This window comes from Sphingomonas aracearum, from assembly GCF_003345355.1.
Taxonomy (GTDB): Bacteria; Pseudomonadota; Alphaproteobacteria; order Sphingomonadales; family Sphingomonadaceae; genus Sphingomonas; species Sphingomonas aracearum.
This window is the reverse complement of record NZ_QQNB01000001.1, coordinates 1,341,003-1,519,565: the sequence shown is the minus strand read 5'-3', so window position 1 is coordinate 1,519,565 and position 178,563 is coordinate 1,341,003. Positions and strand designations below refer to the sequence as shown.

At 68.5% G+C, this 178,563-nt stretch carries 144 protein-coding genes, 1 tRNA gene and 2 pseudogenes (1 of these 147 cut by a window edge); 61 read left to right on the top strand and 86 right to left on the bottom strand.

The annotated features are described in order from the left end of the window. The first annotated feature begins 49 nt into the window (after positions 1-49). Positions 50-126 (top strand) — tRNA-Met (locus tag DVW87_RS07115). Between the two features lie 398 nt (positions 127-524). Here DVW87_RS07115 and DVW87_RS07110 read toward each other — a convergent pair. The 3 genes and pseudogenes from DVW87_RS07110 to DVW87_RS07100 form a co-directional block, all read right to left on the bottom strand. After that, entirely contained in the window at positions 525-1,787 is a 1,263-nt protein-coding gene (locus DVW87_RS07110) for a DUF3526 domain-containing protein (protein ID WP_114686962.1), read from the bottom strand. Next, a pseudogene (locus DVW87_RS07105) lies at positions 1,787-3,237 on the bottom strand (ABC transporter permease). Before DVW87_RS07105 ends, DVW87_RS07110 begins: the two are co-directional and overlap by 1 nt. Next, on the bottom strand, positions 3,234-3,962 hold the full coding sequence (locus DVW87_RS07100) for an ABC transporter ATP-binding protein (RefSeq protein ID WP_114686961.1): 729 nt from the start codon (positions 3,960-3,962) through the stop codon (positions 3,234-3,236). Before DVW87_RS07100 ends, DVW87_RS07105 begins: the two are co-directional and overlap by 4 nt. Before the next feature lie 214 nt (positions 3,963-4,176). Here DVW87_RS07100 and DVW87_RS07095 point away from each other — a divergent pair, with 214 nt between their 5' ends. The 3 genes from DVW87_RS07095 to DVW87_RS18480 all read left to right on the top strand — a co-directional run bounded on the left by DVW87_RS07095 (position 4,177) and on the right by DVW87_RS18480 (position 8,373). After that, a complete protein-coding gene (locus tag DVW87_RS07095; RefSeq protein ID WP_239017813.1) occupies positions 4,177-6,276 on the top strand; it encodes a TonB-dependent siderophore receptor in 2,100 nt (699 codons plus the stop codon). 12 nt (positions 6,277-6,288) lie between these two features. After that, the gene (locus DVW87_RS07090) at positions 6,289-8,073 is read left to right on the top strand and encodes a M14 family metallopeptidase (protein ID WP_114686959.1); all 1,785 of its coding nucleotides are present in this window, start codon (positions 6,289-6,291) and stop codon (positions 8,071-8,073) included. Positions 8,074-8,238: 165 nt separating this feature from the next. Then, positions 8,239-8,373: a helix-turn-helix domain-containing protein gene (locus tag DVW87_RS18480; RefSeq protein WP_114686958.1), complete on the top strand. Its 135-nt coding sequence runs from the start codon at positions 8,239-8,241 to the stop codon at positions 8,371-8,373. 223 nt (positions 8,374-8,596) lie between these two features. On the opposite strand, the gene DVW87_RS07080 is transcribed toward DVW87_RS18480, so the two are convergent. Together DVW87_RS07080 and DVW87_RS07075 are read right to left on the bottom strand one after the other, a co-directional pair. Next, positions 8,597-9,211 carry a TetR/AcrR family transcriptional regulator gene (locus DVW87_RS07080; RefSeq protein WP_147276229.1) on the bottom strand — a complete coding sequence of 205 codons (615 nt, stop codon included), beginning with the start codon at positions 9,209-9,211 and terminating at the stop codon, positions 8,597-8,599. Between the two features lie 113 nt (positions 9,212-9,324). Next, positions 9,325-10,080, bottom strand: a complete 756-nt coding sequence (locus DVW87_RS07075; protein ID WP_114686956.1) for a sigma-70 family RNA polymerase sigma factor — start codon at positions 10,078-10,080, stop codon at positions 9,325-9,327. Positions 10,081-10,409: 329 nt separating this feature from the next. On the opposite strand from DVW87_RS07075, the gene DVW87_RS07070 reads away from it, so the two are divergent. The 6 genes from DVW87_RS07070 to DVW87_RS17765 all read left to right on the top strand — a co-directional run bounded on the left by DVW87_RS07070 (position 10,410) and on the right by DVW87_RS17765 (position 19,352). After that, entirely contained in the window at positions 10,410-12,182 is a 1,773-nt protein-coding gene (locus DVW87_RS07070) for a mechanosensitive ion channel family protein (protein WP_114686955.1), read from the top strand. 87 nt (positions 12,183-12,269) lie between these two features. Continuing rightward, a complete protein-coding gene (locus DVW87_RS07065) occupies positions 12,270-13,427 on the top strand; it encodes an efflux RND transporter periplasmic adaptor subunit (RefSeq protein ID WP_114686954.1) in 1,158 nt (385 codons plus the stop codon). 3 nt (positions 13,428-13,430) lie between these two features. Beyond that, a complete protein-coding gene (locus DVW87_RS07060; protein WP_114686953.1) occupies positions 13,431-16,706 on the top strand; it encodes a multidrug efflux RND transporter permease subunit in 3,276 nt (1,091 codons plus the stop codon). Then, positions 16,699-18,159: an efflux transporter outer membrane subunit gene (locus DVW87_RS07055; protein WP_114686952.1), complete on the top strand. Its 1,461-nt coding sequence runs from the start codon at positions 16,699-16,701 to the stop codon at positions 18,157-18,159. Before DVW87_RS07060 ends, DVW87_RS07055 begins: the two co-directional genes overlap by 8 nt. A 39-nt stretch (positions 18,160-18,198) precedes the next feature. Beyond that, positions 18,199-18,990, top strand: coding sequence for a MipA/OmpV family protein (locus DVW87_RS07050; RefSeq protein ID WP_114686951.1), 792 nt, complete (start codon positions 18,199-18,201; stop codon positions 18,988-18,990). A gap of 119 nt (positions 18,991-19,109) precedes the next feature. Next, a complete protein-coding gene (locus tag DVW87_RS17765; protein WP_147276228.1) occupies positions 19,110-19,352 on the top strand; it encodes a hypothetical protein in 243 nt (80 codons plus the stop codon). 302 nt (positions 19,353-19,654) lie between these two features. Here DVW87_RS17765 and DVW87_RS07045 read toward each other — a convergent pair whose 3' ends face one another. Then, complete coding sequence (locus DVW87_RS07045) at positions 19,655-20,521, bottom strand: NmrA family NAD(P)-binding protein (RefSeq protein ID WP_114686950.1); 867 nt, start codon at positions 20,519-20,521, stop codon at positions 19,655-19,657. A 107-nt stretch (positions 20,522-20,628) separates the two neighbouring features. Here DVW87_RS07045 and DVW87_RS07040 point away from each other — a divergent pair, with 107 nt between their 5' ends. Beyond that, entirely contained in the window at positions 20,629-21,342 is a 714-nt protein-coding gene (locus DVW87_RS07040; protein ID WP_114686949.1) for a TetR/AcrR family transcriptional regulator, read from the top strand. Between the two features lie 312 nt (positions 21,343-21,654). Here DVW87_RS07040 and DVW87_RS07035 read toward each other — a convergent pair whose 3' ends face one another. Next, entirely contained in the window at positions 21,655-22,509 is an 855-nt protein-coding gene (locus DVW87_RS07035) for a quinone oxidoreductase family protein (protein WP_181814746.1), read from the bottom strand. 96 nt (positions 22,510-22,605) lie between these two features. On the opposite strand from DVW87_RS07035, the gene DVW87_RS07030 reads away from it, so the two are divergent. Both DVW87_RS07030 and DVW87_RS07020 read left to right on the top strand, forming a co-directional pair. After that, the gene (locus DVW87_RS07030; RefSeq protein ID WP_114686947.1) at positions 22,606-22,980 is read left to right on the top strand and encodes a winged helix-turn-helix transcriptional regulator; all 375 of its coding nucleotides are present in this window, start codon (positions 22,606-22,608) and stop codon (positions 22,978-22,980) included. 764 nt (positions 22,981-23,744) lie between these two features. Next, positions 23,745-24,002 (top strand): hypothetical protein, encoded by a 258-nt coding sequence (locus DVW87_RS07020; RefSeq protein WP_114686945.1) that lies wholly within the window; start codon positions 23,745-23,747, stop codon positions 24,000-24,002. 398 nt (positions 24,003-24,400) lie between these two features. Here DVW87_RS07020 and DVW87_RS07015 read toward each other — a convergent pair whose 3' ends face one another. The 8 genes from DVW87_RS07015 to DVW87_RS06985 all read right to left on the bottom strand — a co-directional run bounded on the left by DVW87_RS07015 (position 24,401) and on the right by DVW87_RS06985 (position 32,924). Next, the gene (locus DVW87_RS07015; protein ID WP_420822321.1) at positions 24,401-24,895 is read right to left on the bottom strand and encodes an alpha-hydroxy-acid oxidizing protein; all 495 of its coding nucleotides are present in this window, start codon (positions 24,893-24,895) and stop codon (positions 24,401-24,403) included. Beyond that, positions 24,852-25,013 carry an alpha-hydroxy-acid oxidizing protein gene (locus DVW87_RS18605; RefSeq protein WP_420822320.1) on the bottom strand — a complete coding sequence of 54 codons (162 nt, stop codon included), beginning with the start codon at positions 25,011-25,013 and terminating at the stop codon, positions 24,852-24,854. The genes DVW87_RS07015 and DVW87_RS18605 overlap by 44 nt, the downstream gene beginning before the upstream one ends. Continuing rightward, positions 25,010-26,002 (bottom strand): alpha/beta fold hydrolase, encoded by a 993-nt coding sequence (locus tag DVW87_RS07010; RefSeq protein ID WP_181814745.1) that lies wholly within the window; start codon positions 26,000-26,002, stop codon positions 25,010-25,012. The genes DVW87_RS18605 and DVW87_RS07010 overlap by 4 nt, the downstream gene beginning before the upstream one ends. A gap of 37 nt (positions 26,003-26,039) precedes the next feature. After that, positions 26,040-26,636: a cupin domain-containing protein gene (locus DVW87_RS07005; protein WP_147276227.1), complete on the bottom strand. Its 597-nt coding sequence runs from the start codon at positions 26,634-26,636 to the stop codon at positions 26,040-26,042. Positions 26,637-26,731: 95 nt separating this feature from the next. Continuing rightward, on the bottom strand, positions 26,732-27,649 hold the full coding sequence (locus tag DVW87_RS07000) for a LysR family transcriptional regulator (protein ID WP_114686942.1): 918 nt from the start codon (positions 27,647-27,649) through the stop codon (positions 26,732-26,734). 24 nt (positions 27,650-27,673) lie between these two features. Next, positions 27,674-30,601, bottom strand: coding sequence for an FAD-binding and (Fe-S)-binding domain-containing protein (locus DVW87_RS06995; protein ID WP_114686941.1), 2,928 nt, complete (start codon positions 30,599-30,601; stop codon positions 27,674-27,676). Then, positions 30,598-32,007, bottom strand: a complete 1,410-nt coding sequence (hglS, locus tag DVW87_RS06990; RefSeq protein WP_239017798.1) for a 2-oxoadipate dioxygenase/decarboxylase HglS — start codon at positions 32,005-32,007, stop codon at positions 30,598-30,600. Before hglS ends, DVW87_RS06995 begins: the two co-directional genes overlap by 4 nt. Before the next feature lie 14 nt (positions 32,008-32,021). Next, positions 32,022-32,924, bottom strand: coding sequence for an MBL fold metallo-hydrolase (locus tag DVW87_RS06985; RefSeq protein ID WP_114686940.1), 903 nt, complete (start codon positions 32,922-32,924; stop codon positions 32,022-32,024). Between the two features lie 498 nt (positions 32,925-33,422). On the opposite strand from DVW87_RS06985, the gene DVW87_RS06980 reads away from it, so the two are divergent. From DVW87_RS06980 to DVW87_RS06965, 4 genes are all read left to right on the top strand, one after another. Further along, on the top strand, positions 33,423-34,739 hold the full coding sequence (locus DVW87_RS06980) for an MFS transporter (RefSeq protein ID WP_181814744.1): 1,317 nt from the start codon (positions 33,423-33,425) through the stop codon (positions 34,737-34,739). A 192-nt stretch (positions 34,740-34,931) separates the two neighbouring features. Then, positions 34,932-36,368: a carbohydrate porin gene (locus DVW87_RS06975; RefSeq protein WP_181814743.1), complete on the top strand. Its 1,437-nt coding sequence runs from the start codon at positions 34,932-34,934 to the stop codon at positions 36,366-36,368. A gap of 86 nt (positions 36,369-36,454) precedes the next feature. Further along, entirely contained in the window at positions 36,455-37,249 is a 795-nt protein-coding gene (locus DVW87_RS06970; protein WP_114687127.1) for an SDR family NAD(P)-dependent oxidoreductase, read from the top strand. 77 nt (positions 37,250-37,326) lie between these two features. Beyond that, positions 37,327-38,148 (top strand): MBL fold metallo-hydrolase, encoded by an 822-nt coding sequence (locus DVW87_RS06965; RefSeq protein ID WP_114686937.1) that lies wholly within the window; start codon positions 37,327-37,329, stop codon positions 38,146-38,148. 46 nt (positions 38,149-38,194) lie between these two features. On the opposite strand, the gene DVW87_RS06960 is transcribed toward DVW87_RS06965, so the two are convergent. Both DVW87_RS06960 and DVW87_RS06955 read right to left on the bottom strand, forming a co-directional pair. Continuing rightward, complete coding sequence (locus DVW87_RS06960; protein ID WP_181814742.1) at positions 38,195-39,268, bottom strand: LacI family DNA-binding transcriptional regulator; 1,074 nt, start codon at positions 39,266-39,268, stop codon at positions 38,195-38,197. 339 nt (positions 39,269-39,607) lie between these two features. Beyond that, positions 39,608-40,345, bottom strand: coding sequence for a Crp/Fnr family transcriptional regulator (locus DVW87_RS06955; protein WP_114686935.1), 738 nt, complete (start codon positions 40,343-40,345; stop codon positions 39,608-39,610). Between the two features lie 269 nt (positions 40,346-40,614). Between DVW87_RS06955 and DVW87_RS06950 the strand changes: the two genes are divergently transcribed. From DVW87_RS06950 to DVW87_RS06925, 6 genes are all read left to right on the top strand, one after another. Then, entirely contained in the window at positions 40,615-42,615 is a 2,001-nt protein-coding gene (locus DVW87_RS06950) for a family 1 glycosylhydrolase (protein WP_220149792.1), read from the top strand. Next, complete coding sequence (locus tag DVW87_RS06945; RefSeq protein WP_114686933.1) at positions 42,612-44,537, top strand: M61 family metallopeptidase; 1,926 nt, start codon at positions 42,612-42,614, stop codon at positions 44,535-44,537. The genes DVW87_RS06950 and DVW87_RS06945 overlap by 4 nt, the downstream gene beginning before the upstream one ends. 139 nt (positions 44,538-44,676) lie before the next feature. After that, positions 44,677-45,771, top strand: a complete 1,095-nt coding sequence (locus DVW87_RS06940; protein WP_220149791.1) for a zinc-dependent alcohol dehydrogenase — start codon at positions 44,677-44,679, stop codon at positions 45,769-45,771. A 10-nt stretch (positions 45,772-45,781) separates the two neighbouring features. Next, positions 45,782-46,336 (top strand): hypothetical protein, encoded by a 555-nt coding sequence (locus DVW87_RS06935; protein WP_220149790.1) that lies wholly within the window; start codon positions 45,782-45,784, stop codon positions 46,334-46,336. 231 nt (positions 46,337-46,567) lie between these two features. After that, complete coding sequence (locus tag DVW87_RS06930; protein WP_239017797.1) at positions 46,568-46,969, top strand: DUF2946 family protein; 402 nt, start codon at positions 46,568-46,570, stop codon at positions 46,967-46,969. A 125-nt stretch (positions 46,970-47,094) separates the two neighbouring features. Next, positions 47,095-49,467: a TonB-dependent receptor gene (locus tag DVW87_RS06925; protein WP_114686931.1), complete on the top strand. Its 2,373-nt coding sequence runs from the start codon at positions 47,095-47,097 to the stop codon at positions 49,465-49,467. 238 nt (positions 49,468-49,705) lie between these two features. Here the strand turns inward: DVW87_RS06925 and DVW87_RS06920 are convergent, their stop codons facing one another. The 11 genes from DVW87_RS06920 to DVW87_RS06870 all read right to left on the bottom strand — a co-directional run bounded on the left by DVW87_RS06920 (position 49,706) and on the right by DVW87_RS06870 (position 63,924). After that, positions 49,706-50,161: a hypothetical protein gene (locus DVW87_RS06920; protein WP_114686930.1), complete on the bottom strand. Its 456-nt coding sequence runs from the start codon at positions 50,159-50,161 to the stop codon at positions 49,706-49,708. An 88-nt stretch (positions 50,162-50,249) separates the two neighbouring features. Further along, positions 50,250-50,627: a hypothetical protein gene (locus DVW87_RS06915; RefSeq protein WP_147276226.1), complete on the bottom strand. Its 378-nt coding sequence runs from the start codon at positions 50,625-50,627 to the stop codon at positions 50,250-50,252. A 74-nt stretch (positions 50,628-50,701) separates the two neighbouring features. Continuing rightward, positions 50,702-52,021 carry a M1 family metallopeptidase gene (locus tag DVW87_RS06910; RefSeq protein WP_239017796.1) on the bottom strand — a complete coding sequence of 440 codons (1,320 nt, stop codon included), beginning with the start codon at positions 52,019-52,021 and terminating at the stop codon, positions 50,702-50,704. Positions 52,022-52,371: 350 nt separating this feature from the next. Next, positions 52,372-53,070, bottom strand: coding sequence for a TetR/AcrR family transcriptional regulator (locus DVW87_RS06905; protein WP_114686927.1), 699 nt, complete (start codon positions 53,068-53,070; stop codon positions 52,372-52,374). A 149-nt stretch (positions 53,071-53,219) separates the two neighbouring features. Then, positions 53,220-55,451 (bottom strand): TonB-dependent receptor, encoded by a 2,232-nt coding sequence (locus DVW87_RS06900; protein WP_114686926.1) that lies wholly within the window; start codon positions 55,449-55,451, stop codon positions 53,220-53,222. Positions 55,452-55,592: 141 nt separating this feature from the next. Continuing rightward, positions 55,593-57,167, bottom strand: a complete 1,575-nt coding sequence (locus tag DVW87_RS06895) for an AMP-binding protein (protein ID WP_114686925.1) — start codon at positions 57,165-57,167, stop codon at positions 55,593-55,595. A gap of 14 nt (positions 57,168-57,181) precedes the next feature. Then, positions 57,182-58,492: a spinster family MFS transporter gene (locus tag DVW87_RS06890; protein WP_114686924.1), complete on the bottom strand. Its 1,311-nt coding sequence runs from the start codon at positions 58,490-58,492 to the stop codon at positions 57,182-57,184. A 175-nt stretch (positions 58,493-58,667) separates the two neighbouring features. Beyond that, complete coding sequence (locus DVW87_RS06885) at positions 58,668-59,783, bottom strand: DUF3089 domain-containing protein (protein ID WP_181814741.1); 1,116 nt, start codon at positions 59,781-59,783, stop codon at positions 58,668-58,670. Positions 59,784-59,806: 23 nt separating this feature from the next. After that, the gene (locus tag DVW87_RS06880) at positions 59,807-61,132 is read right to left on the bottom strand and encodes a glycoside hydrolase family 1 protein (RefSeq protein WP_114686922.1); all 1,326 of its coding nucleotides are present in this window, start codon (positions 61,130-61,132) and stop codon (positions 59,807-59,809) included. 34 nt (positions 61,133-61,166) lie between these two features. Next, positions 61,167-62,690, bottom strand: coding sequence for a carboxylesterase/lipase family protein (locus tag DVW87_RS06875; RefSeq protein WP_114686921.1), 1,524 nt, complete (start codon positions 62,688-62,690; stop codon positions 61,167-61,169). Positions 62,691-62,844: 154 nt separating this feature from the next. Further along, positions 62,845-63,924, bottom strand: coding sequence for a DUF3089 domain-containing protein (locus tag DVW87_RS06870; protein WP_181814740.1), 1,080 nt, complete (start codon positions 63,922-63,924; stop codon positions 62,845-62,847). 188 nt (positions 63,925-64,112) lie between these two features. Here DVW87_RS06870 and DVW87_RS06865 point away from each other — a divergent pair, with 188 nt between their 5' ends. Next, on the top strand, positions 64,113-64,520 hold the full coding sequence (locus tag DVW87_RS06865) for a lysozyme inhibitor LprI family protein (protein ID WP_114686919.1): 408 nt from the start codon (positions 64,113-64,115) through the stop codon (positions 64,518-64,520). 57 nt (positions 64,521-64,577) lie between these two features. Here DVW87_RS06865 and DVW87_RS06860 read toward each other — a convergent pair whose 3' ends face one another. The 3 genes from DVW87_RS06860 to DVW87_RS06850 all read right to left on the bottom strand — a co-directional run bounded on the left by DVW87_RS06860 (position 64,578) and on the right by DVW87_RS06850 (position 69,298). Continuing rightward, a complete protein-coding gene (locus DVW87_RS06860) occupies positions 64,578-67,244 on the bottom strand; it encodes a TonB-dependent receptor (protein ID WP_181814739.1) in 2,667 nt (888 codons plus the stop codon). Positions 67,245-67,400: 156 nt separating this feature from the next. After that, positions 67,401-68,243: a 5-dehydro-4-deoxy-D-glucuronate isomerase gene (kduI, locus tag DVW87_RS06855; protein ID WP_114686917.1), complete on the bottom strand. Its 843-nt coding sequence runs from the start codon at positions 68,241-68,243 to the stop codon at positions 67,401-67,403. Positions 68,244-68,320: 77 nt separating this feature from the next. Further along, the gene (locus DVW87_RS06850; RefSeq protein ID WP_114686916.1) at positions 68,321-69,298 is read right to left on the bottom strand and encodes a DUF4861 family protein; all 978 of its coding nucleotides are present in this window, start codon (positions 69,296-69,298) and stop codon (positions 68,321-68,323) included. A 307-nt stretch (positions 69,299-69,605) separates the two neighbouring features. Between DVW87_RS06850 and DVW87_RS06845 the strand changes: the two genes are divergently transcribed. From DVW87_RS06845 to DVW87_RS06830, 4 genes are all read left to right on the top strand, one after another. Beyond that, a complete protein-coding gene (locus DVW87_RS06845; protein ID WP_114687125.1) occupies positions 69,606-70,820 on the top strand; it encodes an MFS transporter in 1,215 nt (404 codons plus the stop codon). A 250-nt stretch (positions 70,821-71,070) separates the two neighbouring features. Further along, positions 71,071-72,363 (top strand): glycoside hydrolase family 88/105 protein, encoded by a 1,293-nt coding sequence (locus tag DVW87_RS06840; RefSeq protein WP_220149788.1) that lies wholly within the window; start codon positions 71,071-71,073, stop codon positions 72,361-72,363. 160 nt (positions 72,364-72,523) lie between these two features. Further along, positions 72,524-73,252 (top strand): FadR/GntR family transcriptional regulator, encoded by a 729-nt coding sequence (locus DVW87_RS06835; RefSeq protein ID WP_239017795.1) that lies wholly within the window; start codon positions 72,524-72,526, stop codon positions 73,250-73,252. Between the two features lie 482 nt (positions 73,253-73,734). Continuing rightward, a complete protein-coding gene (locus DVW87_RS06830) occupies positions 73,735-74,472 on the top strand; it encodes a FadR/GntR family transcriptional regulator (RefSeq protein WP_420822326.1) in 738 nt (245 codons plus the stop codon). Here the strand turns inward: DVW87_RS06830 and DVW87_RS06825 are convergent. From DVW87_RS06825 to DVW87_RS06785, 9 genes are all read right to left on the bottom strand, one after another. Then, complete coding sequence (locus DVW87_RS06825; protein ID WP_114686913.1) at positions 74,469-75,398, bottom strand: family 43 glycosylhydrolase; 930 nt, start codon at positions 75,396-75,398, stop codon at positions 74,469-74,471. The two genes, DVW87_RS06830 and DVW87_RS06825, sit on opposite strands and share 4 nt — an antisense overlap. After that, positions 75,395-76,528, bottom strand: coding sequence for a cellulase family glycosylhydrolase (locus DVW87_RS06820; protein WP_114686912.1), 1,134 nt, complete (start codon positions 76,526-76,528; stop codon positions 75,395-75,397). The genes DVW87_RS06825 and DVW87_RS06820 overlap by 4 nt, the downstream gene beginning before the upstream one ends. Positions 76,529-76,530: 2 nt before the next feature. Continuing rightward, positions 76,531-77,700 (bottom strand): aldose epimerase family protein, encoded by a 1,170-nt coding sequence (locus DVW87_RS06815; RefSeq protein ID WP_114686911.1) that lies wholly within the window; start codon positions 77,698-77,700, stop codon positions 76,531-76,533. Positions 77,701-78,086: 386 nt separating this feature from the next. Continuing rightward, positions 78,087-79,247: a Gfo/Idh/MocA family protein gene (locus DVW87_RS06810; protein WP_114686910.1), complete on the bottom strand. Its 1,161-nt coding sequence runs from the start codon at positions 79,245-79,247 to the stop codon at positions 78,087-78,089. Between the two features lie 14 nt (positions 79,248-79,261). Beyond that, positions 79,262-80,527 (bottom strand): Gfo/Idh/MocA family protein, encoded by a 1,266-nt coding sequence (locus DVW87_RS06805; protein WP_239017794.1) that lies wholly within the window; start codon positions 80,525-80,527, stop codon positions 79,262-79,264. Beyond that, a complete protein-coding gene (locus DVW87_RS06800; RefSeq protein WP_114686909.1) occupies positions 80,524-81,348 on the bottom strand; it encodes an FAD:protein FMN transferase in 825 nt (274 codons plus the stop codon). Before DVW87_RS06800 ends, DVW87_RS06805 begins: the two co-directional genes overlap by 4 nt. Then, positions 81,345-82,658: a Gfo/Idh/MocA family protein gene (locus DVW87_RS06795; protein WP_114686908.1), complete on the bottom strand. Its 1,314-nt coding sequence runs from the start codon at positions 82,656-82,658 to the stop codon at positions 81,345-81,347. Before DVW87_RS06795 ends, DVW87_RS06800 begins: the two co-directional genes overlap by 4 nt. A gap of 306 nt (positions 82,659-82,964) precedes the next feature. Next, entirely contained in the window at positions 82,965-83,636 is a 672-nt protein-coding gene (locus DVW87_RS06790) for a TetR/AcrR family transcriptional regulator (RefSeq protein ID WP_114686907.1), read from the bottom strand. After that, positions 83,620-84,780, bottom strand: a complete 1,161-nt coding sequence (locus DVW87_RS06785) for a DUF3089 domain-containing protein (RefSeq protein WP_114686906.1) — start codon at positions 84,778-84,780, stop codon at positions 83,620-83,622. Before DVW87_RS06785 ends, DVW87_RS06790 begins: the two co-directional genes overlap by 17 nt. 110 nt (positions 84,781-84,890) lie before the next feature. On the opposite strand from DVW87_RS06785, the gene DVW87_RS06780 reads away from it, so the two are divergent. The 3 genes from DVW87_RS06780 (at position 84,891) to DVW87_RS06770 (ending at position 89,019) form a co-directional block, all read left to right on the top strand. After that, a complete protein-coding gene (locus DVW87_RS06780) occupies positions 84,891-85,526 on the top strand; it encodes a TetR/AcrR family transcriptional regulator (RefSeq protein ID WP_114686905.1) in 636 nt (211 codons plus the stop codon). Between the two features lie 105 nt (positions 85,527-85,631). Further along, entirely contained in the window at positions 85,632-87,323 is a 1,692-nt protein-coding gene (locus DVW87_RS06775; protein ID WP_114686904.1) for a carboxylesterase/lipase family protein, read from the top strand. Between the two features lie 49 nt (positions 87,324-87,372). Next, entirely contained in the window at positions 87,373-89,019 is a 1,647-nt protein-coding gene (locus tag DVW87_RS06770; RefSeq protein ID WP_114686903.1) for a carboxylesterase/lipase family protein, read from the top strand. Between the two features lie 67 nt (positions 89,020-89,086). Here the strand turns inward: DVW87_RS06770 and DVW87_RS06765 are convergent, their stop codons facing one another. Then, entirely contained in the window at positions 89,087-92,137 is a 3,051-nt protein-coding gene (locus DVW87_RS06765) for a TonB-dependent receptor domain-containing protein (protein ID WP_114686902.1), read from the bottom strand. Between the two features lie 292 nt (positions 92,138-92,429). Continuing rightward, a complete protein-coding gene (locus tag DVW87_RS06760; protein ID WP_114686901.1) occupies positions 92,430-95,840 on the bottom strand; it encodes a chromosome segregation SMC family protein in 3,411 nt (1,136 codons plus the stop codon). A 100-nt stretch (positions 95,841-95,940) separates the two neighbouring features. On the opposite strand from DVW87_RS06760, the gene DVW87_RS06755 reads away from it, so the two are divergent. After that, positions 95,941-97,470 (top strand): peptide chain release factor 3, encoded by a 1,530-nt coding sequence (locus DVW87_RS06755; RefSeq protein ID WP_114686900.1) that lies wholly within the window; start codon positions 95,941-95,943, stop codon positions 97,468-97,470. A gap of 137 nt (positions 97,471-97,607) precedes the next feature. On the opposite strand, the gene DVW87_RS06750 is transcribed toward DVW87_RS06755, so the two are convergent. After that, positions 97,608-98,864 carry a spinster family MFS transporter gene (locus DVW87_RS06750; RefSeq protein ID WP_114686899.1) on the bottom strand — a complete coding sequence of 419 codons (1,257 nt, stop codon included), beginning with the start codon at positions 98,862-98,864 and terminating at the stop codon, positions 97,608-97,610. 113 nt (positions 98,865-98,977) lie between these two features. On the opposite strand from DVW87_RS06750, the gene DVW87_RS06745 reads away from it, so the two are divergent. Beyond that, complete coding sequence (locus DVW87_RS06745) at positions 98,978-100,234, top strand: oligogalacturonate lyase family protein (protein ID WP_114686898.1); 1,257 nt, start codon at positions 98,978-98,980, stop codon at positions 100,232-100,234. 9 nt (positions 100,235-100,243) lie between these two features. Here the strand turns inward: DVW87_RS06745 and DVW87_RS06740 are convergent, their stop codons facing one another. From DVW87_RS06740 to purD, 3 genes are all read right to left on the bottom strand, one after another. Then, positions 100,244-101,011 (bottom strand): DUF4760 domain-containing protein, encoded by a 768-nt coding sequence (locus tag DVW87_RS06740; RefSeq protein WP_114686897.1) that lies wholly within the window; start codon positions 101,009-101,011, stop codon positions 100,244-100,246. A gap of 217 nt (positions 101,012-101,228) precedes the next feature. Continuing rightward, positions 101,229-102,029: a hypothetical protein gene (locus DVW87_RS06735; RefSeq protein ID WP_114686896.1), complete on the bottom strand. Its 801-nt coding sequence runs from the start codon at positions 102,027-102,029 to the stop codon at positions 101,229-101,231. 29 nt (positions 102,030-102,058) lie between these two features. Beyond that, positions 102,059-103,321, bottom strand: coding sequence for a phosphoribosylamine--glycine ligase (gene purD / locus DVW87_RS06730; protein WP_114686895.1), 1,263 nt, complete (start codon positions 103,319-103,321; stop codon positions 102,059-102,061). Here purD and xseA point away from each other — a divergent pair. Then, complete coding sequence (xseA, locus tag DVW87_RS06725; RefSeq protein WP_114686894.1) at positions 103,320-104,702, top strand: exodeoxyribonuclease VII large subunit; 1,383 nt, start codon at positions 103,320-103,322, stop codon at positions 104,700-104,702. The two genes, purD and xseA, sit on opposite strands and share 2 nt — an antisense overlap. Positions 104,703-104,794: 92 nt before the next feature. Here the strand turns inward: xseA and paoC are convergent, their stop codons facing one another. The 8 genes from paoC to DVW87_RS06685 form a co-directional block, all read right to left on the bottom strand. Beyond that, positions 104,795-107,017 (bottom strand): aldehyde oxidoreductase molybdenum-binding subunit PaoC, encoded by a 2,223-nt coding sequence (paoC, locus tag DVW87_RS06720; protein WP_114686893.1) that lies wholly within the window; start codon positions 107,015-107,017, stop codon positions 104,795-104,797. Beyond that, entirely contained in the window at positions 107,014-107,973 is a 960-nt protein-coding gene (locus DVW87_RS06715; protein ID WP_114686892.1) for an FAD binding domain-containing protein, read from the bottom strand. Before DVW87_RS06715 ends, paoC begins: the two co-directional genes overlap by 4 nt. Next, entirely contained in the window at positions 107,970-108,605 is a 636-nt protein-coding gene (paoA, locus tag DVW87_RS06710) for an aldehyde dehydrogenase iron-sulfur subunit PaoA (protein WP_114686891.1), read from the bottom strand. The genes DVW87_RS06715 and paoA overlap by 4 nt, the downstream gene beginning before the upstream one ends. Positions 108,606-108,750: 145 nt before the next feature. Further along, positions 108,751-109,635, bottom strand: a complete 885-nt coding sequence (locus tag DVW87_RS06705) for an alpha/beta fold hydrolase (RefSeq protein WP_114686890.1) — start codon at positions 109,633-109,635, stop codon at positions 108,751-108,753. Between the two features lie 32 nt (positions 109,636-109,667). Then, on the bottom strand, positions 109,668-110,567 hold the full coding sequence (locus DVW87_RS06700) for a pirin family protein (protein ID WP_114686889.1): 900 nt from the start codon (positions 110,565-110,567) through the stop codon (positions 109,668-109,670). Next, positions 110,564-111,007: an NUDIX hydrolase gene (locus DVW87_RS06695; protein ID WP_114686888.1), complete on the bottom strand. Its 444-nt coding sequence runs from the start codon at positions 111,005-111,007 to the stop codon at positions 110,564-110,566. Before DVW87_RS06695 ends, DVW87_RS06700 begins: the two co-directional genes overlap by 4 nt. Then, complete coding sequence (locus DVW87_RS06690) at positions 111,000-111,704, bottom strand: glutathione S-transferase (protein ID WP_114686887.1); 705 nt, start codon at positions 111,702-111,704, stop codon at positions 111,000-111,002. The genes DVW87_RS06695 and DVW87_RS06690 overlap by 8 nt, the downstream gene beginning before the upstream one ends. A 16-nt stretch (positions 111,705-111,720) precedes the next feature. Beyond that, complete coding sequence (locus DVW87_RS06685) at positions 111,721-112,017, bottom strand: BolA family protein (protein ID WP_114686886.1); 297 nt, start codon at positions 112,015-112,017, stop codon at positions 111,721-111,723. 28 nt (positions 112,018-112,045) lie between these two features. Between DVW87_RS06685 and DVW87_RS06680 the strand changes: the two genes are divergently transcribed. Then, complete coding sequence (locus DVW87_RS06680; protein WP_181814738.1) at positions 112,046-112,663, top strand: J domain-containing protein; 618 nt, start codon at positions 112,046-112,048, stop codon at positions 112,661-112,663. 141 nt (positions 112,664-112,804) lie between these two features. After that, on the top strand, positions 112,805-113,251 hold the full coding sequence (locus DVW87_RS06675) for a pesticin immunity protein (RefSeq protein ID WP_114686885.1): 447 nt from the start codon (positions 112,805-112,807) through the stop codon (positions 113,249-113,251). A gap of 84 nt (positions 113,252-113,335) precedes the next feature. On the opposite strand, the gene recF is transcribed toward DVW87_RS06675, so the two are convergent. Then, the gene (gene recF / locus DVW87_RS06670) at positions 113,336-114,409 is read right to left on the bottom strand and encodes a DNA replication/repair protein RecF (RefSeq protein WP_114686884.1); all 1,074 of its coding nucleotides are present in this window, start codon (positions 114,407-114,409) and stop codon (positions 113,336-113,338) included. 398 nt (positions 114,410-114,807) lie between these two features. Here recF and DVW87_RS06665 point away from each other — a divergent pair, with 398 nt between their 5' ends. After that, positions 114,808-116,277, top strand: a complete 1,470-nt coding sequence (locus DVW87_RS06665) for a glycosyltransferase family 39 protein (protein ID WP_114686883.1) — start codon at positions 114,808-114,810, stop codon at positions 116,275-116,277. A 135-nt stretch (positions 116,278-116,412) separates the two neighbouring features. Here DVW87_RS06665 and dnaN read toward each other — a convergent pair whose 3' ends face one another. Together dnaN and DVW87_RS06655 are read right to left on the bottom strand one after the other, a co-directional pair. Next, positions 116,413-117,513 carry a DNA polymerase III subunit beta gene (gene dnaN, locus DVW87_RS06660; RefSeq protein ID WP_114686882.1) on the bottom strand — a complete coding sequence of 367 codons (1,101 nt, stop codon included), beginning with the start codon at positions 117,511-117,513 and terminating at the stop codon, positions 116,413-116,415. A 202-nt stretch (positions 117,514-117,715) separates the two neighbouring features. Further along, positions 117,716-118,330, bottom strand: coding sequence for an outer membrane protein (locus tag DVW87_RS06655; protein WP_114686881.1), 615 nt, complete (start codon positions 118,328-118,330; stop codon positions 117,716-117,718). A 171-nt stretch (positions 118,331-118,501) separates the two neighbouring features. On the opposite strand from DVW87_RS06655, the gene DVW87_RS06650 reads away from it, so the two are divergent. Next, on the top strand, positions 118,502-119,134 hold the full coding sequence (locus DVW87_RS06650; RefSeq protein WP_114686880.1) for a histidine phosphatase family protein: 633 nt from the start codon (positions 118,502-118,504) through the stop codon (positions 119,132-119,134). Then, positions 119,131-119,592, top strand: coding sequence for an invasion associated locus B family protein (locus DVW87_RS06645; protein WP_114686879.1), 462 nt, complete (start codon positions 119,131-119,133; stop codon positions 119,590-119,592). Before DVW87_RS06650 ends, DVW87_RS06645 begins: the two co-directional genes overlap by 4 nt. Before the next feature lies 1 nt (position 119,593). Here DVW87_RS06645 and DVW87_RS06640 read toward each other — a convergent pair whose 3' ends face one another. Then, entirely contained in the window at positions 119,594-120,397 is an 804-nt protein-coding gene (locus tag DVW87_RS06640) for a DUF6454 family protein (RefSeq protein WP_114686878.1), read from the bottom strand. A gap of 187 nt (positions 120,398-120,584) precedes the next feature. Between DVW87_RS06640 and rlmN the strand changes: the two genes are divergently transcribed. Beyond that, positions 120,585-121,769 (top strand): dual-specificity RNA methyltransferase RlmN, encoded by a 1,185-nt coding sequence (gene rlmN, locus DVW87_RS06635; protein WP_114687122.1) that lies wholly within the window; start codon positions 120,585-120,587, stop codon positions 121,767-121,769. Between the two features lie 129 nt (positions 121,770-121,898). Here rlmN and DVW87_RS06630 read toward each other — a convergent pair whose 3' ends face one another. Beyond that, positions 121,899-122,966, bottom strand: coding sequence for a CAP domain-containing protein (locus DVW87_RS06630; protein WP_147276224.1), 1,068 nt, complete (start codon positions 122,964-122,966; stop codon positions 121,899-121,901). Positions 122,967-123,116: 150 nt separating this feature from the next. Here DVW87_RS06630 and DVW87_RS06620 point away from each other — a divergent pair, with 150 nt between their 5' ends. Continuing rightward, complete coding sequence (locus DVW87_RS06620; protein WP_114687121.1) at positions 123,117-123,875, top strand: sulfite exporter TauE/SafE family protein; 759 nt, start codon at positions 123,117-123,119, stop codon at positions 123,873-123,875. Here the strand turns inward: DVW87_RS06620 and DVW87_RS18050 are convergent. Continuing rightward, positions 123,872-124,048 carry a hypothetical protein gene (locus DVW87_RS18050; RefSeq protein ID WP_181814737.1) on the bottom strand — a complete coding sequence of 59 codons (177 nt, stop codon included), beginning with the start codon at positions 124,046-124,048 and terminating at the stop codon, positions 123,872-123,874. The two genes, DVW87_RS06620 and DVW87_RS18050, sit on opposite strands and share 4 nt — an antisense overlap. Before the next feature lie 8 nt (positions 124,049-124,056). Then, positions 124,057-124,659 carry a flavin reductase family protein gene (locus DVW87_RS06615; RefSeq protein ID WP_114686875.1) on the bottom strand — a complete coding sequence of 201 codons (603 nt, stop codon included), beginning with the start codon at positions 124,657-124,659 and terminating at the stop codon, positions 124,057-124,059. Between the two features lie 47 nt (positions 124,660-124,706). Between DVW87_RS06615 and DVW87_RS06610 the strand changes: the two genes are divergently transcribed. From DVW87_RS06610 to DVW87_RS06600, 3 genes are all read left to right on the top strand, one after another. After that, positions 124,707-125,408 (top strand): cytochrome b/b6 domain-containing protein, encoded by a 702-nt coding sequence (locus DVW87_RS06610; RefSeq protein ID WP_114686874.1) that lies wholly within the window; start codon positions 124,707-124,709, stop codon positions 125,406-125,408. Next, the gene (locus DVW87_RS06605; protein ID WP_114686873.1) at positions 125,405-126,151 is read left to right on the top strand and encodes a molybdopterin-dependent oxidoreductase; all 747 of its coding nucleotides are present in this window, start codon (positions 125,405-125,407) and stop codon (positions 126,149-126,151) included. Before DVW87_RS06610 ends, DVW87_RS06605 begins: the two co-directional genes overlap by 4 nt. Before the next feature lie 73 nt (positions 126,152-126,224). After that, the gene (locus DVW87_RS06600) at positions 126,225-127,451 is read left to right on the top strand and encodes an SAM-dependent methyltransferase (protein WP_114686872.1); all 1,227 of its coding nucleotides are present in this window, start codon (positions 126,225-126,227) and stop codon (positions 127,449-127,451) included. Positions 127,452-127,498: 47 nt separating this feature from the next. Here DVW87_RS06600 and DVW87_RS06595 read toward each other — a convergent pair whose 3' ends face one another. Beyond that, complete coding sequence (locus DVW87_RS06595; protein WP_114686871.1) at positions 127,499-127,936, bottom strand: EF-hand domain-containing protein; 438 nt, start codon at positions 127,934-127,936, stop codon at positions 127,499-127,501. A gap of 140 nt (positions 127,937-128,076) precedes the next feature. Here DVW87_RS06595 and DVW87_RS06590 point away from each other — a divergent pair, with 140 nt between their 5' ends. The 3 genes from DVW87_RS06590 to DVW87_RS06580 all read left to right on the top strand — a co-directional run bounded on the left by DVW87_RS06590 (position 128,077) and on the right by DVW87_RS06580 (position 132,770). Then, positions 128,077-129,294: an argininosuccinate synthase gene (locus DVW87_RS06590; RefSeq protein WP_114686870.1), complete on the top strand. Its 1,218-nt coding sequence runs from the start codon at positions 128,077-128,079 to the stop codon at positions 129,292-129,294. 94 nt (positions 129,295-129,388) lie between these two features. Beyond that, positions 129,389-131,146 (top strand): hypothetical protein, encoded by a 1,758-nt coding sequence (locus DVW87_RS06585; protein ID WP_114686869.1) that lies wholly within the window; start codon positions 129,389-129,391, stop codon positions 131,144-131,146. Positions 131,147-131,156: 10 nt separating this feature from the next. Further along, positions 131,157-132,770 carry a hypothetical protein gene (locus DVW87_RS06580; RefSeq protein ID WP_114686868.1) on the top strand — a complete coding sequence of 538 codons (1,614 nt, stop codon included), beginning with the start codon at positions 131,157-131,159 and terminating at the stop codon, positions 132,768-132,770. A 104-nt stretch (positions 132,771-132,874) separates the two neighbouring features. Here DVW87_RS06580 and DVW87_RS06575 read toward each other — a convergent pair whose 3' ends face one another. The 4 genes from DVW87_RS06575 to DVW87_RS06560 are packed head-to-tail and all read right to left on the bottom strand — an operon-like array spanning position 132,875 to position 136,558. After that, the gene (locus DVW87_RS06575) at positions 132,875-134,014 is read right to left on the bottom strand and encodes a GNAT family N-acetyltransferase (protein WP_114686867.1); all 1,140 of its coding nucleotides are present in this window, start codon (positions 134,012-134,014) and stop codon (positions 132,875-132,877) included. A gap of 43 nt (positions 134,015-134,057) precedes the next feature. Beyond that, positions 134,058-134,525, bottom strand: coding sequence for a RidA family protein (locus DVW87_RS06570; RefSeq protein ID WP_114686866.1), 468 nt, complete (start codon positions 134,523-134,525; stop codon positions 134,058-134,060). 35 nt (positions 134,526-134,560) lie between these two features. Continuing rightward, on the bottom strand, positions 134,561-135,337 hold the full coding sequence (locus DVW87_RS06565) for a sulfite exporter TauE/SafE family protein (protein WP_114686865.1): 777 nt from the start codon (positions 135,335-135,337) through the stop codon (positions 134,561-134,563). Between the two features lie 3 nt (positions 135,338-135,340). Continuing rightward, a complete protein-coding gene (locus DVW87_RS06560) occupies positions 135,341-136,558 on the bottom strand; it encodes an LL-diaminopimelate aminotransferase (protein ID WP_114686864.1) in 1,218 nt (405 codons plus the stop codon). A gap of 149 nt (positions 136,559-136,707) precedes the next feature. Here DVW87_RS06560 and DVW87_RS06555 point away from each other — a divergent pair, with 149 nt between their 5' ends. From DVW87_RS06555 to clpS, 3 genes are all read left to right on the top strand, one after another. Continuing rightward, on the top strand, positions 136,708-138,435 hold the full coding sequence (locus DVW87_RS06555) for a PHA/PHB synthase family protein (RefSeq protein ID WP_114686863.1): 1,728 nt from the start codon (positions 136,708-136,710) through the stop codon (positions 138,433-138,435). A 111-nt stretch (positions 138,436-138,546) separates the two neighbouring features. Further along, positions 138,547-139,242: a phasin family protein gene (locus DVW87_RS06550; RefSeq protein WP_114686862.1), complete on the top strand. Its 696-nt coding sequence runs from the start codon at positions 138,547-138,549 to the stop codon at positions 139,240-139,242. 182 nt (positions 139,243-139,424) lie between these two features. Beyond that, positions 139,425-139,766 (top strand): ATP-dependent Clp protease adapter ClpS, encoded by a 342-nt coding sequence (gene clpS, locus DVW87_RS06545; protein WP_114687120.1) that lies wholly within the window; start codon positions 139,425-139,427, stop codon positions 139,764-139,766. Positions 139,767-139,800: 34 nt separating this feature from the next. Here clpS and DVW87_RS06540 read toward each other — a convergent pair whose 3' ends face one another. The 4 genes from DVW87_RS06540 to DVW87_RS06525 form a co-directional block, all read right to left on the bottom strand. Beyond that, a complete protein-coding gene (locus tag DVW87_RS06540) occupies positions 139,801-140,535 on the bottom strand; it encodes a Crp/Fnr family transcriptional regulator (protein WP_239017793.1) in 735 nt (244 codons plus the stop codon). A 369-nt stretch (positions 140,536-140,904) separates the two neighbouring features. Beyond that, positions 140,905-141,654 carry a thioredoxin domain-containing protein gene (locus DVW87_RS06535; RefSeq protein ID WP_114687119.1) on the bottom strand — a complete coding sequence of 250 codons (750 nt, stop codon included), beginning with the start codon at positions 141,652-141,654 and terminating at the stop codon, positions 140,905-140,907. Positions 141,655-141,684: 30 nt separating this feature from the next. After that, positions 141,685-142,350: a DsbA family protein gene (locus tag DVW87_RS06530; protein ID WP_114686860.1), complete on the bottom strand. Its 666-nt coding sequence runs from the start codon at positions 142,348-142,350 to the stop codon at positions 141,685-141,687. Beyond that, positions 142,347-142,916, bottom strand: coding sequence for a DUF721 domain-containing protein (locus DVW87_RS06525; RefSeq protein ID WP_114686859.1), 570 nt, complete (start codon positions 142,914-142,916; stop codon positions 142,347-142,349). Before DVW87_RS06525 ends, DVW87_RS06530 begins: the two co-directional genes overlap by 4 nt. Before the next feature lie 35 nt (positions 142,917-142,951). Here DVW87_RS06525 and mutY point away from each other — a divergent pair, with 35 nt between their 5' ends. The 3 genes from mutY to nudC are packed head-to-tail and all read left to right on the top strand — an operon-like array spanning position 142,952 to position 146,179. Next, positions 142,952-143,974 carry an A/G-specific adenine glycosylase gene (gene mutY / locus DVW87_RS06520; RefSeq protein ID WP_114686858.1) on the top strand — a complete coding sequence of 341 codons (1,023 nt, stop codon included), beginning with the start codon at positions 142,952-142,954 and terminating at the stop codon, positions 143,972-143,974. Further along, positions 143,971-145,314 carry a serine hydrolase domain-containing protein gene (locus DVW87_RS06515; RefSeq protein WP_114686857.1) on the top strand — a complete coding sequence of 448 codons (1,344 nt, stop codon included), beginning with the start codon at positions 143,971-143,973 and terminating at the stop codon, positions 145,312-145,314. Before mutY ends, DVW87_RS06515 begins: the two co-directional genes overlap by 4 nt. 4 nt (positions 145,315-145,318) lie before the next feature. After that, a complete protein-coding gene (gene nudC / locus DVW87_RS06510) occupies positions 145,319-146,179 on the top strand; it encodes an NAD(+) diphosphatase (protein ID WP_114686856.1) in 861 nt (286 codons plus the stop codon). Positions 146,180-146,882: 703 nt separating this feature from the next. Here nudC and DVW87_RS06505 read toward each other — a convergent pair. Continuing rightward, positions 146,883-148,142, bottom strand: a complete 1,260-nt coding sequence (locus DVW87_RS06505; RefSeq protein WP_114686855.1) for a dicarboxylate/amino acid:cation symporter — start codon at positions 148,140-148,142, stop codon at positions 146,883-146,885. An 83-nt stretch (positions 148,143-148,225) separates the two neighbouring features. Between DVW87_RS06505 and glmM the strand changes: the two genes are divergently transcribed. Next, the gene (glmM, locus tag DVW87_RS06500; RefSeq protein ID WP_114686854.1) at positions 148,226-149,569 is read left to right on the top strand and encodes a phosphoglucosamine mutase; all 1,344 of its coding nucleotides are present in this window, start codon (positions 148,226-148,228) and stop codon (positions 149,567-149,569) included. A 30-nt stretch (positions 149,570-149,599) separates the two neighbouring features. Here glmM and DVW87_RS06495 read toward each other — a convergent pair whose 3' ends face one another. Beyond that, a complete protein-coding gene (locus DVW87_RS06495; protein ID WP_114686853.1) occupies positions 149,600-150,571 on the bottom strand; it encodes an N-acetylmuramoyl-L-alanine amidase family protein in 972 nt (323 codons plus the stop codon). A gap of 490 nt (positions 150,572-151,061) precedes the next feature. Here DVW87_RS06495 and DVW87_RS06490 point away from each other — a divergent pair, with 490 nt between their 5' ends. Continuing rightward, positions 151,062-153,914 carry an Rne/Rng family ribonuclease gene (locus tag DVW87_RS06490; protein WP_220149787.1) on the top strand — a complete coding sequence of 951 codons (2,853 nt, stop codon included), beginning with the start codon at positions 151,062-151,064 and terminating at the stop codon, positions 153,912-153,914. A gap of 126 nt (positions 153,915-154,040) precedes the next feature. Here the strand turns inward: DVW87_RS06490 and DVW87_RS18045 are convergent, their stop codons facing one another. Both DVW87_RS18045 and DVW87_RS06485 read right to left on the bottom strand, forming a co-directional pair. Further along, on the bottom strand, positions 154,041-154,205 hold the full coding sequence (locus DVW87_RS18045) for a hypothetical protein (protein ID WP_181814736.1): 165 nt from the start codon (positions 154,203-154,205) through the stop codon (positions 154,041-154,043). Next, a complete protein-coding gene (locus tag DVW87_RS06485; protein WP_114686851.1) occupies positions 154,202-155,386 on the bottom strand; it encodes a PepSY-associated TM helix domain-containing protein in 1,185 nt (394 codons plus the stop codon). Before DVW87_RS06485 ends, DVW87_RS18045 begins: the two co-directional genes overlap by 4 nt. A 169-nt stretch (positions 155,387-155,555) precedes the next feature. On the opposite strand from DVW87_RS06485, the pseudogene DVW87_RS18600 reads away from it, so the two are divergent. Further along, positions 155,556-156,137, top strand: a pseudogene (locus DVW87_RS18600) (CRISPR-associated endonuclease Cas3''); the annotation flags it as partial. Between the two features lie 20 nt (positions 156,138-156,157). Here DVW87_RS18600 and DVW87_RS06475 read toward each other — a convergent pair. From DVW87_RS06475 to DVW87_RS06465, 3 genes are all read right to left on the bottom strand, one after another. After that, positions 156,158-156,403 carry a hypothetical protein gene (locus tag DVW87_RS06475; protein WP_114686850.1) on the bottom strand — a complete coding sequence of 82 codons (246 nt, stop codon included), beginning with the start codon at positions 156,401-156,403 and terminating at the stop codon, positions 156,158-156,160. 238 nt (positions 156,404-156,641) lie between these two features. Then, positions 156,642-158,342 (bottom strand): cation acetate symporter, encoded by a 1,701-nt coding sequence (locus DVW87_RS06470; protein WP_114686849.1) that lies wholly within the window; start codon positions 158,340-158,342, stop codon positions 156,642-156,644. Then, a complete protein-coding gene (locus DVW87_RS06465) occupies positions 158,342-158,665 on the bottom strand; it encodes a DUF485 domain-containing protein (protein WP_114686848.1) in 324 nt (107 codons plus the stop codon). The genes DVW87_RS06470 and DVW87_RS06465 overlap by 1 nt, the downstream gene beginning before the upstream one ends. A gap of 116 nt (positions 158,666-158,781) precedes the next feature. Between DVW87_RS06465 and DVW87_RS06460 the strand changes: the two genes are divergently transcribed. After that, a complete protein-coding gene (locus tag DVW87_RS06460; protein ID WP_181814762.1) occupies positions 158,782-159,999 on the top strand; it encodes a cation:proton antiporter in 1,218 nt (405 codons plus the stop codon). Here DVW87_RS06460 and DVW87_RS06455 read toward each other — a convergent pair. The 6 genes from DVW87_RS06455 to DVW87_RS06430 all read right to left on the bottom strand — a co-directional run bounded on the left by DVW87_RS06455 (position 159,980) and on the right by DVW87_RS06430 (position 168,999). Next, complete coding sequence (locus tag DVW87_RS06455; RefSeq protein ID WP_114686847.1) at positions 159,980-161,029, bottom strand: LacI family DNA-binding transcriptional regulator; 1,050 nt, start codon at positions 161,027-161,029, stop codon at positions 159,980-159,982. The genes DVW87_RS06460 and DVW87_RS06455 overlap by 20 nt on opposite strands. A gap of 10 nt (positions 161,030-161,039) precedes the next feature. After that, positions 161,040-162,536 (bottom strand): tryptophan halogenase family protein, encoded by a 1,497-nt coding sequence (locus tag DVW87_RS06450; RefSeq protein ID WP_114686846.1) that lies wholly within the window; start codon positions 162,534-162,536, stop codon positions 161,040-161,042. Further along, complete coding sequence (locus tag DVW87_RS06445) at positions 162,533-163,564, bottom strand: cupin-like domain-containing protein (protein WP_114686845.1); 1,032 nt, start codon at positions 163,562-163,564, stop codon at positions 162,533-162,535. The genes DVW87_RS06450 and DVW87_RS06445 overlap by 4 nt, the downstream gene beginning before the upstream one ends. Next, entirely contained in the window at positions 163,557-164,273 is a 717-nt protein-coding gene (locus tag DVW87_RS06440) for a SapC family protein (RefSeq protein WP_114686844.1), read from the bottom strand. The genes DVW87_RS06445 and DVW87_RS06440 overlap by 8 nt, the downstream gene beginning before the upstream one ends. Then, on the bottom strand, positions 164,273-165,838 hold the full coding sequence (locus DVW87_RS06435; protein WP_114686843.1) for a tryptophan halogenase family protein: 1,566 nt from the start codon (positions 165,836-165,838) through the stop codon (positions 164,273-164,275). The genes DVW87_RS06440 and DVW87_RS06435 overlap by 1 nt, the downstream gene beginning before the upstream one ends. 110 nt (positions 165,839-165,948) lie before the next feature. After that, positions 165,949-168,999 carry a TonB-dependent receptor gene (locus DVW87_RS06430; protein WP_114686842.1) on the bottom strand — a complete coding sequence of 1,017 codons (3,051 nt, stop codon included), beginning with the start codon at positions 168,997-168,999 and terminating at the stop codon, positions 165,949-165,951. Between the two features lie 221 nt (positions 169,000-169,220). Between DVW87_RS06430 and DVW87_RS06425 the strand changes: the two genes are divergently transcribed. Together DVW87_RS06425 and DVW87_RS06420 are read left to right on the top strand one after the other, a co-directional pair. Next, a complete protein-coding gene (locus tag DVW87_RS06425) occupies positions 169,221-171,470 on the top strand; it encodes a beta-glucosidase (RefSeq protein WP_114686841.1) in 2,250 nt (749 codons plus the stop codon). Positions 171,471-171,633: 163 nt separating this feature from the next. Beyond that, positions 171,634-172,818, top strand: a complete 1,185-nt coding sequence (locus DVW87_RS06420; RefSeq protein WP_114686840.1) for an MFS transporter — start codon at positions 171,634-171,636, stop codon at positions 172,816-172,818. Here DVW87_RS06420 and DVW87_RS06415 read toward each other — a convergent pair. Next, entirely contained in the window at positions 172,803-173,651 is an 849-nt protein-coding gene (locus DVW87_RS06415; RefSeq protein ID WP_114686839.1) for a glycoside hydrolase family 16 protein, read from the bottom strand. The two genes, DVW87_RS06420 and DVW87_RS06415, sit on opposite strands and share 16 nt — an antisense overlap. After that, positions 173,648-175,402, bottom strand: coding sequence for an adenylyl cyclase (locus DVW87_RS06410; protein ID WP_239017790.1), 1,755 nt, complete (start codon positions 175,400-175,402; stop codon positions 173,648-173,650). Before DVW87_RS06410 ends, DVW87_RS06415 begins: the two co-directional genes overlap by 4 nt. A gap of 71 nt (positions 175,403-175,473) precedes the next feature. On the opposite strand from DVW87_RS06410, the gene DVW87_RS06405 reads away from it, so the two are divergent. After that, positions 175,474-176,145, top strand: a complete 672-nt coding sequence (locus DVW87_RS06405) for a DUF6445 family protein (RefSeq protein WP_114686838.1) — start codon at positions 175,474-175,476, stop codon at positions 176,143-176,145. Positions 176,146-176,148: 3 nt separating this feature from the next. Here DVW87_RS06405 and DVW87_RS18040 read toward each other — a convergent pair whose 3' ends face one another. After that, on the bottom strand, positions 176,149-176,286 hold the full coding sequence (locus tag DVW87_RS18040) for a hypothetical protein (protein ID WP_181814735.1): 138 nt from the start codon (positions 176,284-176,286) through the stop codon (positions 176,149-176,151). A gap of 154 nt (positions 176,287-176,440) precedes the next feature. On the opposite strand from DVW87_RS18040, the gene DVW87_RS06400 reads away from it, so the two are divergent. After that, positions 176,441-178,563: the 5' portion of a TonB-dependent receptor gene (locus tag DVW87_RS06400; RefSeq protein ID WP_114686837.1), read on the top strand. It continues 412 nt past the right edge of the window; the window shows 2,123 of its 2,535 coding nt (coding positions 1-2,123); the start codon lies at positions 176,441-176,443; its stop codon lies off the right edge, out of view.

The following is a 178,563-nucleotide window of genomic DNA, read 5'->3' as shown; positions in this document are numbered from 1 at the left end:
ACCCGTCCCTGCACGCAACAAGCGTCACAACAAGCGGATCAGATGGTGGCGCGGGGTGGAGCAGCCCGGTAGCTCGTCAGGCTCATAACCTGAAGGTCACAGGTTCAAATCCTGTCCCCGCAACCAACTTCATTTGCGACGCCCCCGAAGCAACCGCTTCGGGGGCGTCGCGCGTTAGACCTTTAACGCGCTCGCCGTTCCCGTCATATTCGATGCGCTTATCGTAGCCGAAGGCGACCTCGCCGGGTTTCTCGCCGATGGCGTGTGGGGCGAGCGCGTTCCGGAATTTCAGGCTGATTGCTCTGAGCTGTTCGGCGTTGATGGTCCCCCATGCCGATGTGCAGCGGGTCCACCGCGCGCGCCGAGCACCAGCACGTGCACAGCAGGGGGCGCGTGCTCGGCAAGCGGGATTGCCGTCATCCGATGCACCGCGTCTATGCCGGGCACGAAGCGGCGCGGTCCGTCCGCATGATGCGCGATGCGCTCACGATCGGAGAACATCTCCTGGAACAACCCGGTTGCTGTCAGCCAAGGGGAGCATCCTCGAAACGTGGCGCACGGCGGAAATCGGCGCGGGTGAAGGGGCGGTCGCGGAACAGGTAGCCATAGTAGAACTGCCGCAGCTGCGCATGATAGGCGCGGACCCGGTCCTGATAGGCAAGCTGTGCCGCGAGATCTGTGTGCGCCAGTCGGGTCAGCAGCGCCTGCACGCCGACCGACGGCAGCACCCACCCAAGCGCCCGTCCGGCCGTGTCGCGTGCCTGCAGGGCTTCTCGATAGGCGCGCACCTTGGGCGCGACGCTTTCGTCGCCATTCTGATGGAAAGCGAGGTACCATTTGTAGTGGAACTCGGGGCCGAGCGGCGGCGAGTCCGCCCATTCGGGCTGGCTGGCGTAGAAGCGGCGCATGGTGTTCTCGCGCGGCACGTCCCACGCGTCGTTCACCGCCTCGCGCTGCGCCAGCGCGATCTCGGCTCCCTGGCCCACCGGCAGGTTGGCGTTGATGAGGACGTTGGCGAGGGTCGGCACGACCAGCACCAGCACCAGCCATGCGGCCGCCAGCGTGGCGGCGTTGGCGACGGAGCTCCAGCGCAGGCGCCCGACCAGCATGGCCACCGCCACCCAGAACAACAGGTACGCGAAGACGAGCGCGAGGACGATCAGGATGGTGACAGGCCCGACGCCTTGGAGGATTGCAGCGACCGCAAACGGCAGCGCCAGCGCCGCCCAGAGCAGCGCCAGCCGCAGGCGGGTGCGCCGCCGCCACAGCGCCCGGCCGCCGTGCGGCAGCGCCTGCAGCGTGCGCTCCCGACCGGCTTCGCGCTCTCCCGACACCAGATCGTGCAACAGCGCGATTACGAACAGCGGCGCGAGGAAGACCAGCACGAAGGCGAAATCGAACCGGCCGGGGAGGGCGAGCTCGGGGTTGAAGGTGTCCCCGTCATGGATCTGGGCTTCCAGTCCCAGCGCGCGGACGCGCAGAATGTAGGGAGACACGTCTCGCATCCCCAATGCCGCAAAGGCGAGTGGCGCGGGGGCGTCCCAGGTCGGATGGAAGCTGTAATAGGCAGCGCTTCCGGCATCCTTCGTGCGATCAACATAATCGACGACGGCGCCGATATCCTCCCCCTGTGCCGCTGGGATCGCCGCAATGGCGGCGCGCTGCCGTGCGACTTCCGCCATTCCCGCCGCGAGCGATCCGGCGGTCAGCAGCGCCAGCAGCGCGAGCGAGAGGACGGTCAGCCGTTGGCGCAGCAGCAGCCGGAACTCATGCAGGAAAAGGGTCATCAGCGTGCCTTCAGTCTGCGCGTGGCAACCGCCAGCAGCGCTGCGGCGAGCACCAGCCAGCCCAGCACCACCGCCAGCCCGGGCAAGGCCCGGCCCGCCAGCGTCGCGCCGGTCGGTGCGGTGAAATGGAAATCGGGGGCGCTTCGCCAGTTGCCGGCCGCGATGCGCTTGCGACGGTCGGCTCCTGCATCCTCCGCCGAGTCGTCGGCGTAGCTCACCGCCTCCGCCTGGAGCCGGTTGAGCCGCTGCACCAGCACGTAGCGGAAGGCTTCCGCCTGCTCCAGGAACCGGCGGTGGCCGGCGAGATCGGTGCCGGCCGCCGCCATGGACATCGAGCGAAGCGCGATGGCGGGGCTTGCGAGCGCCACGGCATCGACCACGCCGTTCTGCCGCTCCTGCGCGGCAAAGCTGTCCGCGGCATAACGGTTGAACAGCGAGGACGTCATCCGCTCGCCCTCGAGCGCCACCACGCCCTTGTAGTTGACCGGCAGATCCTCGACCTTCGCCACGCCGTAGCGATCGAGCACCGATTGCTTGAAGGCGGCGAAATGCAGGTCGTCGGGATTGTGGCTGTCGCCCATCCGGCGCAGGTCGCGCGCGATCGCGACATCGGTCTGCATGCGGTTGAGCAGCGGCACGCTGGCGCTCGCCACGTCCGGGGCCACGCGGGGCAGCAGCACCACGGCCACCGCCCAGATCGCGATCAGCGCCAGCAACGCGTCCCGGCTGCGGCGTACGAGGATGGAGACGAGGAGGATCAGCACCGCCCACAGCGCGAGATAGGCGAGGTAGCCGGCGGCGATCACCAGCATCGGCAGCGCGAGCGCGCCCGGCTGACCGGCGATCAGGGCGAAGCCGATCAGCGCCGGCACCGCGGCAAGCACCGCCACCGTGCCCAGCGCCATGAGCTTGCCGCGCACCACCTGCCCGCGCGTCGCGCCTTGCAGCAGCAACAGGCGCAGGGTCCCGCGCTCGGTTTCCCGCGCTAGGGCGCCATAGCCGAGAAAGATCAGCAGCAACGGCGCCACCACCTGCAGGACGAAGGCGGGGGTGAGCTGGCCGAACCGAACCAGCAGCGAGCTTTGGCGAACGTCGCCGAAATTGGCGGTGTTCTGGCGATGTCCCTCCAGGAACATGCTGCTGCCCGTGAACGCGTCCACCCCGGGATCGAAGGCGGCGAGGGGGCCCAGCGGACGGAAGATGAAGGTCCGTAATGCACCATGCGGTGCGGGTGGCGATCGGGTTGCGCGTCGAACGCGGCTTCGGCGGCATGGGCATGGCGCGCGCGCAGCTCCGCGATGCCGCGCTGGTGCGACCAGCTGGTCGCCACCGCCACCAGCGTGAGCAGCACCAGCAACGCGACCGCGATCACCGCGACGCGGTTGCGCAGCATCAGCCGCAGCTCGTCCAGCGCGATCAGGCGCGTGATGGTGGAGCGGGAGGCGGTCATGCCGCAATCCGTTCGGCATCCACCTGGAAGCGGGCATGCAGCGCGCGCACGTCGAACCGCTCGGGGCCGCTCGCCGCGATGTCGTACGCCACGCGACCGGCTTCCAGAAAGGCGATGGTGTCGGCGATGTCGGCCGCCGACAGCAGATCGTGCGTGACCATCAGCACCGCCGTGCCGCGCGCCCGGACTTGCGCCAGCAGCGCGTTGAAATCCGCGGTCGCGCGGGGATCGAGGCCGGATGTCGGCTCGTCGAGGAGCAGCACCGGCACCTGTCGCAGCAACGCAACCGCGATGGCGACCTTCTGCCGCATGCCCTTCGAAAAGCCGCCGAGGCGCTGGTCCCAGGCGCGGTCCTGAAGGCCAGCGGCCGCCAGAGCATCGGTGATCGCGGCACGGCCTTGTCGCTCGCCCGAAAGCGCCAGCAGATAATCGGCGTTCTCCACCGCGGAGAGATGCTCATACAGCGCCACGTTTTCCGGCAGGTAGGCGATGCGTCGGCGCGCGCCGTCCGGATCGGCGACGGGATCGGTCCCGCACACCGATACAGTTCCCGCATCGCCGCGGGCAAAGCCGAGCAGCGCCGAGAGCGTGGTCGACTTCCCGGCGCCGTTTCCGCCCAGCAAGGCGGTGATGCTGCCCGCGGCCACGGTGAGCGAAAGACCGTCGAGAACACGATGCTCGCCGTAGGATAGGGTCAGGTCCGTGATCTGGATGGGGTCGGTCATCGCTTCCGTTCCGGCTTTCTGGTCAACGCAGGGGCTCATGCCGCATTGCAGCGCGAGTAACAATATATCATTTGACGTCGGTATAACATCACATGCATGGGCGCCGGACAAGGCCATGACGAGCGCTTTCTCGAGGCCTCACAAGGGGATTTTCATCGTGCGTTTTTGCAGCCGCGCCCGGCTTGTCACCGGTGCCTTGCCTGTTGCCATCGCAATGGCGGCGTCGCCGGCATCGGCCCAGACCGTGGAGGTCGCGGAGGCGGAGCGGGAAGGCGAGGACATCCTCGTCACCGGCGTGCGCCAGTCCTATCGCGGCAACTTCCGTCTCAACGAAATTCCGCAGGCGATCGCGACGATCGACGAGGCGGTGATCGAGCAGAACAACATCCTGCGCCTGACCGATGCGCTGGACCTGAACGCCTCCGTCGTGCGGCAGAACACGCTGGGCGGGCTGTGGGACAGTTTCGCCGTGCGCGGCTTTGCCGGCGACGAGAACCTGCCGAGCGGGTATCTGGTCAACGGCTTCAACGCCGGGCGCGGTTTCAGCGGGCAGCGCGATGTCGCCGGGATCGAGCGGGTCGAGGTGCTGAAGGGGCCGGCCGCCGCCGTGCTGGGCCGGGGCGAGCCGGGAGGGTCGATCAACCTCGTCACCAAACAGGCGGAACTCGGCCGCAGCTTCGGCACCGCCTCGCTTCAGTATCGCAGCTTCGACACGGTGCGCGCGGAGGGCGACGCCAACATCGCCCTGACCGGCAACCTCACCGCGCGATTGATCGGCTATGCGGAAAGCGGCGACACCTTCCGCGACCATGTCGACCAGAAGCGCTGGGGGTTCCTGCCGTCGATCGGTGTCGGCATCGGGAGCTCCACCCGCCTGACCTATGATTTCGAGTGGACGCGCGTGGAGGTGCCGTTCGATCGCGGGATCGTGGTGCTGAACGGCGATTTCGGCCTCGTGCCCCGCGACCGTTTCCTGGGCGAGCCGAGCGATGGCGACACCGTCGCCCGTGCCACCGGGCACCAGCTTCGCCTCCAGCACGATTTCAGCGACCGCTGGAGCCTGCTGGTCGGCGCCAGCCACCGGGATACGCGTCTGACGGGCGCGTCATCGGATGCCGAGACTGCGCGCGCACGGCAGAAGCTGTTCGTGGACGGCCGCTCGCTGTCCCGTCAGCGCCGCACGCGACGCTACACGTCGGAGCACAGCGTAGTGCGCGCCGAGCTCTCGGGTGAGTTCGAGACGGGCACCCTGCGCCATCGCGTGCTGATCGGCGGGGATTTCGACTATTTCGATACCGATCAGTTCTTCACGCGCTACCGTGGTCCGGTGGTGACGGCGACCACCAGCGATCAGGCGGGCTATGTGCTGGATCTGCAGAACCCGGTTTATAGTCGCTGGCCCGTGCCGGTGACGGCGCCGATCACGGACAGACTGGACGTGCAGCGCACCATGGGTGCCTATGTCCAGGACCAGATCAGCCTCACCGACCGGCTTCAGGTGCGGATCGGCGGTCGTTACGACGATTTCCTCCTGCGCGTCGACAACCGGCTCACCAGCGTGCTCGGCCGTCGCAAGCGCAGCCGCTTCAGCCCGCAGGCCGGCATCGTCTACGAATTGAGCAACCCGCTTTCGCTCTACGCCGGCTATGGCGAGGGGTATCGCGCCAATATCGGTGCCGATGCGGTCGGCAACGTGTTCGAGCCGGAAACGAGCAAGTCGATCGAAGCGGGCATCAAGCTCTCCGCGCTCGGCGGGCGGCTGACGGGTACGCTGACGGTATATCAGCTCGACAAGTCGAACGTGCTGGCGACCGATACGCTCAACCCCGGCTTCTCCGTCGCGATCGGCGAGGCGCGCAGCCGCGGCGTGGAGCTCGACGTCAACGGGCGCCTGCCGGGCGGTGTCGATGTGCTGCTGAGCTATGCCTATACCGACGCGGAGGCGCGCTCGCGCGTGCTGGACCCGAACTTCTCGTTCCAGATCGAGCCGGGCGATCCGCTCATCAACATCCCGGACCATAATCTGAACCTGCAGGCGGCGAAGCATCTCACCTTTGGCGATCGCAAGGCGACGATCGGAGCCGGCGTGCAATATGTCGGTGAACGCAACGGAGAAACGGGGACCGACTTCAAGCTGCCGTCGCATATTCTGGCGCGTGTGTTCGGTCAGGTCGACGTGACCGATGGCGTTGAGCTGTTCGGCTCCGTCACCAACCTGTTCGACGAGCATTGGTACGCCAACAGCTACTCGCCTGTCTGGGTGCAGCCCGGCGCACCGCGCACCGCCACGATCGGCCTGCGTGCCAGCTTTTGACGTGAGGACCTGATGCAGTTTCCGCTTTTCGCGCTGTCGGCGCTCGCCCTTCTTTCCTCGTCGCCCGTGCTGGCGCAGGACGATCTGCCCCAGTCCGTCCTGCCGCCTGCCTTGCCCTGGTCGGGGGCGAGCGAGCGCCTGATCGCGGCGGAGGACGATCCATGGATCACGCCCGCCGAGCGCGCGAATTTCGCCACCACGCCGCGCTACGCGGAGGTGCGCGCCTGGCTCGAACGGCTTGCTGCCGCGTCGCCGCTGGTGACGGTGGAGACGTTCGGGCGCACGGGGGAGGGGCGCGACCTGCTGATGGTGCGCGCGCATAAGGGCGCGGCGGGCAAGCCCGCCGTGCTGGTGCAGGCCGGCATCCATTCGGGCGAGATCGACGGCAAGGACGCCGGGCTGATGCTGCTGCGCGACATCGCCACCAAGGGTCGGGACGATCTGCTCGACCGGGTCGATCTGGTGTTCGTGCCGATCTACAACATCGACGGGCACGAGCGGATGAGCCGCTGGAACTTCCCCGCGCTGCGCGGTCCGCTGGAAAAGGGCTTCGTCGCCAACGCGCGCAACATCAACCTGAACCGCGATTACGCCAAGGCGGACGCGCCGGAGACACGCGCCACCATCGCGCTGCTGCGGCGGCTCGATCCGATCCTGTATGTCGACTGCCACGTCTCCGACGGCTTCGACATGCAATATGACATCACCTTCACCTATGCCGGCTGGGGCCGCTACGCCTATCACCGTGCCACGGCAGACTGGCTGATGGCGCGCTTCACGCCGCAGGTGACGGCCGCGCTGGAGCGGGCAGGGCATGTGCCGACGATCTATCCCAGCCCCATCGACACCCGCGCGCCCGAAAAGGGCATCCGCCAGGCGCCGGAAGGTCCGCGCTATTCGACCGGGTACGGCGACTTCATCGGCGTGCCCACCGTGCTGGTCGAGAACCACATGCTCAAGCCGTACCGCCAGCGGGTGCTGGGCACCCGCGTGCTGCTGGAAGCGGCGCTGAAGCTGGCGGCCGAGGATCGCGTTCGCATTGCCCGTGCGAAGGCGACCGATCGTGCGAGGCGCCCCGCGACGATGCTCGCCCGGTGGAAGCCCGCATCCAAGCCCATCGGCTGGATCGACGGCTTCAAGGGCGTGGCGTTCGATACCTATCGCTCGCCGGCATCCGGGCGGGTGGAGCAGCGCTGGACCGGGCGACCGATTGCCTTTCGCATGCCGATCATCGGGCAGGAGCCGGTGGAGACGGTGACATTGCCGAAGGCCTGGTGGGTGCCGCAGGAGCAGGGGGAGGTGATCGACCGGCTGCGGCTGCACGGCATCCGCTTCAAGACGATCGACGCGCCTCGTACGCTGACGCTGGATCGCGCCCGTCTGCAGGATGCGGTGGTGCAGCGCGCACAGGACGGACGTTACCCGCTCCGTGCCACCATCACGCACGGGGAGGTGCGCGAAACCCTGCCGGCCGGCACGATCCGGGTACCGGCCGATCAGCCGCTCGGGCTGCTGGCTGCTGCGCTGCTGGAGCCCGAGGCGCCGGACTCTTTCCTTGCCTGGGGCTTCTTCCCGGAAATGCTGTCGTCCCCGCCCGGCAGCGAAGCCTTTGTCCGTGCACCGCTGGCAGAAGCGATGCTGGCGCGGGATGCGGCGCTGCGCCAGGCGTTCGAGGCAAAACTGTCGGCGGAACCGAGCTTCGCTGCCGATCCGGACGCGCGGCTTGCCTGGATCACCGCCCAGGCGGCCGGCCAGGCGCCGTTCACCTTGACCTACCCGATCCTGCGGGAACGGTGAAGCGAGCATATGTCGATGTAGGGGGCACTTAAGCGATCAATTCCCCTCACATGAACAAGCGGCAGGTTTCGGGCAGCAAGAAGGCGCGCGCGTCAATGACCGGTTCCGGGTCTGCTCAGACCTCCGTCTACGCACTGACGCCGACCGACCCTCTACGACGCCGCGATGACCTCCTCCGGCAGCATGACCAACTGGCTGGACCGGCTGGAGAAGGCGAAGCTCAGTTGTCGTCGCCGCAATCCCGCCGATGGCCGCGGCGTGCTGGTCGCAAACGGCCTCGCGGTCACCGGGTACCGTTAGAAATTCGTTGGAAACACGGGTGGGAAGCGGACGAGATGTGTTTTCTGCACCACATGAACTCCGGGCGAGCGCTAAAAGCCTGCTGCGAGCAGAGATGTTATGCAGCTCGGCTGTCCTAAAAAGCTACGAATAGACAGCGCCCGGGTGAATGACCGATGAGACAAGGGTGTCAAAAGCAGATGTACGTCGATTGACGAAATGACTAGCTGTTCAGCCGAGAAAATCACGCCTGCAATAACGTACAGATGGCTTTCCAACGCTGTTCGAAGGTCGTCTTCCGCGATGCCTCGCCGGATCCCAGCCAAGCTCGGGAAGTGCTCGCCGCTACCAGCATTTCCGAGATCAGTTCGGCAAGTGCCCTGGTGTCGCAATCGGCCGTCGGTCGGGCAAGCATGACTTGCTCGATCCGCTCGTGGATCATGGCGATCGAGAAACCCCGCCATTGGATCAGGCGGGCACGAAGCTCCTCATTCCGCAACGCTGCTGCCTGGAGAAAGATGTTCAGGCGGTTCTTCTTGCTTTCGTCGATGTCGAACCGCCGCCACAGGAACTCTCTAAGCGCCTCCAACGGATCGGTGGGCAGGTCGGCAGTCAGGAACCGTCGCTGAAAGTCGCTATGGGCGTCGATCGCATGTGCCAGAAGCTCGATCTTGCTGGGCCAGCGTCGATAAATCGCCTGTTTGCTGATCCCGGCCGACTGGGCGACCCCGTCCATGCTGAATTCGATGCCGTGTTCGATGAAGGCATCCAGAGTGGCATTGACGATCGTCCCGTCGATCAGGACGGCGCGGTCGCGGCTGGGACGGCCGGTAGACCTCGATGGAGATTTCTGGTTCATGATGACTGCGCCATAATCGGACGCCACTGCGGCATCAAATGGTGAACTTGCCGGCGCGGGTGTCCTTGCCGGTGCGTCGGAACGAAGCGGGCGATTGGGGAGCAAAGGCCTCCCTAGCCGATCAGGAATGTCGTGCCCGCGGCTTTTGCCTCTCGCAGACGCTGCCTCGCGGAAGAAACCGCAAAGGTCGGCTCTGCAGGCGAAGGCTCCCGCGCCTTCACGGGGCGGGCGGGCTGCCCCGGTTCGGAGGGTGGTGTTGCATTCTGCGCTTCCGTGTTGACCATCAAAGACAGCGCTCGCCGCGCCCGTGCCACCCGGCTTTTCAACGTTCCGAGAGCCACGCCCACGTGCTCCGCGGCGGCTTCGTAAGACAGATGGTCGAACACAACGAGCTGCAACGCGGTCCGCTGATCCGCTGGCAGATTTTCGACGAGCGCGAGGATCTGCTGCAATTCGACCGATGCGGACTGGCTCTCTCCGCTCTCCAGCATGCTTTCCACTCGCTCGCTCCACTCCCCGGTCCAGCGCCGGCGTCGCAGGCTGGTGCGATGCACGTTTCGCAGGATGGTGAAGCACCAGGCGGCAAGGCTGGTTGCCGGATCGAACAGGTGTTGCGCCCGCCAGGCGCGCAGGAGGGTGTCCTGTACCAGGTCCTCGGCTGCCACGGCGTCGCCAGCCAGCGACCGCGCAAGGGAGCGCAGGCGCGGTGTCAACGCCACGAGCCTGGATGCGAGCTCGCGTTCGGCGTCGGGCAGTCGATCGAGGGTTCGCAGCAGGCGAGACCACATGGGTGGCAGCGGCCGCAATGTCTCGCCCCCGTAGAGATCGGCGAGAAGCGCGCCCAGATCCCCCAAGGCACCATCGGTCATCAGGTCTTCTCCGCGGACAGCGGCGGGCCCCCGAGGGCACGTGCTCTTTCCGAAATCTCCTCTTCCACTTAACCCGTAACTTGTTAAACGCAACGGTCTAGTTGCGTTAGCGCAATCGTGTTGATCGAAGCGAGGCTGACACCGTGTTCACGCGCCGACCCGGAACCGATCAGGGAACCTGCTCTCGAACGCTTGGATTCGGAAGCAGCGTTTTGCTCGTCCTGCTTGCCGCTGTTCCCTCAGCCGGTAGTGCCGCCATTCGCGCCGGCAACCCGGAGGGCCACGGTCTTGCGGCGGACCTTTGGCGAGACGCCCATGCCGGCCTGTCCTTGATCTTCCGCCAGTTGGACCAGCCGTTCCGCGCGGACCGCGGTGCCGTCCTGCTGCTGGCCGCGCTCGGAATGGCGGCTCTGGTCATGTGGCCCTTGCGGCAATGGTTGTTGTTTCGCCTGACGCGCCATCTCACCGCAAAGGACCATGCCACGGATCTCGTGCGCTATGGCAAGGCGCTTGGGACCGTTATCGTCACGGCCGCCTGCTTTGTTGCCGGTGGCCTGCTCGTATCCGCCGGTCTGGAGAGCAGCCTGCAACTGCTTCCGGAGGTGCGGTCGCTGCTTCCGGTCGTCGTCGCCGGATTCATCCTGACGGGCGTGGGGCTCGGCGTCGGCCGTGCGTTGCGCTCTCCGGACGCAAAGCATCTGCGGCCGATGGAGCTACCCTCCGGACTGGGCAGGACCATCGGCATGTATCCGTTCGCCGCGGGGTTGATGCTGGGGCTGGCTGCCTTTTTCGATCAGGCCTCGCCTGTTCTGCATGCGTCGCCCCGCACCTGGGGGCTCGTGCAGGGCATTCTGGCCTGTGCGGAAGCCCTGCTGATCGCACGCTTCCTCATCCATGCCGGCCGCGCCCGCGAGCGACAGGTCGCAACCGCGGCGGAGGGGCAGCCGTCTGCGGTTCCGGCGATCTTCGGCGCGACGGCGGTCGCCTGGATCGCGCTGGTGGTGGCGATCGCCGCATTGCCGCTGGGCCATGTCCGCTTCGCGATGACGGTGTTGCAGGAGATGATGTGGGCACTGCTCGTGCTCAGCATCGCGTGGCTGGCGACGCGCTTCCTGGATTCGCTGGTGTCCAGCTTGCTGAAGGCGGAGCATCGCGCCGCGAAATTCGCCACGGGCGTCGTGGGAGTCGGGCAATCGCGGGTCGAGCAGAGTGCGCTTCTCGTCAGCGCCTTCTTCAGCGTCGCGATCTGGCTGATGGCGCTGGTGCTGGTGCTTGCGCCCCTGCACGGGGACGGCGGCAGCGTCGCCAATCAGGTGCGCCTGAGGCCGATGCTGGCGTCGCTGGGCGCGGTGAACCTGTCGCCTCGCGCGATCTTCATCGCGGTGGCGATCCTTGTTGGCGGCATCGTGGCAACGCGCATGGTGCGTGGCTGGATGGAGCGTCGCTTTCTGCCGTCCACCAGCCTCGACGCCGGCGCCCGGAACTCGATCGTCACCGGATTCAGCTATGTCGGGATCATCGTCGCGCTGCTGGCGACGTCCGCGACGCTCGGACTTCAGCTCGACAAGATCACCCTTATCGCCAGCGCGCTGACCGTCGGCATCGGCTTCGGCTTGCAGGCGATCATCCAGAACTTCGTGTCGGGCGTGATCCTGCTGTTCGAGCGGCCGATCAAGATCGGCGATTGGGTTTCGGTGGGCGGTGCCGAGGGACGGGTGCGCAAGATGCGCGTCCGCGCCACGGAAGTCGTGGCGGACGACGGCTCTATCGCGATCATTCCGAACTCCCAGTTCATTTCCTCGACCGTCATGAACAAGTCGGACGCGACCGACCGTTCCAGCTTCGACCTCACGATCAAGATTGCCGGGTGCGACTCCGCGCATTCCGCAAAGGAGCTGCTGCAGAACCGGATTGCCGGGTGCGACGCGGTGCGACGCGATCCGCCGCCCCATTTCTACCTCGAGCAGATCGGCGATGCCGCATGGACCTTTCGCGTCCGCATGCATGCCAGCGAACAGCGCTCCCAGGCGAGCATCGTCAGCGATCTGCTCTTCCACCTGAGCGAGCTCACCAACGACCGGCTGACGGTGTCGGTCGCCTGATTTGTAAAGAAACGCTACCGGTGAGTTGCGTTAATCCACGCGGCAGTCTAGTTGCAGCGCCGACCATCAACGAGAGTGAGACACCGGATGCGGCTAATCGGCATGTTTGCCATCTGCGGTGTGCTTGCTGGCTGCGGGGAGCGACAGGCGAAGAAGCCTGCCGCGGCGCCCGCGCCGGTCGTGGAGGTCGAGACGGTTCGCAGCCAGGACGTGCCGAACCTCCTGGAACTGCCGGGTCGCATCCAGTCGGTCCGGACTGCCGAAGTGCGGGCGCGCGTCGACGGCATCGTCCAGCGCAGGTTGTTCCAGGAAGGAAGCGACGTACGTGCGGGCCAGCCGCTGTTCCAGATCGATCCGCGCGCCTATCGTGCGCAGGTCGAGCAGGCGCTGGCCGTTCTCCGCCGCGCGCAGGCGGCGCGCACCAATGCCGCGTCGGTGGTCTCGCGCTACGCGCCGCTGGTGCGCGACCGCTCGGTGAGCGGGCAGGAGAACGACGCCGCCGTGTCCGACCTGCGGCAAGCCGAAGCGCAGGTTGCCGAAGCGCGCGCACAACTGGCGCAGCGCAGGCTCGATCTCGAATACACGACCGTTCGCGCGCCGATCTCGGGCCGCGTCGGCATCGCGGAAGTCACGGAAGGCGCGCTGGTCAGCGGGGGGCAGGCGACGCTGCTCACGCGCGTGGATGAGGCAACGCCGATCTATGCCGTCTTCTCGCAGTCGAACACGGCGATCCTCGACGCCATCGCACAGCAGCGCTCGGGCAGCCTGCAGCTGCGATCGTCCGGCGAGGTGCGCGTGGCACTGGTTCTGGACAACGGCCAGGAATATCCCGTCGAAGGCAAGATCGACTTCACCGCGCCGACGGTGGATGCCCAGACCGGGACGCGTACGATCCGCGCCGTCTTCGCCAATCCGCAGCGACTATTGCAGCCCGGGCAGTTCGTCCGCGGGCGCATCCGGGCAGGAATGCTGCGGGACGGTGTGACCGTCCCCGCACGCGCGATCCAGTTCAAGGGCGCGCAGGCCAGCGTCATGACGGTGAATGCCCAGAATGTCGTCGTCGCGCGTCCGGTCAAGCTCGGCGCCGAGGTCGGCAATCGCTGGATCGTGCCATCCGGATTGAAGAACGGCGAGCGCGTGATCGTCAACGGCTGGCAGAAGGCGCGTCCCGGGCAGCAGGTGAAGATCGCCCCACGATCGGCGGCGACGCCCGCCGGCGGCCAGCCGACCGCGCCGCGGAGCTGACCCGTGGACAGCTTCTTCGTCAACAAGCCGGTCTTCGGCTGGGTCATCGCGGCGTTCATCGCGCTTGCCGGCGTGCTGGCGCTGGTCTCCTTGCCGATCGAGCAATATCCATCGGTCGCGCCACCGTCGCTGACGCTCAGCTACAATTACACCGGCGCGGATGCCTCCACGCTCGACAGCGGCGTCACCTCGGTGATCGAGCGCGAAATGAACGGCATCGACGGCTTCCTGTACATGGCCTCGACCAGCCGTTCGAACGGCACCGGCCAGGTGGTGCTGACCTTCGAGTCCGGGACCAACATCGATATCGCGCGCACCCAGGTGCAGGACCGGCTGCGGCGCGCGGAAATCCGGCTACCCGAGCAGGTGCGACGGCTGGGCATCGACATCCGCGACAACTCGGCCGGGTTCGTGATGCTGCTGGCGCTGTCGTCGAAGAACGGGCAGCTCACGCCGCTCGAGATCGGCAACTACGCGTCGAACAACGTCGTCAACGAGCTGCGCCGCGTGCCCGGTGTCGGCGACGTGCAGCTGTTCGGATCGCAATATGCGATGCGGATCTGGCTCGATCCCGAGAAGCTCGCCGGCTTCGGCCTCTCGCCGACCGCGGTGCTGAACGCCATCTCCGAACAGAACAGCCAGACCGCCGGCGGCGGCCTGGGCGAGCAGCCGATCACGCGCGAGACCGAGTTCGCCGCCAAGATCGTGACTCAGAACCGCTTCAGCAGTCCCGAGCAGTTCGAGAACATCATCGTGCGTGCCAATACGGACGGCTCGACCGTCCGGGTGCGCGACGTCGCCCGCGTCGAGCTTGGCGCCGACAGCTATGCGCTGCGCGCAAAGGTGAACGGTCGCGAGATCGCCGGCATGGGCGTGCAGCTGGCGACCGGCGCCAACGCCGTCGCGACGGCGGAGGCGGTGCGCGCGCGGCTCGGCGAACTGCAGCGCAACTTCCCCGCCGACCTGACATGGTCGGTTCCGTTCGACACCACGCCCTTCATCAACGCGTCGATCGACAGCGTCATCCACACGCTGGTCGAGGCGATGGTGCTGGTGTTCGTCGTCATGTTCCTGTTCCTGCAGAACTGGCGCGCGACGCTGATCCCCGCGGTGGTGGTGCCGATCGCGCTCGCCGGCGCATGCCTCGGCCTTTATCTGTTCGGCTTCACCATCAACACGCTGTCGCTGTTCGGCATGGTGGTGGCGATCGGCATCCTGGTCGACGACGCCATCGTCGTCGTGGAGAATGTCGAGCGCATCATGGCCGATGAGGGGCTCAGTCCCCGCCGTGCGACGATCAAGGCGATGGGGCAGATCCGCGGCGCGATCATCGGCATCACGCTGGTGCTCATCGCGGTGTTCATCCCGATGGCCTTCTTTCCCGGTTCGACCGGCGGCATCTATCGCCAGTTCTCGGTCACGCTCGCGGTGTCGATCTTCTTCTCGGCGGTGCTGGCGCTGACGCTGACGCCGGCGCTGTGCGCTTCGCTGCTGAAGCCGCACGCGCATCCCGGTGACGAGCCGCGGGAGAAGGCGCCGCCACGGCGTGGGCCGCTCGGCTGGCCGCGCCGCTTCTTCGACTGGTTCAACGACCGCTTCGGCCGCGCCACCGAGGGCTATGCCAACGCCGTCGGGCGGATGACGGCGGCGCCGGTCCGCTGGCTCGCCGTCTTCCTCGTCGTCTGCGGCGTGACCGTGCTGCTGTTCACCCGGCTGCCCGGCGGCTTCCTGCCGACCGAGGACCAGGGCTATTTCCTGGTCAATTACGATGCACCGCCCGGCGCCACCATGCAGCGCACCGAGGCCGAGGTGCTCAAGACCGAAGCCTTCCTGCGCAAGCAGCCCCAGGTGCGCAACGTGATGACGCTGATGGGCTACAACTTCTTCGGCCAGGGGCAGACGGCGGCGCTGTCGTTCGTCGACCTGCATCCCTGGGCCGATCGCAAGGAGGCCGCGGACCGGGTGGAGTCGGTGATCGGCAAGACGATGGGGGCGGTGATGGGCAATCCCGCGGCCACGATCTTCGCGCTCAATCCGCCGCCGATCCAGGCGCTCGGCAACGCCACCGGCTTTTCGATGAAGATCGAGGACCGCAGCGGCGTCGATCGCGAGGGGCTGCTTGCCGCCCGGAACGCCATGCTCGCTAAGGCGATGAAGGACCCCAGCCTCTCGGGCGTGCGGCCGGACGGGCAGGGCGACGCCCCCGAACTCTATGTCGACATCGATCGCGTGCAGGCGCGATCGCTCGGGCTGCAGATCGCCGACGTCAACGCCACGCTCGCGACCAATTTCGGCTCGGCCTATGTCAACGACTTCAGCCTCGATGGGAACGTCCTGCGCGTCTATCTCCAGGCCGATGCCAGCCGGCGCATGACGCCGGCGGACGTGCTGGCGCTCAGGGTGCCGGTCAGCGCATCTCAGGCGCAGCAGCAGCCGCAGCAGGATCAGGAACAACAGCAGCGGCAGGCGGCGCGCACGGGCAATCTGGTGCCGTTCTCGGCCTTTGCGAAGGTGTCGTGGCGCACCGCGCCGGTGCAGCTCGAGCGCTACAACGGCTATCCCTCGCTGACGATCTCGGGCCAGGCCGCGCCCGGCCGCTCGTCGGGCGCCGCGCTGGAGACGATGGAGCGGATCGCCGGCGAAGCGTTGGCCGGGGACGTCGCCTTCGAATGGACCGGCACCGCCTATGAGGAGAAGCAGGCCGGCGGCCAGATCGGCATGCTGCTCGGCCTGTCGATGGTGGTCGTGTTCCTGCTGCTCGCCGCGCTCTACAACAGCTGGGCGATCCCGCTGTCGGTGCTGCTGGTCGTGCCGTTCGGTGTGCTGGGGGCGGTGCTGTTCACGATGCTGCGCGGCATGGCGGCGGACGTCTATTTCAATGTCGGCCTGATCACGATCATCGGCCTGGCCGCGAAGAACGCGATCCTGATCGTCGAATTCGCAATTGAGGACGAGTCCGGCGACAGATCGACCCACGACGCGACCGTGGAGGCCTCGCGCCAGCGGCTTCGCCCGATCCTGATGACCAGCCTGGCCTTCATCCTCGGCATGGTGCCGCTGGTCATCGCCTCGGGCGCGGGCGCGGCGAGCCGCCAGGCCGTCGGCACCGGCGTGATGGGCGGCATGATCATCGCCACGCTGCTGGGCATCTTCTTCACGCCGGTCTTCTACATCGCGGCGCGGCGCTGGCTCAGCCGCCCGCATCATCACGAGGACGAGGAGGACGCGCCGCCCGCGCGGCCGGACCGCGCGAGCAAGGGGGAGATCTCCCATGCGTAAGGCCGCTCTCTTCGCGCCGCTGGTTCTCGCGGGGTGTAATCTCGCGCCCCAGTATCGCCAGCCGATCGCGCCGGTGTCCGACCGCTTCGCCGGCGCCGCGCCCGCCGCGTCGCCCGCTGCTGCGGAAACGCGGCTGGCCACCGACCTGGGCTGGAGCGAGTTCTTCGGCGATCCGCGGCTGCGCGCGCTGATCGATGCCGCGCTCACCAACAACCGCGATCTTGCGCAATCGCTCGCGCGGGTGGCGCAGGCGCGGGCGCAATACCGGATCGAAGCATCGGCGCGCCTGCCCCAGCTCGACATCAACGGCGGTTATACCAAGTCGCGCCAGCCGCTGGGGGCGATCCCCTTGCCGGGCGGGCTGGGCTCCGAGTCCGCTGCGGTCACGCTGGAGAACTGGACGACGAATGTCGCGGTGGCCAGCTTCGAACTCGACCTGTGGGGTCGGGTGCGAAACCTGTCCGAAGTGGCGCGGGCGCAGTATCTGGGCACGGTGCAGGGCGCGCGCGCCTACCGGCTGTCGCTCATCTCGCAGGTCGCGGCCGCTTATTACACGATCCTGTCGGGCGAGGAACGGATCGCGCTGGCGGAGCGTACGCTCGCCGGTCGCGAGGAAGGCGTGACGATCGCGCGCCGCCGGCTGGACGCTGGCGTCACGTCCACGGTGGATTACGACCAGACCGTTCTGCTGGCGACACAGGCGCGCGCCGACCTCGCCGCCCTGCAACAGCAGACCGGACAGGCCCGCAACCTCCTCGATGTCCTGGTCGGTGGCCCGGTTGCCGGCACCCTGCCGGCCGCGAGGCCGCTTGCCGACAGCCGCCAGTTTGCCCGTCTCGACGCGGGGCTGCCTTCCGCTCTGCTGCTGAACCGCCCCGACATCCTCGAGGCCGAGTACCAGCTGCTCGCCGCCAATGCGAACATCGGGGCCGCACGCGCCGCCTTCTTCCCGACGATTTCCCTGACGGGCCAGTTCGGCTATGTCGCGCCTGAAGTCGGTGACCTGTTCAAGGCGAACACCCGCACCTGGTCCTACGGCGCGAACCTGTCGCTGCCGATCTTCGACTGGGGGCGGCGGCGCGCGCAGCTCCGGGTGAGCAAGGCTCAGGCCGATGAACTCGCCGCGGCCTATCAGCGGGCGATCCAGCAGGCGTTCCGCGAGGTCGCCGACGCGCTGGTCGGCCGGCAGGCGCTTGCGCAGCAGATCGCGGCGGTCGAGCAAACCGTCGCCACGCAACAGCGGCTCGCCCGGACGGCGCGGCAGCGGTACGACCAGGGCCTGTCGATCTATCTCCAGGTGCTCGATGCCGAGCGCAGCCTGTTCGCGGCGCAGCAGCAGCTGATCGATCTCCGATCCACGGTCCTGCAGAACGACGTCGCGCTCTACGTGGCGCTCGGCGGCGGTCAGCGCGTGCGCGCCGCGGACCCGATCCCGCCATCGGACACGCCCTGACCGCGCGCCCATCATTCCATCAGAGTGCAAGGAACCGACATGAAGCTCTCAAGGCCGACCATCGCCGCCGCCGCGCTCCTGGCAATCGCCACGACCCCGGCGCACGCACAGGACGTGAGCAGCGTGACGCGGGAAGCGCCGCGCCAGCAGAGGGATCGCATCGTGATCGGCGTGGGCGCTGCCGCGATACCGACCTATCAGGGATCGGATGACTATCGCGTCCTGCCGATCCCGGTGATCGACATCGCCAAGGGCCGTTTCTTCGCCAACCTGCGCAACGGGATCGGCGTCAACGTGATCGACGGCGGCCCGGTGACGATCGGCGGCAGCGTCGCGCTGATGCCCGGCTACCGGCGGAAGGACGTGCCCGACGGCGTGGACCGGGTGACGGTCGGCGGCGGCGGCCGCCTGTTCGCCAACCTGAAGGCCGGTGGTGCGATCCTGACGGTCGGCGGAACGAAGGGCTTCGCCGGCAGCACCAAGGGCGTCATCGCCGACGCCAGCCTGTCCTATCCGGTGGTCGCATCGCGGCGCCTGATCCTCATCCCGGCGATCGGCACGAGCTGGGCCGACAGGAAGCACAACGATCGGTATTTCGGCATCAACGCCCGCGAGGCGCTGGCGAGCGGCCTTCCCGAATATCGGCTCGGTGGAGGCTTCAAGGACGTCACGGCCGGCGTGACGGCGAACTACCGGTTGAACAGGCGTCTCAGCCTGGCCGCCTCGGCGAACGTGTCGACGCTGCTCGGCGATGCCAAGGACAGCCCGCTGGTCGAGCGCAAGACCCAGCCCACCGGCTTTCTCTCGCTCAACTATCTGTTTGGCCGGTAGCGGCTGGGGGCCAATGCCACAGCCAAGCGGTAACTGGCTGTTTCGGATACGCCCGGACGCAGCCGATCTGAGGATTACCTACGACGTCGAATCAACGGATCAACAACGGAGAACGTATAATGCGCAAACTTCTCATCGGCTTGACCCTGCTATCGGTGGCCGCACCCATGGCGTCGGTGGACGCCCAATCGCGGCGTAACAGGGAGGTCCGCAGCGAGCAGCGTGAATGCCGACGCGAGTTGCGCCGGGCAGAGAGCCGCCGCGAATACAACCGTGAGCTTCGTGAGTGTCAACGTGAGCTCAGCAACGCCCGGCGCTCGGGCAACTGGCATAATTGGGATCGTCGCTGGCGTAGCTGGTAATCCGAAGCGTGTAGGCGGGACTGGCGTAGAGCCGGTCCCGCCCCGACCATGTCGCGGCCATGCGGGCGCCGTTCAGCACCGCGGGACGAGATCGAGTCCCTTGCTGGCCGGGTGGGCTACGGCCTGGTCCAGGTCGGCGACTATAGTGGCAAGGTGGTTGATGCCGCCATTCCGAAGACTGGTCTGCGCCACCTGACGACCAGCGTGCCTGAGTTCGGCCTGAACGTTCTGGAGCAGCTCGACCTCAGGTCGCCGCGCGCAATCAAGGACACGGTCACGCCGGGCCAGCCGAGATCCGCTTCCTATCGGCTCGGCGGCGCAAGCACGTCGCGCAGGCTTTGTGGCTCACGGCCGATGAGGTCGCCGAGCGCCGGGCTGACGGCGGCGAACTCTCCTGCGCGGGCGGCCCGATACATGCCGAGCGTGATCGCGACCACGGGCTTGGGCATACCTTGGAATGCCAGGTCCGCCTCAAACGCATCGTCCGCGGCGACCTGCCGCACGACGCAGCGTCCGTGAAGCTCGGACAGCATCGCCGCCGCGTCGTCCAAGGTCGGAGCTTCGGATGCGGTAAGCGGCGGAGTAGGGCCGTCGAAGCGACCCTCGTCGGTCAGGATGGCGGCTGCAGCCGCCGCCAGGTCGTCGCGTGTCGTCCATGCGACCGGACCGTCCGCCGGCGCCGACAACAGGCCGGTCGATGCCGCGTCGCGGACAATCAGCGATGGCACCGTCTCGGCGTAGAAGCCGTTGCGCAGCGCCGTCCAGGCGATCCCCGCCTCGCGCAGGATCACTTCGGTCGCGGCATGGGTATGCATCGGCACGAACGCCGACGTGGCGCTGGCGCCCATGTGGCTGGTGTACAGGATGCGTCGTGCGCCCGCCGCGCGGGCGGCGCCGATCGCGGATCGGTGATGCGCGACCGCGTCACCGCCGAAGCGCTCCGCGTCGGAGGAGACGATCAGCACCTGATCTGCGCCGGCAAACGCCGCGGCGAGGCTGTCGGGCGCCGCGAAGTCGCCGTGCCGCACCTCCACGCCGGCCTGCACGAGCGCGGCCGCCCTGGCCGGATCGCGCGTGGTCGCGACGATGCGCTCCGGTGCCGTTCTTTCGAGCAGCTCTTTGATGACGCGGCTTCCGAGATTGCCGGTGGCGCCGGTCACAACGATCATCGCATCCCCCGTCGCGAAACAATGCTAACGCAGGAGCAGTAGCGCCGTTTCGCAGTGTTAACAAGATGCAGGTATCGCTGCTATGCGCGACGGCGTAAGGGTCGGTCATGGTTCCGCTCGCTCCTGACGATCTGTCTTCCGACGCTCGCGCCCGGATTGTCGCCGCGACCGCCCACCTCATCCACGCCGGCGGGGTCGCAGCGGCCACCACGCGCGCAGTGGCAAATGCGGCGGGGGTGCAGGTGCCGACGATCTACCGGCTGTTCGGCGACAAGCGGGGTCTGCTGGACGCGGTCGCCGAAGCCGGGCTCGCGGCCTATGTCTCGGAAAAGGCGCGCCGGACGCCGGGCAACGATCCGGTGGAGGAGCTCGGCCAGGCATGGGACGACCACGTCGCCTTCTGCCTAGCCCATCCGGCGATCTTTGCCCTGATGAGCAGCATAGGCCCGGATGGCCGGCCCTCCGCCGCAGCCGAGGCCGGGCTCGAGGTCCTGCGACAGCGCATCCGCCGGGTGGCGCAGGCCGGGCGTCTTCGGGTCAGCGAGGAGCGGGCGGTCGATCTTGTCCATGCCTGCGGCACCGGCGTCATCGGCGTGCTTCTCGGCAAAGTCGCCAGCGAGCGGGGCGATCTGGCGGCTGCGGCACGCGAGACCGTGATGACGGCAATCATCGCTGGGGTCGGCAGCGAGGAGGCCGCGGAGGGCAGGGAGGTGGCCAGCCTGGCTTCCGGCGTCCGTGCGCGCATCGACGAAGCGGACATGCTCTCTCCGGGCGAACGGCTCCTGTTGGACGAACTGCTGCGGCGGATCGCCGGCGGCTAAATCCCGCGTCCGGGCGAGCGGCCGGTGACGTGCTTGAAGGCGACGCCGAAGGCACTCTCCTTCCTATGCGTGGCCGGCGGCGCGGAGCGATCTCGGCGACGCTGTCGGTCCGGATGCGGAGCCCGTCCGCCGCCCGCAGCAGGCGCCAGCGGGTGAGATACTCCGCAAGCTGATCAGGCTCAGGCGGATGCTGCGCGCGGCGGAAGCGCATGATGGTGGCTATCAGAAGCCCAATTCGTCGGCGGCGGCTTTGCGCGGAATGAAGGATTTGACGCCGCTCGGGAGCGATGTCGCAATGACGATCGCCGGACGTCAGGGCACCAACAAGATCTTTCCCGAAATCCCGCCTTTTGCAAGGAGGCGGTGCGCTTGATCCGCTTCTTCGAGCGGCAGGACCATCGCGACCAGCGGTCTGATGGTGCCCGCTGCCACCTCGGCCAGCATCTGCTGCGCCGCGTGATTCAGATCGACGTTGCCGATCGTGTCGAGGCTGAGCGTGGCGACCGACCGCGACCGCTTGAAGTCGGCCAGGAGGGAGCCCGCGAGATCCGCCGGCGGCAGGCCCGCCGCGATGCCAGCGATCACGTAACGGCCGTTGGCATGCAGCTGTTCAACGTAAGCGGCGGTGTCCGGGCCTGCGACCAGGTCCACCACGACGTCCGCGGGTGAGGGCGCATCGTTCCTCTCGGGTTCGACGACATCGGCCTCCAGGCGCTTGGCCATCTGCACGGCAAGGTGGCCAATCCCGCCACGAGCACCGCGCACGACGACACGATCGCCTGGAGCCACCTGCGCTTTCGCCAGACAGAAGTGTGCGACCAGTCCGTTCATCCCGGTAGCCACCGCTGCCTCGAACGACAGCGCGCCGGGCAGGGCGACGAGCACGTCGCTGCTCACCACGATCTGCTCGGCATATGCGCCACCCTGCCCCCGCGCTAGGACTCGCCGGCCAAGCCACTGGGGATCGGCGCCAGGTCCGACGGCGCTGACGATCCCCGCCGCCTCTATTCCCGGCACGAACGCCATGGGCATCATCTGTCGCATGATGAGGTCTACCCGCCCCACGCCGATCGCGCGGACGTCGATGCTGACCTGTCCGGCACCTGGCGCCAGGGGCTCGGCTTCGCTTACCTCAAGCCCGATCTCGTAACCCGTCGATACGATCACTCTCATGCTGCTTTGGCCTTTGTGACATGCATGCGAGTGGAGCTATATCCGGGATACTAACTCCACAAGAACGCACCAGCGGGTGATATAATAGCTATGGCGATACCTCCTCCCTTCGATGATGCGCCTCCTGAATTGTCCGCGGGAGCGAGGATCCTCATGGCTCATCTTTCGGACAAGTGGACGCTCCCCATCCTCGTTCATCTTTGTCAGGGACCCTTGCGGTTCAACGCCCTGCGGCGCTGTGTCGGACCCGTGACGCCCAAGGCTCTGGTCCAGACCCTCCGCCGACTGGAGCGCAGCGGCATCGTCTCACGACGGATCGTCCCCGGATCGCCGCCCGGTGTGGAATACCAGGGCACGGAGTTGGGCTTCTCGCTGGCGCCAGCGATCAGGGCCTTGCTGCACTGGGCATCGATGAACTTCGACGCGATCGAGCAGGCGCAAACGGATTTCGACGCGCGCAACTGAACCGGCGCATGGTAAAAATCGCCGGAGATCAGGACGGTGCCTTCGACAGGGGCGTGCTCGGGATGAATTGTGCGATCAGGCGGCGGCAGGCAACCGCCAGCACGCGCGATCTGGTGACCAAGTGCGCCAAGCTGGGCTGTAGCGGCCATAGTTGCACATCATACGTCCTGCCGCATTTACCTTGCAGCGGAGCCGCTTAGGCCATTCCTCGCGATCTCCATGGAAGATCATCGATACAGCCGATCGTTTGGGACGCGTTCCAGCTATGCCAGAGCGCGTAATTGGCAATCAGACGGCATGAAGCATCGCGACCTGCGGGGGGGCTCGGCTCACCCCGTCGAGTGGCTGCAGCCTAAACGGTTGACAGATGCACGCGAGATAAAGAGTATTAAGTATACAAAGTAGAGGAAGCCGGATGATGGCACATGGTGGCCCCGTTCTTCGCCGGGGGCTTCTCGCGCATCCGGCCACGGTCCAACGGCGCTCCGATCGACCTGTTCGGCGGCCAAGCTGATGCCTTGGAACCGCGCTTCCATTGTCGACCGGATGGGCCCGGCGGCCGGCAGCGGCTCGGCCGACAGCATCAAGCATGAGCGCGGATTCGCGAGTGCGAGCACGTTATTCGCAGCCGCTGACCTGCAGATGTCCGGATTGTTCAAGGCGCCAGGCGGCGGCTATCCGGGCACCAGGTTCCTTGGCGAGCTGCCCATGGGCACCTCGGCTCCGGAATGGAGGGCGGCAACAGTGCACGTTCCGGACCAGCCATGAGCCGGCCGGCACGTATCGCCGCCGTACGCCACCCGCCCGGCGTGGCGGTGCTGGCGCTGACAGAGGCGTGGGAGCGGTTCTCCTTCTACGGCATGCAAGCGCTCCTCATGCTGTACATGATCGAGGCGCTGCTGCCGGCCCGGCCGGAACAGCGGGTCGCGGGTTTCGCACGCTTTCGCAGCGCGGTGGAGGCGGTGACCGGCCCGCTGCCCGATGCGGCGCTTGCGTCACAGATCGTGGCCGACCGCACCTGAAATACCGTGTGCCGGTGGCTCCCCTGGCCTTCTCCTTCACACTGGGTAGGCTGCCGTGACCCGCGCGTTGGCGGGGCCTATGTCAGGGGTCGCCCACACGCGGATCACGGGCGCACCATTGGCGCGACGTCGTCTTTCACGACGTCTCGCGAAAACGCGACCGCTCGCGAGATCGGCACGGGGCAGCGCCGCCATGGACTGGTTGTCGGTGCCCGCCGAAACGGTGGCGCACGTTGGTGGTTTCATGGCCGCCTGCAACTTCGCCCGCCGGCTCAAGACGCCGAGCGGCTCCACGCCCTACGAATAGATCGCCAAGGTCCGGACCTCATAGCCGGTCGGTTCATCGTCAACCCGATTCACCAGACGCCGGGACTAAACGCCCAGTCCTTCAACCGCCGTTACCGGCGGACCAGCGCGCTTTGGTCGAAAGCGGACGCCTGTGTCGTGCCCGTCAGCGCCATCGCGATCCGCAGCTCCGCTTTCAGGATGGACAGCATCCGACTGACGCCGCGCTCTCCTTCCGCCGCCAGCGCATAGGCCCAGGTGCGTCCGATCATCACGCCCTTGGCGCCGGACGCAAGCATCTTCGCCGCGTCGAGACCCGATCGCACGCCGCCATCGGCGAGCACTGTCGGCCGGTCTCCCACCGCCTCGACGATGGCGGGAAGCGCGCGGATGGTGGAGGGCGTTCCGTCCAGCTGGCGCCCGCCATGGTTGGACACGACTATACTGTCCACGCCGGCACAGGCGGCGGTCCTTGCGTCCTCCGCATCGAGGATGCCCTTGACGATCAGCGTGCCGGGCCAATGCTCACGGAGGAAGCCAAGCGTCTGCCAGGTGACGCGCGCGTCACCGCAGGATGCGCTGGCGCAGCTCGAGATCGGCCAGGTCATGGGTGTTGCGGCGGAGCGTCGCCTCGGCATACGATCCGCCATCGACATATTCGAACAGGAACGGCGGCAGCCGACGCCGCGCAGCCTCGCGGTAATCCGCGAGGGAGGCGATCCTCACGCGGCAGTATCGCCCTTCGCGGGTTCTACAGGCTCGGCCAGAAAGGCGAGAACGGCGGCGAACAGCTCGTCCCGCGCCGGCTCGATCATCGCGAAATGCGTGCCGCCCGCGACCGTCCGCAACTCGCACGGTGCGCGCACGATCTGCCGCGCGATCGCTTCGCCCTGGCGGAGCGGCGTGTCCATGTCGTTCGTGCCGACGATGACCAGCGTCGGCACCGCGATCGCGCCGGGATCGTAGCGTGGCACGCCGGCGATCCAGTGATCGGCAATGTCCCGCACACTGCCATTGGGCACCTTGATGCGCGATGCTCCCGGGTTGGCGTCTCGCGCCGTTTGTTCCAGCGCCTCCACCAGTCGCTCCGGCCAATGACGGGACTGAACCTCGCCCCGCACCTCTTCCGGCAGGCCGCGGAACCAGCGGTCGATGAACGCGACCGGATCGACCTCGCGATAGGCCTTGGAGAGGGTCGCCTCGTTCACCAGCAGGGAGGGCGTGTCGCGCACCCATTGCGGCGCGTACAGGACGAGCTTGCCGATATCGGTCGCCCCGCCGGCCGCATATTCGCCGCTCACCGAGGCGCCCCACGACCAGCCGACCAGGTCCACCGATGCGCTGCCGGTAAGCGAACGGATGGCGGACATGGCGGCGGCGAGGTCCACCAGCGCGTCCGTCGTCCGCGCTACCGGTGCCTCGCTCCCATCCTGCTGCACGACGACCGGCGGAACGGTGGAGCCGCCATAGCCGCGGAAATCCACGGTCCACACATCGCGTCCGTTGGCGGCAAGCGCGTCCATCCAGGAATAGCCATCAAGCGGCAGGTCGAAGATCAGGGTGCCCGGCAGGGTGGAGCCATGGACCAGAAGCACCGGCGGCGCCTCCGTCGGCACCTTCGGGCGCTTGCGCGTCAACAGCAGGCGGATGTCCGCGCTGCTATCGACGTGGTGCTGTTCGGCGGAAAAGGACGCGGGATCGCTGGGCAGGGGCAAGATATGTTCCCGAAAATATGGTCGAAAGGACGTTCGATCAGGCGTGCTCGGCTTCGTCTTCCGGCTCGCCGGCATTGAACTTGAAGCCGATCGCCTTCAGCTGATCGACCACCTCCCCGCCGAAATCAGCCTCCAGATCCTTTGCGAAGTCCGGTGCATAGGCCACGCGATCCTCGCTGCGATCGACAGGCGGCTGGATGATGACGAGCAGGCGCGCGACCTCGTCCGAGATGTTGGTGAAGCTGCGCGTCACGCCGGCCGGCACGGAGATGAAATCGAGCGGCTCCAGCACGAGCGAATGCTCGCCGTGATCGCCCCACAGGATCTCGAACCGGCCGTTGAGGCAGAAGAAGTTCTCCACCGTCATCTCGTGGCAGTGCAGGCCCGGCGAGTCGCCCGGCGGGCATTCGGCGATCGAGACCACGGCGCCCGGCAAGCTCTTGATCGGCGCCATCGCGCTGCGGCCCTTATAGTCCTGCGGCGCCATGATCGAATAGACGCTGCGCGCGGTGAGACGTTCGAACGCCTCGATCGGGATACCGGCGTTGGTGTACTGCTTGGAATAGGGGACCAGGTCCTTGAAGCGGGCGACGCGCGCCGTCATTTCCTCGACACTGGGCGTAAAGGTCTTCACGGTCGTCTCTCCTTGGCAAGCCTTTGCGTGCAGAGTAACCCGCGCCGGCTCGGCCGATCCAATACCGCTTGCGCATCGCAGCCGATGCGCGTGCCCTATCGTTCGGCGAAAGTGCCGGCGTCCTCCAGCAGCGCGAACTGTTCCTTGAGCAGGCGAGCGACAGCGGAAGTCGCGGGATTGCGCTCGCGGCTCTTGCGCGTGGCGAGATGGCGATCGAGCGACAGGTCCGCGATGCGCGCGAAGCGCAGGCCCGGCTGGTCGAGTTCGGCCAGGATGCCGGAACGCGGCAACACGGCCGAGCCGAGCCCCGCACGCGCCAATGCCAGCGACAGGGCCAGGCTTTCCGTGCGGAAGCGGATCGCCTGGACGATCTGCCGGTCGGGCGCCAGCGCCTCGAACCACCCTTCGAGACCAGGTCCGCCGCCAGAGACGATAAGGGGGTGTTCGGCAAGATCGGCGAGCTGCACGACGGCCGGCATGTCGCGGCCTTCGGCGGCAACGGCGAGATAGATCTGCTCGCGGCAGAGCGGTTCGAGCCGGAAGGCGGTGCCGGCACGCGGATTGCCGATCACCGCGATGTCGAGCTGATCGCCCTCCAGCATGGCGACGAGATCCGCCATCAGCCGCTCGTGGAAACCGAGCCGTACCTCCGGCAGCTCCCGGTCGACCCGCACCGCAAGCGGCGAAAGCAGCCGCACTCCGAGCGAAGGCGGCACGCCGATGGAGACATGACCGCGCGGCGCCTGTTCGGCGCTGCACACGGCATCGCGCGCCGCATCCAGCGCGCCGAGAATGCCGTGCGCATGATCGTACAGCACATGGCCTTCGCGCGTGAGATCGACGCCGCGCGGGTGACGCAGGAACAGGCGGGCGCCCAGTTCGTGCTCCAGCTCCTGGATCGCGCGGGTGAGTGCAGGCTGCGACAGGTGGAGCCGCTCGGCTGCCTGGTGGAAGCCCCGGTCCTCGGCAACCGCGCAGAAATAGCGCAGCTTGCGGGTATCCAGTTGCGTCATCCAGCGGCTACGGCGCAGCGCCGGTCAGAGGAGAGCATGGAGGAGTTCGGCCGGATGCCGCGGCCGGAACCCGGCAAGCCGCTTCACCTGCGATCGGCAGGAAAAGCCGGTCACCAGCACCGCATCCCCGCCGCCGGCGACGGCATCGGACCAGCTGAGCTCGAAGAGGCGCCGGGACATGGCCTGGTGCTCAATCTCGTGGCCGAACATGCCGGCCATGCCGCAGCATCCGGTCCGCTTCGCCTGCGCCTCGATGCCGAAATGCGCCAGGATGCGCACCCAGGTGGCCAGCGTCTCCGGGCGCAGCGCCTGCTCGGTGCAATGGCCCAGAAGCGTGTAGATGCCGTCCTGTCTCGGCCGCGGCGCGCCGCACAGGCCCTTGCCGATGGCTCGCTGGAGGAACGTTTCCAGCCCCTCGATCCGCAGATCATTGGGCGCGAACTCCCGATATTCCTGCTCGTTCATCAGCGCCGTGGCGGCATCCAGCCCGACCAGCGGGACGCCGAACCCGGCGAGCGCGCCCTGTTCCGCAACGCGCGCCTGCGCGATCTTCGCAAAGGGCTTGCGCAACCCCACGACGTGCAGCGCCTTGCCGTTCGGCCGCGGCGGCAGACGAAAGACGGTGAAGCCGAGTCCCTTAAGCAGCGCGGACGTGCGCTCCACCAGCGCGCCGTCGAACGTCGCGGTGAAACTGTCCTCGACGAGGATGATGGCGCGCTCCCGCTCGGCCGGAGACAGCGCGGCGAGGACGTCCGGCGTGGCGATGGCCGGCAGTTGCGATCGCCGCGCCGGCTCCACGGCGGGCAGGTCGACAAAGCCCGCCCGCGCCAGGACGGGGGCGGCGAGACCCGAATGCGTCACCGCATTGGTGGTGCGCGGCATCCGCCGGGCCACCCCAAGCAATCTTTCCATCTGCGCCAGCAAGCGGTGGCGCGCGGGGCGCTTGCGGGTCCGGTAATAGTCGGCAAGGAAGCGCGACTTCATCGTCGGCACGTCCACCTTCACCGGGCACAAGGTGGTGCACGCCTTGCAGGAAAGGCAGGTCGACAGCGACGCCGCGGTCGCTTCCGCCAGCTCCTCGCGTTCGGCGCTGCCGATCGACTCCGCGCGTGCCCAGCCGCGTAGCAGGGCGGCCCGGCCCTTGGGCGATTGCGCGCGGTCGCGGCTGGCCTTGTAGGACGGGCACATGGCGTTCAGCGCGTCCCAGGAATAGCACGCGCCATTGCCGTTGCACGCCACCGACCGGTCGAACTCCTCGAGCAGGGCAGGGGAAATCTGGCGGTCGAACGCGCCACGCATCGGCACGGCATCGATCCGGTCGATGGTCGCCCCCGCATCCGGCGCGGCGAGCTTGCCCGGATTGAGGATGTTGCGGGGATCAAAGGCGGCCTTGATCCGCCGGAGCTCGGCATACAATGTCGGGCCGAAGAAGAACGGCGAATATTCCCCGCGAAAGCCGCGGCCATGCTCGCCCCACAACAGGCCGCCATAGGATTTCGCCAGCGCCGCAACGCGATCGGAGATCGGGCGGATGAGGTCGGCCTGCGCCGGGTCCTTCATGTCCAGAAACGGTCGCACGTGCAGGCAACCGACATCGGCATGTCCGAACATGCCATAGGACAGGCCATGGCCGTCGAGCAGCGCGCGGAACTCGGCGACATAATCCGCCAGCCGCTCCGGCGGCACGGCGGTGTCCTCGACAAAGGGCATGCCCTGCTTGCCGCCGCCCAGCCGCGCCAGCAGACCCACCGACTTCTCGCGCAGGCTCCACAGCTGGCCGATCGCCTTCGGATCGGTGACGATCTTCCAGTCGACGATCGCCTCCGGACCGTCGTTCGCCAGCGAGGAGAGCCGATCCAGCCCGCCGCGAACCTGGTCGGGCTCGCCGGCGAACTCGACATAGGTCATGGCGTGCACCGGGCGCGTGGCGGGGGCGGGGCCGATCACCTCCCCGATCTGTGCCCAGAGCACGTCTTCCTGCGCGACGGACAGGATCTTGTCGTCCAGGATCTCCACCGCCAGAGGATCGCTCTTCAGCAACCGTTGCACGTCGCGCAGGCCCGCATCGAAACTGTCGTAGCGGATCAGCGCGAGCGCCCGGGTGCGGGGCGTGGGGATGGCGTTGACGGTGATCGCGGCGGTCAGCGCCAGCGTTCCTTCCGATCCCGCAAGCAAGGGCGCCAGGAAGAAGCGGTCCGCCTGCGCATCCCACAGGCGCTGAAGGTTGTAGCCGGTAAGGCCCCGATTGATCTTGGGGAACACGGCCTCGATCTCGGCGTCGTTCTCTTCCGCAACGCGCAGCGCCTCGCGGTGGATGGCGGCGATGCGGTCGGTGCCTTGCGCGATCTTGGCAACGGCCGCACGGTTCAGCGGCGTGACGGCCCATTCGGTGCCATCCGCCAGGACGATGTCCATCGCCGCGAGATAGTCGGAGGTCTTGCCGTAAATTCGCGACCCCTTGCCCGACGCGTCGGTGGCGACCATCCCGCCGATCGTCGCCCGGCTGGCGGTGGACACCATCGGCGGAAAGAACAGCCCGTGCGCGGCAAGCGTCGCGTTCAGCTGATCGAGCACCACGCCGGGCTCGACCAGCACCGCTGCCCCCGTCGGCGTGGGCGTGATCGACAGGATGCGGTTCATGTGACGGCCGAAATCGACGATCACGCCGTTGTTGAGCGATTGCCCGTTCGTGCCCGTGTTGCCGCCGCGTGCCGACAGCGACACCTTGCCGCCGAGTGCATGGGCCGCCGCCGCGATCCGCTGAACGTCCGCCGCCGATCGCGGATAGGCGATGGCGAGCGGGCGTACCTGGTAGATCGAATTATCGGTGGACGCGACCTCGCGCGCGCCCAGGTCGCGCTCGTAATCGCCCGCGAACCCGCGCGCCGCCAGCGCGTCGGCAAACGCCGATGCGAGCGTTGCGACCTGCTCGGGCGCGTCCAGCTTCATCATCCGCCGCTGCCGCCGGCAGCACCGCGCACCTGCGCCAGGACGGCGGAAACCGAGGCCTGCTCCATCTGGGCATAAAGGGCGAACGGGTCGGCGACGGGGGCGCCCAGCGCCTGCTCGAACGCTTCCTGCGCCGCGGCACCCGAATAGGCCTTCTGCTCGCCGCCGCCCAGGTTCGACTGGAAGATGCCGGCGGCGCTGACCGGCAGGAAATCCTCATAGACGATGGGCGTGGCCTGCACCGCGCCCGCCGCGAGAAGGCCGGACAGGTCTGCCGTGTCGCCTCTGTCGCCGACCGGGGCGGCCTTGCCGGTGGCGCTGTAGTGGAAATAGGCCAGCTTCTGCTCGCGCAACGCGTCCTCGTCGTCGGGGAAAGCGCCGAACGCGTCCGCCAAGCGTGCGGGATAGTCGCTGGCCTGCGAGCCATCGCCGCCCCGGGCCGCGGCCAGCAGGCGATCGTACAGCTCGCGCCCGGCCGGGGTCAGCGCCGCGCCGCGTTGCTCGATCTCGCCGAAGCGCGCGCTATGGGTGCCCGCCGTCTCGTTTCCGGAGAAGCGCACCGTCTCCTGCAGGGCGGTAAAGCTGGTCTGGCGCAGCAGGATCGGCACCGCGCGGCGCGGCGGCCCTTCGATCACCGCCTTCGCTCGGATGCCGCGGGCGAGCATTTCCGCCTGTGCGGCGTCGATATCCAGCGTGCGGGGCGTCAGATGGTTGATGTGCGGCCCCCGGAACGACACCACGTCCGCGATCAGCCGGTGGGCGGCGTGCAGCCGGTCATAGGTGGCGGCATCCACCCGCGCATCGCCATGCCAACGAAACGTTTCCAGGATCTCAGCGACGAAGCGGGCAGCATCGGCATCGCCGAGCCCGCCCTGCCTCTCGAACAGCGCGATCAGCTCGATGGCCCCGGCGGTGAAGATCTGGCGGTCGGACAGCAACTCGGCCGAGCGGCGCCGCAGGTCCTCGTCCTCGATCAGCTCCAGCCGGACCAGCGAGGTGAAGACGCGGAACGGATTGCGGTTGAGCGCCGCCTGCGTTGTCGGGCGGAACGCCGTCGCATGGACGGGCACGCCGGCCAGCGAAAGGTCGTAATAGCCCACCGGCGCCATGCCCATGACGGCAAAGGCGCGGCGCAGCATCGCCAGTTCGGCCGCGGTTCCGACCCGGATCGCGCCGTGCCGCTCGCTGTCGAGCCGGTCGGCCTCGCCCGCCGCCTTGAGACGCGCCGCCAGCTCGGGCGTGCGCTGCAGCGTGGCGGCATTGACCGAATGCACGATGTCCAGAAGCTCGCCGTACAGCGGCACTTCCGTGCGATACATGTGCGACATGGCCGCAGAGAAATCCGCGCGGATATCGTCGGGGGTGCGCCACTGCGTCTGCGTCATCGTCGTCCTTTCGTCACTGCTCATCGCCACCGCGCCGATCATTCGTCGAGGAACGCAAAGGCGAAGCCGTTCGGCCGCGAACGGACGGTCCCGGCGGTGGGGTCGCAGAAATGCGCCGACAGCAGGATGTCGTCGGTATCGGCAAGCCGCCGGAGGAGGCGTTGCCGGGTGGCGTCGCACGTCACCTTGTCGACGTCGTGCTTGGTTTCCAGCCCAGGCTCCAGGAACAGGATCGGATGGTGGATGATGTCGCCCGTCATGATCGATTCGCGGCCGCCGCCCTTGGCATGGATCGTGACATGGCCGGGCGTGTGGCCGACTGCCGGCTCCATCCACACGCCGTTGCCGATCTCGCCCGCGACCAGATGGTCCATGTCCACGAACTGCGCCAGCCCGGCGCGGACCACCGGCAGGACGCTGTCCTCGAACGACCCATGGCCGACGGGATAATCGGGCCGCGCGGCATGAAGGCGATTGAAATGGTCGAACTCCTGGCGCGCCATGACATAGCGGGCCCTGGGGAAGGTGGGCACCCATTCGCCATTGCTGAGGTACGTGTTCCAGCCGACATGATCGGTGTGCAGGTGCGTGCACAGCACCATGTCGATGTCGTCGGGGCGCAGGCCGAGCCGGGCCAGGTTGTCGAGGTAGGTGGTGGCTTTCAGGTTCGAATAGAACGGGAAGCGGGGATCGCGGTTCTTGTGATTGCCATTGCACGTATCGACCAGGATGTTCAGCCCGCCGGTCTGGATCAGGAAGCTGTGAAAGCTTAGCGCGAGCTTGTTAGAAACGGGATCGATCAGGCGAGGCCCAAGCTGCTCCTTGTGGCGCAGCAGCATGTCGTCCTGGATGTTGTGGTACAGCCAGGCGGGGTCGAACCACATGGTGTCGACCTCCGTGACCTTGGCGATGCTGATCTCTCCGAGCGTGATCGTCTTCATCTCATGTCCTGCTGGCACACCCGATGCGATTTCGCATCCAGCGGGCCGTCCCCCGCGTCACCGACTCCGCACGCTGCCCTTGCGGGCGATGAACGCGCAATGGAAAGCCCGGTATCCTGTCGAACCTGCCTAAACAGGGAACGTTTCCAGTGCAACACACTTGGATTCGAAAAAAAGTTTAATGTGCTTTTTCAGATGGATGAGCCTCGCCGATTGCCGCGGAAAAGCTTGGTAACGCTTCCGTGTATTGCGACGTTTCCAGAATCGCTTATGCCTTGCCCGCGGCCTGCAACGACAGGCTGGCTTTGTGCATCGGGTACGCGGACGGCGGCTAGGCCGCTGTGAGCGGGCCGATGGCATCGGGCCCGGACAAACTGATGGAGGGAGACGACACCATGTCCAGGAATGCGCGGAGGCGCGGCTTGCCAGGTGAGCCGCCGCCAGCATCGACAGGAGTGGCCGCTCTCCCTTGCGTATCGACGAACAAAGGAGCGGATCATGCAACAGGCCAGTGACCTTTGGGCGGATCGCCCGATGACCGGTCGGCAGATGCTGGTCATCGCCATGTGTTGTATCCTGAACGCATTTGACGGCATCGACATTCTGGCGATCAGCTTCGCTTCGCCGGGCATCGCGGCGGAATGGTCGATCAGCAAGGCGCAGCTTGGCGTTGTTCTGTCGATGGAACTCATCGGCATGGCGCTGGGGGCTGCCGTGCTCGGGCATCTGGCGGATCGGTTCGGCCGGCGAGCGCTGGTGCTGGCCTGTCTCATCGTGACAAGCGCGGGCATGTGGGTGGCAACGCAGGCCAGCAGCGTGACGATGCTGTCGGTTATCCGCTTCCTGACCGGGTGCGGCATCGGCGGCATGATCGCGATCGCGCATGCTTATGCGTCCGAATTCTCCAGCGCCTCCAAGCGCAACTTCTGCATCGCGCTGGTCGGCGTGGGCTGGCCGATCGGCGCAATCGTGGGCGGCTCCCTGGCGTCAGCGTTCATCTCGCAGGAGGATTGGCGGCACGTCTTCTTCGCCGGCGCGGCGCTCAGCACGCTGTTCCTCCCGATCGCCTGGATCGCCTTTCCTGAATCGGTCGCGTACCTCCTGGATCGGCAGCCGCCGAACGCGCTCGCCCGGGTCAATGCGGTGTTCCGCTCGCTCGGCCACCGCGAATTGCAGAAGCTTCCGGAACTCGCCTCGGCCGTGAGCGCGCGCACGGGAGTGACGGCACCGCTGCTGTATGGCCTCACCGCGGCGCTGGCGGCGGCCTATTTCTTCGACAGCATGACCTATTATTTCCTGCTGAAATGGTCGCCCAAGATCGTGGCGGACCTCGGCTTCGGAGCGGCGGCTGGTGCCTCGGTGCTGGTGTGGGGCACGATCGGCCAGTTCGCCGCGCTGATCCTCACCGGGTGGGCGGCGACCAAGATCTCGGTTCGCAAGCTGCTGCCCCCGGCCCTGATCCTCACCGCGCTGGGCATCTCGGCCTTCGGCGTGGTCGGGCCGAGCCTGTTCAACCTGAAGCTGGTCATGGCGGTCGGCACCTTCTTCAACCAGGCGGCCAATTCGCTGCTGATCATGCTGCTCATCGAAAGCTTCCCCACCGTGATCCGGGGCGGGCGCGTCGGCCTGTGCATGGGCATCGGCCGCGGCGGGGCGGCACTCAGCCCGATCCTCGCCGGCGTCATGCTGGCGCAGGACGTGCCGCTGTCGATCGTCACGATCGCGCTGGCCTGTCCGGTGCTGGTGACGGCCGGCATCGTCCTGGCGCTGGGCCGCGGCGCGCGCGAGGCCCCGGTGCCGCAGCCTGCCATGTAGAAAGGTCAGGGGTGGGGAGGCGATCCGTCGCTTCCCCGCCCACCACAAGAAACAATCAGCGACGGTTCGCACGCGCCATCCGGGCGCGGGCACGAACGGAGCGGGGAACCGCAGCCGGCAGGATCGTCGCGTCCGGTTCAGGCCACGATGCCGACCATCGCGAGAGGTGTTTCCATGATGATTGTCGCTGCCATGGCTATGGCTTCGATCGCGCTCGACGCGCAGGACGCGGCGCCCGTCCAGACTATTCCACCGGTTGCAACCGCAGCCGCCGAACCTGGCGCCGAACAAGGCGACGCATCGCCGGCGCAATCGCCTTCCGGCGATCGGACCGCCGCCCAGCAACGCAGTCCGCTGGCGACCCAGGCGGCACCCCCCGTGCAGCCGTCCCGCCCCGTTCTCCAGGGAACCGTCGGCCAGACGGTTCCCGCCGCGCACATCTTCGGTGACTGGAACGGCCTGCTGCCGAAGCTGCAGGAAAAGGGCATCACGCCACTGGCGATGTATTACGGCCAGGGCGCAGCCAACCTCAATGAGGGCACCAGCAAGAAGGTGCGCTGGGCCGGCGAATTCGCGTTGGGGGCGACCGTCAACCTGCAGAAGCTGACGGGCAGCATTCCGGGCACGTTCCGCGTCCTCTTCACCAAACGGCACGGACAGTTGATCGGCACCGAGAACGGGCTGGGCGTGCTGCAATCCAACCAGGACGTGTTCGGTTTCGGCAACATCTGGCGCCTGACGCAGGGCTGGTACCAGATCGCCGGCAAGACGCTGGACCTGAAGATCGGGCGCATGTCACCGGGCGAGGATTTCGACGCAGGCCGATGCGACTTCCAGAATCTCGCTTTCTGCGGCGCGCTGATCGGCCATCTGCAGCCCGACGTGTTCCAGAACTACCCGGTCAGCCAATGGGGCGTGCGGGTCAAGGCCAAGCCTTCGAAGGACGTCTATGTGGCGGTCGGCACCTACAATCTGACCGACGACAACCGGAACCCGCATGAATTCGATTTCGGCTTCGGCAACAGCACCGGCGTCTCCACCATGGCCGAGATCGGCTACACGCCCAAGCTGAACGGGGTGCTGCCGGGCGTCTACAAGATCGGCATGCTGTATTCGACGGTGAACGGGAGCGATCTGCTCCTGAACACGCAAGGGCAGCGGCGTGCGGCCGCCGGTGGCGCGCCGCTGGTGCGTCACGATCGGGTGGGGTTCTGGGCCGACATGCGGCAGCAGATCCTGATGCCGAACGCCGATGGCTCGCACGGCCTCGCGGTGACGGCGCGCTTTGCCTACGCGCCCCAGCATGTGACGAACCTGGAGAGCAAGGCAGGCGTGATGCTGAACTATACCGGCGTCATCCCCGGGCGGCCGGACGACGACCTCGGCATCGGCTTCGGGCGCGCGCGCCTCAACAAGTATCTCACGCGCTCGCAGGAACTGGCGAACCGGGCCAGCGCCGGCTCCGTTCCGGTGCGATCCTCGGAATATGAGATCGAGCTTTACTACGGTTTGCAGCCGATCCCCGGCCTGGTGGTGAAGCCGAATTTCCAGTTCATCGTGCATCCGGCCGGCGATCCCAAGCGCAAGGCGATCGGCATTCTGGGGCTGACGCTGGTGAGCTACCTCTAGTCCGCAACGGCCGGACGGGGCGGGGTTGACGCTCGGAGCCGGCGAGAGATAACGGTGGAAACGTTTCCAAGATGAAGGATGTGAGCATGGGTAATCGGCTCGAAGGCAAGGTCGCACTGGTGCTGGGCGCCGGCACGCTCGGCAGCGAAGGCGGTCTGAGCAACGGCGCGGCAGTGGCGCTCAACTTCGCGCGGCAAGGCGCCAAGGTCGTGGCGGCGGACCTGCGGCTCGATCTCGCCGAGGCGACCAGCGCGGCGATCCGCGCCGAAGGTTTCTCCTCGATCGCCGCGCAGGCGGATGCCAGCAACTCCGCGGACGTCAAGCAGCTGATCGACCGTGCGCTTGCCGAATATGGCCGCATCGACATCCACCACAACAATGTCGGCATCGAGCAGCTCGGCGGCCCGGTGGAAACCGAGGAGGATGCCTGGGACCGCGTCCACGCCGTCAACGTGAAAAGCGTGTTTCTCACCTGCAAGCATGTGATCCCGGTGATGGAGAAGCAGGGCGGCGGCAGCATCATCAACGTGTCGTCCACCGCCAGCATCCGCTGGTCGGGCACGCCCTTCCTCGCCTACAACTCGTCCAAGGCAGCGGTGAACCAGGTGACGCGGATCGTCGCGCGGCAATATGCGCACAAGCAGATCCGCTGCAACGCGATCATTCCCGGTTACATGGACACGCCGCATATCCGCACGCTGTGGCGCGACCTGTCGCCTGCGGAGTTCGAGGCGAAGATGGCCGAGCGCAATGCCAAATGCCCGATGGGGCGGCAGGGCACGTCGCAGGACGTCGCCAATGCCGCCGTGTTCCTGGCGTCGGATGAATCCAGCTACATTACGGGCAATCTGCTGGTCGTCGACGGCGGCTGGACGATCTGATCGCGGACGGCCTGTCGCTGCCGGCCCCTTGTGGCCGATCGGCAGGCTCTTTCGCACCCCAGCAAAGGAGATACGCGATGGCGTACAAGACCCAGACCTTTGGGCCGTTCGAAATCATTCCGCTGTTCGACGGGGATTTCTCGGCCTCCACCGAAACGCTGCTCCACGCCGATGGCGCGGAAGCGACCGAGCGGATGCGCGCCGACTGGGGCGGCCCGACCTACGAGATCCCCGTCTACCATTTTGCGGTCCGGACGCCCGACAAGCTGATCCTGGTTGACGCCGGAACGGGAACGGAAACGAACCCGACGCTGGGCGTGGCCCGCAGGTCGCTGACGGATGCCGGGATCGCGCCCGGCGACATCGACGAGATCTACGTCACGCACATGCATTTCGATCATGCGCTCGGCCTGGTCGAGAAGGGGGAAGCCTATTTCCCGCGCGCGCAGGTCTATTTCGCCGGCCGCGAGCTGGAATTCTACACCGACATCGCCGAGCGCGATTCTCGTCCCGAAGCGCGGCGGAACGGGTGGAAAGTGGCCGAAACCGTCCTGAACGCCTATCCCGGCCGCGTTCATGCCTTTGACCAGGCCCGCTTTCCGGCCGGCATGTCACCTTATCCGCTGCCCGGTCATACGCCGGCGCATACCGGCTTCCGGCTGGACTGGAACGGCGAAACGCTGATCTTCATCGGCGATGCGATGCACCTGGTCGATGCGCAATCGAACGACCCCATGATCGGCGCGGTGTTCGACGTCGACATGGCGCAGGGTATCGCCTCGCGGCGCTCGCTGCTGGAGGCTGCATCGGACGGGGGTTGGACGCTGGCGGGTGCGCACGCGCCGAGCTTCGGGAGAATCGAGCGGGCGGGCGATCGCTTCCGCTTCGTTCGGATATAGGGGCAGCGACACTCCGTTCGGGCGGCGCGCGCGTCTTTCCGGCCCTTCAGCCGGCGCGGCGTGTCGCTGCCGGACGGGGCGGGGCGCAGGAAGCGCGAGTGATGAACTGGGTCGGCAAGACGACGTTGGTCTGCGGTGCGCCGCCGGCCAGCGTGTCGATCAGCATCCTGGCGCCCACCCTGCCCAGTTCCGCATAGTCCCAGGTCAGGGTGCTGATTGCCGGCGTGGCATAACAGGCAAGGTCGGTTTCGCCCACGCTGACGACCGAAATGTCGTCCGGGATACGCAGCCCCGCGCTGTTGATCGCTTGCAGCACGCCGGCCAGCATGCGCGTTCCCAGCGTGATCACCGCCGTTGGGGGATCGTCCATGCTCAGCAGCTGGCGGAACTCGCTAAACGCGAAGTGCGAGGCGATCTGGTGCGGGCGCACCAGCCGTTCGTCGACGGCGATCCCGGCGGCCCGATGCGCTTCCTCGTATCCGGCCAGGCGCTCGGACCCGGGCAGCAGGGTCTTGCTCGACATGAGCAGAGCGATGCGCGTATGGCCCAGCCCGATCAGATAGCTCGTCGCGTGAACCGCGCCGCTGCGGTGATCCGCGCGGACGGTCGGTACGCCCGGCAGGACGCGGTCGATACACACCCGCGCCGCACCGAAGGCATTCAGCATGTCGACCACTTCGGCATGGCTGTCCTCGCCGGCCATGATCAGCAGACCATCGGGGCGACGTCGGCGCAGGGCGGACAGGAAGGATAGTTCCCGGTGCGGATCGTGCCGGGTCGATCCGATCATCATCTGATAGTCCGCTGCCTGCAACTCCTCCTCGGCCGCATTGATGATCGCGGCGAAAATGGGGTTCGAGATGTCGGAAAGGATGCAGCCGACGGTCTTGGTCGGGCGCGATCGCAGCGTCTGCGCGGCCGGGTTCGGCTCGAAGCCGAGTTTCTTGGCGGCACGAAGGATCCGATCCAGAGCCCCGGAGCTTGTGTTGGCGCCACCGTTCAAAGCGCGGCTGACGCTGGACACCGACACGCCCGCTTCCAGCGCGACGTCCTTGATCGTGGCCGGGCGCTCTCCGCCGCGGATCGACTTCGTCTCCCGGATCTTGCGGTCAGCCGCCATCATTCCCCCCGATCACTCCGGCTGAATAGCGCTGCGATCACGGTCGTCAAACCTGCGTCGCTGATCGGAGGAAGAGGACTGCCGATCCGTCAGCCGGCGTGACGCGCCGCCCGACTTCGCGCAGGAAAGCAGGCGGAAAGCAAGCGTCACCTGCGCGACGTGTCGATCGACGGACCAGATCGCCAACGTATGCCAGGGAAGTGCGGCGACTGCGCCTTTATCTGCCCGCACACAATCAGCGGCGCGCCCTTCTCAGCAAGCGCAACCGCCGTCCGGGATTTCAGGGGTTCACCGCCAGGAGCGGGTTGGCTGCTCGGGTTGCCATAATCTGATGCGCGTTCACGGTCCGAGCGACGGCGCCGTTCCGTTTCCGTCCAGGTAAAGGTAGCGCGGGTCGAAATCGCCGGCGCGCCAGAGCTCGGCCTTGTTCAGTATCGTCAATCGTCGCCCCTCGAACTCAACCAGACGATCTTCCTTCAGATTGCGCAGGGTGCGGTTCACATGCACGTTCGTCAGCCCCATGCATTCGGCAATATCCGTTTGCGTCAACGGCAGGTCGAAGCTCGTGTCGCTAGCCAGTCCGACGATCTGCAATCGGATCTGCAACTCGCTGAACAGCGCCGCCAGGCGGGCCCGCGCCGTGCGCTGCCCCAGCGAGAGTTCCCATTCGCGATGGATCGCCGCGTCGAGGTTGGTGCTGAACCAGTACAAGCGGGTGAGATGAGGGAATTGCTCGGTGATCCGGCGCAGATTCGCGTGGGGGACCAGGGCGGCGCGGCATGGCGTGAGAGCGATCACGTCGTGATCCAGATATTTCAGCGTGAAGCTGTGCAGGTCGGCGAAATCGCCCGCAACGTGCAGTTCGGTGATCTGCCGCTTTCCGTTGCGCAGGTCCTTGAACCGGCACATGAACCCGTCCAGCAACATCGTGCTGTGGTCCTGCACCTTCAGTGCCGGGACGACGACTTCATCGGCGGCGAACTCGCGGATCTCGCCCAGCGAGGACCGAATGGCGGCTTCCTCTTCCGCGGACACGGTCGCACGGGCCCGCAGCTTGGCAAGGTGACGCTCGATCATCGGGCGGCCCCCCGCTTGATGAGTCGGGGCGAGGAAACAGGATAGGGGAGCTGCATCCCGAACCAACGCGCCGCCACGAAGGTTCGATCCGGCTCGTCTTAACCTAGGTTTATCGCGGCAGCGCACGGCGCCGCGGGAGACCGGAATCGCTTTAACCCAGGTTCAGCCACCCGTTGCAGGTGCAACCTTGGCCTTTGCGCGGCGATTACCGGTAAAGCTTCGGGAGAGCAGCATTGTCGCACCGTGTGGCCGGTTCCTGGCCAACGCACTTGAACGCACCCTTGGAGCTGTGGGGAGGGCATGAGTGCACGGTGAACCGCGTCCATGACGCCTGGTTCGATCAGACGATCCGTACCGGCCATGAAGACCGGATCGAGGACCTGGAGCTCTTCGCCGGGATCGGCATCACCACCCTGCGCTATCCGGCCTTGTGGGAGCGGATTTCGCCCGACCGGCCCGAACTGCGCGACTTCGCGTGGACGGACGCGCGGCTTGCCGAGATCCGGCGTTTGAAGATGCAGCCGGTCGTGACCCTCTGTCACCACGGCAGCGGCCCGCATTATACGTCCCTCCTCGACGACAACTTCGCTGCCGGGCTGGCCCGCCACGCCTCCGCGGTGGCAGCCCGCTACCCGTGGGTGGAGGAATATACGCCGGTCAACGAACCGCTGACGACCGCCCGGTTCAGCGCGCTCTACGGCTTCTGGTACCCGCATCAGCGCGACGAACGCGCGTTCTGGCACGCGCTGTTGAACGAGATCGACGCGACGCGGCTCGCCATGGGCGCGATACGCCGGGTCAACCCCGCCGCCCGCTTGATCCAGACGGACGATCTCGGCTTCTGCCACGCTACACCGCCGCTTCAGGCCGAAGCGGATTCCCAGAACGAGCGCCGCTGGATGGGCTGGGATTTGCTGTGCGGCACCGTGGTGCCGGGCCATCCCCTGTGGACGCGGCTTGCACAGTTCGGCCTTGGCGACCGGCTGCACCGGATTGCGGACGATCCCTGTCCTCCGGACCTCATCGGGATCAACCATTACCTGTCCAGCGAACGGCTGCTGGACCACCGCGTCGATCGACATGGCGGGCGGGGTTATGCGGACCGGGGCGTTCACGATTGCGGCGGGGTGAGCCTGGTCGACGTCGATGCCGCGCATCATGCGCCCGACCGCGCGATCGGGCTTTCCGGTCTGCTGGAACAGGCATGGGACCGGTACCGACTTCCGATCGCGGTGACGGAGTGCCACAACGGATCGACCCGCGACGAACAGGTCCGCTGGTTCGTCGACGTCTGGGACACAGCCGAGGCGCTCCGGCGGCGCGGCATCGATGTGCGCGCCGTGACCGCCTGGTCGCTTCTGGGCAGCTATGACTGGAACCGCATGGTGATGAACCCGACCGGCCACTACGAGCCCGGCGTGTTCGACGTGCGGGGAGGAACGCCGCGGCCGACCTTCCTTGCCACGGTGCTGAAGGACCTCGCCGCAGGGCGGCGCCCCTCGGGTCCGGCCTTCCATGTGCGCGGCTGGTGGCACGGGGAGCGATGCAGCCCGAGCGGCCCGGGCGAGGGCGCGGACCGTTTGCCGGCGCTTGCCATCATCGCAGGAGATCCCGCGCTGACGGAGGCCGCCGCCGACGCAGCGCAGGCGCGGGGGTTGCGACACAAGATCGTGGAGGCTGGCGCGTGGGATACCTCGCGGCTGGAGCAGCCATGGGCGATCTTCGACGCGCGCCTGGACGAAGGCATGCCGGAATGGGCCGTGAAATCCGGGTCTTCGGTTTGCGGCGCAGTGATCCGCACAGTGGAACCGGAAGGTGCGGCGCACGATCCGCACGGCGACTGGCTCACCGTATGGACGGGTCCGCTGTTCGATGCGGACGGGCCAAGCCGCTGCGGCGAACTCCTCGATGCGCTGGACGAGGGCAAACAGGTGTTGGCGGACGGGCGAGGGGAGTGGCGCGAGACCTATATCCCGTCGCTGGTGCACGGCGTTCTCGACCTCCTGCTCGATGGACATCGCGGGCCCGTATCCTTTCTTCCCGAGCCGGGCTGGACGGAAGCGGACATCGCCCGCGCCATCGCGGACGTGGCGGGGCATCCACCGATGCAGGTGCTGGCGATCGGCGGGGAGGCGTCCGGCATGGTGATGCCGCGCGCCTCGGTCTCCTACCTGCCCTGTCTCCCTACGATGCTGGAGTGTTTCGTGCGCGACCGCCGCAGCCGACGGGACGTGCCCACCGCCGACCCACTGCTGGAGGCAGCCGAGTGATCGGGCAGGAGGATCCGGCGGAAGCGCTGCTGATCGAGCGTGGCGATACGATCGACCCCGCGCAGCCGCTGCCGCAGCCGCCTTCGGTTCCGGAACCCCGCGACGAACCCTATCCGGGTGTCCTCCGGCTCCGCGTGGATGCGACGGACGTGCAGCGCCGCATCTTCTCGGTGCGGGAGGTCATTCCGGTGCATGAGCCCGGTCCGCTGTTGTTGCTTTACCCGAAATGGCTGCCGGGCTTTCACGCGCCGCAGGCACCGATCGAACTGTTCGCCGGCCTGTCGGTCCATGCGGGCGAGGAGGTGCTGACCTGGAAGCGCGACCCGGTGACGGTGAACGCCTTCCGGATCGACGTGCCGGGGGGCGTTCGCGAGATCGAGGCGCGATTTCAGTTCCTCTCGCCGACCGACCCGGCGCAGGGCCGCGTGCTGTGCACGGAAGACCTGCTCTGTCTGCCGTGGAACACGGTGGTACTCTATCCGGCCGGTCATTATTCGCGGCAGATCGCGGTGGAGCCGGTTCTCACCCTTCCTCGGGGGTGGACGCTGGCCAGCGCGTTGGAACTGGAGCGGCAGGACGGGGCGGAGTGGCGGTTCCGCCCGCTGCCGCTCGACGTTCTGGTGGACTCGCCCGTGCTGGCGGGACGCCACCTCCGGCGCGTTGCGCTTGACGATCAGGTGTTCCTCAACATCGCCGGCGACGAGCCGCATCTGCTGAAGGCGACGCCCGAGCAGATAAGGGCGCATGCCGAGATGGTGGTGCAGGCGGACCGCCTGTTCCGGTCGCGGCATTTCGACCGTTTCGAGATGCTCCTGGCGCTGAGCGACGATCTCACCAGCAATGGGATCGAGCACCACCGCTCGTTCGAGGCGATCAGCCTGCCCGGCTATTTCACCAACTGGGACAACACATTTCCCCGGCGTGACACGATCCCGCACGAATATGTGCACAGCTGGAACGGCAAGCACCGGCGCGGTGCGGATAGTTGGTCCCCGTGTTTCGAGAAACCGATCCGCAACAGCCTCATGTGGGTCTACGAAGGACAGACCCAGTATTGGAGCCGGGTGCTCGCGGTACGCTCCGGCCTGTGGACGCTGGAGCAGGGGCTTGGCGCGCTGGCGGTCAATGCGGCGCGCTACGATGTGCGGCCGGGTAGTCGATGGCGCCCGACCATCGACACCACCCGCGATCCGATCATCGCTGCGCGCGCTCCCTTGCCGTGGCCGAGCTGGCAGCGCAGCGAGGATTACTATTCCGAAGGCTCGCTGATGTGGCTGGAAGTGGACACATTGCTGCGCGAGCTGTCGGGAGAAACCCGCTCGCTCGATGACTTCGCGCGTGCCTTTTTCGGTTCGCAGGACGGCAGCTGGGCAACGGACACATACGTCTTTGCCGATGTGGTGCAGACGCTGGACCGGATCGTGCCCCATGACTGGCAGCGCTTCTTCGAGGAGCAACTGACCGAAACCCACGAGCGCGCGCCGCTCAGCGGACTGGAGCGCGGCGGCTACCGGCTGGTCTACAAGGACACGCCCAATTCCTTTCAGGCGGCCATGGACGGCCTTTCCGGACAGCTCGATCTCACCCATTCGCTCGGCCTGATGACAGGCAGGGACGGCACGCTTTCCGACGTGCTCTGGGGCGGCCCGGCGTTCGAGGCACGGCTCACTGCCGGTGCGCGGATCCTCTCCGTGGAAGATCGCCAGTTCTCGCCCGATGCGCTGCAACAGGCCGTGCGTGACCGCAGGGGGGAGGACATCGCGCTCACCGTTCAGCGGGGAAGATCGGTACGCTCGGCGCGCATCGCGTATGACCGGGGTCTCCGCTTTCCTCATCTGGAGGCGATCGCCGGTGGGCCGGCGCGCCGGCTCGACGCGATCCTCCAGCCGCTTGGCGATGCAGCGCGACCGGAAATCGCCTGATCCAGAGCAAGGCGGGGAACTTCGCCCGCCGCGTCGGCTTCCCTTCAGACGCATCCTTTGTCGTTCGCAACACGAGGCGCCGCCTATGCTCGCAATGAATTATCGCGGACCGTACCGCGTCCGGGCGGATGAAAAGCCCATGCCGAAGATCCTGCACCCCGAGGACGCGATCGTGCGGGTGACCCGGTCCTGCATCTGCGGATCGGATCTTCACCTCTATCACGGCATGGTGCCCGACACGCGGGTGGGCATGACGTTCGGCCACGAATTCTGCGGCATCGTGGAGGAGGTCGGCCCTGCCGTGCGGAACCTCAAGGCGGGCGACCATGTGCTGGTGCCGTTCAACATCGCCTGCGGCAAATGCCATTTCTGCCGCCAGGGCCTGTTCGGCAATTGCCACGAATCCAACGCGCAGGCGACGGCGGTGGGTGGCATCTACGGTTATTCGCATACGGCCGGCGGCTATGACGGGGGGCAGGCGCAATTTGTGCGCGTACCCTATGCCGATGTCGGGCCAACCGTGATCCCGGACTGGATGGACCCCGACGACGCGGTGCTGCTGACCGACGTGGTGCCGACCGGCTACCAGGCCGCCGAGATGGGCGGGATCACGCCCGGCGATACGGTGGTGGTGTTCGGTGCCGGCCCCGTCGGCCTGATGGCCGCGCGATCGGCCTGGTTGTTCGGCGCGGGCCGGGTGATCGTGATCGACCATCTGGACTACCGGCTGGAGTTCGCGCGCAGTTTCGGTCCGGCGGAGGTCTACAACTTCCGCGAGATCGACGATGTGGTCGTGTTCCTGAAGAAGCAGACGGACTCGCTCGGCGCGGACGTGTGCATCGATGCGGTGGGCGGGGACGCCGCAGGCAACGCGCTGCAATGGCTGTTCGGCACGAAGTTGAAGCTGGAGGCGGGCAACGCGATCGCGCTGCACTGGGCGATCAATTCGGTGAAGAAGGGCGGGATCGTTTCGATGGTCGGCGTGTACGGGCCGACCGGCAACATGATCCCGATCGGCAACGTCGTGAACAAGGGTATCACGATCCGCGCCAACCAGGCGTCGGTCAAGCGCCTGCTGCCGCGCCTGATCGACCATATCCGGGCCGGCCATATCAACCCCAAGGCGATGATCACCCACCGCGTGCCGCTGACGGACGTGGCGGACGCCTACCACATCTTCGCGTCCAAGCTCGACGGCTGCATCAAGCCGGTGCTGCTGCCCCATGGCGCATGAGGAACCTGCTATGACGAAGGCGCTGGTCGATACGTCCGCGATCCCCGGCTGGGGCGTCGATGCGGACCCCAGGAACGATCCCACCTATCCGATGCGGCACATCGAGGATCAGGATGGGCGCGGGCTGACCTGGTCGCGTCCGCCGCTGCAAGAGCCGGACGTCGAGATCCTGCAATCGATCGAGCACAATCGCCTGCCGGCCGTGCTCGGTACGTCCACCCCGCCACGGGGGCTTTCGGGCATGATCCGCCGCTATGCGTTTCGCCGCAGCGAGTCCGACTGGTGGCATTGGCTTTTGCTGATGGGCGCCGACCGGATCAACGTGGTGGAAGGCGTCGCGCAGGATCTGGCAGGGGGCAAGGTGCCGAACGTTCCTGGCGAAATGGGCGCTCGGGCCGAGTGGCGGCACAACAGAAAGGGTTTCCTGCTGAAGACGGGCGCAATCGTGGCGGTCGGTGCCGTTGCGATGGCGCTTGCGAGGCGAGGGGGAAAGCAGCAGGCCCGCGAACAGGAGAGGATAAGCTCGCCCGAGCAGGAATCGGCAGCGTTCGATGACGCAGGTTGATGCTCGCCGGCAGTGAACCGTTCCGTGCAACGGGAAGGAACAGGGGGACGCCGCTGGCAGGTATGCTCGTCCTGGTGGCAGTGAGCGAACCGATCATCGCTGCCTGTTCGGAACAGAGGCTGGCGGAGGCAGGTGCCCGGGGCTCGGGCCAGCGCGCACGCCGGAAGAAGCGAGGACGCTCGCCGGGCGTCTTGCAGTGACACGCCGGGTGTCCGGAGCTACGAGTCGATCGTGACCTCCCTCCGCCACTTTCAACAACGGCATCGCGCACTGGCTGTCTGGCTGCTGCTGCTGACGCTGTTCATGAAGGTGGTGGTACCGTCAGGGTACATGGTCGGCGCTGCGGGCGGGGCGTTCTCCATCGAGCTTTGCCCTGGCTACGAACCGCAGAAGCCGATGGCTATGCCGGGCGGGGAACACCATCCCGACACGCCCGATCACGGCAAGGCGGAAATGCCGTGCGCCTTTGCCGGCCTGACTGCTCCTTCACTTGCCGGCGCCGATCCCCTGCTGCTTGCGGCGGCGATCGTCTTCATCGTTCGAACCGTCTTTCGAACGGCTTCGGACAGGGAGCCAGGTCGCCGGCGACTGCACCTTCGCCCCCCTCTACGCGGACCACCCCGTATCGCCTGACCTGACGAGGGGCGCTGCATCGCGAGCGCCCGTGTGCCTGCCTGTCCTGCGGCATCGCCCGCTCGACCGGCGCCCGGCATGCGACTGAAGCAATCAGGGCCGGCTTGTGCCGGCAAGGGGTAATCATGAGAACAACCTACCTGGCGGCTCTTGCCGCCACGGCCGCCATGCCCGCGTTCGCGCAGGATCGGGAGAGCGGCACCGCGGTCTCCCGAACCGTCGGCTACCCGGACGCATCCATCGACGGCGCTGCCGCCCTCGACCGTCAGGGCGACATCGTCGTCACCGCGCTGAAGCGCGAGCAAGAAATCCAGGACGTGCCCGCAAGTGTCAGCGTCCTGTCGGACGACCTGCTCCGAAACCTTAATGCGACCGACTTTTCCCGCGTGGCCGATGCGGTGCCCGGGGTCGCCTTTGCGACCACCGGGCCCGGCAACTCGCAGTACATCATTCGCGGTATCGGCGGGGTCGGGTTCGTCCAGTCGCCGACGACCGGCGTCTATCTCGACGAAACGCCGCTTCAGACCCGGGCGCTGCGCGGCTTCTCGCAACCCGATCCGCAGCTGTTCGACGTGGCACGCATCGAGGTGCTGCGCGGGCCGCAGGGGGTCCTGTTCGGCTCTTCGTCGATGGGCGGCCTGGTACGGATCGTCACCAATCAGCCGGACGCGTCCAAAGCTGCCGCGCGGGCAGAAGGAAGCGTCGCCACCGTTCGCGATGGCGGGATGAGCTGGGACACGAAGGGGATGCTGAACCTGCCGATCGTCACCGACACCCTCGCGCTGCGGATCACGGGCAGCGTTGTCCGGCAAGGCGGTTGGATCGACGACCTGCGACCGACCACCGGCAATCTGACCGAGAATGCGGGGACCGGCACGGTCAGGGAAGACGTCAACTGGACGAGAACGGGCACCGTGCGCGGCGCCCTGCGCTGGACGCCCACATCCAACCTGGCGATCACGCCCTCTTTCGTGTGGCAGAATGCCTTCAGCAACGCGGACCGTCCGCACAGCGACGTGACCTTCGGCAAGCGGGCGCGGGTGAAGGCGCGATACCGGGACACGTTCGCCAGGGATCGGTTCGTCATCGGATCGTTGCTCGTCGAGAACTCCTTCGACGCTCTCGGCGGGCTCAGCCTGATCTCCAACTCCTCCTACCTCGATCGCAACTCACGCCTCTCGTTCGATGTCACGGCGTTCGACAGTCCGATCGTGGAAGAGAGTGTCGGACCGGGTCCGGGCGGACGTCTGTTCCCGACGGCCTTGCGGGACTTCGGGCGAACCAGGCAGTTCACGCAGGAGGTCCGGGCGGTTTCGAACGGCTCGGGCCCGCTGCAATATGTCGTCGGCGGCGTCTATCGCGACCTGCACCAGCGCTCCGGGCGCACCATCACCGTCTCGGACCTGTTCGGGATCGCTGCACCAGCGCCGCTCGGCGCAAGCACGCCGCCGACCATCCAGGACACGGCGGTCCGGTTCGCGGAAAGCGAACTCGCGGCCTTTGCCGAGCTGACGTACGCGATCGCGCCCCGGGTGAAGGTCGCCGCGGGCGCACGGGCGTTCAGCTATCGCCAGCGGGAAGCCAGCCGGCGCTACGGTGTGGGTGGGGCGGCCGGCGGCGGCCTTGCCTACGACTATGACGAGCGTAATCGAGAGAAGGGCGCCACGCCGCGCTTCACGCTCAGCTACGACGCAAGCCGTGCGGCGACGCTGTACGCCAGCTACTCGCAGGGCTTCCGCACCGGCGGGGTCAACGCGCCGATCACCGATGACATCTGCTCGCCGGCCGAGCGACAGGCGTCCGGCATTCCCGACGTGCCGCCTCCTTATAACAGCGATCGCACCGACAATTTCGAGTTGGGAGCGAAGACAAGCCTGTGGGGCGGTCGCCTGCGGATCAACGGCGCGGCGTTCGCGATCAACTGGAAGGACTATCAGCAAGCCTATCAGGGGGCGTGCGGTATCAACAACGCGACGACGATCTCGTTTACCGTCAACGCCGGCCGTGTGCGCAGTCGCGGCGGCGAACTGGAGGTCGTCGCCACGCCGATCGACGGTCTTGAGCTGCACGCCGGCGGCTCGTTCACGGACGCCACCTACCGCAACGATGTCCCCAGCCTGCTGCTGGCGGCCGGATCGCGCGTGCTGGATGTGCCGCGCTGGGCCTGGAACACGCGGGGCAGCTATGATGTCGCACTCGGTCCCGATCTTCGCGCCAGCCTGTTCGCGGCGGCACGGCACGTGGGTGCCTCGAACAGCGGGTTCGGAGAAGGCGAGGTGTTGCCGCGGCCAGCGTACACGCTCGTCGATGCGACAGCGGGGCTGCGAACCGCAAACGGGCTGGGCATCGACCTGTTCGTCACCAACCTGTTCGATGCCGTGCCCGTGTTCGGGCAGGAGTTCACCACCTCTCCGGGCAACACCACGGCTACCAGCAACTTCTCCTATCTGGTCGGTCCTCCAAGGACGATCGGCCTGCGGTTGTCCGCAGGGTTCTGAACGACGGCGCGGCGGCTCGCGGCTCCCCCACGCGCAGTCGCCGCTTGACAGGCTTCAACCGCGTGCCGCTTGCGGAACATCAACGGTGAACGGGCGGCTGAAATCGGGAGCTCGACACCGCTTTCGAGCGTCCGGGTTGGGTCTTGCAGCGATGCTGGATCGCCCCCCGGACAGTTCCGAGATCAGGCTGGCTGTCCCGCGTGCGTGCCGAAGGGATTGCCGCGCTCACCGGCTCCGCTCAGTCCTCCTCTTCCACCCAGAGGATGAAGGCGCGGCGGGCGTCCCAGCCGATCACGCCCGCGTCGAAGGTGGCGTCGGACAGCGGCGTCCACTCAATGCCGCGGCGCTCGTCCCAATGGCCGTTCGACAGGAATGTCGCGTCGTTGCCGAACGGGGCGAGCGCGACGGTTGCGAGGGCATGAACGGCCGGATCGGGGCGATAGTCGCCATAAGCGAGGCTGCCCGCCGCAACGGCGAGGGCGCGTGCGGCCTCTTCCCGGTTCAGCGAGACCAGCGTCGCCACAGGATCGTGACCCGGGCCGATCTGTCTGGCGCTGGGATAGCGAAGCTGTGCCGCGACCGATCGCGCGCGGGCAAGCGCATCGCCAGAGGGCGCCGGGCCGATCCAGCAACGTGCGCCGATCCGCTCGGCAAGAGCCGCCAGCGCGTCCAGCGGGGCAAGATCGATGATCATGCGCGCAGTGTGAAAGGAGATAACGGCATCGGCAAGCCGAGCGGAAGGCTCGGCTTCGCTGGCCCGAACGCGGCCGGTTGCCTGCCGCTCAGGTTCTCGCCCATCCGGAGTATCTGGCCGAGCCCGTGCGCAGGTCGATCCGGAATGTGTCGCCGCTGAACCTGCTGGCGAAATAGCCATCATCCGCCTGCCAGACGTTCACGAACGGCTCGATCGTCGGGTTCGAGCGATCAAACTCCCGCGTCCGGCCGTCCGTTGTCCCCTGCTCGGGGTTGATCTGCCAGATCGCCGATGCCGCATCGTCGAACAAAAACACTTCACGTCCCATGATCTCCCGGTGTTCGACGCCGAGCCCGGGGAAGGAGGCGAACACGACGAGCTGTCCGAGTCCGACCACAGTCAGGCTGGAGACGATCTCGTACGCACCGATCCCAATCGCCGGTGCCGTGGGAACTGGCTGACTCATGCTGCCGACATACCATTCTTCGCCGCCTCGCGCTGCCCGCAGGCGATCTTCTTTGGCGAAACATCGAGGAACGGCTATCCCGGCCGAGCGGAACGGCTTTCCCCGAACACCCATTGGGCGAACAGCGGATGCAGATCGCGACCGCTCGCCGCCTCCATCGCCCGCTTCAGATCGATGCTGGTGACCGTGCCGCCCGCATGGTCACGGGTGTAGCGGCGCAGGCCGGACCAGAATGCGGCGTCGCCCAGCGTGACCCGCAGCTCGGCCATGAACAGCGCGCCCTTGCTGTAGTGGATGGCGCGTCGGACACCCAGTGTCGGGTAGCTGCCGCCCCAAGCCAGCGGCTTGTCGAAGCCGGCCGCCTGCGCCTTGTCGAGCCGCCTCCTCGCCACATCGAGCTCGGCATCGTAGGCGGCGCGGCCGTAGCGATGCTCCTTCCACGCGGCCGTCATGAAGGTCGTGATGCCCTCGTTCAGCCAGAAGTCCTTGAGCGTCTCGCACGTGATGAGATTGCCCCACCATTGATGGGCGAGTTCGTGGACGACGGCCCAATCCTCCGACGGATCATCCGGCTTCGTCGGCAACGCATCGGTGCCGAGGACGGAATATGTCGCCGCCTCCTGCGCCTCATCGCCTGCGACCAGAAGCTGTCCGTAGTCGGCGACGGGAAGCGGCAGGCCGGCCCTGGTGGAGAGAAAGGCGACCCTCTCCCTTGTTCCTGCCAGGCGTCGTTTCAGCTCGCCCGCATCGGCAATGTCGCTCAGATAGGTGAGCCTGTTCGATCCGGCCCGTTCGCTGACCTGCGTGAACGGACCCACCGCGAAGCCGTAAAGATAGGCCGAGTAGGGCCGGGGCGCCTTCCAGCGGTGGACCTCGCTGCCGTCCGGTCTCGGTCGCCGCTGGATCATGCTGCCGACCGACAGGCTGGTCATCCCGGCCGGAACACGCAGATCGAGCGAGAAGGCTGCTTTCTCGCCGAACTTGTTCTGGGAGCAGACCATCCAGTCGCACGCGAAATAGCTGGTGTAGAGCGTCGTCTCCGAGCCGGCGAATCCACGTGCCGGGCGGCCATGATAGGACAATTCGAGCTTCATGGCGTGTCCGCGCCGGAGCGGCCGGGGCAGGTCGAAGCCGAGTACATCGCCTTCCACACTGTGGGGGATCGCCACGCCGTCGAGGGTGGCAGTGTCGATGCTGAGCGCATTGGCGGAGAAACGCAGGCGACGGACGCCCTCCATGGTCGCGCGCAGCAGGATCGTCTCTCGTCCTGCTACGGTCCTGTTCCGGATGTCAGGGGTGAGCGCGAGCCTGTAGCTCGCCACTTCGAACCCCTCGCCGGGCGTGTTGGCGGCAAGCGCGGGGCTGCACACCAGCCCCAGGGCCGTGCCGCCCAACCATGGTGCAGACAATCTGCGGATCACTGGCGCCCCCCAAAGGCCTGGCCGACACGCCAACCTATGGCTTTCATGGACGGCGGCCAACATTCAGGAGCGACCGCGGTGCCCGTCCCGCAAACGACCCTCTGGCAGGACAGCCGCCTTGCTCGCTGGCTTCCCGTCCGTCCTCCCGGTCCGCCTTACCGGACCTGTTCCCGATTGCACTTTCCCGGATGCCGGGCGCCGTTCACCATGACCTGCCCGATCTGGCGGGAACGGTAACGCGAGCATGTCCAGCCCGCGGCGGATGCGCTCGGCGCGGCCTCGATCTCCTTTATCGGCGGATCAGCGGGTGTTCCTTGCGTCGTTCAGCCGGCTGTCGTCTCGCGCGCCCCGGCCCGATCGCGGCACACGCTCAGGAAGCCGCTCGCCATGAACCGCGCCATGCGATCCTTCACGGCCGCGAAATCGTCGGACCGGCACAGCCCGCCGGAGAGCTGATCGATGCGGCCCGTCCGGGCAAGCGTGAGCATCAGCGCACCCGTGACGAAATGGTAGCCCCAGAACAGATCCTCTTCCGGGCAATCGGGCAGCGCCTGGCGGAGCAGCGCGATGAGGCGCAGCACCACGTCGTCGAACAGGGTGTCCATCAGCTCGGCGCCCCATTCGGGCGTGTTGCTGACCAGCGCGCCGAGCTGGCCGTAATGCCGCCAGCCTTCGTCCGCCTGGCTGTACAGGTCCAGGTCGGTGTCGAGATAGGCGCGCAGGGCGCCTTCCACGGTCGGCTTGCCCGCCGCCTCCCGCTCATAGGCGTCCAGCGCCTCCATCCGGCGCTGGATGGTGACGGGCGCGCGCCGTGCCAGAACCTTGTCGAACAGCTCCTTCTTGTCGGCGAAATAATAATGGAGCAGCGACGTGTGCACGCCCACGCGCTGCGCCACGTCCTTCAGCGTGACGCCGTGGAGCCCATGCTGCGAAAACAGATACTCCGCGGCATCCAGGATCTGCTCGAGGCTTTCCGCACGCTGCTCGGCCTTGGTGCGGCGCTTGGGCTTCGGCTCTGCCATCGTTTCGTCTCCAACCATCGCGACTGCCGCTTGCGACGAGCGGTGCGCCTCCGGCGGATATCGCCATCGGCGGCGCGTTTGTCGACCGCCATGCCCCACGCCGGCGCTCCGGCAGGCGTGGGGAGATGCTGGTGTGGAGCGCGCCGGCGTCAGAAGCTGCGGCTGACCCGCACGCCATATTGCCGCGGGGCACCGGCAAGCCGCCGGGCGCCGTTGATGGCGGCGACGTAATGCTGGTCGGTGAGGTTGGTGGAATAGCCGGCGATCGACCAGTCGCCGGTGGCCAGCGTCAGCTGCGCGTTGACGATGTTGCGCGCCTCCAGACGGTCGCCCAGCAGCGTGTTCTGGAACAGCGTGCCGAAGGTGGGCGCGATATGGGCATAGTCGACGCGCGGCGTCAGCGTCGCCTCGCTGCCCAGCGCGATGGCATATTGCGCGCCGACGCTCAGCGTGAACTTGGGCGCATAGGATTGCTCGCGTCCGGTCAGGTCGATGCAGCGGGTGGTCACCGGGCCGCCGGTCGGGTTGCAGCGCGCCGCGGCGCCGCCCAGGCGCGGGTCGATCGCGAAGAAGGTCGGCAGCTTCGAATTCGACACCGACGTGGCGAGGTCGAGGCTGAGCGCGCCGAAACTGCCCTGTGCCGATGCTTCCACGCCGTACAGCTTGGTCTTGCCCGGCACGTTGAAGATCGACGAGATGCCCGGGTTCAGCGGGTCGACGATGCTGATCTGGTAGTTCTCATACTCGCTGTAATAGCCGCCCAGCTGCGTGCGCAGGTGGCCGTCCAGGAAGGTACCCTTGTAGCCGATCTCGTAATCGGTGACGTCCTCGGCCTCGAACGAACGGGGCGGAATGCCGCTGGTGTTCGGGCCGTTCAGCCCGCCCTGCTTCGCGCCGGTCGCGACAAAGGCGTAGAAGAAATTGTTGCGGTTCACCGTCCAGTTGATCGCGATCTTGCCGTTCACCTTCTTGTCGACGGCCTTGTCGTTCTGCGGCAGCGTCAGGATCGGCCTCGGCAGGCCGGGGATGATAGCGGTGGCAACCGCATCGTTGGCGGAGGTGGTGCGGGACCAGCGCGCGCCGACCTGGATCTGCAGCCCGTTCACCACTTGGTAGCCGGCCTGGCCGAAGGCGGCGAGGGCGGTCTTCGGATTGGTGCCGGCGATCACCGTGTCGAACACCAGCGGGCTGATCGAGTTGGGCGTGTTGTCGGAAATGTACCCGCCATTGGGCGGAATGGTGATGTTGTCGTGCTGGTAGTAGCCGCCGAGCACCCAGGTGAACGGGCCGGTGTCGGGCGAGACGATGTTGATCTCCTGCGACCAGACTTCCTCCGAGATGTTGTCGCGGAAGTTGTTGGCGGGCGCTGTCGGCGTGCCGGGCGCGGCGGTGCCGTCGCTGTCCAGGCTCACCTGCGTGGTGCCCTTCTGGAAGCCGCTGATCGAGCGGAGCACGAGCCCGCTGTCGAAGGTGTAGCTGGCGTTCAGCACCACGCGGCCGAACTCGTCGCCGCCCGACAGCGGCGCGTTGTTGGCGACATCCAGGGGATCGCCCTTTGCCGTCGCCAGGCCCGCGGGAAGGCCGCCATAGGTGATGTTGTTGTAGTCGCCCTTCAGCAGCACGCGCACATGGCTGTCGGGCTGCCACAGGATGCTGGCGCGCGCGCTGTAATCCTCGCGGTTGCCCGGATTGCCGGTCCACGGACCCGAGACGTTGTAGAAGGTGTCGCGCTTCTCGAAATTGCCCGCAAAGCGGATCGCCAGCGTCTCGCCCGACGGGATGTTCAGCGCGCCCTGCAGCTTCACGTCGTTGTAATTGCCATATTGCGCCAGCGCATAGCCGCCGACGCGGTCGAACGTGGGGTTCTGCTCGGTGATGAACACCGCGCCGCCCGTCGCATTGCCGCCCGCAAAGGTGCCCTGCGGCCCGCGCAGCACCTCCACGCTGGCGATGTCGTAATAGGGCTCGCTCTGGAAATAGCCCGGCAGGGTGGCGACACCGTCGCGATAGGTGATGACGCCCACGCCGATCGCGCTGGTCTGCTCGGTCTTGCCGATGCCGCGGATGTTGAAGGCGTTGCCCTGGCCGGTGTTGTTCACCGTCAGCGACGGGGTGGCGAACTGCAGCTGCTCCACGCCGTTGACGCCCTTGCGCACGAGGTCCTCGCCGGTGAGGACGGTGGCGGCCACGGGCGTGCGCTGGAGGCTGGTGGAACGCCGCTCGGCGGTGACGACGATGTCGTTGCCGTCCGTTTCCTGTGTCGCCGGTTCGGTGGCGGCGGCAACGGGATCGGTCGTGTTCGTGGATACCTGCGCCTGGGCCACGCCCGCGCTCATCATCATCGCGCCGGCCGACGCCGACAGCCAGAAGCCTGCCTTCATTATCCCCTCCACTGCAGCGGATGCTCTTTCGGCATCCGATTTCCTTTGATGAGCCGACCGGCTTCAAAGGTCAACATTCATTAACACAACAATCAACGTTTGAGCCGGGCTGATGCCTTTCGGCAACACCGGCGCCGGCGCTCAGCCAAGCTCGCGGCGCAAGCGAGCCTTGTCGATCTTGCCGGTATGCGCGAGCGGCATGGCATCCAGCAGCACCACGGCGTCCGGCATCCACCAGCGGGGAATGCGGCCGTCCAGCGCCTGCCGGACGTCGTTCTCGCCCAGGCGCTCACCGGCGCGCTCTTCCACCACGACCACCGGCCGCTCGCCCCATTTGGGATCCGTCCGCCCGATCACCGCCACCAGCCCGACCGCGGGCAGCGCGCCGACGATCGCCTCGATCTCGCCCGGGTTGATCCATTCCCCGCCGGACTTGATGAGGTCCTTGGAGCGGCCGGTGATCTGGAGGTTGCCGTTCGCGTCGATCACGGCGAGATCGCCCGTGTCGAACCAGCCCGCCGCATCCGTCGCCGGCTCGTCCTGCCCGAAATAGCGGTCGATCACGCTGGCGCCCTTCACCAGCAGCCGTCCTTCGGCGCCGCGCTGCCGGGCAAGGGGCACGCCCTCTGCGTCGGCGACGCACAGGTCGACGCCGACGGGCGCGCGACCGGACCTGCGCGCGTCGCGGTTGTTTGCGCCCACCGGCGAGATCGTGCCCAGCGGCGACAGCTCGGTCATGCCCCAGCTGGTCTGCACCGTAACGCCCAGCCGCTGCTCGATCCGGTCCATCAGCGCCTGCGGCACGGGCGCGCCGCCCAGAATGACGCGGTTGAGCGTCGGCAGGTCGCCCCCGCTGGCCTCGAGATGGTCGATCAGGCCGAGCCACACGGTGGCGACGCCGATCGCGACGGTGACGCCTTCCCCGCGGATCAGGGCCGCCATCCGCGCGCCGTCGGTCAGGCGTCCCGGCAGCACGAAGGTGGCACCCGCCGCGGGCGCGGCAAAGGCGAGGCCCCAGCCGTTGGCATGGAACATCGGCACCGCCGCCAGCACCACGTCACGCGCGGTGAGCGCCATCACGTCCGCCTGCAGGACGGTGAGCGTCTGGAGATAATTGGAACGGTGCGTGTAGAGCACGCCCTTCGGCGCGCCGGTGGTGCCGGAGGTGAAGCACAGCCCCGCCTCCGTCTCCTCGTCAAAGCCGCCCCACGCGACATGGCCGCCGCGTTCGTCCATCAGTTCCTGCTGTTCCCACAGCCGCGCGCGCGCCAGCACCGGGCGCTTGAGCTCGGCGGTGCTGGGTTCGTCGAGGATCACGACATGCGCGATCGTCGGGCAGGCGGCGGCGATCGCCTCCACGGTGTCGGCCTGGTCGGCGCTGGCGACGAGCACGCGGTCCTGCGCCTGGGTCACCATCTCGATCATCTGCGCCGGCGCGATCCGCGGGTTGAGCGTGTGACAGGTCACGCCGAGGCCGAGCGCGGCATACCAGCTTTCCATATGCCCCTGCGTGTTCCAGGCCAGCGTCGCGATCCGGTCGCCGGTCTTCAGGCCGAGCGCGGCGAACGCGCCCGACAGCCGCATGCTGCGCTCGCGCAGGCCCGCATAACCGATCCGCGCCGGCGAGGGCCCGCTGCCGGTGACGATGGCGGTGTCGCCATGCCATTTGGCGGCATGATCGATGAACTTGTGCAGGAGAAGCGGGAAAGGCTGCATGTCGGGCTTGGACCTCAGGCGGCGCCGCGCTCGTCCCGGCCGAGCAGGCGGGCAAGCGCAAGGAACAGGGCGATGGCGATCAGGTAGAAGGGAAGGAGGCTGTAGAAGGCGAGCTGCAGCGGATTGTCCGGATGGGCGGTGCGCAACAGGTCGCTGACCGCGCCGAGATAGGTGGGGCCGAGCCCCAGCCCGATCAGGTTGGACACCAGCAGCGCCAGCGCGCCGGCCAGCGTGCGGTGGCTCGCCGGAACCCGGTTCTGGACCAGCGCGGTGGTGGGCGACAGGTAGAAATAGTTGAAGATCGTCGGCCCGATCAGGAATACCAGCGCCAGCGGCCAGGTCGGCGCGGCGACGAAGCCGAGGAACGGCAGCACGGCGAGCGCGAGCCCGGCCGCAGGGATCAGCGCATAGGCGCGGCGCGAGCGGTGCGCGAAGCGGTCGACCAGCCAGCCCGACGCATAGATGCCCGCGCTCACCCCGATGCCGAGCAGAAGGGCGTACCACAGCGCGATCTCGGGCAGGGTCATGCCCTTCTCGCGCATCAGGAACAGCGTGGTGAAGTTGAGCGAGGCGTAGGTGACGAACTGCGTCGCGCCGGCGGCGATCGCGGCAAGCCGCAGCACCGGGTCCGCGAAGAAGGCGCGGGCGGCGGCCAGGAAGCGGGGCCGCTCCTGCGCGGTGGAAGCCGGCAGGGGCGCCGGATCGGTGGCGCCGCGTTTCGGCTCGCGCACGATCGTCCACACAATAGCGGCGGTCACGATGCCCACCGCGCCCAGCGCCACAAAGGCGGAGCGCCAATCGTAGCGGGCGGCGATCGCCGCGCCAAAGGCCACGCCCAGCGCCTGTCCGATCGGCGGCCCCAGGTTGAACAGGCCCAGCGCGCGGCCGCGCTGCTCGCGGGCGAAATAGTCCGAGATGATCGAATAGGAGGGCGGCACCCCGCCGGCCTCGCCGACGCCGACCGCCATGCGCGACAGCACCAGCTGCGGATAGCTGGCGGACAGTCCGCAGGCGATCGTCGCCGCGCTCCACAGCGCGCAGGCGATGCTGAGCACGCGCACGCGGTTGGTGCGATCGGCCAGCCAGGCCACGGGAATGGAGATGGTGCAGTAGAACAGCGCGAAATAGAGGCCGCCGATGCGCCCGAGCTGCGCATCGCTGACGCCCAGCTCGTCCTGGATCGGCTTGGCCAGGATCGACAGCAGCTGGCGATCGAGGAAGTTGAGGACGTAGACGAGGCACAGGACCGACAGGACCAGCCAGGCATATCGGTTGGTGTGCCCGCCCGGAGGTGCCGCACCGCTTGCCGCCCTTTGCTCTGCCATTGCCCGCTCCCGGATTGTGCGGCTCTGCGTCCGCCGATTGCCCGTTGATGGCAGGCAGCCCTCCTGCATGTCAACGTTCACTCACGTAATAATCAAAATCTCGGCGGCGCCCGGTGAGCGATGCCAGCTGCCGCGATCGCCAATCCGCCCAGCGAGGAGGTGGCGATCCGCCCGGTCATCGTGCGCTCCAGGCAGCGACGCGGTCGTTCGCGTTGCGCCGCAGGCTGTCGTAGAAGAAGCCGTAGTCGTTCAGGTGATAGCTGCCGAACACCAGCGACAGCGGGTCGATGAAGCCGGACGGCGCCGACCAGGGCACGTCCACGTCGAGCATCCCGTCGCGGCACACGGCGCCGGTCAGGTGCGGAACGAGCGCCGGCAGGCGCTTGGCCGAGGTGCCGAACGGCGCCGCAGGGAAGGGCAGGCTGCCGGCATTGCCAGTAGCGGGTGCCGCACCTGCCACGCGCCAGGTGAGCGGATTGACGCACACCGCCTTGGCCTGGCCGGATGTCCTGAGCGCGCCGCGCCACCAATAGCTCTTGTTGTCGATCACCATTCGCGCGCTACCGCGGCCGGCTTCCGCCGTGTTGTAGGACAGCACGCATCCCGTCTGCCGCGCGTGGTTGCAGACCGGCAGGCCGAGCTCGCCGAAAGTATCGGGCACATAGCCGCCGATCAGGAACGCCGCGACCAGCTGGCGGCGGTACGGCGTCTTGAGCACTTCCTCCTGCAACAGGCGGATCGCATGCGCGGTGCCCTGGCTGTGCGAGGCGATGAGGAACGGCCGGCCGCCATTGTCATGCGCGAGGTAGTGGCGGAACGCGCGGGCGATGTCGGCATAGGCGACGTCCATCGCGCCCGGCACGCCGAGCCCGGCAAGGCTCGCCTGGCGATAGCGCGGCACGTAGATGCGGCAGCAGCCGTTGAACACGCTCGCCTGATCGAGCAGCACGGGCGCGTTGAGCGGCGCGGCCTTGTCCGAAGCGTCGAACGGCGCCAGCCACATGCTGTTGCCCTTGAACGTGGTCGGATGGACGAAGAACACGTCCGCCCGCGCCTGCGTCTCGTTCACCGCCGCGATGCCCGGTGGTGTCGAGCGTTCCAGCCCGTTGCGGCCGGGAAGGGCGAGCCAGGCCGCCGGCTTCGCATAGTCCGGTGCAGGCGGCACGTGTCGCGGATCGAACGGCGTGGCCGGAGCACGCATCGCCGCGATCAGGCCCCACCCGCCCAGCGCGGTGAAGGCAAGGATCAGCAGCAGCAGGAGAACGCCTGCGCAACCGGAGGCGCGCTTCACCCGCCTGCGCCCCCGGCCGTTCCTCATATGCGGTTGGCCCTGGCGCGCATGCCGAGATACGCCGCGCTGGGCTTGGGGGTGCGTTTGAAGGTGGTGCGGTCCACCGCCACCAGCCCGAACTTCTTGGCGTAGCCGGAGGTCCATTCGAAATTGTCGAGCAGCGACCAGTAGAGATAGCCGCGCACGTCGAGCCCCTCGTCCAGGCACTTGCCGACCTCGGCCATGGTGGCCTTGATGAAGGCTACCCGCTGCGTGTCGTCGTTGGTGCCGAGACCGGTTTCGGTCAGGTAGATCGGCTTGCCGATGTGCCTGGCGGCAAAGCGGATCGTCGCGCCGATGGCCGAGGGATAGTTCTCGTATCCCATGTCGGTCACCGGCACGCCGGCCTCTGGCTTCATCAGTCCCTTGGCATCGAAGCGCAGGCGCGAATAGGTCTGCACGCCGACGAAATCGGCCTTGCGAGCCGCCTCCAGCCAGCCGCCATATTGCGTCTGCTCGGCCCAGGCGGCGCGGTTGTTCGGGCCGACGCCCTGAATCTCCTGCATCGTCAGCGAGATGCCGACCGGGAAGTTGCCGGCGCTTGCCTTGATCGCGGCCGTGGCCTTGGCATGCCCGTCCAGCATCACCGGATCGATCTTGTCGGGGTCGCCGAACAGCATGGACGAGAAATTCGGCGAACTGGTGCGCCGCCGGGCCGCCGCCACCATCGCGCGGGCGTTTTCCGCCGCGGCGTCGCTGGCGAAGCGCGGCAGGATGCGGCGCAGGTCGAGGATGTTTGCCTCGTTGAAGGTCGTCGCCATGCCGATCAGCGGCCCCAGCCGGTCGGTCGCCCTGGCGCAGAAGCGCGCGAACAGGTCGGCGCCGTCCGCCACCTCGAACCCGCCGCGCATCGCGAACCACAGGGGCACGGTGAAGTGGTTGTAGGTGACGATCGGCAGCAGCTTGCGCGCGTGGCACGCCTCCAGCACGCGCACATAATGGTCGAGCGCGGCCTGCGAGAACATGCCCTCCGCCGGCTCGATCCGCGCCCATTCGATGCCGAAGCGGTAGCAGTTGAGGCCGAGCGACGCGGCGATGTCGAGGTCTTCCTCGTAGCGATGATAGCTGTCGCAGGCATCGCCCGAGGGGTCGACAAAGGCGGTCGGCTTGTTCGTCTCCAGCAGCCAGCTGTCCGAGGCGGTGTTGTTGCCTTCGCTCTGGTGCGCGGAGATCGCCGTGCCCCACAGAAAGCCCTTGGGCGTGGCGCGGGGTGCCGCCAGCGCGGGCGAGGGCGCGCCGGCCAGCGTCGCGGCCGCAGCGGCGCCGGCGACGATCTGGCGCCGGCTGAACTGGGTATCGGTGTCCGTCATGTCTGCTCCCGGATCAGCGTGTCGACGCGAAGGCTCAGGGCTTGGGCGTGGCGGCCCATTTGGCGGCGGCATCGGCCATGGTCGCGGCCTTGGCCTGTTCCTCGATGGGGGTGAGCTTCGCCGCGTGCGGCTTGGCCTGGATCACCAGGAAGTCGGTCGGCTGCCCCGTCACCGCCGGCCAGCGCACCGCGCCGGGGCCGTTGGGATCGCCCGTCCTGGCGAAGCGCACCCAGTAATCGCCGATCTGCTGCGAGGTGCGGCGGTCGTCCTCGTCCCAGCGGTGTTCCGCGGCCGGATTGCCGAACAGGTACTCGATCTCGCCGCCATGTTCGGTGCCGGCGCTGCCGGCGCGCTGGTCGGACGTGACCTGGTCGAAATAATAGGCATAGGCGCGGTTGCCCGACGCGGCATGCCGGTCGGCCAGCGCCAGCGAGGGGAGGACGAAGGCGAGATCCTCGGCCAGGTCCACCGTTGCGGCGTCCACCGGCTTGCCGGTTTTGGCGACATAGCCCGCCTGAAGCGCGGCGAAGCGATCGCCCAGCAGCCCGCGGGCGGCGGCCTCAGTCATGCCGCCGAGCGTCGCCTCGTTCGAGTTCGAGCCGATGATCAGCGGCACCCGCGCCTCCGTGTTCGCGAAAAACGGCTCGCCCGGGCTCTGCTTCACCACCTTGCCGTCGAGGAACGGAAAGCCGCGACCCTTGATGACCTCGTCCAGCGGGATCGCGCGCAGCTGCTCGGGGGTCGCGTTCTTCAGGCCCAGGCTGGCGGTCCACATCTCGCCGACCGCCTCTGCGTTGATCGCGCCGCCGCGGATCGGCGGCAGCGGGCTGGCGCCGGAGCCGGATTCGGAGATCGCCTTGTGGAACAGGCCCTTCAGCTCGGGCGACCCCATCAGCAGTTGCACCGACCCCGCACCGGCGGACTCGCCGAAGATGGTGACGTTGGCGGGATCGCCGCCGAAGGCCGCGATGTTCTTCTGCATCCAGCGCAACGAGGCGATCTGGTCCATGATCGCATAATTGCCGAGTGCGCCGTTCGGGTTCTCGCGGGTCAGCGCGGGATGGGCGAAGAAGCCGAGCCGGCCGAGGCGGTAGTTGACGGTGACGAGCACCACGCCGCGCGCCGCGAGGGCCGAACCTTCGTACAGCGGCACGCCGGCCGCGCCATAGGTGAAGCCGCCGCCATGGAAGAACACCATCACCGGATATTTGCCCGGCGCTTTCGGCCGCCAGACGTTGAGGAACAGGCAGTCCTCGCTCTGCGTGCCGACCTGCGCCCAGGCCTCCTTGCGCGTCGGCTGCGGGCAGGCGGCGCCGTACGCGCCGGCGTCGCGGGTGCCGCTCCAGCGCACGGCGGGCTGCGGCGGCTTCCAGCGCAGGGGGCCGACCGGCGGGGCGGCATAGGGGATGCCGCGAAAGGCGATCACCTTCTGGTCGGCGATGCCGACCACCGCCCCAGCCTCGGTCTTCACCGGTGCCGGGCGGGACTGCGCGATGGCACCCGCAGGCAGCGTGGCCGCCGCCACGCCGAGCAGAACCATGCCGATCCTCATACCCATCGATCCTCTCCTTTCATCCGTGCACAAGGCCGTGCCGGTCCCCCCTGTTTGCTCGAGCGGGAGTTGCAGGGATCAGCCTGCCGCAGGGCATTCCATTGGTCAAGACGTTCACTCGAAAATCAATTAACCTTCGGGAAGGACTTGCTGGGGGAGGTCAGTCCCGCCGCGACATGCGCCAGGCGGTGACCCGCTCGATCGCATTCTCGCGGAGGTTGGCGTAGAACAGCCCATAGTCGTTCAGGTGGTAGCTGCCGGCGAGACTGCTCAGCGTGTCGCCAAATCCGCTTGCCGATGCGTTGAGCTTCACCTCCAGCATCTGGTCGCGGCAAGCGGCGCCGGTGATGCCGGGCTGGAGGTCGGCCAACTGCACCGCGCGATCGGGAAACGGCGCCTTGGGCAGCGGCAGGCCGCCCATGTGCTGCTCCGGCCCGGCTGCCGCCCCGGCGCGCCAGTTCAGCGGGTTGACGCAGATGGCGGGCGGATCGCCCTGCTTCCGCCATTGGCCCTGCCATTGGTATGCCTTGCCCTCGATCACCATGCGCGCAAGCTTGGTCCCCTTGCTGGCATTGTAGGACAGGACGCAGCCGGTCTGGCGCGGCGCGTCGCAGGTCGGCAGGCCGATCTCGGCAAAGGAGCGCGGCACATAGCCGCCGATCAGATAGGCCGCGACCAGCCGTTTCTGCAGCGGCGTGCCGGCCACTTCGCGCTGGAGCAGTTCCACCGCATGGCCGCTGCCCTGGCTGTGGGAGGCGATGATGAACGGCCGCCCCCGGCCGATCCGCTGGATGAACTGGCGAAAGGCACGGGCCACGTCCGAATAGGCGAGCGCGGTCGCCTCCCGGTCCTTCAGCCCGGCCAGCGAGGCCTGGCGGTAATGCGGCGCATGGATCCGGCAGCAGCCGTTGAACACGCTGGCCTGGCCCAGCAGCACCGCCGGCTCCAGCTTGGCCTGCGCTCGCGGCGCGTCATAGGCGGCGTTCAGCGCGCCGCCGTCCACGGTCGTCGGATGGATGAAGAAGACGTCGGCCGGCGCCCGGGCTTCGTCGATCGGGGTCATGCCGGGGGGTGTCGATCGTTCGAGCCCGTTGCGACCGGGCTGCGCGAGCCATGCATCGGGGCGGGCATAGTCAGGAGCGGGAGGCACCGCAGCGGCCTCGAACGTCGCCACGCGGCCGCCGCCCGCGCAGGCGCCGACGGCCAGCGCGCCCGTACAGACCAGGAGGAGCCGCGGCATGCGGCGACGTCGAGGCGAGACGGCATGTTCGTTCATGGAACCACTCTCCGGCACTTACGTTCACTAACACAACAGTTAGTGTGTGGAATGGTTCATCCGCACCCGTTGATCGGCAGGGGCGTGGTACCCTGCAGTGAACCGCAACGTCCGCGCCAGCCGATGCCGGCAGGGGTGCGAGGGAGTGACCTATGACGAGACGATTCTTTTCCCTGGCCGCCGCCGCCGCCGCCGCGCTGGTGGCGTCCGCCGTTCCTGCCGCGGCGCAGACGGCTGGAGCGTTCATGACGAACCCGGCGTTTCGCGACCCTGCGCCCCGACGATGCACCTCCACCGTCGAACTGCAGCATTGCGCAGCGCATGACCTGCGCGTCGCCGATGCGCAGATGAGCGCCCGCTATTCCGCGCTTCGCAAGCGGCTGGGCACCCGGGCGCGGCAACGGCTTCTCGTCGAGCAGCGGCAATGGCTGAAGCAGCGGGACCGGGGGTGCATCGAGCGTGGCCGGGGTGGCGGCTCGATCGCGTCGCTGAACGTGGCGCAATGCTGGGTCAGCGTCACCAGGGCCCGCACGCGGGCGCTGGCGACCTGGCGCGCCTGATCGCGGCGCACTGCCCCCGGCGGTAAGGCGGGTGGCGGCAAAGCCACCCGCGTGGGATCAGAAGTTGGCGCGCACGCCCAGGCCGAACGTCTGGTCGCTCAGGAAGAAGGCGCCCGGCCTGTCCTGCACGGAATAATATTCCGAGCCCCGCTGGTTGGTGATGTTCGACACGTCGGCAAAGATCGCGATGTTCTTTCGCAACTGATAGGTGGCGCTCGCATCCCAGATGCCGAAGGACCGCCGGATGCGTGGCAAGGCCAGTGCCCCGCCGGGATTGAGGTTGATCGGATACCCCTCGCGCCAATTGTAGGCGATGCGCGCGCGGAACTTGCCGAGCTCGTACGTGCCGGTGGCATTGTAGAGATTGCGCGAAAGCCCCGACAGCGGCTCGGAACGCTGCAACACCGAATTGTAGCGGCTGGAATTGATGTGCGTGAAGCTGAAGCGCGCGCCCAGGCCGCGAAGCAGGCCGGGCAGGAAGTCATATTGCTGCTGATAGCCGAACTCGAAGCCGTCGACCTTCGCGGCATCGGCGTTGACCAGCTGTTCGATCTGGAAGGTCTGGCCGGCGATGAGTTCCGGGCGCGAGACGCGCTGATAATATCCGTCGATATCCTTCTTGAAATAGCCCGCATAGACGAAGCCGGGACGGCCGAAATACCATTCCACCGTCGCGTCATACTGGTTCGCCTTGTACGGCATGAGCTCGGGATTGCCGCCCGAACCCTCGAGCGTATCGTAATCGAGCGTGCGCGTCGGGGAGAGATCAACAAAGGCTGGCCGCGACACGACCTTGGAATAGGCGCCGCGCACCACCAGATCGGGCGTCACGCGCAGGGCCAGGTTGATGCTCGGCAGCCAGTTGCCGTAGCTGCGGTCGATGAGCACGGGCTCGAACGCGCCGGTTGTGGGCGCGGTGCGATAGCCGTTCGCGTTCTGCTTGATGCTGCTGTAGCGCAAGCCAACATTGCCCGTCAGCCGCATGCTTCCGATCTCCTGCCGGATCTTGGCCATCACATAGGCGGCGCGCCCCTGTTCGCGGAACGAATAGGCCAGAAGCGGCTCGATCGGCGGGAAGTCCTCGGGAAGGCCATAGGCCTGGAGCAGCTCTCCGAATTGATTGCGGATCAGTTCCGGCTGCGGACGCAGCCAGGCCGTGTCGGTCAGGTCGAACTGGCCCGCGAACAGGTCGTCCGGCGTGGCCTCGATGATCGACCCGGGCGTCCTCGTTGCGGGACGCCCGATCAGGCTGACGCCCTCGTCATAGCCGGTGCGGTCCGCGGTGCGCCGGCTTATCCGCACGCCCCATTGCAACGCCTCCAGGATCGGCAGGTCGAAATCGGCGGTGATGTCCAGCCGCCCGGCCCGCTCTTCGCCGACATTGGGATAGTGATAGGTCGAGATGCGGTCGGCACGGTAGGCCGCGGGGTTCAGCAGGTCGACGCCCTGATAATCGTAAAACGGCGTCTTCCGCGTCAGATCCATGTAGAAGGACGGTGCGATGCCGCCCGTGGTCAGATCGCGGCGGACTTCGCCCTTGTTGCTGCGGATGATGCTGGCATCGCCCTCCGCCCTGAGGCGGCCCGAATACAGCTTGAACCCGACGGCGCCCTGCCAGACATAGTTGCTTTCGTCGACCAGGTAGGTGGTCGACTGAAAGGGCACGTTGCGGAACGTGCCGGTTTCGAAGGTCAGGTTGTCCGGACGAACGGTGTAGGCGCCGGGGGCCAGCGTGGCACGTGCGCCGTACAGGGCCGTGTTCAGTCGCGCGGCGATGAACGAATGGTCCTGCGTGCCGTTGTACTTGTTGTACAATCCGTCCGCATAGATCTCTAACTTGCCCGCCTCCTTGTACTGGATGCGCCCGCCCAGCGCCCAGCGCTCGAACGTGCCCAGCGAGTAGCGGGTGGTCAGCGTCGTCGGAACGTAGATGCTGTCGGCGGCATTGTTGTTGTTGGTGCGCCCGTCGCCGCTGCGATCGACCAGGTTGCGGCGATCGGCATAGGGATCGATGGCAAGCCGATCCGTCCGGAAATCGCGCTTGTCGTACAGGCCGGAGATCAGCACGCCCAGCTTGCCGCCGCCAACCCGCCAGTTGTTGCCGATCAGCCCCGAAAAGCTCGGGTTCACGCTGTCGCTCAGCCGACGGTAGATGCCGCGGGCGGTGACGGAGGCGGTGAACTTCTTGAGGTCGGCCGGGCTGCGCAGCTTCACGTCCACGGTGCCGCCCAGGCCGGATTCGATCTGGTCCGCCTGCGGCGACTTGTACACGTCCACCCGGCCGACCAGACCCGCCGGAATCTCGCCCAGGTTCAAGGAGCGGCCCGCGCCCGAGAAGATCGAGCGGCCGGCCAGCGACGTGGTGATCTGGTTGAGCCCGCGAACGCTGACGCCCGAGCCCTCTCCCGTGAACTCGTTGCGATCGAGCGCGATGCCCGGCACGCGTTGCAGCGATTCCGCGACGTTGAAGTCGGGCAGCGCGCCGATGTCTTCCGCCACCACCGAATCGACGATCTGGTCGGATTCACGCTTGGTATCCTGTGCCGATCGATCGCTTGCGCGGGTGCCGAGCACGATGATGTCGCCATCGCGCGGCGCCCCGTCGGGGGTGGCCGCGGCGCCCGGCTCGGTCTGCCGTTCCTGCGGCGCTGCCCCTTGCTGGGCCTGCGCCTGCACGGCAATGGCCAGTGCGGCTGTCCCGATCAGCCAGCGAACTCCCCTCATCATCCCCTCCCTCGCGCGATGCCGGCCTGCCACCGGGCTATTGCTGAATTGGTATGATAAGTATGCTGGCGCCGTCAAGGAATGTTGTATGTTCAATTATGCCGCGTCAGCTGCCGCGTTGCGCATGAGCGCTCGCGCACTCCGCCGCCTGCGCAATCAGGCAAGCTGGCCGATATCGATCGCATCCATGTCGGCATAATCCTGGTTCTCGCCCGCCATGGCCCAGACGAAGGAATAGGCCCGGGTGGCGACGCCCATGTGGATCGACCATGGCGGGGAGATCACCGCCTGTTCGTTGGCGATCACGATCTGGCGCATGCCGTCGCCGCGGCCCATGAAATGGATCACGCGACTGTCCTCGGGCTGGTCCAGATCGAAGTAGAAATAGATCTCGCTGCGACGATCGTGAACATGCGCCGGCATCGTGTTCCACACATTGCCCGGCTGCAGCACGGTGACGCCCATCACCAGTTGGGCGCTGTCGCACACGCCCGGGATGATCAACTGGTGGATGGTTCGCTCGTTCGCCTCCGCCATGCTGCCGCGCGACAATGCATTGGCGTCGGCGATCGACAGCTTGCGCGTGGCGAACCGTTGATGCGCGGGTGCGGAGACCAGGTAGAAGCGGGCGTCCGCGCCGGCGAAGCGGACGTCGGCGCAGCCCATCGCCACGTACAGGCAATCCAGCCGATCGAGCGTGAACGCCTCGCCATCCACGACGACCGTGCCCGATCCGGCGCCGACATTGATGATGCCCAGCTCGCGTCGTTGCAGGAAGGGCTGTCCTGCCGCGCTTGCCGGCTGGGTCTGGTCGGGCAGCCTCACCTCGGCATCGCCGACGAGCACGCCGCCGATCACCAGGCGATCGGCATGGGTGTAGTTCAGCACGCATTCGCCGCGTCGGAACAGGGCGTCGATCAGGTAGCGATCGCGCAGCGCCGCGTTGGAGGCGCCTTCCATCATCTCGGGATGCGTGGCGTGATAGGTTCGATGGAACATCGGAGGTCTGACCTGGCTAGGCTGAAGGGGATTGCCGCGCGCGCCGAAAGGCGTGCCCGTCCGGCGCGCCGCGCTGCTCAGCGGCGCGCGGAAGCGGGCGGCGGGGCGAAATCCAGGTCGGCGGCGGCGACGTAGCGGTCCCAGGCCGCGCGATCGCGGATGCCGCTGTTGCCCTTGCTCCAGACCGAGCCCGAATAATAGACGAACGGGGCATCGGGGCGCACCTGCAACAGCACCAGATGGTTGTCCGCATCCTGGCGCATGCCGACGATCATCGCGGGATCGACCCGCAGGGCAATGCCCATGGCTCCCTCGTCTCGAGTGTCGGGGCTCCACCACGTGATGATGCCGCGCGTGCGGTCCACGGTGACCTGGCCGTCCTTGTCCGCCAGCGTGGTGCGCTTGCCGATGCCGATGCCCACGACCAGCGGCTCCTTGCGGTCGGAGGACAGGGTGGAGACGAGCCGGGTGAACTGCGATCCGAGCTTCAGCGTGAACCGCCGCGTTTCCCAGACCTTGCGGGTCACGTCGACGGGCCACGGTGCGTAGCTCACCTCGAAGTCGGCAACATCGCCTCCGCTCGCAAGGATCTTGTACGAACGGTAGTTGCGCGACACCCACAGCTTGTTGTCGCTCCAGATGCCCAGCCCGCCCGCCCCGCGTCCGGTGCCGACATTGTAGAAGTCCACGCCCTCGCCGTGATAGCCGTGCTGGTCCCCGGTCTTCAGCTGGCGATCGGCGAACGGCCAGTTCACGCTCTTGCCCCACGCGTCCACGCCGGAACCGGACGGCGGCTCGTGCGCCTCCAGCGGCTGACCGTAGACGCGATGCGCGGTGCGATCATTCTCCCACAGCAGGTCGCCGTAGCGATAGCCGGCGAAGGTGACCACCGCGCGGGCGGTCTTGTCCGCGGGCGGGGTGAGCGGTCGCGTGATCGCCGGCATCTGCGGCGCCGCCGCCTGCTGCGATACACCGGCGCCTGGCACGAGCAGCGCGGCGCCAGTCGCCACTATGCCCGCGAGCGGGCGGATAACGGCCGTGCGTGCAGGAATCATGATAGCCCTCCCCTCCGGTGACACCGATCGCGAAGCGGCGTTGCGCTCAGCCGGTCTATAACGAGCAAAGTTGTATTATCAAAGTTCGAGGAAGCCAAGCCGGGAAATCGGCAAGAGTGCGTTCGGGCGCGCCCTCCACCGCGTAAGAGGACGGTTGACCCGCCAATGCAATTAATACTACAAATCCTTACCGGCGCGAGAAGTCGGGGGTGGGGAGGGGTGTGTGACAGAACGGCAGCAAGCCAGTGGTGCCGAAGCGGCGGGCAACCCTGCCCATGGCTCTCGCGTGCGCTGGACCATCTGCGCGATGCTGTTTGCCGCAACCACGATCAACTATGTCGATCGCCAGATGATCGGTGTGCTCAAGCCGGTGCTGCAGGCCGATCTCGGCTGGAACGAGAGCGCCTATGCCAACATCGTGTTCTGGTTCCAAGCGGCCTATGCAATCGGCTTCCTGGTCATCGGCCGCTTCATCGATCGGGTGGGAACGCGCATCGGCTATGCCGTGGCGTTCGGCATCTGGACGCTAGCGCATGTCGCGCACGGACTTGTCGGCAGCGCCGTCCAGTTCACGCTGGCGCGCTTTGCGCTCGGGCTGGGGGAATCGGGCAACTTCCCCGCAGGCCTGAAGGCGGTGGCCGAATGGTTTCCGCAGCGCGAACGCGCCCTGGCGGTGGGGCTGTTCAATGCCGGCGCCAATGTCGGTGCGATCCTCACGCCGCTGCTGGTGCCCGCCATCACCATTGCTTATGGCTGGCGCACGGCATTCGTCGCGACGGGCCTGGTCAGCGCCGTGTGGATCGTGGTGTGGCTCGCCGTCTACCGCTCGCCCGCCGCCCATCCTCGTGTTGATGCGACGGAGCTGGCGCTGATCCAGGCCGACCGGCCCGCCGCGGTGACGGCGCTGCCCTGGCGACGGCTGTTCGGCGTGCGTCAGACCTGGGCGTACGCGATCCCCAAGTTCCTCACCGATCCGATCTGGTGGATGTTCCTATTCTGGCTGCCGGATTTCCTTTCCCGCCGATACGGGCTGGATCTCAAGTCCTTCGGTCCGCCGCTGATCGTCATCTATCTCCTGTCGGACATCGGCAGCGTGGTCGGGGGCTGGGCATCCTCGCGGATGATGCGGGCAGGGCTCTCCGCCAACCGCGCGCGGAAACTCACCATGGCAGGTTGCGCACTGGTGATCCTGCCTGTCGTCTTCGTCCAGTATGTCGACAATCTGTGGTGGGCCGTGGCGATCATCGGTGTCGCCACCGCGGGGCACCAGGCCTTCTCCGCCAACCTGCTGACCCTGCCGTCCGACCTCTTCCCCCGCGAGGCGGTGGGCTCGGTGGTGGGCATCGGCGGCACGGCGGGCGCGATCGGCGGCATGGTGATCGCCAAGTTCATCGGCTTCGTCCTGGATACGTCGGGCAGCTACGCGCCGATCTTCGCGGTCGCGGGCGGCGCCTACTTCCTCGCACTTGCCGTGTTGCACGTCTGCAGCCCCCGCCTCCAGCCGATGCATCTGCCGGCCTGACCGGCACGGACCGCATATGACGGCACGAACGGACACATGTTGCACCCGCGGCAATGCGTAGTACAAATCTGATCGATCAGTCGTCGGTCAACGACATCATGGATGGGAGGGATTGCTGGTGCGCAAGGTAGACAGGACGCCGCTGGGACGATGGCTCGTGACCGGATCGCTGGCGGCGCTTGCAGTGACATGCGGGACGCCCGCCGCCGCCCAGCTCGGCCCGCGTGACGTTCCCATGAACCGGGAGCCCATGCGCGACACCGACGACAAGGTCGCGCTGCTGAAGCCGGCCTATCCCATGCCCTATGGCCGCCCGACGGATGTTTCGGTGAAGGCCGTTCTCGATCGCGTGCTCGCCTATATCGACCGCGAAACGCAGGTCGGGCTGACGGGCGCGACGGGCGAACGCCTGAAAATCGACGGCAAGCTGCCGCGCGGCGCACATTTCCTCCCGGGCTTTCGCCTGAACAGCTACGAATGGGGCGTGACCTATTCGGGCGCGCTCCTCGCCGGGGAGGTCACCGGGGACAAGCGCTTCACGCAATATGCCGCCGATCGCCTGAACTTCGTCAACGCGGTCGCCGCCAACTACCGCGCCCAGGGCGTTCCCGCACGGGAAACGCCGGTTCGCGACATGCTCAATCCCGACAAGCTGGACGACGCGGGAGCAATGGCGGCGGCGATGATCAAGGCCGAGCGCGCCAAGCTCCTGGACAAGCGCGCGCGCCCGCAGATCGATCTTTACCTGAACTGGGTGGCCAACAAGCAGTTCCGCCTGGCGGACGGCACGCTCGCCCGGACCAGCCCGTACCCGAACACGCTGTGGCTGGACGACCTCTACATGAGCGTTCCGGCGCTGGCGCAGATGGGCGCGTTGACCGGCGAGCGGCGCTATTTCGACGATGCCGTGCGCCAGGTGCTGCAATTCTCGCAGCGAATGTTCGTGCCGGAGAAGAAACTGTACCAGCATGGCTGGGTGCAGGAGATGTCGCCGCACCCGGCCTTATACTGGGCGCGGCCGGATGGCTGGGCGATCATGGCGATCGTGGAACTGCTGGAGGTGCTGCCTGCGGATCATCCCGGCCGCGCCGCGGTGCTGGCGCAACTGGGGGCGGTTGCGGAAGGGCTGGCGAAAGTCCAGTCGGACACCGGGTTGTGGCACCAGCTGCTCGATCGGCCGGATACCTATCTGGAGACGTCGGCGTCGGCGATCTATGCCTTTGCGCTTGCCCGTGCCGTCAATCGCGGCTGGCTGGACCCGCGGGCCTATGCGCCGGTCGCGCTGCTCGCGTGGAACGGCGTGACCACCAAGGTGAACGCCGCCGGCGAGGTGGAGGACGTGGTCGTCGGCACGGGCATGGGCTTCGACCCCGCTTTCTACGCCTATCGCCCCCGGCATGTCGCCGCATCGCACGGCTATGGCCCCGTGCTGCTGGCCGGCGCCGAGGTGATCGCGCTGCTGCGCAAGACCAAGGTCGAGCGGCCGCCCTTGGTGATGGGCTATAACTGGCGTCCGGCCGCGCCTGCCAAGGCTGCTCCCTGAACCCTCCGGCGGCGGGATTGCGCGGCAGGTCATCTCTCCCGCCGTCGTGTAGCAGCCCGTCCCCCGCTTGCTGCCCCGTGGCGGCGGGGGCGGGCGGGGCGGCTGGCATGTGGCGGCGAGTGGTACTACAAGGCCAGGCGCGACAAGGAGAAAGGTCGGAGTGGAAGCTGCCTCAACATCACTTTCGGACGCGCTGTTTCGTAAGCTGGAGGAGCGGATCGCGCTGGGCGCCATGCCGCCCGGCTCGCGCTTCCCGGCACAAAAGGATATCTGCACGGCGGAGAATGTCAGCCGCACGGTCGTCAGGGAGGCGATCGCCAGGCTGACCGCAAAGGGACTCGTGACCTCGCGCCAGGGGTCCGGCGTGTATGTGACGGATACCGCGCGCTACAGCGCGTTTCAGATCACCCGCGAGGAATTGCAGGACCTCGGCGACGTGATCAAGCTGCTCGAGACGCGCCTGGCGGTGGAAGCGGAAATGGCGGCCCTTGCCGCCGCCCGGCGGACCACGTCCGATATCGGCACGATCCGCGCCGCGCTGCGGGAGATGGATGCGGCGATCGACGATCCAGCGGAATCCGCGCGCTGGGACGCGGCCTTCCACCACGCCATCGCACGGGCGACGCAGAACGACTATTTCGTCCGCTTGATCGACTTCTTCGGCGTCCGGCTCGTGCCGCCACGCGACCTGTACCTGCGCAACAGCTCGGAAGAGGCGCACCATGCCTATGCCGAAAAGGTCCGCGGCGAGCACGAGGCGATCCTGGATGCAATCGTGCGGATGGATGCCGAAAAGGCGCGCGAGGCGGCGCGGCACCATATGCGCGAAAGCCTCAGCCGGCATTCCCGGCTGAGCGAAATCAGCCTCCTGCACGGGGATCTTGGCTGACCGCGGACAGGCTCCGTCAAGCAGTCCGCTGACGCATGCCGGTGACGATCCTGCAACTCCCCCTCGTCACGGGATCGGCCGGCCGCCTGCGCCTCGATCGACATGCGCAGCGAGCCGGTGAATCCGTAGCCTTTCCTCCTTGAAGAAGCGCGCCGGACCCACCGCGAATCGGGTGATGTGAGCTTCATGGCAGAACACTGCACGGGCACGGCGAGGGCAAGGCTGACGGAGACCCTCCTCCTCATGCGGCCGAGGAACGACGCCACATCGCGATGACGGGCTTGCGCATGTCCGGCCGGCTCTCCGTCGGTCGTATCGACCCGCGACAAGCGTGCCCGTGCGATGCTCCCCCCTGGCGGCCGGCACACCGGCCAGCTTTGGCGAGCAGTCGTACTACAACATATGCTTGTCTATAAGGGGCTCGGGCATAAGATGATCGCAGTGCCGATGGCGCGAGACCGGGAGATAAGAGGTTGGCGGAGTTGTCGAGATTGTCGCTGGACGATGTGCGTCCGCAACTCGGCCGCAACCTGACCTACGGGCTGCTCGACAGCCTGGGCCGCGCGATCGTCACCGGCCGTTTCGATGAGGAAGCGTTCCCGACCGAGGCCGAGCTTGCCCGGCAGCACGGCGTCAGCCGCTCCGTCACGCGTGAGGCGGTGAAGATGCTGACGGCCAAGGGGCTGCTGAGCGCGCGCCCGCGCCAGGGCACGATCGTGCAGCCGACCGGGTCCTGGAACCTGTTCGACACCGACGTGCTGCGATGGCTGCTGGAGCGGAAGTTCTCGATCGTGCTGCTCGAGCAGTTCAACCAGCTACGCGTGGCGATCGAACCGGAAGCGGCGGCGCTTGCCGCGCGCTTCGCCGCGCCCGACGACATCGGCCGGATCAGCGCCGGGCTCGAACGGATGGAGGCGGCCGAGCGCGGGGCGGACGACACCCTGGAAGCGGACATCGCCTTCCATGTCGCGGTGCTGCGGGCCTCGGGCAACCCGTTCTACGCGCAGTTCCGCGACGTGGTGACCACCGCGCTGCGCACCTCCATCCGCTTCACCAATCGCATCAAGGGGCGCACCGCCAGCGTGGCCGAGCACCGTGCGGTGCGCGACGCGATCGCCGCGGGCGACGGCGATGCCGCGCGCGCGGCCATGCGCACGCTGATCGGCGACGTGCTGAACCTGATCGAAACGCACCGGGATGTCGCGGCCGCCGCCGATTAGTTCGTCATCCGGATCGGCAGGATCGATCCGTCCGTGCCGAAGCTGACCGGCTGGATCGCGACCACGCGTCCCCCCTTGTACGGTCCGTTGCCGCTCTGCCCTTCCCAGCGGTGATAGGCGATGTACCAGCGCCCGTCCCTGGGATCGTGCAGGAACGCATGGTGTCCGGGCCCCTTGTACTTGCCGTCGCTGGCCAGCAGCCGCCCGGCATAGCGCCACGGCCCGGTGGGCGAGGGAGCGGTGGCGTAATGGACCGAATAGGTCGCGTTGTCGTACCTGCCCGACGAGTAGGACAGGTAATAGGTGCCGTTCCGCTCGAACAGGAACGCGCCCTCGGTGAAGTGGCGCGGCGTGGCGACCTTCACCTCGTGGTCGATGCTGACCATGTCGGGCCTGAGCGCCCAGACGCGCAGCGTCGCGCCGGCGCTGCCACCGGCATAGAGATAAGGCGTCCCGCTCTTCGAATCGACGAACACCGCGGGGTCGATCGCCTCGAACCCGTGCCCGCCATCGTTGACGAGCGGCTTGCCGCTGTCGGTGCAGGGCCCCTGCAGCGTGTCGCAGCGTGCGACACCGATGCGGCTCGGCGTGGGGTGCTGCGGCCCGATCGAATAATAGAGATAATGGCTGCCATTCGCGGCGACCATGTCGGGCGCCCACAGATGGTGCACGGCGGCGCCGTCATCGCCAACCCACGGGATTGCTGCCAGCGACAGCAATCGCGGCCCTCGCTCCCAGTGCTTCATGTCCACGGACGACCAGGCGAACAGCCCGCCGCCGCCGGTCGGATAGATCCAGTAGCGGTCCTCGCCGGCTTCCATGTCGGGATCGGCGCCGGTCAGCACCGAGGCGACTTCCTGCGCCGGGCCGGCAGCGGCGGCGACGGCAAGCCCCGCCGCCGCCGCCATGGCGAGCAGGCGTCTCATTTGGCCGCGGGCACCACGCCCTTGGGCGACTGCGCCAGCCGGCGGATCAGGTCGGTTTCGGCCTGGCGATAGGGCGTGCCGTCCGCGCGGAACACTTCATGGAACCAGATCGTCGGCGGCTCCATCGTATAGGGCTTCTTCCAGCTGTCCCAGGGCAGGCGGGTCTGCGTCTTTCCGTCGACAAAGCCCCAGTTCATCATGCCGATGTTCATCCGCTTGGCGACCGGCAGCGTTCCGTCGAAGGTGGAGCCGTTGCCGCGCGCCATGTATTCGGTGTTGATCACCGGCCGGCCATAGCTGAGCATCTGCTTCGCCCGCTTCTCGAACGTCTCGGGCCAGCTGTAATCGTGAAAGGTGAGCACGTCGGAACGCGTGACCTGCGTCTTCTCGACGGCGTCCAGCGTTTCCATCCGGTCCCAAGTGTCACCGATCCACAGGCCGGCGGTCAGCGGCTGGGTGGGATCGACGGAGGCCGCCCAGTCGAACACCTGCGGCAGCAGCCGCGCGACATAGGCCTTCTTGTCCGGCGTTCTCACGTAATTGCCGCCGCCATCGTTGTTGGGCTCGTTCCACAGGTCCCAGCCGAGCACGCGATCGTCCTTCGCGAAGGTGCCCACCACATCCTTCACATAGCCCTGGAACTTGACGTACTGGCTTTCATCCTTCAGCCGTGCGGCGCCCGGCGCCTGCATCCAGCCGCTGTTGTGCACGCCCGGGATCGGCGGCCGCTGCGGACCGGCCACGGGGTTGGGGTCCCAGCAGCTGTCGAACAGCACGAACAAGGTGCGGATCTTGTGTCGCGCGGCGATCTCCAGGAACTGGTTCATCCGCTTCTTCAGGCCCTCGGGATCCTGTTCCCAGAGCATGTTGTGGAGGAACACGCGCATTGTGTTCATTCCGATCGACTGGGCCAGGCCAAGCTCCTTGTCGATCGTGGCCGGATCGAACGTCTCCGCCTGCCACATCTCGAACTGGTTGATCGCCGTGGCAGGCGTGTAGTTGGCGCCGATCAGCCACGGCTGCCTGGCGTACCAGGCATGGGCCTGCGCCTTGGTCCACTGATCGCGCGCGAGCGCCGGCGACGCGGTCGTCGCGAGCATCGCCGCGAGCAGGATCATCCGCTTGGTCATCGTCATTCTCCCTGTTGGCCGCTGGGCGCGGCGGTGCCGCTGCTCAGGCGGTAGGTCATCACATTGCGATAGGTCTGGCCGGGCTCGAGACGGGCGCTGGGGAAGCCCTTCTGGTTGGGGCTGTCCGGAGAGATCTGCGGCTCGAACACGACGGCGTCGCCCTCTCGATAGATCTTCTTCGACTTGCCGTGCGACGTGCCGTCCAGGAAGTTGCCGGAGTAGAATTGCACCCCGGGCTGGTTCGACCACAGCTCGAACCCGCGGCCGGAGGCGGGATCGTAGACGCGCGCCATCAGATGCTCGTCGCGCGTCACCTCGCGCCCGACCACGAAGTTGTGATCATAGCCGCGACCCCATATGATCTGCTGGTCGCCGGCATTGCGGACGCGATCGCCCACGACATGCGGCTGGCGGAAGTCGAACGCGGTGCCCGCCACCGGCTTGAACTCGCCCGTCGGGATCGCGCCGTCGTCGGTGGGCAGGAAGGTTTCGGCCGGGATGGTCACCTGATGCCCCATCGCGCCGCCCGCGGAACCTTCGCCCGACAGGTTCCAGTAGGCGTGGTTGGTGATGTTCGCGATGGTCGTCCGGTCGGTCCGGGCGACATATTCGATGCGCAGGTTGTTGCTCTCGTCGAGCGAGTAGGTGGCATCGATCGTCATCGTGCCGGGATAGCCCTGGTCCCCATCGCGGCTGACATGGCGCAGCGTCACCGACGCCTGCGGACCGCCCTTCACCGCCACGACATCCCACAGGACCTTGTCGAAGCCGACCGTGCCGCCGTGCAGCGCATTCCTGCCGTCGTTGACCGGTGTCTGATAGGCTCGGCCGTCGATCGTGAAGCGACCCGCCGCGAGGCGATTGGCGAACCGCCCCACCGTCATGCCGAAATATTGCGGCGTCTTCAGGTAATCGGCGAGGTTGTCATAACCGAGCGCGACATCGGCCTTCTTGCCGTTGCGGTCGGGCAGGATCACCGATTGCAGCGCCGCGCCATAGGCCAGCACCGTTGCCGAAACGCCGCGACCGTTCGACAAGGTGATCGAAGCAACCGGACGACCGTCAGCCAGCGTGCCGAACGTCCCGCGCCTGGCGGTCGCCGCCTCGGCGGACCCTGCCGCAACCGACCCGAATGCTACCGCTGCGAGCAGCAGTCCCGAGATTTTCGACATACGATCGCTCCTTGTTGAGCCGCCATGAACTGCGATCGACCCGCCGCGGCCACCGGGATCGACGTTGACCAGATGCCTGCGGACACGATCGGTAACGTGCGCGCCTGCAACCCGGAACAACGGGCTTCCACCTGCTCCACGATCACCGTGGCGACGCGCGCCAATACTATGCTCTTGTGTGAGGATCACCGGACTCGCCGAGCATGCTGGTGCGCGCTCGATGCCCGCGGAGCTGAACCGAAACCGCAGCCATCCCTTTTCATCCCGCCTCCACCCTTCACTGGCCGCTCACCGGCGGCTTGTGCTTGTCCCTCGAATACGAACAAACAAGACGAGAGGAAAGCAGATTTGTCTTATAATTACATTTCTGCGCCACGTACCTTTGCTCAGCTGACAGCTCGCTCCGCCTTGGCCTTCTCTTGCGCCGTCAGCACGAGTTCCGCCGCCAGCAGCGCACCTTCCTGGTCCTGCGCGACCGAAGTCCGCTCCACCAGATCGGTGATGAACTGCGGCCCGAACGGCAGCGGCACCGTGGAGCAATCCATGTACCGGGTGCTCTTGCGGTCGGCGATGAACAGGTGGTTGCCGCGCGGGCGCCCGGCCAGGTCGACATATTTGCGCAGCTCGATGAAGCCCTCGGTGCCGAGGATGAAGAGCCTCCCGTCGCCCCAGGTCGGCAGGCCGTCCGGGGTGAACCAGTCGACCCGGACATAGCCCATCCCGCCATCGCCGCTCAGCATCATGTCGCCGAAATCCTCGAACCGGGGATGGTCGGGGTGGCCGATATTGGCGGTCTGCGCGGCGACCACGCGCGCGGTCCTGCTGCCGGTCAGGTACACGAACTGGTCGGCCTGGTGGCTGCCGACATCGGCCAGAATGCCGCCGTTGCGCGCCGGGTCCCAGAACCAGTCGGGTCGCGTCGGCGCGGACACGCGGTGCGGCGCCAGGTTGATCGTCTGGATCACCTTGCCGATCGCGCCGTCGTGCACCAGCTGCCCGGCCATCACCGCCGCCGGCACCTCCAGCCGCTCCGAATACAGGATGCCGTACTTGCGCCCGGTCTCCTTGATCGCGGCGCGCACGTCGGCGAGCTGTTGCAGCGTGACCATGCCGGCCTTGTCGCTGAGATAATCCTTGCCCGCGCGCATCACGCGGATGCCCAGCGGCGCGCGCTCGACCGGGATCGCCGCGCTGCACACCAGCTTGATCGACCTGTCCGACAGGATTTCGTCCTCGGACCGCGCCAGCCTGACGCCCGGATACCGCTTCCGGAAGTTCGCGACCTGTTTGGGATCGGTGGCGAAAACGGCGGAAAGCACGCCGCCGCCCCGGATCATCGCATCGGTGATGCTGTAGATGTGGTTGTGGTCGAGCCCGATGACGGCAAAGGGCAGGCGATACTTGGCTTGCGGGGCGGGGCGGGCCGGCGCGTCCTCCGTCGGCGCATCGCCGCGCGTCACCGACTGGGCGAGGGCATCGCCTGCGAAGCCCGCCATCCCCGCGGAAAGCCCGAGCGTCAGAAGGGCGCGGCGGTCAGTGTTGGTCATATCGCGTATCCCCTTCACACGGCAACGAGATTGGTGGGCCAAGTCACCGCCTCGCCCCGGTCCATCGCCTGTTCGCCCAGCAGCGAGGCGACGCTCGCATCATAGGCCTGCGCGAGCAGCCCCGGCAGCGGCGTGCCGGAGCGCACGGCTTCGCCAAAGCCTTCGAACTGGAGCATCGTCTCGTCATATTCGCCCCAGCCCAGCGACTCGCCCGGCGTGGTGACGGGCAGCTCCGGGAACCAAGTCGCGCCGCCGATCGGCACCGTGCGCTTGTGGCCGCGCTGCACGTCCTGCTGCATGCGCTGGAGCGCCAGTACTTTGGGCGGCACTTCCTGGTAGATGCGGCCGAGCTCGGCCTCGATCGTGCCCTTGCTGCCCTGGATCTGCTCCTCGCAGCCATAGCGGGCGTTGTTGAGCAAGGAGGTGTAGATGAATTTCCGCCCGCCCGAATATTCATACACCAGCGCGACATGGTCATAGACCTCGCGGCCGTCCTTCCAGTGGCAGATGCTGCCCGATCCGATCACCCGCGCCGGCGCCTCGTCCAGAAACCAGTTGCCGACCTGCAGCTGGTGCGTGGCAAGCTCCGTCATCAGCCCGGCGGAACTGTCGCGGTAGAGGCGCCAGTTGATCTGTCGGTCGGTGGCATCGGCCGGCACCTTGCGCCGCCAGGAATTGTTGCGGTGCCAGCTGGCGCGGATCTGCGTAATCGCGCCGATCTCCCCGGCCTGCACGCGCTTGCGCGCGGCGAGGTAGGTCGGGTGGAACATGCGCTGGTGCCCGATCTGCAGCACCTTGCGCCTTGCCCTGGAGCGCGTGACCATTGCCCCGCAATCGGCGATCGTGCGCGCCATCGCCTTTTCGCACCACACGTGCAGCCCGGCATCGAACCCGTCGAACGCCTGCTGCGCGTGCCGGTCGAGCGGCGTGGCGATGACCAGCGCGTCCAGTCCGCCGGCATCGATCATCGCGCGGTGATCGGCGAAGCTGCGGACCTTCGGATCGACCAGTGCGCGCCCCTTGGCGAGATGCGGGGCGTAGCTATCGCACAATGCCGCAATCGTGCAGTTGCGCGTCTTCAGGATGTTGCGGATCAGCGCGCGGCCCCGGTCGCCCGTGCCGATCACGCCCAGCCGCACGCGATCGCCGGGGGCAGGGCTGGCCTGCGCCGCGACGGCGGCCCAGGGCGAAACGGCGGCGATGCCCGCGCCCGCGGTCGCCGCCATCACGCGGTGGAGGAAGGAACGTCGCGAAAGCTCGAATTCGGCGTCGGTTATCATGCAGCCACTTCCACCGGTTCAGGAGCCGCCGCCCGGTCGAGATCGAACCGGTACCGTCTGCCGCTGCCGAGCAGGGCGGCGGCGCTGTCCGGCCCTGCAACGAGCAATGCGGTGCTCATCGCCTCGGCCTCCGCGCCGCTGGGCTCGATCACGATCGTCGTGCGCCGCTCGCCGATCCGCGCGCCGTCCTGCGGCCGGATCATGGCGGCGCGTTCGGGCGAACCGACCGTGGAGCTGATCGACATCGCCTCGTCGGTCAGTTCGAGGTCGATCAGGCTGCGGCCGGGATCGAGCGGGTGCGGAACGGCGAACGGCCATCCACCGCCCAGCGGGTGTTCGCCCAGCACCGTGATCGAGCTTTCGCCCGCCGACAACAGCGCGGAGCGGACGCCGGCCTGTTTCAGGATCGCGGCGGCATGGTCCAGCGCGAAGCCCTTGCCGAACGCCCCGAAGTCCAGCGCCGCCGGTTGTGTCGCCTCGATCCGCGATGCGGCCCGATCGCGCCGAATGCACGACCAGCTGCCATGCTCCACCGCCGGATCGAACAACCCGCCGGTCGCGACATAAGCGGCGTCCACCGCGTCCAGCGCTTCCCACAAAAGCGCATTGCGGACCAACGCCGGCCGGCCGGCAAGCAGGCGCTCGTTCAGGTCAGCGGTGGCCGAGGGACGATGGGTGGTGAGCGCATCGTCGAGCGCCTCGATCGCCCGGCGTGCCGCGGGCACCGCGTCCGCGTCGCACCCGCCGAACACGTGGATCTCGAACCGCGTGCCCATCGCAGCGAAGCGCTCGATCATCGTTTCCGCCGGCGGGTGGTTCACGCCGTGATTTCCCAGCCCGGCTGGTACGCGACCGACCACAATTCCATCGCCTCAGCGCTGCTCGGCCGGCCGGTTGCCGGATCGATGCGGAGCACGCTGTTCGTGCGATAGGCCATGTTGCCGAGATGGCAGAGCGTGGTGCTGACATGCCCTTCCGCGATCGGCGAGTTTAGCGCCGCCGCCGTGCCGCGGATCACGTCGACGAGGTTGCCGGCATGATAGACGTCCAGCGCGCCTTCACCCACCGTGTTGGTGGTCGCCGATTGCGCAGCGGCTTTCACTTCGCGCGTCCGCTTGCCGTCGAGGCCGAACAGCTCGAAGCCGTTGCGATCGACCACGGCCGACCCTCTTGTGCCCAGCAGCAGCACGCCGCGGTCGCGGCCGTGGGTCAGCATCCGGTTGCAGCTTTGCCCATTCCAGCGGATGGTGCGCCCGTCGGCATAATTCAGGTCGACGGCAAGGGTGTCATACATCTCCCAGTCGTCGCCCTTGTAGAAATTGCGGGCGCCACGAGCCTGCACCGACGTGGGATAGGAGAGACCCATCATCCAGCGGGCGACATCGAGTTCGTGCATCGCGTTGTTGCAGATTTCGCCGGTGCCGTAGCGCCAGTGCCAGTGCCAGTTGTACGGCACCAGGTTCGTCCGGTACGGCCCGCGCGGTCGCGGGCCCTGCCATAGATCCCAGTCCAGCGTGGCGGGCGGCGCCGCCTCGTGGCCCCTCCCGATGGAGGGGCGATTGTTGGCGTACCAGGTCTGCGCCTCGTACACGTCGCCGATCTCGCCCGCCTGGATCAGCCCGGCGAGCTGCCGCGTCTCCGCGCTGGAGCGCTGCTGGTTGCCGACCTGCAGCTTGCGCCCGGTGCGCCGCTGCGCGGCGATCATCGCCTCGCCTTCTGCGGGGGCGATGCCGATCGGCTTCTCGCAATAGACGTGATGGCCCGAGTGCATCGCGTCGATCGCGATCCTGGCATGCGAGAAGTCGGGCGTGGCGACGGTGACCACATCCACCTGCCGCTTGTCGAACAGCCGGCGGTAATCGCGCTCGGTTTCGACCGGCGGCAGCCCCTTGACGGCGGCCTCGCCCGCGCGCTTGGCCAGGATCGCCGAGTCGACATCGACGAAGTGGGTGACCTGCACTCCGGGCAGCTTAGAGAAAGCGCTCAGATGCGCCTGACCACGGCCGTTCACGCCGACGATCGCCACGTTCAGGCGCTCGTTCGCCCCGCGTATCCGTGCATAGCTTTGTGCGGTGATCGCCACGCCGAACGTCGCGCCGGCACCCTTCACCATCGTACGTCGATTGATCATCGATCGGCCTCTCCCATCTCCAACGCTACTACGTGTCTCCCTCCGCGGCAAGAGTTGTCATACAAACCTGACCACGCTGGCGTGCTCTGTCTTGTTGATGGGACTGAGGCTCTTTCACCTCTTCACGGCGTGGCGCATGCCTGTACGATCGGCACGCGAGGCGAGGCCGGCGACCGATCGTGCGCAGCGCACCCGATTGTCCGGGAGCAAGCCTGCCGAATGCCGCGCCATGGCATGCCGCGGTCAACGCACCGCAAGCGCCTGCGTGACGGGGGCGGGAAGGATCAGCGGCGCCAGGCCGCTCGCTCAGGTCGCCTCTGACAATCTCAGCAGGAACTGGTCCTTGTACCATGTCAGCAGCTCGAAAGCGTCGTCGACGCGGCCCTCGTCGGTCTGGAACAGGCGCTCGATGGCCAGGCCGCGCATGGCGGCCAGGTGCAGGCGCGACATGGCATGGATCAGGTCATCCTGCTCGAAGCCGATATCGCGCGCGACCTCGATCGGGCCGCTGGCCAGTCGCGCCTCCGCGCCGCGCATGACGGCCGGAAACCGCGCCGACAGCTCCGGATCGCTGCGGGAACCGAGCATGATCTCCAGCAGGGCCATGGAGGCCGGCTCCTTCATCGTGTCCCAGACGGCGGCGGTGATCGCGCGGAACCGCTCCACCCCACGCGGCACCGCGCGCAGGATCTGGCGCCGGCGGAGGTCCTGCTCGCGCACGATATGCTCGGCCACGGCGATGATGAGGTCGGCGCGGGTGGGAAACTGGTGCAGCATCGCCCCACGACTGACGCCCGCGGTCTGCGCGATCGCGACGGTCGTCGTGGCGCCATAACCGGTGCGGTAGAGACAATCGATCGCCGCCTCGATCAGCCGGAGGCGGGTGGCGGCGCTGCGTTGCGCGTGGCCGTTGCCGGGTGGGAGAGCCGGTGCGGCCGGCTCCCCCTCGATCGTCAGCCGGTCAGCGCCGTGCGGCATAAGTGCGCGCCTGCGCCCGCGCGGCGGAAAGGAGGTCGCCCATGGCCAGGTTCACGTCGATCACATGCAGGCCCCATCCGGTATCGACCTGACCATTGGTGATGACATCGCCGCTGATCTCGTCGGTGCGCGGGTCCGTGGGCACGGCGTTCACCGTCACCTTGAGGTAGCGCGCGGTGCCATCCGTGGTGCAGGCGGCGGTGAGCAGGCCCGGGGTCTGCACGAACGGCGTGGTGACGGTCTTTCCGGTCACCCACGGCCTGGGCGCGGCCTGCGAGGAGGAGATGCTCGGGCGGTTGCCGAGGAAGGACGTGACGGTGGCCGGCGCATCGGCGCCGATCGCCGCAGGATTGACGCACGCCACCTGCATGCCCGGCACTTCCGTGCGCGCAAAGCGGGTCTTGGTCGGCGGCGGCACCGTGCTGCGGAAGGAGGCATAGGAGACGACGCAGCCGGCCTCGCCCTTGGCCGTGCAGATCGGCACCGACTTGAAATCGCCGCCGACCGCCTTGCCCGCGGGGACGAGCAGGCTGGTGCCGATCAGATAGGCGCCCACCAGCTTGCGCTGGTCCGGCTTGCCGTCGATCTGCTCGGCGACCAGGCGCTTCAGCACGCCCGATCCCTGGCTGTGGCCGATCAGGATCACGCCGCGGCCGCCATTGTCGTGCTGGAGGTAGTAACGCCAGGCCGCCAGCACGTCGGCATAGCCGATCTCGCGGTCGGGCTTCATGTCGCCGCCGCTCATTCCCGCGCGCAGGGCGGGGATGGTCACCTGGCGGTACATCGGCGCAAAGGTGCGGCACAGTTCGCCGAAGCGGGCGAACTGGTTGGCGATCACCGACATCTCCTCCGGCCCCGGCACCAGATCGCTGTTGGGCGCCTTGTCGAGCGAGACGGTGGGATAGACGTAGAAGCAGTCCACCGCCGGCGCCTTCGCGCGGGTGAAGGTGAGCGGGCGGAGCGTGCCGTCGGCGTTCACCACCGTGGTGCTCAGGTCCGCCTTGCTGCATGCATCCGCCGCGCCGGGGCGGCAAAGCCAGTTTGCCGCTTGCGTGTAGTCGGCCGGCATGGGGGCTGCCGTCTCCTGGGCGGCGGCGGGCATGGCCGAGCAGGCGGCCAGCGTGGCAAGCACGATGCGTTTCATGGTGTCCCTCCCTGATGAGGCGACGGTTCGTTCCGCGCCTTCAATTACAATCAGTACTGACTGTACGTGGCGGCTTGGTCAAGTGCAAGCGAGCGGAGTAGGGAGCGCGGATGCCCGACACGCCCGCCGCCGCCAAGCCCGTCCGTCGCACCCAGGCGGAGCGCAGCGCCGCCACGCGCACCGCGCTGCTCGATGCCGCCGTCGATTGCCTGTTTGAACAGGGCTATGGCGGGACGAGCACCGTGCTGGTTGCGGCCAGGGCGGGCGTGAGCCGCGGCGCGATGCTGCACCATTTCCCCAGCAAGGCGGACCTGATGCTGGCGACGCTGGAACATGTGCTGGACCGCAACCACGATTATTATACCGAGGCACTGAGCAGGATCGACGATCCGTGGGAGCGCTATGCCGCGCTGCCCGACCTGCGCTGGCAATTGGCGCTGCAACCGCATGGCACCGCGCTGATGGAGATCCTGGTCGGCGCGCGCAGCGACGAGGTGGTGCGCGCGCGCTTTCCGGAGTTCCAGCGGCGTCTGAACGAGAAGCAGGCGCAGCGCCTGGCCGAACGCGCGCAGGATGCCGGTCTGCCGCTCACCGCGCACGACCAGGCGGTGTCGCGCACCATCGTGCTCGCCTTGCGTGGCCTCGCCATCGAGCGGCAGGTCAACCCCGATGTGGACGTGGACAGCGTGCTGGACGTGCTGCGCACGCTGAAGCGCGAGACGATGGAGCGGCGCGCGGCCGATTGAACCAACCCCATTGCGCGGCCCGCTATAGAAAGATACAGTCATGACTGCTTGGAAGCTGGCGGCAAGCCGGCCCGGGCGGGAGAGGCTGTCGAAAAGGGGTGCAGGATGTCGCAATGGGACGTGCCGGTCAGCCGGCGCACGATGCTGGCGGGCGGGGCAGTGGCGGCGGCCGCCACGACGGGGCTGATCGGGTTCGAGGCGGAGGCGCAGACCAGCGCGTCGCCCGCGATCGCCGGCACCGCCCGGCCGCTGGGCGGGGACATGTCGGGCCAGGTGTTCCACACGGTGGAGACGGTGTACGGCAAGGTCGAGGGGATCGAGAATGCCGGGATCAAGGCGTTCAAGGGCATCCCCTATGGTGCGCCGACCGGCGGCCGCAACCGCTTCCTGCCGCCGAAGAAGCCGGCGAAATGGGCAGGGGTGCGCAACTGCATCGGCTATGGCCCCGTCTCGCCGCAGACGCCCGCCGACCTGCGCGGCGACTATGCCATGTTCATCATGTGGGATCGCAATGTCGGCGTCGGCTCGATGGGCGAGGACTGCCTGGTCCTGAACGTCTGGACCCCGGCCACCGACAACGCGAAGCGCGCGGTGCTCGTCAGCTTCCATGGCGGCGGCTTCACCACCGGATCGGGCAACTCGCCCGGCTTTGACGGGGCGCAGCTCGCGCGCTTCGGCGACGTGGTGGTGGTGACGGTCAACCACCGCCTGGCCTCGTTCGGCTACACGCATCTCGGCGATCTCGGGCTCGGCTCGGCCTTTGCCGGCTCGGGCGCGGCGGGCGTGATGGACATGACCGCCAGCCTGGAGTGGGTGCGCGACAATATCGCGCAGTTCGGCGGCGATCCGAACCGGGTGATGATCTTCGGCCAGTCGGGCGGCGGCGCGAAGACGACCACGCTGCTCGCCACGCCCGCCGCGCGCGGGCTGTTCCACCGGGCCGCCGTGCAGAGTGGATCGGCGCTGCGCCTCACCGAGCGGGAGGCGGCGACCCGCCATGCCGAGGCGCTGCTGGCCGAGCTGAACCTGTCGCGCGCCACTGCCTCACGGCTGCAGGACGTGCCCTGGCAGAAGATGCTTGAAGCGCAGACCCGCGTGATGCGCCGGCCGGAGTTCGCCCGCGCCTTCAACCCGGTGGTGGACGGCACCTACCTGCCGCACCACCCGTTCGATCCCGCCGCGCCGCCGGAATCGCGCACCGTGCCGATGATCGTCTCCACCACGCTGGAGGACGCGGCGCTGCGGTTCACCAACTGGGATGTCGACGACGCCACCGTGCGCGCCGACCTCGCCAGGCGCTATGGCGACAAGGGCGAGGCGATCTTCCGCCTGTATCGCCGGGAGTACCCCAAGAAGTCGCCGTTTTTGATCCAGTCGGTGATCGCCACCGATGCCGCCGCGCGCCGCAACGCCTTCAAACAGGCGGAGCTGAAGGCGGCGGACGGCGGCGCGCCGGTGTGGATGTATCAGTGGGACTGGGCGACGAGCGGCTATGACGGCAAGTTCGGTGCGATTCACGGCATCGACGTGTCGGCGAGCTTCCACAATTATCGCGACCAGACGGTGGATGTCGGCTCGGCGCGCGGCCGCAGGATGTGCGACCGGCTCGCCTCGGCCTGGGTCGCCTTTGCCAAGACCGGCAACCCCAACAATCCGCAGATCCCGAACTGGCCGGCGTTCGATGCGCAAAAGCGCGCGACCATGATCTTCGATGACGACACGCGGGTGGAGAACGACCCGCGCAGCGAGGCGCGGCGCTTCTGGGCGGCGATGCCCGCCCCCGTCACTCCGATCTGATCCCTCCGGCCCGCGGTGTTTCCCGCGGGCCTTTTTTGTGGAGCCACGCATGACCCTCCTCCTGCATCGCCGCGCGTTGCTCGCCGGCGGCACTGCTTCGTTGCTTCTCCCCGGCATCGCCCGGGCCGAGGCCGGGCCGGTGGTCGAAACCGCACACGGCCGCATCCGCGGGGTCCGGTCGGGCGGCGTCCTCACGTTCAAGGGCGTGCCCTATGGTGCGCCGACCGGCGGTGCCAATCGCTTCCTCCCGCAGCAACCGCCGGCCAAGTGGGCGGGCGTCCGCGATTGTCTCGACTACGGCACGTCCGCGCCGCAGGGCGGCGTGTCGATGGCCGGCGAGGCGGGCGACCGCGCGCTGAACGCGCCGAAGAACTTCTACCAGAGCCCGATCGGGGGCGGCCGCGGTTTCCCCGAAGGCGAGGACTGCCTCGTGCTCAACGTCTGGACGCCCGCGACGACCGGCCGGCGCGCGGTGATGTTCTGGATGCACGGTGGCGGCTTCTCGACCGGCTCGGGCTCCTCCTCCTGGTATGACGGCAGCAACCTCGCCGCGCGGCAGGACGTGGTCGTGGTGACGATCAACCATCGCCTCAACGTGCTCGGCTATTGCGACCTGTCCGCTTATGGCGGGCGCTGGGCGGACAGCGGCAATGTCGGCATGCTCGATTGCGTGGCGGCGCTGCAGTGGGTGCGCGACAATATCGCGGCGTTCGGCGGCGATCCCACGCGCGTGCTGATCCACGGCGAGTCGGGCGGCGGCCGCAAGACCAGCGTGATGATGGGCTTCCAGCCTGCCGCCGGCCTGTTCCACCGCGCCGTCGTGCAGAGCGGCTCCGCCTTGCGGATGGACGAGCGCGAGCTGGCGCAGAAGAAGGCGGCGCGCCTGCTCGCCGAACTGGACATCGCGCCGAACGCCGTCGAGCGGCTGCAACAGGTGCCGCTCGCCCCGCTGCACGCCGCGCAGCGCAAGGCGGCGGCGGGGCTGGGCCAGTGGCGACCGGTGGTGGACGGGCGCCTGCTGCCCGACCATCCCTTCTCGCCGCGCGCCACCGCGCTGAGCGCGCGCGTGCCGATGATGATCGGCACCAACCGCACCGAGCAGGCGGCGTTCCTCGGGCTCGATCCGGCAGTCGACACCATGGACGAGGCGGGCCTGCTCACGCGGCTGAAGGGCTTGAACCTCGACGGGCAGGAAGCCGCCGTCGCTGCCGACTACCGCCGGCGCTATCCGGGTAAGGGCATGGCCGAGCTGCTCTACATGATCGCCACCGACCGCGGCTATTTCCTCGATTCCACGATCCAGGCGGAGCGCAAGGCAGCGGCAGGCGGCGCGCCGGCGTACCTGTACAGCTTCAACCGCGAAACACCGGTGCAGGGCGGCCGCTTCCACGCGCCGCACGGATCGGAGATCCCGTTCGTGTTCGACACGGTGGAGAAGGCCGCGCGCATGGAAGGCCCGGTCACACCCGAGACGCAGAAGCTGGCGGCGCTGATGTCGGGGGCCTGGGCGACCTTTGCCAAGACGGGCACTCCCGCCGCACCCGGCCTGCCGCAATGGCCGGCGTACGATGCCGCGGGCCGTCCGACGATGGTGTTCGATACGGCCACCCGGCTGGAGAATGACCCCCGCGGCGCCGAGCGCCGGCTGATGCTGCCCTTCGGATCGCAGCAGGAACTGCCCGGCGCGACGGGCTGAGCAGCGGCGCCACGAGAAAAAGCGGGCAGGGGAGACCCCACCCGCTTTTTCTCTTGTCTCCGCCCGGTCAGAAGCGCTTCGTCACGCCCATGAAGTAGCGCCGGCCGATCAGGTCGTAGGTGGAGGTGTCCGTGGCGGCGGGTCCGCCGAACTCCGGCGGCTGCTTGTCGAACAGGTTCGTCACGCCGAAGCGGAACTCCATCTGGTCGTCCACCTTCAGCCGTGAGACGAGATCGAAATAGCTTACCGCCGGCACGCCGGTCGCACTGCCGTTGGCAACGCCGACATTCGCCGAGTTGCTCATCTTGTCGATGAACCGCCAGCGGAAGCTCAGCGAACCGAGCCCGCCATACCAGGACAGGGTGGTGGTGTGCTTCCAGGCCGGGTGCGACTGGCTGTAGCCGTCGATCTGCACGTTGCCGATGGTGCCGGCATAATCGAAGGTGGGATCGGTCGCGAGCGTCTGGATCTTGTAGTCCATCACATGGCTGACCACGCTGTTGAGCGACAGGTTGCCGAGATCGCCGATGCCGATCGCGGCATCGAACTGCACGTCGATGCCCGCCGTCGAATAGCTGCCGAGGTTGAACTGCGGCTCGTTGATGAACGCCAGGAGGCCGCCGGCATCGCGGTTGATGAGCGAGCAGTAGAAGTTGGTGGAGCTGAACGAGGGATTCTGCCCGCCGAAGTTGAAGCATTGCTGGAGCGCCACCTGGCTGGTGACCCGGCCGATCGCATCGTCGAGCTTGATGTTGTAATAGTCGACCGACAGCGACAGCGCCTTGAACACGCTGCGGGCGAACTCCGGCTGCACCACCACGCCGACGGTGTAGCTGTCGGCGGTTTCCTCCTTCAGGTCCGGGTTGCCGATGCGGAAGGCGGCCGTCAGCGTGCCGGTATAGGTGTAGCTGGGATAGATCGCTGCCGGGATGCCCTGCGCGGTGCACAGCGCCTGCACCTGCGCCGCGGTGACCCCGGCCACGCGGCCGGCGCGCGCGGCGCTGCGGCTGTCGCACGGGTCGCCGGTGCCCGTCGCCGGGCTGCCGATCGTGCCCGACACGCCGGCGCGCGGCGCGTACAGCTCGCCCAGTCCCGGCGCGCGGATGGCGCGCGAATAGCCGCCGCGGAAGGTCATGCCGCCGAACGGCGTCCAGTTCGGGCCCGCCTTGTAGGTGTGCACGCCGCCAACGCGGTTATAGTCGGAATAGCGGTAGGCGAGATCCACATCGAGCTGCTGGAAGAAGGGTGTGTCCGCCAGGATCGGCAGCAGCACCTCGACATAGGCTTCCTTCACCGCGATATCGCCCGCCGACGATCCGCTGCCCGACAGGCCCAGCGTTTCGGGCGCGGCATAGGTGGTGACACCGTTCACGGTGGAGGGCGTCGGCTGGTTGGCCGGGTCGATGTTCGCGGAGAACTCGTTCTTGCGATATTCGACGCCCACCGCGAAGCCGGCCGGGCCGCCGGGCAGGCGGAACAGGTTGCCGGTCAGGTTGGCGGAGGCCACCGTCTGCTTGTAGTTGAAGAGGTTGGTGGAATTGCGCAGCAGGAACGCCTTGCACGATTGCGAGATCTCGCCGTAGCCGAACGGATTGTAGCCGCCGTCGCACAAAGATCGTCCGCCATCCGCTGCCTGGAGCAACTGGTTGAAGCGGCTGCGGCTATATTGGTTGAAGGTCGTCTCGGTCTGGTCGGTCTCGCCGTACGTGGCGTAGACGTCGTACTTCAGCGAGGTGCCGGAAATGTCGCCCTTGCCGCCCAGCAGCAGCTGATAGACGTCATAATCCTCCACCACGCGCAGCCGCCCGGCGCGCGTGCCGGTGAAGTAATAGATCAGCGGATCGTTGGGGCGGGGCCGGGCGGCGGCCGCCACGCGCAGGTCGGGCGTGAGGAACGGGTTGGTCACCGGCACCAAAGTGGGCGTCGCGATCGTCTGGAACGTGCCCTGGTCGGAGGTCTGGTCCGTGCGATAGGTTGCGTAATTGACCTGGCCGTACAGCGTGATGCCGTCCGCCACCTCATATTCGGCGCGGCCGAACGCGGTGTAGCGCTTCAGCGGCAGCTGCACCGTGGAGTCGAAGGGGCTGCGCTGCGTGACGATGCCGCCGCTGTCCTGCACATAGCCGTTCAGCGCCGCATCGCGCAGGTTGGTGCCGGTGTTGCGCCCGAACAGCGTGCCGTCCGGGTTGACGACCAGCGAGCTCGCGGTCGGCGGCACCGGCGTGCGATAGGTGTTGAGGAACAGGTTGCGATACGCCGCGACGTTCGCCGCATTGCCCACGCCGAACGGATTGGTGCCGTCGACCACGATCGTGCCGGCGGTGGAGGCGAGGCTGCCCGGGCGATCGCGGAAGAACTCGCGGCTGTTGCGCGAGGCGTTGCCGCGCTCGAGATAGGAAAGCGACAGGAACACGCGCCCGCGATCGTCCGCCAGCCGCCCGCCCCAGGTCGCCGCGCCGGAAAAGTTGGTGCCGTCGCCCCGCTCGGTGACGCCGCCATCGGCCTCCAGGACCAGCCCGGTGAAATTGTTGTTGAAGCGGAAGTTGACCACACCGGCCACCGCGTCCGAGCCGTAGATCGCCGAGGCGCCGCCCGTGATCGTCTCCACCGACGAGATCAGCGCGGGGGAGATGGTGTTGAGGTCGATCCCGCCCAGCGGGTCGGACGGTTGCAGCCGGCGGCCGTCGAACAGCACCAGGGTGCGCGACGTGCCCAGTCCGCGCAGGTTCGCGTTGGAGCGGCCGCCCGACGCGGTGGGCCCGCCGATCGCGTTGGACGAGGTCTGTGCGCCCTGCGTCGCCTGGAACTGCGGCAGCACGTTCAGCGACTGCTCGATGGTCGTCGGCCCGCTGTTCTGCAGGAAGTCCTGGTTGACGGTGGCGATCGGGCTTTCGGCGGTATAGTCGCGCCGCGCGATGCGCGAGCCGGTGACCACGATCTCGCCGCGCTCCTGCCCGCCCGCCGCTGCTGCCGCAGCCTCCGCGCCGGTTGCCAGTCCGCCCGGATCCTGCTGCGCCGCCGGTGCCGCGGGCGCTTCCTGCGCCGCTGCGGGCATCGCCCAGACAAGTGCCCCGATCGATGCGCCGATGCTCAGCATCCGGCTGTAAGCGCCACTCATCTGTGTTCTCCCCTCACAGTCTGGGGAACCGCAAAAGAGCACGGGGTGCCGGGGCGCAAAGCAATGCGCGTGGCCGAAACAAACATCCTCCCGACTGCTCTTTGGCAGCTCCACGCTTTCGTCGAAGCGCAGGATCGAAGGTGCCTGCCAGTTTACAAGCAGTCAAGACTGTTTATGGACCCGCCCGGTAATTTGGGCCGTCGCGGCCGGTTTCGCCCATCCCAGGCTGTACCAGGACGGTTCGGACACAATGCGCTCGCCTGGCGGGCGGCCTTGCCGTGGCCGCGAGCCGCTATTCCGCCGCCAGCAGCCCTTCCGCGCCACCCAGGTCCACCGACACCAGCCGGCTGACCCCCTGTTCCACCATGGTGACCCCGAACAGGCGGTGCATGCGGCTCATCGTCACGGCATTGTGCGTGACGATCAGGTAGCGGGTGGCGGTTTCCCGTGTCATCGCGTCCAGCAGGTCGCAGAACCGCTCGATGTTCGCATCGTCCAGCGGCGCATCGACCTCGTCCAGCACGCAGATCGGCGCGGGATTGGTGAGGAACAGGCCGAAGATCAGCGCCACCGCGGTGAGCGCCTGTTCGCCGCCCGACAGCAGGGTCAGCGATTGCAGCCGCTTGCCGGGCGGCTGCGCCATGATCTCCAGCCCGGCCTCCAGCGGATCGTCGGCGTCGACCAGTTCCAGATGCGCCTGCCCGCCGTTGAACAGGGTCGAGAACAGCCGCCGGAAGTGGCCGTTCACCGCCTCGAACGCGGCCAGCAGGCGCTGGCGGCCTTCGCGGTTCAGCGTGCCGATCGAACCGCGCAGCCGCGCGACCGCCTCGCCCAGCTCGGCGCGGGCGGCGGCGTTGCCCGATGCGCCCGCCTCCAGCTCCGCCAGCTCCTGTTCGGCCACCAGGTTCACCGGGCCGATCCGCTCGCGGTCGGCGACGAGCCGGTCGTGCGCGGCGGACTCCTCCTGCGGGCTGCGCACGGTGTCGCCCGCGAACTCCAGCCGGGCGGGCAGCACGGGCGCGGGACAGCCGAAGCGTTCGCCGGAGATCTTGCCCATCTCGATCCGGCGCGCTTCCCCGTTTTCCGCCCGCGCCACGGCGCCGGCACGGGCTTCGCGGGCGGCGGCGAGCGCCTCGTTGGCGGCGTGGGTCGCCCCGTCGGTCGCGCGCAAGGCCGCCTCCGCTGCGCGCTCGTCGGCGGCGGCGGCATCGGCGCGGGCGCGGGCGGCGGCCCCGCTCGCCTCCGCCTCGGCCAGCGCGGCGGCCAGCGCCGCCGGACGGGCCGCCAAGGTCGCCTGTTCGTCGGCCAGCGCCGCCGCGCGCTTGTCCATCTCCGCGATGCGCCGCGCCGCCTCGCCCGCCCGCGCGCGCCAGCCCCTGGCCTCGCCGGCGCCGGCCGCCAGCCGCTCGCGATCGGCGCGCAGGCTCTGTTCCAGCGCGCCGCGCTCGGCCAATATCGTTGCCACCGCGCCGCGTCGTGCCTCGGCCGCGGCGCTCAGGGTCGCGACCTGCGCGCGCATGGCACTGCCGTCGGGCAGGGCCGCGCGGGCAACGGCGGCGCGGTCCTGCTCGGCAGCGGCTTCCTCCGCCTGCCCGGCCAGCCGCGCGCGACGCACGGCAAGGTCGGCGCGTTGCGCTTCGAGGCGTTCCAGCGCCGCCGTTGCGCGATCCTCGCTGCGCAGCGCCTCGCGTGCCGCCGCCTCGGCCGCGTCGATCACGCGCCGCCCTTCCGTCGCGGCAGTGCGGGCATCGGCGATCGCGCGCTCGGCAGCGGCAAAGGCCGTGTCCGCCTCGGCAACCGCGAGGGCAAGGGCGGGGCGCTGCGCCTCCAGCGCGCGCAGGCGATTGCCGCGCTCCAGCCGCTCCGCCGCCGCCGCCGCGCCGCCCCCGGCCTGCGCGACCAGCCCATCCCAGCGCCGCAGCGTGCCCGCCGTCGTCACCAGCCGCTGCCCGGCCGCAAGCGGCTGGCCCGTATCCTCCTCGCAGACGAACACCTGCGCCAAGCGCCGCGCGAGCGCCGCCGGAGCGGTGATCCGGGGCGCAAGCGGCATCGTCCCGATCGGCGGCGGCGGGTCGCCGGGCAGCGGCTCCGCGCCGCGCCAATGGCGCTCCGCAGCGGGATCGAGGCCCACCTCCAGATCGTCGCCGAGCGCCGCCGCCAGCGCGCGTTCGTACCCCGATTCCGCCTGGATGCGGTCAAGCAGCCTGTCGCGACCGCCGGGCCGGGTCGCCTTGGCCAGCGCCGCCGCTTCCCCGTCGAGCGCGGCGAGTTCCGCCCGGCGGGTCGCGCGCGCCGCTTGCGCGGCGTCGCGATCGGCCGCCGCCGCGCGTTCCGCCGCCTCCGCGTCGGTCAGCGCCGCCCGGCCCTGCTCGCCGCGCGCCACCGCCGCGGCGCGCGCCTCCGCCGCCCGGTCGCGGGTTGCGGCGAGCGGCGCGGGATCGGCCAGCGTCCGCATCTCCTCCGTCACCCGCGCCAGTTCGCGGTTCGCGCGGTCCACCTGGGTGCGCGCGGCGGCGAGCGCGGCGTCCGCCACGCGCACCTCCGCCGCCTCCGCTGCCTGCGCGGCGAGCGCCTGCGCCAACGCGACCTCCGCGTCGCGCGCCTCGCGCTCCGCTTCCGCGCGCCGGCCGTCGAGCGCGGGCAGGGCGGCCTGCGCCTCGGCGATGCGCATCTCCAGCGCCTTGCCCTCTGCGGCGAGCCGGGCGAGCGCTTCGGCCGCATCCTGCGCCAGCGTGCCTTCGCGCGCGCGATCGCCGGCCAGCCGCTCGTGCGCGTCGGCGAGATCGGCGAGGCGCCGCTCGGCCGCGGCGTGTTGCGCGCGCAGGGCGGTCACCCGGTGGCTCGCCTCGCCCGCCGCATCGCGCGCTGCCAGCGCCGCCGCGCGTGCGGTGCAGAGGAGGTCGGCCGCCGCCGCCTGCGCCGCTGCCGCCCGCGCCTGCGCGCCCGTTGCCGCCGCGACCCGTTCCTCGGCCGCCGCCGCCTCGGCGCGTGCGGCATCGGCGGCGGCGGCGGCATCGCGCCAGCGGGCAAAGATCATGCGCGCCTCGGCCACCTGGATCTGCCCGGACAGCGCGCGGTAGCGCTCCGCCGCCCGCGCCTGTCGCCGCAACGAAGCGGTACGCGCGTCCTGCTCGGCGATCACCTCGTCCAGCCGCTGGAGGTTGGCCTCCGTCGCGCGCAGCTTCGCCTCGGCATCGCGGCGGCGGACATGGAGGCCGGCGATCCCCGCCGCTTCCTCCAGCATAGCTCGGCGCTCCGCAGGCCGGGCGGCGATCACCGCGCCGATCCGGTTCTGGCTGACGAGCGCGGGCGAATGCGCGCCCGTGGCGGCATCGGCGAACAGCAGGCCGACATTCTTCGCGCGCACGTCGCGCCCGTCGATGCGGTAGGCGGAACCCGCGCCGCGCTCGATCCGGCGCACCACCTCGGTTTCCTCCGCATCGTCGGTTTCCAGCAGCATGGAAACCTCGGCGAAGTCGCGCTGCGGGCGGGTGGCGGTGCCGGCGAAGATCACGTCCTCCATGCCGGCGCCCCGCAGGGACCGCGCGGAGGTCTCGCCCATGGTCCAGCGCAGCGCTTCCAGCAGGTTCGACTTGCCGCAGCCGTTGGGGCCGACAATGCCGGTCAGCCCCGGCTCGATCCGGAGATCGGCCGGATCGACGAAGCTCTTGAAGCCGGACAGGCGAAGGCGCTTGATCTGCATGGGTGCAGCCCAAATCTATCGGGTTCGCGTCCTCACGTCACCCTATCGGTCCGCGCCGGACATGCTATGGCGCGCGCCTGCCTTCATTGGACTCCTTGCAATGCCTTCCTCCTCCCGCCGCACCTTTGCGATCATCTCGCACCCGGACGCCGGCAAGACGACCCTGACCGAGAAGCTGCTGTATTTCGGCGGCGCGATCCATCTCGCCGGCGAGGTGAAGGCGCGCGGTGCGAACCGGCGCGCGCGGTCGGACTGGATGAAGATCGAGCAGCAGCGCGGCATTTCCGTCACCTCGTCGGTGATGACGTTCGAACGGGAGGGCGTGACCTTCAACCTGCTCGACACGCCGGGCCACGAGGACTTCTCGGAGGACACCTACCGCACCCTGACGGCGGTCGACTCCGCGGTGATGGTGATCGACGCCGCCCGCGGCATCGAGGCGCAGACGCGCAAACTGTTCGAGGTGTGCCGCCTGCGCTCGGTGCCGATCATCACCTTTGTCAACAAGGTCGATCGTGAGGGCCGCTCGCCCTTCGAGCTGCTGGACGAGATCGCCGACGTGCTGGCGCTCGACGTGTCGCCGATGAGCTGGCCGGTGGGGCTCGGCTCCGATTTCCAGGGCGTGCTGGACCTCGCGACGGGCCGCCTCAGCCGCCCCGAAGGCGACAGCCGCACCTTCCAGGGCAAGGTGGAGGACGCGCCCGCGCTGCCCGAGAACATCGCCGAGGAAATCGAGCTGGCGCAGGCCGGCTATGCCGAGTTCGACGTCGACGCCTATCGCAACGGCGATCTGACGCCGGTCTATTTCGGCTCCGCGCTCAAGGATTTCGGCCCCGCCGAGCTGATCGACGCGCTTGCCCGCCACGCGCCCCCGCCGCGCCCGCAGCCGGCCGAGCCGGCACCGATCGCGCCGGACAATGCCGAAGTGACCGGCTTCGTGTTCAAGGTGCAGGCCAACATGGACCCGCAGCATCGCGACCGGATCGCGTTCATGCGGCTGTGCTCGGGCACGTTCAAGCGCGGCATGAAACTCACCCCCACGGGCCATGGCAAGCCGATCGCGGTGCACTCGCCGATCCTGTTCTTCGCGCAGAACCGCGAAGTGGCGGACGAGGCGTTCCCCGGCGACATCATCGGCATCCCCAACCATGGCACGCTGCGCGTCGGCGATACCCTGTCGGAGCGTGCCGACGTGCGCTTCACCGGGCTGCCGAACTTCGCGCCGGAAATCCTGCGCCGCGTCGCGCTGAAGGACCCGACCAAGACCAAGCAGCTGCGCAAGGCGCTGGACGACATGGCCGAGGAGGGCGTGACGCAGGTCTTCTATCCGGAGATCGGCTCCAACTGGATCATTGGCGTGGTCGGCCAGCTGCAGCTGGAGGTGCTGCTCAGCCGGCTGGAGGCGGAGTACAAGGTCGATGCCGGGCTGGAGCCCGCCCCGTTCGACACCGCGCGCTGGGTGTCGGCGGAGGATGCCGCCGACCTCAAGGCGTTCACCGACCTGAACCGCTCGGCCATGGCCAGGGATCGCGACGGCAACCCGGTGTTCCTCGCCAAGACGGCGTGGGAAGTCGGCTATGTCGCGGATCGCTATCCCAAGGTGAAGTTCGCGGCCACGCGCGAGCGATAAGGCCCCCATCCGTTCGTCCCGAGTAGGGATCGAGCCTGTCGAGAGCCCGTATCGAGAGACCTGCGCACGGGGCGATCTCTCGATACGCCATCTCGACAAGCTCGACGGCTACTCGGGACGAACGGAGTGGCTAGGCCTCAAACGTCATCCACCCAGCCTTTGCGCACCGGCCCCACCGCCAGCAGCGCGAGCACCGCCGCCAGTGCATAGAAGCCGAGGCACCCGACCGTCGCATAGCGCAGGGCCTCCGCGCGGTAGGTCGATTTCAGCGCGTCGGAGATCGTCCCCATCAGGAGCGGCCCCGCGCCGATGCCGATCAGGTTGTTGATGAGGAGAAAGCTTGCCGAGGCGGTCGCGCGCATGTGGCGCGGCACTAGGTGCTGCACCGCGGTCGTGATCGGCCCCAGCCACAGGATGTTGAGCGCATTGGGGATCAGCAGCAGCGGCCACGCCGCCCAGGGGCTGGGCGACAGCAGCCCGGCCGCAAAGGTCGGCAGCGTGACCAGCCAGGCGATCGCGGGCAGCTTGGGATACCAGCCGCGATCGGCGCGGCCGAGCTTGTCGGCGAACCAGCCGCCCGCGAACACGCCGGCCGTCCCGCCGATCAGCAGCAGCGAGCCCATGAACTTGCCGGTGGTGATGAGGTCGAAGCCGTAGGACCGCATCAGCACGGAGGGCACCCACAGGGCGAGGCCATAGCCGCACAGCGAGCTGAACGAGGCGGCAAAGGCGAGCAGCCAGAAGGCCGGCTTGCCCGCCAGGATCGGGAACACCGCGGACACCGGCACCGCGTCCGCCGGGGCGGCACTGCGCGGCGCATCGCGCACGGTCAGGTGGAAGATCGGCGCCAGCACGATCCCCGCCACGCCCATGACCAGGAACGCGGTGCGCCAGTCCAGCAGCTGCGCGATATAGGCGCCGAGCAGCGTGCCGCCGGCAAGGCCCACCGGAATGCCCAGCGAATAGATCGCCAGCGCCCGCGCGCGCTGTTCCGGCGGGTAGTAATCGGCGATCAGGGCGTAGGACGGCGCCACGCCGCCCGCTTCGCCGACGCCCACGCCCAGCCGGAACAGGAACAACTGGCCATAGCCGGTGGCGATCCCGCACAGGGCGGTGAACGCGCTCCATACGGCAAGGCTGCCGGCGATCACCGCACGCCGGCTCGTCCGGTCCGCGAGCAGCGCCAGCGGCACCCCCAGCACCGAATAGAGAAGCGCGAAGGCGAGCCCGCCGATCGCGCCGAACTGCGCATCGGAAAGCCCCAGGTCCGCCTTGATCGGCGCGGCGAGGATGCCGAGGATCTGCCGGTCCAGAAAGTTGAACGTGTACACGACCAGCAGCATCGCCAGCACGAAGCGGCGATAGCCCGGGCGCACGGCAACGGCGTCTTGCATGTCCTCTCCCCCGATTTTCCGGCAGCCTAGAGACGCCCGCGCCGCTTCGCCACCCTTGTCTGATGCCCCTCGCGGTTTCTACAAGAAAGGGAGTTGGGAGAGGGTTGCACGATATGGCATGGATCAACGGAAGTCTGGCCGTGCTGGCTGCGGCGGCAGGGGCAGCGTCGCCCACCCCGTCACCAGGGACGTGGATCGATCCGGTGACCGGCCACAGGATCGTCCGGATCGACGACACGCCGGGCAATTACGCGCTGTATTTCAACTACAATCCGTTCACCTCGCAGGGCGACCTGATGATCTACCTGGTGCCCGAAGGCATCAAGGTAGTGGACCTCCGGACCTGGGAAACGCGGCTGGTGCTGCGCACGAAGGTTGATCGCCTGCTGTTCGCCGGGCCGAGGAGCCGCAGCGCCTATTACACCACCCGCGCGGCGGACGTGGAGGAGGGCGGTCCCTTCCAGGTCTGGCGCGTCGACCTCGACAGCGGGGCGACGGCCAAGGTCGCCGACGTGCCGGGCGGTCGTATCGAGACGATCAACGCCGACGAAACGCTGCTGGCGGGCGAGCGCGAGCTTGCCGCGCCGCCGCCCGACATCGCCGCGCAGGGCAGGCGCGATCCGAAGACCGGCGCGCCGACCTATTCGGGCACCGGCCCGGACGGCAAGCCGCTCTCCTTTGCCGCCGCCAAGGGGCAATGGATGGAAAAGCGCCTCGCCGCGCGCGTGCCGATGGAAATGTACACCGTGGCGATCCGGGACGGCCGCCGCCGCACCCTCCATCGCGCGACCGACTGGCTGAACCATGTCCAGTTCTCGCCAACCGATCCCCGCCTGCTGATGTTCTGCCACGAAGGGCCGTGGGACAAGGTGGACCGGATCTGGACCATCCGCAGCGACGGCACCGGCCTTGCCAAGGTACACACCCGCACCGTGGCCGGGGAGATTGCGGGGCACGAATTCTGGGCAAGCGACGGCCACACCATCTGGTACGACCTGCGCACCGTGCGCGCCTTTGCCTGGCTGGCGAGCTACAACGTGAAGACCGGCGCCCGCACGCAATTGCTGCAAGGGCCGGACCAGGCCTCCTACCATTTCTCGCTCTCGCCCGACGGCCGCGCCTTTTCCGGCGACGGCGGCAACGGCGCCAAGTGGATCAGCCTGTTCCGCCCCAGGCTGGACCGCACGCCGCAGGCGGGGCTCATCACCCCGGGCACGCTGGAAACCGAGCATCTCGCCAGCCTCGCCACCCACGACTATACGCTGGAGCCCAACCAGCACTGGACGCCGGACGGCCGCTGGCTGATCTACCGCACCAACATGGAAGGCGCCCCGGCCCTCTACGCGGTGGAGGTCGCGAAGGCGCGCTAGGCTCGTCTTCTAGATATCCCGGAAATGATCGCGGATGATGAGCAGGTGCTCCAGCGTGCGCGGGTTCTGCGCCTGCAATTCGCGAATCCAAGGAAGGCAGCGATCGGTGTAGAAGATCAGGTTGCCGCGCAGGGAGCGCTGGATGATGCCTTCATCCAGATCGCCGCAGATGATGCCCACCGAGACGAACTCGAAGTAATTGACGAAGTAGCGCAAGGCCTGAACGGCGAGCACGTCTTTCTCGTCCGCGGAGGTGCTTAACTGCGCGACCAGTGCGGCATCGATCCGCCTGCCGGTCAGGCGATCCGCAAAGGCGGCGGCGTTCCTGCTGAAGGTCTCGTTGGTGAAGCGGTTGGCGACGAAGTTGATGGTGTGCTGGACGCGAGCGTTGCGATGGGTCAACCAGGCGGCGATCGCCCAGCCGGTCGCCGCGGCACAGACCGCAAGCAGGCCGGCCGAGGCCGACGCTAGAGTATAGGTCTGCGGATCGGCGGGATCGTAGTGGGGCCAGACCTCGCACAGGCCCAGCACCGCCACGCCGGTGATAACGGCGGCAGTGAGCATGATCTTCTGAACGGGCCGGGCGATCCGCGCCTTGAAGTAGCGCTTCAGCGGCATGTCCCGCGTTGCCGCATGCCGCAGGGCATCGTTGGCGCGCCGGGTCAGGATGATCTGGTCAAGCTCGCCAACGGCGTATCGGGCGAAGGCTTCGTCCGCCTGGCCCAGCAGGATCATCCGGCAGATGGCGACACGATCTGCGGACGACAGGTGCGGCATGGCGGTCCAACAAAAAAGGCAGCCTGCTCGGCTGCCCGTGTAACTGGTGGAAAGTAAGGAGTTCAGCCTCCGGGTACGTCTTCCTTGCGCATCAGCACCTCCTCTTTCTGGACGCCGACATATGCGATCCGCGCGCGATTTGCAAGATATCGGCGCATGCGGCGATCAGCTTCCTCAACCGCTGCACCGATGCTTTCGTTCCGCGACTCCCCCCGCCTCAGCCCAGCTTGCCGAATTCCGCCTCATAGGCGGCGCGGTTGGTGGTGAGCAGGCGGGCCTGCTCGATCCAGCGATCGCGGGCCATGCGGCCTTTGAACGCGCCCAGACGCGCGTCCAGCGCGTCGGCCTCGGCGGGGGAGAGGTCGGCGATCTGCTGCACGTCGGTATAGCCGAGCTCGGCCAGTTGCGCCGCGAGCTTGGGGCCGAGGCCCTTGAGCCGGTTGAGCGGCAGGGAGCCGGCGGCGGGGCCGGTGAGGGTTTCCGCGCCCGGCGCAGGTGCGGGTTCGGCGGCGGTGTCGAGGTCCACGGCCAGGCTGGCGGGGCTGGCGTCCATCGGCGCGGCGGCGGCGATCGGCTCGTCGGCGAGCGGCGCTTCCGCGCGCGCGTCGCGCTCTTCGCGATCGATCGGCGTGTCGGGCATGCCGGCCGGCGGCGTGGCCGGCGCCGGGACCGGCACCGGGGGCGTGTCGGCCAGCGGAGGCGGAGAAGGCGCGACCGGCGGGGCGGCGCGCAGCTCGGGCACCGGCGCGGGCGCAGCGGCTGGGCTCGTCGGCACCGGCGTGGGGGCGGGCGGCTGGTCTTCGCCGGTGCGCGGCTGCGGATCGATGCCGCGCTCCTCGCGGCTCTCGATCACCTGCCGGTCGGCCGCGACCCGGCGACGCTTCAGCCGGATGCCCCACACGATCACCGCCACCGCGAGCAGCGCCAGGACGGCGATCAGGATCAGCGACGCGGTGGTCCAGCCTTCCATCATCGAGGCGGCGCCTCCGGCGTGCTGTGCAGCGCCCTGATCGTCCATGCGGTGTCTCCCTTTACGCTACGGAACCGCTATAGCTGACGCGCGATCTCGCGCCAGCCGATGTCCCGCCGGCAGAAACCCATGGGAAAGCCGATCCGATCCACGGCGCGATACGCGGCGGCCTGCGCCTGGGCGATCGTCGCCCCGCCCGCGGTGACGGCGAGCACGCGTCCGCCGCTCGCCACCAGCGTGCCGCCGTGCCGCGCCGTGCCCGCCTGGAACACGCGGGCGCCGCCAGCCTCCGCCGCTTCGATGTTGTCGATCGCGCCGCCGGTCTCCGGCGTGCCCGGATAGCCGCGTGCCGCCATCACCACGGTGAGCGCGGTTTCGTCCGAGAAGGCGGGCGCTTCCACCTCCGCCAGTCGGCCTTCCGCCACCGCCAGCAGCAGTGCCGGCAGATCCCCCTGGTAGCGGAACATCAGCACCTGGCATTCGGGATCGCCGAACCGGGCATTGTATTCGATCAGCTTGGGGCCGCGCTCCGTCAGCATCAGGCCGGCATAGAGCACGCCGGAAAAGGGCGTGCCCGCCTCCGCCATCGCCGCGATCGTCGGGCGGATGATGGTGTCGATCGCCTGCCGCTCCAGCGCCGGGCTGAGCACGGGCGCAGGGCTGTAGGCGCCCATGCCGCCGGTGTTCGGCCCGGTATCGCCGTCGCCCACGCGCTTGTGGTCCTGCGCCGAGCCGAACGGCACGAAGGCGGTGCCGTCGGTCAGCACGAACAGGCTCACTTCCTCGCCGTCCAGGAACTCCTCGATCACCGCGGCGCCGCCGGGCTCGGCGAAGATCGCCTCCACGGCTCCCGTCGCCTCGGCGCGGGTCATCGCCACCGTCACGCCCTTGCCGGCGGCCAGGCCGTCCGCCTTCACCACCACGGGCAGGGGAAAGGCCTCCAGCGCGATCAGCGCCTCGTCCAGGCCGGAGACGCGGCGGTAGCCGGCCGTGGGGATGTCGGCCCGCGTGCACAGCTCCTTGGTGAAGCCCTTGGACCCCTCCAGCTGAGCCGCCGCGGCCGAGGGGCCGAACACCGGCAGGCCGGCCGCGCGCAGGCTGTCGGCCAGCCCGTCCACCAGCGGCGCCTCCGGCCCGATCACGACCAGCCCGATCCGCTCGGCACGGCAGAAATCGACAACCGCCGCGTGATCCTTCACGTCCAGCGTGATACAGGTCGCGTGGTTCGCGATGCCCGGATTGCCCGGCGCGGCGAACAGCCGATCCAGCCCCGGCGATTGCGCCAGCCGCCAGGCGAGCGCATGTTCGCGGCCACCGCTTCCCACCAGCAGGACGTTCATGCCCGGATTCCCTCTCGACAATGCTGCCGGCCGGCTCCTAGCCGAGGACCGGCCCGGCGACAATTCGCAGGCGCTCGGCGTCGGCGAGCTGGCGCTGAAGCTGAAGCGCGTGGTGGAAGACGAGTTCGGCCACGTCCGGCTGCGCGGCGAGATCTCCGGCTACAAGCGGGTCGCCTCGGGCCACGCTTATCTGTGCCTGAAGGACGACAGCGCGGTGATCGACGGCGTGATCTGGAAGGGGTCGGTCAACACGCTCGCCTTTCAGCCGCAGGACGGCGTGGAGGTGATCGCCACCGGCAAGGTCACGACCTATCCCGGTCGCTCGAAATACCAGATCGTGATCGATCGCATGGAGCTGGCCGGCGAGGGCGCGCTGATGGCGCTGCTGGAAAAGCTCAAGGCCAAGCTGGCGGGCGAGGGGCTGTTCGATCGCGACACCAAGAAGGCGCTGCCGTTCCTGCCGGCCACCATCGGCGTCGTCACCTCGCCGACCGGGGCGGTGATCCGCGACATCCTCCACCGCCTGGAGGACCGCTGCCCGACGCGCGTGATCGTGTGGCCGGTGAAGGTGCAGGGCGACGGCAGCGCGGGCGAGGTCGCGCGCGCCGTGGCCGGGTTCGACGCGATTACCGGCCCGGACCGCCCCGATCTCGTCATCGTCGCGCGCGGCGGCGGCTCGATCGAGGATCTGTGGACGTTCAACGAGGAAGCGGTGGTGCGCGCGGTTGCCGCCTGCACCATCCCGATCATCTCGGCGGTCGGCCACGAGACCGACACCACGCTGTGCGACCATGCCGCAGATCTGCGCGCGCCCACCCCCACGGCGGCGGCGGAACTCGCGGTGCCGGTGCTGTCCGAACTGCGCTTCCAGATCGACAATTACGGCGCGCGCACCCGCCGCTGCGTGCACCGCTACCAGGAGCGCGGGCGCGAGCGGCTGGACGCGCTGGTGCGGGTGCTGCCGAAACGCGATGCGCTGCTCGGTCCCCAGCGCCAGCGCAGCGACGACCTGTCGGCGCGGCTCGATCGCGGGCTGGAGCGGCGGATCACCGCGGCGCGCAGCACGCTGGATCGCGCGGGCGGGGCGCTGCGGCCGTCCATGCTGGAGGCCAAGCTGCACACGGCGCGCACGCGTTTTGAGGGCATCTGGAACCTCGTGCGCGCACTGGGCCCGCAAAGCGTGCTCGACCGAGGGTACGCCTGGGTGGCGGCGCGGCCCGAGGGGGGCGTGGTCGCCAGCGCAGAGGCAGCCCGCAAGGCGGGCGGCCTCACGCTGCACTTCCGCGACGGCACCGTGGAGGCGGAAGTCGGCCGCGCCCCCGCCTCGCGCCCGGCGCCGCGGGCAAAGCCGGCACCGGCGGAGCAGCCGACCCTGCTATAGGTCCGGCCAGGGCAAGCCGCTCCCCGGTCCGAGGCGGGGAGCGGGGCTGTTGCGTCAGCGGATCGTCCGCCAGCGCCTTCCCATCGCTGCCCTCAGGCGACCTGGGGCAGCTTTTCCAGATGCTTGTCCAGCGTGATCGGGTAATCGCGCACGCGCACGCCGGTGGCGTTGTAGATCGCGTTGGCGATCGCCGCGCCCACGCCGCACAGGCCGAGCTCGCCGACGCCCTTGGCCTTCATCGGCGAGGACTTGTCGTCGGGGAAGTCGAGGAAGATCACCTCCTGGTGCGGAATGTCGGCATGGACCGGCACTTCGTAGCTGGCGAGATCGTGATTGACGAAGAAGCCGAAGCGGGTGTCCACCGCCAGCTCCTCCATCAGCGCCGCGCCCACGCCCATGGTCATCGCGCCGATCACCTGGCTGCGCGCCGCCTTCGGGTTCAGGATGCGGCCGGCGTCGCAGGCCGCCAGCATGCGGCGGATGCGCGTCTCGCCGGTGAAGCTGTCCACCGCCACCTCGACGAAATGCGCGGCAAAGGTCGCCTGTTGCCAGCGCTCGCCCATGTCGGTGGGATCGAACCCGTCCTCGGCGGTGAGCGGGCCTGCCCTGGCCGCCTCCGCCAGCGCGGCGCTGCGCCCGCCTGCAGAGACCTTGCCGTCGGCAAAGGCGACATCGGCCGAGTTGAAGCCGAGCTGCTGCGCCACCGCCTCTCGCAACTTCATGCAAGCGGCATACAGGCCGGCGGTGGCGTTGTTCGCGCCCCATTGGCCGCCCGAGCCGGCCGATTTCGGGAAGTCGCTGTCGCCCAGCTTCACGTCCACCTGCGACAGCGGCACGCCCATCATCTCCGCCGCGGTCTGCGCCAGAATGGTGTAGGTGCCGGTGCCGATATCGGTCATGTCGGTTTCCACCGTCAGCCGTCCGTTTCGCTCCAGCCGGATGCGCGCGGCCGACTTGGTGAGGATGTTGCCCCGAAAGCCGCCGGCCATGCCCATGCCGATCAGCCACCGGCCCTCGCGCACCTGCGCCGGCTTCGGATTGCGCCGCGACCAGCCGAACCGCCCGGCCCCGGTGCGCAGGCATTCCACGTAGTGCCGCTCGGAAAAGGGCGTGCCCGGCTTCTCCGGATCGACCTGCGTGTCGTTGATCGCGCGCAGCTCGACGGGGTCCATGTCCAGGGCCTCGGCCAGCTCGTCCATGGCCATTTCGAGCACCATGAGGCCCGGTGCCTCGCCCGGCGCGCGCATGGCGTTGCCTTCCGGCAGGTCGAGCACCGCCAGCTTCATGTACGTCTCGCGGTTCGGCGCGGCGTAGAACAGCTTGGTCTGCGACACCGCGGTCTCCGGCTTGCCCTCCGGCAGGTTGCCGCTGGTGGACGAGTGCGCGATCGCGGTCAGGCGGCCGTCTTTGGTGGCGCCCAGCCGCACATGCTGGATCGTCGCCGGGCGATGGGTCGAGTTGTTGGCCATTAGCGGGCGCTGCATGGCGATCTTGACCGGGCGCCGGGCCGCGCGCGCCGCGAGCGCGGCGCACACCGCATCGGCGCGCACGAACAGCTTCCCGCCGAAGCCGCCGCCGATATAGGGCGAGTCCAGCCGGACATTCTCCGGCGGGATCGACAGGATCTTGGCGAGCGAGCCCTTGCTCCACGCGATCATCTGGTTGGAGGTCCACAAGGTGACCTTGTCGCCGTCCCACGATGCGATCGTCGCGAACGGCTCCATCATCATGTGGCTCTCGTCGGGCGTGGTGTAGGTGCGGTCGACCTTCACCGGCGCGGCGGCGAACGCCTTGGCGAAGTCGCCGATCCGGTCGATCGCGGGCGCGGCCGATCCTTCCCCGCTGCTGCCGCCTTCCAGCGGAGCGTTCGGGGCTTCCCTGGCGAGGTCGAACCTGCCGGGCACGCGATCATAGTCGGTGCGGATCAAGGCCGCCGCGGCGCGCGCCTGCTCGAACGTATCGGCGACCACCACCGCGATCGCCTGATGGTAATGCGCGACGTCCGCGCCGCCGAACAGGTGCGCGATGTTCTGCATGCCGAGCGGCAGCGGCTTGGGGAAGTCCAGCGTGGTCACCACGGTGACGACGCCGGGCGCCGCCTTGGCCGCGCTCGTATCCATGCGCCGGATGCGGCCCTTGGCCACCGCCGCCCCGACGATATAGCCATAGGCCTGGTTGGGCACGACATCGTGCCGCTCATAAGCGTAGGGCGCGGTGCCGGTGGTCTTGAGCGGACCGTCGATGCGGCTGGTGGGGCGGCCGACGACCTTCAGCTGATCGATCGGGTTGGTGCCGGCGGGCTGGTCGAACTTCATGCGCGGGGTGCCTTTGCCTGGGCGATCACCGACGCGAGCGCGCGGGTTGCCAGCGGGATCTTGAAACGATTGTCCTCGGTCGGCCGCGCCTCGGCAAAGGCGCGCTGCGCCACGGCCTGCGCGCCTTGCGGCAGCGCGGCGTCGGCCGCCGCGACCCGCCAGGGCTTGTGCGCGACGCCGCCGAAGGAAACGCGGCCGCTGCCGTCCTTCTGGATCACCGCCGCGACAGAGACGAGAGCAAAGGCATAGGACGCGCGATCGCGCACCTTCTGGTAAAAATGCTGTCCGCCCAGGGGCTTGGGCAGGGCGATGCCGGTGATGAGTTCGCCGCGTTCCAGCACGTTGTCGATCTCCGGCCGGTCGCCGGGCAGGCGATGGAAGTCGGCGATCGGGATGGCGCGCGTGGTGCCGTCGGCCTTTACCGTCTCCACCGCCGCATCCAGCACGCGCATCGCCTGCGCCATGTCGCCGGGATAGGTGGCGATGCACTTGTCGGACGAGCCGACCACCGCCAGCTGGCGCGAATAGCCGCCGATCGCCGAACAGCCGGAGCCCGGCTTGCGCTTGTTGCACGGCATGTTGGGGTCGTAGAAATAGGGGCAGCGGGTGCGCTGGAGCAGGTTGCCCGCGGTGGTCGCCTTGTTGCGCAACTGGCCGCTCGCGCCCGCCTGGATCGCGCGGGCGAGCACGCCGTAGTCGCGGCGCACGCGCTCGTCGGCGGACAGGGCGGTGTTGGTCACCAGCGCGCCGATGCGCAGGCCGCCTTCCCTGGTCTTCTCGATCCGGTCGAGCTTCAGGTCCTGCACGTCGACGAGGTGGGTCGGCGTTTCGATCTCCAGCTTCATCAGGTCGAGCAGGTTGGTGCCGCCGCCCAGGAACTTGGCGCCCGGCGTGCGGGCCACGATCGCCGCGGCCTGCGCCGGCGAGGTCGCGCGCTCGTAGGTGAAGCTCTTCATGCCCGCTCCCCCGCGACGTCGCTCATCGCGTCCAGAATGTTGGAATAGGCGCCACAGCGGCAGATGTTGCCGCTCATCCGCTCGCGCATTTCGATGTTGGTGAAGCCGGGCTTCTCGGTGAGGTCGGCCTGGACATGGCTGGGTATGCCGCGCCTGATCTCGTCCAGTACGGATACCGCCGAGCAGATCTGGCCCGGCGTGCAATAGCCGCATTGGAAACCGTCATGCTTGACGAACGCCGCCTGCATCGGATGCAGCTTGTCGGGCGTGCCGAGGCCCTCGATGGTCGTCACCTTGTCGCCTTGGTGCTGGACGGCGAGGCTGAGGCAGGAGTTGATCCGCTCCCCGTTCACGATCACCGTGCAGGCGCCGCACTGGCCATGGTCGCAGCCCTTCTTGGTGCCGGTGAGGTGCAGATGCTCGCGCAGCGTGTCCAGCAGGGTGGTGCGCGTGTCCAGCGTGAGGTCGTGCCGTGTGCCGTTGACCGTCAGCGTCACCGGCAGGGTTGCCGGCGCCGCCGCCGCGGTCGGGCCTTGCGCCTCGGCCGGAACCGCGGTCAGGGCCACGGCCGCGCCGCTGCAGGCGAGCACGCCCCGCCGCGAAATCTCGAATTCAGCTGATCCTGACACCATCGTTTCCCGTGCGATCTTCCGCGCCGCGCGACCGCGCGGCGCTCCCTGAAGCGGAAGATAGCATCGGCACGGCGGGAGGGTTACCCGTCGACGACAATATGTAACGATGAGCGACGCTCATCGGTGGATGCCGTACAGGGCGGCCCTAGATCGACCAGTCGCGCATCGCCGACAGAACGGCCTCCGGCTTCTCCCACGGGACGAAATGGCCCGCATCCTCGACCCGCGTCAGGGTGAGGTGCGGGACATAAGCGGGAAGTACCTGGAGCTGTCCCGGCAGCAGGGCCTTGTCCTTCATGCCCCAGATCACCAGCGTCGGCTGCGTCACCGGCGGGAACGCCGCGTCGAGCCAGGCGGGGCGCTCCGGCGCTTCCTCGGGCGCGGGCACGATGATGCCGCTGGCCCGGTACCAGTTGAGCATCGCCGTCATCGCGCCGGGTTGCGACCATTCGTCGAGATACGCCGCCTTGTCCTCGCCGGCGATTGCGCGGGTGACATGCTGCGCAAAGGTGGAGCCCAGGAATTTCTCCAGCCCCGTGCCGGTCAGGCCCTGGTCGATGCTGGTGTCGCGAAAGCGGCGGATATACTGGCTGGCGCGGCGCTGCTCCGGATCGTCGAACACCGCGCGCTGGTAGACGAGCGGGTGCGGCGCGTTGACGATCACGAGCCGGGAGACGCGATCCGGCCGTTGCAGCGCCGCCATCCAGGCGATCGCGCCGCCCCAGTCATGGCCGACGAGCGTGAACCGGCCGATGCCGAAATGGTCGGCCAGCGCGAGGAGGTCGGCCAGGATGCGATCGGCCTTGTACTCCTCCACGCCCGCGGGCTTGGAGGACCGGGCATAGCCGCGCTGGTCCGGCGCCAGCACGAAATGGTCGCGCGCGAGATCGGGCACGATGTGCCGCCAGGTGCGATGCGATTCGGGAAAGCCGTGCAGCAGGATCACGGGCGACGCGTCCGGCGAACCGGCGACCTGGACGTCCAGCTCGACCCCGGTGGGCAGGGCGATGCGGTGCAGGGGTTCGGTCATTCGCTCTCTCCCGTTGGTCGTCCCGGTCGTGGTCAGGGGTAACTGACCGTCAGCGGCACTTCGGGGATCGGGATGAACTCCTCGTCGTCCCCCGGCACCAGCGGGAAGTTGCCCGCCTTCCAGTCGCGCTTGGCCTGGTTGATGCGGTCGCGGCTGGAGGAAACGAAGTTCCACCAGACGTGGCGCGGCGTGGCAAAGGCGTCGCCGCCGCACAGCATCACCCGCCCGCCCGTCATGGAGGCGAGCGTGACCGGCACGCCGGGCTTCAGCACGTAAAGCGTCATGGGCGCGAGCGGCACGCCGTCCAGCACCGCCTCGCCCAGCGCCAGGTACACGGCGCGCTCCTCGGCCGCGGCATCGATCGGCACCTCGCCGCCGGGCTCCAGCGCGATGTCGGCATAGATCGTGCCGGCATAGGTGGTGGTGGGCGCACTCTTGCCCCACAGCGAGCCCATGATGATGCGGGCGGTGACCCGGTTGTCGGCGATCACCGGCAGGTCGGCCGCGGGCACATGCTCGAACGCCGGGTCCATCTCCTCGTCCTTCTCCGGCAAAGCCAGCCAGGTCTGGATGCCGGACAGGACCGGGCCGTGCGCGCGCTCTTCGCCCGGCGACCGCTCGGAATGGACGATGCCATGGCCGGCGGTCATCAGGTTCACCGCGCCGGGCTCGATCACCAGGTTGCTGCCAAGCGAGTCGCGATGGCCGATCGCGCCCTTGAACAGATAGGTGACGGTGGCCAGGTTGATGTGCGGATGCGGGCGCACGTCGATGCCGTTGCCCACCGCGAGCTGCGCCGGGCCCATCTGGTCGAAGAACAGGAACGGCCCCACCATCGTGCGTGGGCGGGAGGGCAGCGTGCGGTGGACCTTGAACCCGCCCAGGTCGTGCGTGACCGGGGTGATGGTCTGGAGGACGAAATCATCGATCATCGGCGGAAATCCGTTTGGGCGAGCATCGCCAGGATGTCGTCGGGATACACCGTCTCCTCGCACGCCGCCAGATCGTCGCGCGTCCACCAGCGCCAGCTTTGCATCACGCGTCGTTCGAGTTCGGTATGGCCGGCCGGGTCTACCTCGTGGCTTTCCACGTCGACCCGGAACCAGCGCTCGTCCGCGGTCACCTCCACGCCCTCCAGCGTCAGGAAATCGACCACGCGGCGATCGACCTGCGGCCCGGGATCGGCAGGGAGGCCGACTTCCTCGATCAGCTCGCGCCGCGCCGCCTGCTCGTAGCTTTCGCCCGGATCGACGGCGCCGCCGGGGGTGCACCAGAAGGGCGCACGATCGTCCGCCGTGAAGCGGAACAGCAGCACGCGGCCGGCCGCATCGACCAGCAGGATCCGCGCGGCAGGGCGGGGAACCCTAGCCATCGAGCTCGGGATACTGGCGGAAGATGCCGTCGGTGTTGAAGGGAATGCGCCGCTCGCTCTTCAGATAGGCATGAACGCCCGGCAGTTGCGCCACCTGGTCGCGGATGCGGGTCACGCTTCGATAATCGCCCTCGATCGCGGCCATGGCGCGCGGGAACATGTAGCGCAGGCCCTCGACCAGCTGGAACAGGGAGGTGTCGGCATAGGTCCAGCGATGGTCGATCAGCCAGTCGCCGGGGTTCGCGTTCGCCGCCTGCTCCAGCCAGCCGAGGAATTTGGGGAGGCGCTGCTCGCGAAACTGCTTCGCCGCGCGCGCCGCCTCGGGCTTCTGGTCGTCATAATAGTCCATCATCGCCACGGGATGGTGGACGTTGTGCACCTCGGCAACGGCATCCGCGATGGTCAGCTGCACCTGATGCACCCAGTAGCGATCGGCGATCTTCGACGGCGCAAGATCGTGCCGGTCGCCGAGATACAGCAGGATGTCGGCGACCTGCGCAATCACCAGGCCGTCGACCTCCAGATAGGGCGGCGCGAAGGGGCCGCGACCGGTGCGCGCCTCCATGTCCGCGATCAGCGCCTCGACCCCCCTGTCGCGCGCGCAATCCTCATAAGCGATGCCGGCGGCTTCCAGGGCAAGGCGGACGAACTCGCCGCGTCCCTGGATGCCGGGCCAGTACCAGAGCTTGTAGGCCATCAACTCCTCCCCCGTTTCATTCGCCCGGTGCGCGGGCGCGGATCGCCAGCGCGTGGATGCGGGTGGCCAGCAGGTCCGCCAGCGCGCCATTGACCAGCCGCTGACGCGCAACGCGCGACAGGCCGGAGAAGCGCGGGCTTTCCACAACCACGGTCCAGTGCGATTCGCCCGTGCCGTCGTCGCCGCTGTGGCCGGCATGATGGTGGCTGTCGTTCACCACCTCCAGATGCGTCGGCGCGAGCGCTTCGGTGAGACGGGCGGTGATGATCTGGCCGAGGAAAGGGGGGGCGGGCACGGTGGCGGTGTCGGTCATCGACCCTATATGGACCGTTTCACTTGGAATGGGGAGCCGCGTGGCGCGGACAGACGGCAAAGACAGGCCCAACACCCGGTTTCATGGGCGGGTCGAAGGAACGGGCAGAGTGTGCAGCGAGCCTGGCTGCGAGGAATCGGGCGAATTTCGTGCGCCCTTGCTGGAAGGGCCGCGCGGCGGCAGCGACGGGCCGGGCGCCTATCGCTGGTTCTGCCTGGAGCACGTCCGCGCGTTCAACAACCGGTACAATTTCTTCAACGGCATGAGCGCGGAGGAGATCCACGCCGCGCAGCGCCCGTTCGCCGGCTGGGAGCGCGAAACGCGCGCCTTCGCCTCCGGTGGCGCCGATCGCCCGCCGCGCTGGTCCGACTTCTCCGATCCGCTGGACGCGATCAGCGCGCGCTTCCGCCGCGAGACCGCTCCGGAACGCAAGGACGGCAAGCCCCTGTCGGGGCAGGACCGGGAGAGCCTGCGCGTGCTCGATCTGCCCGCCGATGCCGACCGCTCGGCACTGCGCAAGCGCTATTCGGAACTGGTGCGGAAATATCATCCGGATCGCAACGGCGGCGACCGCAGCCATGAAGGCCATTTGCAGAAGGTGATCGCCGCCTACCAGCAGCTGCGCCAGGCACCGGCATTTGCGTGAGGCGACGAGAGCCACACGTCATCTGGCGTCCGCGTACGCCCACTTGCGGCGGTTCGAGTTGAAATAGACCTTGCTTGTGCGCGGACGCTGGTGTCGCCTGTCTCTGCCGGTCACCGTCCGGCTGGGTAAAGGATCGCGGTCATGAGGATGATGGTCTTGGCCGCATGGGCGGCGCTTGTCGCGGCTGGCGCGTCAATGGCTGCGCCAACCGGAGGTGAGCAGGTACAGCAGGTCATCAGAAGGTTGGACCTGACGAGTTTCCCCAATTCGGTCGGTCCTCGACGCCTGCCCGGCAAGGCGACGTTCGCGGATTACGGCTTCGTCAGGATCAGGAAGGCCGGCCGTGGAGCGAGCCTGTTCCGCGAGGACGAAAGCTGGATGATGCGCTTCGATGTGATATCGGCCGGTCCCCGCTTCCTGCGACTATGCTTTCGCGACAAGGGGCTTGCTCGTCCCGGCGATGCATCCGCCCCCAGTTACAATGCGACGTCCGCGCTGCTTGTCTCGATGTCGCGGAAGGGCTTGTGGACTGCCAGGCAGGTGAAGGCCGGGTTCGCGAACTGCAAGAACGACCCAGCGGCGGTGTAGCCTCGACCTACCGCGAAGCTGGCCGTCCGCGTTCCCCATGAGCGGACGGGTAAGCCGGAATTGGCGGCGCGGAGCAGCATCGCTTCAGGCGGTGTCGCCTTCGATCCGTCCCTCCTCCACCGCATAACGGGTCGTCTCGCCCGGCAGCCCGTCGAACAGCGCCGGCTCGGTGCCGGTCATCCACACCTGGCCCTTTCCCGCGAGCCGTTGGTACAGCGCGGCGCGGCGGGCGGGGTCGAGATGCGCGGCGACCTCGTCCAGCAACAGGACCGGCGCGCGTTCGGTGCGTTCCGCCACCAGATCGGCATGGGCGAGGACGAGCCCGAGCAGCAGCGCCTTCTGCTCGCCGGTGGAGCCGAGCGCGGCCGGCTGGTTCTTGCCGAGATGGGTGACCGCCAGGTCGCTGCGGTGCGGCCCGGCCAGCGCGCGCCCTGCGGCGGCATCGCGCGCGCGGCCGCGGGCGAGGTCGGCGGCCAGCGTCTCGCCGCCGCCGGTCCAGCCTTCCAGCTTCAGGCCGGCGCGCGCGAACGGTCCCTCGGGCGTGTCGGCGAGCCGGGCGGCGAGCGCCGCCACCGTCTCGCGGCGCGCCTGGTCGATGGCGGCGCCGTGCTCCGCCATCTGCGCCTCCAGCGCGGCGAGCCAGTGCGGGTCGGCAGGCGCCTCTTCCGTCAGCAGGCGGTTGCGCGCGCGCATCGCCGCCTCGTAGCGGCTGGCATGGGTGGCATGGGACGGCGCCAGCGCCAGCGTCAGCCGGTCGAGAAAGCGCCGCCGCTCGCCCGGCGCCTCCACGAACAGGCGGTCCATCGCCGGGGTCAGCCACAGGACGGTGAGCCATTCGGCCAGCGCCGTTGCGGCCGCGGGCGCGCCCTGGATGCGCACCAGACGCCGCTCGGGCGCAGCCGCCGCCGCGCCGGTTGCGAGCTCCACATCGTCTGCCACCGTGGCCGCGATGCCGAAACCCCCCGCGCCGCCCTGCCGCGCCATTTCCGACAGGGCCGCACGGCGCAGGCCCTTGCCCGGTGCCAGCAGGGAAACCGCTTCCAGCACGTTGGTCTTCCCCGCCCCATTCTCCCCGGCCAGCACCACAAAGCCGGCGCCCGGCGCGAGCACGGCATCGGCATGGTTGCGAAAGTCGGTAAGCACCAGACGGCGAAGCATCGCCACATCCCTAGGCGCATCGCCGCTGCCATGCCACCGGCGCAAATCGCCGGGGTCGACGCTTCCGCCAGAAGCGCTCACGATTTTTCCTTGTCACCTGGCAAAGGCGGGACGCTCTCGAAAAATCCTGTCATGCCGGACCTGTTCCGGCATCCACGGCTCGGCAAGAGCGGCGGTCGTTACTCTTGCCGAGCCATGGACCCCGGAACAGGTCCGGGGTGACGTATGGGCGGGGCAGCCGCGCCGAGTTGTGCACAGGCTGCCTTCGCCGGGGTGAGGGCGGAGCGCAGAGGGGGCCGCTCCTTCCCGGCGAAGAAACACCTTGTCGCAAAGCCGACTTCGGCGGGACTAGGCAAGGTCGCACCGATCGGCCAAGAATCCCGTCCGTGAGAACCGGAATGACGAAGGGTGCCGCGCTCGGCCCGTTGCAGCTGATCGCCATTGCCCTGGGTGCCTGGGTGATCGCCGACCTTTCCTTTCATTTCCGCCCGACCAACTATTTCGGCGGCTCGTCGGACGAGCAGCGGTATCTGGAATCCGCACTGCGCTGGATCACGAACGGGCCGCATCCGGGCCGCACGCACTGGTCGCTGCGCCATCCGCTGGTGCTGTCGCTGGTGGCGTCCTTCAGGCAGTTCGATGTCAGCATGTGGGCGCTGCAACTGGTGCCCCGCCTATACGGCGACCTGCTGGTCAGCTTCTCCACGGTGATGATGGCGCGCGCCGCCGGCCTGCGCGCGGCGGGCACCTGGCTGCTGCTGGCGCTGTTCACGCCGGCCTTGCACCAGAGCGCGACCAATCTCGGGCCGGAAATCGTGGAACTCGCCTTTGCCGCGATCTCCGGCTGGCTGTTCTGGGAAGCGCGGGGCGGCGGACGAGGGGCGGGGCTGGCGATGGCCGGCTCCGGCCTGTTCATCGCGCTGGCGATCATGACGCGCGAAACCGCGGCATGCCTGTTGCCGATCTATGCCGTGGCCTGGTGGCGCGGGCGGATGGGCTGGCCGCTGGCGTTCGCCTTCGTGGCCGGCTTCCTGCCGCCGCTCCTGATCGACAATGGCTGGCTGTGGCTGCGCAGCGGCGACCCGCTCTACCGGCTGCATGTCGACAGCGCCCACACCGGCATCTACAGCGCGCACCTGACCGGCGGCGTCTATCACGGCCGCGTTTTCCTGAACCCGGACCTTGCCTCGCGCTGGACGCAGGCCGGGCCGATCAAGCTGTTCTGGCTGACCGATCCGATCATGAACTTCTTCGCCGCGCCCGAATTCGCGCTGCTGTTCTTCGCCTGGGCGCTGTTGTTCTTCTCGCGCCACACCCGGCCGGCACGGGGCAGCGCGACGGCGCGGCTGATGCCGTGGCTGCTGGCCGTCACCATCGCCTGCTACCTGATCGTCACCTGGGTGCTGACGCTGCGTCCGCAGCCGCGTTACTATCTGGTCGCGCTGTATGCCGCGAGCATCGCGGTGGCGCTGCTGCTGAACGGCCCGGCGGCGACCCGTGCGGCGCAGCGCATGCGGCAGATCGCGCTGGCGCTGGTGCTGGTCTGCGGTGGCCTCACCATCCTGCTGTCCCCCGACCGCCAGCGCGATGCGCGGCTGATCCTGCCCTGGCTGAAGGCGCATCCGGACGCGCGGCTGCACATCGACCCCGCCAATCGCGACCGCATCGCCTTTCCGGCGATCCTGGCCGGCGTGAACAACCGCATCACCAAGGCGCCCGCGCGGATCGGGCAGGTACAGGTACGCGCTTTCACGCCCAAGACCGAGCAACCCGGCCGCTGGCGACAGGTGGCGATGCTGCAGGGGCCGTGGCTGTTCCCGTACATCAACCATCCCCGCCGCCTCGTGATCGAGCGGCGGGTGGAGTGAGCCGGACCGGCGGGCTTATCCTCCCCTGAAAAGGGAAGGTGTACGGGCGTTGCCGCAAACGGGGTCGTTCGTGGAGCCGCCCCTCCACCAGCCTGCGGCTGGTCCCCCTCCTCGTGCCGGGGAGGACAGGGCCGGTCAGACCCGCATCGGCATGAGAACGTACAGCGCGGGCGCCTTGTCGTTCTCGCGGATCAGCGTGGGCGCGGCGGCATCGGCGAGGTGCACTTCCACCGCATCGCCCTCCAGCTGGCCGAGGATGTCCAGCAGATAGCGGCTGTTGAAGCCGATCTCGAACGGCGCGGACACGTACTCGCCGGGCACTTCCTCCGCCGCGGTGCCGTTTTCCGGGCTGGTCACGGACAGCGTGATCTTGTCGCGATCGAGGCCCATCTTCACCGCGCGGGTCTTCTCGGTGGCGATGGTCGACACGCGGTCCACCCCCTCGGCGAACGAGCGCGGGTCGATCTTCAGGATCTTGTCGTTGCCGGTCGGGATCACGCGGCTGTAATCGGGGAAGGTGCCGTCGATCAGCTTGGAGGTGAGCACCGCCTGGCCGAGATCGAAGCGGATCTTGGTCCCCGACAGCGACACGCCGACCGAGCCGTCCACCTCGTCCAGCAGCTTGCGCAACTCGGCGACGCATTTGCGCGGCACGATCACGTCCGGCATGCCTTCGGCGCCCTGCGGCTGGTCCACCGTCACGCGCGCCAGCCGGTGCCCGTCGGTCGCCGCCGCCTTGAGCACACCCTCGGCGACGTGGAAGAAGATGCCGTTGAGATAATAGCGCGTCTCCTCGGTGGAGATGGCGAAGCGGGTCTTGTCGATGATCTGCTTCAGCGTCTCGGCCGGCAGCTCGAACTGGGTCGGCAGCTCGCCCTCGGCGATCACCGGGAAGTCGTCGCGCGGCAGCGTGCCGAGCGAAAAGCGCGCGCGACCGGCGACGATCGCCATGCGGCCTTCCGCGGCGGACAGCTGCACCTGCGCGCCTTCGGGCAGCTTGCGGGCGATGTCGAACAGGGTGTGCGCGGAAACGGTGGTGGCGCCGGGCTGGTCCACCGCGGCGGCGACGCCTTCGTTGATCTGCAGGTCGAGATCGGTCGCCATCAGCTTGATGGAGCCTTCGCCGGCCTCGATCAGCACGTTGGACAGGATGGGAATGGTGTTGCGCCGCTCCACCACGGACTGAACGTGGCTGAGCGCCTTCAGCAAGGTGGCGCGTTCGATGGTGGCCTTCATCTCGTCAAATCCCCCGGGGGCCGCCGGCCCCAACCCTTTCCGACGGTCTCTCGCGAGCACGCAGTTGCCAGGAACTTAACTGAACGAAAAAAAGGGCCGCGGCAAGCGCGCCGCGACCCCCTTTCTCCTCCGTTTCCGAACGGTGGCGCCGCCGGGATGCTGTCCGAAAAGACGGCGCCACCAGATCGAACGGAGCGACTCGTCAGAAGCGAAGGCCCACGCCGGCGACCACCTGGTGGCGATCCACGTCCACGTCATAGACGTTGTCGCCGCCCGAATAGTTCGAATAGCGGTACTCGCCCTTCACATAGGTGTTGGCGCTGGTCTTGTACTCGAGCCCGGCGCCGATGCGGAAACCGTCAAGGTCCGTGTGACCCGTGGTGCGGGTCGAGCCGACGCGGTACTCCTCGTCCACGCGGGCGTTGGTGTAGCCGCCCTTGGCATAGACCATCGCCACCGGCGAGATCGCCGCGCCGACGCGCACGCCGGCATAGAGGTCGCGGCCGGCATCCATGCGGTAGCTGTCGCCGTTGGCGATCAGGTTGTCCGTGCGCGTGTCGGTCGTCGAACCGGTGATCTCGCCTTCGGCGCCGACGATCAGGCGGCCGACCTGCCAGTCATAGCCGAACGCGCCGCCATAGGTGACGCCGTCCGACGAGCTGGAGCTCTGGTCGTGGCCGTCGCTGATGCTGTCATAGCCGAGCACGGCTTCGACGCGGGCGCCGGTGAACGGGCCCTGCGCGTCCTGTGCCATGGCGGGCGCGGCAAGGCCGATCGCAAGGGCAGCCGAGGCGGCGGTGAGAACAAGCTTACGCATAGAAAACTCCATCAATCGTTCCCGCGCCTCCAAGGCCGGGATCGTGCCAATGGACGAAAGCCGCGCGCGTTGCATGAACCTCACCTAAACACTGAAAACCGTTGTTTTTGGGCCACAGCGGGTTGAAAGAGCAGCGGCGCGCGACAATGCGCGGGAAAGGGGAGCGGCATCATGCGCCAGGGACGCGATTTCATCGCCCGGCACGGCGAAACCGTGTTCAACGCCGCCCGGCGTCTGCAGGGCGACCATCCGCACACGCCGCTGACGCGCGCCGGCTTTGCCCAGGCGGACGAGATGGGGCGGGCGCTGCGCGCGTTGCTCGGCGCGCGCCCGGCGCTGGCCCTGTGGGCCTCGCCGACCGGCCGCGCGCTGCAGACGCTGGCGGTGATCGCCGAGCATCTCGAGCTGGACTGGCACCGGGCGCGCACGGACGCGCGGCTGGTGGAGATCGGCACCGGCAGCTGGGGCGGGCGATATTATCCGCAGCTGTTCGAGGAACTGGGGCAGGAGGCGGTGGTCGCGCCCACCGGCCTGCTGCGCGAATCGCCCGATGGCGAACGCTACCGGCAGATCGCCGCGCGGCTCGGCGGGTGGCTGGCCGACACCGACGCGGACGCCGGCGACCGGCTGGTCATCAGCCACGGCATCACCAGCCGCGTGCTGCGCGGGCTGATGACGGGCGCGGACATGCATCCGGAGTTCGCCGCGCCGATCGCCGGCGGGCTGCCGCAGGGCTCGATCGTGCTGGTGGAAAACGGTTGCGAGAGCGTTGCGTATCTCGGAGAAGGACGGGCGCCGGCGTGAGCGTCGCGGCGCTCCTGCTGCTGGCGGCGCGCACGGCGCTGGGCGTGCATGCCGGCTGGGCGGCGTTCGCCGACACCGCCCCCCGCCGCTGCTTCGCCGTGGCCGAGCCGCGCGGGCAGGACCCGGAGCGGCAGGGGCGCCCCTTTGCCAGCATCGCCACCTGGGCGGGCGGCGCGCGCAACCAGCTGTACCTGCGGCTCAGCCGTCCGCGCGACCTGAAGGCCAAGGTGACGCTGTCGATCGGCGATCGCCGCTTCGAACTGCTCTCCGCGCGTGCCGACGCCTGGGCGCCCGATCCCGCCACCGACCGCGCGATCGTCGCCGCCATGCGATCCGGCCGGTCGATGAGCGTGGAAACGCTGGGCGCGAGCGGAAAGCCGTTTGCCGACGTCTATGCGCTGAAGGGCGCCGCCACCGCGATCGATGCAGCGGCGCTCAACTGCGCGCTGGGGAAGTAGGTCAGGCCGTTTCGTCCAGCCGGAAGTGGAACAGGCGGCTGGGGCCGTCCTCCGGCAGCACGTACAGGTCGCGCCCGTTCACGGCCATGCCCTCGCCGGTCAATGGTCCGCCGCGGCCGAAGGGGCGCACCGGGCCGACCGCGCCGGCGCGCAGCGTGCGCCGCACCCGCAGGGTCGGCCAGTCGAGCCATTCCACCGCCCCGCTCACCCAGCTGACATAGCCGCCCGCCACCAGCCGGTCGCCGACGAACTTCATGTCCTGAAAGCGCGTCGGCGACGGGTTCGGCACGATCCGCAGCGGCTCCTTGTCGGCAAGGTCCAGCACGTAGAACTGGCGGCTGTCCCAATTGGCGGCAACCAGATGACGGCCCGACGCGGCCACGCAGCCGAGATGGTCCGCCACGCGGATGCGCCGGCGCACCTCCAGGCTCTGCGCGTCGATCTCCACCAGCACGGCCGAGCTGTCGGGCCGCATCTCGGCCACCGGCACCCAGATCGACCCGCCCGCCACCGACAAGCCGCCGGGATGGTAACGGGCGCCGTCGGTCAGCTCCAGCCGGCGCAGGAAGTGCCCGGCGCGGTCGAATTCGTGGAGAAAGCCGCGGTGCTGCCGGTTGTCGACGGAGGTGACCCAGATGCGGTCGCCGCGCATCTCCACGCCCTGCACATGGAACAGCTCGCCCTGGAGCTGCAGCGTGCCGACGAGCTGCGCCTGCTCGAACCCGTCGTCCAGCGTTTCCGGCGCGGCGGCGATCGACAGCGGCGCAAAGGCGAGCAGCAGCGGGAAAAGGGCGGTGCGGATCATCGGCGGCGTCTCCCGGCGAGCGGTGGGCGTCGCGGGCTTCCATGGCGGCCTTGTGTGTCAGACTGGCGCAAGTTGCATTGCTGCAATGCGACATGACGACGATACGGGCCGCCGATCCGGTGCCGTTCTGGAAATCGGCCGCGAAATCGGCTATATGCGGGTCATGCTCGACACCGCTGCCGCTCCCATGCCCATTCCCGGGCACATCGATCCCGTGCCCGTGCCGCGCGCCCTGCCGATGCGCAAGGACGGCCGTGTCGACCTGCTCGGCCTCACGCGCGAGGAGCTGCGCCTGGCGCTCGAAACGGCGCAGCTGGAGCCGAAACAGGCCAAGCTGCGCGCCAAGCAGCTGTGGCACTGGATCTACAATCGCGGCGTCACCGACTTTGCGCTGATGACCGACATCTCCAAGCAGCTGCGCCCCTGGCTGGAGCAGCGCTTCGCGATCAGCCGCCCGGAAGTGGTGGAGGCGCAGGTCTCGTCGGACGGCACGCGCAAATGGCTGCTGCGCACCGACGACGGCCAGGATTACGAGATGGTTTTCATCCCGGACGCCGATCGCGGCACCCTGTGCGTCTCCAGCCAGGTCGGCTGTACGCTGAACTGCCGCTTCTGCCATACCGGCACGATGCGCCTCGTGCGCAACCTGGTGCCGGCCGAGATCGTCGGCCAGGTGATGCTCGCGCGCGATGCGCTGGGGGAATGGCCGAGCCAGCCGGAAGGCCGCATGCTCACCAACATCGTGATGATGGGCATGGGCGAGCCGTTGTACAATTTCGACCATGTGAAGGGCGCGCTCGGCATCGTTATGGACGGCGACGGGCTGGCGCTGTCGAAGCGGCGCATCACGCTGTCCACCTCGGGCGTGGTGCCGATGATGGCGCGCGCGGGCGAGGAGATCGGCGTGAACCTCGCCGTCTCGCTGCACGCGGTGACCAAGGACGTGCGTGACGAGATCGTGCCCTTGAACAAGAAATACGGCATCGAGGAGCTGTTGCAGGCCTGCGCCGATTATCCCGGCGCCAACAACGCCCGGCGGATCACCTTCGAATATGTGATGCTGCGCGACAAGAACGATTCCGACGACGAAGCGCGCGAGCTCGTGCGGCTCATCAGGAAATACAGGCTGCCGGCCAAGGTGAACCTCATTCCGTTCAATCCCTGGCCCGGTGCGCCCTACGAATGCTCCACGCCCGATCGCATCCGGGCCTTTTCCGAGATCATCTTCGAGGCCGGCTATTCCGCGCCGATCCGCACCCCGCGCGGGCGCGACATCGACGCCGCCTGTGGCCAGCTGAAGACCGCCGCGGAGAAGAAATCGCGCGCCGAACTCGATCGGCTGGCGGCGGAGAAGCAGGCCGCGCTCGGCTGACCCGATCTGTTCCCCGGCGGAGGCCGGGGTCCAGTTGGCATGTCCGAGCGGACGGAGCGCAGCGGCAGCCAACAACAGCCTTCTCAACTGGACCCCGGCCTTCGCCGGGGAACAGGTCGACCCGGAGCCTCAGCTGATCCGGAACGTGTAGCTGTACTCGGCCTGCGCGGTGCCGGTGACGCCGCTGATCCGCACGGTGTAGCTGGTGCCGAGGGCAAGCCCCGTCACCCGCCACTGCACGCTGTTGGCCACGCCATAGCCGCCATTGTCGTAGCTCACGTCCGTGACCGGCAGCGCGCCGGATGGACCGGTGACGGTGATCGTCGCGCGGGCGAAGCTGACATTGGCGTTCGCGCCGAAGCTGCCGCCGCCATACGGAACCGCGCTGAACGACAGATAGTCGCCGGGGCGGAAGTAACGCTGCGGATAGTCGTTGAACGGATAGGCGACAAAGCTCGGCACGCTGCCGGGCAGCGGCGGTGCCGCGGCGAAGTTGAACACCCGGAGCGACGCGGTGCTCACCCGGTCGCCGCTCGCGCTCTGATAGGCGACGCGGCCGTACGAGATTTTGCCGAGAAACGGGCTGAGCAGCCAGCGGCGGTGGCCGATCGAGGCGCTGCCGCCCTCGTTCAGCCAGGTGGCCATGTAATCGTCCTCGGTGGAATAGCCCAGGCCATTGCCCCAGCCGCCGATCAGGTTGCTCGCGCCCGCCGCCGCGGCGCCCGCCGGGGAGTAGCAGGTCCAGCTGGTCGGCGGCGTGTGGCTGAGCGTGCGGTTCACCGCCTGCATCAGCGACGATTCGGCTTCCTGCGCATCCTCGGCATCGGAATAGGTGACGGGGGAAAGATTGTGCAGCGCGCGGATGGCGTTGAGCCGGGCAAGCGCGTCCGCCTTCACCGAGGCCTTCAGCGTGCCGGCGCGGCAGTTCGCGGGATCGGGCGCGACGTCGTAGAGCGCGGCGACCTGCGCGGAAAAGCCGGCGGGCGCGGGCGTCGGCGTGCCCACCGGCGTGGGTGTCGGCGTCGCGGTTGCCGTGGGCGAGGGCGTGGGCGTCGTGGTGGCAGTGGGCGAGGGCGCTGCCGCCGGCGGCGTCGTCACCACGTTCACGCCGGAGGAGCCGCCTCCCGATCCGTCGCCGCCGCCGCAGGCGCCGAGCGCCAGCAGGGCCGGAGCCGCCATCAAACCCTTGCGAATCATCGTCGCCTCGCTTCCTCGGCCCCCGCGCGCCATCTAAAAGGGCGAAGCTTTACAGAAGCTTGCCACCGCCGCGCCGCGAACGCGCGGCAAATGCGCCTTTTGCGGGCCATGCGCCTCGACAAGCGCGCGACCACAGGCGATGGCCGGTGCATGGGCTCCCTTTCTTCCTTCCTGCTCCCGTTCGCCGCCGGCCTGGTCGGCGGGGCGATGAACGCGCTGGCGGGCGGCGGCACCTTTGCGACCCTGCCGGCGCTGATCGCCATCGGCCTGCCGGCCAACATCGCCAACGCCACCTCCAACGTTGCGCTGCTGCCGGGGGCGGCGGCCAGCGCGCTTGCCTTTCGCGACGAGGCCGGGCCGGTCGGGCGCGTGCCCCTGTCCGTGCTGATGGGCATCACCTTTGTCGGCGGCCTGGCCGGCAGCGTGCTGCTGGTGGTCACGCCGACGCGGGTGTTCGACCTGGTGATCCCCTGGCTCCTGCTGTTCGCGCTGGTGGCGCTGGCATTCGGGTTGCAGGCATCGGCGTGGCTCCATGCGCGGATGACGATCGGCCCCAGGGCGCTGGTCGCGGCGCAGGCGCTGCTGGGCGTCTATGGGGGTTATTTCGGGGGCGGCATCGGGCTGATGATGACGGCGGTGTTCGGGTTGCTGGCCGCCGTCTCGCCGCGCCAGATGTTCGCGCCGCGCACGATCCTGCTCGCCACCGCCAATGCCGCGGCGGCGGTCGTGTTCGTGCTGGGCGGCTTTGTTCGCTGGCCTGCCGCGGTGCCGATGCTGGTCGGCGGCGCGATCGGCGGCTGGTTCGGCGCGCAGGTCGGACGGCGGCTGCCGCCGGGCGCGGTGCGCGCCTGGACGTTGCTGGTGACGGCGGCGACCACCGCCGTGTTCTTCGCCCGCGCCTACGGCTAGCGGCGGCGGGCGACCCGCGCGAGCGCATAGCCCGACAGCCCGCAGACGATCAGCGCCGCCCCCAGCCCGATCCCGGCGCCCCAGCGCGCGCCCGACGGCCCGCCCAGCCAGCCGCCCAGCGCGAGCCCGACGATCGGCAGGATGACCAGGAACAGGCAGCCGATGACGACCATGGTGCCGCCTATGCCGGCCGTCGCATGCGGAACAGGGCGTCGGCGGTGATCTCGAAATAGTCGGCCGGCCCGCCGCCCCGCGTCACCGGGCGGGCGCGGGCGGTCTGGAACACGCCGTTCTCCAGCAGCTCCTCGTCGAGATGGATGCCGATCACCTCGCCCAGCACCAGCCATTGCGGCAACTCGGTGCCGCTCGCATCGGTGAGCTGCACCATCTGGCTGAGCCGGCATTCGAACGCGGCGCGCGCAGCCGCGACGCGCGGCGGCGCCACCAGCGTGGAGGGCGCCGCCTCGAGGTTCGCCGCGGCGAACTCGTCCACCGCGCGCATGGTCGCCGTGGCGTTCATCGGCTCGGCCAGGTCGCGGGTGACGAGATTCCACACGAACTCGCCCGTTTCCGCGATGTTCGCCACCGAATGCTTCCACCCGAGCGAGGAAAAGCCGACGATCGGCGGCGTGTAGGAGAACAGGCTGAAGAAGGAATAGGGCGCAAGGTTGCGCGTGCAGGCCGCCGAGAGCGTGCTGATCCAGCCGATCGGGCGCGGCGCGACGATGGCGTTGAGCGGATCGTGGGGAAGCCGGTGGCCGTGGCGGGGCTCGTAGAAGTGCATGGCGCCAGACCTACCGCCGCGGGGCCGGCGCTGCTAGGGTGCGCGGCATGGAGACGCCGCCCGGCACCCTCATCAAGCGCCACCGCCTGACGACCCGGCTGTGGCATTGGGTGAACGCGGTGGCGATCATCGTGCTGATCGGATCGGGGCTGATGATCCTCAACGCGCATCCGCATCTCTATTGGGGCGCATATGGCGCCAATTTCGACCGGCCGTGGCTGTCCACCCCGCGCTGGCCCGGCTGGATCACCATTCCGGCCAGCTACAACCTGGCGATCGCGCGGCGCTGGCACCTGCTGTTCGCGCTCGTGCTCGGCTTCGGGCTGCTGGCGTACATGGCGGCGAGCCTCGCCAACCGGCACTTCCGCCGCGACCTGACGGTGCGCGCGCGGGAGCTGTCGCCGCGGATGCTGTGGCATGACGTGCGGGAGCATTGGGCGCTGCGCTTCCACGATCCCGCCGATCCGCGGGCGTACAACATCTTCCAGAAGCTCTCCTATGTCGCGGTTCTCTTTGTCCTGCTCCCGCTGATGATCCTGACCGGCCTTGCCATGTCGCCAAACATGGATGCGGCCTGGCCCTGGCTGCTCGACCTGCTGGGCGGGCGGCAATCGGCGCGCTCGATCCACTTCCTGTGCGCGGCGGCGATCACCGGCTTCACCGTGGTGCATCTTGCGCTGGTGATCCTGGCGGGCAGCTGGAACGAGGTGCGCTCCATGGTGACCGGCTGGTGGCGGGTGCCGGAATGATCCTTTCGCGCCGCAGCCTGATCGGAACGGGAGGGCTCGCCCTGCTGGCGGGATGCGACCGGATCGCCGCCACTCCGGCCGGCCGCACCATCCTGTTTTCCGGCGAGAAGATGAACCAGGGCCTGCAGCGCGCGCTGACGAACCGCGCCGCGCTCGCGCTCGAGTTCCGCGCCGACCAGATGTCCCCCGTGTTCCGCACCAACGGCACGCGCGATCCGGGCACGCCGGCCTACCAGGCGCTGGCGGCGAACCGCTTCGCCGACTGGCGACTGGCGGTGAACGGGCTGGTCGCGCGGCCGCTGACGCTCTCGATGGACGACCTGCGCGCCTTTCCGCAGCGGGCGCAGATCACCCGGCACGATTGCGTGGAAGGGTGGAGCGCGATCGGCAAATGGCAGGGGCCGACTTTGGGCAGCGTGCTGAAGGCGGCGGGCGTGCGGACGGACGCGCGCTTCATCGTGTTCACCTGCGCCGACCTGTACCGCGGCGAGCCTTATTACGAGTCGATCGACATGGTGGACGCATTCCACCCCCAGACGATCCTTGCCTATGCGCTCAACGACCGCTGGCTGGACGTCGGCCATGGCGCGCCGCTGCGCCTGCGGGTGGAGCGGCAGCTCGGCTACAAGCACGCCAAATATCTGATGCGCATCGACGCGGTGGCCAGCCTTGCCGGCATCGGCAGGGGCAAGGGCGGCTATTGGGAGGATAACGTCGACTACGACTGGTATGCCGGCATCTGAACGCGCGCTGCAATCACGCGTGCGTCGCCGGTACGCACTGGAAACGACCGGCCCGGGTTGCTAGCTGCCGCGCATGGCGCTGATCGACATGTTCCTCAGCCGCGCCATCAAGCGTGGCCAGCTCTCTCTCACCAAGCCGGATGGCAGCATCGCCACGTTCGGCACGCCCGATCCGGACCTGAAGCCGGTGGCCTTCACCATCCACGAGACCGCCGTCTACCGGGCGATCGTCGCCGACCCCGGGCTGGGCGTGGCCGAGGCGTTCATGGACGGCCGGCTGACGATCGAGCAGGGCGACATCCTCGACCTGCTGATGCTCGCCACCGCCAACTCGCGCTGGGAAAACGGCCGCAACGCGCTGGCCGCCAAGCCCTGGCGCCGCGTCATGGGCAAGTTCCGCCACAAGTTCCTGACCGGCAACAAGCTCGCCCGTTCGAAGCGCAACGTCGCGCATCATTACGACCTGTCCGACCGTTTGTACGACCTGTTCCTGGACGCCGACAAGCAATACAGCTGCGCTTATTACACCGATCCGGCCAACAGCCTGGAGCAGGCGCAAGGAGACAAAAAGGCGCACATCGTCGCCAAGCTGGCGATCGAGCCCGGCATGCGCGTGCTCGACATCGGCTGTGGATGGGGCGGCATGGCGCTCTACATCCATGCCAAGACGGGTGCCGAGGTTCTCGGCATCACCCTGTCGGAGGAGCAGCTGAAGGTCGCCCGGCGCCGGGCGCAGGAAGCGGGCGTCGCGGACAAGGTGCGCTTCGAGCTGATCGACTATCGCAACCTGACGGGCACGTTCGACCGCATCGTCTCCGTCGGCATGTTCGAGCATGTCGGCGCCGCCAATTTCCGCACCTATCTCGCCAAGTGCCGCGACCTGCTGACCCCCACCGGCGTGATGCTGCTGCACACGATCGGCCGCGCCGACGGGCCCGACTTCACCGACAAGTTCACCGACAAGTACATCTTTCCCGGCGGCTATATCCCGTCCTTGTCGGAAACGCTGGAAGCCAACAACTTCATCCGCTGGTTCGTGACGGACGTGGAAGTGCTGCGGCTGCATTACGCCTATACGCTGAAGGCCTGGTACGACCGCACCGTGGCCGCGCATGACGCGATCGTCGCGCTCTATGACGAGCGGTTCTTCCGGTTGTGGACCTTCTACCTGGCCGGGGCGTACGTTTCGTTCATGAACGGCACGCTGGTGAACTTCCAGATCCAGTTCGCGCGCGACCGCACGGCCTTGCCGCTGACCCGCGACTACATGATCGAGGGCGAACGCGCACTCAGGGGGTAACCTCCCGGTTCTCCCGCCGGCGCGGGAGCGCCGAACGGCAGAGCCGCTTACCGCGTCGGCCCGCTCACCGGCTTGTTGCCGCGCGTTTCGGCGATGGCGGCGGCGCGGGCGGCGGCGCGCTCCTCCATGCTGACCACGCCGTCGCCGTTGGTGTCATATTTGGCCGCGGTGGCGCGCAGCAGCTTCTGCATCTCGGACATGGAGATCTTGCCGTCCTTGTTGGCATCGGCGCGGGTGAACCAGGTGGCGGCCAGTTCCTTGGCCATGCCGGGCCCGAACTGCTTGCCCTGCGCGCCCATGTGGTCGACGCGGCTCTCCACCTCGGTTCGGCTGAGAAAGCCGTCCTTGTTGGTGTCGGACTTCTTGAACTCCGCCTGCACAGCCGGGCTGACTGCCGCGCTCGTCTTCGCACCCGGCTTCTTCTGCGCAAGCGCGGGCGAGGCGATCAGGGGCAGGGCGGCAAGGGCAAGAAACAGCGGGCGCATGGGAGATACTCCGAAAATCCAGGATCGGCCGATTAGGCGAGTGCCGCTAAACGGGCACTGAACGCCAGTGGTTGCACACAAGGCCCGGGCGGACTACGGGCGCGCCATTCCCCTCCTCCCCGTTGAAGGAAGCCTCGCCAGTGAGCGATCAGATCAACCGTGTCGTCCTTGCCTATTCCGGTGGCCTCGACACCAGCGTGATCCTGAAGTGGCTGCGCGAGACCTACAATTGCGAGGTCGTCACCTTCACCGCGGACCTCGGCCAGGGCGAGGAGCTGGAGCCGGCGCGCGCCAAGGCCGAACTGATGGGGGTGAAGCCCGAGCATATCTTCATCGACGACCTGCGCGAGGAGTTCGTCCGCGACTACGTGTTCCCGATGATGCGCGCCAACGCCCTCTACGAGGGGCTGTACCTGCTCGGCACCTCCATCGCCCGGCCGCTGATCGCCAAGCGCCAGATCGAGATTGCGAGGGCAGTGGGCGCCGATGCGGTGAGCCACGGCGCGACGGGCAAGGGCAACGACCAGGTCCGCTTCGAACTCGGCTATTATGCGCTCAACCCGGACATCAAGGTGATCGCGCCGTGGCGCGAGTGGGATCTGACCAGCCGCACCCGGCTGATCGAATATGCCGAAGCGCACCAGATCCCGGTGCCCAGGGACAAGCGCGGCGAATCGCCCTTTTCCACCGATGCGAACCTCCTGCACACCTCCAGCGAGGGCAAGGTGCTGGAGGATCCGTGGGAGGAGGTGCCCGATTATGTCTATTCGCGCACGGTGAACCCGGAGGACGCCCCGGACCAGCCCGAGACGATCACCATCGATTTCGAGCGCGGCGACGGCGTGGCGCTGAACGGGGAAGGCATGAGCCCGGCGACGCTCTTGACCGCGCTCAACGAGCTCGGCCGCAAGCACGGCATCGGCCGGCTCGACCTGGTCGAGAACCGCTTCGTCGGCATGAAGAGCCGCGGCATGTACGAGACGCCGGGCGGCACGATCTACCATCTGGCGCATCGCGGGATCGAGCAGCTGACGCTGGATCGCGGCGCCGCGCACCTGAAGGACGAGCTGGCGCCGCGTTATGCCGAGCTGATCTACAACGGCTTCTGGTTCTCGCCCGAGCGCGAGATGCTGCAGGCCGCGATCGACCACAGCCAGGAGAAGGTGACCGGCACCGTTCGGCTGAAGCTGTACAAGGGCTCGGTGATCGTCACCGGCCGCAAGAGCCCATATTCGCTTTATTCGGAGAAGGTCGTCACCTTCGAGGACGATCAGGGCGCCTATGACCAGCGCGATGCGGCCGGCTTTATCAAGCTGAACGCGCTGCGCCTGCGCCTGCTGGGCCGCCGCGAGGGGTGATCCCATCGCCGTTGCGCCGGAGGTGGTCCGGGGGCGACGGGGTGACGATGCGGTTGCAAACTGCTCCTTAACTGCCCGCTGCTAGGCCCGCCGGATGAGCGGCCTGAGCCTGGCGCGGGAGCAGAAGGGGGACGTCGTCGCCGCGCTGGCGCTTGCCTGTCTGTTGTGCCTCGTCTGGGCCTTTCGCGACGGGCACAATCTTGCGGCGCTGCGCCTGCCGGACACCGACGATGCGGTGCGGCTGCAGCAGATCCGCGACTGGCTGGGCGGGCAGGCCTTTGCCGACCTCTCCCAGCATCGTCTGGGCGGCGGGCTGGCGATGCACTGGTCGCGGCTGCCGGACCTCGTACCCGCGGCCATCATCGTCCTGTTGCGGCCGCTGATCGGCGGCCATGCCGCGCAGGTCGTGGCCGTGATCGCCTGGCCGGCCCTGCTGCTGTTCGCCGCGCTGGCCCTGGTGGCGACGATCGCGCGGACCCTTGGCGGTGGTGCGATCGCGCGCACCGCGCTGGTGGTGGCGGCGATCGCCTATCCGGCCACCACGCTGTTCCTGCCCGGCCGCATCGACCATCACGGGCTGCAATGCGTGCTGTTGCTGGTCGTTCTCCGCACGTCGGTGACCCCGCCGACGATCGGGCGAGGGCTCCACGCCGGCTTTGCGGCAACCGCCAGCCTGGTGGTTGGCCTCGAAACCGCACCGCTGATCGCGGCGGCAGGCGTGGCCATGGCGATCGACTGGCTGCGCGCCCGGTCGGGCGCGGAGGACCGGCTGATGGGCTTCGGCATCGCGCTGGGCAGCGGATTGCTCGCCGCCAGCATTGTGTTTCGCACCTGGCAATGGACCTATCCGGCGTGCGACGGCTTCACCGCGACCGCGTGGCGCGGTGCGCAGATCGGGGCGTTTGCGCCCATTCTGCTCGCACTGGCGGCGCGCGACGTGGTGCGTCCGGCCTCGCGGATCGGGTTGGCGGCGATTGTCTGCGGCCTGATCGGCTGGGGCGTGCTGCACGGATCGGCCCTGTGCCTGGCTCCTTATGGCGCGGTGGACCCGCTGCTGGCGAAGCTCTGGCTGGTGCGGGTCGGGGAGGCGCAGCCGCTGCTGTCGGCGCCGCTGGACGTGGCGATCGGCTATGCCGGCGTGATGGTGGCGGGGATCGCGGCCGGGGCGTGGCAGTGGCGGCGGACGCGGGACGCGCGCTGGGGCGTGCTGCTGATCGTGCAGATCGCCTGCGCGGCCTTGACGCTCGCGCAGTTGCGCGGCGCCTATGCCGGCGCGCTGCTGGCCGCGCCCGCACTGGCCGCCGCGATCGCCGCGGCGCGGGCGAAGGGATCGGCCTGGATGGCCGCCGCCTGGCTCGGCTCGGCCGGCATGCTCTACCCGATCGCCGCCCAGGCAGTGGTGCCCGCCCCCGCGCGTGGTGCCAGGGCGACGCCGGTGGCGGTGGATGCGGCGCGGCCGGGATGCACCTCGCCCGAGGCCCTGGCGGCGCTCCACCGGCTGGGGGCGGGGACATTGCTCGCGCCGCTCGACCTTGGCGCCTATGCGCTGGCGGGCAGCCGCCTGGCGGTGGTCGGCGCGCCCTATCACCGCAACAACGCTGGCAACAACGCGGTGTACCGCTTCTTCCTGGACGGGGACGCGCGCGGGATCGCGGGGCAATGGCACGTCACCCATGTCGCGATCTGCGCGGACAGCTTCGACGAACTCGGCCGGCTGCCCGCTGCCGCGCTGGCGACGCGGCTGCGCGAGGGAAATGCGCCCGGTTGGCTGCGGCCGCTGCCGGACACGGGCACGCAAATGCGACTATTCGCGGTGCAAGCCGGCTTGTCGCGGCGGACCGGGGCGCGGTAAGGCGCTGCGGATGCAGGGGGAACAGCTTCACTGGTGGCAGACGCGCTGGTTCGTCGCCTTGTGCGCATTGCTGGCGATCGTGCCGCTGCTCAAGCCGGAGATCCCGCCGCTCGTCGACCTGCCCGGCCATATGGGCCGCTACCGCGTGCAGCTGTCGCTCGACCAATATCCCTGGCTGAAGGACTGGTACGATTTCCGCTGGCAGCTGATCGGCAACCTCGGCATCGACCTCCTGATCGAGCCGCTGGCGCCGGTGTTCGGCCTGGAACTGGCCGTCAAGCTGATCGTGATCTCGATCCCGGCGATGATCGTCACCGGCCTGTTGTGGATCGCGCGCGAGGTGCATGGCCGCATTCCGGCGACCGCCCTGTTCGCGCTGCCGATCGCCTACAGCTTCCCGCTGCATTTCGGCTTCATCAACTTCGCGCTCTCGATGGGCTTCGCGCTCAACCTGTTCGCGCTGTGGCTGCGCCTGGCGCGGCAGGGGCGCATCGGGCTGCGGGCCGCGATCTTCCTGCCGGTCTCCTGCGCGCTGTGGGTGTGCCACACGTTCGGCTGGGGCGTGCTGGGCGTGCTGGCCTTCTCGGCCGAGATGATCCGCCAGCACGACATCCGCAAGGACCGGCAGAGCGGCCATTGGTTCGAAAGCTGGGTGCGCGCGGGGCTGGGCTGTCTGCCGCTGGCGCTGCCGATGGTGCTGATGGTGCTGTGGCGCTCGGGCGAGCATGTTTCCGGGCAGACCGCGGACTATTTCAACTGGCAGGGCAAGATGGCGTGGCTGACCATGATCCTGCGCGATCGGTGGCAGGCGTTCGACATCGCCTGCGCCGCGATCCTGTTCCTGATCCTGTTCAGGGGCTTTCGCGACCCCAGGATCGAATATTCGCGCAACCTGGGCCTGTCGGCGCTCTTCCTGCTGGCGGTGTTCATCCTGTTGCCGCGCATCGTGTTCGGCTCCGCTTATGCCGACATGCGCCTGGCGCCGTTCATGGTGGCCATCGCGGTGATCGCGATCCGGCCGCGCGCGGGCATGTCCCTGCGCGGTGCGGCGCTGCTGGCGTTGGCGGGCTTCTCGTTTTTTGCCGTGCGCATGGCGGCGACCACCACCAGCTTCTGGCTGTACGACCGTGCATATCAGCGCAACCTCGCCGCGCTGGACCATGTGCCCGAAGGCGCGCGGCTGGTCAGCTTCGTGGGCGAAAGCTGCCACACGCAATGGACCATGTCGCGGCTCGAGCACCTGCCCGCGATGGCCCTCGTCCGCCGGGTGGCCTATTCGAACGACCAATGGTCCATGGCGGGCGCGCAGCTCCTGACCACGCGCTACCGGCCGGCGGGCGGCTTTCAGCACGATCCGTCCGAACTGGTGACGGCGGTGCGGTGCCCGCGCGAATGGTGGCGCCCAATCAATCGCGCGCTGGCGCGGTTCCCGCGCGACGCCTTCGACTATGTCTGGCTGATCGAGCCGCCGCGCTACGACCCAAAGCTGACCGCCGGGCTGACGGAGCTGTGGCGGGACGGCACCAGCGTGCTCTACCGGGTGGAGCATGACCGGCCGGGGCCGCAGATCAGCGACGAGGAACTGCGCCTGCCCCATCGCCCGTGGAAGAATTTCGGGATCTGAGCGCGGGCGAACGCGCCGGCGGCAAAGCCAACGTCGCTTGGGCAGCGATGCTGCCGGCGGCCGGGCGAGGCCGGCTGCTGACGCAGGCCGGCCGGGCTGCGGCCTCAGCCTCGCCGAAACGGCGTGAATTCTTCCAGATAGGCCTGGTCCGCTTCCACCGACTCCCGCTCGCGCGCCAGGAACTCGGCCACGGCGCGACGGAAGTTCGGGTCCGGGATGTAATGCGCCGACCAGGTCGGCACCGGGGCATAGCCGCGCGCCAGCTTGTGCTCGCCCTGCGCCCCCGCCTCCACGAAAGTCAGGCCGCGCGCGATCGCGGCATCGATCGCCTGGTAATAGCACAGCTCGAAATGGAGGAACGGCACCTCCTCCGTGCAGCCCCAATAGCGGCCGTACAGCGTGTCGGCGCCGAGGAGGTTGAGCGCGCCGGCGATGGGCTGCCCGTCGCGTTCGGCCAGGATCAGCAGCACCTTGTCGGCCATCCGCTCGCCCAGCAGCGAGAAGAAGGCGCGGGTCAGGTACGGCCGGCCCCATTTGCGGCTGCCCGTGTCCTGGTAGAAGGTCCAGAAGGCGTCCCAGTCCGCCTCGGTGATGTCGGCGCCGGACAGGTGGCGCACCGTCAGCCCCTCCACCGCGTCGGCGCGTTCCTTGCGGATGGCCTTGCGCTTGCGGCTGGCCAGCGCGGCCAGGAAATCGTCGAACCCGGCATAGCCGTCATTGCGCCAGTGGAACTGCGTACCTTCGCGGATCAGCCATCCCGCCGCCTCGAACGCCGGCAATTGGCCGGGCGCGACGAAGGTGGCGTGGGCGGAGGACAGGCCATGCTGGTCGGTCACCGCCTCGATCCCCGCGATCAGCGCCGCGGCGAGGCTGTCGTCGCGCAGCAGCAGCCGGGGCCCGGGCACGGGCGTGAAGGGCACCGCGATCTGCAGCTTCGGGTAATATTCCCCGCCCGCGCGCTGCCAGGCGTCGGCCCAGCCATGGTCGAACACATATTCGCCCTGGCTGTGGCTCTTGGCATAGGCCGGAGCGATCGCGGCCGGCCGCCCGTCCGCATCCTCGACCACGATCGGGATCGGCTGCCAGCCGGCACGCGCGGTGGCGCTGCCGGATTCCTCCAGGATCGAGAGAAAGGCGTGGCTGAGAAACGGATTGCGCGATCCGGCGCACGCGTCCCAGTCGGCGGCCGGGATCGCGCGAACGCCATCGGCGAGGCGGGCAGTGATGGAAGTCACGTCGCCCATCTAGGGCGCGGAAGGGGAGCGGCCAAGGGCCACTCCCGTCCGATCAGTCGATCAGCTTGACCACCGCGTCCACTTCCACCGCCGCGCCGAGCGGCAGCGCGGAGACGCCCACGGCGGAGCGGGCATGGCGGCCGGCATCGCCGAACAGCTTCACCATCAGCTCGGAAGCGCCGTTCGCCACCTTGGGCTGATCGGTGAAATCGGGCGCGGAGGCGACGAACACGCCGAGCTTCACGATCCGCTCGATCCGCTCCAGCCGGCCGTCCAGCGCCTTGCTGAGCTGCGCCACCAGCATCAGTGCGCACGCCTCCGCCGCGGCGACGCCGAAATGCAGGTCCTGGTTGTCGCCCAGCCGCCCGGTCATCACCTGGCCGTCGTGAAAGGGCAGCTGGCCGGACACGTGCAGCATCCCGCCGGCTTCCACCACCGGCACATAGGCGGCGATCGGGGCGGCGGCCTCCGGCAGGGAAAGGCCCAGTTCCTCCAGGGCGCGGTCGATGCGGTCGGTCATGCGGGGATCTCCACGAAAAGCGATGGAGACGGGCTCTACAGCAGCAGTTTGGCGCCGACCACCACCAGAGTGGCGGCCAGGACCGGGCCGAGCACGCGTTCGGAGACGCGGGTCGCCAGCAGGCTGCCGCCGATCACGCCGGGGACCGAGCCGAGCAGCAGCGACACCAGCAGCCCCGCGTCCACCGATCCCAGCGCAAGATGGCCGAGGCCGGCGACCAGCGTGAGCGGCACGGCATGGGCGATGTCCGAGCCCACCAGCCGGGCGATCGGCGCGCGCGGGTAGAGGACGAGGAGCGCCGTCATGCCCAGCGCCCCGGCCCCCACCGAGGTCAGCGTGACCAGCACGCCCAAGGTCGCGCCGAGCACGCCGGTCAGCCGGGCGATGCGCCGCTCGCTGGCTGCGGTGAAATGATGCTGGAGCCGGGCGACGATGCGCGCGCGAAAGAAGGTCGCGGCGCCCGTCAGCACCAACGCGGAGCCGAGCGCGGCGTTGATCGCATGGTCGAGGCTCGGCGAGCGCACGCCCACCTTGCTCAGCACAAGAAGCGTCAGCAGGGTGGCCGGGATGCTGCCGGTCGCGAGCCGCCGCACCACCCGCCAGTCCACCGAGCCGCGCCAGCCATGCACCCCCGTTCCCACCACCTTGGTGGCGGACGCATAGAGCAGGTCGGTGCCCACCGCGGTGGCGGGATGGAAGCCGAACGCCAGCACCAGCAGCGGCGTCATCAGCGACCCGCCGCCCACGCCGGTCAGCCCGACCAGCATGCCGACCAGCACGCCGGCGACCGAATACAGCGGATCGATGTGCACGCGTCAGGCGGTCTTCGTGCCGGAAAGAACGGACGGCGTGTTGACCCCCATGGACTGGAGATATTTCTTCACGTTGCGCGCGGCCTGGCGGATGCGGTGCTCGTTCTCCACCATGGCGATGCGCACGAAGCCCTCGCCGTTCTCGCCGTATCCGACGCCCGGCGCGACCGCGACCTTGGCATGGGTGAGGAGCTGCTTGGAGAATTCCAGCGATCCCAGATGCGCCAGCGCCGGCGGCAGCGGGGCCCAGGCGAACATGGAGGCGGGCGGGGAGGGGATGTCCCAGCCGGCACGGCCGAAGCTTTCCACCAGCACGTCGCGGCGCTTGTGGTAGAGCTGGCGGTTCTGCTCGACGATATCCTGCGGCCCGTTCAGCGCGGCGACCGCGGCGGCCTGGATCGGGGTAAAGGCGCCGTAGTCGAGATACGACTTCACCCGCGTCATCGCCGCGATCAGCGTCCTGTTGCCGACCGCGAAGCCCATCCGCCAGCCGGCCATGGAATAGGTCTTGGACAGCGACGTGAACTCGATCGCCACGTCCTTGGCGCCGGGCACCTGCAGGATCGAGACGGTCGGTTTGCCGTCGTAATAGAGCTCGGAATAGGCGAGGTCGGAAATCACCCACACCTTGTTCTCGCGCGCCCAGGCGACCAGCCGCTCGTAAAAGGCCAGGTCCACCGTTTCGGCGGTGGGGTTGGACGGATAGTTGACGACGAGGATTGAGGGGCGCGGCACGGTGAAGGCCATGGCGCGCTCCAGGCTTTCCCAATAGCGCTCGTCGGGCGTCGTCGGCACCGCGCGGATCGTCGCGCCGGCGATGATGAAGCCGAAGGTGTGGATCGGGTAGGAGGGGTTGGGCGCCAGGATCACGTCGCCCGGCTCCGTGATCGCGGTGGCGAGGCTCGCGAGCCCTTCCTTGGAGCCCATGGTTACCACGACCTCCGTTTCGGGATCGACCTCCACGCCGAAGCGGCGGGCATAGTAATTGGCCTGGGCGCGGCGCAGGCCGGGAATGCCCTTGGACTGCGAATAGCCGTGCGCGTCGGGCTTGCGCGCGACCTCCACCAGCTTGTCGATCACGTGCGCCGGCGGGGGCAGATCGGGGTTGCCCATGCCCAGGTCGATGATGTCCTCCCCCCCGCTGCGCGCCGCGGCCCGCATCGCGTTCACCTCGGCGATGACATAGGGCGGCAGTCGCTTGATGCGGTAGAAGTCGGACATGATCCTCGCTTTCGCTTCCGGTGGGGCGGGCGTTGTACGCGCAAACAACGCGGGGCGTCACCCACAGCTTAACTTGGGGCTACCCCCAGCTTTCGCTGGCATGGGACGGGGGCGACCGGTAAACCGGGCGCAAACGGGAGAGAGACGCCATGGCCACGCAATCGCCGGAGCCGCCGACGCTGGCCGACCTCCAGCATTGGACCTGGGTGCTCGGCCGCGCGCAGCAGATGATGCTGGAACAGGGGCTGGAGGCGATGGAGACGTCGCCCTCCGTCCTCCCTGTCCTTCCGGGCTTCAACGATCCCGCCACGCTGAAGCGCGCCGAACGGTTCTGGGAAGACAGCGTGACCCTGTGGCACCGCTTTCTCGATCCGCAGGCGGAGCGCCCCGCGCTGTCGCCCGAGCAAGCGAAGGACAAGCGGTTCCGCGACCCGGCCTGGAGCGAGCATCCGGTGTTCGACTGGATCCGCCAGAGCTATTTCCTGCTCGCCGATCATATCCAGCAGGGCGTGGAGGCGGTGGAGGGGCTCGACCCCAGGCAGAAGGAGCAGCTGCGCTTCGCCGCCAAGGGGTTCCTGGATGCGGTCAGCCCGTCGAACTTCCCGGCGACCAACCCGGAAGTGCTGCAGCGCACGATCGAGACGCGCGGCGAGAACCTGCTCAAGGGCCTGCAACACATGCTGGCGGACATCACCAGCGGCCAGCTGACGCATACCGATCGCAGCGCGTTCGAGCTCGGGCGCAACCTGGCGGCGACGCCGGGCAAGGTGGTGAAGCGCACCGACCTGTACGAGCTGATCCAGTATGCGCCGACGACGAAGAAGGTACTGGCCACGCCGCTGGTGATCTTCCCGCCCTGGATCAACCGCTTCTACATTCTCGACCTGACGCCGGAGAAGAGCTTCATCCGCTGGGCGGTGGAGCAGGGCATCACCGTGTTCGTGGTGTCGTGGAAGTCGGCCGACGCGACGATGGGCCATGTCGAGTGGGATCATTACGTCGCCGCGCAGGTGGACGCGATCGACACGGTACGCAGCCTGCTGGACGTGCCGGCGGTGCATACGGTGGGTTATTGCGTCGCGGGCACCACGCTCGCGGCGACGCTCGCGCTGCTGAAGGCGCGCGGGCAGGAGGAGAAGGTGGCGAGCGCGACCTTTTTCACCGCGCAGGTGGATTTCGAACGTGCCGGCGACCTCACGCTGTTCGTGGACGACGACCAGCTGAAGATGCTGGGCAGCATGGCGCCCGAGGGCTTCCTCGACGGACGTTACCTGGCGGCGACGTTCAACAGCTTGCGCGGCCGCGAGCTGATCTGGAACTATGTCACCAACAATTACCTGCTGGGGCAGGACTATCTGCCGTTCGACCTGCTGCACTGGAACGGCGACGTCACCAACCTGCCGGCGCGCTGGCACCTGCAATATCTGACCGACCTCTACCGCGACAACCGGCTGGTGCAGCCGGGGGCGCTGTCGGTGGACGGCACGCCGATCGACCTCGGCACGGTCACCACGCCGGCCTATGTCCAGGCCGGCCGCGAGGACCATATCGCGCCCGCCGAGAGCGTGTGGCGGATCACCCACCATTTCAAGGGTCCGCTGAAGTTCGTGCTGGCCGGCTCCGGCCATATCGCCGGCGTGGTGAACCCGCCGGCAGCGGGCAAGTATCAATATTGGCTCAACCCGGAGCGCGTGGACACCCTGGCCGATTTCATCGCCGGCGCGACCGAAACCAAGGGCAGCTGGTGGCCGGACTGGCTCGGCTGGCTGCGCGACCTGTCGGACGAGACGGTGAAGGCCGCGGGCGCCCGCCTGCCGGGCGAAGGCGCGCTGCCCGCGCTGGAGGACGCACCGGGCACCTATGTGCGAACGCGTTGAGAACGCCTGACTAATTCGAACGTTGCTCTTTGTTGCGGTGCAACAAGGCGCTTGCAAATCCTGCGCGCTCGTTTATATTGCACTGCAGCAATTCCGGGCAAAGAGGTAGGAATGGCGAGCAAGGCACCCAAGTCGCCGCGCGCGAAGGCCGCGGCAAAGAAGGCCGAGGCCACGGTGGCAAGCCCCGCAGGCGCCTGGCCGATGCAGCCGCCGGTCGACGCACCCGAGGCGGAGGCCGACGCGGCGCCGTCCACCCCCGTGATCCCCGGCATCCAGAAGCTCGTCGAGGCGGAAGCCGAGATCGCCGAGCACCTGCAATCCGATGTTGAACCAGCCGCCGCACCCGCGCCGGCGACCGTGAAGGAAGACGTTGTGGAAACGATGAACACTGTCGCCGGTGAGGCGCAGAACACCATGAACACCATGCAGGACCGCGCCAAGGCGGCGTGGACCAAGGGCCAGGCCGCGTTCGCCGACATGGGCGACTTCTCGAAGGGCAACCTCGAGGCGGTGGTCGAGAGCGGCCAGATCGCCGTGCGCGGCATCCAGGCGCTCGGCCAGGAAGCGGCCGACTATACCAAGCGCTCGTTCGAGGCGAATGTCGCCGCGATGAAGCAGATCGCCACCGTGAAGTCGCCGACCGAGCTGTTCAAGATGCAGGGCGACTTCGTCCGCGCCTCGTTCGACTCGCTGGTGGCCGAGACGTCCAAGAACACCGAAACCGTGCTGAAGCTTGCCGGCGAGATCGCGCAGCCGATCTCCAACCGCATGGCGATGGCCGCGGAAAAGGTGAAGGTCGCCGCGTAAGCGGTTGCGACCTGCCGAACGACGAGGGGCGCCTTCCGGCCGGGAGGCGCCCTTTTTCGTGTGGCCGCCCGCGCCGGCCGGGCGACAAAATGACGCGGCGGGGCGCGCGGACCCCTTGCCCTGCCGGGGGCGGCTATCCTATTTTGCAGGCTCGCATGATCGACCAACTCCACATCACGGCCATGGCCGAGCGCGAGGGCGATGACGGGGACGCCAACGAGGACGGTGGCACCGGCCTGGGCGTCGCCACCCGGACCCGCGCGAAGACGAAGAAGCCGACGCCCTACCGGGTGCTGCTGCTGAACGACGATTACACCCCGATGGAATTCGTCGTTCTGGTTCTCCAGCGTTTCTTCCGCATGGACATGGAGGCGGCCACGCGCGTGATGCTGCACGTCCACCAGAAGGGCGTCGGCGTGTGCGGCATCTTCAGCTACGAGGTCGCCGAAACCAAGGTGAGCCAGGTGCTCGACTTCGCCCGGCAGAACCAGCACCCGCTGCAATGCACGTTGGAAAAGGCCTGAGGCTTTTCCCCTCGGCCGAGGTTGACTCCGGCCGTCAGCGCCCCTGCGGCAACCAGTCCAGCTCCAGACCGGCCCGGCGGTCCGAATAGTTGGCCGCGCGTTGCAGCGCGCGCTCGTCGAGGATGGTGAGGCGGCCGGCCTCGCGGGCGATCATTCCCTCTTCCTCCAGCTGGCGCAGCATGCGGTTGACGTGCACCGCGGTGAGGCCCGTGGCATCGCCGATCTCCTCCTGGGTGAGGCCCAGCGAGAACGACTTCACCCCCGTTCCGTCCAGCACGCGCAGGCGGTTGCGGATCTCCAGCAGGAGCGCCCCCACGCGGGCCTTGGCGGAGGTGCGGCCCACCGCGGCAAGGCGGTCGGTCAGCTCCACCCGCTCGATCTGCTGGCTCGCGAGCATCAGCGCGACCAGCCGGGGATGGTCCTGCAGCAGGCCCGCGAAGGTCGGCCGGTCGAGCGGCGCGACGACGGCGTCGGTCAGCGCCGATACCGTTTCCGGCGCCGCACGGTAGACGAGGTTCGGAAAGGCGACGAGATCGCCGGGATACAGGAACGCCAGGATCTGGCGGCTGCCATCGTCCAGCAGAACCGAGCTCATCAACGTGCCGCGGCACGCGATGTAGCATTCGGCCACCGCATCATGCTCGCGCTGCAACGTGGCGCCGCGCCGCAAGGTGCGGGTCCGCTCCTCGATGCGCGCGAGCGCTGCCTGCTCGCCGTTCGTCAATACCGCCAGCGCGTTGAGCCGGCCGGCCAAGCAGCTACCCTGCACGCAAGAAGTCCCCCATAGAGGGTGGATGTTCAGCATTCCCGTGGAATCGCTGCATTAAAGTCGATCAATGCAGTCCCCGCGGCGGCGCGATGCGGGCGAAAACAGCATGCTCGCGCGGCGAATGTCGGCCCCTCGCGCGCGGGCGCCTTGCCGGGCCGGCCGGACCGGGGGCGATGCGCGGGACGAGGGCGGACCGGCGCACGCCAGCCGTCGGCTCGATGAGCGGCCGCAGGATACGGGAACCGGGGTCCGCTCAGGAGATGATCGGGCGTGCTCTCGGCGCCCGCCCGCACGCCGGGCGGCGAGGACCACCGGGCGAAGCGTGGAACGGCCGGGCGGCAAGGGCTACCGCGCCGGCCGCTCGGTTGTTCAGATGCCTGCGCCGGCCGCGTTGAGCTGCGGCTTGAGGCCGGCCCAGTCGTTCACGCCCGCGACCGGCTTGTTGTTGATGAGGAAGGTGGGGGTGCCGGCGACGTTGTAGGACTGCTCGGCGGCGGCTGCGTTCTTGGCCAGCGCGTCCACGCCGCCCTTGTCGGCGAGGCAGGCGCGCGCCTTCGCCTCGGGCAGGCCGCGCTGCTTCACGAAATCGATATAGCCGAGCTTCTCCGCCCAGGCGGTGGCGATCTGGTTGGGCGTTCCGTTCGGCAGCGTCTGCGCGATCTCGCGCTGCGCGGTTTCGACGTTCGCAAGCAGCGTCTGCTGGTTCTGCATCATCTGGTCGAGCATCGGGAAGAAGATGCTGTCGTCCACGCACTTGCCGAGCAGGATCGGCGCGAGATCGAGCGAGCCGTGCACCGGATATTCGCGGAACTCGTAGGACACGGTGCCCTTGGCGATCGGGCCGGCCTTCAGCGCCGGGAAGCCCTCCGCGTCGAACTTGGCGCAATAGGGGCAGGCGCGCGAGCCATATTCCACCAGCTTCACCGGCGCATCCGGATTGCCCATGCGCACGCCGCCCTCCGGCGTCCGGGCGACCGTGTCCACCCAGTTGCTGCCCGCCGGCGCGGCCGCGGCCGAGGCGGCGGGTGCCGGGGTCGAGCCGTTGGTCGCGGCGGTGTTGCTGTTGCAGCCGGCAAGTGCCGCGACGGGAAGAAGAAGGGCGGCAAGAGTGAGACGCATCGGGAACTCCATCGGAAACTCTGCTGAGGGTTATTTCGCGCCGGCCGCGGCCAGCGCCGGCTTCAGGCCCGCCCAGTTGGTCGGCGGCACGAGCTTGCCGGCCACCACGAAGCTGGGCGTGCCGGAAATGGTGGACCAGGCCGCCTCGCTCATCCTGGCGACCTTGGCGAGGTCCGCGGCATTGGCGAAGCAGGCGGCCAGCCGCGGTTCGGTGACCCCGACGCTCGCCGCGATCTGCGTCAGGCCGGCGCCGTCGGACAGCGCGCGCAAGCGGTCCGCGGTGTCATAGGCGGAGAGCCGGCGGCGGTTCTCCTCCAGATATTGCTGGCCGCGCTCGAACCAGTCGGGCTGGGCCGCGAAGATCGCGTCGCTCGCCTCGGAAAAGCGCGCGCCGGCGCAGCGGGCGACCATCGTTGCGGCAAGGTCCAGCCCGTCGCGCGTGGCGTGGCGCAGCTCGATCCGCACGCGCCCGGAGCGAACGAGGCGATCCTTCAGCTCCGGCTTCGATTCGGCGTTGAACGCCGCGCAATGCGGGCAGGTGTAGCTGAGATATTCGATCAGGAGCACCGGCGCCCTGGGATTGCCGATCACGAACGCGCCGCTCGGCGCGGGCGTCGCGGTGCGCGTCCAGTCCGGCGGCGCCGCCGAGGCTAGTGCCGGGAGCAGGAGCGCGAGGAGCAGGAGGAGGCGCTTCACTTGATCTTTCCGAGAACGGGGATGTCGAGGGTGGGCGAGGCGGCGACCGAGGCGACGCCGGCGGCCAGCGCCTCCAGCACCGCCTTCAGCTCCGGATCGGCGATGGTGCGCAGCGACTCGCCAAGCTCGGTCGGCACCGGCGGCTTGATCGAGGGCGGCGCGACGCGCTTGGCGCGCACGGGCACCTCGCCCTGCCGCATCGCCACCTTCACCACCGCCGGATAGCCGAAAAAGCGGTTCACCCGCTCGATGATCTCCGGCGCGATATGCTGCATCATCGGCCCGTGCGCCCCGCGCACGACGAGGTTCAGCGTGCCTTCCGCCTTCTTGCCGACAGGGAAGCGGATCGATTCGGGCACCGACACCTGTGCGAACCGCTCGCCGACGATCTCGCTCCAGCGGCTGACAATGGCGCTCTGCACGAAGCCGAAGCGGCGAAAGGCGGCGCGGGTGGTGTCGGGCAGCAGTTCCGAGATGGCGCGCGCGCCGCCCCGGCGCGGGGCGTCCGCGAAGGGTCGGGGTCTCACAGGAGCGATGTCGCCGCGCTTGCTCATCCGGTTTGCCATGCCATAGCGGGGGCGTGCCCGCCAAGCATTCTCCCATGATCGCCGCCGACCTTCTCGCCTGGTACGACCGGCACGCCCGCGTGCTGCCGTGGCGCGCGCCCCCGGGAAGCAATGCGGCGGACCCGTATGCGGTGTGGCTGTCGGAGGTGATGTTGCAGCAGACGAGCGTGGCCACGGTGCGGCCGCGCTTTGCCGAGTTCCTGGAACGCTGGCCGAGCGTGGAAGCGCTCGCGGCGGCGGCAGATGCGGACCTGATGGCCGCCTGGGCGGGGCTCGGCTATTATGCGCGTGCCCGCAATCTGCTCGCCTGTGCCCGTGCCGTGGTGCGCGAGCATGGCGGGCGTTTTCCGGACACGGAAGCGGGGCTGCGCACCTTGCCGGGCGTGGGCGACTATACGGCGGCGGCGGTGGCGGCGATCGCCTTTGGCCGGCGCGCGGTGGTGGTGGACGCCAATGTCGAGCGGGTGGTGGCGCGATTGTTCGCGATTGCGCAGCCGCTGCCCGCGGCGCGTCCGCCGATCCGGGCGGCGGCGGAGACGATCACGCCGGAGGCGCGCGCGGGCGACTTTGCGCAGGCGATGATGGATCTGGGCTCCGGCGTCTGCACGCCGCGGGCGCCGAAATGCCTGCTGTGTCCGTTGCGGGGCGACTGTGCGGGGTTTGCGAGCGGAACGCCGGAAACCTTCCCCGCGCCCAAGACGAAGGCCGCCAAGCCGCAGCGCCACGGCACCGTCTTCTGGCTGGAGCGGAACGGCGCGGTGTGGCTGGTGCGGCGGCCCGACAAGGGCCTGCTCGGCGGCATGCGGGCGCTGCCGACCGGGGCGTGGAGCGATGCCCCGCCCGCATTGGCCGGCGCGCCCGCCGATGCGGCCTGGCGGATGACGGGCGTTCGCGTCGATCACGTCTTCACGCACTTTCGCCTGCAACTGGCGCTTGCGAAGGCCGTTGAGCCGTCGCAACCTGACGGCGAAGGCGAGTGGTGGCCGATCGCCGAGCTGGACAAGGCAGGGTTGCCGACGGTGTTCGCCAAGGCCGCGAGACAGGGGAACGAGGCATGAAGAAGGGCACGGGGATCGCGATCGGAGTGGCGCTGCTCGCCGCGTGCGGCGGGCTGGCGGTTCATGCCGAACAGGCGCAGCGCCGCGCTCCCGCGCCGCGGGCGGGCACCGCGGCGGCCGTGCTGCCCAATACCCAAGCGCTGTTCGACGGCTATGTCGCGCAGGATCGGATGCCCGGCATCGTCGGCGGCTTCGGCGCGGGCGACCTGCCCACCCTGTTCGTATCCGCCGGCAGGATCGGCGATGCGCCCGGTGCCGCGGCGGCGGGGCCGGACAGCCTGTGGCGGGTCTATTCCATGACCAAGCCGATCACCGGCATGGCGGCGATGATCCTGGTGGAGGAAGGCAAGCTGAAGCTCGACCAGCCGATCAGCGACTTCCTGCCCGCGTTCCGGACCATGACGGTGCAGAACGGGCCGGACACGCTGGAAAGCCACCCGGCGACCCGGCCGATCACCGTGCGCAACCTCCTTACCCATACCGCCGGGCTCGGCTACAACATCATCACCAAGGGGCCGCTGCTGAAGGCGTATGACGCGAACGGCATCAACCCGGCGCAGGTCAATGCGCAGCTGGAAGTGTCTATGCGCAAGGTTCGCGCGCCGACCCTGCAGGAGTTCGCGAACCGCGTGGCCAGACTGCCGCTGATCGCCGAGCCGGGGACCAGGTGGAGCTATTCGATCGGCCTCGACGTGATGGGGGCGGTGATCGAGAAGGCGAGCGGCATGCCGTTCGACACGTTCGTGAACACGCGCATCTTCGCGCCGCTGAAGATGAAATCGAGCTACTGGCAGGTGCCGGCGGGCGAGGCGCGGCGGCTGTCGGACAACGTCACCTGGGGGCTCGGCGGGCGGCGCGTGCCGCTCGATCCGGGGGCCAGCTCGGTGTACCTGCAGAAGCCGAGCTTCCCTTATGGCGGTGCCGGGCTCGTCATGTCGGCGCGCGATTACGACCGCTTCCTGCACATGCTGCAGGATTACGGCACGCTGGACGACGTGCGGATCATGAAGCCGGAAACCGCCCGGCTGGCCATGTCCAACCTCCTGCCGCCGGGCGTCACCTACAATGCGGGCAGCGTGACCACCACCGGCGGCGCTGCGAGCGCCAGCACGGCCGCTGGCTTCGGCGCGGGCGGCTCGGTCTATCTGCGCGACGTGCCGGGCGGGGCGTCGGCGGGCACCTATGGCTGGGGCGGCGCGGCGGGCACGATCGCCTGGGTCGACCCGAAGAAGCGCGCGCGCGGCACGGTGATGGTGAACTATTTCCCCGGCGAGAAATATCCGGTGCGCGCCGAAACGGTGAAGGCGCTCTACGCCGACCTGCAGCGGCTGGCGCAGTAAGGCCTTGGCTGTTCCCGGCTTCACCGGCGGCACGCTGGACCGTGCCGAACCGATCCGCACGAATCCCGAGGCCTATGCCGCGGCGCTGACCGACTGGCGCGGGCGGCTGCTGGCGCTCGACGGGCTGGAGCCGCGCGTGGACGCGGAGGGGCGGCTCGAATGGACAAGCAGGGCGGAGGCTCCGGAGGGCGCGGAGCTGGTGCTGCTGGGCGTCGGCGACGGCCGCCCGCATTTCGCCGCTTTGGTGCCGGGCGTGCGCGCGACCCGCTCGCCGCGGCTGATGATGGCGTTGGCCGACCTCGCGCCGGGCGAGGCGGCGACCTATGCCGCCGCGCGCTCGCTGCTGGACTGGCATGCGCGGCACCGTTTCTGCGCCAATTGCGGGCATGGCACCGGGTTGCACCGTGCCGGCTGGGGCCGCGCCTGCCCGAACTGCTCGGCGGAGCATTTCCCGCGCGTCGATCCGGTGGTCATCATGATTGCCGAGCATGACGACCGCGCCTTGCTCGGGCGCCAGCCGAGCTTCCCGCCCGGCCGCTATTCGGCGCTGGCCGGGTTCCTGGAGGTGGGCGAATCGATCGAGGAAGCCGTTGCCCGCGAGATCGCCGAGGAAGCCGGGGTGCGGGTCACCAACGTCCGCTACGTCGCCAGCCAGCCCTGGCCGTTTCCCTCGCAGTTGATGATCGCCTGCGTGGCGCAGGCGGACAGCGATGCACTGACGCTCGACACCGAGGAGCTGGAGGACGCCATCTGGGTCTCGCGCGACGAGGTTCGCCGCGTTCTGGCGGGGGAGCCGGGCCGCTTCCTGCCCCCGCCGCCGATCGCGATCGCGCATACGCTGCTGACGGCTTGGGCGGGGGGCTGAACGGGCGGCAGATACGCCAAGTAGCGGAAATGATTGTAGTGGGCGGGGCATGTTTATAGGGGTCTGACGTTGAGCAAGCGACATTTCCCAATTGCTTTGGCGGCATGTGTGGGAGGCCTTTGCACCTATCTGCTTGGCTATGCGGGTTGGATCTACAGTAGATCACCGCATCTGGACGACATGTATCACGCGATCTACGGCGGTTACCGTCACCGCGGCGAGAGTACTGAAGTCTTTCTGTTTGGCTTCCCCTTGGCGACTGCTGTGACTGGAGTCCTGCTCTGTCGTGCGGTATGGAAGCAAGTAACGTTTCCTGCGAAGGGACCGGCTACTCGTCTCATGATTCCGGTCGCGGTGAACTTAATCTTTATAGCCGGCTCGTTCGTGCGGTTACACGAGGCCAGCGCCTGGCTAAGGCTTTGAAATCAGAATTTGCGCCCACAAATGTTATCCCGGCGCAGACCGGGATCCACGGAGGCGCTGGCGCTCGTGGAGGGATGGACCCCGGCCTTCGCCGGGGTGACTATGGGTTGTGTGAGCGGCGCTCAGTTGTAGTCGCTATCCGCGGTCCTCGACCGCCCATCCTGAACACGGCCGTCATCCCCGCGGAGGCGGGGATCCAGATGCGCTGCCGGTGCGAGTTCCAGCGGAGCTTAGCGGCTCTGGATTCCCGCCTGCGCGGGAATGACGGAAGGCGGGCCGCTCACACCCGCGGGGCAATCTCCGGATGCGCGATGTCGCCCGCGGACTTGCGCGCCACCGCTACCGTCACCGCGGTGTCCATGGTCACGTTGCCAACGGTGCGGAAAAGGTCGGGGATGGTCTCCACCGCCACCAGCAGCCCCAATGCCTCGATCGGCACGCCCATCGCCACCGACACCGGCGCGACCGAGGCGAAGAAGCTGATCGTGCCGGGTAAGGAAACCGATCCCATGGTGGTGATCGCCGCCGTCGCCACTCCCGCCGCCAGCTGCCCCGCGCCGATCGGCACGCCCAGCCAGTGCGCGACGTAGAGCGCGACGGCGAGGTTCATCGCCGGGCTGGTCGCGCGGAACACGGCCACCGCGATCGGCAGGGTGATGCCGGCCGACGCGGGCGCGGCGCCGAGCTTCTCCGAGGCCTCCAGCATCGCCGGCAGCGAGGCGAGCGAGGATTGGGTGGAGACCGCCACCGCCTGTGCCGGGGCGACCGCGCGGGCGAACGCGCCGAGCTTCACCCGGCCGAACACCACCGCCACGACATAGCCCGACAGGAGCACGAGGAACCCGATCGCGGAGACGGTGAGGATGTAGTGGAGCAGCGCCCCGAACGCCGCCGCGCCCGTCCGCGCGCCCACGCCATAGGCGAGCGCGAAGATGCCGATCGGAGCGAGCGCCAGCACCCAGTTGATGATGACCAGCATCGCCTCGACCAGCGCCTGGAACAGCCCGGTCAGCCGCTCGCGCGAGGCGGGCTCCAGCCGGGTGATGGCAAAGGCGAAGGCGAGCGCGAAGATGGTCAGCGGCAGGAAGGCGTCGCCCGCGGCGGCGTTCACGACGTTGGTCGGCACGATCGTGTCGAAAAACTGGCCCAGGCTCGGCACGGTGCCCATCGGCTTGGCGCCCGTCAGCGACTGGCGCAGCGCGGCGGACCATTCCGGCGGCAATTGCCAGACGTTCAGGAGGATCGGCGTGACGATCGCCGACAGCAAAGTGGTGCACCACAGGATCACGACGAAGTAGAGCATCGACCGCCCGGCGATCCGCCCCGCCCGCGCCGCATCGGCCGCCGCGCCGACGCCGGTGACGAGCAGTCCGACGATCAGCGGCACGATCACCATCTGCAACGCATGCAGCCAGGCCGAGCCGACCGGCCCGGTGACGAGCGTCAGGTCGAGTGCGCCCTCCGGCGAAATCTCGGCGCCCGCAATGCCGAAGCCGATGCCGAGCACCAGCGCCAAGAGAATTCGCCACGCCTGAGACATACTCGCCCTTTTTCCCCGCGCTCGCTATGGCAGGCGCCCTGCGCCCGAACGGCGCGCGCCATAAGCAGTGTAGGATAGCGTCGATGGCAAGGAAATATTTCGGCACCGATGGAATTCGCGGGCTGACCAACCAGTCGCCGATGACCGCGGCGATGGCGATGCAGGTGGGCATGGCGGCCGGTGCGCACTTCCGCCGCGGCGATCACCGGCACCGCGTGGTGATCGGCAAGGACACGCGCCTGTCCGGCTACATGATCGAGAATGCGCTGGTGGCGGGCTTCACCAGCGTGGGCATGGACGTGGTGCTGGTCGGCCCGATGCCGACGCCGGCGGTGGCGATGCTGACCCAGTCGATGCGCGCGGACATCGGCGTAATGATCTCGGCCAGCCACAACCCCTATCATGACAACGGCATCAAGCTGTTCGGCCCCGATGGCTACAAGCTGTCGGATGCGGACGAGCTGGCGATCGAGGCGCTGATCGACGGCGAGGTGCCGCTGGCGCCCGCCGCCGAGATCGGCCGCGCACGACGCGTGGAGGATGCGCGCGGCCGCTACATCCATGCCGCCAAGTCGACCTTTCCGGCCGACCTGCGGTTGGATGGGCTGAAGGTGGTGGTCGATTGCGCGAACGGCGCCGCCTATCAGGTCGCTCCTTCCGCCTTGTGGGAGCTGGGCGCGGACGTCGTGGCGATCGGCGTCAAGCCGGACGGCCTCAACGTCAATGACGGGGTCGGCTCCACCGCGCCGCAGCTCTTGTGCGAAACGGTGGTCGCGAGCGGCGCGCATATCGGCATCGCCCTTGACGGCGATGCGGACCGGCTGATCGTGGCGGACGAGAACGGCACGGTGGTGGACGGCGACCAGTTGATGGCGACGATCGCCGGGGCGTGGGCGCGCGAGGGCCGGCTGGTCGGCGGTGGGCTGGTCGCCACCGTGATGTCGAACCTGGGTCTGGAACGCTACCTCGGTTCGCAGGGCATCGCCCTGGAGCGCACCGGCGTGGGCGACCGCTACGTGCTGGAGCGGATGCGCAGCGGCGGGTTCAACGTGGGCGGCGAGCAATCCGGCCACATCATCCTGTCCGACTATGGCACCACCGGCGACGGGCTGGTCGCCGCGTTGCAGATCCTGGCCGAGCTGGTGCGCAGCGGCAGGCCGGCCAGCGAGGTGCTGCGCCGGTTCGAGCCGGTGCCGCAGCTGCTGCGCAACGTGAAGTTCGCGCGCGGGGCAAAGCCGCTGGAGGCGCCGGCGGTGCGCACGGTGATTGCGGAGGCGGAGGCGGAGCTCGAGGGCCGCGGGCGGCTGGTGATCCGCGCGTCCGGAACCGAGCCGGTGATCCGGGTCATGGCGGAGGGCGACGACGCGAACCAGGTGGAGACGGTGGTCGCCCGGATCTGCGACGCGGTGCGCGTGGCGGCGGGCTGACCCCCGCGCTGGCCCCCCAGCGTCGGCGCCCTAATTGGCGCCGGTTCGCCGCGGCCCGTCGCTCAGCGCCAGGCGGCGGGCGAAATGCACCTCCACGGCGCGGCGGACGCTTTGCGCGATCTTGCGCCGGCCCTCGCGCGAATCGAGAAAGGCGGCGTCCTTCGGGTTGGAGATATACCCCGTCTCGAACAGGATGGAGGGCATGTCCGGCGCCTTGAGCACCATCAGCGAGGCCATGCGGTGGAAGTTCGCCTTTACCGGCATCAGCGGCGCCGCCTCGCGGCCGAGCAGGCGGGCAAAGGCGGCCGACGCGTTCATCGTCTCGCGCTGGGCAAGGTCGATCAGGATGGGCGAAACATCGGCATTGTCGCCCGACAGGTCGATGCCGTTGATGATGTCGGCCTTGTTCTCGCGCGCGGCCAGCCGCGCGGCCTGCTTGTCCGACGCGACTTCGGACAGGGTATAGGCGGTGGCGCCGGACGCATCGCCCGCACCCACGCTGTCGCAGTGGATGGAGATGAACAGCTGCGCCTTCATACGGCGGGCAAGGCCGTAGCGCTCCTGGAGCACCAGAAAGCGATCGTCCTCGCGGGTCAGCGCCACGCGCACGCGGCCGGACTTCACCAGTTCGTCGCGGATCGCCCTGGCGATGCGCAACGTCACGTCCTTTTCCTGCAGGCCGTCGTCTTGCGAGATCGCACCGGGATCGAAGCCGCCATGACCGGCATCGATCACCACCAGCGGGCGCGTGGGATCGTCGCCATAGATACGCGGGAGCGGCAACGCGCGTGCCCGGCGCGGCACGGCGGCCGACACCTGATACTTGCGCGCCGGCGGCAGGCTTCCCAGCCTGGCGGGAGCGGTGCCCCGGGCGGCCGCGAGCGGCGCCAGGGCCGCGGCCCAGCTGGGCGCGCCGCCGATCCAGCACGCAAGCAGGGCGAGAAAGAAGAACACGCGGGCACACTGCCGCGCCGGCACGGGACCGGTCCAGCAAAAAGACATGGGGCTCACACGCTCCGGTCGGTGAAAGCGATGACGGTGATCGCTCTGCCCGCTCAGGCTTTTGCACCGGGTGAAGCGGCAAGGTTAATGCGGCGTTCGGCATTTCCTTGCCGGCAGGCGGCAAAATCCTGCCAGTTGCTGCATCGCGGCTCCGGTGCTAGCAACCGTGTTGCGTCGGAAGCTGCATCCTGTGGCGATCCGCCGACGCGTTCACGGCCGAATCCGCAAGGGCCAGGCCATTCCAGGTTGACGTTCGCAATGCCGCATTTCCCCTCCACGCCCATCCGACCGGCTCCTGCCGGCGGGAGCGCGGATGTTTGGGGTGCCCCCGGCCTGATGCCCGGGCGTGCGGCGCGAGCGAAGGCACGCACCACCTACAGCTTTTCACATCGCGGCTCGGAGGCCGGCGCTGACGCCGCCTTGCTGATGCCGCCCAATCGCGCGCGAGCAGCGCTTACCCCGCTGGGCTTGCGCGCCCGGAGAATATTGAATGACCATGCGTATGCTGATCGACGCACGGCACCGGGAAGAAACCCGGGTTGCCGTCGTCAAGGGAAACCGGATCGAGGAATTTGATTTCGAGTCCGCCGAGCGCAAGCAGCTCAAGGGCAATATCTATCTCGCCAAGGTAACTCGCGTCGAACCGTCCCTGCAGGCGGCGTTCGTCGATTACGGCGGCAATCGCCACGGTTTCCTGGCCTTTTCGGAAATCCACCCGGATTACTACCAGATCCCCAAGGAGGATCGCGACGCGCTGCTGCGCGAAGAGGCCGAGCATGCCGCGGAGGAAGCCGCGCTGCGCGCCGAGCTGGACGCCGACGATGCGCTGCACGACGACGATGGCGAGGTGATCGAGGTCGATCACGACCACCACGATCATGACGACGAGGGCGCCGAGGACGAAGGCGGCGAGGACGACGCCGGCGAAGACGCGGCTTCCGCCGAAGACGAGGAAGCGCCGGTTGCCGAAGGCAAGCCGCGGCGCAAGCGTCGCGGCCGCGGTGCCTCGGACGATGCCGTGGAGGACCTGCGCGAGCGCCGCATGAACCTGCGCCGCCGCTACAAGATCCAGGACGTGATCCGCCGGCGCCAGGTGCTGCTGGTGCAGGTCGTCAAGGAAGAGCGCGGCAACAAGGGCGCGGCGCTGACCACCTATCTGTCGCTGGCCGGCCGTTATTGCGTGCTGATGCCCAACACGAGCCATGGCGGCGGGATCAGCCGCAAGATTTCGAACGCCGGCGATCGCAAGCGGCTGAAGTCGATCATGGCCGATCTGCAGCTGCCGCAATCGATGGGCTGCATCGTGCGCACCGCCGGGCTGCAGCGCACCAAGACCGAGATCAAGCGCGACTTCGACTATCTCGCCCGGCTGTGGGACGAGATCCGCGACAAGACGCTGTCCTCCTCGGCGCCGGCGCTGATCTATGGCGACAGCGATCTCCTGAAGCGCGCGATCCGCGACATCTACAATCGCGACATCGACGAGGTGATCGTCGAGGGCGAGGAAGGCTATCGCCAGGCCCGCGAGTTCATGAAGCTGCTGATGCCCAGCCATGCCCGGAAGGTGAAGCATTACAGCGACCCCATTCCGCTGTTCCAGCGCGCGCATGTCGAGGATCAGCTGTCCGCCATGTACAACCCGGTGGTGCAGCTGAAGAGCGGCGGCTATCTGGTCATCAACCCGACCGAAGCGCTGGTTTCCATCGACATCAACTCGGGCCGCTCCACCCGCGAGCATAACATCGAGCAGACCGCCACCGCGACCAACCTGGAAGCGGCGCACGAGATCGCCCGCCAGCTGCGCCTGCGCGACATGGCCGGCCTCGTCGTCATCGACTTCATCGACATGGACAACGGGTCCAACGTCCGCAAGGTCGAAAAGGCGATGAAGGAGGCGCTGAAGAACGATCGCGCGCGCATCCAGGTCGGCCGGATCAGCTCGTTCGGCCTCATGGAGATGAGCCGCCAGCGGCTGCGCACCGGCGTGCTGGAAGCGTCCACCCGCCAGTGCCCGCATTGCGAAGGCACCGGCCTCGTCCGCACCGCTTCGTCGTCGGGCCTGTCCGCGCTGCGCCTGATCGAGGACGAGGCGGCGCGCGGGCGCGGCTCGTGCATCACGCTGCGCTGCTCGATGGAGGCGGCCTTCTACCTCCTCAACCGCAAGCGCGGGGACATCGCCGAGATCGAGGATCGCTACGGCGTGTCGGTCGAGGTGACGCCCGAGGGCGAGAATGAGGGCGCGCGCATGGCGGTGGAGGCCTCCGGCCCGCCGCCCGCCCACCCGCCGCGCTTCGAGGCGCCGATCATCGACAATGACGATGACCTGCCCGAGATCGAGGAAGAGCTGGACGAGGAGGAAGAGGCCGAGGAGGCTTCCGCCGCCGACGTCGACGCCGATGCCGACGGGGAGCGGGCCGCCCGTGCCGAGCGGCCGGAGCGCGAGGAAGGCGAGGGCGGTCGCCGCCGCCGCCGCCGTCGCGGTCGTGGCCGGCGCAATCGTGGTGGCGAGGACGAGAACGGCAGCGACGCCGAGCGCGGTTCCGAAGGCGAGGGCGAGTTCGTCGGTGAGCAGCCGCTCGCCGCGGAGGACGCCGCGAGCGACCCGCAGGAGGGCGAGGACGAGGGCCAGGTTGTCGAGGCCGGCGCCGAGCAGTCCGGTGACGAGCAGGCGGGCGAGGGCGAGGGCCGTCGTCGTCGCGGCCGTCGCGGCCGGCGCGGTGGGCGTCGCGGCAATGGCGAGGCCTCGGCCGACGCGGTGACGGAGGCCGAAGCGCCGGCGCCGGAGGCCGAGCCGGCTGTCGAGCCCGCACCGGTGGCGCAGGAGCCCGAGGTCGCCCAGCCTGCTGACGCTCCTGCTGACGCTCCCGCCGAAGCGCCCGCCGCAGAAGAGCCGGTGGCGGAGGAAGCGCCCAAGACGCGTCGCCGTCCGCGGGCACGCAAGGCGGAGCCGGTGGTGGAAGCGCCCGCGGCAGAAGCGCCGGCAGCGGCAGTCGATGCGGGCGAAGCGCCCGCCGCTGCCGAGGAGCCCGCGCCCAAGCCGAAGCGCACCCGGCGCAAGGCGGCTTCCGCCGAGACGCCTGCCGAGCCCGATGGCGCGACCGCCGAGGAGGCGCCGGCCAAGCCGAAGCGCAGCCGCCGCAAGGCCGCGGCGCCCGAAGCTCCGGCCGAAACGCCCGCCGGCAATGCCGATGTGCAGGTAGCGGAGCCGGAAGCACCGGTTGCGGAAGCGCCCGCGCCGAGCGCGGAGGCGCCTGCCGAAGACCCCGCGGCGGCCGCGAGCAACGACGCCGAGCCCGGCGCTGCACCGCGGCGAGGCTGGTGGCAGCGGACCTTCGGCAACTGACAGGAAGGGGCGTCGCTCGCAGGAGCGGCGCCCCTTTCCTTTGGACGAAGGCTGAAGGGCCTGCGTCAGCGCGGGCGATTTCGTACCCTGCTTCCTCGCACCATTTTCAGGCTTGGCAGGCGAGTATCAGCTACGCTGAATCCGCATCGCCCAGATCGTGGCGGCGACCGGCGCGGCAAGCGTCGCCCAGGCCACCCAGTCATGCCACCCGTCGCCGGCCAGCGCGGTGATCAGGCCGATCACCGACGACACCCCCAGCAGCAGCGGCAAGGCCCAGGTGGAGCGGATCATTCGGCCGGCACCGGTTCGAGCAGCCCGCCGCTCGTCACTTCCGCCACGCGCGAGCGCAGGGTGGTCCGCCGCCGCGCCACCCACAGATACAGGCCCGATCCGAGCACCACGATGGTGAACAGGTCGAGCAAAGCCCACAGGATCTTGAGCGGCAGCCCGCCATAGTCGCCGAAGTGCAGCGGACGCGACAGCGACAGCGCCTTGAAATACCACGGCATCGGCCGCGCATCGGTCAGCGCGCCCGTTTCGGCGTCGATCAGCGCGGTGGTGAGCAGCCGCTCGGTCAGCGGCGTGTTGCCTTCGAAGAACACCCCATAATGATGCCTGCTGCTGAACGCGCCGCCGGGAAAGCCGATGAAGCGCGGGTTCATGCCGGGGATCGCCTCCCGCGCCCGCGCCATCGCCCGGTCGATCGAGCCGTAGCGGGCGGGCGGCAGCGCCGGGCGCCCGGCATAGGCGCGCGTCATCTCCGCCAGCTCGCCGCGCTGCCACGTCCGGGTGATCGGGGTGACCAGCGCGTTGATGATGCCGGTGCTCCCCACCACCGCCATCCACGCCAGCGCGACGATGCCGAGCAGGTTATGGTAATCGAGCCACTTCACCCGCCGGCTGCGCGAGACGCGCAGCGTGCCGAAATCCAGCTTGCGCATGAACGGGGCGTACAGAATTGTGCCCGAGACGAGCGCGAGCACGAACAGCAAGCCCATTCCGCCCAGGAACAGCTCGCCCTTCAGCCCCAGGAACATGTCCGTGTGCAGTTGCAGGAGGAAAGCGGTGATCCCGCCCGATCCGCCCTCGCGCTCGTGGCCGATCACCGCGCCGGTGCGCCGGTCGAGCTGCTGGATCGTCATCTCCGGCGCGCGCGCATCGGGGCGCGGGCCGGTGGTGATCGTCATCAGCGGCCCGGCATTGTCGAAGGCCATGAACAGCGGCACCTCGCCCGGCCGCTCGGCCAGCGCGATCGCCAGCATGCGGTCGAGCGGCAGGAGGCGCAGATCGGTGCCGGAGGAGGCGGGGCCGGGATGCCGGGACGCGGCGACGCCCTGGCCGAGCGCGGCGTCGATCTCGTCGTGGAAGATCAGCGGCAGGCCGGTGACGCACAACATCAGCAGGAAGGCGGTGCAGACCAGGCTCGTCCACTTGTGCACGAGATACCAGGCGCGAACGGCGCCGCGGGTCATGGCCGGCGGATGTTACTGCAAGTCATTCGCATCCTTTATCCCGGCGCGGCGGCGGCGGCAAGCGAGCGGTGCCTGTCGGCTCCGGCGTCGGGACAAGGCTGCCGCATCCCCTCCACGATGGAGCTGAACCGGGGGCAGGGCGGCTTGCCTGCCGCCTTCCTGCTCCGCCATGACCCGGCGATCGGCGGGCTGGGGAGGGCAGACGGGCATGGATGCAGACGCGCGTTACGCACATTCGGTGAAAGGCCGTGCGCCGGAAGAGGGCTGGGAAACCCCGTTCCAGCATCTGAGCGAAGTGGCCGATCTCGCGGCATCGTTCGCGGCGGTGTTCGGCGCGGCGGCCTGGGCACGCGCGGCCGGCATCCTGCACGACATCGGCAAGGTGGCGCGCGCTTATCAGGACTATATCGGCGGCAGCGCCGGCACCGCGAAGGGCCCCGACCACAGCAGCGCCGGCGCGCGGGAGGCGGTGGCCGCCTATGGCGCCGCCGGCCGGCTGATCGCCTTTGCCGTTGCCGGCCACCATGCCGGGCTGGCCGATGGCGCCGGGCACGAAGGTGGCACGCTGGAGCAGCGGCTGGATCGTTCGCGACCGATCGAGGATTATGCCGGCTGGCAGGACCATGCGCCCGATCTGCCTTCCCCCGCCGAATTGAGGTCGGGCCGCGCGCCGAGACTCGATCCCGACTGCCCCGGCTTTTCGCTGCACTTCCTCGTGCGGATGCTGTTCTCGTGCCTGGTCGATGCCGACCGGCTGGCCACCGAGCTCTTTTATGCCCGCGCGCATGGCGAGGAGGAGCCGTCGCGGGCAGGGGTGCTGCGCCCGGACCATGTGGAGGCGATCCGGGCGGCAACAGGCAAGCCGCAGCAGCAGACGGAGGTGAACGCCTTGCGTGCCCGCATCCTCGACCATGCCGTGTCGCGCGCGGCGCGGATCGTGTCCACGTCGCTGATCGAGGCGGGCGTGGACATCTCGCTGGCCGAGGTCTGGCGCGCGGTCGCCGGCCTCGACAGCATCGCGCACGGGAGCGTGGATCGGAACAGTCGGCCCACCGTGGAGAGCAGCCTGCGCGCACGTCGCTCCCCGCCCGCGGGCCCTGGGTCGAAACCCCCTTCGCGCGCCGGCACGCCACGGCGGCCTCGTCGCTCCCCACGGGGTGGCCGCAGCCGCTCCCGCCTGACACGCGAAGCCGCAAGCGGCTCGGCGGCATATCCGCCAACCGCCCGCGGCGCCTGGAACAGCCTGTCCCGCCTTTCAGTGCGCCGCGGGGTCGTGGACGCCGAGGCCGGTTTCGGAGCGCAGCCGCTGCGCCGGATAGCCTGCGCGGTCCACCGCGGCGCGAGGCGAACGGTCGAGCACGGAGAGCAGCCAGATCGCGGCAAAGGCGATCGGCACCGAGAACAAGGCCGGCGAGCTGTATGGGAACACCGCCCGCTCGAACCCGAACACCGCCACCCAGATCACCGGCGAGAGGATCGTCAGGCCCAGCGCCGTCACCAGGCCGATGGTGCCGCCCCAGGCCGCGCCGCGGGTGGTGCAGCCGGACCAGAGCAGCGACAGCACCAGCACCGGGAAGTTGCCGGAAGCGGCCAGCGCAAAGGCGAGGCTGACCATGAACGCCACGTTCTGCTTCTCGAACACGATGCCCAGCACGATGGCGGCGATGCCCAGCAGGATCGTGGTGATCCGCGACACGCGCAGCTCGCGCGCGGGATCGGCCGCGCCCTTGTGCAGCACGCTGGCATAGACGTCGTGCGAGATGGCGGAGGCCGCCGACAAGGTCAGCCCGGCGACCACCGCGAGGATGGTGGCAAAGGCGACGGCGGAGATGAAGCCCAGGAACAGGTTGCCGCCGATCGCATGGGCCAGGTGCATCACCGCCATGTTGTTGCCGCCGCGGATGGCGCCGCTCGCATCGACGTAAGCGGGATTGAACGAGATCATCACGATCGCGCCGAACCCCAGAATGAAGGTGAGCGCGTAGAAATAGCCGATCCACGTGGTTGCCCACAGGATCGACTTGCGTGCCTCCCGCGCGTCGGGAACGGTGAAGAAGCGCATCAGGATATGCGGCAGCCCCGCGGTGCCGAGCATCAGCGCGAAGCCGAACGACAAGGCCGAGACCGGGTCCTTGATGAAGCCGCCCGGCCCCATGATCGCGCGGCCGCGGGCGGCGGCTTCCGCCGGGTCGAGGCCGGTGCCGAGCGCGACCTGCGTCTTCACTGCGACCGCGCGCGCGAACAGCGCCTCCAGCGAGAAGCCGACATGCGCCAGTACGCCGAGCACCAGGAACGTCGCGCCGAGCAGCAGCAGCACCGCCTTGATGATCTGCACCCAGGAGGTCGCGCGCATGCCGCCGAACAGCACGTACACCATCATCAGCCCGCCCACGACGGTGATGGCGACGAGATAGGGCAGGCCGAACAAGAGCTGGATCAGCTGCCCCGCGCCGACCATCTGCGCGATCAGGTAGAAGGCCACCACGAACAAGGTGCTCGCCGCCGAGAAGCTGCGCACCGGCCCTTGCAGGAAGCGATAGGAAGCGACGTCGGCAAAGGTGAAGCGGCCGAGGTTGCGCAGCTTTTCCGCGATCAGGAACAGCACGATCGGCCAGCCGACGAGAAAGCCGATCGCGTAGATCAGCCCGTCATAGCCGTCGTTGAAGATCTGCGAGGTGATGCCCAGGAACGAGGCGGCCGAGCAATAGTCGCCGGCCATGGCGAGGCCGTTCTGGAACCCGGTGATCCCCCCGCCGGTATAGAAATCGGAAACCGAGCGGGTGCGCCGCGCCGCCGCGCCGGTGATCCACAAGGTGAGCAGGACGAAGCCGGCGAACATCGCGATCGCCGTCCAGTTGGTCGGCTGCCGCGCGACGGCGCCGCCGATGGCCGCATCGGCGCCGGTCGCCCATCCCAGCAGCAGGATCAGCGCCGCCGCCCGTCCCAGCGACCGCATCACCGGCCCACCTTGTCGAGCAATGCGGCAAGCCGGGCGTCATAGTCTGTATTCGCGCGGCGCACATAGACCGCGCAGATCGCGATCGTTCCCACCAGCATGGCGGCGCCCAGCACCACCGCGATCGTGATCGTCCCGAACAGCGGGCGCGCCATGAACGGCTTGTCGAAGGCGATCAGCGAGATGAAGGCGGAGTAGACGATCACGGTCACCGCGGTGAGCGCCCACGAGAAACGCTGCCGGTCGCGGACCAGCGCCGTGTAGAGGGGATCGGCGGCGATGCGCGCCTCGCGCTGGGTGTCGGGAGCATCCGGGCTCTGCATGGCCGCATCATCACGGCGAAGCTGGCCAAAGACAATGGCCCGCAAGGCCGCCCATCTTTCCGTCGCGGGCGGATATGCTATCGCTCCGCAAAAAGGGGGAGGAAGTTACCGTGCACATGTCTCCGACGGAGGTGTTCCTCCTGGCGATGCTGCTCATCTTCGCCGCGCCCTATGCGGTGTGGCGGCTGGGGCGGACCGATCACTGGGCGCCGCTCGTCGTGGTGCAGATCGTCGGCGGCATCCTGCTGGGGCCGGGCGTGCTCGGCGCGGCCTTTCCCGCTTACTACGCCACCGTGTTCACGCCGGCCTCGATCGGCGCTCTGAACGGCATCGCCTGGTGGGCGGTGATGATGTTCGTGTGGGTCGCCGGCCTCGAACTCGACCTGGGCGAGGCCTGGCGGAGCCGGCGCGAGACGGGCACCACGGCGGCGCTGGCGCTTGTCACGCCCCTGGTCACCGGCAGCCTCGCGGCGCTGGTCATGCTCCGCTTTCCCGGCTGGCGCGGGCCGGCAGGCGCGGACTGGCAGGTGGTGCTGGGCATCGGCATGGCCTGCGCGGTCACCGCGCTGCCGATCCTGGTGCTGTTCCTGGAAAAGCTGGAGATCCTGCGCCTGCCGCTCGGCCGGCGCGTGCTGCGCTATGCCAGCCTGGACGACATCGCGATCTGGGGCGTGCTGGCGGCGATCATGCTCGATTGGGAGCGGGTGACCCGCCAGGCGGGCTTTCTCGCCGGCTTCGCGCTGGCGACCTGGGCCATCCGCCGCCTCATGCCGCGCCTGCCCGAGCGGGATCGCTGGTATGTCAGCCTGGTCTGGCTCGCCGCCTGCGGCTTTGCCGCGGACTGGGCGGGGCTGCACTTCATGGTCGGCGCGTTCCTGTCGGGCGCGGTGCTGGAGGCGCGCTGGTTCGACGAGGAAACCACCGACCGCTTCCGGCATTTCGTGCTGCTGGCGGTGATGCCGGTCTATTTCCTGTCCACGGGCCTGCGCACGCAATGGGGCATGGGCGGCACGGCGGTGTTCGCCGCCGCCGCGTTGCTGCTCGTCGCCTCGGTCGGCGGCAAGTTCCTGGGCGTGCGGATCGCCGGCCGCCTGCTCGGCTGGCCGAAGGGCGAGGCGACCACGATCGGCTGGCTGCTCCAGACCAAGGCGCTGATCATGATCATCTTCGTCAACGTGCTGCTCGACAAGCACATCGTCACCAACGAGACGTTCACCGCCCTGCTGCTGATGGCGCTGGCCAGCACCATGCTGACGGTGCCGATGGTGTCGAAACGGATCGCCGTTTACCGGCGCACGGCCGGCGAAGGGAAGGTCAGCGCCGGGGCGCCGTAGAACCGCGCACCTCCAGGCTGGCGCCGACCACCACCGGCGCCTCGTCCGGCTCGCGGCCGGCGACGGCGTCGATCAGCAATTCCATCGCGCACGCCGCCGCATCGGCGATCGGCTGCACCACCGCGGTGAGCGGGGGATGCGCGAAGCGGACCATCGGCGTGTCGTCGAAGCTGACCAGCGACACGTCCTCCGGCACGCGCAATCCCCGCGCGCGGATCGCCTCCAGCGCGGCCAGCGTCATGCGGTCGTTGCTGGCGATGATCGCGGTGACCGGATCGGCGAGCGCGAGCAGTTCCTCGGCCGCGTGCAGCCCGGCATCATGGCTGAAATCGCCCGCCGCCAGCAGATCCACGCACGGCGCCCCGGCCGCCGCCATCGCCGCGCGCCAGCCGTCCACGCGCCAGCCGCTCAGCTCGTAGTCGGGCGGCCCCGCGACGAAGCCGATGCGGCGATGGCCGAGCGACAGGAGGTGCTCGGTGGCGCGCCGCGCGCTCGCCTCGTCGTCCATGGTCAGGCGGAAGCCCGGCCCCGTTGCCAGCGAGCCGATCCGCGCGAAGCGAATGCCGTGGCGTTCCAGCAATCCGGCGATCACCGGGTTCTGCGAATGCGGCGGGGTGAGGATCACGCCGTCGGGACGCACCGCGGCCAGGGCGGCCAGCAGCTCGCGCTCGAGATGGTCGCTATGCGTGTCGACCAGCTCGACCAGCAGGCGGTAGCCGTGCTCCGCGCCCTTCAGCATCCCGCCGAGCAGCATCTGGTCCACCCAATCGGTGCCCTGCCGCTCGCGCCAGTCGGCGATGGTGCGCTCGCGATCGTTGAGCGCGAGGATCAGGTAGGAACGCGAGCCGCCCAGCCGCTGTGCGGCGATCGACGGCACATAGCCCAGCTTGGCGATACTGGCCTGCACGCGCGCCATCATCGCGGGCCGGACATTGGGCTCCTTGTTGATGACGCGGCTCACCGTCTGCAGCGACACGCCGGCATCGGCCGCGACATGCCGGATGGTCACCGCTTGCGGTCGTCTCGACATTCGGTGGTGCTCAGGCGGCTTTGACGCTGTCGGGCGTGCCGCAATAATGCGCGACATAGGCGGCGTGCTCGGGCAGGCCGGCGACCGTGCGGGAAACCTGGTCGGCAAGCCCGGCGAACAGGCGGCCGAGCTCCTCGTCCGGCAGCTTCTCGGCAATGGGATGCCAGGCGGCGGGCGTTATGCCCTGGCCCATCATCACCTGCACCCAGCTGTTTTCCGCAAACAATTCCTCGTTGCGGCGGAACACGCGGCCCGTCTCGCGGAACAGCTCGATCTTCTGCGCCAGCGTGTCGGGCACCTCCATGTCGCGGCAATACCGCCAGAAGGGGGAGTCGCCGCGGTTCGTCACCTTGTAGTGCAGCACCAGGAAGTCGCGGATCTGGAGCATGTCCGCCATCTGCTGGTCGTTGAATTCGGCGACATCGCGCTCGCTGATCTCGCCCAGCGGCAGCATGCGGATCAGGCGCAGCACCGCGCGCTGGATCAGGTGGATGCTGGTCGATTCCAGTGGCTCCATGAACCCGCCGGACAGGCCCACCGCGATGCAGTTGCGATGCCATTGCCTGCGCCGCGCCCCCGCCCCGAAGCGCAGGAAGTTGGGCTCGACCAGCGTCTTGCCCTCGATGGTGGAGAGCAGCCGGTCGAGCGCGGCATCCTTGTCCATGTAGCGGCTGCAATAGACGATGCCGTTGCCGCGGCGATGCTGCAGCGGGATGCGCCACTGCCAGCCCGCCTCATGCGCGATGGCGCGGGTATAGGGGACGGGCGGCGCCACGCTTTCCGTCTGGATCGCGATGGCGGCGTCGCAGGGCAGCCAGTGCGTCCAGTCGTCATGCCCCGCATGCAGCGCCCCTTCGATCAGCAGCGCGCGAAAGCCGGTGCAGTCGAGGAACAGGTCGCCCTCGATCGCCTCGCCGGAATCGAGATGCAGCGCGGCGATGTGCCCCGTCTCGCCGTCCAGCTCGACCCGCGCGATCCTGCCCTCGACACGGCGGGTGCCGTCCTTTTCGGCCATTGCGCGCAGGAACTTGGCGTAGAGCCCGGAATCGAGCTGGTACGCATAGTTCATGCGATCGTCGGGCAGGTGCGCGAACTTGGCGCTCATCGCCGCGACGAGCTCCAGGCAATAATCGTCGTAGGAGCGGTCGAACCCGCGCTCCAGGCCGTAGCGCCAGAAATGCTGGAACCCCGCCGACCAGTGATCCTTGCCGGTCAGGCCGAAGGAGTGGAAGTACCGATCCGTCCCGTCGCGCCAGCCGTCGAACAGGATGCCCAGCTTGAACGTCGCCTGGGTGGCGCGCATGAACTCGGCCTCGTTGATGCCGAGCAGGCGGTTGTACGCCACCAGCGGGGGAATGGTGGACTCGCCCACGCCCACCGTGCCGATCGCCTCGGATTCGACCAGGCTGACGGACACGGCTTTCCCCAGCGTGCGCGCGATGGCGGCGGCGGCCATCCATCCGGCGGTGCCGCCGCCCGCGACGACGATGCGGTTCAGGCGCTTCACTTGGAAAGCTGCCGCAGGAGAAAGGCGCGCAGGCGTGCCGCAGTGTCGGGGGTCATCGGGGCGAGCACGCTGCGGGCCTCTTCAGGGATATGGTCGGTCACCTCCGGTCCGGCGGTGAACACGTAATGGTCGAACAGGTCGCGCCAGTGCGCCTTTTCATCGTCCGGCAGGTCGCGGATCGACAGGATCGCGTGGTTGAGCGCGTCCTGCGGCTGGCCGAGCCATTTGGGCGTCTCGCGCCACCAATAGTTCACCAGCACGTTGAACGCGGCCAGTCCCTCCACATGGTGCCACCACATGGACGGGATGTAGAGCGCGTCGCCCGCCTCCAGCTCGGCCACCTGCGCATGCTCCAGCGCCTCGGCGAAGCGGGGGTGCGCGGTGAAATCGGGTGCATGGAAATCGACCATGCTGACGGCGCGGCCCGCCGGCGTGTTGTCGATCGGCCCGAGATACAGGTTGCGGAACTGCTCGCGCGGGAACAGCGTGAAGCGGCGCCGGCCGACCGCGACGCAGGCGAGGTTGTCCGGAAAATCGTTATGCGCGGCGATCCGCGTCTGCGTGCCGATCCAGATGCTGGCCAGCGGCGTGCGGGTCCCCAGCGGCACATGGTTCGCCTCGTGCAGACCTCGGAAATATCCCTTCACGTCCACCGATCCGAGATAGAGCGGGTGCGCATCGGCGCGTCCCTCCGCGGCATCGATCTGGTGAAAGATTTCGCCCAGCCGCGCGCGCGCCATGCGGAAGTTCATGCCCATAGCAGCGTCGTAAAACAATCGCCCGTCGCTGCCCGGCGCGCCCACGGAAACGGTGAACGGCATGTCGCGCGCATGGGCCACGAGATAGTCGCGCGCTTGCCTGCCCGAGCGCAGCCCGGCCCCGACCAGCGGCCAGTCCTTCACCAGCCCGCGCACGATGAAGGGCGCGGTGGCCGCGCGCAATTGCCGGTCGAGCGCCGCGGCATCGGCGACCGCCAGCTCCGGCACGCTCGCCAGCCGCGCAAAGATGCCGGGATCGGCCTCAGCCACCGCGCACCGCTGCGTTCTTGCGCGCGATCAGGCCGTTCAGCTGCGCCAGCGAGGCGAGTGCCATGAAGATCGGCATCAGATGCCCTTCCGCATGCAGCTCGGCCGTCACGCCGGCATCCAGCGCGCGCAGGCGATCCTCATCGATGATGTGGAAGCCGACCAGCCGGTTGGTCGCGCCGTCCTCCAGCGTCACCTCCAGCGTCAGCGGCTCCAGCAGCTCGTGCCGGGCCAGCGCCTCGAAGAACGCGCCGCTTTCCTCATAGCCGGCATGCAGCGCGCCGAGCTTGTCCGCGATCGCCTCCACATAGGGCGTCGGTCGGCCCAACTCGTCGAACACGCGCACGCCCTCGTCCGCGGCGATCCGCGGGGAGGCCAGGTCGACATGCACCTGCGCCTCGCCGTCCGGCTGGGCGGGCCGCCCGATCAGGAACGGCTGGATGTCCATGGCAAGAGGGATGTACGGCGCGTCCCAGCCGTTTCCATCGAGGAACAGGTTCTCGCCGTTCTCGAACCCGAACAGCGCGAGCGCGGAGAAGCCCTCGCGGTCCACGCCCTGGCGGAACAGGATCGGGTAGCAGGCCTGCACGCGGCGGAACTCGTCGGGCACGGTAAGGCAGGTCATCACCGCGTCGCCGAACGCCGCACCGCGATCGGTGCGGATGCGCAGGGTGCGGTGGTCCTCGGCGGTGAGCAGGGCATGGGACGACATCAGCGAACGGTTTCCATCTGGCGGGGAAGGGCGTCAGCGCGCACCGCGTCGAGATAGGCGCGGTTCGTCGGCAGGCTGGCGGCCAGCACGCGCGCGCGCTGCGCTGCCGCGGCGAGCTGCTGCGCAACCTGCGCCTGCGTTTCGCCGGCGATACGCGAGGGGGGCGGCGCCGGCCACCCCATGCCGTACAGCACATACTGGTAGCTGGCGGCGGGGAAGATCTCGTCCACCATCGGCAGGTCGGCGCGCGAGGGCGGCTGGTCGCGCCACAGGGCCAGCAGCTCCTGCAACCGCGCCGGGATCGAGGCGGGATCGCGATGCGCCTGCCAATAGGGTTCGCTGCGCACGCTCGGCACGTAATGGAGCTTCAGGAACTCGACGATGCGATCCCAGCGGTAGCGGAACAGATCGTTGAAGCGCCGGGCATGCCGCTCCATCGCGCCGCGGGTGCGCGGAAAGCCGTCGAGCAGCGCGTTCAGCGACAGCTCGATCAGCACGATGGCGGACGCTTCCAGCGGCTCCAGGAACCCGGCGGCGAGGCCGATCGCCAGGCAATTGCCCTGCCAGAACCGCTCGCGATGGCCGGAGCGGAAGGCGAGCTTGCGGAACGACAGCGCGCTCCTGTCCACGTCCGGCGCGGTGCGGGCGAGATAGGCGGCCAGCGTCTCCTCCGCCGCAGCGTCGCTCAGGAAGGCGGAGGCATAGACGCAGCCGACCCCGCGCCGGGTGGGCAGGCCGATGTCCCACAGCCAGCCGGCGGCGTGTGCGGTGGCGTTGGTCTGCGACGCGATCGCGCTGCCGGGCGCCACCGGCACCTGCACGGCCAGCGCCCGATCGTTGAACAGCACGTCGCTCCAGTCCACGAACGGCACGCCGTGATGGCCGCCGATCAGCAGCGCGGCATGGCCGGTGCAATCGAGGAACAGGTCGCCGGCGATCTCGCCTGCGCCGCGCAGTTCCACCGCCGCGATGTCGCCGCCTTCGCCCGGCACCACGCGCGTGACATGGTCGCGCAGGTGGCGCACGCCGAGCACCTGCGTGCCATGCTCCGCCAGCAGGGCGGCCAGCTTTCCCGCATCGAGATGATAGGCATAGTTCAGCGCGCCGGCATAGTCCGGCATGCCGCGCTGACGCGGCGCGAGGTCCTGCGCGCAGATGCCGGGCTGCGCCGAAACCGTCTCGGCAAACGGCCGCGCCAGCGGATCGTCGGCCCAGGCGGCGACCAGGTCCGCCGCCTGGCCGTCCACGGGCGGGGTGAAGGGGTGGAAATACTGCTCGCCCTCCGCGCCGGTCCGCCAGCCGTCGAAGCGCGAGCCCTGCTTGAAGCTCGCCTCGCAGCGGCGGAGGAAATCGGCCTCCGAGAGGCCGATCCGCTCCAGCGTGCGCCGCATGGTCGGCCAGGTGCCCTCGCCGACCCCGACCGTGGCGACATCGGGCGATTCGATCAGCGTCACGGAAAGGGGCGGCCGCGCGGTGCGGTCGCCACGCGCCGCCAGCAGGCACGCGGCCAGCCAGCCGGCCGTGCCGCCGCCCACGATCACGATGCGGGAAACAGGCTGTTCCACGTTGCTCCGTCCCTTGCGGGTGTCCCGCTCAGCACTGCCCCTGGATCAAGGAAAAAGCCACCCTCTCGCGAGGATGGCTCTTCCTGATGGAACCGTGCCGTCGTGCCGGCTCAGAAGGTGAAGCGGACGCCGCCCGAATAACGGGCATAGCCGGGCTGCGAGAAGATAACGAAATTGTCCGTCCGGCGATGCCCGCGACGTGCCTCGCCGGTCAGGTTGATCGCTTCGGCGAACACGGTCAGGCCGCGGGTGAACTCCCAGCTCGCGCTGGCATCGAGCTGACCATAGGCCTCCACATAGGTCGGATCGAACGAGCCGCCATTGTAGAACTCGCCGCGCCAGTTGTACGCCGCACGCGCCTGGAAGCCGTTCTTGTCGTAATAGAGAACGGCGTTGGCGCTGTCGGAGAGGCCGGTCAGCGCGAACTGGTTGGTCGTCGTGGGCAGCGTGTTGTTGAACTTCGCGTCGCCGTTGACGATCGTGTAGTTCAGGATCGTGCCGAAGCCGGTCTCCCAGAAGCGGTGCTGGATCGCGAATTCCCAGCCGTTGATGTTGGCCGTGCGATCGCTGTTGAACGGCTGGTCGATGCGGAAGTTGTAGAGCGCATCCTGCGGCGTGCTCAGGATGTCGCCGCTGATGAAGCCGTTGGCGTCGCGCTTGAACGTGCCGTCGTCATTGCGCTGGGGCACCGTGCTCGCCGGGAAGTTCGTGAAGATATAGTCGCGGATCGCGCCGAGGCCCGCACCGGCACCGAGCGCCGCCACCGCCGCCTGATAGCGCGGTCCCGTCGCCGGGTTGCGCAGGTCAAACGCGGAGCGGTCCACCTGCGTGGTGCTGATGAAGTTCTCGACGTCCTTGTTGAAATAGCCGACCGAGATGTAGCTTTCCGGCCCGTAATACCATTCCGCCGAGAAATCCAAGTTCTTGGACTTGTACGGCACCAGCCCCGGATTGCCCTGGCTGCCCGTGCCCTGATCGATGCGCGGGTTGGAGGCGAGGGTGAGCCCGCCCTGCAGGCTGCCGTAATCCGCGCGCGTGATGGTGTGGCTGTAGGACGCACGCAGCTTCACGTTGCGCACCGGCTCCACGTCGAAGTCGATCGCCGGCAGCCAGTTCTCATAGCTGCCCTTGAAGCGGGTGAACGTGGTCTCGTTGCCGAAATTGATCGCGAATTCGTTGGACGACACCCAGCGCGTGCCCGTGGGCACCGGCACCAGCGCCGCGGAGTCGACGTTGGTCTGGTCGTACCGCACGCCACCGATGATGTGCGCGGAACGGCCGAACAGGTCGAACTTGGTGTTCACCTGCACGAACGGCGAGATCGTCTGCTCCTTGATGCGCCGGTCGGTGGTGTAGTTGGCAAGGCAGGTGCCCGGCTGCGCCACGCCGCTCTGCGGACGGCTGCACGCCGCGAAGTTGCTTTGCAGCAGGTCCGCGTAATTCTCGAAGTTGAAGTTGTAGAGGAACGGGAACACGCCCTGGCTGTTCGCGCCGTTCACGCCCTTGAACTTGTCCGGGATGGTGGCCGGCGTGAAGATGTCGTCCGGGATCGCCGATGCCGGGCCGATGCCGCCCCAGGTGTCGTTCTGGATGAAGCCATAGGCCGAGCGGACCTTGTTCTCGACGTAAGAGAAGCCCCAGTCGATGCTGTCCAGGAACGAGCCTTCATGGTCGTAATGACCCTTGAGCTGCGCCTGGTTGATCTCGTCCCGGAAATAGGCGTTGCGGAACGAATCGCCGGTCGGCGTCAGCAGCGCGCGGCTGGACGGATCGATGCCGGGGTAGAAATCCACCGAGATGACGGGGAAGTCCTTGGTGAAATCCACCGTCTGGCTGCGCACGCCGAAGATCGCATTGCCCACGGACGTGCTGGAGCCGTAGCGGTTGGTCGGCTTCGATTCCGCGGTCGAATGATGCGCGTCGAGCGACACGGTGACGCCGCCCGGCGCATCCCAGGTCAGGTTGCCGCCCAGCGACTTGTTGACCGTCTTGTTCGCGGTCAGCGCGCCGCTGAACGACAGGTCCTTGCGCTCGTCCGCGCGGAACCGCTCGGTGTAGAACAGCGGGGCGGCGTTGGGGCCGTCGGTCCAGGCGCTGGACGTGTCGTTGAAGTTGAACCAGATGCCGGTGCTCTGGTCGCGCACTTCCACCTTGTTGCTGGAATAGGTGTAGTCGACGGTGGCCGTCAGCGAGTCGATCGGCTTGAACTGCAGCACGGCCTGGCCGTTGATGCGCTCGCGATCGATGTCGATCAGGTCGTAGGCGGCGCTTTGCGGCACCTCGTAGACGTCGTTCGCCTCCGGACGATTGGTGATGTTCGGGCTGCTCTGCGGCAACGTGCCCCAGCTGTTCTCCGAACCGAGCCACGAATTCGAGAAGCCGACGCTCGCCGAATTGTTGCTCGCCTTGCGACGCTGATACGCGCCCGACACGAGCAGGCCGACCCGGTCGTCCAGCAGGCTGGTGGAGAACACACCGGACACTTCCGGGGTGATCGGGTCGCCCTCGTTGCGCGAGCTGTCGTACACGCCCTTCACGGCGATGCTGCCGCGCGTGCCGGCCTTGTCGAGCGGGCGCGGCGTGCGGATGTTGATGGTGGAGCCGATGCCGCCCGACGGAACCGCGGCGCGGCCGGTCTTGTAGACCTCCACCGCGGCGATGCCTTCTGAGGCGAGGTTCGCGAAGTCGAACGAGCGCGAGGCCGGCGCGCTGGCGCCGTCGCCCAGCGTCGCCGTCGGCATCTGGCGGCCGTTCAGCGTGACGAGGTTGTATTCCGGGCCGAAGCCGCGAACGGTGACGAACTGGCCTTCGCCGTTCGACCGGTCGATCGACACGCCGGTGATGCGCTGCAGCGACTCGGCGAGGTTCGTATCCGGGAACTTGCCGATATCCTCGGCAGAGATCGCGTCCACCACGCCCTGGCCGTCACGCTTGATGTCCACGGACTCGCGCAGCGACGCGCGGATGCCGGTGACGACCACGTCGTCGGTCACCTGGTTCGGTTCGCCCTGGCTGGACGGCGTTGTTGTCTCGGACGTGCCCGGATTGCCGACGGTGGCCGCCGCGTCCTGCGCGTGGGCGGTGCCGGACACGGCGCAGATCGCCAGCGTCGAGGCGCCGAGAACGAGATGTGAAATGGAACGAGCGCTGAAACCGCGCATCGGAAGTCCTCCCCTGTGAAACCCTGACAGACGCGGATGTGCCCCCGCGTTTGTTGCGTTATGTGAACGTTCACTTGCGCGGGTCGGGGAAGCCTGTCAAGCCGCCCGCCTGACGATTGGTTGCGGCAAAGTGACGGGAATGTCACAGTTGTGAACGTTCACAGCGGATGTCGCCTGCGGCAGGGGCACCCGCCCGGGCGGCCGCGAGAAGGGGATTGGAAATGCACAAGGTGAAAGTGGCGCTGGTCGCCGGAACGATGCTCGCGCTGGCGGCGTCCTCGATCGGCGAAGCGCGCGAAAAGGCGCCCGCGTCGCGTTCGAACGCTGCCCGTGCCAAGGCGCGCGCGATCGTCGCGAAGATGACGCTGGACGAGAAGATCGGGCTCGTCCACGGCCTGTTCCCGCCGATGGCGGCGGGCAAGTCGACCAGCGAGCTGATCCCCTCGGCCGGCCATATCGACGGCATTCCGCGTCTGGGCGTGCCGCTGGTGCGCGAAAGCGATGCCTCGCTCGGCGTCGCCAACCAGGTGGAGCAGCGCCGCGGCGACGTCGCCACCGCGCTCCCCTCCAGCCTCGCCACCGCCGCCAGCTTCTCGCCCGGGATCGCCCGCGCGGGCGGCGCCATGATCGGCGCGGAGGCGCGCGCCAAGCGCTTCAACGTGCTGCTGGCCGGCGGCGTGAACCTGACGCGCGATCCGTGGAACGGCCGCAACTTCGAATATCTCGGCGAGGACCCCTTGCTCGCCGGTCGCCTGGGCGGCGCGCATATCGCCGGCGTCCAGTCGAACAACATCGTCTCCACCGTGAAGCATTTCGCGCTCAACTCGCAGGAAACCGGCCGCACCATTCTCGACGCGCGCATCGACGAGAAGTCCCTGCGGATGAGCGACCTGCTCGCCTTCGAACTGGCGATCGAGGACGGCCGCCCCGGCTCGGTCATGTGCGCCTACAACAAGATCAACGGCGACTGGGCGTGCGAGAACAGGTTCCTGATGACGGACGTGCTGAAGCGCGACTGGAACTATCCCGGCTTCGTGATGAGCGACTGGGGCGCGGTGCATTCCACCGAAAAGGCCGCGCTCGCCGGGCTGGATAACGAATCCGGACAGGAACTCGACAAGGCGATCTACTTCGCCGAGCCGCTCAAGGCCGCGGTGGAGGCCGGCACGGTGCCGATGGCGCGGCTGGACGACATGGTGGTGCGCTATCTCACCGGCCTGATCGAGACGGGCGCGTGGGACCATCCGGTGCCCGCCGCCGCCGAAACGCCGGACTATGCCGCGCACGCGCAGGTCGCACAGCGCGCGGCGGAGGCCGGCATCGTGCTCCTGAAGAACGAAGGCAACCTCCTGCCACTCGCCGCCACCGCGAAGAACATCGTCGTGATCGGCGGCGCGGCGGACCTCGGCGTGCTGTCGGGCGGCGGCTCCAGCCAGGTGCGCTCGGTCGGCGGCGCGCCGATCGAGATCCCGCTGTCCACCGGCGGCTCCGCCTCGTTCGCGCGCATCACCTATCATGCCTCCTCGCCCTTGAAGGCGTTGCAGGCAGCGCTGCCCGGCGCGCGCGTGACCTTCCTCGACGGGCGCAACCTCAACGCCACCACCGAGGCGGCGAAGGCGGCGGACATGGCGATCGTCTTCGCCACGCAATGGACCACCGAAGCGGACGACGTGCACGACCTGCGCCTGCCCAACCATCAGGACGCGCTGATCTCCGCGGTCGCCGCGGTGCAGCCGAAGACGGTGGCGGTGCTCGAAACCGGCGGCCCGGTGACCATGCCGTGGCTCGACAAGGTGCCCGCCGTTCTCGAGGCCTGGTATCCCGGCCAGCGCGGCGGCGAGGCGATTGCCAACATCCTGACCGGCAAGGTCAATCCGTCCGGCCGCCTGCCGATCACCTTCCCGGTTGCGGAAGCGCAGGCGCCGCGCCCGTTCCCGGTCGGCCTCGACACGCTCACCGCCGAGCAGCGCCAGGCCGCTGCCGATCCCGGCGCCGCGAGCAAGGCGGCGGCGGAAGGCTTCCCGGTCGATTATGTCGAGGGCGCCGATGTCGGCTATCGCTGGTACGAGAAGAAGGCGCAAAAGCCCCTGTTCCCGTTCGGCCATGGCCTCAGCTACACCAGCTTCCAGTATCGCAACCCGGTGGTGAAGGGCGGCGCGAAGCTCACGGTCAGCTTCGACGTGGTGAACACCGGCGCGGTGGCCGGTGCCGACGTGCCGCAGATGTACGTTGCGCGTGATGGCTCGGGCGCGCCGATGCGGCTCGCCGGCTTTCAGCGGGTGGAGCTGAAGCCGGGCGAGAGCCGTCGCGTGACGCTCACCGCCGAGCCGCGGGTGGTGGCCGACTACGACACCGCGCTGCCCGGCTGGCGGGTGGCGGCGGGCCGCTACAAGGTGGCGCTGGCGCATGATGCGACCGACCGCGCGGTGGTGCTGGACGCCACCCTGCGCGCGAGCACGATGAAGCCGTAAGCGGAAAGCTGTTCCCCGGCGCAGGCCGGGGTCCAGTCGGGAAGGTCGGTGTAACGAAGCGCTGCGCCAGGCCATCGGCGTTCCCCACCTGCACCCCGGCCTGCGCCGGGCAACAGGGCGAGGTGGCTTGCCCCTGCCGCGATGCTGCCCCACAGAGGCGCGGGTGACCCTCTCCCGCCCTCGTTCCGCCGGTTTCGTGCTGGCCTTTGCGCTTGCGTATGGCGGCGGGGTGATCGGCTATCTCCCGCTGCTCACCCTGCTGCTGCCGATCAAGGTGGGCACCATGGCGGGCGATGCGCGGCTGGACGTGCTGGCGGTCACGGTGATCGCCGGCGCACTGGCGGCCAGCGCGTCCAACATCCTGTTCGGCTGGCTGTCCGACCGCTCGCTGGCGCGCGGCGGCGGGCGGCGGCGCTGGATGGCGGGCGGAGCGGTGGGGCTGCTGGCCAGCTATGGCGGCATCGCGCTCGCGCACGGCGTGACCGCGATCATGGTGGCAGTGATCGCGTTCCAGGTCGCGGTGAACGCGCTGCTCGCCCCCTTGCTGGCGATCATGGCCGACGAGGTGCCGGACGGGCAGAAGGGGCTGGTCGGGGGTCTTCTCGCCCTGGCCAACCCGATCGCCGCCGCCTTTTCCGCGGTGCTGGTCGGCGCCGCGCTGCCCGAGGTCGCGCAGCTCGCGATCGTGCCGCTGGCAAGCCTCGCCTGCATCCTGCCGCTGCTCTACACCCGGGCGCAACCGCTTGCGCCGGCGCCAGCCGCCCTTCATCAGCCCCCGCGCGGGCTGTTGCTGGCGGGGCTCGCACGCTTTCTCGTGCAGGTCGCCGGCAACGCCCTGTCGATCTACCTCGTCTATTATTTCGGCACCCTCACGACCGACTCGCCGGCCGCGATCGCCGCCGATATCGGGCGGCTGCTGACGATCGCCTTTGCCCTGCCGCTGCCGATCGCCGTGCTCGCCGGCCGGCTGTCCGATCGCACTGGGCGGCGCAAGCTCGTCCTCCTCGCCAGCGCCGCGCTGGCCGCGGGAGGCCTGGTCTGCATGGCGGTGGCGCAGGGGTGCGGGGCGGGGGCGGCCGGGTTCATCCTCTACACGGTGGGCTCGTCCGTGTTCCTGGCGCTGCATTCCGCCTTTGCCATGCAGTTGCTGCCGAGCGCCGAGCATCGCGGCCGCGACCTCGGCCTGCTCAACCTCACCAACACGCTGCCGGGGCTCACCGGCCCGCTGCTCGCCTGGGCGCTCGCCACGCCGCGCGATTTCGCGCCGCTGCTGCTGGTGCTGGCGGTGCTGACGCTCGCCGGCGGCGTGGCGATCCTGCCGGCCAGGCGGCCTCAGCGCTTCCAGTAGCGCACGTAATCCACCCGCATCGCCTGCGGAAAGGCGGCGTCGTCCACGCCCTTCTGCCCGCCCCAGTCACCGCCGATCGCCAGGTTCAGGATCAGCTGAAACGGGCGCTCGAACGGCCAGGCCGCATGCCCGCCCGGCTGGTCGTTGCCCACCCGCATGTACGCGCGCCCGTCCACGCCGATGGTGATAGCCTGTGGCGTCCAGTCGAGCTGATAGCGGTGGAAAGCGGTGCAGGCGGTCGGCACCGTCTTCTGCGCGCCCCGCTGCGTGCCGAGCCGATGGTTGAACGCGCCGCTGTGCAGCGTGGCGTGGATCACGTTCGGGTCCCAGCCGACCATTTCCATCAGGTCGATCTCGCCCTGGTCCGGCCAGGTGCCGCCTTCCGGCAGCAGCCAGATCGCCGGCCAGGCGCCGCGCCCGCACGGCAACTGCGCGCGCACTTCGTAGAAGCCGTAGCCCAGCGCCTGGCGGGAGATCAGCTTGGCCGACGTATAGGCCTGCCCGCCCCAATCCGGCACCTTCGCCTTGTCGAGCGTCTCGCGACGCGCCTCGATCACCAGCGCGCCGCGTTCCACCCGCGCATTCTCGCGGCGGCCGGGATGTGCGTAATATTGCTTCTCGTTGTTGAACCAGCCGGCCTCGTTGCGCGACGTGTCGAAGCGCCAGCGCCTGGCGTCGATCGTCGGCTGGGCAAACTCGTCAACGAAGCTCGGGCGGCCCGATGGCGCGCGCATCGGCGCGTCCACCGCGTAATTGGTCGCACCCAGCGACTGCTGCTGCGGAACGGGCGCCGCGGCCGTGGCGAGCAAGGCGGCGAGAACGGCGACCCTCATGCCACCGGCTCCGGATAGCGGGGGAGCGTCTGGCGGATCGCTCCCGGCCGCGCCGCCGCGCCGGCATCGTTGACCAGATGCGCGATCGTGCCCTTGCCGCCGCCCAGCGAGATGGTGGTCACGTTCTCCACCCGCACGCCGGGCGTCTGCGGCACTTCCACCGCGCTTGCCAGCACGATGGAGGGATCGGCGGTGAAGTTCGCATACACGCCCATGCCGATCGCCTCGTGCTCGCGCACATGGTCGGCTACCTTGTACGCCGCCCAGCCCCGATCCGAATCCGCGCGCCAGCCGCGCTGGCTCGGCGGATCATAGGGCAGCTCGTTCTGGTAGAACCAGGTGCGCCCGCGCTCCCCGTTCCACACCGTCTGCCATTTCTGGAAATGCTCCACGAACAGGCCGTACATCGACACATCGTTGCCGTTCACGACGAGGCCGTGGTCTGCAATGCTCTCGGTCCAGCCATGATGTTCGCGCCCGCTCGTCCGGTCGCCATGGTCGGCGCGCCAGATCCACAGATGATCGCCGATCAGGTGATGGCTGTTCACCTCCAGGCAGGTACCCGCCTTGCCCACCGTCGCGCCGCCGACGCGGAAGAACAGGTCGGCCAGCAGGATCGGATCGGCGGCATGGCGCACGCGCGTGCCGCGCTGGCCGACCTGCATCAGCAGCGGCGAATTCTTCGCCCCCGCATCGATCAGCAGCCCGGCCACCGACACGCCCGCCACGTCGTCCACCACCAGCGCCGCGGTGCCGTTCACCGGCAGCAGCGTGGCCAGACCCAGCCCCAGCACCACCGTGCCCGGCCGCGTCACCCGGATCGGCGCGGGCAGGCGATAGATGCCCGGCGTCAGCAACAGGTGCCGCCCGGCCCTCAGGCCCGCGTTGATCGTCGCCAGCGGCGTGTCCGGCCGCGCGATCAGGAATTGCGTCAGCGGCAGCGAGCGGCCGGCGGGCGCGCCCGCCCAGCTCACCCCGCGCGCCTCGCGGCGCAGCGCGGGCACGAACACCTGCCAGCCGCCGGCGCTCGTGCAGCACAGGAACGGCTTTTCCCGGATCAGCGGCACCGAAGGCAGCGCGGTGACCGGCGGTTGCGGGAAGGTGGTCGGCGGCGCGCCCTCCACCCCGGCGAACATCATGTTCCAGTTGGCCCCCTGCCACCCGCCGATGCGGCTGGTGCGCGAGAACCATTGCTGCTGCGTGCCGGAGCGGATGGTGCCGCTGATTGCGCAATCGGCCAGGAACCCGCCGCTCGACCAGCCGCCGTCGTCCAGCGCCAGATCGCCGTGAAGCTCCACCCGGCGATAGGGCGCCGCCTGCGACACCGCCCAGCGATCCGCGCCGTCGGGCGGCCGCACCGACAGGTTCTCCACCCCGCGCCAGAAATTCACCAGCGCCATGCCGTTCGCCCAGTCGGCCTCGGCATGGACATGGCCGGCCACCTGCACCTCCGGCGGGGTGAGGCCAAGCCCGGCGACCTGGGTGAAGAAGCCGACATTGATGTCGAGCGCGTGGCGGCCCGGCTTCAGCAGGATCGCATGGCGCGCATCGGTGAAATGCGCGCGTTCCTGCGCCCGGAAGATCGCGTTCAGCCGGGCTTGCGTCTCGGCGGCAGGCGCGGCGGGATCGATCACCAGCACGTTGGGCCCGAAATCCGGCTCCGGCGTGGCGGCCATCGCGCGCGGGGCCATCATCGTGGCGGCCAGCGCGCCCATCGTCTCGCGCCGTGTCAGTGCGGGTGTTCCCGGCATGTTCATTCTCTCCCAATTGCCCGCCTGCTGCCAGACTTGCCCGCGCCGGGAAAGGGGCGCATCGCACGGAAATGGCGGGGAAGGTCAGCATCGAGCGGATCGGGCGCGAGGGCGAGCCGCTCGTCACGCTCGACGAATTCGCCCCCGACGCCGATCGCCTGCGCGCCGCCGCGATGGCGGCCAGGTTCGTGCCCGGCGACCATCATTATCCCGGCATCCGCGCGCCCCTGCCGCAAGGCTATCTGCGGACACGGATGCCGGTGATCGCCGCCGCCATCGGCCGCGCCTTCGGCCGCTGTCGCCGGGTCGAGGTGGTGGATGCGAGCTTCTCGATCGTCACCACGCCGCCGGCCGACCTCAGCCTCCGCCAGCGCGTGCCGCATGTGGATGCGTTCGGGCGCGAGCGGCTGGCGATGGTGCATTACCTTTCGCCGGGCGGCGGAGACGGCACCGCCTTCTTTCGCCACCGCACGACCGGGTTCGAGACGGTGGACGCCGCCCGCGCGCCCGCGTTCTTCCGGACGCTGGACGCGGAGGTCGCCGCCACGCCGCCGCCGCCCGCCTATGTGAACGGCGACACGCCCCTGTTCGAGCGGGTCCATGCCGCGGAGGCAGGCTTCAACCGCGCGCTGCTCTATCGCAGCTTCCTCCTGCACAGCGGCGCGATCGCCGCCGATGCCGCGCTGTCGCCCGATCCCGCGACCGGGCGGCTGACGGTCACCGCCTTTTTCGCGGTGGAGTGACGCTCAGGCGAAGTCGCCGGTCTTTTCGGCTTCATGCTCCTCCGGCGGCGCCTGCGTGGCATCCGCCGGCAGCACGTCGTCGGCGTGCGGCGTGACCTCGCCCTTCTGGTCGTCGGGAGTTTGGGGGGTGATGTCCGGCATGGTGCGCTCCTGTTGGGGTGGTGCTCCTGTCAACGCCCCGCGCGGGCAAACGGGTGCCATCCGGAAGGGGCGGGGGCTGTCGCATTCCTGTCATGCGGCTGCCTCCTCGCTGTCACGGCCCAGCGCTAGCGGGCCTGCAACAGGGGGAAATTTCATGCGTGTTCTGCTTCTTGCATCCTGCGGCCTCGTTGCGCTCGCCGCGCCGGCCTTTGCGCAGGAGACGCCGCCGCCGGTGGAGAGCAACGCCGACGTGGTCGTCACCGCGCAGCTGCGCGAGCAGGAAGCGATCGACGTGCCGATCGCGGTGGCGACGCTGACCGACGACCAGCTGAAGCGGCTCGGCATCACCGAGCTGGAGCAGGCGTCCCGTTTCATTCCCGGCTTTTTCGTGCAGAACCAGTCGCCCAACAATCCGGGCTTCGTGGTGCGCGGCATCACGTCGGACAGCGGCACCGCGTTCAACGAGCCGCGCGTGTCCGTCTTCCAGGACGGCGTGTCGATCTCCAAGTCGCGCGGTTCCTATGTGGAGCTGTTCGATGTCGAGCGGGTGGAGGTCGCCAAGGGGCCGCAGTCCACGCTCTACGGCCGCGGCGCGCTGATCGGCGCGGTGAACATCGTTCAGAACAAGGCCGATCCCAGCCGCACGGAGGCTTACGCGCGGGGCTCCTACGGCAACTTCAACTCCTGGCTGGGTGAGGCGATGGTCAACGTCGCCACCGGCGACGGCGGCGCGCTGCGCCTCGCCGGCCGCTTCCGCGAGCGCGACGGCTATATCGAGAACCTGCTCGGCGGTCGCGACTTCTCGTCGGCGCGCACCTGGGCGCTGCGCGGCAGCGCGCATCAGGAGCTGGGCGGGCTCACCGTCGACATCATCGGCAACTACCAGAAGGACACGCCCGCCGGCACGCCCTTCAAGTCGATCGCCTATCGCCCGACCGACCCCAATACCGGCGTCGTGCTCGGGGATGCCGGCCGCAACAGCGGCGCGGCGCTGGCGCCGGGCGCCGGGTTCGAGGGCGGCCGCCCGCTCGGCCTGCGCCGGGAAGTGGGCGGCGCCACCGGCCTCGTCAACTGGGATCTCGGCACGAACCTGCGCCTGACCTCGATCACCGCCTATCGCGAATTCGATGCGCTGGAGATCTTCGACGCGGACGGCATCTCGCTGCCCGCGCTGACGGCCGGCGAGGACGCGCACGGCAACCAGTTCAGCCAGGAGCTGCGCCTGACCTATGACAAGGGGCCGATCACCGCGTTCCTGGGCGGCAGCTACTTCCACGAGGACGGCTATCAGCGCGTGCCGACCCAGTTCGACGAGCGCGTGCTGCTCGGCCGGCTGACCAACCAGCTTGCCGGCCCCGCCGTGCTGGGCCGGCCCGCCACCGATCCGGCGCCCGCCGCCATCTTCGCCAACACCGCCTTCACCGGCGCGCTGCTGCAGGGCGTGGCGGCGGCCAGCGGCGTCGCGCTGCCCGCCGCGCGGGCGGCCGCGATCGCGGCCAACCTGAAGAGCAACCATCTCGAGACGAGCACCAACTTCTCGCGGACCAGGGCCTTCGACGTCTTCGGCGACGTGACCATCCGCGTCACCGACCGGTTCGAGCTGGGCGGCGGCCTGCGCTACACGCGCGACGACAAGCGTTCCGGCTTCACCGCCGCGGTGCTGAACGGCCGCTCGATCCTGGGCGGGGTCATCGGCGCCCTGGCGCAGCCCGCCGCCACCCGCACCCCGCTGCTCGACGCGCTGGCGGTGCCCGGTGCGGCGAACATCCCGACCTCGGCCGCCTATCCCGTGCCGCTGTTCGGCCTGGGCACGCAGCCCACCGCCGGCAACGGCCAGGTGCAATATGGCGAGCTCGACAATGACGGCTTCAGCTGGCGCGCCACCGCCCGCTACAAGCCGACCGACGAAGCGAGCCTCTACGCCACCTATGCCCGCGGCCGTCGCCCCGCGATCCTGTCGCCCGGCGCGCCGTCCACCCCGCTCGGCGCCGTGCGCTTCACGCCGCTGCCCGAGGAGACGGTGGACAGCTACGAAGTGGGCGCCAAGACCGCGCTGATGCAGCGCCGCCTGTTCGTCGAGGGCTCGGGCTTCTTCTACAAGTACCGCAACTTCCAGACCACGGAGCAGCAGGGCACGGTGTTCGTCACCACCAATGCCGGCCGCGCCGAAAGCTACGGCTTCGAAGGCCAGGCGCGCTACGTGCCCAGCGACAACATCTCGCTGTTCGCCAGCTACGCCTATAATCACAGCCGCTTCAAGACGGGCATCCGCGAGGG

What these genes read in the sequence shown, in the direction of transcription:
- DVW87_RS07110 (WP_114686962.1), bottom strand. Translation starts at nt 1,787, where the DNA reads ATGACCCTTTTCCTGCATGAGTTCCGGCTGCTGCTGCGCCAACGGCTG.
- DVW87_RS07100 (WP_114686961.1), bottom strand. Translation starts at nt 3,962, where the DNA reads ATGACCGACCCCATCCAGATCACGGACCTGACCCTATCCTACGGCGAG.
- DVW87_RS07095 (WP_239017813.1), top strand. Translation starts at nt 4,177, where the DNA reads ATGGCGGCGTCGCCGGCATCGGCCCAGACCGTGGAGGTCGCGGAGGCG.
- DVW87_RS07090 (WP_114686959.1), top strand. Translation starts at nt 6,289, where the DNA reads ATGCAGTTTCCGCTTTTCGCGCTGTCGGCGCTCGCCCTTCTTTCCTCG.
- DVW87_RS18480 (WP_114686958.1), top strand. Translation starts at nt 8,239, where the DNA reads ATGACCTCCTCCGGCAGCATGACCAACTGGCTGGACCGGCTGGAGAAG.
- DVW87_RS07080 (WP_147276229.1), bottom strand. Translation starts at nt 9,211, where the DNA reads ATGAACCAGAAATCTCCATCGAGGTCTACCGGCCGTCCCAGCCGCGAC.
- DVW87_RS07075 (WP_114686956.1), bottom strand. Translation starts at nt 10,080, where the DNA reads ATGACCGATGGTGCCTTGGGGGATCTGGGCGCGCTTCTCGCCGATCTC.
- DVW87_RS07065 (WP_114686954.1), top strand. Translation starts at nt 12,270, where the DNA reads ATGCGGCTAATCGGCATGTTTGCCATCTGCGGTGTGCTTGCTGGCTGC.
- DVW87_RS07055 (WP_114686952.1), top strand. Translation starts at nt 16,699, where the DNA reads ATGCGTAAGGCCGCTCTCTTCGCGCCGCTGGTTCTCGCGGGGTGTAAT.
- DVW87_RS07050 (WP_114686951.1), top strand. Translation starts at nt 18,199, where the DNA reads ATGAAGCTCTCAAGGCCGACCATCGCCGCCGCCGCGCTCCTGGCAATC.
- DVW87_RS17765 (WP_147276228.1), top strand. Translation starts at nt 19,110, where the DNA reads ATGCGCAAACTTCTCATCGGCTTGACCCTGCTATCGGTGGCCGCACCC.
- DVW87_RS07045 (WP_114686950.1), bottom strand. Translation starts at nt 20,521, where the DNA reads ATGATCGTTGTGACCGGCGCCACCGGCAATCTCGGAAGCCGCGTCATC.
- DVW87_RS07040 (WP_114686949.1), top strand. Translation starts at nt 20,629, where the DNA reads ATGGTTCCGCTCGCTCCTGACGATCTGTCTTCCGACGCTCGCGCCCGG.
- DVW87_RS07030 (WP_114686947.1), top strand. Translation starts at nt 22,606, where the DNA reads ATGGCGATACCTCCTCCCTTCGATGATGCGCCTCCTGAATTGTCCGCG.
- DVW87_RS07020 (WP_114686945.1), top strand. Translation starts at nt 23,745, where the DNA reads ATGAGCCGGCCGGCACGTATCGCCGCCGTACGCCACCCGCCCGGCGTG.
- DVW87_RS07015 (WP_420822321.1), bottom strand. Translation starts at nt 24,895, where the DNA reads ATGACCTGGCCGATCTCGAGCTGCGCCAGCGCATCCTGCGGTGACGCG.
- DVW87_RS07000 (WP_114686942.1), bottom strand. Translation starts at nt 27,649, where the DNA reads ATGACGCAACTGGATACCCGCAAGCTGCGCTATTTCTGCGCGGTTGCC.
- DVW87_RS06995 (WP_114686941.1), bottom strand. Translation starts at nt 30,601, where the DNA reads ATGATGAAGCTGGACGCGCCCGAGCAGGTCGCAACGCTCGCATCGGCG.
- hglS (WP_239017798.1), bottom strand. Translation starts at nt 32,007, where the DNA reads ATGAGCAGTGACGAAAGGACGACGATGACGCAGACGCAGTGGCGCACC.
- DVW87_RS06985 (WP_114686940.1), bottom strand. Translation starts at nt 32,924, where the DNA reads ATGAAGACGATCACGCTCGGAGAGATCAGCATCGCCAAGGTCACGGAG.
- DVW87_RS06980 (WP_181814744.1), top strand. Translation starts at nt 33,423, where the DNA reads ATGCAACAGGCCAGTGACCTTTGGGCGGATCGCCCGATGACCGGTCGG.
- DVW87_RS06975 (WP_181814743.1), top strand. Translation starts at nt 34,932, where the DNA reads ATGGCTATGGCTTCGATCGCGCTCGACGCGCAGGACGCGGCGCCCGTC.
- DVW87_RS06970 (WP_114687127.1), top strand. Translation starts at nt 36,455, where the DNA reads ATGGGTAATCGGCTCGAAGGCAAGGTCGCACTGGTGCTGGGCGCCGGC.
- DVW87_RS06965 (WP_114686937.1), top strand. Translation starts at nt 37,327, where the DNA reads ATGGCGTACAAGACCCAGACCTTTGGGCCGTTCGAAATCATTCCGCTG.
- DVW87_RS06960 (WP_181814742.1), bottom strand. Translation starts at nt 39,268, where the DNA reads ATGGCGGCTGACCGCAAGATCCGGGAGACGAAGTCGATCCGCGGCGGA.
- DVW87_RS06955 (WP_114686935.1), bottom strand. Translation starts at nt 40,345, where the DNA reads ATGATCGAGCGTCACCTTGCCAAGCTGCGGGCCCGTGCGACCGTGTCC.
- DVW87_RS06940 (WP_220149791.1), top strand. Translation starts at nt 44,677, where the DNA reads ATGCCGAAGATCCTGCACCCCGAGGACGCGATCGTGCGGGTGACCCGG.
- DVW87_RS06935 (WP_220149790.1), top strand. Translation starts at nt 45,782, where the DNA reads ATGACGAAGGCGCTGGTCGATACGTCCGCGATCCCCGGCTGGGGCGTC.
- DVW87_RS06925 (WP_114686931.1), top strand. Translation starts at nt 47,095, where the DNA reads ATGAGAACAACCTACCTGGCGGCTCTTGCCGCCACGGCCGCCATGCCC.
- DVW87_RS06920 (WP_114686930.1), bottom strand. Translation starts at nt 50,161, where the DNA reads ATGATCATCGATCTTGCCCCGCTGGACGCGCTGGCGGCTCTTGCCGAG.
- DVW87_RS06915 (WP_147276226.1), bottom strand. Translation starts at nt 50,627, where the DNA reads ATGAGTCAGCCAGTTCCCACGGCACCGGCGATTGGGATCGGTGCGTAC.
- DVW87_RS06905 (WP_114686927.1), bottom strand. Translation starts at nt 53,070, where the DNA reads ATGGCAGAGCCGAAGCCCAAGCGCCGCACCAAGGCCGAGCAGCGTGCG.
- DVW87_RS06900 (WP_114686926.1), bottom strand. Translation starts at nt 55,451, where the DNA reads ATGAAGGCAGGCTTCTGGCTGTCGGCGTCGGCCGGCGCGATGATGATG.
- DVW87_RS06895 (WP_114686925.1), bottom strand. Translation starts at nt 57,167, where the DNA reads ATGCAGCCTTTCCCGCTTCTCCTGCACAAGTTCATCGATCATGCCGCC.
- DVW87_RS06890 (WP_114686924.1), bottom strand. Translation starts at nt 58,492, where the DNA reads ATGGCAGAGCAAAGGGCGGCAAGCGGTGCGGCACCTCCGGGCGGGCAC.
- DVW87_RS06880 (WP_114686922.1), bottom strand. Translation starts at nt 61,132, where the DNA reads ATGACGGACACCGATACCCAGTTCAGCCGGCGCCAGATCGTCGCCGGC.
- DVW87_RS06875 (WP_114686921.1), bottom strand. Translation starts at nt 62,690, where the DNA reads ATGGGTATGAGGATCGGCATGGTTCTGCTCGGCGTGGCGGCGGCCACG.
- DVW87_RS06870 (WP_181814740.1), bottom strand. Translation starts at nt 63,924, where the DNA reads ATGCCGCGGCTCCTCCTGGTCTGTACGGGCGCGCTGGCCGTCGGCGCC.
- DVW87_RS06865 (WP_114686919.1), top strand. Translation starts at nt 64,113, where the DNA reads ATGACGAGACGATTCTTTTCCCTGGCCGCCGCCGCCGCCGCCGCGCTG.
- DVW87_RS06860 (WP_181814739.1), bottom strand. Translation starts at nt 67,244, where the DNA reads ATGAGGGGAGTTCGCTGGCTGATCGGGACAGCCGCACTGGCCATTGCC.
- kduI (WP_114686917.1), bottom strand. Translation starts at nt 68,243, where the DNA reads ATGTTCCATCGAACCTATCACGCCACGCATCCCGAGATGATGGAAGGC.
- DVW87_RS06850 (WP_114686916.1), bottom strand. Translation starts at nt 69,298, where the DNA reads ATGATTCCTGCACGCACGGCCGTTATCCGCCCGCTCGCGGGCATAGTG.
- DVW87_RS06845 (WP_114687125.1), top strand. Translation starts at nt 69,606, where the DNA reads ATGCTGTTTGCCGCAACCACGATCAACTATGTCGATCGCCAGATGATC.
- DVW87_RS06840 (WP_220149788.1), top strand. Translation starts at nt 71,071, where the DNA reads ATGCGCGACACCGACGACAAGGTCGCGCTGCTGAAGCCGGCCTATCCC.
- DVW87_RS06825 (WP_114686913.1), bottom strand. Translation starts at nt 75,398, where the DNA reads ATGAGACGCCTGCTCGCCATGGCGGCGGCGGCGGGGCTTGCCGTCGCC.
- DVW87_RS06820 (WP_114686912.1), bottom strand. Translation starts at nt 76,528, where the DNA reads ATGACCAAGCGGATGATCCTGCTCGCGGCGATGCTCGCGACGACCGCG.
- DVW87_RS06815 (WP_114686911.1), bottom strand. Translation starts at nt 77,700, where the DNA reads ATGTCGAAAATCTCGGGACTGCTGCTCGCAGCGGTAGCATTCGGGTCG.
- DVW87_RS06810 (WP_114686910.1), bottom strand. Translation starts at nt 79,247, where the DNA reads ATGACCAACACTGACCGCCGCGCCCTTCTGACGCTCGGGCTTTCCGCG.
- DVW87_RS06805 (WP_239017794.1), bottom strand. Translation starts at nt 80,527, where the DNA reads ATGATAACCGACGCCGAATTCGAGCTTTCGCGACGTTCCTTCCTCCAC.
- DVW87_RS06795 (WP_114686908.1), bottom strand. Translation starts at nt 82,658, where the DNA reads ATGATCAATCGACGTACGATGGTGAAGGGTGCCGGCGCGACGTTCGGC.
- DVW87_RS06790 (WP_114686907.1), bottom strand. Translation starts at nt 83,636, where the DNA reads ATGCCGCACGGCGCTGACCGGCTGACGATCGAGGGGGAGCCGGCCGCA.
- DVW87_RS06785 (WP_114686906.1), bottom strand. Translation starts at nt 84,780, where the DNA reads ATGAAACGCATCGTGCTTGCCACGCTGGCCGCCTGCTCGGCCATGCCC.
- DVW87_RS06780 (WP_114686905.1), top strand. Translation starts at nt 84,891, where the DNA reads ATGCCCGACACGCCCGCCGCCGCCAAGCCCGTCCGTCGCACCCAGGCG.
- DVW87_RS06775 (WP_114686904.1), top strand. Translation starts at nt 85,632, where the DNA reads ATGTCGCAATGGGACGTGCCGGTCAGCCGGCGCACGATGCTGGCGGGC.
- DVW87_RS06770 (WP_114686903.1), top strand. Translation starts at nt 87,373, where the DNA reads ATGACCCTCCTCCTGCATCGCCGCGCGTTGCTCGCCGGCGGCACTGCT.
- DVW87_RS06765 (WP_114686902.1), bottom strand. Translation starts at nt 92,137, where the DNA reads ATGAGTGGCGCTTACAGCCGGATGCTGAGCATCGGCGCATCGATCGGG.
- DVW87_RS06760 (WP_114686901.1), bottom strand. Translation starts at nt 95,840, where the DNA reads ATGCAGATCAAGCGCCTTCGCCTGTCCGGCTTCAAGAGCTTCGTCGAT.
- DVW87_RS06755 (WP_114686900.1), top strand. Translation starts at nt 95,941, where the DNA reads ATGCCTTCCTCCTCCCGCCGCACCTTTGCGATCATCTCGCACCCGGAC.
- DVW87_RS06750 (WP_114686899.1), bottom strand. Translation starts at nt 98,864, where the DNA reads ATGCAAGACGCCGTTGCCGTGCGCCCGGGCTATCGCCGCTTCGTGCTG.
- DVW87_RS06745 (WP_114686898.1), top strand. Translation starts at nt 98,978, where the DNA reads ATGGCATGGATCAACGGAAGTCTGGCCGTGCTGGCTGCGGCGGCAGGG.
- DVW87_RS06740 (WP_114686897.1), bottom strand. Translation starts at nt 101,011, where the DNA reads ATGCCGCACCTGTCGTCCGCAGATCGTGTCGCCATCTGCCGGATGATC.
- DVW87_RS06735 (WP_114686896.1), bottom strand. Translation starts at nt 102,029, where the DNA reads ATGGACGATCAGGGCGCTGCACAGCACGCCGGAGGCGCCGCCTCGATG.
- xseA (WP_114686894.1), top strand. Translation starts at nt 103,320, where the DNA reads ATGCCCGGATTCCCTCTCGACAATGCTGCCGGCCGGCTCCTAGCCGAG.
- purD (WP_114686895.1), bottom strand. Translation starts at nt 103,321, where the DNA reads ATGAACGTCCTGCTGGTGGGAAGCGGTGGCCGCGAACATGCGCTCGCC.
- paoC (WP_114686893.1), bottom strand. Translation starts at nt 107,017, where the DNA reads ATGAAGTTCGACCAGCCCGCCGGCACCAACCCGATCGATCAGCTGAAG.
- DVW87_RS06715 (WP_114686892.1), bottom strand. Translation starts at nt 107,973, where the DNA reads ATGAAGAGCTTCACCTACGAGCGCGCGACCTCGCCGGCGCAGGCCGCG.
- paoA (WP_114686891.1), bottom strand. Translation starts at nt 108,605, where the DNA reads ATGGTGTCAGGATCAGCTGAATTCGAGATTTCGCGGCGGGGCGTGCTC.
- DVW87_RS06705 (WP_114686890.1), bottom strand. Translation starts at nt 109,635, where the DNA reads ATGACCGAACCCCTGCACCGCATCGCCCTGCCCACCGGGGTCGAGCTG.
- DVW87_RS06700 (WP_114686889.1), bottom strand. Translation starts at nt 110,567, where the DNA reads ATGATCGATGATTTCGTCCTCCAGACCATCACCCCGGTCACGCACGAC.
- DVW87_RS06695 (WP_114686888.1), bottom strand. Translation starts at nt 111,007, where the DNA reads ATGGCTAGGGTTCCCCGCCCTGCCGCGCGGATCCTGCTGGTCGATGCG.
- DVW87_RS06690 (WP_114686887.1), bottom strand. Translation starts at nt 111,704, where the DNA reads ATGGCCTACAAGCTCTGGTACTGGCCCGGCATCCAGGGACGCGGCGAG.
- DVW87_RS06685 (WP_114686886.1), bottom strand. Translation starts at nt 112,017, where the DNA reads ATGACCGACACCGCCACCGTGCCCGCCCCCCCTTTCCTCGGCCAGATC.
- DVW87_RS06680 (WP_181814738.1), top strand. Translation starts at nt 112,046, where the DNA reads ATGGGGAGCCGCGTGGCGCGGACAGACGGCAAAGACAGGCCCAACACC.
- DVW87_RS06675 (WP_114686885.1), top strand. Translation starts at nt 112,805, where the DNA reads ATGAGGATGATGGTCTTGGCCGCATGGGCGGCGCTTGTCGCGGCTGGC.
- recF (WP_114686884.1), bottom strand. Translation starts at nt 114,409, where the DNA reads ATGCTTCGCCGTCTGGTGCTTACCGACTTTCGCAACCATGCCGATGCC.
- DVW87_RS06665 (WP_114686883.1), top strand. Translation starts at nt 114,808, where the DNA reads ATGACGAAGGGTGCCGCGCTCGGCCCGTTGCAGCTGATCGCCATTGCC.
- dnaN (WP_114686882.1), bottom strand. Translation starts at nt 117,513, where the DNA reads ATGAAGGCCACCATCGAACGCGCCACCTTGCTGAAGGCGCTCAGCCAC.
- DVW87_RS06655 (WP_114686881.1), bottom strand. Translation starts at nt 118,330, where the DNA reads ATGCGTAAGCTTGTTCTCACCGCCGCCTCGGCTGCCCTTGCGATCGGC.
- DVW87_RS06650 (WP_114686880.1), top strand. Translation starts at nt 118,502, where the DNA reads ATGCGCCAGGGACGCGATTTCATCGCCCGGCACGGCGAAACCGTGTTC.
- DVW87_RS06640 (WP_114686878.1), bottom strand. Translation starts at nt 120,397, where the DNA reads ATGATCCGCACCGCCCTTTTCCCGCTGCTGCTCGCCTTTGCGCCGCTG.
- rlmN (WP_114687122.1), top strand. Translation starts at nt 120,585, where the DNA reads ATGCCCATTCCCGGGCACATCGATCCCGTGCCCGTGCCGCGCGCCCTG.
- DVW87_RS06630 (WP_147276224.1), bottom strand. Translation starts at nt 122,966, where the DNA reads ATGATTCGCAAGGGTTTGATGGCGGCTCCGGCCCTGCTGGCGCTCGGC.
- DVW87_RS06620 (WP_114687121.1), top strand. Translation starts at nt 123,117, where the DNA reads ATGGGCTCCCTTTCTTCCTTCCTGCTCCCGTTCGCCGCCGGCCTGGTC.
- DVW87_RS18050 (WP_181814737.1), bottom strand. Translation starts at nt 124,048, where the DNA reads ATGGTCGTCATCGGCTGCCTGTTCCTGGTCATCCTGCCGATCGTCGGG.
- DVW87_RS06615 (WP_114686875.1), bottom strand. Translation starts at nt 124,659, where the DNA reads ATGCACTTCTACGAGCCCCGCCACGGCCACCGGCTTCCCCACGATCCG.
- DVW87_RS06610 (WP_114686874.1), top strand. Translation starts at nt 124,707, where the DNA reads ATGGAGACGCCGCCCGGCACCCTCATCAAGCGCCACCGCCTGACGACC.
- DVW87_RS06605 (WP_114686873.1), top strand. Translation starts at nt 125,405, where the DNA reads ATGATCCTTTCGCGCCGCAGCCTGATCGGAACGGGAGGGCTCGCCCTG.
- DVW87_RS06600 (WP_114686872.1), top strand. Translation starts at nt 126,225, where the DNA reads ATGGCGCTGATCGACATGTTCCTCAGCCGCGCCATCAAGCGTGGCCAG.
- DVW87_RS06595 (WP_114686871.1), bottom strand. Translation starts at nt 127,936, where the DNA reads ATGCGCCCGCTGTTTCTTGCCCTTGCCGCCCTGCCCCTGATCGCCTCG.
- DVW87_RS06585 (WP_114686869.1), top strand. Translation starts at nt 129,389, where the DNA reads ATGAGCGGCCTGAGCCTGGCGCGGGAGCAGAAGGGGGACGTCGTCGCC.
- DVW87_RS06580 (WP_114686868.1), top strand. Translation starts at nt 131,157, where the DNA reads ATGCAGGGGGAACAGCTTCACTGGTGGCAGACGCGCTGGTTCGTCGCC.
- DVW87_RS06575 (WP_114686867.1), bottom strand. Translation starts at nt 134,014, where the DNA reads ATGGGCGACGTGACTTCCATCACTGCCCGCCTCGCCGATGGCGTTCGC.
- DVW87_RS06570 (WP_114686866.1), bottom strand. Translation starts at nt 134,525, where the DNA reads ATGACCGACCGCATCGACCGCGCCCTGGAGGAACTGGGCCTTTCCCTG.
- DVW87_RS06560 (WP_114686864.1), bottom strand. Translation starts at nt 136,558, where the DNA reads ATGTCCGACTTCTACCGCATCAAGCGACTGCCGCCCTATGTCATCGCC.
- DVW87_RS06555 (WP_114686863.1), top strand. Translation starts at nt 136,708, where the DNA reads ATGGCCACGCAATCGCCGGAGCCGCCGACGCTGGCCGACCTCCAGCAT.
- DVW87_RS06550 (WP_114686862.1), top strand. Translation starts at nt 138,547, where the DNA reads ATGGCGAGCAAGGCACCCAAGTCGCCGCGCGCGAAGGCCGCGGCAAAG.
- clpS (WP_114687120.1), top strand. Translation starts at nt 139,425, where the DNA reads ATGGCCGAGCGCGAGGGCGATGACGGGGACGCCAACGAGGACGGTGGC.
- DVW87_RS06535 (WP_114687119.1), bottom strand. Translation starts at nt 141,654, where the DNA reads ATGCGTCTCACTCTTGCCGCCCTTCTTCTTCCCGTCGCGGCACTTGCC.
- DVW87_RS06525 (WP_114686859.1), bottom strand. Translation starts at nt 142,916, where the DNA reads ATGGCAAACCGGATGAGCAAGCGCGGCGACATCGCTCCTGTGAGACCC.
- mutY (WP_114686858.1), top strand. Translation starts at nt 142,952, where the DNA reads ATGATCGCCGCCGACCTTCTCGCCTGGTACGACCGGCACGCCCGCGTG.
- DVW87_RS06515 (WP_114686857.1), top strand. Translation starts at nt 143,971, where the DNA reads ATGAAGAAGGGCACGGGGATCGCGATCGGAGTGGCGCTGCTCGCCGCG.
- DVW87_RS06505 (WP_114686855.1), bottom strand. Translation starts at nt 148,142, where the DNA reads ATGTCTCAGGCGTGGCGAATTCTCTTGGCGCTGGTGCTCGGCATCGGC.
- glmM (WP_114686854.1), top strand. Translation starts at nt 148,226, where the DNA reads ATGGCAAGGAAATATTTCGGCACCGATGGAATTCGCGGGCTGACCAAC.
- DVW87_RS06495 (WP_114686853.1), bottom strand. Translation starts at nt 150,571, where the DNA reads ATGTCTTTTTGCTGGACCGGTCCCGTGCCGGCGCGGCAGTGTGCCCGC.
- DVW87_RS06490 (WP_220149787.1), top strand. Translation starts at nt 151,062, where the DNA reads ATGACCATGCGTATGCTGATCGACGCACGGCACCGGGAAGAAACCCGG.
- DVW87_RS18045 (WP_181814736.1), bottom strand. Translation starts at nt 154,205, where the DNA reads ATGATCCGCTCCACCTGGGCCTTGCCGCTGCTGCTGGGGGTGTCGTCG.
- DVW87_RS06485 (WP_114686851.1), bottom strand. Translation starts at nt 155,386, where the DNA reads ATGACCCGCGGCGCCGTTCGCGCCTGGTATCTCGTGCACAAGTGGACG.
- DVW87_RS06475 (WP_114686850.1), bottom strand. Translation starts at nt 156,403, where the DNA reads ATGCTGTCGAGGCCGGCGACCGCGCGCCAGACCTCGGCCAGCGAGATG.
- DVW87_RS06470 (WP_114686849.1), bottom strand. Translation starts at nt 158,342, where the DNA reads ATGCGGTCGCTGGGACGGGCGGCGGCGCTGATCCTGCTGCTGGGATGG.
- DVW87_RS06465 (WP_114686848.1), bottom strand. Translation starts at nt 158,665, where the DNA reads ATGCAGAGCCCGGATGCTCCCGACACCCAGCGCGAGGCGCGCATCGCC.
- DVW87_RS06460 (WP_181814762.1), top strand. Translation starts at nt 158,782, where the DNA reads ATGTCTCCGACGGAGGTGTTCCTCCTGGCGATGCTGCTCATCTTCGCC.
- DVW87_RS06455 (WP_114686847.1), bottom strand. Translation starts at nt 161,029, where the DNA reads ATGTCGAGACGACCGCAAGCGGTGACCATCCGGCATGTCGCGGCCGAT.
- DVW87_RS06440 (WP_114686844.1), bottom strand. Translation starts at nt 164,273, where the DNA reads ATGTCGTCCCATGCCCTGCTCACCGCCGAGGACCACCGCACCCTGCGC.
- DVW87_RS06430 (WP_114686842.1), bottom strand. Translation starts at nt 168,999, where the DNA reads ATGCGCGGTTTCAGCGCTCGTTCCATTTCACATCTCGTTCTCGGCGCC.
- DVW87_RS06425 (WP_114686841.1), top strand. Translation starts at nt 169,221, where the DNA reads ATGCACAAGGTGAAAGTGGCGCTGGTCGCCGGAACGATGCTCGCGCTG.
- DVW87_RS06415 (WP_114686839.1), bottom strand. Translation starts at nt 173,651, where the DNA reads ATGAGGGTCGCCGTTCTCGCCGCCTTGCTCGCCACGGCCGCGGCGCCC.
- DVW87_RS06410 (WP_239017790.1), bottom strand. Translation starts at nt 175,402, where the DNA reads ATGCCGGGAACACCCGCACTGACACGGCGCGAGACGATGGGCGCGCTG.
- DVW87_RS06405 (WP_114686838.1), top strand. Translation starts at nt 175,474, where the DNA reads ATGGCGGGGAAGGTCAGCATCGAGCGGATCGGGCGCGAGGGCGAGCCG.
- DVW87_RS18040 (WP_181814735.1), bottom strand. Translation starts at nt 176,286, where the DNA reads ATGCCGGACATCACCCCCCAAACTCCCGACGACCAGAAGGGCGAGGTC.